General features: G+C 33.0%; 215 protein-coding genes, 4 tRNA genes and 1 pseudogene (2 of these 220 running past the window's edge). 113 read left to right on the top strand and 107 right to left on the bottom strand.

All coding sequences use genetic code 11. The annotated features are described in order from the left end of the window. Both AABD74_RS04820 and AABD74_RS04825 read left to right on the top strand, forming a co-directional pair. A protein-coding gene (locus AABD74_RS04820) for an SPOR domain-containing protein (RefSeq protein ID WP_232679787.1) crosses the window boundary here: on the top strand, positions 1-686 show its 3' portion. 280 nt of this gene lie to the left of the window's left edge; the window shows 686 of its 966 coding nt (coding positions 281-966); its start codon lies off the left edge, out of view; its stop codon occupies positions 684-686. A gap of 122 nt (positions 687-808) precedes the next feature. Continuing rightward, positions 809-1,279, top strand: coding sequence for a hypothetical protein (locus AABD74_RS04825; RefSeq protein ID WP_406844835.1), 471 nt, complete (start codon positions 809-811; stop codon positions 1,277-1,279). 43 nt (positions 1,280-1,322) lie between these two features. On the opposite strand, the gene AABD74_RS04830 is transcribed toward AABD74_RS04825, so the two are convergent. From AABD74_RS04830 to AABD74_RS04865, 8 genes are all read right to left on the bottom strand, one after another. Further along, positions 1,323-2,081 (bottom strand): hypothetical protein, encoded by a 759-nt coding sequence (locus AABD74_RS04830; protein ID WP_406844836.1) that lies wholly within the window; start codon positions 2,079-2,081, stop codon positions 1,323-1,325. Positions 2,082-2,199: 118 nt separating this feature from the next. Next, positions 2,200-4,479 carry a helix-turn-helix domain-containing protein gene (locus tag AABD74_RS04835; protein ID WP_406844837.1) on the bottom strand — a complete coding sequence of 760 codons (2,280 nt, stop codon included), beginning with the start codon at positions 4,477-4,479 and terminating at the stop codon, positions 2,200-2,202. A 106-nt stretch (positions 4,480-4,585) separates the two neighbouring features. Next, on the bottom strand, positions 4,586-5,161 hold the full coding sequence (locus tag AABD74_RS04840; RefSeq protein WP_053474345.1) for an OmpH family outer membrane protein: 576 nt from the start codon (positions 5,159-5,161) through the stop codon (positions 4,586-4,588). 685 nt (positions 5,162-5,846) lie between these two features. Then, positions 5,847-6,695, bottom strand: coding sequence for a bifunctional 2-polyprenyl-6-hydroxyphenol methylase/3-demethylubiquinol 3-O-methyltransferase UbiG (locus AABD74_RS04845; protein WP_256636497.1), 849 nt, complete (start codon positions 6,693-6,695; stop codon positions 5,847-5,849). 88 nt (positions 6,696-6,783) lie between these two features. Next, positions 6,784-7,149: a hypothetical protein gene (locus tag AABD74_RS04850; protein WP_406844838.1), complete on the bottom strand. Its 366-nt coding sequence runs from the start codon at positions 7,147-7,149 to the stop codon at positions 6,784-6,786. A 336-nt stretch (positions 7,150-7,485) separates the two neighbouring features. After that, entirely contained in the window at positions 7,486-9,357 is a 1,872-nt protein-coding gene (gene mnmG, locus AABD74_RS04855; RefSeq protein ID WP_406844839.1) for a tRNA uridine-5-carboxymethylaminomethyl(34) synthesis enzyme MnmG, read from the bottom strand. Between the two features lie 418 nt (positions 9,358-9,775). Further along, positions 9,776-10,195, bottom strand: a complete 420-nt coding sequence (ybeY, locus tag AABD74_RS04860; protein WP_406844840.1) for an rRNA maturation RNase YbeY — start codon at positions 10,193-10,195, stop codon at positions 9,776-9,778. Beyond that, positions 10,192-13,596: a hypothetical protein gene (locus AABD74_RS04865; RefSeq protein ID WP_406844841.1), complete on the bottom strand. Its 3,405-nt coding sequence runs from the start codon at positions 13,594-13,596 to the stop codon at positions 10,192-10,194. The genes ybeY and AABD74_RS04865 overlap by 4 nt, the downstream gene beginning before the upstream one ends. Before the next feature lie 165 nt (positions 13,597-13,761). On the opposite strand from AABD74_RS04865, the gene gltX reads away from it, so the two are divergent. Further along, the gene (gene gltX, locus AABD74_RS04870; protein WP_232679769.1) at positions 13,762-15,267 is read left to right on the top strand and encodes a glutamate--tRNA ligase; all 1,506 of its coding nucleotides are present in this window, start codon (positions 13,762-13,764) and stop codon (positions 15,265-15,267) included. A 133-nt stretch (positions 15,268-15,400) separates the two neighbouring features. Next, the gene (locus AABD74_RS04875) at positions 15,401-16,384 is read left to right on the top strand and encodes an SPFH domain-containing protein (RefSeq protein WP_232679767.1); all 984 of its coding nucleotides are present in this window, start codon (positions 15,401-15,403) and stop codon (positions 16,382-16,384) included. A gap of 20 nt (positions 16,385-16,404) precedes the next feature. On the opposite strand, the gene AABD74_RS04880 is transcribed toward AABD74_RS04875, so the two are convergent. The 5 genes from AABD74_RS04880 to AABD74_RS04900 form a co-directional block, all read right to left on the bottom strand. Continuing rightward, entirely contained in the window at positions 16,405-16,659 is a 255-nt protein-coding gene (locus AABD74_RS04880) for a DUF6327 family protein (RefSeq protein ID WP_053474337.1), read from the bottom strand. 5 nt (positions 16,660-16,664) lie between these two features. Then, the gene (locus tag AABD74_RS04885; RefSeq protein ID WP_073484152.1) at positions 16,665-17,015 is read right to left on the bottom strand and encodes a competence protein; all 351 of its coding nucleotides are present in this window, start codon (positions 17,013-17,015) and stop codon (positions 16,665-16,667) included. Between the two features lie 76 nt (positions 17,016-17,091). After that, positions 17,092-17,418, bottom strand: a complete 327-nt coding sequence (locus AABD74_RS04890; RefSeq protein ID WP_232679765.1) for a YtxH domain-containing protein — start codon at positions 17,416-17,418, stop codon at positions 17,092-17,094. Positions 17,419-17,499: 81 nt separating this feature from the next. Beyond that, the gene (locus tag AABD74_RS04895) at positions 17,500-17,979 is read right to left on the bottom strand and encodes a hypothetical protein (protein WP_232679763.1); all 480 of its coding nucleotides are present in this window, start codon (positions 17,977-17,979) and stop codon (positions 17,500-17,502) included. Positions 17,980-18,809: 830 nt separating this feature from the next. Beyond that, entirely contained in the window at positions 18,810-20,927 is a 2,118-nt protein-coding gene (locus tag AABD74_RS04900; RefSeq protein WP_406844842.1) for a glutamine--tRNA ligase/YqeY domain fusion protein, read from the bottom strand. Between the two features lie 151 nt (positions 20,928-21,078). Here AABD74_RS04900 and AABD74_RS04905 point away from each other — a divergent pair, with 151 nt between their 5' ends. The 4 genes from AABD74_RS04905 (at position 21,079) to AABD74_RS04920 (ending at position 22,123) form a co-directional block, all read left to right on the top strand. Next, the gene (locus AABD74_RS04905) at positions 21,079-21,294 is read left to right on the top strand and encodes a hypothetical protein (protein WP_406844843.1); all 216 of its coding nucleotides are present in this window, start codon (positions 21,079-21,081) and stop codon (positions 21,292-21,294) included. Continuing rightward, positions 21,285-21,596, top strand: coding sequence for a hypothetical protein (locus tag AABD74_RS04910; RefSeq protein ID WP_232679757.1), 312 nt, complete (start codon positions 21,285-21,287; stop codon positions 21,594-21,596). Before AABD74_RS04905 ends, AABD74_RS04910 begins: the two co-directional genes overlap by 10 nt. A gap of 2 nt (positions 21,597-21,598) precedes the next feature. Next, the gene (gene folB / locus AABD74_RS04915; RefSeq protein ID WP_053474332.1) at positions 21,599-21,958 is read left to right on the top strand and encodes a dihydroneopterin aldolase; all 360 of its coding nucleotides are present in this window, start codon (positions 21,599-21,601) and stop codon (positions 21,956-21,958) included. Between the two features lie 94 nt (positions 21,959-22,052). Next, a tRNA-Cys gene (locus AABD74_RS04920) sits at positions 22,053-22,123 on the top strand. 327 nt (positions 22,124-22,450) lie between these two features. Here the strand turns inward: AABD74_RS04920 and AABD74_RS04925 are convergent. From AABD74_RS04925 to rnr, 3 genes are read right to left on the bottom strand one after another with little or no spacing between them, the layout of a single operon-like run. Next, on the bottom strand, positions 22,451-23,131 hold the full coding sequence (locus AABD74_RS04925; RefSeq protein ID WP_232679753.1) for a LysE family translocator: 681 nt from the start codon (positions 23,129-23,131) through the stop codon (positions 22,451-22,453). 14 nt (positions 23,132-23,145) lie between these two features. Beyond that, positions 23,146-23,814 (bottom strand): head GIN domain-containing protein, encoded by a 669-nt coding sequence (locus AABD74_RS04930; RefSeq protein ID WP_232679751.1) that lies wholly within the window; start codon positions 23,812-23,814, stop codon positions 23,146-23,148. 24 nt (positions 23,815-23,838) lie between these two features. After that, positions 23,839-26,019 carry a ribonuclease R gene (rnr, locus tag AABD74_RS04935; RefSeq protein ID WP_232679748.1) on the bottom strand — a complete coding sequence of 727 codons (2,181 nt, stop codon included), beginning with the start codon at positions 26,017-26,019 and terminating at the stop codon, positions 23,839-23,841. Positions 26,020-26,129: 110 nt separating this feature from the next. Here rnr and AABD74_RS04940 point away from each other — a divergent pair, with 110 nt between their 5' ends. Then, complete coding sequence (locus AABD74_RS04940; protein WP_232679746.1) at positions 26,130-26,363, top strand: DUF2007 domain-containing protein; 234 nt, start codon at positions 26,130-26,132, stop codon at positions 26,361-26,363. An 817-nt stretch (positions 26,364-27,180) separates the two neighbouring features. After that, positions 27,181-27,612 carry a ribose 5-phosphate isomerase B gene (gene rpiB / locus AABD74_RS04945; protein WP_232679744.1) on the top strand — a complete coding sequence of 144 codons (432 nt, stop codon included), beginning with the start codon at positions 27,181-27,183 and terminating at the stop codon, positions 27,610-27,612. A gap of 156 nt (positions 27,613-27,768) precedes the next feature. Here rpiB and AABD74_RS04950 read toward each other — a convergent pair whose 3' ends face one another. After that, positions 27,769-28,038 (bottom strand): DUF1294 domain-containing protein, encoded by a 270-nt coding sequence (locus AABD74_RS04950; protein ID WP_406844844.1) that lies wholly within the window; start codon positions 28,036-28,038, stop codon positions 27,769-27,771. Positions 28,039-28,237: 199 nt separating this feature from the next. On the opposite strand from AABD74_RS04950, the gene AABD74_RS04955 reads away from it, so the two are divergent. Together AABD74_RS04955 and AABD74_RS04960 are read left to right on the top strand one after the other, a co-directional pair. Next, complete coding sequence (locus tag AABD74_RS04955; protein ID WP_406844845.1) at positions 28,238-29,530, top strand: Fic family protein; 1,293 nt, start codon at positions 28,238-28,240, stop codon at positions 29,528-29,530. 57 nt (positions 29,531-29,587) lie between these two features. After that, a complete protein-coding gene (locus tag AABD74_RS04960; protein WP_406844846.1) occupies positions 29,588-31,711 on the top strand; it encodes a Tex family protein in 2,124 nt (707 codons plus the stop codon). 80 nt (positions 31,712-31,791) lie between these two features. On the opposite strand, the gene AABD74_RS04965 is transcribed toward AABD74_RS04960, so the two are convergent. Beyond that, positions 31,792-31,974 (bottom strand): twin-arginine translocase TatA/TatE family subunit, encoded by a 183-nt coding sequence (locus tag AABD74_RS04965; RefSeq protein ID WP_232679735.1) that lies wholly within the window; start codon positions 31,972-31,974, stop codon positions 31,792-31,794. A gap of 212 nt (positions 31,975-32,186) precedes the next feature. On the opposite strand from AABD74_RS04965, the gene AABD74_RS04970 reads away from it, so the two are divergent. The 7 genes from AABD74_RS04970 to AABD74_RS05000 all read left to right on the top strand — a co-directional run bounded on the left by AABD74_RS04970 (position 32,187) and on the right by AABD74_RS05000 (position 40,665). Then, a complete protein-coding gene (locus tag AABD74_RS04970) occupies positions 32,187-32,687 on the top strand; it encodes a peptidase (protein WP_232679733.1) in 501 nt (166 codons plus the stop codon). A gap of 11 nt (positions 32,688-32,698) precedes the next feature. After that, positions 32,699-34,183: a GH3 auxin-responsive promoter family protein gene (locus AABD74_RS04975; protein WP_406844847.1), complete on the top strand. Its 1,485-nt coding sequence runs from the start codon at positions 32,699-32,701 to the stop codon at positions 34,181-34,183. A gap of 136 nt (positions 34,184-34,319) precedes the next feature. Next, positions 34,320-35,999 (top strand): DUF6909 family protein, encoded by a 1,680-nt coding sequence (locus tag AABD74_RS04980; protein WP_406844848.1) that lies wholly within the window; start codon positions 34,320-34,322, stop codon positions 35,997-35,999. Between the two features lie 9 nt (positions 36,000-36,008). Then, entirely contained in the window at positions 36,009-36,995 is a 987-nt protein-coding gene (locus tag AABD74_RS04985; protein ID WP_406844849.1) for a hypothetical protein, read from the top strand. Between the two features lie 7 nt (positions 36,996-37,002). Next, positions 37,003-38,307 (top strand): MATE family efflux transporter, encoded by a 1,305-nt coding sequence (locus AABD74_RS04990; protein ID WP_406844850.1) that lies wholly within the window; start codon positions 37,003-37,005, stop codon positions 38,305-38,307. Between the two features lie 17 nt (positions 38,308-38,324). Continuing rightward, positions 38,325-39,389: a hypothetical protein gene (locus tag AABD74_RS04995; protein WP_406844851.1), complete on the top strand. Its 1,065-nt coding sequence runs from the start codon at positions 38,325-38,327 to the stop codon at positions 39,387-39,389. A gap of 37 nt (positions 39,390-39,426) precedes the next feature. Beyond that, on the top strand, positions 39,427-40,665 hold the full coding sequence (locus tag AABD74_RS05000) for an O-antigen ligase family protein (protein WP_406844852.1): 1,239 nt from the start codon (positions 39,427-39,429) through the stop codon (positions 40,663-40,665). Here AABD74_RS05000 and AABD74_RS05005 read toward each other — a convergent pair. Beyond that, entirely contained in the window at positions 40,634-41,710 is a 1,077-nt protein-coding gene (locus AABD74_RS05005; protein WP_406844853.1) for a glycosyltransferase, read from the bottom strand. The genes AABD74_RS05000 and AABD74_RS05005 overlap by 32 nt on opposite strands. Before the next feature lie 171 nt (positions 41,711-41,881). Here AABD74_RS05005 and AABD74_RS05010 point away from each other — a divergent pair, with 171 nt between their 5' ends. The 3 genes from AABD74_RS05010 to AABD74_RS05020 are packed head-to-tail and all read left to right on the top strand — an operon-like array spanning position 41,882 to position 45,060. Next, on the top strand, positions 41,882-42,865 hold the full coding sequence (locus AABD74_RS05010) for a UDP-glucuronic acid decarboxylase family protein (protein WP_056207444.1): 984 nt from the start codon (positions 41,882-41,884) through the stop codon (positions 42,863-42,865). Between the two features lie 60 nt (positions 42,866-42,925). Further along, positions 42,926-44,293, top strand: coding sequence for an undecaprenyl-phosphate glucose phosphotransferase (locus tag AABD74_RS05015; protein ID WP_406844854.1), 1,368 nt, complete (start codon positions 42,926-42,928; stop codon positions 44,291-44,293). After that, complete coding sequence (locus tag AABD74_RS05020; protein WP_406844855.1) at positions 44,293-45,060, top strand: glycosyltransferase family 2 protein; 768 nt, start codon at positions 44,293-44,295, stop codon at positions 45,058-45,060. The genes AABD74_RS05015 and AABD74_RS05020 overlap by 1 nt, the downstream gene beginning before the upstream one ends. Positions 45,061-45,234: 174 nt before the next feature. On the opposite strand, the gene AABD74_RS05025 is transcribed toward AABD74_RS05020, so the two are convergent. Both AABD74_RS05025 and AABD74_RS05030 read right to left on the bottom strand, forming a co-directional pair. Next, on the bottom strand, positions 45,235-45,765 hold the full coding sequence (locus tag AABD74_RS05025; RefSeq protein ID WP_406844856.1) for an ORF6N domain-containing protein: 531 nt from the start codon (positions 45,763-45,765) through the stop codon (positions 45,235-45,237). A 41-nt stretch (positions 45,766-45,806) separates the two neighbouring features. Next, complete coding sequence (locus AABD74_RS05030; RefSeq protein ID WP_406844857.1) at positions 45,807-47,117, bottom strand: phenylacetate--CoA ligase family protein; 1,311 nt, start codon at positions 47,115-47,117, stop codon at positions 45,807-45,809. A gap of 134 nt (positions 47,118-47,251) precedes the next feature. On the opposite strand from AABD74_RS05030, the gene purD reads away from it, so the two are divergent. Continuing rightward, positions 47,252-48,526, top strand: a complete 1,275-nt coding sequence (gene purD / locus AABD74_RS05035) for a phosphoribosylamine--glycine ligase (protein WP_406844858.1) — start codon at positions 47,252-47,254, stop codon at positions 48,524-48,526. On the opposite strand, the gene AABD74_RS05040 is transcribed toward purD, so the two are convergent. After that, entirely contained in the window at positions 48,518-48,748 is a 231-nt protein-coding gene (locus tag AABD74_RS05040; RefSeq protein ID WP_232679695.1) for a DUF6341 family protein, read from the bottom strand. The two genes, purD and AABD74_RS05040, sit on opposite strands and share 9 nt — an antisense overlap. Positions 48,749-48,887: 139 nt before the next feature. Here AABD74_RS05040 and AABD74_RS05045 point away from each other — a divergent pair, with 139 nt between their 5' ends. Then, positions 48,888-49,817: a DUF6427 family protein gene (locus AABD74_RS05045; protein WP_232679693.1), complete on the top strand. Its 930-nt coding sequence runs from the start codon at positions 48,888-48,890 to the stop codon at positions 49,815-49,817. Here the strand turns inward: AABD74_RS05045 and upp are convergent. Beyond that, positions 49,812-50,465, bottom strand: a complete 654-nt coding sequence (gene upp, locus AABD74_RS05050) for a uracil phosphoribosyltransferase (RefSeq protein ID WP_232679691.1) — start codon at positions 50,463-50,465, stop codon at positions 49,812-49,814. The genes AABD74_RS05045 and upp overlap by 6 nt on opposite strands. Before the next feature lie 110 nt (positions 50,466-50,575). Between upp and AABD74_RS05055 the strand changes: the two genes are divergently transcribed. Further along, on the top strand, positions 50,576-51,181 hold the full coding sequence (locus tag AABD74_RS05055; RefSeq protein ID WP_232679690.1) for a DUF4254 domain-containing protein: 606 nt from the start codon (positions 50,576-50,578) through the stop codon (positions 51,179-51,181). Between the two features lie 43 nt (positions 51,182-51,224). Further along, on the top strand, positions 51,225-52,244 hold the full coding sequence (locus tag AABD74_RS05060; protein ID WP_406844859.1) for a glycosyltransferase family 9 protein: 1,020 nt from the start codon (positions 51,225-51,227) through the stop codon (positions 52,242-52,244). Positions 52,245-52,398: 154 nt separating this feature from the next. On the opposite strand, the gene AABD74_RS05065 is transcribed toward AABD74_RS05060, so the two are convergent. Both AABD74_RS05065 and AABD74_RS05070 read right to left on the bottom strand, forming a co-directional pair. Then, positions 52,399-52,797: a hypothetical protein gene (locus tag AABD74_RS05065; RefSeq protein WP_406844860.1), complete on the bottom strand. Its 399-nt coding sequence runs from the start codon at positions 52,795-52,797 to the stop codon at positions 52,399-52,401. 239 nt (positions 52,798-53,036) lie between these two features. After that, on the bottom strand, positions 53,037-54,089 hold the full coding sequence (locus AABD74_RS05070; protein ID WP_406844861.1) for a 2Fe-2S iron-sulfur cluster-binding protein: 1,053 nt from the start codon (positions 54,087-54,089) through the stop codon (positions 53,037-53,039). A 127-nt stretch (positions 54,090-54,216) separates the two neighbouring features. On the opposite strand from AABD74_RS05070, the gene AABD74_RS05075 reads away from it, so the two are divergent. The 19 genes from AABD74_RS05075 (at position 54,217) to AABD74_RS05165 (ending at position 74,561) form a co-directional block, all read left to right on the top strand. Continuing rightward, positions 54,217-55,677, top strand: a complete 1,461-nt coding sequence (locus AABD74_RS05075; RefSeq protein ID WP_406844862.1) for a DUF5687 family protein — start codon at positions 54,217-54,219, stop codon at positions 55,675-55,677. Positions 55,678-55,760: 83 nt separating this feature from the next. Beyond that, positions 55,761-56,456: an ABC transporter ATP-binding protein gene (locus AABD74_RS05080; protein WP_406844863.1), complete on the top strand. Its 696-nt coding sequence runs from the start codon at positions 55,761-55,763 to the stop codon at positions 56,454-56,456. 89 nt (positions 56,457-56,545) lie between these two features. After that, positions 56,546-59,158, top strand: a complete 2,613-nt coding sequence (locus AABD74_RS05085) for a tetratricopeptide repeat protein (RefSeq protein ID WP_406844864.1) — start codon at positions 56,546-56,548, stop codon at positions 59,156-59,158. 4 nt (positions 59,159-59,162) lie between these two features. Next, positions 59,163-59,558, top strand: a complete 396-nt coding sequence (locus AABD74_RS05090) for a polymer-forming cytoskeletal protein (RefSeq protein WP_232679676.1) — start codon at positions 59,163-59,165, stop codon at positions 59,556-59,558. Beyond that, complete coding sequence (locus AABD74_RS05095) at positions 59,539-59,760, top strand: AtpZ/AtpI family protein (protein WP_406844865.1); 222 nt, start codon at positions 59,539-59,541, stop codon at positions 59,758-59,760. Before AABD74_RS05090 ends, AABD74_RS05095 begins: the two co-directional genes overlap by 20 nt. Before the next feature lie 516 nt (positions 59,761-60,276). Then, positions 60,277-61,452 (top strand): F0F1 ATP synthase subunit A, encoded by a 1,176-nt coding sequence (gene atpB / locus AABD74_RS05100; protein ID WP_406844866.1) that lies wholly within the window; start codon positions 60,277-60,279, stop codon positions 61,450-61,452. A 40-nt stretch (positions 61,453-61,492) separates the two neighbouring features. Further along, entirely contained in the window at positions 61,493-61,693 is a 201-nt protein-coding gene (gene atpE, locus AABD74_RS05105; protein WP_031453874.1) for an ATP synthase F0 subunit C, read from the top strand. A gap of 82 nt (positions 61,694-61,775) precedes the next feature. Beyond that, entirely contained in the window at positions 61,776-62,267 is a 492-nt protein-coding gene (locus tag AABD74_RS05110) for a F0F1 ATP synthase subunit B (RefSeq protein WP_406844867.1), read from the top strand. A gap of 4 nt (positions 62,268-62,271) precedes the next feature. Continuing rightward, on the top strand, positions 62,272-62,805 hold the full coding sequence (gene atpH, locus AABD74_RS05115; protein WP_406844868.1) for an ATP synthase F1 subunit delta: 534 nt from the start codon (positions 62,272-62,274) through the stop codon (positions 62,803-62,805). A gap of 39 nt (positions 62,806-62,844) precedes the next feature. Beyond that, complete coding sequence (atpA, locus tag AABD74_RS05120; protein WP_406844869.1) at positions 62,845-64,422, top strand: F0F1 ATP synthase subunit alpha; 1,578 nt, start codon at positions 62,845-62,847, stop codon at positions 64,420-64,422. Positions 64,423-64,512: 90 nt separating this feature from the next. Then, positions 64,513-65,373, top strand: coding sequence for an ATP synthase F1 subunit gamma (gene atpG, locus AABD74_RS05125; protein WP_232679663.1), 861 nt, complete (start codon positions 64,513-64,515; stop codon positions 65,371-65,373). Positions 65,374-65,497: 124 nt separating this feature from the next. Further along, complete coding sequence (locus AABD74_RS05130; RefSeq protein WP_406845617.1) at positions 65,498-66,829, top strand: IS1182 family transposase; 1,332 nt, start codon at positions 65,498-65,500, stop codon at positions 66,827-66,829. A 684-nt stretch (positions 66,830-67,513) separates the two neighbouring features. Continuing rightward, positions 67,514-67,960, top strand: a complete 447-nt coding sequence (locus tag AABD74_RS05135) for a GNAT family N-acetyltransferase (RefSeq protein WP_406844870.1) — start codon at positions 67,514-67,516, stop codon at positions 67,958-67,960. Between the two features lie 94 nt (positions 67,961-68,054). Next, positions 68,055-69,515 carry a lipopolysaccharide biosynthesis protein gene (locus AABD74_RS05140; RefSeq protein ID WP_406844871.1) on the top strand — a complete coding sequence of 487 codons (1,461 nt, stop codon included), beginning with the start codon at positions 68,055-68,057 and terminating at the stop codon, positions 69,513-69,515. 29 nt (positions 69,516-69,544) lie between these two features. Beyond that, a complete protein-coding gene (gene dut, locus AABD74_RS05145) occupies positions 69,545-69,979 on the top strand; it encodes a dUTP diphosphatase (protein ID WP_232679656.1) in 435 nt (144 codons plus the stop codon). 129 nt (positions 69,980-70,108) lie between these two features. Then, a complete protein-coding gene (locus tag AABD74_RS05150) occupies positions 70,109-71,125 on the top strand; it encodes a sugar phosphate nucleotidyltransferase (RefSeq protein ID WP_232679654.1) in 1,017 nt (338 codons plus the stop codon). Positions 71,126-71,144: 19 nt separating this feature from the next. Continuing rightward, a complete protein-coding gene (locus AABD74_RS05155; RefSeq protein WP_232679652.1) occupies positions 71,145-72,494 on the top strand; it encodes a lipopolysaccharide assembly protein LapB in 1,350 nt (449 codons plus the stop codon). 12 nt (positions 72,495-72,506) lie between these two features. Beyond that, positions 72,507-73,286 carry a DUF4292 domain-containing protein gene (locus AABD74_RS05160; protein ID WP_232679650.1) on the top strand — a complete coding sequence of 260 codons (780 nt, stop codon included), beginning with the start codon at positions 72,507-72,509 and terminating at the stop codon, positions 73,284-73,286. A 24-nt stretch (positions 73,287-73,310) separates the two neighbouring features. After that, positions 73,311-74,561 (top strand): murein hydrolase activator EnvC, encoded by a 1,251-nt coding sequence (locus AABD74_RS05165; RefSeq protein WP_232679648.1) that lies wholly within the window; start codon positions 73,311-73,313, stop codon positions 74,559-74,561. A 31-nt stretch (positions 74,562-74,592) separates the two neighbouring features. On the opposite strand, the gene AABD74_RS05170 is transcribed toward AABD74_RS05165, so the two are convergent. Continuing rightward, entirely contained in the window at positions 74,593-75,012 is a 420-nt protein-coding gene (locus AABD74_RS05170; protein WP_053472968.1) for a CBS domain-containing protein, read from the bottom strand. 206 nt (positions 75,013-75,218) lie between these two features. Here AABD74_RS05170 and rbfA point away from each other — a divergent pair, with 206 nt between their 5' ends. The 5 genes from rbfA to AABD74_RS05195 all read left to right on the top strand — a co-directional run bounded on the left by rbfA (position 75,219) and on the right by AABD74_RS05195 (position 79,071). Then, positions 75,219-75,611: a 30S ribosome-binding factor RbfA gene (rbfA, locus tag AABD74_RS05175; RefSeq protein ID WP_057121824.1), complete on the top strand. Its 393-nt coding sequence runs from the start codon at positions 75,219-75,221 to the stop codon at positions 75,609-75,611. 1 nt (position 75,612) lies between these two features. Continuing rightward, positions 75,613-76,812 carry an ABC transporter permease gene (locus AABD74_RS05180; RefSeq protein WP_406844872.1) on the top strand — a complete coding sequence of 400 codons (1,200 nt, stop codon included), beginning with the start codon at positions 75,613-75,615 and terminating at the stop codon, positions 76,810-76,812. A gap of 169 nt (positions 76,813-76,981) precedes the next feature. After that, a complete protein-coding gene (locus AABD74_RS05185) occupies positions 76,982-78,409 on the top strand; it encodes an MATE family efflux transporter (RefSeq protein WP_232679644.1) in 1,428 nt (475 codons plus the stop codon). Positions 78,410-78,528: 119 nt separating this feature from the next. Next, positions 78,529-78,786 (top strand): type II toxin-antitoxin system Phd/YefM family antitoxin, encoded by a 258-nt coding sequence (locus AABD74_RS05190; protein ID WP_232679642.1) that lies wholly within the window; start codon positions 78,529-78,531, stop codon positions 78,784-78,786. Between the two features lie 9 nt (positions 78,787-78,795). Next, positions 78,796-79,071, top strand: coding sequence for a Txe/YoeB family addiction module toxin (locus tag AABD74_RS05195; RefSeq protein WP_232679640.1), 276 nt, complete (start codon positions 78,796-78,798; stop codon positions 79,069-79,071). 79 nt (positions 79,072-79,150) lie between these two features. On the opposite strand, the gene dusB is transcribed toward AABD74_RS05195, so the two are convergent. From dusB to AABD74_RS05280, 17 genes are all read right to left on the bottom strand, one after another. After that, positions 79,151-80,143, bottom strand: a complete 993-nt coding sequence (gene dusB, locus AABD74_RS05200; RefSeq protein ID WP_406844873.1) for a tRNA dihydrouridine synthase DusB — start codon at positions 80,141-80,143, stop codon at positions 79,151-79,153. Positions 80,144-80,285: 142 nt separating this feature from the next. Beyond that, on the bottom strand, positions 80,286-81,575 hold the full coding sequence (locus AABD74_RS05205) for a phenylacetate--CoA ligase family protein (protein WP_406844874.1): 1,290 nt from the start codon (positions 81,573-81,575) through the stop codon (positions 80,286-80,288). Then, a complete protein-coding gene (locus tag AABD74_RS05210; protein ID WP_406844875.1) occupies positions 81,572-83,239 on the bottom strand; it encodes a C45 family autoproteolytic acyltransferase/hydolase in 1,668 nt (555 codons plus the stop codon). The genes AABD74_RS05205 and AABD74_RS05210 overlap by 4 nt, the downstream gene beginning before the upstream one ends. A gap of 5 nt (positions 83,240-83,244) precedes the next feature. Further along, positions 83,245-84,762, bottom strand: a complete 1,518-nt coding sequence (locus tag AABD74_RS05215; RefSeq protein ID WP_406844876.1) for a phytoene desaturase family protein — start codon at positions 84,760-84,762, stop codon at positions 83,245-83,247. Then, the gene (locus tag AABD74_RS05220) at positions 84,763-88,440 is read right to left on the bottom strand and encodes a 1-acyl-sn-glycerol-3-phosphate acyltransferase (protein WP_406844877.1); all 3,678 of its coding nucleotides are present in this window, start codon (positions 88,438-88,440) and stop codon (positions 84,763-84,765) included. It abuts the gene before it with no gap. Positions 88,441-88,691: 251 nt separating this feature from the next. Then, complete coding sequence (locus tag AABD74_RS05225; RefSeq protein WP_406844878.1) at positions 88,692-89,879, bottom strand: DUF2062 domain-containing protein; 1,188 nt, start codon at positions 89,877-89,879, stop codon at positions 88,692-88,694. Between the two features lie 18 nt (positions 89,880-89,897). After that, positions 89,898-90,383, bottom strand: a complete 486-nt coding sequence (locus AABD74_RS05230) for a hypothetical protein (protein WP_232679628.1) — start codon at positions 90,381-90,383, stop codon at positions 89,898-89,900. 3 nt (positions 90,384-90,386) lie between these two features. Then, positions 90,387-90,758, bottom strand: a complete 372-nt coding sequence (locus tag AABD74_RS05235; RefSeq protein ID WP_406844879.1) for a 3-hydroxyacyl-ACP dehydratase — start codon at positions 90,756-90,758, stop codon at positions 90,387-90,389. 9 nt (positions 90,759-90,767) lie between these two features. Beyond that, complete coding sequence (locus tag AABD74_RS05240) at positions 90,768-91,385, bottom strand: outer membrane beta-barrel protein (protein WP_406844880.1); 618 nt, start codon at positions 91,383-91,385, stop codon at positions 90,768-90,770. Next, entirely contained in the window at positions 91,385-91,978 is a 594-nt protein-coding gene (locus tag AABD74_RS05245) for a porin family protein (RefSeq protein WP_232679621.1), read from the bottom strand. The genes AABD74_RS05240 and AABD74_RS05245 overlap by 1 nt, the downstream gene beginning before the upstream one ends. A gap of 37 nt (positions 91,979-92,015) precedes the next feature. Next, positions 92,016-92,651, bottom strand: a complete 636-nt coding sequence (locus AABD74_RS05250) for a hypothetical protein (RefSeq protein ID WP_406844881.1) — start codon at positions 92,649-92,651, stop codon at positions 92,016-92,018. After that, positions 92,617-93,243: an outer membrane lipoprotein carrier protein LolA gene (locus AABD74_RS05255; protein ID WP_406844882.1), complete on the bottom strand. Its 627-nt coding sequence runs from the start codon at positions 93,241-93,243 to the stop codon at positions 92,617-92,619. Before AABD74_RS05255 ends, AABD74_RS05250 begins: the two co-directional genes overlap by 35 nt. A gap of 91 nt (positions 93,244-93,334) precedes the next feature. Then, positions 93,335-94,048 (bottom strand): polysaccharide deacetylase family protein, encoded by a 714-nt coding sequence (locus AABD74_RS05260; protein WP_406844883.1) that lies wholly within the window; start codon positions 94,046-94,048, stop codon positions 93,335-93,337. Between the two features lie 68 nt (positions 94,049-94,116). Beyond that, positions 94,117-95,178, bottom strand: coding sequence for a beta-ketoacyl synthase N-terminal-like domain-containing protein (locus tag AABD74_RS05265; protein ID WP_406844884.1), 1,062 nt, complete (start codon positions 95,176-95,178; stop codon positions 94,117-94,119). Beyond that, entirely contained in the window at positions 95,178-96,377 is a 1,200-nt protein-coding gene (locus AABD74_RS05270) for a beta-ketoacyl-[acyl-carrier-protein] synthase family protein (protein ID WP_406844885.1), read from the bottom strand. Before AABD74_RS05270 ends, AABD74_RS05265 begins: the two co-directional genes overlap by 1 nt. A gap of 120 nt (positions 96,378-96,497) precedes the next feature. After that, positions 96,498-96,755 carry a phosphopantetheine-binding protein gene (locus AABD74_RS05275; protein ID WP_017496902.1) on the bottom strand — a complete coding sequence of 86 codons (258 nt, stop codon included), beginning with the start codon at positions 96,753-96,755 and terminating at the stop codon, positions 96,498-96,500. A gap of 2 nt (positions 96,756-96,757) precedes the next feature. Continuing rightward, positions 96,758-97,375, bottom strand: a complete 618-nt coding sequence (locus AABD74_RS05280; protein WP_406844886.1) for a 3-oxoacyl-ACP synthase — start codon at positions 97,373-97,375, stop codon at positions 96,758-96,760. 25 nt (positions 97,376-97,400) lie between these two features. On the opposite strand from AABD74_RS05280, the gene AABD74_RS05285 reads away from it, so the two are divergent. Next, entirely contained in the window at positions 97,401-97,586 is a 186-nt protein-coding gene (locus AABD74_RS05285) for a hypothetical protein (RefSeq protein WP_232679605.1), read from the top strand. Here the strand turns inward: AABD74_RS05285 and AABD74_RS05290 are convergent. The 19 genes from AABD74_RS05290 to hutH all read right to left on the bottom strand — a co-directional run bounded on the left by AABD74_RS05290 (position 97,557) and on the right by hutH (position 114,085). After that, positions 97,557-98,138, bottom strand: coding sequence for a Fic family protein (locus AABD74_RS05290; RefSeq protein ID WP_232679603.1), 582 nt, complete (start codon positions 98,136-98,138; stop codon positions 97,557-97,559). The genes AABD74_RS05285 and AABD74_RS05290 overlap by 30 nt on opposite strands. A gap of 3 nt (positions 98,139-98,141) precedes the next feature. Then, positions 98,142-99,281, bottom strand: a complete 1,140-nt coding sequence (locus AABD74_RS05295) for a beta-ketoacyl-[acyl-carrier-protein] synthase family protein (protein ID WP_406844887.1) — start codon at positions 99,279-99,281, stop codon at positions 98,142-98,144. A gap of 209 nt (positions 99,282-99,490) precedes the next feature. Continuing rightward, positions 99,491-99,940: an acyl-CoA thioesterase gene (locus AABD74_RS05300; RefSeq protein WP_406844888.1), complete on the bottom strand. Its 450-nt coding sequence runs from the start codon at positions 99,938-99,940 to the stop codon at positions 99,491-99,493. Next, a complete protein-coding gene (locus tag AABD74_RS05305) occupies positions 99,915-101,198 on the bottom strand; it encodes an ABC transporter permease (RefSeq protein WP_406844889.1) in 1,284 nt (427 codons plus the stop codon). Before AABD74_RS05305 ends, AABD74_RS05300 begins: the two co-directional genes overlap by 26 nt. Further along, on the bottom strand, positions 101,188-101,940 hold the full coding sequence (locus tag AABD74_RS05310; RefSeq protein WP_309839954.1) for an ABC transporter ATP-binding protein: 753 nt from the start codon (positions 101,938-101,940) through the stop codon (positions 101,188-101,190). The genes AABD74_RS05305 and AABD74_RS05310 overlap by 11 nt, the downstream gene beginning before the upstream one ends. 4 nt (positions 101,941-101,944) lie before the next feature. Beyond that, positions 101,945-102,943 carry a BtrH N-terminal domain-containing protein gene (locus tag AABD74_RS05315; protein WP_406844890.1) on the bottom strand — a complete coding sequence of 333 codons (999 nt, stop codon included), beginning with the start codon at positions 102,941-102,943 and terminating at the stop codon, positions 101,945-101,947. After that, positions 102,943-103,347 carry a hypothetical protein gene (locus AABD74_RS05320; RefSeq protein ID WP_406844891.1) on the bottom strand — a complete coding sequence of 135 codons (405 nt, stop codon included), beginning with the start codon at positions 103,345-103,347 and terminating at the stop codon, positions 102,943-102,945. The genes AABD74_RS05315 and AABD74_RS05320 overlap by 1 nt, the downstream gene beginning before the upstream one ends. An 8-nt stretch (positions 103,348-103,355) precedes the next feature. Beyond that, a complete protein-coding gene (locus tag AABD74_RS05325) occupies positions 103,356-103,676 on the bottom strand; it encodes a hypothetical protein (RefSeq protein ID WP_232679589.1) in 321 nt (106 codons plus the stop codon). Next, complete coding sequence (locus tag AABD74_RS05330) at positions 103,669-104,076, bottom strand: ABC transporter permease (protein ID WP_232680077.1); 408 nt, start codon at positions 104,074-104,076, stop codon at positions 103,669-103,671. Before AABD74_RS05330 ends, AABD74_RS05325 begins: the two co-directional genes overlap by 8 nt. Before the next feature lie 64 nt (positions 104,077-104,140). Continuing rightward, on the bottom strand, positions 104,141-104,569 hold the full coding sequence (locus AABD74_RS05335) for a hypothetical protein (RefSeq protein ID WP_406844892.1): 429 nt from the start codon (positions 104,567-104,569) through the stop codon (positions 104,141-104,143). Next, positions 104,569-105,702, bottom strand: coding sequence for a beta-ketoacyl-ACP synthase III (locus AABD74_RS05340; protein WP_232679585.1), 1,134 nt, complete (start codon positions 105,700-105,702; stop codon positions 104,569-104,571). The genes AABD74_RS05335 and AABD74_RS05340 overlap by 1 nt, the downstream gene beginning before the upstream one ends. A 16-nt stretch (positions 105,703-105,718) precedes the next feature. Next, positions 105,719-106,621, bottom strand: a complete 903-nt coding sequence (locus tag AABD74_RS05345; protein ID WP_232679583.1) for a dialkylrecorsinol condensing enzyme DarA — start codon at positions 106,619-106,621, stop codon at positions 105,719-105,721. 214 nt (positions 106,622-106,835) lie between these two features. Then, on the bottom strand, positions 106,836-107,717 hold the full coding sequence (locus AABD74_RS05350) for a lipid A biosynthesis acyltransferase (RefSeq protein WP_406844893.1): 882 nt from the start codon (positions 107,715-107,717) through the stop codon (positions 106,836-106,838). Beyond that, the gene (locus AABD74_RS05355) at positions 107,717-107,971 is read right to left on the bottom strand and encodes an acyl carrier protein (RefSeq protein ID WP_232679579.1); all 255 of its coding nucleotides are present in this window, start codon (positions 107,969-107,971) and stop codon (positions 107,717-107,719) included. The genes AABD74_RS05350 and AABD74_RS05355 overlap by 1 nt, the downstream gene beginning before the upstream one ends. Beyond that, positions 107,964-109,199 (bottom strand): beta-ketoacyl-[acyl-carrier-protein] synthase family protein, encoded by a 1,236-nt coding sequence (locus tag AABD74_RS05360; protein WP_406844894.1) that lies wholly within the window; start codon positions 109,197-109,199, stop codon positions 107,964-107,966. The genes AABD74_RS05355 and AABD74_RS05360 overlap by 8 nt, the downstream gene beginning before the upstream one ends. Positions 109,200-109,395: 196 nt before the next feature. After that, positions 109,396-110,127 carry a 3-oxoacyl-ACP reductase FabG gene (gene fabG / locus AABD74_RS05365; RefSeq protein ID WP_232679575.1) on the bottom strand — a complete coding sequence of 244 codons (732 nt, stop codon included), beginning with the start codon at positions 110,125-110,127 and terminating at the stop codon, positions 109,396-109,398. 34 nt (positions 110,128-110,161) lie between these two features. Further along, positions 110,162-111,388: a WG repeat-containing protein gene (locus AABD74_RS05370; RefSeq protein ID WP_406844895.1), complete on the bottom strand. Its 1,227-nt coding sequence runs from the start codon at positions 111,386-111,388 to the stop codon at positions 110,162-110,164. 40 nt (positions 111,389-111,428) lie between these two features. Beyond that, complete coding sequence (locus AABD74_RS05375; protein WP_406844896.1) at positions 111,429-112,535, bottom strand: WG repeat-containing protein; 1,107 nt, start codon at positions 112,533-112,535, stop codon at positions 111,429-111,431. Between the two features lie 29 nt (positions 112,536-112,564). Further along, positions 112,565-114,085, bottom strand: coding sequence for a histidine ammonia-lyase (hutH, locus tag AABD74_RS05380; protein ID WP_406844897.1), 1,521 nt, complete (start codon positions 114,083-114,085; stop codon positions 112,565-112,567). Positions 114,086-114,186: 101 nt separating this feature from the next. On the opposite strand from hutH, the gene AABD74_RS05385 reads away from it, so the two are divergent. Beyond that, on the top strand, positions 114,187-115,437 hold the full coding sequence (locus tag AABD74_RS05385) for an NAD(P)/FAD-dependent oxidoreductase (RefSeq protein ID WP_406844898.1): 1,251 nt from the start codon (positions 114,187-114,189) through the stop codon (positions 115,435-115,437). Positions 115,438-115,638: 201 nt separating this feature from the next. On the opposite strand, the gene AABD74_RS05390 is transcribed toward AABD74_RS05385, so the two are convergent. The 3 genes from AABD74_RS05390 to AABD74_RS05400 form a co-directional block, all read right to left on the bottom strand. Continuing rightward, positions 115,639-116,244 (bottom strand): hypothetical protein, encoded by a 606-nt coding sequence (locus tag AABD74_RS05390; RefSeq protein WP_406844899.1) that lies wholly within the window; start codon positions 116,242-116,244, stop codon positions 115,639-115,641. A 532-nt stretch (positions 116,245-116,776) separates the two neighbouring features. Beyond that, entirely contained in the window at positions 116,777-116,905 is a 129-nt protein-coding gene (locus AABD74_RS05395; RefSeq protein ID WP_406844900.1) for a hypothetical protein, read from the bottom strand. 38 nt (positions 116,906-116,943) lie between these two features. Continuing rightward, positions 116,944-117,093 (bottom strand): hypothetical protein, encoded by a 150-nt coding sequence (locus AABD74_RS05400; RefSeq protein WP_406844901.1) that lies wholly within the window; start codon positions 117,091-117,093, stop codon positions 116,944-116,946. Between the two features lie 195 nt (positions 117,094-117,288). Between AABD74_RS05400 and AABD74_RS05405 the strand changes: the two genes are divergently transcribed. Together AABD74_RS05405 and AABD74_RS05410 are read left to right on the top strand one after the other, a co-directional pair. Further along, positions 117,289-117,708 carry a transposase gene (locus AABD74_RS05405; protein WP_406843147.1) on the top strand — a complete coding sequence of 140 codons (420 nt, stop codon included), beginning with the start codon at positions 117,289-117,291 and terminating at the stop codon, positions 117,706-117,708. Positions 117,709-117,722: 14 nt separating this feature from the next. Continuing rightward, the gene (locus AABD74_RS05410) at positions 117,723-118,574 is read left to right on the top strand and encodes an IS3 family transposase (protein ID WP_406843148.1); all 852 of its coding nucleotides are present in this window, start codon (positions 117,723-117,725) and stop codon (positions 118,572-118,574) included. Positions 118,575-118,641: 67 nt separating this feature from the next. Here the strand turns inward: AABD74_RS05410 and AABD74_RS05415 are convergent, their stop codons facing one another. The 4 genes from AABD74_RS05415 to AABD74_RS05430 form a co-directional block, all read right to left on the bottom strand. Next, a complete protein-coding gene (locus AABD74_RS05415; RefSeq protein ID WP_232679560.1) occupies positions 118,642-120,327 on the bottom strand; it encodes a sodium/sugar symporter in 1,686 nt (561 codons plus the stop codon). A 231-nt stretch (positions 120,328-120,558) separates the two neighbouring features. Continuing rightward, complete coding sequence (locus tag AABD74_RS05420; RefSeq protein ID WP_232679558.1) at positions 120,559-121,620, bottom strand: UDP-glucose--hexose-1-phosphate uridylyltransferase; 1,062 nt, start codon at positions 121,618-121,620, stop codon at positions 120,559-120,561. A gap of 16 nt (positions 121,621-121,636) precedes the next feature. Continuing rightward, the gene (galK, locus tag AABD74_RS05425) at positions 121,637-122,797 is read right to left on the bottom strand and encodes a galactokinase (protein ID WP_406844902.1); all 1,161 of its coding nucleotides are present in this window, start codon (positions 122,795-122,797) and stop codon (positions 121,637-121,639) included. 18 nt (positions 122,798-122,815) lie between these two features. Then, positions 122,816-123,871, bottom strand: coding sequence for an aldose epimerase family protein (locus tag AABD74_RS05430; RefSeq protein ID WP_406844903.1), 1,056 nt, complete (start codon positions 123,869-123,871; stop codon positions 122,816-122,818). Positions 123,872-123,973: 102 nt separating this feature from the next. Here AABD74_RS05430 and AABD74_RS05435 point away from each other — a divergent pair, with 102 nt between their 5' ends. Further along, positions 123,974-124,972, top strand: coding sequence for a GntR family transcriptional regulator (locus AABD74_RS05435; protein WP_232679552.1), 999 nt, complete (start codon positions 123,974-123,976; stop codon positions 124,970-124,972). A gap of 409 nt (positions 124,973-125,381) precedes the next feature. On the opposite strand, the gene AABD74_RS05440 is transcribed toward AABD74_RS05435, so the two are convergent. Beyond that, complete coding sequence (locus AABD74_RS05440; RefSeq protein ID WP_232679550.1) at positions 125,382-126,071, bottom strand: NrtR DNA-binding winged helix domain-containing protein; 690 nt, start codon at positions 126,069-126,071, stop codon at positions 125,382-125,384. A gap of 559 nt (positions 126,072-126,630) precedes the next feature. On the opposite strand from AABD74_RS05440, the gene AABD74_RS05445 reads away from it, so the two are divergent. From AABD74_RS05445 to AABD74_RS05520, 16 genes are all read left to right on the top strand, one after another. Continuing rightward, a complete protein-coding gene (locus tag AABD74_RS05445; protein ID WP_406844904.1) occupies positions 126,631-129,687 on the top strand; it encodes a SusC/RagA family TonB-linked outer membrane protein in 3,057 nt (1,018 codons plus the stop codon). 29 nt (positions 129,688-129,716) lie between these two features. After that, positions 129,717-131,276, top strand: coding sequence for a RagB/SusD family nutrient uptake outer membrane protein (locus tag AABD74_RS05450; protein WP_232679546.1), 1,560 nt, complete (start codon positions 129,717-129,719; stop codon positions 131,274-131,276). Positions 131,277-131,457: 181 nt separating this feature from the next. After that, entirely contained in the window at positions 131,458-132,468 is a 1,011-nt protein-coding gene (locus AABD74_RS05455) for an arabinan endo-1,5-alpha-L-arabinosidase (protein WP_406844905.1), read from the top strand. A gap of 60 nt (positions 132,469-132,528) precedes the next feature. After that, positions 132,529-134,073, top strand: a complete 1,545-nt coding sequence (locus AABD74_RS05460; protein ID WP_232679544.1) for an alpha-N-arabinofuranosidase — start codon at positions 132,529-132,531, stop codon at positions 134,071-134,073. A gap of 12 nt (positions 134,074-134,085) precedes the next feature. Next, entirely contained in the window at positions 134,086-135,705 is a 1,620-nt protein-coding gene (locus AABD74_RS05465) for an arabinan endo-1,5-alpha-L-arabinosidase (RefSeq protein WP_406844906.1), read from the top strand. Between the two features lie 191 nt (positions 135,706-135,896). After that, positions 135,897-136,841 (top strand): glycoside hydrolase family 43 protein, encoded by a 945-nt coding sequence (locus AABD74_RS05470; protein ID WP_406844907.1) that lies wholly within the window; start codon positions 135,897-135,899, stop codon positions 136,839-136,841. 130 nt (positions 136,842-136,971) lie between these two features. Then, positions 136,972-137,952: an arabinan endo-1,5-alpha-L-arabinosidase gene (locus AABD74_RS05475; protein WP_232679538.1), complete on the top strand. Its 981-nt coding sequence runs from the start codon at positions 136,972-136,974 to the stop codon at positions 137,950-137,952. Between the two features lie 13 nt (positions 137,953-137,965). Further along, complete coding sequence (locus tag AABD74_RS05480) at positions 137,966-139,948, top strand: glycoside hydrolase family 127 protein (protein ID WP_406844908.1); 1,983 nt, start codon at positions 137,966-137,968, stop codon at positions 139,946-139,948. Between the two features lie 167 nt (positions 139,949-140,115). After that, positions 140,116-142,101 carry an alpha-L-arabinofuranosidase C-terminal domain-containing protein gene (locus tag AABD74_RS05485; protein ID WP_406844909.1) on the top strand — a complete coding sequence of 662 codons (1,986 nt, stop codon included), beginning with the start codon at positions 140,116-140,118 and terminating at the stop codon, positions 142,099-142,101. A gap of 167 nt (positions 142,102-142,268) precedes the next feature. Beyond that, positions 142,269-143,960, top strand: a complete 1,692-nt coding sequence (locus AABD74_RS05490) for a ribulokinase (RefSeq protein WP_406844910.1) — start codon at positions 142,269-142,271, stop codon at positions 143,958-143,960. Then, positions 143,944-144,645, top strand: coding sequence for an L-ribulose-5-phosphate 4-epimerase (locus AABD74_RS05495; protein WP_232679530.1), 702 nt, complete (start codon positions 143,944-143,946; stop codon positions 144,643-144,645). The genes AABD74_RS05490 and AABD74_RS05495 overlap by 17 nt, the downstream gene beginning before the upstream one ends. Before the next feature lie 85 nt (positions 144,646-144,730). Next, entirely contained in the window at positions 144,731-146,239 is a 1,509-nt protein-coding gene (araA, locus tag AABD74_RS05500; protein ID WP_232679528.1) for an L-arabinose isomerase, read from the top strand. 109 nt (positions 146,240-146,348) lie between these two features. Further along, positions 146,349-147,527 carry an aldose epimerase family protein gene (locus AABD74_RS05505; protein WP_406844911.1) on the top strand — a complete coding sequence of 393 codons (1,179 nt, stop codon included), beginning with the start codon at positions 146,349-146,351 and terminating at the stop codon, positions 147,525-147,527. A 169-nt stretch (positions 147,528-147,696) separates the two neighbouring features. Continuing rightward, complete coding sequence (locus AABD74_RS05510; RefSeq protein ID WP_406844912.1) at positions 147,697-148,575, top strand: alpha/beta fold hydrolase; 879 nt, start codon at positions 147,697-147,699, stop codon at positions 148,573-148,575. 87 nt (positions 148,576-148,662) lie between these two features. Further along, positions 148,663-149,133, top strand: a complete 471-nt coding sequence (locus tag AABD74_RS05515) for an OsmC family protein (RefSeq protein WP_406844913.1) — start codon at positions 148,663-148,665, stop codon at positions 149,131-149,133. 223 nt (positions 149,134-149,356) lie between these two features. Continuing rightward, positions 149,357-150,097 (top strand): hypothetical protein, encoded by a 741-nt coding sequence (locus tag AABD74_RS05520; RefSeq protein ID WP_406844914.1) that lies wholly within the window; start codon positions 149,357-149,359, stop codon positions 150,095-150,097. 76 nt (positions 150,098-150,173) lie between these two features. On the opposite strand, the gene AABD74_RS05525 is transcribed toward AABD74_RS05520, so the two are convergent. The 3 genes from AABD74_RS05525 to AABD74_RS05535 form a co-directional block, all read right to left on the bottom strand. Then, on the bottom strand, positions 150,174-150,707 hold the full coding sequence (locus tag AABD74_RS05525; RefSeq protein ID WP_406844915.1) for a GNAT family N-acetyltransferase: 534 nt from the start codon (positions 150,705-150,707) through the stop codon (positions 150,174-150,176). Further along, positions 150,691-150,984 (bottom strand): DUF1778 domain-containing protein, encoded by a 294-nt coding sequence (locus tag AABD74_RS05530; RefSeq protein ID WP_073483908.1) that lies wholly within the window; start codon positions 150,982-150,984, stop codon positions 150,691-150,693. The genes AABD74_RS05525 and AABD74_RS05530 overlap by 17 nt, the downstream gene beginning before the upstream one ends. An 844-nt stretch (positions 150,985-151,828) precedes the next feature. Further along, positions 151,829-151,908: transfer RNA gene (locus tag AABD74_RS05535), tRNA-Leu, on the bottom strand. Positions 151,909-152,193: 285 nt separating this feature from the next. Between AABD74_RS05535 and AABD74_RS05540 the strand changes: the two genes are divergently transcribed. The 4 genes from AABD74_RS05540 to AABD74_RS05555 all read left to right on the top strand — a co-directional run bounded on the left by AABD74_RS05540 (position 152,194) and on the right by AABD74_RS05555 (position 155,595). After that, positions 152,194-153,135, top strand: a complete 942-nt coding sequence (locus AABD74_RS05540) for a ribose-phosphate pyrophosphokinase (RefSeq protein ID WP_053472911.1) — start codon at positions 152,194-152,196, stop codon at positions 153,133-153,135. 122 nt (positions 153,136-153,257) lie between these two features. Further along, entirely contained in the window at positions 153,258-153,869 is a 612-nt protein-coding gene (locus tag AABD74_RS05545) for a 50S ribosomal protein L25/general stress protein Ctc (protein WP_053472910.1), read from the top strand. A 351-nt stretch (positions 153,870-154,220) separates the two neighbouring features. Beyond that, complete coding sequence (pth, locus tag AABD74_RS05550) at positions 154,221-154,847, top strand: aminoacyl-tRNA hydrolase (RefSeq protein ID WP_232679518.1); 627 nt, start codon at positions 154,221-154,223, stop codon at positions 154,845-154,847. A 139-nt stretch (positions 154,848-154,986) separates the two neighbouring features. Continuing rightward, positions 154,987-155,595 carry a superoxide dismutase gene (locus AABD74_RS05555; RefSeq protein WP_232679516.1) on the top strand — a complete coding sequence of 203 codons (609 nt, stop codon included), beginning with the start codon at positions 154,987-154,989 and terminating at the stop codon, positions 155,593-155,595. 481 nt (positions 155,596-156,076) lie between these two features. Here AABD74_RS05555 and AABD74_RS05560 read toward each other — a convergent pair whose 3' ends face one another. From AABD74_RS05560 to AABD74_RS05580, 5 genes are all read right to left on the bottom strand, one after another. Continuing rightward, positions 156,077-157,975: an amidophosphoribosyltransferase gene (locus tag AABD74_RS05560; RefSeq protein WP_232679514.1), complete on the bottom strand. Its 1,899-nt coding sequence runs from the start codon at positions 157,973-157,975 to the stop codon at positions 156,077-156,079. Positions 157,976-158,056: 81 nt separating this feature from the next. Continuing rightward, positions 158,057-158,980, bottom strand: coding sequence for a PfkB family carbohydrate kinase (locus AABD74_RS05565; protein WP_406844916.1), 924 nt, complete (start codon positions 158,978-158,980; stop codon positions 158,057-158,059). A gap of 420 nt (positions 158,981-159,400) precedes the next feature. Beyond that, positions 159,401-159,559 carry a hypothetical protein gene (locus tag AABD74_RS05570; RefSeq protein WP_232679512.1) on the bottom strand — a complete coding sequence of 53 codons (159 nt, stop codon included), beginning with the start codon at positions 159,557-159,559 and terminating at the stop codon, positions 159,401-159,403. 74 nt (positions 159,560-159,633) lie between these two features. Further along, on the bottom strand, positions 159,634-160,038 hold the full coding sequence (locus tag AABD74_RS05575) for a hypothetical protein (RefSeq protein WP_406844917.1): 405 nt from the start codon (positions 160,036-160,038) through the stop codon (positions 159,634-159,636). After that, on the bottom strand, positions 160,022-160,609 hold the full coding sequence (locus AABD74_RS05580) for an RNA polymerase sigma factor (RefSeq protein WP_406844918.1): 588 nt from the start codon (positions 160,607-160,609) through the stop codon (positions 160,022-160,024). Before AABD74_RS05580 ends, AABD74_RS05575 begins: the two co-directional genes overlap by 17 nt. A 320-nt stretch (positions 160,610-160,929) precedes the next feature. Here AABD74_RS05580 and AABD74_RS05585 point away from each other — a divergent pair, with 320 nt between their 5' ends. Further along, positions 160,930-161,277: a DUF6249 domain-containing protein gene (locus AABD74_RS05585; protein WP_053473030.1), complete on the top strand. Its 348-nt coding sequence runs from the start codon at positions 160,930-160,932 to the stop codon at positions 161,275-161,277. Between the two features lie 52 nt (positions 161,278-161,329). On the opposite strand, the gene rnhA is transcribed toward AABD74_RS05585, so the two are convergent. Beyond that, positions 161,330-161,806, bottom strand: a complete 477-nt coding sequence (gene rnhA / locus AABD74_RS05590; protein ID WP_406844919.1) for a ribonuclease HI — start codon at positions 161,804-161,806, stop codon at positions 161,330-161,332. Between the two features lie 65 nt (positions 161,807-161,871). After that, entirely contained in the window at positions 161,872-162,447 is a 576-nt protein-coding gene (gene purN, locus AABD74_RS05595) for a phosphoribosylglycinamide formyltransferase (protein ID WP_406844920.1), read from the bottom strand. Between the two features lie 175 nt (positions 162,448-162,622). On the opposite strand from purN, the gene AABD74_RS05600 reads away from it, so the two are divergent. The 17 genes and pseudogenes from AABD74_RS05600 to AABD74_RS05680 form a co-directional block, all read left to right on the top strand. Continuing rightward, on the top strand, positions 162,623-162,859 hold the full coding sequence (locus AABD74_RS05600) for an acyl carrier protein (protein ID WP_007137004.1): 237 nt from the start codon (positions 162,623-162,625) through the stop codon (positions 162,857-162,859). A gap of 241 nt (positions 162,860-163,100) precedes the next feature. Beyond that, positions 163,101-164,354: a beta-ketoacyl-ACP synthase II gene (gene fabF, locus AABD74_RS05605; RefSeq protein WP_232677799.1), complete on the top strand. Its 1,254-nt coding sequence runs from the start codon at positions 163,101-163,103 to the stop codon at positions 164,352-164,354. Positions 164,355-164,363: 9 nt separating this feature from the next. Further along, positions 164,364-165,104 carry a ribonuclease III gene (gene rnc, locus AABD74_RS05610; protein WP_232677796.1) on the top strand — a complete coding sequence of 247 codons (741 nt, stop codon included), beginning with the start codon at positions 164,364-164,366 and terminating at the stop codon, positions 165,102-165,104. 125 nt (positions 165,105-165,229) lie between these two features. Then, positions 165,230-165,718, top strand: a complete 489-nt coding sequence (locus AABD74_RS05615; RefSeq protein WP_232677793.1) for an IPExxxVDY family protein — start codon at positions 165,230-165,232, stop codon at positions 165,716-165,718. A gap of 5 nt (positions 165,719-165,723) precedes the next feature. After that, entirely contained in the window at positions 165,724-167,157 is a 1,434-nt protein-coding gene (gene pyk / locus AABD74_RS05620; protein ID WP_232677792.1) for a pyruvate kinase, read from the top strand. A 532-nt stretch (positions 167,158-167,689) separates the two neighbouring features. Further along, the gene (locus AABD74_RS05625; protein WP_232677791.1) at positions 167,690-169,360 is read left to right on the top strand and encodes an arylsulfatase; all 1,671 of its coding nucleotides are present in this window, start codon (positions 167,690-167,692) and stop codon (positions 169,358-169,360) included. A gap of 67 nt (positions 169,361-169,427) precedes the next feature. After that, positions 169,428-170,444, top strand: coding sequence for an HAD family hydrolase (locus AABD74_RS05630; protein ID WP_406844921.1), 1,017 nt, complete (start codon positions 169,428-169,430; stop codon positions 170,442-170,444). 95 nt (positions 170,445-170,539) lie between these two features. Continuing rightward, positions 170,540-171,367 carry a hypothetical protein gene (locus AABD74_RS05635; RefSeq protein WP_232677787.1) on the top strand — a complete coding sequence of 276 codons (828 nt, stop codon included), beginning with the start codon at positions 170,540-170,542 and terminating at the stop codon, positions 171,365-171,367. 39 nt (positions 171,368-171,406) lie between these two features. Further along, the gene (locus AABD74_RS05640) at positions 171,407-172,858 is read left to right on the top strand and encodes a DUF1254 domain-containing protein (RefSeq protein ID WP_406844922.1); all 1,452 of its coding nucleotides are present in this window, start codon (positions 171,407-171,409) and stop codon (positions 172,856-172,858) included. 10 nt (positions 172,859-172,868) lie between these two features. Further along, positions 172,869-174,269, top strand: a complete 1,401-nt coding sequence (locus AABD74_RS05645; RefSeq protein WP_406844923.1) for a DUF2252 domain-containing protein — start codon at positions 172,869-172,871, stop codon at positions 174,267-174,269. A gap of 222 nt (positions 174,270-174,491) precedes the next feature. Further along, on the top strand, positions 174,492-175,070 hold the full coding sequence (locus AABD74_RS05650; RefSeq protein WP_232677782.1) for a DUF4136 domain-containing protein: 579 nt from the start codon (positions 174,492-174,494) through the stop codon (positions 175,068-175,070). Between the two features lie 135 nt (positions 175,071-175,205). Then, positions 175,206-176,399, top strand: coding sequence for a helix-turn-helix domain-containing protein (locus tag AABD74_RS05655; protein WP_406844924.1), 1,194 nt, complete (start codon positions 175,206-175,208; stop codon positions 176,397-176,399). A gap of 47 nt (positions 176,400-176,446) precedes the next feature. Further along, positions 176,447-177,421 (top strand): transporter, encoded by a 975-nt coding sequence (locus AABD74_RS05660; RefSeq protein WP_232677780.1) that lies wholly within the window; start codon positions 176,447-176,449, stop codon positions 177,419-177,421. Positions 177,422-177,535: 114 nt separating this feature from the next. Then, positions 177,536-178,669, top strand: a complete 1,134-nt coding sequence (locus tag AABD74_RS05665) for a BamA/TamA family outer membrane protein (protein WP_406844925.1) — start codon at positions 177,536-177,538, stop codon at positions 178,667-178,669. 703 nt (positions 178,670-179,372) lie between these two features. Beyond that, on the top strand, positions 179,373-180,569 hold the full coding sequence (locus AABD74_RS05670; protein ID WP_406844926.1) for an aminopeptidase C: 1,197 nt from the start codon (positions 179,373-179,375) through the stop codon (positions 180,567-180,569). A 219-nt stretch (positions 180,570-180,788) separates the two neighbouring features. Beyond that, on the top strand, positions 180,789-181,625 hold the full coding sequence (gene dinD, locus AABD74_RS05675; protein ID WP_406844927.1) for a DNA damage-inducible protein D: 837 nt from the start codon (positions 180,789-180,791) through the stop codon (positions 181,623-181,625). 14 nt (positions 181,626-181,639) lie between these two features. Next, positions 181,640-181,825: pseudogene (locus tag AABD74_RS05680) on the top strand (C1 family peptidase); the annotation flags it as partial. Between the two features lie 376 nt (positions 181,826-182,201). On the opposite strand, the gene AABD74_RS05685 reads toward AABD74_RS05680, so the two are convergent. The 3 genes from AABD74_RS05685 to AABD74_RS05695 all read right to left on the bottom strand — a co-directional run bounded on the left by AABD74_RS05685 (position 182,202) and on the right by AABD74_RS05695 (position 183,510). Further along, complete coding sequence (locus tag AABD74_RS05685) at positions 182,202-182,354, bottom strand: hypothetical protein (protein WP_406844928.1); 153 nt, start codon at positions 182,352-182,354, stop codon at positions 182,202-182,204. Position 182,355: 1 nt separating this feature from the next. Continuing rightward, positions 182,356-182,937: a Panacea domain-containing protein gene (locus AABD74_RS05690; protein WP_406844929.1), complete on the bottom strand. Its 582-nt coding sequence runs from the start codon at positions 182,935-182,937 to the stop codon at positions 182,356-182,358. A 177-nt stretch (positions 182,938-183,114) separates the two neighbouring features. Continuing rightward, on the bottom strand, positions 183,115-183,510 hold the full coding sequence (locus AABD74_RS05695; protein ID WP_406844930.1) for a helix-turn-helix domain-containing protein: 396 nt from the start codon (positions 183,508-183,510) through the stop codon (positions 183,115-183,117). A gap of 288 nt (positions 183,511-183,798) precedes the next feature. Here AABD74_RS05695 and AABD74_RS05700 point away from each other — a divergent pair, with 288 nt between their 5' ends. Beyond that, on the top strand, positions 183,799-184,473 hold the full coding sequence (locus AABD74_RS05700; RefSeq protein ID WP_406844931.1) for a tetratricopeptide repeat protein: 675 nt from the start codon (positions 183,799-183,801) through the stop codon (positions 184,471-184,473). Between the two features lie 550 nt (positions 184,474-185,023). Here the strand turns inward: AABD74_RS05700 and AABD74_RS05705 are convergent. The 3 genes from AABD74_RS05705 to rseP all read right to left on the bottom strand — a co-directional run bounded on the left by AABD74_RS05705 (position 185,024) and on the right by rseP (position 186,635). Beyond that, a tRNA-Asn gene (locus tag AABD74_RS05705) sits at positions 185,024-185,097 on the bottom strand. Positions 185,098-185,134: 37 nt separating this feature from the next. Beyond that, a tRNA-Asn gene (locus AABD74_RS05710) sits at positions 185,135-185,208 on the bottom strand. An 86-nt stretch (positions 185,209-185,294) separates the two neighbouring features. Further along, positions 185,295-186,635 carry an RIP metalloprotease RseP gene (gene rseP / locus AABD74_RS05715; RefSeq protein WP_406844932.1) on the bottom strand — a complete coding sequence of 447 codons (1,341 nt, stop codon included), beginning with the start codon at positions 186,633-186,635 and terminating at the stop codon, positions 185,295-185,297. Between the two features lie 377 nt (positions 186,636-187,012). Here rseP and AABD74_RS05720 point away from each other — a divergent pair, with 377 nt between their 5' ends. The 12 genes from AABD74_RS05720 to hflX all read left to right on the top strand — a co-directional run bounded on the left by AABD74_RS05720 (position 187,013) and on the right by hflX (position 200,935). Further along, a complete protein-coding gene (locus AABD74_RS05720) occupies positions 187,013-187,171 on the top strand; it encodes a hypothetical protein (protein ID WP_406844933.1) in 159 nt (52 codons plus the stop codon). A gap of 193 nt (positions 187,172-187,364) precedes the next feature. After that, complete coding sequence (locus tag AABD74_RS05725) at positions 187,365-187,529, top strand: hypothetical protein (RefSeq protein WP_406844934.1); 165 nt, start codon at positions 187,365-187,367, stop codon at positions 187,527-187,529. Positions 187,530-187,807: 278 nt separating this feature from the next. Next, positions 187,808-188,713, top strand: coding sequence for a hypothetical protein (locus AABD74_RS05730; protein WP_406844935.1), 906 nt, complete (start codon positions 187,808-187,810; stop codon positions 188,711-188,713). After that, entirely contained in the window at positions 188,700-189,341 is a 642-nt protein-coding gene (locus tag AABD74_RS05735; RefSeq protein ID WP_406844936.1) for an ATP-binding cassette domain-containing protein, read from the top strand. The genes AABD74_RS05730 and AABD74_RS05735 overlap by 14 nt, the downstream gene beginning before the upstream one ends. Positions 189,342-189,356: 15 nt before the next feature. Continuing rightward, positions 189,357-190,358 carry an HlyD family secretion protein gene (locus tag AABD74_RS05740; protein WP_406844937.1) on the top strand — a complete coding sequence of 334 codons (1,002 nt, stop codon included), beginning with the start codon at positions 189,357-189,359 and terminating at the stop codon, positions 190,356-190,358. 131 nt (positions 190,359-190,489) lie between these two features. Then, positions 190,490-191,560, top strand: a complete 1,071-nt coding sequence (locus tag AABD74_RS05745; protein WP_406844938.1) for an NADH:flavin oxidoreductase/NADH oxidase — start codon at positions 190,490-190,492, stop codon at positions 191,558-191,560. A gap of 164 nt (positions 191,561-191,724) precedes the next feature. Continuing rightward, a complete protein-coding gene (locus tag AABD74_RS05750) occupies positions 191,725-192,765 on the top strand; it encodes a Gfo/Idh/MocA family oxidoreductase (RefSeq protein WP_406844939.1) in 1,041 nt (346 codons plus the stop codon). Positions 192,766-192,920: 155 nt separating this feature from the next. Next, positions 192,921-194,138 (top strand): MFS transporter, encoded by a 1,218-nt coding sequence (locus AABD74_RS05755; RefSeq protein ID WP_232677738.1) that lies wholly within the window; start codon positions 192,921-192,923, stop codon positions 194,136-194,138. Between the two features lie 231 nt (positions 194,139-194,369). Beyond that, on the top strand, positions 194,370-197,186 hold the full coding sequence (locus tag AABD74_RS05760) for a TonB-dependent receptor (protein WP_406844940.1): 2,817 nt from the start codon (positions 194,370-194,372) through the stop codon (positions 197,184-197,186). Positions 197,187-197,202: 16 nt separating this feature from the next. After that, positions 197,203-198,552 (top strand): DUF5689 domain-containing protein, encoded by a 1,350-nt coding sequence (locus tag AABD74_RS05765; protein WP_406844941.1) that lies wholly within the window; start codon positions 197,203-197,205, stop codon positions 198,550-198,552. Positions 198,553-198,680: 128 nt separating this feature from the next. Beyond that, entirely contained in the window at positions 198,681-199,538 is an 858-nt protein-coding gene (locus AABD74_RS05770) for a hypothetical protein (RefSeq protein ID WP_232677729.1), read from the top strand. Between the two features lie 167 nt (positions 199,539-199,705). Beyond that, on the top strand, positions 199,706-200,935 hold the full coding sequence (gene hflX, locus AABD74_RS05775) for a GTPase HflX (protein WP_232677726.1): 1,230 nt from the start codon (positions 199,706-199,708) through the stop codon (positions 200,933-200,935). 135 nt (positions 200,936-201,070) lie between these two features. On the opposite strand, the gene AABD74_RS05780 is transcribed toward hflX, so the two are convergent. The 7 genes from AABD74_RS05780 to AABD74_RS05810 form a co-directional block, all read right to left on the bottom strand. Further along, positions 201,071-202,021 carry a DUF3078 domain-containing protein gene (locus AABD74_RS05780; RefSeq protein ID WP_232677725.1) on the bottom strand — a complete coding sequence of 317 codons (951 nt, stop codon included), beginning with the start codon at positions 202,019-202,021 and terminating at the stop codon, positions 201,071-201,073. Between the two features lie 80 nt (positions 202,022-202,101). Beyond that, positions 202,102-202,611 (bottom strand): DUF2480 family protein, encoded by a 510-nt coding sequence (locus tag AABD74_RS05785; RefSeq protein WP_406844942.1) that lies wholly within the window; start codon positions 202,609-202,611, stop codon positions 202,102-202,104. Between the two features lie 142 nt (positions 202,612-202,753). Next, positions 202,754-203,077 (bottom strand): iron-sulfur cluster assembly protein, encoded by a 324-nt coding sequence (locus AABD74_RS05790; protein ID WP_073483842.1) that lies wholly within the window; start codon positions 203,075-203,077, stop codon positions 202,754-202,756. 124 nt (positions 203,078-203,201) lie between these two features. Beyond that, positions 203,202-203,612 (bottom strand): GxxExxY protein, encoded by a 411-nt coding sequence (locus tag AABD74_RS05795; RefSeq protein WP_406844943.1) that lies wholly within the window; start codon positions 203,610-203,612, stop codon positions 203,202-203,204. 134 nt (positions 203,613-203,746) lie between these two features. Then, positions 203,747-204,172, bottom strand: coding sequence for a SufE family protein (locus AABD74_RS05800; RefSeq protein WP_406844944.1), 426 nt, complete (start codon positions 204,170-204,172; stop codon positions 203,747-203,749). A 2-nt stretch (positions 204,173-204,174) separates the two neighbouring features. Next, positions 204,175-204,600, bottom strand: coding sequence for a hypothetical protein (locus tag AABD74_RS05805; RefSeq protein ID WP_406844945.1), 426 nt, complete (start codon positions 204,598-204,600; stop codon positions 204,175-204,177). Between the two features lie 11 nt (positions 204,601-204,611). Next, the gene (locus tag AABD74_RS05810) at positions 204,612-205,826 is read right to left on the bottom strand and encodes an aminotransferase class V-fold PLP-dependent enzyme (RefSeq protein WP_406844946.1); all 1,215 of its coding nucleotides are present in this window, start codon (positions 205,824-205,826) and stop codon (positions 204,612-204,614) included. A gap of 219 nt (positions 205,827-206,045) precedes the next feature. On the opposite strand from AABD74_RS05810, the gene AABD74_RS05815 reads away from it, so the two are divergent. Next, the gene (locus AABD74_RS05815) at positions 206,046-207,395 is read left to right on the top strand and encodes a serine hydrolase domain-containing protein (RefSeq protein WP_406844947.1); all 1,350 of its coding nucleotides are present in this window, start codon (positions 206,046-206,048) and stop codon (positions 207,393-207,395) included. 386 nt (positions 207,396-207,781) lie between these two features. Here AABD74_RS05815 and sufD read toward each other — a convergent pair whose 3' ends face one another. The 8 genes from sufD to AABD74_RS05855 form a co-directional block, all read right to left on the bottom strand. Beyond that, positions 207,782-209,098, bottom strand: coding sequence for a Fe-S cluster assembly protein SufD (sufD, locus tag AABD74_RS05820; protein ID WP_406845628.1), 1,317 nt, complete (start codon positions 209,096-209,098; stop codon positions 207,782-207,784). 118 nt (positions 209,099-209,216) lie between these two features. After that, positions 209,217-209,585: a four helix bundle protein gene (locus AABD74_RS05825; protein ID WP_406844948.1), complete on the bottom strand. Its 369-nt coding sequence runs from the start codon at positions 209,583-209,585 to the stop codon at positions 209,217-209,219. Between the two features lie 50 nt (positions 209,586-209,635). Further along, a complete protein-coding gene (sufC, locus tag AABD74_RS05830; protein ID WP_232677711.1) occupies positions 209,636-210,382 on the bottom strand; it encodes a Fe-S cluster assembly ATPase SufC in 747 nt (248 codons plus the stop codon). Between the two features lie 12 nt (positions 210,383-210,394). After that, positions 210,395-210,883: a flavodoxin family protein gene (locus tag AABD74_RS05835; protein WP_232677707.1), complete on the bottom strand. Its 489-nt coding sequence runs from the start codon at positions 210,881-210,883 to the stop codon at positions 210,395-210,397. 108 nt (positions 210,884-210,991) lie between these two features. Beyond that, positions 210,992-211,162 (bottom strand): type II toxin-antitoxin system YoeB family toxin, encoded by a 171-nt coding sequence (locus AABD74_RS05840; protein WP_406844949.1) that lies wholly within the window; start codon positions 211,160-211,162, stop codon positions 210,992-210,994. After that, complete coding sequence (locus AABD74_RS05845; RefSeq protein ID WP_406844950.1) at positions 211,153-211,350, bottom strand: DUF2683 family protein; 198 nt, start codon at positions 211,348-211,350, stop codon at positions 211,153-211,155. The genes AABD74_RS05840 and AABD74_RS05845 overlap by 10 nt, the downstream gene beginning before the upstream one ends. 16 nt (positions 211,351-211,366) lie before the next feature. After that, positions 211,367-212,815 (bottom strand): Fe-S cluster assembly protein SufB, encoded by a 1,449-nt coding sequence (sufB, locus tag AABD74_RS05850; protein WP_406844951.1) that lies wholly within the window; start codon positions 212,813-212,815, stop codon positions 211,367-211,369. A gap of 83 nt (positions 212,816-212,898) precedes the next feature. Further along, positions 212,899-213,228, bottom strand: a complete 330-nt coding sequence (locus tag AABD74_RS05855; protein WP_229353326.1) for an iron-sulfur cluster assembly accessory protein — start codon at positions 213,226-213,228, stop codon at positions 212,899-212,901. 372 nt (positions 213,229-213,600) lie between these two features. On the opposite strand from AABD74_RS05855, the gene AABD74_RS05860 reads away from it, so the two are divergent. Further along, complete coding sequence (locus AABD74_RS05860) at positions 213,601-214,530, top strand: hypothetical protein (protein WP_406844952.1); 930 nt, start codon at positions 213,601-213,603, stop codon at positions 214,528-214,530. Between the two features lie 243 nt (positions 214,531-214,773). Next, positions 214,774-215,631, top strand: a complete 858-nt coding sequence (locus AABD74_RS05865) for an MBL fold metallo-hydrolase (RefSeq protein ID WP_406844953.1) — start codon at positions 214,774-214,776, stop codon at positions 215,629-215,631. A 67-nt stretch (positions 215,632-215,698) separates the two neighbouring features. Here the strand turns inward: AABD74_RS05865 and AABD74_RS05870 are convergent, their stop codons facing one another. Beyond that, entirely contained in the window at positions 215,699-217,072 is a 1,374-nt protein-coding gene (locus AABD74_RS05870) for a T9SS type A sorting domain-containing protein (RefSeq protein ID WP_406844954.1), read from the bottom strand. 191 nt (positions 217,073-217,263) lie between these two features. Here AABD74_RS05870 and AABD74_RS05875 point away from each other — a divergent pair, with 191 nt between their 5' ends. Both AABD74_RS05875 and AABD74_RS05880 read left to right on the top strand, forming a co-directional pair. Continuing rightward, complete coding sequence (locus AABD74_RS05875) at positions 217,264-218,895, top strand: S8 family peptidase (protein ID WP_406844955.1); 1,632 nt, start codon at positions 217,264-217,266, stop codon at positions 218,893-218,895. A 67-nt stretch (positions 218,896-218,962) separates the two neighbouring features. Then, entirely contained in the window at positions 218,963-220,843 is a 1,881-nt protein-coding gene (locus AABD74_RS05880) for a M1 family metallopeptidase (RefSeq protein WP_406844956.1), read from the top strand. 66 nt (positions 220,844-220,909) lie between these two features. Here AABD74_RS05880 and AABD74_RS05885 read toward each other — a convergent pair whose 3' ends face one another. After that, positions 220,910-222,112, bottom strand: coding sequence for a DUF418 domain-containing protein (locus AABD74_RS05885; RefSeq protein ID WP_406844957.1), 1,203 nt, complete (start codon positions 222,110-222,112; stop codon positions 220,910-220,912). Between the two features lie 177 nt (positions 222,113-222,289). Then, a complete protein-coding gene (locus tag AABD74_RS05890) occupies positions 222,290-223,228 on the bottom strand; it encodes an L-threonine 3-dehydrogenase (RefSeq protein WP_406844958.1) in 939 nt (312 codons plus the stop codon). Positions 223,229-223,541: 313 nt separating this feature from the next. Here AABD74_RS05890 and AABD74_RS05895 point away from each other — a divergent pair, with 313 nt between their 5' ends. Further along, positions 223,542-224,150, top strand: a complete 609-nt coding sequence (locus AABD74_RS05895; protein WP_406844959.1) for a hypothetical protein — start codon at positions 223,542-223,544, stop codon at positions 224,148-224,150. After that, the gene (gene mfd / locus AABD74_RS05900) at positions 224,143-227,508 is read left to right on the top strand and encodes a transcription-repair coupling factor (protein ID WP_406844960.1); all 3,366 of its coding nucleotides are present in this window, start codon (positions 224,143-224,145) and stop codon (positions 227,506-227,508) included. Before AABD74_RS05895 ends, mfd begins: the two co-directional genes overlap by 8 nt. Positions 227,509-228,422: 914 nt before the next feature. Here the strand turns inward: mfd and AABD74_RS05905 are convergent. The 3 genes from AABD74_RS05905 to AABD74_RS05915 form a co-directional block, all read right to left on the bottom strand. After that, positions 228,423-229,079: a hypothetical protein gene (locus AABD74_RS05905; protein ID WP_012023298.1), complete on the bottom strand. Its 657-nt coding sequence runs from the start codon at positions 229,077-229,079 to the stop codon at positions 228,423-228,425. A 118-nt stretch (positions 229,080-229,197) separates the two neighbouring features. Continuing rightward, positions 229,198-229,569: a YraN family protein gene (locus tag AABD74_RS05910; RefSeq protein ID WP_232677817.1), complete on the bottom strand. Its 372-nt coding sequence runs from the start codon at positions 229,567-229,569 to the stop codon at positions 229,198-229,200. A gap of 306 nt (positions 229,570-229,875) precedes the next feature. Continuing rightward, positions 229,876-230,686, bottom strand: the 3' portion of a protein-coding gene (locus tag AABD74_RS05915; protein ID WP_053471574.1) for an LD-carboxypeptidase. It continues 89 nt past the right edge of the window; only the last 811 of its 900 coding nucleotides appear in the window; its start codon lies beyond the right edge, outside the window — the gene reads right to left on this strand; its stop codon occupies positions 229,876-229,878.

Raw genomic sequence — 230,686 nt, forward strand, 5'->3', positions numbered from 1 at the left:
ATGGCGTTATCAGCCTGAAAAATATTGGAGATCTTCGTCTAAATTCTGAGAACAATATTATTTTTTCACCAAACGATCAAATTAACTATTTATCGACTTCATTCGGATTAAGTCCGTTTGTTTCTCCAATGGTGAAAAGAGAAATTTTCGAAAAGAAAATCGAGCAAATCGCAGAAAGAGAAACTACTGCATTATATGAAGATGAAGAAGTTAGATCGTCAAGACCTTATCTAAGGTATGCTGCAATTTTTGTTCTTGGTTTAGGAGTTACCGGAAGTATCGGTTATCCTTTATACCAAAACCAAATTGCTGCACAAACACTTGTTGTAGAAAGCAATGTTCAGAAAAAAGTTCAGAACAAGATTCAGGAAGCAACATTCGTAATTCAAAATCCCCTGCCAGCTGTAACTTTAGCCGTTGATTCTGCAAAAGTAGAAACTGCAGAAGTAAAACTTATGCCGTATCATATTATGGCAGGCGCTTTTAGAAGCGAAGCAAATGCAAAAAAAGCCTATAACCAATTAATTAAAGATGGTTATAATGCGCGAATGCTTGGCGAAAACAAGCATGGTTTATTCCCGGTTTTGTACGGAAGTTATGCTACAATGGGAGAAGCCGAAAAAGCACAGAAAGAAATTCAAAAAGGCGAAAATCCAGATGCATGGATTCTGGTCGAAAACTTATAAAATCCTCAAAATCCTATTCCTTACCGAATAGGATTTTTTTTGCCTTATTCTATTGTTCTTAAAAATTTAACCGGCAACATCTCATCTCTTCATCATTTAATTTCGTTCCAATAAATTTAAAAATGATGAATAAAATACTTAAAACATTTTCAGTAGTGCTGTTTATGATGAACTCACAATACTTTATTGCGCAGCAAGCTAACAAGGATCAAAGAGCTTATGAAATAGAATTACAGAAAGCTGAAAACGAGGCCAGAAAAACTTCTATAGAAAATCACAGAAAACTTGACAATAGAATTTCTGAATTACAAAAGCAGCAAAAGGAAATTGAAAAGCAAAGGAGAGAGGTTGAATCAAAGAAAAAAGCATTGGTCAAATCGGAAGATAATTTAAAATCAACCAAAGAAAAGATCAACAAACTGGAGCTTGCCAATAAAAAAATCGAAAACAAAATAACAACATCTACAATCTCTGATGAAGAAATTCAAAAACAAAGGCTAAAAACCAAAGAAAACGAGGTTAGTATTCAAAAACTCAAATTAACGCAAATAACGCAGCAAAAAGAGCTTGAAAAAGCCATTTCATCTCTATAACTAAAAACAAAAAACCCGATTCATATAGAATTGGGTTTTATGTTTATCGTGAAACAATTTTGGCATTTTGAGAAAGGATTTCTTTTCCGTTTTGAGTAATTATTAATCTTGCCGGAGGCGAGCCTTTTTCTCCCAAAACTATAATATCGCAAGTGTAAATATAATTTCCTTTTTTGAATTCATAACTGTGGTTTCCTCCCGTACCATCAGCAATAAATTTACCGGTTTCAATAATTAAATCCGGTTTCTCACTCATCTTCTGCTTTACAGACCAAGATGCATAACGGTAATTATCATTTCCTAAATCATCAATCCTAATTTTGAATTTTGAAGTTTCTAAAACACAAACCGGACTTTTGAACTCTGCTATACTCGAATGAACGTTTTGCTTTTGAGAGGAAACAAGTTTTGTTTTCAAATCTTTCTCAAATTTTGACTGATAATTAATCGATGTCAATTTTCCATCTGTATCAATCCAGATTGTTCCATTATTCAGCATAATTCCGCGCCAGCCCAATTCTGACCAGTCTTTATTGGGTTTTGACGATGTTATTTCTTTCTTTAAATCAGCATCAAAAATCTCTGAATATCTCTTTACAAATTCCGTTTTATTTTTGATTGCAGGAATGGGATTTTCTCTTTTTAGCGGATAAGAAATCATGTTTGCAATTGCTTCTTTCTTTTCCCCTCTTACATTATCAATAAAGGTTTTAATAAATTTTTGATATTCCTTTTTGAGTTCCTGACCTGAGACATTTGTGAAGGAAAAAATAACTAATGTGATGTATATAAGCTTTTTCATGATTTTCTATTTTACATAATGTTTTTTAGAAACGATTTAAAATTTCAGTCTATTTAACCCTAAGTTACAAAATCAATTCTTAATTCGGGGCTTCGCCGAAAAAATCTAAAATCTAAAATCAATTAATACTAGCTTTGAACATCTTAAGTTCATCCCAAGTAAATTCATCTCCGTATTTTTCTTTCAGCGGACTTAAAGATTCTTCTGCGTAAAATTCAAATGCTTCACGCAGCGCGATGATTTTATCGTACGGCAGCACATCTGTTATCTCAACTTTCTTGGCTTGGATTAATTTTATTAAATGTGATTCGATCGTTTGAACGGTCAGCTTTCGCATTCGGGCAATGTCTTCAATAGAATTTTTTGCCAGCCAAAGTTCGTGCGTCTCTTCAACAGTGGTCTTTTTTTCTACTTTTTCTTCCATCTTATCTGCCTTTTTATACGAATAACGCGTAACAGGCTCATCAACCTGAAACATGTCAGTATTCGTCATTTTGAACTCTTCTTTGGTTCTGGAAATCTTTTCGGTTTTGTAATTTTTTATTGCTGGAGAAGTCAGACTTTCTTTGCTGATTGTTTCACGGGAAACCACAATTTCAACAAGCAGTTTGGCTTTCATCAAACGCAAAACCGCTTTGGTCTGCAAATCATCCAAAAAAGCTAATTCTTCATAAAATTCTTTTACTTTTTTAAATTTCTGAATTTCAGCCATTTTACTCAAAAGATCCGTAACCAATTTGTCCATCGGTTTAAAAAAGTAATCGTAAGCCGCCTCTACTCTTTCCTTCACAAATAACAAATCGACTGTTTCTTTATTGAAAATTTTATTAAGCTGCTGCACGAATTTCTGCGAAGGATCTGCAAGTCCGTCTATAATTTCTAAACGTTTATGCGCCCAGGCAGAATGTTTTGATTTTTCTGATGCCGCCGCATTTTCGTTATAACTAAAACGGTGGTTTCTCCATTCCTGCGCTAAATCTGTCCAGTTAAAACTGTTAATCAAATAGTTATGAATAAAGTTTTTCGTTTCAAAATGAAGCGAATTTTTCAAATCGTCTTCGGTTGCTTTGTTTAAAGCATAATCCATTACATCCTGATCGTTCGACAGTCCGTTCATTTGTATCGGAGAAAGCAAAATAAGCCCATTTAAAGACGTTAAACGAGAAAGTGCTACATAGGCCTGCCCGGGCAAAAAAACTTGCGATACATCGAGCGCAGCTTTTTCAAAAGTTAATCCCTGGCTTTTATGTACCGTAATGGCCCACGCCAATTTGATTGGATAATGTGCAAATGTGCCTAAAACTTCTTCTTCAATCTCTTTTGTGAGTTCGTTTACTTTGTAGCGAATGTTTTTCCACTCGTATTTTTCGACTTCGATTGTTTTGTTTTCTTCGGGAAAATGAACGAAGATTTCTTCTGGCGAAAGTGATTTGATAACGCCCATTTTTCCGTTGAAATATCTCTTATCAAAAGATAAATCGTTTTTTACAAACATAACCTGAGCGCCAACTTTTAGCTTCAGATTTTCTTCAACCGGAAAAATTTTCTCCGGAAAATCCCCCACAACAAAGGGCTGGTAAGCAAATTCATTTCCAGGCAAATCATTGATTGCCTGTTCATTGATTGTATCTGCTTTAGCATTATGTGTGGTTAAGGTTATAAAACCCGGATTCATTTTTAGATCAAAATCTGGTTTTACGTATTGGTTTAAAACCTGAACATCTTCTTTTGTAATTTGATTGTTTCGAAGATTGTTTAAAACCGAAATAAAAGTGTCATCGCTCTGGCGGTAAATCTTAGATAATTCAATATACAATGGCGGATTATGCTGTATTACATGCGAATGAAAAAAGAATTTTCCTTTGTAATAATTACGCAAAGTTCGCCATTCTTCATCTCGAATTACAGGTGGAAGCTGCAATAAATCGCCAATAAAAAGCACCTGAACTCCGCCAAAAGCTTTTGTGTTTCTGCGAACTGTCTGCATCATAAAGTCAATAGCATCCAGCAAATCAGCGCGTAGCATACTGACTTCATCGATAATCAGCAGCTCCATATTGCGGATCACATTTCGCTTCACATTGTTCATTTTGAAATGTCGGCGAAGTGATTCTTTGTTCTCAAATTTTACTGTTTCTGTAAACTGAGAACTCTCTTCATAAGTGGGTAAAAATGCCGAAAATGGCAATTGAAACATCGAATGAATCGTTACACCGCCTGCATTTAGGGCTGCAATACCAGTTGGTGCCACTACTACGGTATTTTTGTGCGTTGTGGCAATGATTTCACGCAATAAAGTGGTTTTTCCTGTACCGGCTTTGCCTGTAAGAAATATCGATTTTTGCGTTTGATTGATGAATTGTAAGGTGTAAGCTGCAGCTTCTGAAACGTTTTGCATTAGGCAGGTATTAAACGTCAAAAATATCGCATTTTTATAAAAGAAAAAAACCTAAATCCGATCTGGATTTAGGTTTTTCATTTAGTTTAGTTAGTTTGGCAGTTTATTATTTTTTAGCCTCTTCTTTTGCAGCTGGTTTATCTTCTGCTTTTGGAGATGCTTTGTACTTATCGTTCAACTCTTTAATAATAACTTTAGTGATATCGTACTTGTCTTCAGCGTATAAAACTGTAGCCGCATCACCTGTCCCGTAGATATAAGAATATCCGTTTTTCTTTCCGTAATCTTTGATGAATTTTTTAACTCCGCTTACAAGAGAATCCATTTCTACACCACTTTCTTGCTGTAATTGCTGTGATAAAGCTTGTTGAGCATAACCCAATTGCTGCTCTCTCTTTTGCAATTCAGCCCCTCTTTGCTGCGCCCAAGCTTGACCATTTGCTTGTGCCTGACTTTGAAAATTAGCAGCGTCTTGTTTAAAACGAGTAATCTCAGCTTGCAGTTGTCTTCCTTTTTCTTCTGCCTGAGCTTTATATTTAGCTTCAAGGTCTTTTGCCTCAGTGTACTCTTTCATCAAAACTGAAGTATCTACGTAAGCTGTTTTTACTTCCTTAGCTTCTGTCGCTTTATTACACGAAACAACCAAAATTGAAAGTGCGGTAATTACTAATGCTTTTTTCATTTTTTAAATTTCTAATTTTTTTATTGTATTGAAGACAAAAATATAAAAAAATAAATAGCATCGACATAAAGTTTAAAAAATGCTATAATTTTATGATATTCGTTTTATTTATGGACTAAAATACTACTATAAAATATCACTATTAAAAGTGGCTTTCATAGCTTTTGTTTGAGCAATTTTCTCAAAAAAGACAGTACAAAGCCTCAATTTACCCAAGAAAATACTTTAAACACGCTTATTTTGCGTTTTTATCCTTCTGAAGTACTTAATCAGTGTCTAAAACTTTTTTGAAATTTACGTTTTTGAATTTCATGAGAAAATGAGTGAAAAAATGCTCATTTTAAAATTTTTGTTTTTTTTGAAAAATTGACTCGAAAATTTTTCTTGAAGGTTTTTTAAAATTTTCATTTTTGAAAAATAAAAAAACCGGAAGCGCAAAAAATAAAATTTTCGTAATTTTTTGTTCGACGAAATTCAAAAATCAAAAATCGGAAAAAACAAGAAAAAAAGCCAAAAACTGTAGTCTTTTTGAGGTATTAGTTTTCTTTATGGATGCAAAAAAAGCTATAAAATATCACTATTAAAAGTGACTTTCATAGCTTTTATTAGAGCCGTTTTCTCGGAAAAGACAACACAAAGCCTCGTCTAACCAAAGAAAGCGTCTTAAATGTGTTTATTTTACGTTTTAGCTGTTTTTTAGCACGTAAATGTGAGATGAATACTCTTTTGTACTCGACGCTTTTAAATTTGATTTTAAACCGATGAAAAATGCTTTGATAAAATTCATTTTTCCGGTTTTGTATTTTTCAGAAAGTAGACTCACATAAAATGAATCAAATTTCATTGGAAGTACTTTTTCTAATTTCATGTCCACTTTTTCAAAAAGCGTTTTGATGGCTTTTTTTGAAAAATGCCAAAAATGAATTGGCACATCAAAAGCTGCCCAAAATTCTCCGTAATGTTTTGCGTCGAATGATTTAAAATTTGGAACCGCAACAATTAATGTTCCAGTTGGTTTTAATAATCGCTTCAATTCCTGAATTTGAAGTTCCAAATTTGGAACGTGTTCTAAAACGTGCCACATTGTAATTACGTCAAAAGAATTATTTTCGAGTTCGCTGATTTCTTCAACAAATGAAATTCCTTTTTGCTTTGCAATATTTTTTGCTCGTTCGCTTGGTTCAACTCCAATTACATTCCAGCCGTCATTTTTTGCTGTTAACAAAAAATCACCGGTTCCGGCACCTATGTCTAAAATTTTTCCTTTTTGAGATTGTTCTGAATTAATCAAATTCAGTTTATTTTTTAAAGCGATACTTTTTACAAAATGATATGCTTTTTCAAAAACAGAACGTTTGTTATCTGTGTGCGAAATATAATCTTCGCTTTCGTAATATCTTCCTAAATTTTCTAAATCCGGCTGCGGAGAAGTTATCAGCATATCCAGATTTTCATCATAGTACAAATCGAAAATTTCTTTTGAAACAGAATGGTCTTTTACAGTAAGAAAATGTTTTTTGTTTAAAACGTCCATTTTTTAATTATAAGTATTTTTAGTTGAATTCATAACAAACCCTAAAAGTCAAAATTTCACTTTTAGGGTTTTTTGTTTTATTTATTTTTTATCGTTTCCAATTAATTTTTACTCCTGACATTTTTTCATTTTCAATTCTGATTTCTGTCAAAATCGTAAAATCATTTTTAATGTAAAATGGTATTGGAGATCTATAATGTGCGGCATTTTGTTTTACTTCATTTTCATGATCCACAACCCAGCCATTTAAACTTGTATTATTCTTTTTTAATTCATTCATCAAAAGTGTGCCATTTCCTTTTCCCTGAATTTGATGATTTAAAATTATAGCAAACCAATTTTCATCTTCTCTCAAAAAAGTAAATGCCCAGCCGTTAATTTTATCTAACACATCAAACAGCAAATAATGTTTTGTGTTTGAAAGACCATTTAAGTACAATTCAAAATCCTGCATTGTTTTACAATTTAATCTTGCCGGATATTCCTCATTCCAAAGTTCTCTTAAAATTTATTTTTCTTCTTCAGATAAAATTTCTTTTTCAACAATCTTCATATAAATGAATTTTAGATTTTAAATTGATGATTTTAGATTACCTAAAAGATCAAAAAAATTAAATAGTTTCACGTGGAACAAATACCATTTTAGATTTCTGAGTTTAGATTTTAGATTGTTTTATTAGAATCTAAAATTTTAATTCCCTTCAATTTGTTTCACGTGAAACAAATCAAATAAATTACTAGTAATCGATCCAAGAAAAATCTAAACTCAGAAATCTAAAATTTAAAATCTCTACCTTCCCATATAAATCAAAAGCACAGAAATATCACTTGGTGATACACCGCTGATTCTTGATGCCTGAGAAATTGTAACTGGTCGAATTTTACTTAATTTTTGTTTCGCTTCAATCGACATTGATTTGATTTTATTATAATCGAAATTCTCTGGAATTTTTACTTCTTCTAAACGAGTTAGTTTATCGGCGTTGTTTCTTTCCTTTTCGATATAACCAGAATATTTAACCTGGATTTCGGCTTGCTCTAAAATCTCTTTGTCTAAATCATTTTCTTCAACATATGCTTTTACTTTTTCAAATTTCAGCATATCCTCTAAATCAATTTGCGGACGTGAGAATACTTTAAACATTTTATCGCCTTGCGTAATTGGGGCAGTTTCTTTTGCTTCTAAAATTGGATTTGTTTCAGCAACCGAAACACTTGTTTCTTTGAAGAACGCAACCATCTTTTCAGACTCATTTAATTTCTTTTCCATTCTTCGCAAACGAGCTTCAGATGCAAGACCAATTTCATGCGACATTGGTGTCAATCTGAAATCGGCATTATCTTGTCGCAACAATGTTCTATATTCTGCTCTTGATGTAAACATACGATAAGGTTCTTCCGTTCCTTTCGTAATTAAGTCGTCGATCAAAACTCCGATATACGCTTCATCACGTTTTAAAATTAATGGCGCTTTTTCGTGCACTTTTAAATGCGCATTTATTCCAGCCATCAAACCTTGCGAAGCTGCTTCTTCATATCCTGTCGTTCCATTAATTTGTCCGGCAAAATATAATCCTTCAACTAACTTTGTTTCCAAAGTATGTTTCAATTGCGTCGGCGGGAAATAATCATATTCGATTGCATAACCCGGACGGAAGAATTTCACTTTCTCAAAACCGGCAACAGAACTCAATGCTTTAAATTGAATATCTTCTGGAAGCGAAGTTGAAAATCCGTTAACGTAAACTTCACAAGTATTCCATCCTTCTGGTTCAACAAAAAGTTGGTGGCGTTCTTTATCCGCAAAACGATTAATCTTATCTTCAATAGACGGACAATATCTCGGACCTAAACTTTTTATTCTTCCGTTGAACATTGGCGAACGATCAAAACCTTCTCTCAAAATATCATGAACTTCAAGCGAAGTGTATGTCATGTGACAAGATCTTTGATGCGTTAACGGAACGGTCAAATCCGAATAAGAAAACTTATCCGGTATTGCATCTCCTTTTTCTTCGTTCATTTTAGAATAATCCAAAGAACGTCCATCAACTCGTGGCGGCGTTCCTGTTTTCATTCTTCCGGCTTCAAATCCGGCTTTCACTAAATCTTCGGTAATTCCGGTTGCGGCACTTTCGCCTGCTCTACCTCCACCAAATTGTTTTTCTCCAATATGAATTAATCCGTTCAAAAAAGTTCCGTTTGTCAACACAACCGATTTGCATCGAATCTCAACTCCAAGCGAAGTTCTAATTCCTTTTATCTTTCCGTTCTCGATAATCAGACCTTTTACCATCTCTTGGTAAAAATCTAAATTTGGAGTTCCCTCCAACATCAATCTCCATTCTTCTGCAAAACGCATTCGATCACTTTGAACTCTCGGCGACCACATTGCTGGCCCTTTTGATTTGTTCAACATCTTAAACTGAATTGCAGTTCGATCTGAAACAATTCCGGAGTAACCTCCAAGCGCGTCGATCTCACGAACAATTTGTCCTTTTGCAATTCCTCCCATTGCAGGATTGCAAGACATCTGGGCTATGTTCTGCAAACTCATTGTAACCAACAAAGTTTTGGATCCTAAATTTGCGGCCGCTGCCGCGGCTTCAGATCCTGCATGTCCAGCACCAACTACAATAACATCGTATTCTTCTAAAAACATTTTGTTTTATTATTCTCTGCAAACCGTTTAAGGCGATTCTCAGAATTAACTTTATTTTTCTTTTGTTCCACGTGGAACTATCTTTTTTGTTTCAGGTTTTTTTTTGTTTCAAATTCCACGTTTTAAACTAAATTTAAAAGTTCCACGTGGAACACTTGCTGATTTATTTTTCAAAACTAAAACCGAATAGTTAATGTTTCACGTGAAACATTTTAAAAACAAACTTAAATTTTCATGTTCCACGTGAAACATCTTTCGGATTTAATTCTTTTCTTCTAATTAATTTTCTATGTTCCACGTGAAACACTTTGTAAAAACTATTTCAAATTAAAAGTGTTTCACGTGGAACAACTTTTAATGTCTTCTTTACACAGCTAAAACTTGAGACCTGAAATAATAAAAACCTGAAACAAAAACTCTACTGTTCCACGTGAAACATCGCAATCTTTTCATCTTCTTTTGAACGCATAAGTTCTGCATCAGCATCACTTTTATCTTTGTATCCACAGTAATGTAATATACCGTGAGCCAATACACGTTTCAATTCTTCTTCAAAAGAAACATTAAAATCTTTTGCATTGTCTTCTACTCTTTCTACAGAAACAAAAATATCTCCGCTGATTTCGTTACCAACTGTATAATCAAAACTGATAATATCTGTTAGTGTGTCGTGATCTAAATATTCTACATTTATTTTATGCAGGTATTCATCATCACAAAAAATATAATTTATTTCTCCCTCGTTCTTCTTTTCAGAAACAATAACAGCGCTCAACCAATCTGTAAAAGCTTGTTCGTTGTCTAAAGAAAATTCGGTTTCGTAATTAAAGTTTATCATTTTGTATTAAAATATTCTTGAACCTTTTGATTAAAATTCGAGCGCAAAGGTAGCGATTGTCTATTTAAAATTTCTACACTATTTAAATAATCAGTTAATGAGCTAGGTAACGCATTTGATCGATTAGAAAATTCAGCCTTATTTGTTTCAGATTGACGCTTCGTATCTTGACCTTGTTCCTGAACTGCATTGTTTAATTTTAATAATTCTTGTTGAATATTTAAAATTCTCTGCAGGTTCTCATTCTTAAATCCTTTATTTAAAATCTGTTTTTCTGAAGCTTTCATCTGTTCAATTGCAGATCTTCCTTGCATGTCTAATCCTTTTTTAGCTAACTCTTTTTGTAAAGCTTCACGAAGTTTAACTTGCTCTTTGTAAATCTCCATTATCTTTTCAGCATCTCCTTCTCCATCTTCACCATTATTTCCTTCGTTGCCTTTTCCTCCTTCTTTACCACCTTGTCCATTTTTACCTTGACCATTTTTTCCGTCTTTTCCTTGTCCATCTTTTCCTTGTCCGCTTTCTTTACCCTGACCTTGTCCTTGTTTTCCTTCTCCACTTTTTCCTTGCTGACCACTTCCCGGTTTATCTCCCGGCTTCATTCCTTCTTTCATTTTATCTGCCAGACCTTTTTGTTTTTGAATAATATCTGGTAATTGCATTCCTTGTCCGTCTCCTTGTTTTGGTTTTCCCATTCCCGGTTTAGACATTTGCATCTGCATATTATTTAAAAGATCACTTAAAAAATCGGCTAATTTGTTTGCAGATGAAACAGCGTATTGTTGATGCGAAACTCCTTTTGGGATTTGAACATCGGTTAATACTTCAATTGCTTTATCCATATTATATTGTACGTTTCCAATTTCCTTAGTTACATCTTCTGCAATTTTTGGATTTCTAAGAGACATTGCAAACAAACTATCATCGACGTGACGGAACTGTTGTTTTAAATTCTGCTGAATTTTTATGTTCTTCGTATATGCAGAAGAACCTAATTTCATCGATTTAAATTGTTTCATTACGTCTTCCTGAGATAATGAAAATGCTAAAAGGTTATCCAGAATTTGACGAAGCATGGCAACATCTTCTTCTAATTGATCTTGTTCTCCACCTTCCATGCTTGAACTCATTTGCTCTGCCATTGACTTCATTTTTTTAGAAGCACTTTTTTGTTTTGGCTTAGCCGAAGAAGTATTCTTTTTATTTAATTCTTCTGAAGCTTTGTTCAAATCATTCTCTACATCTTTTTCTTTAGAAGCATCTTTCGGAATATCCAACGGAGATTTTAAAGTATTGTTTTCCTCTTTCAAATCTTTAAGGTCTTCCTGAATTTTATCAAATGATTTATTGATATCGTCTTGCTTCTCTTTTGTGTTTTCAGCATCTTTATTAGAAAGCTCTTCTTGTTTTTCTGCTAACTTATTTAGCTTCTCTGCAACTTGCTCTGCTTTCTTTTCTACATAAAAACGCTTCGTTAATTCAACTAATTGTTCTAAATTACGAGATTGGTTTTTACTGATTTGTTTGAATTTTTCCATCTTATCAAACAACTCTTCGCTGTTTAATTTATCGTTTAGGTTCTTTAACTCATCCATCAATTTCTGGTTTTTCTCTAAATCTTTCTCGGCATTATCTAAACGCTTTTGTAAATCTTCGGCAGTTTTATCTTTCTTATCCGTATTATATTTATCTAAATTCTTGTTCATTTTTTTGGCAAACTGCTTCATCATTTCGTCTTGCTGCTTTTGACGTTTGATAAAATCATTTACTTTTTGCTGATCTTTAAACTCTAAATTATCTTTTTCTTTTCCTGTGTTTTTTAGTTTATCCATTTCAGAAAACTGCTTTTCCTGATTCTTTAATGATTTAGATAAACTATTAATGTTGGCATTTTGCTGTTGCAATTCTGCATCCTGAATTTCATCTGTTGTAGAAACTCGATCTGAAAATGTAGAAGATTTTGTACTCTTAAATCCGTGCAGTGCATCATTATCAAAAACCTCAAAATAGTATTCATACGATACTCCTTCTTCTACTGCAAGATTACTTGGGAAGTTAAAAACGAACTGATCAAACACTGCTTGCTTTACAGGAATAGTTCCTCGCTTTGCAGTTTGTGGTTTGCCATGTTCGTAATAAACAACTTGTAATTTTGATAAACCATAGTCATCACCAAGTCTTCCTAAAACATAATTCTTATCTAATTTTAAACTATCCGGAGCTGGTGAAACTGTAATTGTTGGATGCTGATCTTTGATAACTGACAGCTGATAGTCTAATTTTTCGTAATTTTTAACCTTATTATTCGAAGTAAGAATTTGATATTCTGTATTTTGATTAATATTTTTAGCTAATTTAAACTCGTTTTCTGCCTTATTAAACTTCAAAATTGAGTTTTCATCTTTCCAAACTACCTCTTGAGTTGACTGCGTTTTCATTTTCCAGGTTACAATTGTTCCTTCTGGTACGATTGCATTTCCGGTTCCCTGAATCGTTTCTGATTTCTTTTTTAGGTAAGATGGAAAATTCAAAACCATTTCGAAGTTGGCAATCGATGGAACTGTAATAACTTTTAATTCATATTCATTTGATGAAACTGAATTTCCTTCAAATGAAAACTGCATATCTGTTGTTGGTTTTTCAATCTTGAATTCAAACTTTCCGGTTTGAGAAGATTCCATAAAATAGCTTTCGTTACCAATATGGATCATTACATTTTCTGGAACTACGTTTCCTTCTGTTTCAACTTTTACAATAAAATCTTTGTTTTGTTCTGTTTGAAGTTTGTCATTTAGAATCACAAATTTGAAAGGAGCCGGTGGCAAAAAAGAAGCATTAAAATGTACTACTCTATTAAAGCTTTGGGAAATTATATTGCTGTTTCCAGAAACAAAAAAAACTGCAAATAGCAAAACCGGAATTAAAGCTAACGGTAAATACTTTTTATTTGATTTATAATTGATGGCATTTCCAAACGGAATTGGCTGCAATGAATTTGCTTTTTGTTCGATCGAAGCCAACATCAATTCTGAACTTTCTGCAGAATTTTCATTTGAAGAAAGCTGTAAAAAGTTCGTTAGTTTATCACTTACTTCTGTAAAATGATTTCCAATAATTGCCGAAGCCTGATTATAATCGATTCCTTTTTGAAGTTTGAACAACTTAAAAATTGGAAATAAGATAAAACGAAACAACAGAAAAACTTCTACTGCAATAAATATCCAGAATAAAAGTGTTCTTCCTAATGGTTTCAGCCAAAGAAAATACTCTATAAAAAGTGTAAACAGGAAATACAAAAGTCCAAAACCAATAAAAAGAAGTGCTCCTTTTATCAATTCATTCATGTAATATTTCTTTATAAATCCTTCTAACTTCTGATATATTGCAGATGATGTTTTCAAAATAAAATCTCTTTTAATTATAACCCATAAAAGTAGTAATTATAATGATAAGTCTAAAAGTCAAAAGTCGAAAGTCAAAAGTTTAGCACGCAGCTATAAACCTTTCGGACTTTCGACTTTTGGCTTTTGACTAATATTGTATCTTTGCATCAAAATTATAAACAAATGTCAAAGCAAGTTCGCGTGCGTTTTGCACCAAGTCCGACTGGACCATTACATATTGGCGGGGTTCGTACTGCCCTATTTAATTATTTATTTGCAAAAAAACATAACGGTGTTTTTTATCTGAGAATTGAAGATACGGATCAGACTCGTTTTGTACCGGGTGCCGAAGCTTATATTATGGAAGCACTGGAATGGCTAGGAATTTCTCCTGAAGAAACTGTTGGAAAAAATGAAAAATTTGGCCCGTACAGACAAAGTGATCGTAAAGAAATATATCAAAAATATGCAGATCAACTGATCAATTCAGGCTGGGCATATTATGCTTTTGATACTCCTGAAGCTCTTGATGCACATAGAAAACAACACGAAGCTGAAGGAAAAACTTTTATATACAATCATCACAACCGTGAAAAGTTAGATACTTCGTTAGTAATTTCTGCAGAAGAAGTTTCTAAAAGAATTGCAAATGGAGAACATTATGTGATTCGTTTTAAAACTCCGGTTGATGAAACATTACATTTAAAAGATATTATTCGTGGAGATGTTAAGTTTGAAACTAATCTTCTTGACGATAAAGTTTTGTTTAAAAGTGACGGAATGCCAACCTATCATTTAGCTAATATTGTTGATGATCATTTAATGGAAACTTCACATGTAATTCGTGGTGAAGAATGGCTGCCATCGATGCCACTTCACGTTTTATTATACAGAGCTTTTGGTTGGGATGCACCGGAATTTGCACATTTACCTTTGATTTTAAAACCGGTTGGAAACGGAAAATTATCTAAAAGGGATGGTGATAAATTAGGATTTCCTGTGTTTCCATTAGAATGGAAAACGGAAGAAGGCATTTCATCTGGTTACAGAGAGAAAGGATTTTTCCCGGAAGCCGTTGTAAACTTCCTTGCTTTGTTAGGCTGGAATGACGGAACTGATAAAGAATTATTTTCTCTTGAAGAATTAGTTGAAACTTTTGACTTAAACCGAGTTCATAAAGCGGGAGCAAAATTTGATCCTGAAAAGAACAAATGGTTCAATCATCAATATTTAATCAAACAAAATGATGCTGATTTAGCGAAGAGCTTCTCTCCTATTTTAGAAGAAAAAGGCTTCTCGACTCCGCTCGAAGTGACAACTCGTATTGTTTCTTTGATTAAAGAAAGAGCTCATTTCGTTTCTGAATTTTGGGATTTAACTGATTTCTTTTTCCAGGCTCCAACATCTTATGATGAAAAAGCAAGCAAAAACTGGAAGGAAGAAACTCCGGCTTTAATGCAGGAATTGATTTCGACTCTAGAATATATTGATGGTTTTGATTCTGCAAATATCGAAGCAATCGTGAAAGATTGGTTGACGAAAAACGAAATTGGAATGGGTAAAGTTATGCAGCCTTTTCGTTTGAGTTTAGTTGGAGCTTTAAAAGGGCCTCACCTATTTGACATTGTTGAAATCATTGGAAAAGAAGAAACTATTTCTAGAATTCAAAAAGCGATAGCAACTTTATAATCAAAATAAAATTCAAAATAGAAACGCTAAGAAATATCTAATAAATGTTCTTAGCGTTTTTTTAATGTTTAAAAATTTTATTTTAGAAGAATTTTCGTAATTTACCAAGATCAAAAATATAAACTATATCACCATGAGTACAGCATTTATTATCTTATTAGTACTAGCATTCTTTATTTTCATGTCTTCTTTCTTTACAGTAAAACAACAAAGTTCTGTGATTATAGAAAGATTTGGAAAATTTCATAGTGTTAGAAATTCAGGATTACAGTTAAAAATTCCGTTAGTGGACAGATTGGCCGGACGTGTAAATCTTAAAATTCAACAGCTTGATGTTATCATTGAAACTAAAACTAGAGACAACGTTTTCATTAAAATGAAAGTTTCTGTTCAGTTTAAAGTTATTCAGGATAAAGTATATGATGCTTTTTATAAACTGGAATATCCGCACGATCAGATTACTGCTTATGTATTTGACGTAGTTCGTGCCGAAGTTCCTAAACTAAAATTGGATGATGTTTTTGAAAGAAAAGACGATATCGCAATTGCAGTAAAAAGAGAATTGAACGAAGCGATGACTACTTATGGTTACGATATCATTAATACTTTGGTAACGGATATTGACCCGGACATTCAGGTTAAAAATGCCATGAACAGAATCAATGCTGCTGACAGAGAAAAAACAGCTGCAGAATTTGAAGCTGAAAGTTCAAGAATCAGAATCGTTGCAAAAGCAAAAGCTGAGGCTGAAAGTAAACGTTTACAAGGTCAAGGTATTGCAGATCAACGTCGTGAAATTGCAAGAGGTCTTGTAGAAAGTGTTGAAGTTTTAAACAATGTTGGGATTAATTCTCAAGAGGCTTCTGCCCTAATTGTCGTTACGCAGCATTATGATACTTTGCAGGCAATTGGAGCTGATACAAATTCTAATTTAATTTTGCTGCCAAATTCTCCACAAGCCGGAAGTGATATGTTGAATAACATGGTTGCTTCATTTTCAGCATCAAACCAAGTTGGTGAAATGATGAAAAAATATAATAAAAAAGTAGAGAAACCAAAACCAATTCAGCCACAATCTGGATATGAAGATGACGTTCAACCAGAAGTTCAATCATAATTCTAAAATAAAAAAGAGGCTTAACTGCCTCTTTTTTTATTTATAAACCAGCCAATTACATAAGGTAAAATGGATTGCAAAATTTGCGGATACGAATTTTTAAAGTAATCTGTATAAGATGAAACGAATCCGTTTACAATATTTTGTGGTGTTATGCTTTCTTTAGTTCTCTGAAAACTTAAAACCAATTTCTGATAATTGATATCTTTTTCCAGTTTTAAAATTTCTAAATCTCTATCGATTTCAGCATAAGAAGAGTATTTTTTCTTTTCCATAATTCTTAATCGTTAAAAAATATTTCTGAAAACTTCTCCAAAATTGGACCTTCAACAATCTTATCTTTTATCAGAAAAAGTAAAATGGTGAACAAAAGATAGATCCCTCCTACTGCCAAAAATCCCAAAGCATTGCTTCCTAATAAATCTCCAAAAGCATAAGCTGCTGCAAAAGATCCAAAAAGTAAAACCATACTAAAACACAATAATATCAAAGTAAATTTGAAAATTAAAGTTGTTGATTTCATTGCTACTTTAAAACCCCAAAGTTTATAGTAAGCTAAATGACTGTCAATGTAAACTTTAGTTTGTTCCTGGATTTTTTCGGTATTTTCTTTTAACTCTTCAAAAGCCATAATTAGTTTTTTAAAATAAAAAAAGCACAAAACTCTCTTATAAAAATAAGCAAGTAATGTGCTTCCTGTTCAAATATTATTTTTGAAGTTTAGCGTTTTGTGCTTTTAAATCAGCCAATTTAGATTCTAAAAAAGTGATTACTTCTTCTGTTTTATGGCTTACATTTGAAAGTAAATCATTTAAAGTTCCATCAAGATTTTGTGTTGCACCCGTGAATTTTTCACGCAGCACTTCAGAACTTGCCTGAAAAGAATCCTGCAGATTATGTTTTGCATCATCAATTCCTTCTTTAATTTTAGCACGGGTTTTTGATCCTTTATCTGGAGCAAATAAAATTCCTAACGCTGCTCCTACTGCAGCACCAGCTAAAATTGCTGCAATTGTATTTGAATTATTTGACATGATATTTCTATTTTAAGTGATTAATAAAGATACTTATTTTTTAAAATGATAAATTGTAAAATGTAAAATTTAACAATATAATTAATACACATAAGCAACAGCTTCATATTTTCCATCAGCATTTTCAATAATACTCACAAAAGGATAACCATTTGAAGCTGACTTCGTTTTGATTCTCATAGCAGTCTGCTTTTGATTTGCAATTGGCGGTTCACCTTTTGTCCTTGTCGAGACTCCGGTAAAACTTGCTGCCTGCTTCAGCCCTATTGTCTTTTCCCGAGGCAGAACAGTTACCATTTTGTAATCGTCTTTTGAATCAACTATTATTTTATCAGAAATTTTTTGAGTTTGTTTTGTCTGCTTATTTGTAATTGATGAAACAGCATATTTGCTAATTTTAATTTCTTCAGAACTCCCATTCAATGAATAATAAATTAAACCGTTTTCGTTTTTAATAAAATTAACATCAAGTTGTTCTCCATTATGTTTTGTCATTTGATGTGTTTGTGAAATTGCAATGTTTGCAAATAACATTGCCAGCGTAAAATAAAAAATTTTCATAATAATTGAATCTAATATTTATAATTAAAATTTGTCCTATTGAAATACAAAAACAATAATTACCTAAAACTAATGCTATGAAATTTTATAATTATAAAGTAATTTGAAAAATACCTTTTACGCGAAATATTATCAAAACTAAATCATAATAAAAATTAGAACATAAAATTTGTCGTTTCTAAAATTCAAATTAGAAATGATCTTAAAATAAAAAAGCATCATTTTTAGTTTTAAGAAATTCAGTTTAGAATCTGCTCGGAAATATCAATTTTTATAAAATCATTTCTGACTTTTGGTATTGAGATAAAAATAGCAACTTTATAAACAATTGTATGTTAATAACCCGTTAAACTGACAAAAACAACGGTAAAACTTTAAATTAAAGCCATAAATAAACAATAATTCAAAAAACGAGTTATATGTCGCCCTAAATTAAATATTACCTTAAAATCAATTTATGAAGGTCGAAATTAATCTATAAAAACTATTGTTTTTAATATTTAAATAGATTTTATAAATAATAATTAAAATTAATAATATTAAAAATTTAATAAACTATATTAATAAATAAAAATTGGTTCATTTTCCATTTTTATGAAGTGAAAAAAACAAAAATTGACAAAAAAAGACGAAACTTAAAATAAAGAGTTTTAAAAAGGAATTTCAAAAAAAAGGATTCAAGAGATGGATAAAATTAAAAATTGTCTTAAAATTAATTTATGAAAGTCACTTTTAATTTAAAATTTTTATAAAAATATTAATTTTAATAGAAAATATAAATAATAAAAAAAGCGCTTATAAAAAGCGCTTTCAATAGATTCTAATTATTTTTACTTTTTTACCATTTCAGATAAAATTTCAATTTCTCTCTCCGATGCATTTTTTGGAGGATTTGAATATAATTTCAAAATTTCGTCTGAAAACTGATTTCTCAAATCTTCACTTACAATATCTCTTAAATTCAAAAGTGCTTTTGATCTAACATAAGTCGATTCACTTTTTAGAGACATTGAATATAATTTCTTAATATCATCTTCTTCAAAATCTGTAGATTTCCAGTTTGAATATTTCAAAATAAACTGAGAAAACAACAGCGAAGCCTTATTATTGTTGATATTTTTCTTTAAAGAATTTTGTAAAAGTGAAAAACTAGAAACATTTTTGATGTTCTCTCCTATTGCACTTTCAATTGCAATACGTTCCGGTTTAGTTTCAACTTTAAAATATTTGTTGATTTCTTTTAAAGAATTATTGATGCTGTTTTCTTCTTTTTTACCTTTTTCTTCCCAGGCATCTTTTAGTCCAACAGTTTTGTTAAATACTAATTTTGAAGGAGTTGAGTCTTTATCAACAGTAAAATAACCTAAACGTTGAAACTGAAATTTGTCTTCATTTTGAACATTTGCTAAACTTGGTTCAACATATCCGGTAACAATTTCTAACGAATTTGGGTTCACAAAATCTAAGAAATTTTTCTCTTTATAACTGTCCGGCGCTTCATCTGTAAACAAACGATCGTACAAACGAACTTCTGCTTTTAATGCATGTTTTATTGAAACCCAATGCAATGTTCCAGATACTTTTCTTTGGCTTGCTTCTGTCCCGCTTCCGCTTAAAGAATCAGTATCATATGTTACATGAATTTCTGTAATATTTCCTTCAGAATCTTTTATAACAGATTCACCTTTAATGATATATGCATTTTTAAGGCGAACTTCTTTTCCTAAAGTTAATCGGAAAAATTTAGCTGGAGCTTCTTCTAAAAAGTCTTCTCTTTCGATGTATAATTCACGAGAAAAAGGTACTTTTCTGAATCCTGCATTTTCATCTTCCTGATTATTTTCGGCTTCAAGCCATTCTTCTTTTCCCTCAGGATAATTGGTAATTACTAGTTTTACAGGATCTAAAACAGCCATTACACGAGGTGCAATCTTGTTTAAATCTTCACGAATACAAAACTCTAAAACCGATACATTAATCAAATTATCACGTTTTGCAATACCAATTGTATTGGCAAAATTACGCAAAGAAGCAGCTGTGTAACCACGTCTTCTTAATCCAGAAATGGTTGACATTCTTGGATCATCCCAACCGTTAACATGCTTTTCCTTAACTAGTTGCTGTAATTTTCTTTTACTAACAACAGTATGTGATAAGTTACGTCTTGCAAATTCTCTTTGCTTTGGACGCAATTTATTTTCATCTAAAATTTGATCTAAAAACCAATCATATAATTCACGGTGAGGCAAGAATTCAAGTGTACAAAATGAGTGTGAAATGGCTTCTAAATAATCACTTTGACCATGTGCCCAATCGTACATTGGATATATTTTCCAGGTATCTCCTGTTCTATGGTGATGTTTGTGTAAAATTCTGTACATAATAGGATCACGCATTAACATGTTTGTTGATTTCATGTCAATTTTTGCACGAAGAATATGTGTACCAGCCTCAAATTCACCGTTTTTCATTCTTTCGAATAAATCTAAATTTTCTTCAACAGAACGATTTCTGTATGGACTATCCGTTCCAGTTGTCGACGGAGTTCCTTTTTGAATCGCCATATCTTCTGAAGACTGGCTGTCAACATATGCTTTATCTTTTTTAATTAATAAAACGGCCCAATCGTATAATTGTTGAAAATAATCGGATGCATAACGTTCTTCGGCCCAAGTATAACCCAGCCATTCTACATCTTTTTTAATAGCGTCAACAAATTCCTGCTCTTCTTTTTCTGGGTTTGTATCATCAAAACGCAAGTTTACAGGTGACTGATAATCAATACCTAATCCAAAATTTAATGCAATAGAACTTGCATGTCCAATGTGTAAATAACCATTTGGTTCTGGTGGAAAACGAAAATGAAGTTTAGTTTGTGAAAGACCTGATTTTAAATCTTCCTCTATGATTTGTTCAATAAAATTGAGTGATTTCTCTTCTGATGCCATTATTTTATAGTAATTTTAGCAAAGATAAAAAAGTTTATAGTTTATAGTTTATGGTTTATGGTTTTCTTTGGAAACTTACTGAAAACATGAAACGTTAAACTTAAAATCTTCAATTAGTTTATTTAGTATTTTTGTGCAAATATTCAGAATTATGAGACAATTAACTGTTACAATTCCAGACGATTTTTACGAAACTTTTGTTAGTTTTTTCAAACATGTTCCAGACGTTTCTATAGATGAAAATGTTGAGAATGAAATTCCGCTATGGCAGCAAGAAATGGTTTTGGATCGTATAAAAAATGCTAAACCTGAAGATTATATTCCTCTGGATGATGCTTTAAAAGAATTAGATAAAAAATGGCTGTAGAAGAAAATTATAAAACCATAATTCTTCCTAGAGCAAAAATAGAAGTAGACGAAGCTGCTTTTTATTATGAATCTACAAAAAAAGGTTTAGGCAAATTATTTTATAAAGAGTTTAAAAACTATGCTCTAACATTAAAAACATTTCCTCTTTTTGAAGAAAAATACAACATTGTTCGTACTTTACCTTTAAAGAAATTCCCCTACACCATTCATTTTACAGTTGATGAAATTAACAAAATAGTTGCTGTTCATGCTGTAATTTCAAATTACCAAAATCCAAACACTACAAGAATAAAACTATAAAAATGGGAGTTATTAAACTAAAAAATATCCGTACTTTTTCTTACCACGGATGTTTAATTGAAGAAGGAAAAATTGGATCTGATTATACAGTCGATCTAAAAGTGAAAACTAATCTTCAAAAATCAGCAGATACAGATCATCTTTTAGATACTGTTGACTATGTACATTTGAACAAAATTGTGACTGAAGAAATGGCAATTCGTTCACATTTATTAGAACATGTAGCAAAAAGAATCAACAATCGCGTACTTGCTGAGATAGAAACTGTAGAAAAAACAACAGTTTGGGTTTCTAAAATAAATCCTCCTATTGGTGGTGATGTTGAATCAGTTACTATAAAAATGACGGAAATTAGAAAGTAATTATTTTTATTAAAATCGTATTTTTTCAAAATAGTTCATATGAAACTTTTGAATTTTAAAGATTTTAGTTACTTTTGCCATCCGTTCAAGCAATGGCGTCGTGGCCGAGCGGCTAGGCTGGGCTCTGCAAAAGCTCCTACTCCGGTTCGAATCCGGACGATGCCTCTAAAACCTTCAAGGAAACTTGGAGGTTTTTTTTTATGTTTAATTTTTAGAAAAAATTAGATAAATATATTGGTTCGAATCCAGACGATGACTTAAAACTTTCCACAATCTTGTCATTTCGACCGTAGGGAGAAATCGCACAAGTAATTCCGTAACTATGATCGCCAATCTTTGTCGATATGCTAGTGCGATTTCTCCCTACGGTCGAAATGACAAACTTTGCGTGAATAACTTTTTGAAATTGTTTCGTTCCTCGCAATGACTTATAAACACAAAAAAACCTCTGAAATTCAGAGGCTTAATTTTATATTTTTGACTTATTAACAACTACTTATTTTCAATCTTCTCGAAAGCGTTTTTAACCATTTCTTTTTCTTTTGGAAACCAGCCTTGAGTTATTAAAACAACTCCAAAAACCATTAAAACAATACTAATACCTTTTTTAATTTTTAAGATATTCGTTGGGGTCATTCTACTTTTTAACTGCTTGGCTAATAGAATTTTAATACAGTCAACTAACAAATAAATAATAATTACTGAAGTAAAAAAAGTAATCATTCTTGTGTTTTGCATTTCTAATTTTGGTCCAACTGAAATAATAACGGCTAACCAGAAACCCAAAACTCCAATGTTAATAACGTTGAGTAAAAAACCTTTTACAAACAAACTTGCATAGTTTCTTTTTATAATATCACGGTCAATTTCTTCATCATTAATTTTTTCTTCTTTTTTTAATTTTAAAAAAGAAATTATACCATAAGCCAGCATAATTATTCCCCCAAAAATAAACAGGGCAGGTTTATCTTTTAAACTCTGAATTAATCTGTAACTTCCTAAATAAGCAATTGCTATAAAAAAAATATCACCTAGAACTACACCAAGATCAAAGACAATTGCTGCTCTGAATCCTTTTGTAATACTGGTTTCTAATAGTATAAAAAATACCGGACCTACCATAAAGCTTAGAAAAAGTCCCCATGGCAGTCCAGCCAGAATATCATTTATCATCAAAATACGACTTGTTATTTTACTTCTTCGATTTTACCTCCAAAAACTGTTTTTTGATTTATTTGCTTTGGTTTACCATAAATGTAAATAGAACCTCCTGCACTTACTTTTGCATCTACGAGAGTTGAAGCATTAACATCAGCTTTTCCGCCTGCAGAAACGCTTACTTTAGTCTGAGACGTGGCTAATTTACTTCCAAGGAAATACCCGCCGGCTCCTAAACTGGCATCAAGGTTATCTGCTTTACCAGTCGCAGTAATTTCTCCACCTGAAACCGAACTTACTTTTAGTTTATCAACATTCAAATCTACGTTAATTTTACCACCTTCCTGTGCACTTACTTTAAATGAAGTTGCTTTTATAGCTTCCTTACTTATAATTTCTGCTCCTTCATTAACATCAATCAATTCAATATGCTTATAATACAAAGTAACTTCAAGATCATTTCCTGATAGAAGTTTAGGAAAAGGCATTCTTAATTTTAATACACCATTTTTATTAACAGCTTCCAGCTCTGCTTCTCTTGCTCCTTTTATAACAACTTTATTTTCAGATGACGGAACTAATTTTACACTTAATTTGTCATAAACTTTTACGGTATCAAAATCACCTAACGTTTTAGTAACCTGACTAAAAGACATTTGTACAAATAAAATTGCTGCTCCAATAATTAGCTTTTTCATACTTTTATTTTTAAAAATTAATACTTATTCTGCTCGTCGCAAAAAATGAAAATCTAGTTGTTTTTTAACTAAATCGGCATTTTTTACTTTCACATAAATTTCGTCCCCAAGTTGCAAAATGCTGTTTGAAGTAGCTCCAACCAATGCATATTGTTTTTCATCAAAAGTATAATAATCATCTTTTATTTCTCTGATTCTTACCATTCCTTCGCATTTATTAGAAACGATTTCAACATAAATTCCCCATTCTGTAACACCAGAAATAACACCAAGAAATTCTTCATCCTGATGATCCTGCATGTATTTAACCTGCATGTATTTAATACTATCTCTTTCAGCATTAGTTGCTAAATTTTCCATATTAGAACAATGCAGACTTTTTGTTTCATATGTTTCTTCGTCTACAGAAGCTCCGCCATCCAGATAATACTGTAACAAACGGTGTACCATAACGTCTGGATAACGACGAATTGGCGATGTAAAATGGCTGTAATAATCAAAAGCTAAACCATAATGACCAATATTATCTGTCGAATATTTAGCTTTACTCATACTTCTAATAGCAAGAGTATCAATTAAGTTTTGCTCTTTTTTACCATTTACTTCTTCCATTAAAGAATTCAATGATTTTGCAATATCGCCTTTATTTCTAAAATCAATTTTATAACCAAATTTAGCAATTACGGTTTGCATCGCAATCAATTTGTCTTCGTTTGGTTCGTCGTGAATACGGTAAACAAAGGTTTTCTTTTGTTTACCAATATATTCAGCCACTTTTCTATTGGCCAAAAGCATAAATTCTTCAATCAAATGATTGGCATCTTTTGAAATTTTAAAATATACACCTTCCGGTTCTCCTTCTTCATTCAAGTTAAATTTTACTTCAACTTTATCAAAAGAAATAGCGCCTTGCTGCATTCTTTTCTTTCTTAAAATCTTCGCTAATTCATCTAATTTTAAAGTTGCCTCTACGATTTCATCTGAAACAACATAAGATTCTCCGGTAATTGAAATATCAGCCGGAATTGTATTGTCTTTTGTTTCAATGATATATTGTGCTTCTTCATAAGCAAAACGCTGATCTGAATAAATTACTGTTCTTCCAAACCATTGGTTAATAACCTGAGAAGCTGGAGAAACTTCAAATACTGCAGAGAATGTATATTTTTCTTCATTTGGTCGAAGCGAACACGCAAAATTAGACAATACTTCAGGAAGCATTGGCACTACTCTATCTACTAAATAAACCGAAGTTGCACGTTGATAAGCTTCATCATCCAGGATTGTTCCTTCTTCGAGATAATACGAAACATCGGCAATGTGGATTCCGATTTCAAAATTTCCATTCTCTAACTTTTTAAAAGACAACGCATCATCAAAATCTTTTGCATCTTTTGGATCTATCGTAAACGTAAGCGTATCACGCATATCACGACGTTTTGCAATTTCAGATTCCTGAATAGATGTATCCAGTTTTTGTGCAAAAACTTCTACTTCAACCGGAAAATCTGCAGGGAGTCCGTATTCTGCTAAAATCGCATGAATCTCAGTATTATGTTCTCCAGGTTTTCCTAGAACACGAATTACAGTCCCAAAAGGACTATCAGCTCTTTTTGGCCATTCATCAATTTTAACTAAAACTACATCTCCATTTTCTGCCCCTCCAATTTTATCTTTCGCAATAAAAATATCGGTATACATTTTAGGATTTGCAGTCGAAACAAAAGCAAAATTTGCCTGAATATCAATTACTCCAACAAATTCAGTTTTATCTCTTTCTATAACTTCAATAACTTCACCTTCAGGTCTTTTACCTTTTCTGCGGTTATAAACGTAAACTTTTACTTTATCTTTATCTAAGGCACGATTCAAATTATTAGTTGGAATAAAAACATCTTCTTCGAACTCATCACAAATAAAATATGCCGTTTTTCTGCTCGTCATATCTATCGTTCCTTCGTAATAATCCTGACTAATTGCTTTGACTAAATATTTTCCAGGTTCTGTTTCTATAATTTTCTTTTGAGCTGCCAGAATTTTTAAATCTTTTATAATCTGGTTTCTGCTATTTGTATCGTCAAGTTCTAACTTCGCTCCTATTTGTTTATAATTAAATGGCTTATTGGCATTTTGCGATAAAATCTTAAGGATCTTCCCAGAGAAATCTTTCTCTTTTTTTATCGGCTTTCTAATTTTCTTACTCATATATCTTTTCTTATAAGGTTTAAAATTACAAATAAGAAATCAGATAATTCTTTTTAACAATTAGAATTATTAAAAATATAACTTTTCGTACATTTACAAAAACACCTCATATGGAAAGCTTTAAGACGATCGCCGTATTCAATTATCTGCACGAAACAGTGGTTCTCAAACACTTACTAGAACAAGATGAAATCCCATATTTTTTCGAAAACGAAGTAACACTTTCTGTTATGCCGTTTTACTCAAATGCGCTCGGCGGGATTAAACTCAAAGTTCATCCAAACGATTTTGAACAAGTTCAGGAAATTTTGGACAATCTAAACAATCCTCTTAAAATCGTTTAAACTCTTTCTTTTTTCAAACTAAAAATTTTTTTTTCCTTTTCAACTTTTTTAGTTTTCAACATATATTAAATACAACAAAAAAGAAATTTTAAATTTAATTAATTTTTGATGGTTATTATAGCTTGTTAATATGTCGAATAAATTTATTTTTAAAAGTATTGAAATGAAGTTTCTTTTAGTTATTGGGAGTTATTAACATAGTTATTTTTAGCTAAAAGATTAATTTATAAGACTTTTTGTATTTTAATTAACAACGGTTGACAACCAAAAATGAATTCATTTTGTAGATAAGTTCATATGTTGATATTTGTTGAAAATGGCATTTTTGATATTGATAACTTTTCTAAAAATTCCTGTAACTTTTCTTGCATATTTAATTCCAGTTTTGGATTAGGTATTTTTTTCAAACAACCAAAAAAAACTTCTAATTTTCTTTTCGAACTTATCAACAAATAATGTTAACTTAAAGTTAATTGAATATCAACGAATTACGAATTGGTATTAACATTCTAAAATTTTAACAAATATTATGTTTATTATTTATTGATTATGAGATACTTATATACTTATCAAAAATGTTGATAAGTGATAAGGTTTTGATATCAAGATAGTTGTAAAATGATAGATTTTTTGTCACGAATTCGCTTCGCCTGTTCGCTATCGCTCGAGTTACGATGTACACTAATTATTATAATGATTTTCTAACAGTAAGATTTAAAATAACGACTAAAAAGAAATTCGTGAAAATTGGTGAAATTCGTGACAAACATTCATTAATTAAGTAAATTTGCATTACACAACTTAATAGTATAAAAAAATGAAAATTTCGATAGGAAACGACCACGCAGGACCAGAATATAAAAAAGCAATTGTTGCAATGCTTGAAGCAAAAGGATATGAAGTAACGAATTATGGAACTGATACTGATGCTTCTGTTGATTATCCTGATTTTGGACATCCGGTTGCGAATGATGTATCTGATGGAAAAGCTGATTTTGGAATTGTTATCTGCGGAAGTGGAAACGGAATTGCAATGACGGTTAATAAACACCCTAAAGTGAGAGCTGGATTATGCTGGACTAAAGAAATTGCGTATTTAACCCGTTTACATAATGATGCTAATATTGTGAGTATTCCGGCGCGTTTTACTTCTATTCCGCAAGCGGTTGAAATTGTCGAAACATTTTTAACAACAGTATTTGAAGGAGGAAGACACCAAAATCGTGTTAATAAAATAGCTTGCTCCTAAAAAGTCAAAAAAAATCGGGTGCTTCGCACCAAATAAATAAAAACACACCGGGCGGATTTATTAAAATTCATCCGGTTTTTTGTTTAATTATTTAAAATACAGCTAATTAAGTTAGATGTAATCAGTAGAAATTTAGGTTATTAACAATGTTAATATCTATCTTTTGTTAGTGAAGTAGAAGTAAACTAAAACAGCCTGAATCAAAAAAATCAGCGAGAATTTGACAATAAATGAAGTTTTACTCGTTTTATGTTTGTAGAAAAACATCGCTGTTAATAAACCAGGTGTTCCTCCAATCGCTTCAAGAAAAAACAAAGTATTTTCGGGAATTCTTCGTTTATTTTTTCGAGCTTGATGCTTATCATATCCGGCAAGAATAAAAACGATGGTATTTATAAATAAAAAATAGAGTAAAAAAATTTCCATGGGCATAATATTCAAAACAAAGATATTATTTTAGCCGAATCATTGAGGGATTTTCTAGTTAATTTTAATAAGAAAAATATATTATTTTTTAAAAAATCTATAAAAAACAATAAGTGTTCTTTTCAATTCTTGCCAATTCTTTTAAAATTAGCAAGAATTGAAATAAAGTTTTACATTTGTTTCCTAAACAAATTTACTTATGATTGAAAGTACACCAGGAATAGTTTTAGATAATTCAATTATTTCAAATCTTAATGAGCCAAAAATTATGGCAAAAATTAAAGATATGAATAATAGTTATTTATATTGGGATAAAGTCAAATATAAGAAAGTTGATGGACTATCGCCCGAAGAATTATGGAATACAATTAAATTAGTTAGAAATATTAATTATAAACAAATAAAATTTTCAAATGTAATTTTTAATTATTTTAACACGGATTACATTCAAAAATCATTGCATGAATTTGATATGAATATCGGCGGATATATGGGATCACAAAAAATAATTCCTGAATCTGATAAAGCTAGATATTTAGTAAGTTCAATAATGGAAGAAGCTATTTCAAGTAGTATAATGGAAGGAGCAAATACTACTCGAAAAAAAGCAAAAGATATGCTTAGAAAGGATACAAAACCTATAAATAAATCTGAGCAGATGATTGTGAATAATTATTCAACTATAAAACATATTTTAAAAAATAAAAGTGAAGAATTAACTCCTGAAAATCTTTTGCAGATTCATAAGTTAATGACAAAGAATACTTTAAAAAATGAAAATGAAGAGGGAACCTTTAGAGAATCAAATGATATATATGTTATTAATTATTCTACAAGTGAAATAGTTCATACACCACCAAATTTTGGAGATATAAATAAATTAATTAAAGAACTTTGTCAATTTTTTAACTCAGAAAAAGAAGATTTTATACATCCTATAGTAAAGGGAATTATAATTCATTTTATGATAGGATGGATTCACCCTTTTACAGACGGAAACGGAAGAACGGCAAGAGCTTTGTTTTATTGGTATCTTTTGAAAAAAGGATATTGGTTAACAGAATATTTATCTATATCAAAGATAATACAAGGATCTAAAAATCAATACGAAAAGGCTTATTTATATACAGAAAATGATTCAAATGATTTATCTTATTTTATAACATATCATATTGAAGTTATGCATAAAGCCTTTGAGTCTTTAAAAAATTATATTCAGGAAAAACAGCAAGAAAATTTACAAATTGTGAGTTTCATTAAAATACCAAACATTAATGAGCGTCAAGCTCAAATTTTAAAAACATTATATGATGAGCCTGAATGTGTATTTTCTGTAAAGGAGGTGCAAAATAGATTTTCTATTGCCAATTATACAGCACGTACGGATTTAAATAATCTTGTAAATATGGGATACATGGAAATGATCTCAGTAAATAAAGTAAAACAAAATTATATTAGATCTGCGAATTTTAGCAACTTAATTAAAAAATAAACAATTCTTGCCAATTCTTATAAAATTGGCAAAAACTCACAAACATAGTTATTAACAATGACAAATATTCAATTCATTGCCAAGTCAGTTCAGGCGCCTGCAGTAAGTATTCAAAACACTGTAAAATTATTAGAGGAAGATTGTACTATTCCGTTTATTTCGCGTTACCGAAAAGACGCAACCGGAAATCTTGATGAAACTGTAATTGAGCTGATTGCAAAATTGCAAAAAGATTATGATACACTTGTAAAACGTAAAGAAGCAGTTCTGAAATCTATTGAAGAACAAAAAGCACTTACGCCAGATTTGAAGAAAAAAATTGAAGAAAGTTTTGATTTACAAGAAATAGAGGATTTTTATCTTCCGTACAAAAAGAAGAAAAAAACAAAAGCCGATGTTGCCCGCGAATTTGGTTTAGAGCCTTTGGCAAAATTGATTATATCTGAAAGTGATGTTGATATTGATTTTCTTTCTACACAATACATCAATGAAAATGTTATCAACGAAGAAGCAGCAATTCAGGGTGCAAGAGATATTGTAGCCGAATGGATTAACGAAAATATTTACGTTCGTAAACAGCTTCGTAGATTGTTTCAGCGTAAAGCAACAATTGGAACTAAAGTTGTAAAAAAGAAAGCCGAAGAAGAAGGAGCACAAAAATTCAGTCAATATTTTGATTGGGAAGAACCTTTAACAAAAGCGCCTGCGCATCGATTATTAGCAATGCTTCGTGCAGAAAATGAAGGTTTTATAAAAATGAAAATAGATGTTGATATTGACGATGCTTACGATGTTATTGACGAAATCATCATTAAAAAACAAAATAATACAACAGCCCACTTGCAATTAGCAATTGAGGATAGTTACAAACGTTTGTTGAATCCGGCAATTGGAAATGAAACTTTACAGGAAGCAAAAGCAAAAGCCGATGCTAATTCAATTCAGGTTTTTGCTAACAATTTAGGACAGCTATTATTGGCTCCGCCTTTAGGAGAAAAACGAATTTTGGCAATTGATCCGGGATTTAGAAGCGGTTGTAAAGTAGTGTGTCTGGACGAAAAAGGCGATTTATTATACAACGAAACGATTTATCCGCACGCGCCTCAAAATGAGGAATCAATGGCGATTAAAAAAATCCGTTCGATGGTAAATGCGTATCAAATAGATGCGATTTCTATCGGAAATGGAACGGCTTCAAGAGAAACTGAATTTTTCATAAAAAAAATCGCGTTCGACAAACCAGTGCAGGTTTTTATCGTTTCAGAAGCGGGAGCTTCTGTTTATTCGGCGTCAAAAATTGCGAGAGAAGAATTTCCAAATTATGATGTAACAGTCCGTGGATCAGTTTCTATAGGAAGAAGACTTTCAGATCCATTAGCCGAATTGGTGAAAATCGATCCAAAAGCAATTGGAGTTGGACAATATCAACACGACGTTGACCAGACTAAATTAAAAGAAGAATTAGACAGCACAGTAATTCGCTGCGTAAACTCGGTTGGAATTAACATCAACACAGCAAGTAAACATTTATTAAGTTATGTGAGTGGAATAGGAGAGAAGCTGGCTGAAAATATTGTACAATACCGTTCTGAAAACGGGCCTTTTGAAGACAGAAAACAGCTGAAAAAAGTTCCTCGTTTGGGTGATAAAGCATATCAGCAAGGAGCAGCATTTATTAGAATTACAAATGCTAAAAATCCGCTTGATAATTCGGCGGTGCATCCAGAGGCTTATCCGGTTGTAGAAAAGATGGCGAAGGATTTGAATATTTCGTTAAATGACTTAATTGCAAATAAAGAGAAAACGGCGCTTATTAAGCCAGAAAAATATGTAACGCCTGAAATAGGTTTACTTACACTGAAAGATATCATAAAAGAGCTTGAAAAGCCAGGATTAGACCCAAGAAAATCGGCTAAGGTTTTTGAATTTGATGCAAATGTAAAATCAATCAAAGATTTGAGAACCGGAATGATTCTTCCGGGAATTGTTAATAACATTACCAACTTTGGCTGTTTTGTTGATATCGGAATTAAAGAAAGCGGATTGGTTCACATTTCGCAGTTAAAAGCCGGATTTGTAAGCGACGTAAACGAAGTGGTAAAATTACATCAGCATGTTGATGTTAAGGTTACTGAGGTTGATGAAGATAGAAAGAGAATTCAGTTGACGATGGTACTTTAGAAAAAATCCAATTGAAGATAAAACAAAAAAATCCCAGGCTACAATTTGTAATCTGGGATTTTTAATAATAAGTTTGAAGGTTACTCTTTTGTTTCTTCTTCTTGTTTTTTAGCAGGAGCAGATTGATCGTCTTTAGCAGCGTTTTTAAATTCCTTAATTCCACTTCCTAAACCTTTCATTAATTCTGGAATTTTTTTACCTCCAAAAAGTAATATCACAATACCTACGATAACAAGGATTTCTGTAAGACCTAATCTTCCCATGACTATTATATATTTAATGCCGAAGCAAATTGATTTTTATTTTCACCGCAAAGGTATATAGAATATACGAACAAGAATGGTTTTTGAGTCAAAAAATTTCTTTTTAAGTGCGTTAAATATTTTATAAAATCATTATATTACTGCAAATGCTCATTTTTCGCAAGCATCAACAATGCGATTAATTACTATATTTGCTTGTATAAATAACCAAAATGGCTAAGAAAAAGAGAGACTTTAGGAAAAAATTATTCATCAAAAACCGACTGGTAATTTTGAATGAAGATACTTTTGAAGAAATTTTTTCCTTCAGGCTTACGCTAATGAATGTGTTTGTAATGTTTACTTTAGGCGGAATATTTCTAATTCTGGTAACAACTTTCATTATTGCTTTTACTCCTTTGCGCGAGTTTATTCCGGGTTATTCTTCATCGCAGTTAAAAAAAAATGCAACAGAATTGGCGATAAAATCTGATTCATTAGAAAGAGCACTCAAAAAAAATGAAGCATATATTAAAGGAGTTCAAAAAGTATTGAATGGTCAATTAGAATATGCAAAATTTAATAAAGATTCTATTATAGGTGAAGCAGATGAACCGTCAGATTTAAATATGAAAGCTTCTGAAGAAGAAATTAAGCTAAGGGAAGAAGTGGCAAAAATAGAGAAGGAGACTAGCCCCAAAAAGGGCAATAAAAACAAAAGTGACAAAAAATAATACCGCAAAAAATGTCAATTAAATCGATAGCAGCAAAAATATTTGCCCGCAAAATATATAACCAAACTCTTTCCTGGGCCAATAAACCGGTTGAAACTCAACTAGAAGTTTTTAAAAGTCTGATTGAAAATGCAAAGGAAACCGAATTTGGAAAAGACCACCATTTTGAAAAGATAAAAACATTTGAAGATTTTCAAAAAAACGTTCCTATTCGGGATTATGAAGATTTAAAAAATTATATCGAAAAGGTTAAGGCTGGTGAGGAAAATATTCTGTGGAAAGGGAAACCGATTTATTTTGCCAAAACATCTGGAACAACTTCTGGCGCCAAATATATTCCGCTTACAAAAGAATCAATGCCTACGCATGTCAATGCCGCTCGAAATGCAATCCTGCATTATATAAACGAGACTGGAAATGCAGATTTTGTTGATGGTAAAATGATCTTTTTACAAGGAAGCCCCATTTTGACTGAAAAACACGGAATTAAATTTGGAAGACTTTCGGGTATTGTAGCGCATTTTGTTCCGAAATATTTGCAAAAAAACCGAATGCCTTCTTGGGAAACCAATTGTATTGATGACTGGGAAACGAAAGTAAATACAATTGTAGACGAAACGATTAATGAAAATATGTCTGTGATTTCCGGAATTCCATCCTGGGTACAAATGTACTTTGAGCGTTTACAGGAAAAAAGCGGAGGAAAGAAGATAAGCGAAATATTTAAAAACTTTAATTTGTTCATTTACGGAGGCGTAAATTACGAGCCTTACCGCGCTAAGTTTGAGCAGATGATTGGAAAAAAAGTTGACAGCATTGAGCTGTTTCCGGCTTCTGAAGGATTTTTTGCGTATCAGGATTCTCAAAAAGAAAAAGGAATGCTTTTATTGCTGAATTCCGGAATTTTCTACGAATTTATTAAAGCCGATGAATTCTTTACCGAAAATCCAAAAAGATATACAATCGGCGAAGTTGAATTAGGCGTAAATTATGCTTTAATAGTTTCTACGAATGCCGGACTTTGGGGTTATAATATTGGCGATACGATTCAATTCACCTCTTTGGCTCCGTATCGTGTCATAGTTTCAGGACGTATCAAACATTATATTTCTGCTTTTGGAGAACATGTTATTGCAAATGAAGTAGAGAATGCAATGAAAGAAGCAACCGCAGGAACCAACATAGTAATAAACGAATTTACCGTTGCGCCGCAAATCACGCCAGCAAACGGATTGCCATATCATGAATGGTTAATTGAATTTGAAAAAGAACCGGAAAATATAGAAACTTTTGCAGAAGCGATCGATGATTCGATGCGAAAGCAAAATATTTATTATGACGATTTAATTACCGGAAATGTTTTAAGAAAAGTTGTTGTCAGCAAAGTTTCAAAAAATGGATTTCAGGAATACATGAAATCGCAAGGAAAATTAGGCGGACAAAATAAAATTCCGAGATTGTCGAATGACAGAAAGATTGCGGATAATTTGAAATAGAATCACCAATTTTATTAATCTCTTCTAACAATTTGTTAAATACCATTTTACTGAAATTACATATATAATTCCTACTTTCGCTTGTCAAAAGTTAGAATGATCTTCACTATTTTGAAGATTTTTAAAATAAAATAGAATGAAAGAAACCAAACATATATCAAGATCAAGAGCTCAGGAATCATCTGCAGCGATAGAAAAAATGTACATTACAATGCGCCATTTATTTAACCGTGGTTTTTACAAACCAATGGGAGTTTCTGGTGACAGTTTACGCGAATCATTATTAGCATTACGTCCGGAAATCTACGGAAATATCGCCGAAGAAAAAGTAGAACTAAACGGACTCTTGTACGTTATAGAACGTCTTCCGATAGGAATTGAACAATGTAGATTCATCAACTTAACTTCAGACGAAGGATATTCTAAATCGCATTTCCAGCCAATTGTTCCTCCAAAAAGAAGAAGAAACTGCTACAGAATTGATGAAGAACAAATGAATGTTGAAATCACTCGCGGACGTTCGGACATTTATGATATCCTGACGCATTTAACGTTTATTTTCATTGAATCTCATAAAATTAAAAACAGAGTTTTAATTGACGATGGCGGAGAAGTTTCGCGTGACTGGCTAAAATTAGAACAAGCCGTTACGCAGACAAAAAAGCTTTCGCAGATTGAGAAAGAAAAAGCGATTTCGCATGTTGCCAATATTTTAGCTAGAACTTTTGAAGAAGTTTTAGACATTTACGATGCCTTTGGTTCAGAAAATGCTCCAGATCGTTTCCTGCATGTTATCTATTGGTTAGGAAAATTAGCGATCGAAGAAATTGTTGAAAACAACAAAAGAACGATAACTTTTAGTCCGGTTTTACGTGAACGTCTTGGACATCATATTCATGGAGAAATCTGGGCAACAAACATCAAGGAAGTTTTAAAAGCAAACGATCTTTTAAAACGTCCAATTCACGTAATAAGTGCCAATATGCACAGTGTGATGAATTCGATCTTTGCAACTCCTTTATTAACATCAAAATACAAAGGCAAAACAGATTTCTTTATTTATGAAGAACTGAGCAATTCGGGATCAAAAGAAATTAGAAGCCAGGTTGAAGAATTAGCGCTGAAAAATGGAATGATTTCTCTGCCGGATACTTCAGGAACAAATATCGACGTTCAAATTTTTGATACGGCCAAAATTGACTGGTCTAAAACCGCATTTCCAAAAACAAAATCAGAAGAAGACAATCCAGTTATTATAGTTATGGATTATGCTTTTGGAGAACAGGCTTATGAAACAATCGACGAGCTTTTAAAACCATTTAAAAAAGAAACATTACTAAACGTAAAATCAGTTTCGATTATGGGTAAAGCCGGAATTCTGGAAGGAGGAAAAGGCGATATCATGATTCCTTCGGCACATATAAATGAGGGAACGGCAGATAATTATTTCTTCGAAAATGAATTAACAGGAGCAATGTTCGAGGGAAATGACATTGACGTTTATGAAGGCGCAATGGTTACCGTTTTAGGAACGTCACTGCAAAATAGAGACTTATTGAAATTTTTCCATGAATCAACATGGGGAGTAATTGGTCTTGAAATGGAAGGTTCATATTATCAAAAAGCGATTCAGTCGGCTTCAAAAATTAGAAAAAGCGTGCCGCACGATATTAAAGTTCGATATGCTTATTATGCATCAGATAATCCATTAGAAACAGGAAGTACATTAGCCTCAGGCGGATTGGGAACAACAGGTGTAAAACCAACTTATTTGATCACAATTAAGATTTTAGAGCAGATTTTCAACATCAAATAAAAACCAAAAATGAGTACAAAAGTACCACCAGATAATACAGATCAGGAGATTGATATTTTTCAGCTTTCAAAAAGTATCGGCAGTTTTTTTGATCGAATAAATGCCTTAATTTTTCGATCGATCCAGTTTTTTATTAGAAACTGGATTATCGTTGCCATTTTAGTAATTCTTGGATTTGGATTGGGCTGGTATTTGGATACAAGCAAAAAATCATTTCAAAATCAGGTTATTGTAACACCAAATTTTGGGAGTGTTGATTATCTGTATACTAAAATAGATTTAATAGAATCTAAAATTATTTCGGGTGATACGATTTTCTTAAAGAATGTTGTTGGAATTAAGCATCCAAAAACAATCAAAAAAATTGAAATAAAACCAATCGCTGATGTCTATAAATTTATTGAAGACAAAGAGCAGAATTTTGAGCTTATAAAATTAATGGCTGAGGTTGGTGAAGTCAATAAAGTTTTAGAAGATAATGTAACGAGCAAAAATTATACTTTTCATACCATTTCATTTGTATCAAACGCCGTAACAAACGAAAAAGATATTGTTGAACCATTGTTGAAATACTTAAACAATTCAGCCTATTTTGATGCGCTTCAAAAAATAGGATATAAAAACCTTGAGCAGCAAATAGTTCAGAATGATACTATAATATCGCAAATCGATCAGGTTTTAAACGGTTTTTCGAATACTGTAAAAAACGGATCTAAAAATGATAAACTGGTTTATTATAATGAAAACACCCAGTTAAACGATATTATAAAAACAAAACAGTACTTAATTACAGATCAGGGAAAAAACAGGTTAAAGCTGATGAATTATGATAAAACGATTAAAGAAATTAATGCGGCTTTAAACATAAATAATACTAAAATTACGAATGGAAACTTTAAACTAATGTTTCCGCTTTTCTTGATTTTAGCTTTTGTTTTAATTCATTTGTTTCAAAAATTTTATCGTAAACAGCTTTTGAAATCGCAGGTTAAATAACATTCATTTGAAAACGAATAAAATCTTTGAAAGAATTTCTAAAAATCCATTTCTAAAACAAAGTTTGAGCACGTTGTTTTTAAGAATATTTGGAGTTCTTTTATTATTTGGTTTCACTGTTTTTTTAACAAAAAGTTATAATCCAAAAATAGTGGGACAATATGATTTTGTACGCTCCTTTTTATTAGCTGTCGGAAGTATCTGCATGCTTGGTTTTGACCAGTCTATTTTATATTTCAAAGGATTTTTGGTAAGTCAAAATGCGGTTGAGCAGCTCAAAAAAGTATATGTTAAAATGATAATGATGCTTTTTGCTGCTTCATTACTGGTTTTGATTATCATTTTATGTATTGATAAAGAAAGAATAAACAACTACTTTTCTGACGATGAGGTTTATACCATACTTTTAAAAGCTTCGGCGATATTATTTTTCTACGGATTATCGCTTTTAAATACAGAAGTTTTTAGAGCTTTAGATAAATTATATGTTGCAGAGTTATTTAGAAATATCTTAAAATATATTCCGCTTATAATTGGATCTATTGCTTTATTTTATTGGCATAAAGAAACCTATTTAGTAGATGTTTTTTTAATTGGATTTGTCCTTTTAGCAGTTTTAAGCTCCGTCTTTATTTTTATTTATTTTAATAATACAGATGAGATAAAAACCAAAGAGATTTTTTCAAATAAAGAGATTTTTATAAAATCGTATCCAATTGCAGTCAGCGCAATGGCAATTTTTTTATTAATGTGTTTTGATGTAATGTTTTTAAAAAAATATAGAAACGATGAAACAGTTGCATTTTATTCAGTTGGCGTAAAAGTAATGACCATTGTTTCAGTTATTATTTTGACTGTAAATATTACCGTTTCAGCTAAAATTGCAGAGATGTTTTCAAGTCATAACATAACAGAATTAAGAAAGATTTTAAGAAACAGTTCTCGTTTAATATTCTGTATTACCTTTCCGGTAATTTTATTAATAAGTATTTTTTCAGAATCTGTTTTGTCCTTTTTCGGGCATCAATATATTGCTGCACAGCAAGCTTTTTTAATTTTAATAATTGGTCAGGGAATTTGTTCAGCATTTGGCTCGGCTCCCGTTTATTTAAATATGACCGGAAGACAGCATATTTTTCAGATTATATTAATTGCGGCAGTTATAATTAATTTTCTTTTAAACAGATTTTTGATTCCGGAATATGGTATGACTGGGGCGGCAATTGCGTACGTTTCTAGTGCTCTTTTCTGGAATTGTATTGCAGCCATAATTATCTATAAAAAAGACAAAATATTGATTTTTTTGCATTAAGAAAAACGAGTTATAACATGAAAACGAAAATTGAAAAAAGTAAAGCAGCATTTTTGCTGATTGCGGCGGCAAATCTATTTGTTGCTGCAATAACTTTTTTTATTTTGCCTCCCAAGTTTTTTTATGATGCTGCAATTATTGCTTATGATAAAGGAAACGAAATAGGTTATTTTGGCAGTTATCCGCTTTCCATTTTATTGTACAAAATTTCAGGACTGCGTTATTTGCCATTTCCTGTTATTGCTTTAATTCAGTTCCCTCTTTTAATGTATATTTTATATAAAATTGGCATTCCGAATCAAATTGAAAAGCTAAACGTTAAGAACTTATTGGTTTATATGGGAATTTTAATGATTGCCATTTTTATGTCGATGCCGTCAAAAGAGTTTATAACTTTTTTATATATCTCGCCAATTGTTTTTATGTGCATAAATCAAGAGATTTCTTTAAAAAAAACAATCATATACTCCGTACTTTTATTATTAATTTTTGGGGTATTTTTTCGTCCCTATTATCTTTTAATTCCCGTTATTGGTGGCGGAATGTATTTAGTAAGTCGAGTAAGTTTCAAAAGTAAAACCATAACTACTATATTTTATGGTTTATTGATTGCTGTTTTTTTATCTTTCAGTCATGGTGTTTTAAAAGGAAAATATCTTTCTGAAATTAGCCGTGAACTGGTAAACAGCGACCGGGTTGGTTCTTCAGATGCAAATTCTATAATTATTTCTCCCGTGAAGACAGATACATGGTACGGAGAAACAATAGGTATCTTTTATGGATTTTTCACAGTCAATGTTCCTTTAAACGGCTTAAAACATATACTGTCTCCACAAATTGTTATTTTTATAATTTGGCAGCTGCTGCTATTTTATATTTTATTAGTTCGTTTTGCTAAATGCCTGGCAGATAGAAAAAGATATTCTAAAGAACTTTTAGTACTGCTTATTATTTTTGCTTTTTTTATTGTACAAGGGGTTTTCGAACCCGATTTGGGTACAGCAGTACGCCACAAAATGGGCGTTTTTCCATTAATTTATTTTGCATTATACTATGAATCTTTCAGAAAAGAACTTCAATAAATTATTCCATGTTTTTTTGTGTCTGATTGCTATTGCAATGATTTTCAGAAAACCGTGTTCATTACTTATTATTTTGTTTGGTGTTTTTAATTTGATTTTTGTCCGAAAATTAAAATTCACCAAAACATCATGGATTTTAATTCTTTGTATCGCTTCACCGGTTCTGTTAGAATTATTACTTTTTTGGAACAATGATTCTTTTTCTAAAGGATTAAAAGCCATTGAAAAGAGTACCTCATTAGTATTATTTCCAATCTTTATTATTGGAAATTATCAACGGGTAAAGTTTTTAAGATTAATAGAAACTTATAGTATTGCAACAACATTTATAATACTGGGATTTGCAATAAGGTTTTATATTATTTACCCTGATTTATTAAGCAAATATTTAAACAGAATTGACCTGTTTGAAATAGGTTATAAATTTGCAGATAGTATTGGTATTCATGCACCAGCCTTAAATATGCACCTGGCATTTGTTTCTGTTTGTGCATTTTATTTTGTTTTTTACAGTTTTCATAATAATGAAAAAAGAACCCTTAAAATTCTTCGATTTGCGATCTTTTTATTATCGTTTTCCTTTGTGCTATTGGTCAATACAAGAATGGCGTTAGTGAATGTTTTAATTGGTTACGCTATCGTTTTTATTGTTGAAATAAAGTCAAAGATTAGTTTAAACAGAATTGCATTAACATCAATAGGACTTTTAATTGTATTAGGCGGTATCTTGTTTTTTTTCGTGCAGAAGAATCCATATATGAAACAGAAATATTCTACGGTTACTTTTGCTTATATGGATAAAGTAGGAAAACTAGATGAAATAGATCACCCGGAAATTTATGCTTTTAATACTTTGGCAGCACGGCTTTCAATCTGGAAATCAGCGTGGGAATTATCTGTTAAAAACCTTCCTTTTGGAGTTGGTGCTTCAGATGGAAAACCGGAATTAAATAAATATTACAAAGAAACAAATCAGCATTTTTTAGCAAAATTTGAATTCCCAACGCACAATCAGTTTTTAGATTTTTTATTGAAGTTTGGAATCCTCGGCCCTCTGGTTGTAATTCTTTATATTTTTACTATTGGATATTTAGGTTACGATTTAAAAAATGCTGTGATAATTTCGTTTTTTATCATCTTTTTGACTTCAAATTTAATCGACGATTTCCTGCTTCGATTTGATGGTATTGCCTTTAGCGGATTTTGGTTTTCTGTTTTTTCAAGTTATTGGCTGCAGCAAAAATTTACTCTTGATAGAGAGCCAGAAGCTGTTTAAAATTTTCATTTTTATCAAAAAGATCATAACATCTTTTTAATGCATTTTCTCCAAATACAGCTCTCGTTTTCGGGTCTTTTAAAATCTCAAAATAGTTTTCTAATTCATTGATTTTGTCAAAAAGAAAACCTGTTTTATTTGGAACAATGATGTCTTTATTACCAATAATATTGGTCGCAATTACAGGTTTTTCTAACACCATAGCTTCTAAAACAGCAATAGGCAGACCTTCCCAAAGAGAAGTTTGAAGATAAATATCTATAGAATTTAATGTTTCAAAAACGACTTTTTTGTCTAAAAGCCAGCCGGTAATTTTAATGTTTGATGCCGTAATTAAGTGATTTAGTTCTCCGTCGCCAATCCAGATAAAATTAAAATGAGGAAACCGTAATGCAATATCATTAAATAATTGTGGATTTCTTGCCGCTGTAATTCTGCCCAAAATTCCAATTGTCAATTTTGCATTCAGATGAGGGAAAAAATGCTTACGGATATCTGTAATATCAACTCCGTTTCGAATAAGTTTTGCAGAACCAATATTTTTTGCAATTTCAAATTCAGTATCACCGCAGGCAATAATTGTTCCTCCAAAAATCCTTTGAAAACTCTTTTCTATAACAGAATAGAATTTTTTTGTAGTTTTTGAAATATCAGTTCTTAAAAAAGCATAGCCGTGTGGTGTATAAAAAATCTTTACTTTTTTGAATAAGAAAAAAGCAGCAATTCGTCCTAAAACACCAGCTTTTGAAGAATGAAGGTGAATTATGTCTGGATTGATTTTTTTAAGTTCCCGGTATAGTTTAATAATGGCGCTGTAATCCTGCAGGAGAGAAATCTCTCTTACCATATTGATATTTATTAAGTTAACATCTTTTGAAAATTCAGAGTTAACTTTTTCTACACTAACACCATTTCTGTTACTGCTATAAATAATGGTAGTTTCTATGGTTTTGGGATTTTTCTCATCACCAAAGAAAGCTGACAAATCCTTAAAATAAGTATAAACACCGCCTTCTAGTGCCTCCACAATATGTACAACTTTCAAAACATTCAAAATTTAGTTTCGTAAAAATAGAATAAACCAATTTAATAATGAATTAAAAAAGCGAATTCTCTTATTTATTAAGATTTTAGTCAATTTAAAAGGCCAGATATTTTATTACATTTGTGCAAATTTACAGAGATTACCAAAAACAAAAGGTTCAACAAAATCATTATGAAAAGAATACTTATTACCGGAGCGGCGGGTTTTTTAGGATCACATTTGTGCGATCGATTTATCAAGGAAGGTTATTTTGTTATCGGAATGGATAATTTGATTACTGGAGATCTTAAAAACATTGAGCATTTATTCAAATTAGAGCATTTTGAATTTTACCATCACGATATTACAAAATTTGTCCACATACCTGGAGACTTAGATTATATTTTACATTTTGCTTCGCCGGCAAGTCCTATAGATTACTTAAAAATTCCAATTCAGACCTTAAAAGTTGGTTCGTTAGGAACGCACAATTTGTTAGGATTGGCAAGAGTTAAAAAAGCTAGAATTCTTATCGCTTCAACTTCTGAAGTGTACGGAGATCCATTAGTACATCCTCAAACCGAAGAATACTATGGAAATGTAAATACAATCGGGCCCAGAGGCGTTTACGACGAAGCTAAACGTTTTCAGGAATCAATAACGATGGCTTATCATACTTTTCATGGAGTAGAAACCAGAATCGTTCGTATATTTAATACATACGGACCAAGAATGAGACTAAATGACGGACGTGTAATTCCTGCATTTATTGGGCAGGCACTTCGCGGAGAAGATTTAACTATTTTTGGAGATGGTATGCAGACCCGTTCATTTTGTTATGTAGACGATCAGGTTGAAGGTATTTTCAGATTATTGCATTCTGATTATGTATATCCGGTAAATATTGGAAACCCGGATGAAATTACAATTAAAGATTTTGCAGAAGAAATCATAAAACTTACCGGAACAAATCAAAAAGTAGTATATCATCCATTGCCTATAAATGATCCATTGCAGCGTCAGCCGGATACGACCAAAGCAAAAGAATTATTGGGATGGGAAGCAAAAGTAAGCCGTTCCGAAGGGATGAAAATTACTTATGATTATTTTAGATCACTTTCTAAAGAAGAACTTTCTAAAGAAGAACATAAAGACTTTTCAAGTTATATTAAATAATATCAATTAGAATCGTTTTCGAACTATATAAATTTGTATACCATAGTACAGTAGCTATATATGACTGCATTTCACACAGGAAGATATTCAAAATATATTCGGCCAATAAGTATTTTAATCGACCTGTTTGTGATCTCGATAGTCAGTTTTTTTGTTTTTAATAATCAGGTTTCAAATATCTGGATACTTATTTTATATCAAAATGCAGCATGGGGTATAGTTGCATTTTCGATTAAATTTTACAATGTATACCGTTTTACGACGCCAATAATTATTGCATCAAAAATAATAAAACAAGCAACTCTGTTTCTTCTAACGATTATTGCATTTTTCCCATTTTCGAGACAAGCGATTTTTAGCGAGTCAAAGATTGTAGTATTTATAACTTTGATTCTAGTTCTGGTTACGGTTTTTAAATTTGCTTTGTTTTTTTATCTAAAAGAATATAGAATTATAACCGGCAGTAATTATAGAAATGCTGTTATTATTGGGTTTACGCCAGAAGCGATTCGATTAAAAGATCTTTTTGAAACAAGAAGAGATTATGGATATAGGTTTCTGGGATATTTTTCAGATAAAAAAATAAGCCAAAAAATTACAGGTAAACTAGCTGATTTAAAACCATTTGTAATTGAAAATGAGGTTGACGAAATTTATTGTTCTTTGAATGAAGTTTCGAATAAAAGTTTGAAAGACCTGATTGATTTTGCAGATGAAAATAACAAAACCATAAAGTTTATTCCAGATACAAAAGAGATTTTTTCGAAAAACTTAAAAATAGATTATTACGATTTTTTTCCGGTGCTTTCGTTAAAACAAACAATGCTTAATGAGCCGGCAATAAAATTCATGAAACGCCTTTTTGATGTTTCATTTTCAATATTAGTGATTGTTTTTTTGTTGTCATGGTTAATTCCGTTACTGGCGATTTTAATAAAATTAGAATCAAAAGGACCGGTATTTTTTAAGCAGGGAAGACCAGGAATGGAAGAGAATGAATTTGTATGTTATAAATTCCGTTCGATGTACATTAATAAAACAACAGAAAAAGAAGCTTCAAAAGACGACCCTCGTGTTACAAAAATGGGACGATTTATGAGAAAAACAAGCATCGATGAGCTTCCGCAATTTATAAATGTTTTGTTAGGAGATATGTCCGTCGTAGGACCAAGACCGCATTTATGGTCTCAGAATAAAGAATATGGTAACAGGGTTAAAAAATACATGATTCGTCATTGTGTAAAACCCGGAATTACCGGATTAGCACAAGTAAGTGGTTTTAGAGGAGAAATAACAGCAGAAAGAGATATGGTAAACAGAATAAAATTTGATGTTTTTTATATCGAAAACTGGTCATTAATTCTGGATTTGAAAATAATTTCGCAAACGATAATAAACATTTTCAAAGGCGATAAAAAAGCATATTAATGAACGATTTAGTATCTATTTTAACACCGACATATAATACTGAAAAGTTTATTAGAGCTACTATAGAATCAGTTCAAAATCAGACGTACCAAAATTGGGAAATGATTTTGGTTGATGATGCGTCGACAGATGAAACGGTTTCTATTATTGAAGAATTTGTTCAAAAGGATTCCAGAATTAAATTATTCAAATTATCTAAAAATTCAGGAAATGGTTTCGCAAGAAATGAAGCTTTGGAAAAAGCTACGGGAAAATACATTGCCTATCTTGATGCAGATGATTTGTGGTCTTCAACTAAATTAGAAAAACAGATTCAGTTTTTAAAAACAAATAATCAAACTTTTACTTTTAGTTATTACGATTCTATTGATGAAGAGGGAAATAATTTAAAAAGGAGAGTAGAATCGCCAAATCCGTTAACATATAAAGAATTATTTTTTTGTAATTACGTTGGTAACCTTACGGCTATTTATGACACTGAATATTTTGGAAAAATCAAATTAGAATCTTCAGAAAAAAGGCAGGATTGGAGAATATGGCTTACGATTTTAAAACAACTAAAAGCGGTAGAAGCTGTGCCAGAACCTTTAGCATTTTATAGAATTAGAAAAGATTCTATTTCATCTTCAAAATTTAAACTGATAAAACACAACTTTGGTGTTTATCGAGATTTTCATGGTTTTAACTTCGTGTTTTCTGTTTTATTGATGATACGGTTTCTATTTACTCAGCTGATTATAAAACCAAGATATATAAAGAAAGTTTAAATATTCTTCAAGGTCGCAAATTGCGACCTTAGAGAATCGCGATTAGATTGGAGTTCACAATTTGTGACCTCCAATTTTCAAATTAAGATATTTTGAGAGTCAATCTTCGCAAAAACTTGATGTCACAAACTGTGACATCAAGTTTTTAAGGTCACAATTTGTGACCTTAAAGAATTATTTTTTATACCCAATCTTGATTCTACCAACTTCATTTTCTTTTTTCTCAGTTAGTTCATCTAAATAGGAAAAAACCAATTCAATATTTTTATCATGATTCTCTAACTTCTTTTGAATCTGTAGAATATCAACTTTAATTTCTGTTGTGTCCAAAAGCATTTGTCTCACTTTCGTGAAAATACGCATGATTTGAATATTGGTTTGAATTGCTTTGTCGCTTTTTAATACACTAGAAAGCATTAGTACACCGTGTTCCGTAAATGCAAAAGGCAAATATTTTTGATGTTCACCTCTTCCTTTCTTTAAGATCACAATTTGTGATCTTAAAGAATTATGCTCAATTTCAGTAAGTTGAAACATAAAATCTGGCGGAAATCGAGATAAATTTCTTTTTACAGCCTGATTTAAAACTCTACTTTCTATTTCATAAAGTAAAGCTAGATCACGATCAAGCATCACTTTTTGACCACGGATAAAATATATTTTATTTGAAATTGTTTCTTCAGAAAGCAGAGATTGATCGTCCATAAGTTTTTATTAGAAAAACAAATGCAAGATTTTATTTATATTTATAAATACGATTTAAACTGTTTTAATTTCCCACGATTGGATCTTTCTAAAACAGATTTTCTTGTAAAAGTGAAGTTTAAATTGGGCTCTAAATACAAATCGATGGCTTCTTTTATTTTTTGAATTTGTTGTGAAACCAATTCTTTTTCAGCAACATATTCAATTTCAAAAGTATCTAAATGAGTTTGTTTGATGATAAATTCTTTTACGTTTCCATCATCTTCAATAATGCTTTTGGTAACATAATAGAACGTCAAACCAGGAGATTTTTTTCCGCTTGGCAAAATCGCAACATCATTTGTTCTCCCAATTAATTTTTTTAAGATAGGCTTTTGAGGAGTACTTTTTTCATCGAGAATCCCAATGTCGCCAATTTCATATCTGATAAAAGGGTTTGCTTTGTTGAATAACGACGTAATTACAATTTTTCCTTCCGTTCCATGTGGAACAACATTATTGTTTTCATCTAAAATCTCTACAAAAAGAGTTTCAGCATTTACCTGCCATTCGCCTTGTGGATTTTCAAAAGCAATTAAATCAAGTTCAGACGCACCGTATTCACGGATTATTGGAATGCCGAATTGTTTTTCCAACAGTTTTTTATCTGTTTCAAAAAGCATTTCCGAAGTCACAAAACAAGCTTTTAATGTTGGACAGATTTCATTTAATATGATATTTTTTTGTTCTAAAAATTTAGCAAATAATACAATAGAACTGGTATATCCGTTGATATAATCGAATTTTTTCGATTTGAATTTCTGCAGAAATTTTTCGAGAATTTCATCAGATAAATCAAAAACCGGAAATCTAAAACGATGCGTTAGAAAATCTTTGAAACGTTCTTTTTGATATCCAATAAAATCCATCGGAATTCCATAAAAGCGTGCTTGGTACGAATGATTAAAATCAATATTAAACCAGCCAAAACGCATTATATTTGACGCCCAGGTTAAGGCGTGCGAGTATTTATCTTTAGCAAAAACAAAAGGAGTTCCGCTTGATCCGGATGTTTTGTTGAGGTAAATATTGCTTTTTGAGTAACCGTTTGAAAGTCTTTCTTCGAGTGGTTTTTGCAGATTTTGTTTGTTCAAAATGGGTAAATCTTCCCAATTTTCGACAGTTGTATTTCCAACTAGTTCTCTATAAAAGGAGTTATTCTTTAAATGAAAATCAACAATTTCTTTCTTTTTACTTTCGAGAAAAGAAACATATTCTTCTTCAGAAAAATGAACAATTTTATCCAATTCGGCTTTGGCTTTCTTTATCGGAAAACCATTTAATTGAAGGGAAAGATCAAAAAGACGAATCATTTTTAAGATAATTTTCGTCAAAAATAATATTTACCAATTACTAACAGCGAAGAATCAACAAGTTTTTAAGATTTAATTATTTTTTACGTGTAAAAGCAATTATTTTTGCACCACAACATAAATACAACTATACCATGACAATTTTATTATTGGGATCAGGCGGAAGAGAACATGCTTTTGCGTGGAAAATGATTCAGAGTCCGCTTTGCGAAAAACTTTTTGTTGCACCAGGAAATGCAGGAACAGCTGCAATTGCTGAAAATGTAGCAATTGCTCCAACTGATTTTGAAGCTGTAAAAGCATTAGTACTTAAAGAAAATATAAGCTTAGTAGTCGTAGGGCCAGAAGATCCGTTGGTAAAAGGTATTTATGATTATTTTAAAAACGACGAAAGTTTAAAAAATATCCCGGTAATTGGACCATCAAAATTAGGAGCGCAGTTAGAAGGAAGTAAAGAATTTGCAAAAGAATTCTTGATGAAACATAATATTCCAACTGCAGCTTACGATAGTTTTACTGCCGAAACAGTTGAAGAAGGATGTAAATTTCTGGAAACATTACAACCTCCATTTGTTTTAAAAGCAGACGGTTTAGCGGCAGGAAAAGGAGTTTTGATTATTCAGGATCTTGAAGAAGCAAAAACAGAATTAAGAAACATGCTGGTTCACGAGAAATTTGGAGCAGCAAGTTCAAAAGTGGTTATCGAAGAATTTTTAGATGGAATCGAATTAAGCTGTTTCGTTTTAACTGACGGAAAAAGCTATAAAATTCTTCCAACAGCAAAAGATTACAAAAGAATTGGTGAAGGCGATACAGGTTTAAATACAGGCGGAATGGGAGCAGTTTCTCCAGTTTCTTATGTTGACGCTGTTTTGATGGAAAAAATCGAAACACGTATCGTAAAACCAACAATCGAAGGTTTCCAAAAAGATGGAATCGAATATAAAGGATTTGTATTTATTGGTTTAATCAATGTAAAAAATGAACCAATTGTTATTGAATACAACGTAAGAATGGGAGATCCAGAAACTGAAGTTGTAGTTCCTAGATTAAAATCTGATTTAGTTGAATTGTTCCTTTCGGTTGCGAATCAAAAATTAGATGAATTCGAATTAAAAATTGATCCAAGAAGTGCGACTACAATTATGGTGGTTTCTGGCGGATATCCTGAAGATTTTGAAAAAGGAAAAGTTATTACAGGTTTAGAAAATATTACTGATTCGATAGTTTTTCACGCCGGAACAAAATTAGATGGCGAAAATATCGTTAGTAATGGAGGACGTGTTTTGACAGTAACATCATACGGAGATGATTTTCAACAGGCCATAAAAAAATCTTACCAAAATATAGATAAACTAAATTTTGATAAGATGTATTTTAGAAAGGATATCGGCTTCGACTTACTTTAAGAAAGAGTGAGCCGTTGTATCTTGGTTTTCAGTTCCTGCAGCATCAAAAATACGTAATTGTTTAATCCAATATACGATTGCTGCAGAACAGATAATCATAAAAATCCAGTTGATAGTGTTTGCACCAAACCATGTAACTAATTCCAAACGACGTAAAAAGTCAAGGGGAGCAAACAAAATGTTAACGAATAAGTATTGTATTCCTTCAAAAAAAGCTGTCATAATTTTATAAAATTATATGTTATTATTGTTTTAACGCATTGAAGCAAAATTCAAAAAACAGAGAATCTTTTTTCAACTTGTTGGTTTTCCTTTTTAAACAAGTATTATATTTACAGTCACAAAAGTATAAAATATCCTTATGATAACAAGTGTTTTTAAAAAATCTACGCCATTAAATTATTCATTGGTTGTAATTTTGATACTGGTTTTCTTCTTTATGTTTCAAATTCGAGAAACGTCTTGGATAAATTCTTATTTTACGATATTTCAAAAAGTAAGTTTACTGTGCTTTATTTTTGCTTCATTTTTCATGATTAATTTCATTGTCAAAAAAAACGGGCTCAGTAAAGATAACGGTTACGCGATATTTTTCTATTTATTATTCATTCTGTTTTTCCCAACAATATTCAATCACCCAAATGTTGTTTATGCTAATTTCTTTGTATTATTGGCACTTCGCAGATTGATTTCACTTCAGTCTTTAAAATCATCAAAAGAAAAAATTTTCGATGCTTCTTTTTGGATTTTTATGGCTTCTTTATTTCAATTTTGGAGTATTCTCTTTCTTATTTTAGTTTTTATATCGATAATTTTTCACGTTTCGAGAGATTATAGAAACTGGGTTTTGCCATTTATTGCGCTTTTGGCAGTAGCAGTAGTCTTTTATATGATTTCATTAATGTTTCACATTGATGCTGTTAAGTTTGTTCAGGAACGTGCTATAATCGATTTTAGAATAAATTATTTTAAGAATAATTACGAAAATGGGGCGCTTTCGATATATGCAGCGGTTGTCGTATTTTTTGTATTTTCAATGCTAACAACCTTGTCAAACAGACCGCAGATTGTGCATACATCATATAAAAAAGTTGTGGCTTGTTTTTTTATTGCTGTTCTTGTTTATATTATTTCGCCAGACAAAAGCAATGATTTATTATTGTTCAGCATTGCACCATTAGCAATGATGGCGGCAAGTCATGTAGAATATATGCAACAAAAACTCAATAACGAAATTGTATTTTATGTGTTGATTTTGTGCAGTTTATTTACTTTTTTCTCTCAGTTATAATTTACTTCCGTACGCAAGATCACCGGCATCACCTAGTCCTGGAACAATGTAATTTTTCTCATTTAGTTTTTCGTCTAAAGAAGCAACCCATAAATGGCAGTTTTCGGGAAGGTTTTTTTCAAGATGGGCAATTCCTTCCGGTGCAGCAATAACAACTACAATATGAAATTCTGTTGGCGCAGCATTTTCTACTAACTTTTTATGTACAGCAACGATAGACTGCCCAGTTGCGAGCATAGGGTCAAGAAGTAAAACCGTTTTATTATTTAAGTTTGAAATAGCCTGATATTCAACTAAAATTTCAAACTCATCGTCATTATTTGGATGATGTCTGCAGGCAGAAACAAAGCTGTTTTCGGCATGGTCAAAATAATTTAAAAAACCATTATGAAGCGGTAATCCGGCCCTTAAAATTGGACATAAAACCAAATCAGGTTCAATCTCTGTTGTTTTTTTAATACCCAGCGGTGTTTGAATTTCAACATTTTTATAAGGTAAAATTTTGCTTAATTCATAAGCCATAATTTCCCCAATGCGTTCAATATTTTTTCTAAAACGCATGCTGTCGTTCTGCACATTTACATTTCTAATTTGTCCCAGAAAATGATTTAGAACACTATTGTTTTCAGATATATAATGAATTTTCATGGTGATTTTTTAATTTATTAACGAACTATTATATAAAAACAAAAATTAATTTCTTTTTTTCGCAGCATAAAAGTATAAAAAGTATCTTTGTATCTCTAAAAAATAAAGACATGTTTTCAAAATTAGCATATTCTGTTTTCGAACAAAGCATTAAAGATTATCATCAATTTGATAATGTTGACCAGCCTATAAACAATCCATTTCCAAAAGATAAATTCGAACATTTATTATATTTAAAAAACTGGATCGATACTGTTCAATGGCATTTTGAAGATATCATTCGCGATCCGCAAATTGATCCCGCAGCGGCTTTGACTTTAAAAAGACGAATCGACGCTTCAAATCAGGAGCGTACTGATATGGTTGAATATATCGATAGTTACTTTTTGCAAAAATACAGCCATGTAAAAGCAAAAGACGGAGCAAAAATCAATTCTGAAAGCCCGGCTTGGGCATTTGACAGATTGTCTATTCTGGCGTTAAAAATTTATCACATGAACGAAGAAGCGACTCGCGCAGAAGCGACTCAGGAACATAGAGATAAATGCCAGGAAAAATTAAATATTCTTTTAGAGCAAAGAACAGATTTATCTACAGCAATCGAAGAATTATTGACAGATATCGAAAATGGTGATAAATTCATGAAAGTGTACAAACAAATGAAAATGTACAACGACGATGATTTGAACCCGGTTTTATATCAAAATAAAAAATAATTTGGCAGAGTTGTCTAACAGCCAGATTAAACATATAGCCGTCATGAGACTATCCGCAATGGGAGATGTCGCCATGACGGTTCCTATTTTACGTGCTTTTGTAAAGCAATATCCAACGGTGAAACTGACCGTTATTTCGCGTCCTTTTTTTAAACCTTTTTTTGACGGAATCCCGAATCTTGAGTTTTTTGCTTTTGATGAAAAAGAAAGACACAAAGGTTTTACCGGGCTTTTACGATTATTTAACGATGTAAAAAAACTCAAAATAGATGCTTTTGCAGATCTTCATAATGTGTTACGATCAAAAGTGGTGAGTTTGCTTTTTGCTTTAAGCGGAAAAAAAAGAGCAACCGTTGATAAAGGCCGTGAAGGAAAAAAAGAATTAACTAGGGCAGAAAACAAAATTTTCAAGCAGTTACCAACCATGTTCGAAAGACATGCAAAAGTATTTGAAGAGCTTGGTTTTCCTGTAGATTTATCATCCCGAAACGTCGGGATTGAATTTCCTAAGAAAGCAGTTTTTGGTGCAGAAATCACAGATTTGGTTGGAGAAAATTATCAAAAACTGATCGGGATTGCTCCTTTTGCCCAATACGATTCTAAAGTTTATCCTTTAGATTTAATGAAGGAAGTAATAACAAAACTGGCAGAAAATAAAGATTATACAATTTTACTTTTTGGAGGAGGAAAAAAAGAAATTGAAATTTTGAATTCACTTTCAGAACCTTTTAAAAACGTAATAAACGTTGCCGGAAAAATTAAGTTTCAGCAGGAATTAAAATTAATAAGCAATCTTGATGTAATGCTTTCTATGGATTCTGGAAATGCGCACATTGCAGCAATGCTTGGAGTAAAAGTCATTACGCTTTGGGGCGCAACACATCCTTATGCCGGATTTTTACCTTTCAATCAAAGCTTAGAAAATGCTTTAACTTCAGACAGAAATCAATATCCAAAACTGCCAACTTCTGTTTATGGGAATAAAGTTGTAGAAGGTTACGAAGATGCGATGAGAACGATTTCTCCAGATGAAGTTGTTTCTAAAATAAAAAACCAATTATAATATATTATTGTCAGACTGAGCGAAGTCAAATTCTTCTGAGCATATAAGTCCTTCGATTTCGCTCAGGGTGGCAAAAAGCAAGAATTAAGGTTAAATAAAAAATTCCAAATTCCAACGTTACAATTGGAATTTGGAATTTTTTTATTGGAATTTCTTATAAATCCAGAAAAAGATATCCCAATGCTTTCTTTTTGTTTTTATCAACCACAACTTTAACAAAATGATTTTCTTTTTCAGTAGTTAATAAAATGTATTCAAAATCATTGGTTGAATTTCTGTACACTTTATGTATCAATTCAGATTCTTTGATTTTTTTCGATAAAATTTTAGCCGCTTTTAATTCACTTACATAAGGCCAAATATTAAAAAAGCTATCATTAGAGATTGATATTTCTGTCATTCCCTCATTCTTTGAGCAATCATACTTTTCTTTTGAAAGTAGTTTAGGAGCTTTTCTTTTTTTTCTTTTTTTGATTACGAAGTAGAGACAAAAAAGAGAAGTTATTACAAAAAGTAATATAAAAGTTAGACGGAGGTAGTGATGCATTGCCATAATATTGAATGTTTTAAAAACGTGTTGACAAGTCTTAAGTACACTACTAATATACTAAATTTCAAGCATGTTTTTTAAAAATAACCCAATAATCTAAATGCTTTTTTGTGTATTTCTTAAACCAGAAAAGTATACTTCCAAAATTTTAAACCTGATAAAAGAAATAACTCACAAAAAAAAATTCCAAATCCCAATAGTAAAATTGGAATTTGGAATTTTATATTTTAGAATTTAACAGACTAAACGTCGTCGTAGTCAATATAAATAGTATCTGAAGTTGGGTGTGCCTGGCAAGTTAAAATTAAGCCTTCAGCAATTTCACTATCAGTTAAAATAGAATTTTTTGTCATTTCAGCTGTACCGGCAGTAACCCTTCCTAAACAGCTGCTGCAAATTCCGCCCTGACAAGAGTAAGGAGCATCAACGCCATGTTTTAGAGCGGCATCAAGAATGGTTTGTTTTTGAGACATCTCAAAAGTAACTTCTTCATCATCAACTAAAACTGTAATTTTTGTATGTCCTTCTAATGAAGTTTTAATTTCATTTTCCTGAGAAGAAGTAGTAAAAAGCTCAAATTTAATAGCAGATTCTTTTACGTTTTTTTCTTTCAAAACATTCGAAACTGTATTGATCATTTCTTCAGGTCCGCACAAATAAAACTTATCAAATGCTAATTCTTTGTGTTTGTTGTTCAATACAAAATTCACGGTTGATTTTTCGATTCTTCCAAACAATGCATTTTCAACTTTCGCCTGGCTGTAAACATAATGCACAAAAAAACGGCCAACATACTGTAGTTGTAAATCGTGTAATTCCTGATGAAAAATAGTTGCTTCAGGAGTTTTGTTTCCGTAAACCAATACAAATGAACTTTTTGGCTCATTCTTTAAAACTGATTTTAAGATAGAAAGTACCGGAGTGATTCCGCTTCCGGCAGCAAACGCCACATAATTTTTTTGTCTCTCAGTATCAGGCTCAAAAGTAAATTTTCCTTCCGGATGGCCCACTTCAAGAACATCTCCTGCTTTTAACTTTGTATTGGCAAACTGAGAAAACAAACCGCTTTTTACGGCTTTAACCGCAATTCGCAATTCGCCGCTTTCCGGTGCAGAGCAAATAGAATAAGCACGACGAATTTCTTGATTATCAAGCGTTAATTTTAAATTTATGTATTGTCCGGCTATAAATTTATAGTCTTGTTTAAGTTCTTCTGGAACATTAAAAAGTATTGAAACAGCATCGGCAGTTTCACGTTTTACCTCTTTAATTATAAGTTTTAAGAATGAAGGCATGATTTAATTTTTTTGCAAAAGTAGCAAACCATAAGTAATTGACACTTACTAAAATATTTTTTTTAACTTTTTTTGTAACGTTTTCCTACATTTGATCTCTTACTACAAAAATCAAAACCAATTAACCATGATTAAAAAGTTTATTTATCTCGAATGGAAAGCCTTTATCAGGTCGGCATCATTTGGTAAAAATCTGGCAATGAAAATTATAATGGGATTTTTAATGATCTATTTTTCATTAATTTTTATTGCAATGGGTATTGGCGCATTTTATATTCTTAAAGAAATGCATCTTGAACCATTAGTAACCGTAAACCGATTTCTGATTTATTATTTTCTTTTTGATTTAGTAATTCGTTTACTGCTGCAATCAATTCCTGTTTTGAACATAAAACCATTATTAGTTTTACCTTTTAAAAAACCCGTAATTGTTCATTTTTCATTGGGCAAAACCGTTTTGTCCTTTTTTAATTGGGTTCACGCTTTATTTTTTGTTCCGTTTTCAGTTGTTTTGGTAATAGAAGGATATGATATAACAGCTATTATTTTTTGGAATCTGGCAATGCTTTCTTTCATCTACATCAACAACTTTTTAAATATAATTTTAAGTAATATCGATAAATTATTTGTTGTTTTTGTTGGATTAATTCTTGTTTTGGGCGGTGCGCAATATTACAAATTGTTTGATGTTACAACTTTTACAACTCCCTTTTTTCAAGGACTTTATACTATAAAAGGATTATTCTTAATTCCTGTTTTAGTATTGACAGGTTTGTATATTTTTAGTTATAAATTCCTCAAAAAAAATCTATATCTCGACGCCGGGCTTTCTGTAAAAGAAGATGTTGCAGTCACAGAAAATCTTTCGTGGCTGAATCAATTTGGAACTTTGGGAACTTTCCTTAAAAATGACATTAAACTTATCAAGAGAAATAAAAGATCAAAGACAACTATTTTTATGAGTGTTCTCTTTTTATTTTATGGATTTTTGTTTTTTGGAAATACGCACCAGCCGCCTGTAATGCACATTTTTGCTGGAATATTTGTTTCCGGTGGATTTTTGTTTGTCTTTGGGCAGTTTGTACCAAGCTGGGACAGTTCATATTACCAATTAATGATGACCCAGAATATTCCGTATCGCGGTTACATCACTTCAAAATGGTGGCTTATTGTTATCGCTACTTTTTTCTCGACAATAATTGCATCGTTTTATTTGTTTTTTGGCTGGGAAATTTACCTGACAATTGTAGTTGGAGCGATTTACAATATTGGAGTTAATTCACATTTGGTTCTTTTAGGCGGCGCTTTTACCAAAACGCCAATTGATTTAAGCAATGCCGGCGGTGCTTTTGGAGATAAAAAAGCGTTTAATGTAAGTGCGATGTTATTAACGCTCCCAAAAATTTTACTGCCTTTGGCATTGTATGCAATCGGACTTTATTTAAATAACAAAAACCTCGGATTAGCCTTAGTTGCCGGCGCGGGCGTTTTAGGTTTTATTTTTAAAGACAAGGTTTTTTCTTTAATCGAAAAAAGATATAAAATCGAAAAGTACAGTACAATAAATGCTTATAAACAAAAGAGTTAATTAGAGAATCTGTCAATTTGATAATGAGATAATTTTATCAGATAGAAATCTAAAATCAACAATCCAATATCTAAAATTACACCATGATACAAGTAAATCAACTTTCAAAAAAATATAACGGTACTACAGTTTTAAATATTCATAATCTTGAAATTCCAAAAGGGCAGAGTTTTGGATTGGTAGGCAACAACGGAGCAGGAAAAACAACTTTTTTCAGCTTACTTTTAGATTTAATCCAGCCTTCGACAGGAAATATAACAAGCAATGATATTCAGGTAAATACGAGTGAAAACTGGAAATCTTTTACAGGTTCTTTTTTAGATGAAAGTTTCCTGATTGGCTATCTGACTCCCGAAGAATATTTTTATTTTATTGGAGATTTACGCCATCAAAATAAAGCTGATATTGATGCATTGTTAGCCAGACATGAAGAATTTTTTAATGGAGAAATTTTAAACAATAAAAAATACCTTCGCGATTTATCTAAAGGAAATCAAAAGAAAGTTGGAATTATTGCAACACTTATTGGAAACCCTGAAGTAGTAATTTTAGATGAACCTTTTGCAAATTTAGATCCAACAACAGTGAGCAGGTTAAAGAAAATTATTAAAGAATTAGCTGAAAATCCAAACGTTACCGTTTTAGTCTCGAGCCACGATTTACAACACACCGTTGAGGTTTGTGATAGAATAGTTGCCCTTAATAAAGGTGAAATTGTAAAGGATATTCAAACCTCAGAAGAAACCTTACAAGAACTGGAATCTTTTTTTGCCGTATAAGTCCCTAAAGTTTCAAAAAAGAAGTGTATTTTTACAAGTCATTATACTAAAAATGCTTTTTAGAAGTTAATGCTTTAAAATCAGTTCTATTGAAAAAGAATACTCTTAAATATAGTTTTTTTCTCACATTTTTTCTCTTTTTGATAGCATGTTCTACCAAGAATAATACTTTTGTGAACAGAAATTCTCACGCTTTAAGTACAAAATACAACATTTTGTATAACGGAGGAATTGGTCTTGAAAAAGGACTGCTGTCTATTCAGGCCAACAATCAGGATAATTTCTGGAAACTGCTTCCAATTGAAAAAATGCAGTTTGATGAAAATTTTTCGGAAGGATCTAAAACAAAAAATCCTGATTTTGAAAAAGCAGAAACAAAAGCAACAAAAGCAATTCAAAAACACTCCATGAATATTGGAGGAAGAGAAAGAAACTATCAAATAGATGAAGCATATTTAATGCTTGGAAAAGCCAGATATTATGATCAGCGTTTTATTCCGGCCTTAGATGCATTCAATTATATTCTTTACAAATATCCAAATAGCAGCAATATTTACACTGCTAAAATCTGGCGCGAAAAAACCAATATGCGTTTAGGAAATGATGCGATTGTGGTTAAAAACATTAATTTGTTATTAAAGAAAACAGATTTAGATAAACAGACATTTTCGGATGCCAATGCTTTATTGGCCGAAGCTTTCCTAAATTTAGAAGAAAGAGACAGTGCCGTTGCCAAACTTAGAATTGCAGAAGAATTTTCAAAAATAAATGAAGACCGCGCCCGTTATAAATTCATCTTAGGGCAGATGTATCAGGAAGTTGGAAATAAAGACAGTGCAACATATTATTATGATGGTGTGATCGACATGAATCGCAAAGCCAATAGAAAATACATGATGCACGCTTATGCAAAAAAAGCACAGATGTACGATTATGAAAAAGGCAACGACACCATATTTTTAAAAATCTATAATAAGTTAGTTACAGATCGTGAAAACCGACCTTATTATGATGTTCTTTTTTATGAAATGGGAGTTTTCTATGATAAAAAGAAAGACAATGAAAATGCATTAAAATTCTACAATAAATCTTTAGGCAGAAAATCTACAGATCCCTACTTAATGGCATCGGCTTATCGAAATATTGGAAACATGTATTTTAAAAATACAGATTATACAATGGCTGCTAAGTATTATGACAGTACATTGACAAAGTTAGACCCAAAAACAAGAGAGTTTACTTTTATCGAAAAAAACAGAAAAAATCTTGACAACGTAATTAAATACGAAGGAATTGCAAAACGAAACGACAGTATTATTAAAGTATATGGACTGCCAGATACTGAAAGAAAAATTTACTTTGAAAATTATATAGCAGAACTTAAAAAGAAAGATGAAGCTAAACGAATTCAGGAAGAAAAAGAAAAAGAGAAGTTAGCTAATATTGACCGAAACACAAATGCATCGAATGCGCCAACGGCAGTAAATCCGAATTCATTAGGCAAACCTATAGATCCAGATGACGGAATAAGACCTCCATCTGGAAATGATGCCACAGCAAGTACTTTTTATTTTTACAACCCAACAACAGTTGCCTATGGAAAACTGCAGTTTAAAAAAATGTGGGGTAACAGAACGCTTGGCGGAAACTGGAGACTGGCCACAATAAAATCGGCAAATGATGCAGCGATGCTCAATGACAGTATAAATGAAGCAGAGGCTGCTAAATTGAAAGACACAGTTGTTATAGAAAAGTATACAACTGCTTTTTATGAAAAACAGCTTCCGAAAACACAAACAGCAATGGACAGTATTGGTAAAGAACGCAATTTTGCCTATTATCAATTAGGTCTTATATATAAGGAGAAATTTAAGGAATATAAATTGGCAAGTGATAAACTGGAACAATTACTTAAAAATAATCCTGAAGAAAAATTGGTGCTTCCGTCGATGTATAATTTGTATAAAATCTATCAAATTACTGATCCGGAAAAAGCAGCAAAAATTAAATCAGACATAACAACAAATTATCCAACTTCGAGATATGCTCAGATTTTGAATAATACAAATGCTGATGATATAGCGTCACCCGAAAAGGAATACCAAAAATGGTATAAACTATTTCAGGAAGAAAAATTCGATATTGTCTTAGATAATATCGATAATTTAATCAATCAATATTCCGGAGAAGATATTGTTTCTAAATTTGAATTACTAAAAGCAAACACTTTAGGAAAAGTCAACGGATTAGAAGCCTATAAAAAAGGTTTAGAAAACGTGGCAGATAATTACCCAAATAGTGAAGAAGGAAAAAATGCCAGAGAAATTCTTGAGAAACAAGTTCCAACTTTAGAAAGACTTAGTTTTACAACTGTAGATAATAAAAACTGGAAAATTTTATATTTAATTCCTAATAATGATTCTAAAACGCTTAAACAAATTGAAGAAGCTATTAGAGTATTTTTGTTAGTCGAAAATTTTGAAAGATTAACAACTTCCTTTGACAAATATAATAGAACACAAAGTTTTGTGGCTATTCATGGTTTAAAATCAGAAGCATATGCCAATGATGTTGCGGGAGTTTTGAGAGATGATAAAAAATATAAAATTGTACATCCGGCAATAATTATGTCAACGGATAATTACAAAGTGGTTCAAATTAAAAAGAACCTAGACGCCTACCTCGCCCCAAAAAACCCATAATATAATGTTTGACAAAGTAAAAAAAAACGGAACAGAACTTTTAGGAAAAACAAACCGAATTGTTGAAGGAACCTCTATTGTAGGAGACATTGTCTCAAAAGCTGATTTTAGATTAGACGGCGAATTGATTGGAAATTTCACCTCGCAGGGAAAATTAGTGATAGGCGCAACAGGTGTAATAAAAGGAGAAATCATTTGTAATAATGCTGATATTGAAGGAGAATTTCATGGAAAAATTAAAGTTCTCGAAATCCTTAATATTAAAGCATCGGCAAAAATTCACGGCGAAGTTGCCGTTGGAAAACTTTCTATAGAGCCGGGAGCAGAGTTTACAGCAACATGTACAATGCTTACTCATAATAAAGAAGTAACGGTAAAAGATGGAAAAGGATCCGAATAAAAAACAAAATAATAAATGGATAGCCCTCATAAATATTCCTATTCAAATGGGGGTTATTATTTTTATATTTAGTTACTTTGGCACCTGGCTAGACGAAAAATATTCTAAAGGAGGATCACTTTGGACAATTGTACTTTCATTATTCTCTGTTTTTTTAGCTTTATATAACGTTATCCGGCAAGTTAAAAACTTAAATAAATAATGAATAGATCCGTAGATTTCCTGAAGTATTTTGTTCCCTTTTCGATAGTATTGTTTCTAATACAGTTCTTTCTAATGCAATCGTTATCTGAAAAGATTACCTTTTTTTACTCAGCTTGGAGTATCTATCTATTTAATATTGTGACTACAGTTCTTATTTATCTTGTTCTTACTTTTATAAATAAGAATTTCTCAACCTATACCGGTTTTTCCTTCCTTGGTCTTAGTTTCTTTAAGATGATGGCTGCTATTGTTTTTTTAATTCCATTTATAAAATCGGATGTTTCTAATCCTATAATAGATGTGACTGCTTTTTTTATTCCTTATTTTTTGTTTTTGCTTTTCGAAACATACTTTACAATTAGACTTATTAATAAGAGCTAATTGCTTCATTCTTAAATATATTGCAATTTAAAATTGTATTAATAAAAATTATATTGATATATTTTCAGTTTTAAATTAAAAATGTACCTTTGCAAAAAATTTTTGAAACCTAAATTTAGATACAGTTTTAATAATGATAATTTCAAATAAACCAGTCCAGTACTTATTAGTTACCTTATTAGCACTTACTTCGTCGATAAATTTCGCTTCAACTTCAGTTGATAGTGTTTCTGTTGAACACAAAAACGTTGAAGTAACAGAAGAAAGCCATGCAGCAGCAAGTGCTCATGGAGAAACTGTTGGTCACGAAATCGAAAAAGAATTTAATGCAAGTGAATTAATTAATTCGCATATTGGAGATTCTCATGATTTTCATATCGCTGACTGGGATGGTCATCCAATTTCTTTTAATCTGCCAGTTATTTTATGGACTAAAAACGGATTGGAGATTTTTTCATCAGAGAAATTTCATCACGATAATTTAGGTCATCATGTAGTTGATGCCAACGGTCAAAAATTAGTTCGTTATAAAGAAGTAATTTTTTATGCTGATAAATTCGAAGAATTGTCACAAGAAGAAAGAGATAACGGAGCTTTTGCTTTTGATGCAAGACCTTTAGACTTTTCTATCACAAAGAATGTTTTTTCAATGTTAATGTCTGCAATTATTTTGTTCTTCGTATTTTTTGCTGTAGCAAGATCATATAAGAAAAATGAAAAAGCACCAAAAGGATTAGCAGGATTTTTAGAGCCGTTAGTTACTTTTGTTAGAGACGAAATCGCTATTCCAAACATCGGAACAAAAAAATACGGTAAATATATGCCGTATCTTTTGACAATCTTTTTCTTTATCTGGATTAACAACCTTATTGGGTTGATTCCATTCTTTCCATTCAGTTCTAACTTAACAGGAAACATCTACTTTACTTTTGTAATGGCATTTATTACTTTTGTAGTTACTACTTTAAGTGGAAATAAATCTTACTGGGGGCACATTTTCAACACACCAGGAGTTCCTGTGTGGTTGGCTCCAATTATGATTCCGGTAGAACTTATCGGGATGCTTACGAAGCCATTTGCATTAATGATTCGTTTATTTGCAAACATTACTGCTGGGCACATTATCATTTTGAGTTTAGTTTCTTTAATTTTTATATTTAAAACAGTTGCAATTGGTCCTGTTTCTGGAGCGTTTGTATTGTTCATGAGTGTATTAGAAATGCTAGTTGCTGCTTTACAAGCGTATGTATTTACATTGCTTTCAGCATTATTTATTGGTCAGGCTGTTGAAGAGCACGATCATCATTAATCAGAGTTTTATTAATTATTAACTATATAAATTTATTATTATGGTATTAGCTGGAATCGGAGCTGGATTAGCTGTAATTGGTGCAGGTCTTGGTATTGGAAAAATTGGTGGTTCTGCAATGGACGCTATTGCTCGTCAACCAGAAGCTGCTGGAAAAATCCAGACTGCTATGATTATTGCTGCTGCACTTATTGAAGGGGTTGCTCTTTTCGCAGTAGTTGTTGCGTTAATCGCAAAATAATTAAAATCTAGAACTTCCTGCAGCGGTTGGCTTCAGGAAGTTTTTTTAAAAAACTATAAATAATTTTTAAACATATAATGTTATGCAATTAACTTCACCGGAAAGTTTAATTTTTTGGACAACAATTATCTTCATTGTTTTCTTCATTCTTTTAGCAAAATTCGCTTGGAAACCAATATTAGGTGCCGTAAAAAGCCGTGAGGAATCTATTAATAATGCTTTAGCATCTGCTGAAGCTGCTCGCAGAGAAATGGAAAATTTAACTGCAGATAACGAACGTATTTTAAAAGAAGCTCGTGCAGAGCGTGATGCTATGCTGAAAGAAGCGCGTGAAATGAAAGAACAAATCATTGCTGATTCAAAAAACGAAGCTCAAGAGCAAAGTCAAAAATTAATCGCACAGGCTAAAGCCGCTATTGAAAGTGAAAAAAATGCTGCAATGGCAGAATTAAAAGCACAAGTTTCGACTTTATCATTAAGTATCGCTGAAAAATTATTGAAAGAAGAATTATCTAATAAAGAATCTCAAACAAAATTAGTTGAGAAAATGTTAGGTGATGTAAAGTTAAACTAAGATTATGGCAAGTACAAGAGCAGCAATTCGTTATGCAAAAGCAATTCTAGACTTAGCAAACTCTAAAGGTGTTGCCGAAGCTGTCAATAACGATATGAAATCGATTGCATCAACAATTGAAAATAACGAAGAATTAAAAGCATTTATCGAAAACCAAACAACTAAAGTTGAAGTTAAAGAAAGTGCTCTTTTAGAAGTTTTTGCAAATGTAAATGGTGTAACAAAAGGTTTATTTCATTTATTATTTGAAAATAAAAGATTCGAAATTCTAAATGCAATTGCAGTAGAATATAATAAATTATTTGATGAAAGTAATGGTGTTGAGACAGCAAAAGTTACAACAGCAATCCCAATGGATGAAGCTTTAGAAGCTAAAGTTCTGGAAAAAGTTGCAACTTTATCAGATAAAAAAATTACAATTGAAAATATAGTAGATCCTTCTATCATTGGCGGATTTATTTTGAGAATAGGAGATAATCAATACAACGCTTCTGTTGCAAATAGATTACAAGTATTAAAAAGAGAGTTAAGTAATTAGTTTTATTACACATAAAAAGTGTCTAAATTATAAATTAAGATGGCGGAAATCAAACCTGCTGAAATTTCAGCAATATTAAGAAAGCAAGTAGAAGGTTTTGAATCTGGTGCTACGCTAGAAGAGGTAGGAACAGTACTTCAAGTTGGAGATGGTATTGCTCGTGTTTACGGGCTGTCTAATGTTCAATATGGTGAGTTAGTAGAATTCGATAACGGTATGGAAGGTATCGTATTGAACCTTGAAGAAGATAACGTTGGTGTGGTACTTTTAGGACCATCAACAGGAATCAAAGAAGGATCTACTGCAAAAAGAACTCAACGTATTGCTTCTCTTAAAGTAGGTGAGCAAATGGTAGGACGTGTAGTTAACACTCTTGGTTTTCCAATTGATGGAAAAGGACCAATCGGTGGAACTTTATACGAAATGCCATTAGAAAGAAAAGCACCTGGTGTAGTATTTCGTCAGCCAGTAACTGAACCATTACAAACTGGAGTAAAAGCAGTTGATGCTATGATCCCGGTAGGTCGTGGACAACGTGAGCTTGTAATTGGTGACCGTCAAACAGGTAAATCAACTGTTTGTATCGATACAATCTTAAATCAAAAAGAATTTTTTGATGCAGGAAAACCTGTATTCTGTATATATGTTGCAATTGGACAAAAAGCTTCAACTGTAGCAGGAATCGCAAAAATGTTAGAAGAAAAAGGAGCAATGGCTTATACAGTTATCGTTGCTGCAAATGCTTCTGATCCAGCTCCAATGCAAGTTTACGCTCCTTTCGCAGGTGCTGCAATTGGAGAATACTTTAGAGATTCAGGTCGTCCGGCACTTATCGTGTATGATGATTTATCTAAACAAGCTGTTGCTTACCGTGAGGTTTCTCTTTTATTAAGAAGACCACCGGGACGAGAGGCTTACCCTGGAGACGTTTTCTACTTGCACTCTCGTTTATTAGAGCGTGCTTGTAAAGTAATTGCTGATGACGGAATTGCTAAAAGCATGAACGACTTACCAGATTCTATCAAGTCTATCGTAAAAGGTGGTGGTTCTTTGACCGCTTTACCAATTATTGAAACTCAGGCTGGTGACGTTTCTGCATATATCCCAACAAACGTAATTTCGATTACTGATGGTCAGATTTTCCTTGATGGAGATTTGTTCAATTCAGGGGTTCGTCCTGCAATTAACGTAGGTATCTCTGTATCTCGTGTTGGAGGTAATGCTCAAATTAAATCAATGAAAAAAGTTTCAGGAACTTTAAAATTAGATCAAGCTCAATTCCGTGAATTAGAAGCGTTTGCTAAATTTGGTTCTGACTTAGATTCTGTTACTTTAAACGTAATTGAAAAAGGAAAAAGAAACGTTGAGATCTTGAAACAAGGTTTAAACGATCCTTATACAGTTGAAAATCAAGTAGCTATTATTTACGCTGGTTCTAAAAACTTATTAAGAAACGTTCCTGTAAATAAAGTAAAAGAATTTGAAGCTGATTTCTTAGCTTACTTAAACAGTAAACATAAAGATACGCTTAACGCGTTGAAAGCTGGTAAATTAGATGACAACATTACTGATGTTATCGAAAAAGCAGCAAAAGAAATTTCAGCAAAATATAACTAATTAGATAATTGGTAAATTAGATAATTAGAAAATGACTTATCATTGTTCTGATTATCTAATTTTCAAATTGTCACATTTTCTAATTAATAGATGGCAAATTTAAAGGAAATCCGTAATAGAATTACTTCCGTTTCATCGACGATGCAGATTACATCGGCTATGAAAATGGTTTCTGCTGCAAAGCTTAAGAAAGCACAAGATGCAATCACTGCAATGCGCCCTTATGCCGAGAAATTAACGGAGTTACTGCAAAATCTTTCTGCTGCACTTGAAGGTGAAGTAGGAGGAGATTACACTACACAACGTGAAGTAAAAAAAGTATTGCTTGTTGCTATAACTTCAAACAGGGGTTTGTGTGGCGCATTCAATTCAAATGTTATTAAAGAGATTAAGAATCGTACCGATTTTTATGCAGGAAAACAAGTTGACGTTTTTGCTATTGGTAAAAAAGGAAATGATGCTTTAACTAAAACGCATAAAGTTCACGGTCATCATAATGCAATTTTTGATAATTTAACTTTCGAGAGTGTTGCCGGAATTGCTGATAATTTGACTGAAAAATTCTTATCTGGAGAATATGACAGAATCGAATTAATCTACAATCAATTTAAAAATGCTGCGACTCAAATTGTTCAAACAGAGCAGTTTTTGCCTTTAGCACCGCTTAAATCTGATGCAGCAGTTTCTACTGGAGATTATATTTTTGAACCTTCAAAAGAAGAAATTGTTTTGACTTTAATTCCTAAGTCTTTAAAAACGCAATTATACAAAGGTATTCGTGATTCATTTGCTTCAGAGCATGGTGCACGCATGACAGCTATGCATAAAGCAACTGATAATGCGACAGAATTAAGAAACCAATTGAAATTAACTTACAACAAAGCACGTCAGGCAGCTATTACAAACGAAATTTTAGAAATCGTTGGTGGTGCAGAAGCTTTGAATGGATAATTAATTCATTGATATATAAAAAAATGAGGCTGTCTCAAAAGTGAGGCAGCTTTTTTTGTGGCATAAAAAAAGGAAAGCTTTCGCTTTCCTAATTCTTGCAATTTGATTAAATTGCGGTGTGTGTATAGCTTCAAAAGTAGTCTTTAAAGATTACATTCCCAACCAAAATGTGCTTTTTCCTCCGAATTTATCGGAGCTGATTGATAGTAAGCACCCTGTAAGAGTAGTCTCTGGCATCGTTGATGGTTTAGATTTAACAAGTTTAATGCGCAATTACAAACCAGGAGGCACTTCAAGCTACCATCCTAAAATGCTTTTGAAAGTGTTGGTCTATGGTTATTTGTGCAATATTTATTCAAGCCGAAAACTTGAACAGGCCCTTAAAGAAAATATCCATTTTATGTGGCTCAGCGGTATGAGCCAGCCGGATCACAATACGATCAATCGTTTTAGAAGTCAACGTCTAAATGGGCAGATTAAAGAAATTTTTACCCAAATTGTTCTTTTGCTAGAAAGGGAGGGCATCGTAAGCCTTAAGACTGCCTTTGTTGACGGCACAAAGATTGAAGCCAATGCCAACCGCTACACTTTTGTATGGGGGAAGGCTATTAAAAAGAGTAAAGAACGTATTGAACAACAGCTGGAAGAACTTTGGAATTATGCACAGAGTGTAGCCAAAGAAGAACTCAAAAATACAGAATCTGTTGATTTTAGGGCTATTGATAAAGAAAAAGTAGAAGCTGCAATCAACACGATCAATGCAGTTTTGAAAGAGAAAAAAGTTCCTTCGAAAGTACGCCAGAAGCTCAATTATGCCAAAAAGAACTGGCCAAAGAACCTTGAAAAGTACAAACAGCAAGAAGAAATTCTTCAAAACAGAAACTCGTTCTCCAAGACCGATACCGATGCCACTTTTATGCGCATGAAAGAGGACCATATGCTAAACGGCCAGTTAAAACCGGCTTACAATCTGCAGATCAGTACCAATAAGCAGTTCATTCTGCACTACAGCCTGCATCCGAATCCTACTGACACAAAAACGCTTAGCCCGCATATTGATAGTTTTGAAAAATCATACAAAAAAGTTCCCAAAGAGTTAGTTGCCGATGCTGGCTATGGTTCGCAGGAAAACTACAACTTGTTAAAAGCCAGAAAAATAAAAGCCTTTGTTAAGTACAATTATTTTGACAGAGACTGCAAAACCAAACAGGTGACCGCCTCGCAAAACAATCCTGAATTGGCTCAAATAAGGCAAAAGGCATTTGATTTACTTAAAACAAAACGGGGAGAACAGCTCAGAAAGCAAAGGTGTCATGATGTAGAACCCGTATTTGCCCAGATCAAGCACAATAAAGGATTTAAACGATTTATGCTTCGAGGACAAAACAAGGCCGAGGTAGAAATCGGATTGCTTTCTATTGCCCATAATTTACAAAAGATGGCACTTGCAGGGTAAAGACAATCCGTTCTTGCCTAAAAATCGGTCAAAAAATCGGAAAATCATCTTTAAAGCCGAATTCCGAAAAACCGAATTAATTTTTTATAGCTATCTTAATTTTTTATAAACGAAAAGAAGCTGTCCTTTTGAGACAGCCTCATTTTTTTTGGAAGTTTTCTTTTTTAAGAATATATCTATAAACAAGAAATTTTATAAAATGGTGATTCTCAATTTACCCAAAAACTGAGAATCAATACCATTTTATAAAATTATTGACACAGATTTTATCACTCTGTTGCTTTGTTTTTCATGGGAACAAACTAGCTTTATTAATCCCAGTGCTCTGTTTTTTTAAGGGTTACATTTCAGCAGAATCAATCCCTTTGCTTTGTTTTTCATGGGAACAAACTAGCTTTATTAGTCCCAGTGCTCTGTTTTTTTTTAGGGTTACAATACAGCAGAATCAATCCCTTATGCTTTGTCTTTTATGGGAACAAACAAGCTTTATCAGTCCCAGTGCTTCCTTTTTTATGAGGGTTGTATCTAGCTTTCTCAATCCCTTTGTAACAAATTTAAGAAAGACCATTAAAAAAAAGTTACATAATTTTCGGCTTTAATTTATATATTTCACATGTTAGGGTGTTGTTAATTATATAACTCGCTTAAAAAAAATAATTAATTTTGACCTCTATTTCTATCACAATGGCTTTACAAATACGCGAATTTACTACGATTGACGAAATGCTGGCTCAAATTGACACCATTAGATTTTTATATCCCAACTTAACTTTAGAAAAATACCAATCATTTCTTTCTGAAATGGTTCCACATAATTACATCCAGATTGGAGTTTTAGAAAATGAAGTTTGTTTGGGTATTACAGGATGTTGGTCAGCAACCAAATTATGGACAGGAAAATATCTCGAAATTGACAATTTTGTGGTAAATCCAGAATATCGCTCTAAAGGAATTGGAAAAATGCTTACGGATTATATTGAACAAAAAGCACTAGACTTAGACTGCAGCAGTATTGTTCTTGACGCTTTTACGGGAAATTTTGGGGCACATAGATTTTATTATAATCAGGGATATGGCCCAAAAGGTTTTCATTTTGTGAAAGTTTTAGACGAAAATAAATTAACACATTAAAATTATCGCTAAGTTTTTTTATTGAACCGTCAAAAACACTAATAAAACCAAAGAATTGGTTATTTTTGTTTTGCGAACTTTATTACTAATTATTTTGGGATTATATAAAAATCTATTCAAACAAACTGCAATTTATGGACTGGCAACCGTTTTACCACGAATGCTCAGTTTTTTATTGGTCAGATTATATACAGGTATTTTACCGACCGCCGAATATGGCGAAGTTTCAATCGTTTTGTCTTGGATGGTTTTCTTTAACGTAGTTCTTTCTTATGGAATGGAAACCGCCTTTTTTAGATTTTATAGTGCCGAAGAAGATAAAAAAAATGTAATCGCCACTTCTACAATATCAATATTTTGGTCGTCAATTGGATTCTTATTTGCGGCTTTAATTTTTAGAAATACCCTGGCAAACTGGGCTGAAGTTGATGCGCAGTACATTACTTATTCTGTTTGGATTTTAGTTTTAGATGCATTGGTTTTAGTACCGTTTTCAAAATTAAGAGCTAATCAAAGGCCAATGGTTTATGCAGCTATTAAAATTGGAAACGTGGTAATTAATTTACTGCTGAATATTTTCTTTTTACTGTATCTGCCAAAACTTGCAGCTTCACATCCTAATTCGGTTTGGGATAATTTATATGTAGAAAATTTCCAGATTGCCTATATTTTCATCGCTAACCTGCTGGCAAGTTTAGCAACTTTCATTGTACTTTCTCCAAATTATCTTTCGCTTGGGCGAAAATTTGATCCCATACTTTGGAAAAAAATGATGAAATACGGTCTGCCAATTTTAGTTGCCGGACTTGCATTTGCAGTTAATGAACATTTCGATAAAATCTTATTAGGATATTTACTTCCTGAAAATCTTGCAAAATCAGAAGTTGGAGCATATTCTGCCTGTTATAAACTAGGTTTATTTATGGTTTTGTTTGCAACCGCTTTTAGATTAGGAATTGAACCTTTCTTTTTCAGCCATGCAAAAAACGAAAATGCACCGCAGACTTATGCCGTAATTACAAAATATTTTGTGATTTTGGGCTCACTGATTTTATTAGGAGTTATTGTTTTTGCAGACATTCTTAAATATCTTTTATTAGACAATAAATCCTATTGGGAAGCCATGAAAGTAGTGCCGTTAATTATTCTGGCAAACTTCTTTTTAGGAATTTACAACAACCTGTCAGTTTGGTACAAACTAACAGACCAAACAAAAATTGGTGCCTATATCTCAATTGTTGGAGCAATTGTAACCTTGGTTTTAAATTACTTTTTAATTCCAAAATACAGTTATTACGGTTCAGCAATTGCAACAATTTCTGCCTACGGAAGTATGATGTTAATATCGTATGTTTTAGGAAACAAATATTATCCTATTCCATACGACATGAATAAAATTTCGGCTTATTTAGGAATCTCAATTTTATTTTCTGCCATTTCTTTTTACGGATTTAGAGAAAATTATTTCGTTGGAATTCCATTATTGTTAGGCTTTATGTACTTTGTTTATCACAACGAAAAAGACACAATCAAAGGAATAATGAATAGAAAGTAAAAGTGCTTTTTTAATCTTTTATAATAAAAATGAAAATACAAATTATCAATAAATCACAACACGATTTACCAAATTACGAAACAATTGCTTCTGCAGGAATGGACTTGCGTGCCAATATTATAGAACCAATTACGTTAAAACCTTTAGAAAGAACAATTGTAAAAACCGGACTTTTTATTGAATTGCCAATTGGTTACGAAGCACAGGTTAGACCAAGAAGCGGTTTGGCTGCAAAAAAAGGAGTTACCGTTTTAAATTCTCCGGGAACCGTCGATGCTGATTACAGAGGTGAAATAGGAGTGATTTTGGTAAATTTATCAAATGAAGAATTTGTAATTGAAAACGGAGAAAGAATTGCGCAGTTAATTATAGCCAAACACGAAAGAGCAGAATGGGTTGAAGTTGAAGAACTAACAGAAACTTCAAGAGGAGCAGGCGGATTTGGAAGCACTGGAGTGAAATAAGTTTCCAGTTTCAGTCGCAGTTTACAGTTTTTTTGATAAGGCTGTAGAACTTCAGTAAATTTTAAAAATTAAAACTTGAACTAACCAAACTGAAGATTTTTTTAATCTTCCCACATAAAATAAAAATAGATGAAAATAATCGTTCCAATGGCGGGTCGCGGATCAAGACTTCGTCCACATACATTAACAGTACCAAAACCATTAATTCCGGTAGCAGGAAAATCTATCGTTCACCGCTTAGTAGAAGATATTGCAAAAATATTAAAAGAACCAATTGAGGAAGTTGCATTTATTCTTGGAGATGAGGCATTTTTTGGAGATGATGTTGTCGCAAGTTTACAAGATTTGGCACAAGGTTTAGGAGCAAAAGTCTCAATTTATCGTCAGGATTTACCTTTAGGAACCGGGCATGCTATTATGTGTGCAAAAGAATCGTTATCTGGGCCAGCGGTTATTGCTTATGCTGATACTTTAATTAGAGCCGATTTTGAATTAGATCCAGCAGCCGATGCTGTAATTTGGGTAAAACAAGTCGATCAGCCGGAAGCTTTTGGTGTTGTAAAATTAAATCAGAATAATGAAATTATAGAATTGGTTGAAAAACCAAAAGAATTTGTTAGTGATTTGGCTGTGATTGGAATTTATTATTTTAAAGAAGTTGGAGATCTGAAAAAAGAGCTTCAGGGAGTTTTAGATAATAACATTCAAAATGGAGGTGAATATCAAATCAACGACGGCATCAAAGCCATGATGGCTAACGGTAAAATTTTCAAAACCGGAAGTGTTGACGAATGGATGGACTGCGGGAACAAAGATGTTACTGTTGAAACCAACAGTAGAATGTTAGGATTTTTGCATAATGATGGAGAACATTTAGTCGATTACGATGTAACTTTAGAAAATGCAACAATCATTCCTCCATGTTATATTGGTGAAAATGTTGTGCTGAAAAATGCAACAGTTGGACCAAATGTTTCAATAGGAAAAGGCTGCCATGTAATCGACAGTTCTATTAAAAATAGCTTAATACAGACTTATTCTCAAATAAAAAATGCTAACTTAGATAATGCTATGATTGGAAATCATGTTAGTTATGATGGAAAATTTACAAGTATTAGCATTGGAGATTATTCGGTTTTAGAATAAAAAAGAGATTTGTAAAAAAATGAAAAAAAGGATTTTGATAATTTTATTTTTTGCTTTACTAAGCAATTCAGCTTCGGTTTTCGCACAAACGGAGCCAGAAGATATTGCTTTAGCACCAGATGAATACCAAGATGCTTTTTACGAATCTTTGAAACAAAAAGGGATCGAAAACTACGATAAAGCAATAACATCTTTAGAAAAATGTATAAAAATAAAGCCTTCAGATGCTGTCGCTTATTTTGAACTTGGAAAAAATTATCTGGCATTAAAAGAATATCAAAATGCTCAAAAAGCATTTGAAAAAGCCACACAGCTAAATCCAAAAAACAAATGGTATTGGTTAGGAATTTACGATGTAAGTTATGAAACCAAAAACTATCCTCTGGCGATAGAAACGATTCAAAAAATCATTGTTTTTGATGAAGAATATAAAGACGATCTTATTTCGTTATATATGCTTACAAATCAATACGATAAAGCGCTTGTGACGATTAACGAAATGAATGATAAATTCGGAAAATCAGAAGATCGTGATCGCTATAAAACACAGATTTTATCACAGGGGAAATATCAAAACGCTGAGATTTCAAATTTAATTGATCAAATTAAAAAGAATCCGAAAGAAGAATCAAATTATGTAAATCTGATTTTTTTATATTCAAAATCAGAAGAAACAGATAAAGCTTTAGAAGTTGCAAAACAATTGGCAAAAGAAATTCCAAATTCTGAATGGGGACAAGTAAGTTTGTTTAAAAGTTATTTAGATGCAAATCAGGCAGACAAAGCCATTAAGTCGATGAATGTAATTTTGTCAAGCTCAAAAATTGATTCAAAAATTAAACATCGAACTTTAAATGAGTTTTTGATTTATGTAAATAAAAATCCGCAATATGCTCCGGATTTAGAAAAAGCCATTTCTTATTTTGACAATGATAAAGATGTTGACGTTGCTAAAGAAATTGGAAAATTTTATCATAGTAAAAACCAGTTTGAGAACGCTATTAAATATTACGAAAAAGATTTAATTGCCAATTCAGACACAGATCGTGAAACTAACTTGCTTTTGCTTGATGCTTATGCTCAGGCAAAACAATTTGCACCAATGACAAAAAGAGCTATGACGATGATCGAAGTTTATCCAAGCCAGCCTCAATTTTATTATTATGCAGGTTTGGGAAGCAATCAGCTGCAACAATTTAAAAACGCAAAAACCGTTTTAGAAATGGGACTTGATTATGTCGTTGATGATAAAAAATTAGAGGCAAATTTTAATATTCAATTGGGAGAGGCATATAATGGATTAGGAGATGCTAAGAAAAAAGAGGAATACTTTTTGAAGGCAAATGAATTATTAAAACAAAAGAAGTAAGGAGAAATTAAGATGAAAAAATATATTGCAATTGCATTAATGCCGGTTTTTATGATTTCATGTAAATCAAAAGCCGTCGTTGTTCAAAACAATAATACTACCGAAGTTGTCGCAAAAAAAGACAATAAAGCAATCGAAAAACATTACGAAAACAAATTAGATTTTTCGACTTTAAGTATAAGAGCAAGCGCAAGATATGAAGACGAAAAGCAAAGTCAGAATGTTACAGCCGATATAAAAATCGAGAAAGATAAACAGATTTTAATAAGTGTTAGATTCTTAGGAATAACAATGGCAAAAGCTTTAATAACGCCAACAGTTGTAAGTTATTACGAAAAAATAAACGGCACTTATTATGAAGGGGATTTTAGCAGTTTGAGTAAATGGCTGGGAACGGAATTAGATTATAATAAAGTTCAGAATTTATTGATTGGAGAAGCTTTTGATGATTTAAGAAAGGGAGATTATACACAGACAATTGTAGAAAATCTTTTTCGTTTAGAAGATCAAAAAGAAGAGAATATTAAAAAAGCATTTTATTTAGATCCGGAAAAATATTTGCTTCAAAAAGAAGAGATTTCGCAGCCATCTGAAAACAGAAAATTAGAAATTAATTATTCAGATACTAAAACTTTCAATCAGGGAACTATTCCAACATCATTAGTAATTAATGCGTTGCAGCCAAAAGGAACAACCAATATTAATTTGAATTATAATAATATATCATTTAATGAAGAACTTTCTTTTCCGTATAGTGTGCCGAGCGGTTATAAAAAAGTTTTAATTAAGTAAATTTGTAAAAAGATAAATAGAAAGATGCCAAAATTTCTCCTAAGCCTAATTTTTGTTTGCGCCACGACTTTTGTCTGGGCACAAGATTCGCAGCAAGAAAAACTTGAACAACGCAAAGCGCAGATTCTTCAGGAAATAAAAGACAACGAAAAAATGCTGCAGTCTGTAAGGAAAAAAGAAAAATCAGCAGTGAATGAATATTTAATTCAGGCAAATAAAATTAAACTTAAAGAAAAGCTGATCAATACAACAGCAAAGCAGGAAAGAATTTTAAGCAACGATATGTATATTAATCAGGTTCAGGTTAATAAGCTGAAAAAAGAACTGGCTGTTTTAAAAGAAGATTATGCAAAAATGATTTTGAAATCGTATAAAAGCCGTTCTGAGCAAAGCAGGGCAATGTTTATTTTATCTTCAGAAAGTTTTTTACAAGCCTACAAAAGAGCGCAATATTTAAAACAATATACTAATTTCAGAAAAAATCAAGGTTTAGAAATTCAGTCTAAAACTGCACAACTAGTTGAATTTAATGCAAAACTAGATGGGCAGAGACAAGTTAAGAAAAAGATTATTGTTGAAAACGAAAAAGAAAAACAAAGTTTAGAAGTAGAGAAAAAAGAACAGCAAAAGCTTGTTAATGCGATTAAAAAAGATAAAAACAGAATTGCTGCTGATATTAGAGCAAAACAAAGCGAATCAAAAAGAATTGACAGACAAATTGATCGTTTGATTCGTGAAGCAATTGCCGAAGCAAACAGAAAAGCAGCGTTAGAAAAAGCAAAAGAAAATCCTGGGTCTACAACTGTAAAACCAGTCTCATCTTCTAAAATCGCAATGACTCCGGAAGATAAAGTTTTAGCTGCCGATTTTAAAGCGAATAAAGGAAGACTGCCTTGGCCGGTAGAAAAAGGATTTATTTCACTAGGTTATGGAGATCAGCCTCACCCGCTATATCCTTCAATTTCTGTACATAATTCAGGAGTTGAAATTACAACAGAAGACGGGGCAAACGCAAGATCTGTATTTGCAGGTGAAGTTTTCAGTGTAATGGTTTTATCTCCGGTAAATACCGTAGTTATGATTCAGCATGGAGATTACTTTAGCGTTTACCAAAACCTGAGTAAAGTATTTGTAAGCAAGGGAGAAAAAGTTTCTATCAAACAAAGTATTGGAAAAGTAAGAACTAGCGGCGATACCGGAAAAACGGTCATCAAATTTTTGATTCTGCAAAATACAACAAATACTGATCCTGAAAATTGGTTACAAAACAGATAATAAAAAGGGAGCTATTTTAGCTCCCTTTTATTTAATCATATTGTTCTAAAAAATATTTAATAACATCAGTTGTTGTTACAATCCCTTTCAGTTCTCCGTTGTCTACAACCGGAAGAGCGTGAAATTCTTCTTTTACAAATGTCGATGCTAAATCCTTAATAATAGTATCAGAAGAAAGAGTTTTTGGTTTTGATGTCATAACCTGAGGAATCGTAAGCATGTCTAAAATAGCTTCATCAACACCCTCTTGTCCGTCGAACAAAGCACCAAAAGTAAGACGGTTCACATCTGTACGGCTGATAATGCCCACTACTTCTTTACCGTTTACAACTGGAATATGTCGAATAGAATTCGATTTTAGTTTTTCTACTACTTTTCTTAAATCGTCATTTTGATTTACAGTCACCACGGTTTTAGTCATGATGTGACTAATTGGTTCTCTTTTTTTCATAATAGATCAGTTTTATATTTACATCAAATATGTAAAATAATTCTTATAAACAATATGATTTTTATCAGCTTTTATAAGAATTAAAAAAGGTAGAAGACAACTGTTTCTTGAGAGTAGTACATTAAAAACAAGACCAAAATTCAATAATAATTCTTTACTTAATTTGAAATTGCATCGAATGAATTTAAAAATAGTATTTTTGCACTATGGAAACAAATAGACAGAAAAAAATAGGCAGTGTCATCCAAAAAGATTTGGTTGATATTCTGCAAGGTGAAGTGCGAAAAAATGGAGTTAGCAATTTGGTAATTTCAGTATCCAAAGTTAGTGTAACCTCAGATTTATCTGTGGCAACGGTATATTTAAGCATTTTTCCTCAAGAAAAAGCAAAAGAAACTTTAGAAGGAATAAAATCAAATACAACTTTAATAAAACATGATTTATCGCAGCGCGTTCGTCTGCAATTGCGTCGCGTACCAAATTTGGTTTTCTTTATTGATGACTCATTAGATTATATAGAAAAAATTGACAATGCATTAGCAGGAAAAGAAAACCCTATTGAAAACCGTGATCTTTTAGAAAAAAGAAGAAAATCATAAATTGAATTTCCCATTTTACATAGCCAAGCGTTATCTTTTCAGTCTTAGTAAAAATAACGCTATTAATATCATCAATTTAATTGCCAGCATGGGAATTATTGTTGGTACAATGGCTTTGTTTGTGGTTTTATCTGTTTTTAGCGGATTAAAAGTTTTCAGTCTTTCGTTTACAAATGAGATTGATCCAGATTTAAAAATGACAAGTACGTACGGAAAATCATTTTTAATTTCACCCCAGCAAGAAAAAGAGCTGAAAGAAATTAATGGTGTTGCCTGTTACACAAAAATTATTGAAGAACGGGTTTTGTTTTTATTTAAAGACAAACAGCGTGTTACTTATTTAAAAGGTGTTGACAGTATCTATCCGGTTGTAAACAATATTAAAGTAAAACTTTTTAACGGACAATGGCTAAAACCAGATTCGTATCAAGTTGTTATTGGTTACGGAATCGCTCAGGATTTTTCGCTGGGAATTCTTGATTTCGAAAACCCGCTGCAGATATTTGCTCCAAAACCCGGAAAAGGAGCAATTGACAATCCCGAAGAAGCATTTAATAAAACAGATGTTTTACCCGTTGGGATTTATTCAATCAGCGAAGATTTAGATTCGAAATATGTTTTTGCCGATTTAGGTTTAACACAGGAATTATTAATGTATAAGCCAAATCAAATTTCGGGAATCGAATTTAGGTTAAAACAATACGCAGACGAAAATGCGGTGAATGCACAGATTAAAAAGATTTTTAATAATAAAGTCACTATAAAGAATAGAGAGCAATTGAATGAGTCTTTATATAAAATGCTCAATACCGAAAATATTGCTGTTTATTTAATTTTTACACTTGTAATTATTGTGGCACTTTTCAATTTGATTGGAGCTTTAATTATGATGATTTTAGACAAAAGGGCAAATTTAAAAACCCTTTTTAATCTGGGAACAGAAATAAACAGTTTGAGAAGAATTTTCATCCTGCAAGGAACTTTACTAAGTGTTTTTGGAGGTTTGATAGGACTTTATTATGGGATTATATTAGTCACATTGCAGCAAAAATATGAGCTGATAATGATAACGCCAACGCTGGCTTACCCAGTTGTTTTTACACTCGAAAATGTTGTAATCGTAATGACAACAATTGTTTCCCTAGGATTTGTGGCATCACTTATTGCCAGCAGCCGTGTAAGTAAAAAATTATTAGATTAATATTTTCTTTCAAAATATTACTTATATTTACCGCCTTGAAAATCTACAGCATATGATAGTTTCTGCCTAATCCTATTTTATTTTTAAGAATAATTAGGATACTTACGTTTTTACTTTTCAGTTCAGATAAAGACATCTGGACAAATTTTATCATTTATCCTAATATATCATGACAGAAACAACTATACAAAAAAGTTTTTTTTCTAAATTTTTTACCACTTTAAAACAAGCCTTAAAAGGCGACGAATCATTTGATTATACTGCCGGAAGTATAAAGAAAGCCGTAATTCTATTAGCCATTCCGATGGTTTTAGAAATGATGATGGAATCGGTTTTTGCTTTAGTCGATTTATATTTTGTCGGACATTTGGAGCATAGCAGTTTTGCTATTCAAACGGTTGGTTTGACCGAATCTGTGTTGACTATTATATATTCTCTTGCAATAGGAATGAGCATGGCTGCAACAGCAGTTGTAGCAAGGCGTATTGGAGAAAAAGATCCGGTCGCTGCCGCAAAAGCCGGAATGCAGGCCATAATTGTAGCATTTGCCGTTAATGCTGTCCTGAGTATTCTCGGAATTATTTATGCAAAAGACATTTTACTCTTCATGGGCGCATCTGTTGAAGCGGCTGAGCACGGTTTCAGATTCACACAGATTATGATTGGCTCAAGTTTATGCATTATGCTTTTATTCCTTATTAACGGAATTTTCCGTGGAGCAGGAAATGCAGCCATTGCAATGAAAAGTCTTTGGATTGCCAACATTTGTAATATTATTTTATGCCCGATTTTAATTAACGGTCTTGGGCCAATTCCTGCTTTTGGTCTAGTTGGAGCTGCCTTGGCAACAACTTTAGGAAGAAGCATTGGAGTTTTATATCAGGTTTATCATTTGTTCTCTGGAAACGGAATTTTAAAAATTAAAACAGCGTATTTCGCTCCAGACTTTAAACAAATAAAAGCGTTAGTTAAAATAGCTGCACCGGGAATTTTACAATTTGTAATTGCATCATGCAGCTGGATTTTCTTAGCACAATTAGTAGCAACAACCGGAGGCGATCACGGTTCTGCAGGATATCAAACGGCACTTAGAATAATGATGTTTTTCATTCTTCCGGCCTGGGGATTAAGTAATGCGGCAGCAACTTTAGTTGGGCAGAATTTAGGAGCAAAACAAATTGAACGTGCCGAAAAATCGGTTTATACAACAGCAAGGTATAACGTAATTTTCATGGCAGCGATTATGATTATTACTTTAGGCTTAGGCCAATATATTATTTCATTTTTTACCAATGATGAAATGGTTAAAACCATTGCGGTCGAAGCACTGCAAATTATGAGTATCGGATTTATCTTTTACGGAATCGGGATGGTTTTGATCAATACTTTTAATGGAGCAGGAGATACGTGGACACCAACCGGAATTAATTTCTTCGGGTTTTGGCTTTTTCAAATTCCGCTGGCTTTTGTATTAGCCAAACATTTTAATATGGGGCCAACCGGAGTTTTCATCGCAATTCCCGTTGCCGAAACTGCTATAACTTTAGCTGGAATCTTTTTCTATAAAAGAGGAAAATGGAAAAGAGTTCAAGTGTAATTTTATAAAAGGCCTTCAAATCGAAGGCTTTTTTTATATAAAAAAGTTAAATATTAGAAAAACCATTTTTAAAAGCATAAAACATTGTACATTTGAGCGTACAATTAAAAGTACACATTATGAAAGCAATTACAATATCTACATTGAGGAAAAATATTAAAAACTATTTTGATGAAGTGTCAGAATCGTCAGAAATAATTGTTGTTCCCAGAAATACAGAAGAAGATGCAGTTGTAATAATTTCAATGAAAGAGTATAATTCTATATTGGAAACACAACATTTATTATCAACTAAAGCAAATAGAAAAAGGCTTTCAGAATCTATTGAACAAATGGAAAATGGAAAATTGACATCTTATAATTTAGACGAATTGTAGCAGAAGAATATGGATATTTGTTTTACAAAAAATGGCTGGGAAGAGTTTGAATATTGGATTGAAAACGATACAGATACTGCAATAAAAATAAAAGAATTAATTAAATCGATTAGAGAAAATCCATTCAAAGGAATTGGTAAACCAGAACCATTGCGACATGATTTAAAAAGTTTTTGGTCCCGAAGAATTAATGGAGAACATCGATTGGTTTATAAAGTATCAGGAACAAAGGGGGTTGATCAAAAGTGTATAATTATACAATGTCAATTTCATTATGATGATTAATAAATACAAAAAAGACCTAACGAAAGGTCTTTTTTGTATTTCAATTCTTTGTCAAATTTCAAAACTCAAAGATTATATTTTAAACAAACTCATATCCAGCATAAACCTGTTCGATTTCTTTCATAATGGCGAATAAATCTTCTGGAGCATCAGTTGTAACTAATTTTTGTTTGAATTCTTTAAAAGAATGAATACCTTTAAAATAGTTGGTATAATGACGACGCATTTCTACAATTCCTAAACGCTCGCCTTTCCAATCCATTGACCATTGCAAATGATTTCTCGCAGCCTCAACACGATCAATAACCGTTGGAGCAGGTAAGTGTTCACCCGTTTTAAAATAATGCTTGATTTCATTAAAAATCCACGGATAACCAATTGCCGCGCGGCCAATCATGATACCGTCAATTCCATATTCATTTTTATATTTTAATGCTTTTTCAGGACTGTCGATATCGCCGTTACCAAAAATAGGCATTGTAATTCTTGGGTTGTTTTTTACACGTGCAATATGAGACCAGTCAGAATGGCCTTTATACATTTGAGCACGGGTTCTGGCATGAATCGTTAAAGCCTGAACACCAATATCCTGAAGTCTTTCTGCAACTTCATCAATATTAATAGAACTTTCGTCCCAGCCTAAACGCGTTTTTACCGTAACAGGTAAATCGGTACTGCGAATAACAGCTTTTGTTAAACGCACCATCAAATCTACATCTTTCAAAACTCCGGCACCAGCACCTTTACAAACTACTTTTTTTACCGGACATCCAAAATTAATATCTACTAAATCTGGTTTTACAGTAGAAACAATTTTAGACGAAAGCGCCATTGCTTCTTCATCACCACCAAAAATCTGAATTCCAACCGGACGTTCGTAATCAAAAATATCCAATTTCATGCGGCTTTTTATAGCATCACGAATTAATCCTTCCGACGAAATAAATTCAGAATACATCATATCAGCTCCATGCGTCTTGCATAATCTGCGAAACGGCGGATCACTAACATCTTCCATCGGTGCGAGTAATAAAGGAAATTCGGGTAATTCTATGTTGCCAATCTTGACCATCTTCATAATTTTTTGCAAAATTACAACATTTAGTTCAATTTGTACCAAATTGGGGTTCAAAGGTTCAGAGTCGCAAAGGTTCAAAGGTTTTTTTTATATTGCTGATTAAGAGCCTTTGAACCTTTGCAACTTTGTACCTATATTAAGCCCTGTAGTCAAAAAATCGAATTGGTTTGCGGCTCATCGGATTAAAAACCATTGGATTTAAAGTTTCCTTTGAGGCAAATTCTATTTTTGGAGTTACTCTTAGTTTTGCTCTAAAGTGATCTTTAATTTCCTGCAGAAATTCTGGTGTTTGATTTTTAACCGCAATTTTTATCACGATTTCATCAGTACCTAAATCGTTTGTAGAGATTTCGATAATATGATTTTCGATATTGTCGAATCCGCTTAAAACATCGTTCATCGCAGGCGGATAAAGCGTTGTTCCTTTATATTTAATCATTTGCTTTTTGCGGCCAATAACAGGGCCAACACGCAAAGTATTCCTCCCGCAGGCGCAAGGTTCGTTATGAAGCTGTACAATATCGCCGGTTTTAAAACGCAGTAAAGGCATCGCTTCAATCCCTAAAGTAGTAAAAGTAAGCTCACCTGTTTCTCCATCTTGAACGGGTAAATTATTTTCGTCCAGAACTTCAACTATAATAAGTTCCGGATGATGATGTCCGCCATTTCCATGTTCACATTCTGTAAAAGCCGTACTCATTTCGGTAGAAGCATAAGTCGAAAACAACTTAATATTCCATTTATCCGTGATTTTTTTAGATAATGTATTCATCGAAAAATCCTGATCACGTAAAGATTCTCCAATGCAGATTGCCCCTTTTATGCTCGAATTATTATAATCGATCCCGTGAATTTCAGCATATTCAATCAACTTCAATAAAAAGGACGGAACAGTAATTAAATAATTAGGATTGTATTTTAAAATCGAATCCCATTGCATTTCCGGAATTCCGGCACCAACACGAATTACGCCGACTTTCAATTTTCGAAGACCTAAAAAATAAGCCAATCCGGCCATAAATTTTCTGTCAATTGTAGTCATTAATTGTACAACATCACCTTCGGCAATTCCGGCGCAGGCAAACGAAATGGCTTCGTTATAAGCCAAACGATCTAAATCAGAATCGGTTAAACCAAAAGTCACAGGATCGCCTAAAGTTCCTGAAGTCGAGGCATAGTCGATAATTTTATTTTGCGGAACGCATACAAAATCATCATTATATTGCTGTAAATCCTCTTTTGTTGTAACAGGCAAATATTGTAAATCTTCAAGGGTTTTAATTTTTGAGATATCAATATTCTGTCCGGCAAAAAGTCTTTTATAAAAAGGAGAATTTTGACTGATATATTCTAAAAGTTCAGATAGTTTTTTTTCTTGAAAAATTTTAATTTCTTCTAAAGAATCTTTTTCTATTGCTGGAATCATTTTAATTTTCTTTTGGATTTTTTTAAATATTTTTCAATTTTTTCTTTTTCAGGCAGCGTCGTAATTTCTTTGGTCAAAGCTTTTTCAAAATTAAGTTTTGCCTGCTGAAAATCTTTTATTTGGTAAAAGTACAATCCTGCCTTATAATATACAACCCAATAATCAGGGTTTAATGATTGATAATTTTGAATGAATTTTGGAGAAATCGTTTCCTTATTTTCAAGCAGCGAATCTATTTTATGATCTTCAACTTTGAATTTTTTATAATTACTAAAAGCGGCTGTTTCTAAAAACGGATCTTTGGCAATATTTAAATTTCCTTTTTGAAAAGAATTTACAGCATCATTTTTTCTTTCACCAAAAACAGAATTCAAATCATAACAGACAAATTCGCCCAATTGATATGGATTTGCCGAAACCCAAACTAATTTTTCTTTCGGTTTAAAAATAATTCCATGATGCGCCATTAATTGGTTTAACGCTTTTTCAGAGCCGTAACCAAGCGGAATATCTTTTAAACCATTTTTATTTCGAAGAATTTCCGAAGCAATTTCTGGGTTCACTTTTGGATTTTCTGCCAGAAGTTCCTCCATTCTTTCAAAGCGATATTCAGAATGACTGTTCATAATTTGCTTCTGATTTCGTTTATCACTTGCAAAAACATCTCCCTGAAAATGATTAGAACATATTAACTGATCGCTGTTTGGAACATCGTAAACATCCATTTTTGTAGGTGAAACTTCAATTAAAATAGCTTTGTTATCATTGGCACTTCCCACCATTATTGATTCAGAAACAAATACTTTTCTTTTTTTTGCAATCGAAATGGCTTCGTCTATAGTTGTGGCATGCTGCAAAATTTCGCGTGTCAAAATCGAAATGGGCGTTTTTGCAATTAACGGAATTTTAGATTTCGAAGCATTAATCGTAACCGTTAAACCTTCCTGATTCATTCCGGAAACGGCGCCAACCATTCCCGGCCAGGTAACCATCATAAATTTGTAACCTTCTTTTGGATTTATAAACGCCACGATTTTATTTTCCGCGAAAGCGTCATTCACATAAAAATCAAAATTACGTCCGAGGATTAAATTTCCATCTTCTGTTTTTTCATTCCACGCAGCAAAAGACGAACAGCCAACCAAAGCCAAATCTTGTAAAGCGTGACCAATATCGTGCGCCGCATGAAGATATAAACCACGCTGATATTTGGGCGCAATGTTATCAAGTTCATCTGAGGTGTATTCAGAAACACCATAAATTTCTGTTTGATATTCTTCGGGAACATTCAAATATAATTTTCGATTGTACCATTTTAAAAATTGACGGAGTATTTTTTGTTCAAAACGGGACGGAATAAAATCTTTTACTTTGGAGAAAAAAATTTGCTGTTGATTTTTTAAAAGAGAATCAGTTAAGGCTCCGGTGTTTAAGCCAATTTCCAGCGGATCACCTTCGACATACAATTCCCAAATGCCTTGTTTATTTTTTAAAAGAGAATTTTTTCCGGAAATAAAAATAGAATCAGATTTTTTTACAACGATTGGTTTCGATGAATTATAGGTCGAAAGATCCGGTTTATGACGCATTGATTTTGATGTTCCGCAGGAAACAAACAAGAGTAGAAAACCGATAAAGAAGAAAAGTAAGATTCGGTTTTTCATGATTTCTATTCAGATTCGGAATTAATTTTCGTAATCAAATATTCTTTGCCCACAATTTCAGAACAGGTTGAAACGGCACCAATTGTTACGCCCAAAACGCCATGCATATTGATACTCTGCCCTGTAAGATATAAATTATCCAATTTGGTTTTTGCCGGAATCAGCGTTTTCATCGGATTGTTGGAATCTTTCACATAACCGTACATATTTCCGTTATAGCCGCCAATATAATCGCGATACGAAAGCGGAGTAGAAGTATGAATTGATTTTATACAATCTCCGATTCCCGGAAATTTAAGTTCGATTTCGTTTAAAAATTTGGTCGTTTTTCGCGATTTAAATTCCTCATAACTTTCGCCGCGATCGCTCTTTTCGGCTGTTGTATTAAAAGTATCAACCCAGGGCGCAACATCTTCATATTTCATGTACGTTATAAACGTCATTCCTTCTGCCCAAATTTCCTCTTTTTTTGAAGCATTCATCGAAGCCATAAAACCTTTTGGCCACGAATCTTCATTATATTCATGTGCCGTCCAGACTTCGCTGCTTTTCTTAAAATGATAAAAATTATGATTGATATATTTAAAAGTTTCCGGCTTAAAAACAATGTATAAACTAAAGGCAGAAATAACACCTTCCAAACTTTGTACACGATTAACAAAAGCTTTCCTGAAGTTTTCTTCGCCAGCCATTTTTAAAGTTGTTTTGGGTTCAATATTTGAAATAAACATCGATCCAAAAACTTTCGTTCCATCTTTTAATTCAACAAAATTGACTTTATTATCTTCAACATTAAAACGGGTAACTTCTTTATATTTATAAAATTCGCCGCCGTATTTTTTAAGTTGTTTTAAAAGCTGTTTTGTAATCTGGCTTCCGCCATTAATGCATCGCCACGAACTTTGAATATAAGAGTTTACAGATAAGGCATGAACGTAAAAAGGCGATTTATCAGGAATGCCGGCATATAGAAAATTAGAACCCGCCAGAACTGCTTTTAGTTTTTCATTCTGCGTACATTCTTCAATCGTTTCTTTTGCATTTAATGACAAAATCTCGTTTTCATATTTACCTTCCCAGTTTAAATTATAAAGTGGAAAAGCATCGCAGATGGTTTGCAGTTTTTCGCAGTATTTTTCAATATTTGTTTTTTCTTCAGGGAAAAAAACGGCAAGCTGCTTTGCAAAATTTTCATAACCCTGCGCATGCGGATATTGGTTTTGATCGTCTTCAAACGAAATCATATCGTAACAATTCTCGTCTAATTTTTTTAAATTGAGATGATCAATAATGCCGATGTATTTAAAATATTTATAGAGATTTTGACCTTCGGCTAAACCTCCTATATAATGGATTCCGGTATCAAAAATAGTTTTATCACGAACAAAAGTCTGCAGATTTCCACCGTATTGATTGTTCTTTTCGAGCACACAAACGCTATAGCCTTCTTTAGCTAAAATTATAGACGAAACCAATCCGCCTAAACCGCTGCCAACAATTACTACATCGTACTGCTCTTTCATTTACTTTTTATTTAATACAATTATCGCATTTTCTTCTGCAACAACTTCGAAACCAAAATCCTTTAATTTAGTTTTTAAATGAGAAGAATTAACTAAAATTATTGAAGAAGCTGCAGTCACTTTTTCAAGATCCGAAGCATAATTTTCATCAGAAATTAAAACGATTTCATATTGATTTTCAACTACAGAATCTAGTGAATCCAGATAGGATATTTTTCTCTTTTTTAGAAAATAATTTGTTTTGGCAACCAATACTTTTTCTTCATCATTTATAAAAGAAAATATTTTTCGCTGCGGTTCCTGTAATGCCAATAAAACGTCTAATTGCCCATAATCATTGCCAAGATGTAAAATTTTTGCCTTTGGATTAATGTGTTTATTTAAATTGAAATAGGTTTCTAAATTCTGCTTTAAATCTTTTTTTACAGCATCGCCAATTTCAATTTCTTTATAATCGTAACTATTAATCAGCATTTTTTTGAAATAATCCGGGCCTTCTAACTGCTGGCGAATTTTGCGGTGTTCTGCTTTAAAAAAGGTACTTATTTGTTTTGTTCTTTCGGCATAATTATTCCCGAAAGAAGTATTTTCCGGCGTAATTCTTTCTAAAATAGTAAGGGTTAAAGTTCCGTCGTGAATGACAAAATCTCCTTTCGGGATTAACTCTGAAGCACCATGAATGACAACCGGAATGATGTCTAGCTTAAATTCTTCAGCAAGGAAAAAAGCACCTTTGTGGAATCGTTTAATAACATTATTTTCTGAGCGTGTTCCTTCTGGGAAAACCATTAACGAATATCCTTGGTTTACTTTTTTACGTAAATGTTCAACGCCGCCTTCCAAACCTTCAGAAACCGGATAAAAACCAGCTTTCCTGACAACGCCGCCAAAAATAGGAGAGTTGTAAACCCAGTCGCTTACCAAAAATATAATTTTTGGACTCAGCATTCCAATGGATAAAATATCTAAAAATGAAGAATGATTCGCAATAATAACGGCTGGTTTTTCAAACGTTTCATTAAAATTATTAACGACTTTTTTGTGTATAAAAGGGTTAGAATATAATACCGATTTCATGTATTTTGAAACGACATATCGAAAACCCTGCATTTTTGTTTTTTTGCTGAGCGGCAAAATCGGCATTAATGTAAAACTGAAAATAGACATTAAAATACCGCCCAAACCGTAATAGAAAAATGACATTACACCAAAAATAAAAGTGCGTAATTGAAAAGGCGGATTTCCGTTTTTAGGTCTGTTTGACAAAAATAATTTAAATAGAATTGGATAAAATATAAACGTAATAATTAACGCTGCAAAAACCCCAATTAATGAAACAGAAGAAATAGAACGCAGCGCCGGATGTTTGGCAAAAATCATGGCGCCAATCCCTAAAATAGTTGTAATTACCGCCAGAATAATGGATGTTCTGTAAATTGCAATTTCGTTTTTTCCGTTTGTATATTCTTTCTGTAAAGCACTTGTCATGAAAATACTAAAATCGACACCGTGACCAAAAATTAAAGTGCAGACAATCATGCTGAAAATATTCATTTGAATGCCAAAAATACCCATAATTCCGGCCGTTACAATTCCCGTTAAAGCAATTGGAATACAACTTACGATTACCAATTCAATTCTTCTGAAAAAGAAAAACAGAATTAAAATTACCGCAACAAAAGAATAATTGACAAGTGAATTAAAGTCGGTTTTTAGAGTGCTGAAAAAAGTTTCGTTCATTTGCTGACGATCAATTGCAATAAGATTTTCTTTTGCAGAAGTCAATTTTACAAATTTGTCGCGCTGTTCCGGCGTGACTTTTACTAAAGTAGAAATCGTATAAAAACCATTTTTTTCGGTTACAAATTCTTTCAGCTGTAATGCCTGGATTTTTAAATAATCTTGGGTAGAAATAGGTTTAAAATCAAAATCTAAATGATCAAAAAACAGTGAATAAGTGGTTGGTTTAAAACCGAGTTTTGAACCTTCGGTAATTAATTGAGATTTTAAAATTTGTTTTTTTTCTGAGTTCCAAAACGAATTCCATTTTGCAATTTTTTGAAGCTGTTCTTTTTGCGAAAGCACAATTCCGCCAACAGAACTAAAATTCAAAATTTTGTCTTGTTGTTTTGCTGCAGATAAATCGGCAAAAAGCTTGCTGTTGTTCTGCAAAACTTCTTCCATGCTTTTTCCGTAAGCCGCAACATAAATAGTTTTTGAAGTTAGGCTGGTACTTTCTTCCAATTGTTTTTCGGCCGCTTTAATATCTTTCGGAACAAAATTTAACTGCGACAAATCGTTATTGAAACCAACATCGTTATACGTAAAACAGCAAATAATGGTAATGATAACACAAAAACCAATTAAGAATTTGTTGTTATGAAATGAAAAATGAGCTAGTTTATCGATTGCATTTTTCTTGTGTTCAAAATTGTTTTCTTTTGGTTTGTATAAATGCGGAACAATCAAAAGCGAAAAAATTCCGGCTGCCATTACGATAACGGCTGCAAAAATTCCGAGATCATTCAGCGCATCAGATTTTACAAAAAGCAGACATAAAAAAGCAACAGCAGTTGTTGAACTGCTCATAATTACCGGCATTGTAATGTCTTTATACAATGTTTTGATGTCGCTGTTATGTTTGTAATGTGTCAGAATGTGAAGCGAATAATCGATCGTGATTCCTAATAAAATAGAACCAATTCCGAGAGAAATGGCTGAAATTTGTTCTTTTACAAAATATAAAAACGCAACGGCAAATAAAGCTCCGAAAACCGTTGGCAGAAAAATAATTAACGGGATTAATATTTTTCTGTAAAACAAAATCAAAATCAGCATCAGCGTAATCATGGCGATTGTTGTCGTTAAAACAATATCGCTTTTAATTTGATTGGCATTTGCGGCCGCAATTAATGCTGAACCAAAATAGCTCACAGAAGTTTTTCCTTTAAATTGCGTATTTAAATTTTCCTGAATCGATTTTAGTTTTTCGGCAAAAAGGGTATTTTTTTCTGTTTCGCTCGAAGAAATATCCGAGGTTATAAAAAGCAGTAATTTCTTTTTGTCCTTTGTCATTACAAAACCATTGTCGAGCGTAAAATCGTCGCCAATATTTAATTGCTGTAATTTTTTTAAAGCGATAAAAGAAATTCCGAGCGGATCCTGTAGAATAAAATCTTTTGTAATAAATCCCGACGGCGAAATAATCGATTTATAATTTCCCTGAACGGTTGCTGCAATACTATCTTTTTGAAGTTTAGTTTGAATGGCAGTATAATCTTTATCTTCAAGAAAAAGCGGCAGATTATTGTAAACAAAATCGATAGTTTCCTGGATGTTTTCTTCATCAACTTTTCCCTGAATTCCAGTGATGTAAGGTTTGCAGGATTTGGCAACGCTGTCTGAAAAAGCGGTTGCGATTTCTTTTAAATCTTCGGCAGAACCATTTTTTTCGAGTTTGAAAATAACGGTTGTTTTATCGGCAAAGTTTAATTGTTTTAAAACTTTTGCAGTTGCATCGGCTTTGTCATTTGTTGGGATAAGTTTGGTTATGTCTTCTTCAAACTTAATCTGCGAAGCAAAAAATCCAAATACCAAAAGCATCAAAACAGCCAAAAGAACCGAGAGAGATTTTCTTCGGTTTACAAATAAATGAATGGCGTAAAAGTATTGATGCATAATTATTTATATTGTTTTTTTGCCACAGATTATACGGATTAAAATGATTTTTTTTTGCCGCGAATTTCACGAATTTTCACGAATTTATTTTTTGAAATTCAAAGCAACGAAAATCTGTGTAAATCACTTTAATCTGTGGCAAAAATATTTACATTATTTCTGTATCATTAATTCGTGAAAATTCGTGAAATTCGTGGCAAACTGACACAGATAGGAAAATCATTTTAATCCATATAATCTGTGGCAAAACCTTATTTAATATTCGTTTTGTTTTTAGAACTAAAAGCGCTTAAAAGCAAATAACTTATTAAGCCAGCTGATAGTGCTAAAACGGATGCTAAAATAAGACTTCCGACGATATATTGTGCAGCGTTTTTTTGAATATCATCAAGTGTGGCCGAACTATCTAAAATTAGCGGCGCATCGCTCGAAATAAAAAGACTTCCCGTTTTTAATGAACCGTAGATTACCAGCGGAATAAAAGGCGGAAAACTCACATTTGATGACAAAAAAGCGATTACTTTATTGAGCCTGAACAAAGCGGCAAAAGTAAAAAGAAGTATGGTTTGAAATCCCCAAAAAGGCGAAATTCCGATAAAAATTCCCAAAGCAATTGAGGCAGATTTTGTGAAATTAGAATCGTTGCTTTCTAAAATATCTTCTAGAAAAAACTTTTTAAAACCTTTTTTTTTTGCTCGCCGAAAGAAATCGCGAGGTTTAATATACAGCAAAGCATTGGTTACCAAAACCGTATTCAAAATACTGATTCGGGTAAAATCTCTGAAAGGGCGAAAATGCGAAACACGCTCTGCCGGATCATACAAAACCTGAATTGGAATATTTTTTACCACAATTCCTTTCCATGCTGAACGAACAATCACTTCGATTTCAAATTCAAATTTATTGGTGTAAAATTGTTCCGGAATTAATTTTAACGGATACAATCTAAAACCAGATTGTGTGTCCTGAAGTTCAATTCCGGTTTCAAACTTGAACCAGAAATTAGAAAATTTGTTGCCAAAACTGCTTTTCTTCGGAACATTTTCCTGCGTCATGTTTCGGCTTCCAATTAAAAGTGAATTGGGTTCATTTTGAATTGCTGAAATGAAAACAGGAATATCAGAAGCAAAATGCTGCCCGTCAGAATCTATCGTGATGGCATATTCAAAATTCATTTCAATTGCTTTTCTAAAACCATTTCGCAGCGCTCTTCCTTTTCCTAAATTTTTAGGATGATGAATTTGAGTAAACTGTGAATACTGTTTTAAAATTTTGCTGGTTTCATCTGTTGAACCATCGTTTACAATAATGATATTTTGAGTGAAATCTAAAATAGAATCCAACACTTTTTTCAATGTTTTATGGTTATTGTAAGAGGGTACAATAACACAAAAAGAAGTTGAATCGAGCAGTTCCTGCTTTGATAAAATAGGTTTCATTGAGAATTTTTCATGAGTTTATTTTACAAACTGCTTCTCCTTGTCAGAGAAACTTTTTGATTGTAAAACAAAATCTTTTAGATAATTTTTCAAAGCACCATTTTGCTCGGCATAATGTGCTGTGATAAATTTTTTATCTTCTTTAATATTTTTTTTATAACCCGTAATTCCAGGAACATTTTCCTGAATACTTAACCTGATCATTCTAATCTCGATATTATCAGGGTCAATTTTTATAGTCGATTCCAGAAGTTTTGCACCCTCTTTAAAACGATCAATTTTATTTTTTAATTTATCTTTAAACTTCGAATCCAGCAAAATTGAAGCCGCTTTGTAAGCAACTAAAACTGGATCGTCGTTAGTTGAAACGCCGGCAAGTTTTTCAGTAAATTCTTTAGCATTTGTTTCAGACTTTGTGACATCAGGATACATTTTGCGGATAGAAGCCAAATCTGGCGTTACGGCAAAATTTATCCATAGAAGTAATGACAAAAGGAATTTCATAATTTATAATTTTTTATACACATTGCTTAATTTTAAAGCAGCAGTGTCGTTAAAATATGTCGTGTTTTTCACCTTTACCAAATCATCTTCTGTGGTTGTAATGTCAAGTTCTAAACGGAGTTCCGGATTCGTCTCCGGATTAATTAATGCCATGAATTTTACATTCGAAAGTGTTTGTATTATCAAAGAACTTTTTGTGATTGACTCCACAAGTTCCTTAATAATCTGAATCATGCAAACGCCCGGCATTATTGGGTTTCCAGGAAAATGACCTTTAAAAACCTCATGATTGGCATTAACTAATATACGAATATTATACTTAGCATCGCCTGTTTTCTCCTCTGAAAGTACTTTGTAAAAGTCTTTTAAAACCATAAAATTTTATTATTTCACATCAAAAGTATAGGTAATACCTATTTGAAAATTGACATTAGTATTATAATCACCAAAAAAGTAATCGTTGTTAGAATTATTATAATAATAATCGCTGTCTAAAACATCAAAAAGACCTTTTTTAAATCGAAATTCAAACCCAAGTCCAGAAGGCATTCTGTAAGCAAGCCCAGTTACAAAAGACAAATCGTTATACGTTTTTCTAAAAGCTAAATTGTCGCTTAAAAGAACATCTAAAGCCGGACCAAATTGTACCTGAAAACCCTGACCAAATGTAAATTTATTTATCATAGAAATAGATAAATAACTCATTTGTAAATCCTGATAAATGACTCTTTCTGTTTGTGTATCCGGGTCAGTAAAATTTCGGGCAACATTATTAGATCCTTGTCTGATATAATTTATTTCAGGCTGCAGCGCATAACGTTTGGTTAAGTTTATTTCTCCAAAACCGCCAACATAAAAATCTGGTCTGTAATCAGCATGCATTTCTGAAATTGTCGACAAACTCAAACCAGCTCTTAAACCGGGTTTAAAAGCTGTCTGTGCCTGTAGTTTTATGATTGTAAAAAAAACGAATAAGACAAACGCTAATTTCTTTTTATACATTATTTTACTTTAAAAGTATAGCTGATACCTATTTGAAAAACCTGATTTAAAATAACATCATCATAATAATAATCGTTATTATCAATGTCGTCATAACCGTAAATATCAACAAATCCTTGTTTAATTCTGGCTTCAAAAGTTAATCCATTTGGAAGCGTATAACCCACACCGCCCACAATGGCAAGGTCAAAACCTTCAGGACTCGTGTTTATATAGTTATCGCCCACTTTAATATCTAAAGAAGGCCCGGCCAAAACGTGAAAACCTTTCCCACCAAAATGATATTTTGCAACTGCGCCAAGTGTCAGGTAATTTAATTCATATTTTTCAGAATAATAACGGCCGTTTTCAAAATATCTTCCTTCATCCCCTTGTCTAGAATAGGTTATCTCAGGCTGCAGCGAAAAATATCTATTAAATTTAATGTCTACTAATCCACCAATATAAAAATCAGTTTTAGAGCTATTATCATCAATATTGGTTAAAGTTGAGATATTTAAACCGCCTCTAAGTCCAGGGCTAACTTTTACCTGTGCTTGCGATTTTACAAGACCGATAAATAAAACGAATGCAATTAAGGTTATTTTTTTCATCTTTTTATTAGTTTAATTTTATGGTTAGTTTAATTTTCTACTCTGATTTAAAATAATTTAGCTCAATTTTAAGCTTAATATTTTGATGAATAATCTGAATCTTTTCAGCAAAAATATTGTTTTCTGAATTGAAATACAGCGTAAATTTTTCTTTTGTTTTAGATGCGTGAACAATCTTTTCTAATTTTTGATCTTTTTTTGAAATAAAAATATAATTGTCCCGTTTTCCATCAGCCGATTTATAAATGTTATTTGATTCGTTTTCAAATTGTTCCTGAATCAAATATTGTTTTTTTAAAAGCAGTCTAAAATCTTCTTTTAAAGTATTAATTAAAATTTTCCGATCTAATTCTGATACAATCGAATTGACTTTAAAATCATTTTCAGAGATTTCAAAATCCATTAATTTGTTTCCGAATTCTGTTGTAAAAACAATTCGGTGTGTGGTGTCGTTTATTTTTTTTGCAATGAAAATTCCCGACAGTTCATTTCCGTAAACGGATATATTAGTTTTATAAACATAATCAGTTTTTGAATCTGAAAAATACGGAACTTCATAAGACGTTTTGTCTAATTTTTTAGGTGTATAGTTTTTTGTCACCGAGCCGCAAGAAACCAATACAATTGCCAGAAAGCAATTAATTAGTAAAAAATGAATCCTCGATTTTTGCATTGATTACTTTATTTTTAAGTACAATTCGGGTATAATCCTCAGATGATTCTAATAATTTTACCTGAACTACAGTTGCTTCTTCCTTGTCAAAAGTCAGTTCAATTTGTTTGATGTATTTTTTCAGCGTCGCATCTTTCGGAATAAATTTCGCTAAGTTTTGACCTTTCAATTTAAAATATGAAATTGTAAATTCTTTATCATCAAACATATTTCCGCTTACACTTCCAACAATCAATTTATTAATTCGTGCAAAGATTTTACTGTTACCAATATCAACCGCACTTTTCTTTCCTTCGTCGTTAATCAGGATTTTTCCGTTTTTGAAAACAATGCTGTAATTGTATGGTTTTTTATATTGCCATTGCAAAAGTGCCGGTTCTTTAAAAACCATTTTTCCTGATGTTTCAATATCTTTTGATAAAAAATCCAAATGTTTGTACTGAACAAAATCCGTACTTAAAGTTTTGATTTTTTTGGCTACCACATTTACATCTTGTTTAAAAGAAGCAATTTCAGCATCGGTCATTTTTTGTTCCTGAGCGAACAAAGAGCTTGAAATAAATAGAATTAGTAATGCTATTTTAGTTTTCATATTTTGTTTAAAATTGTGCTTTAAATTTTTTTTGCCACAGATTAAAAGGATTTACACAGATTATTTATTTAATGTTTGATAAAAATCCGTTTTATCTGCGTTCAATTTCATAAGCATTAAGATTGAGTAATTCTTCAATCGAAACCACTTCATAGTTATTTTGCTGTAAAAATTGCAAAAACTGTTCCAATACCAAAACAGAGTGTGATCCCGTGTCGTGCAAAAGTACAATTCCGCCCGGAGAAACCCGTTTTATAATGCGATTGAAAATTAATTCCTGATTTTTTGTTCCTCCATCAAGAGAACGAATATTCCAGCCAATTGTTTTATGTCCGGTAATTTTTAAAGCTCTTCGAATCGAAGGCGTCGTAACTCCGTAAGGCGGACGAAAGAAGTTTATTTTTTTTGAAGTAAATTTTTCCAGAAGCGCATCTGTTTTTTCGATTTCTTCTTTTATTTGTCTGGCATTATAAAAATCAAAAAATTTAGAATGCGAATAAGAATGATTTCCAACCAAATGTCCTTCTTCAACAACTTTTTGAATAATTTCAGGATGTTTTTCAATGTTTTTTCCGATGCAGAAAAAAGTAGCTTTAGCATTGTATTTTTTCAGAAGTTCCAAAACTTGTAAAGTAAATTCACTTGGGCCGTCATCAAAAGTTAAGGCAATTTTTTTCTCTGTTTCCAGCGGATTATTACAGAAAGCTTTTACATGATAATTAGAAGAAATTATAGAAGAACCAATTGTATTTATTCCGATCCAGATAAAAATTATAGCAAAAAAACACCACAGATTTATTGCCATAAAAAGATTCAGAAGAAAAACTAAAAGCAATAAAAAGATAAAAAAGATCGAGATGTTTTTATGCGTTATCATTTTGAAAGTAACGTAAAACTATGATTTTTTCCGTTTAATTGATTGTACAATAAAATGGTTTTGTAAACTGGTTTTGCAGCCGAATTTACTTTTATAATTTCTGGAATTCCCTGTGTTTTTAAAATCTTCGAAGCCATCCAAAAAGCAAAAGCCGAAGCCGTATCATATTCGCCGCTCAAATGTTTGTAATATAAAACAGGAGTTTTTGCGAAAGCATTTCCAGCCAGATTTTTATAATAATTTTCGAAAGAAGCATTTCCGTCAAAACCTAAAACCACAGCATCAATATCTGAAATTTCTAAATTATTTGATTTTAAAAATAATTTAATTTCTGTTTCAATTTCGTTTTCTTCCAGTGTATTTACGATTGCAATATCCAGAAGCTCGGCATATGTATTATCTTTTCGTTCGTTTTCTAAAACAAAAAAACTGGCGCCTTCCCCATAAACCGCACCGTTGGTTTTAGAATTTAAAACATCATACGGAGCAGAATTATCTGCTTTAATTCGGCCGTTTAATTTAAAAAGTGAAGTCGTATAATCGCCATTTTCATCAACACCGCCCACTAAAATTGAATTAGCTTCGTCTTCTTCAATCTGCATTTTAGCATCTAAAAGTGCCGATTCAAAAGAAACCGCGCCGTTTACATAAGTAAAATTATAACCTTTACATTGCTGTAAAAGTGCAATTTGCGCACCAACTGTATTGTGCGTAGATTGAATAAAAGAAGTTGGCGTTAAAAATTCTTCTTTATTATCTAAAATGCTTTTCAGGAATTTTTCAGAATCTTCGATGCATCCTAAACCCGTTCCGGTAATAATCGCATCGACTTGTTCGACATTCGCATCTTTCATGGCTAAAGCCGAAGCTACGATCCCGTTTTTCACTCCTTTTGCCATTCTGCGGCTTGCAGCTGGCGAAATATATTCTTTGTATGCCGGCGGAACAATCGCCAGTACATTTTCATCGTGATTTACATTGGCTTCTTCTAAAAAAACAGTATCAAATGTTTTTTGAGTCGAAATACAGCCTACTCCATTTATATATGTTTTTTTCATTAGCTTTTTGAAAATATAAGGGTTGAACAATTTCCTCCAAATCCAAAAGAATTAGATAAAACGTGTTCGATATTTTTAGTTATTAATGAAGTCTGCGGTGTCAAATCGAATTCTTCCATTTGCGTTTCAAAATTCAAATTTGGATAAACAACATTATTCTGAATTGCCAAAACACTGTAAACAGCTTCAATTGCCGCTGCCGCTGCTAAAGTATGTCCGGTAAACGGTTTTGTCGAGCTGAAATCAGGAACTTTTTCGTCTTCGTAAATACGGCGTAAAGCTCTTCCTTCAGATAAATCGTTGTTTGGAGTTGCAGTTCCGTGTACGTTGATGTAGTCAATTTGAGAAGGTTTTAAACCCGAAACCTCAAAAGCTTTTTTCATCGCCAAAAAAGCACCGTCTCCATTTTCTGAAGAAGCCGTTTGGTGATAAGCATCGTTTGCATTTCCGTAGCCCGAAACTCTTGCCAATACTTTTTTATTTTGTTTTTCGACAATTTCATCCGATTCTAAAACCAAAAAAGCAGCAGCTTCTCCAAGATTTAATCCTTTTCTGTTATTGTCGAAAGGCTTGTTATAATCATCAGATAAAATCATCAAAGTCTTAAATCCGTTGATGGTGAATTTTGACAAAGCATCGGCTCCGCCCACAATTACGCGATCCAATTTTCCGGTTTTGATTAATCTTGCACCCAGCATAATCGAATTTGCTGCAGAGGAACAAGCCGTACTAATTGTTGAAACCATTCCTTTTAAACCTAGTTCTTCTGCAATTTTATCGGCAACATCACCGCCGTCGTGACAGGTGATATATTTTACCAGTTCCGGTTTTTCGAAATAATCGTAATAATGTTTCTCCGTCATGTCCATTCCGCCCACACTTGTAGCCGAAATAAGTCCGGTTCTAAATTCATTGATAGAGGTTATGCCGGCATTTTCAACAGCTTGTTTTGCTGCCAAAGTACCAATCATAGCGGTTCTCGAAAAATTATTATCGCTGTTTAATTCCAGTTCAGCAATAAGCTTATCGTTTGTTTTTTTGATTTCACCCACTTTAATAACATCTGCATGAACTGTAGAAATATTAGAGATACGGGAAATCCCGATTTTATTTTCGATTAATGAATGGTAATTTTCCTCAACCGAATTCCCGATTGCGGAGATAATTCCCATTCCCGTTATTGCAACACCTTTTGCCATTTTAGATTTATGATTTTAGATTTTAGATTCTTGGAACTTTTTCAAAGTTCTTGGATTTTAAAACATTTTAGATTTAGATTTCCAACTGAAATCTAAAATCTAAAGTCTAAAATCTGAAATCTATTTAGTTCTGTTAGCGCTAATATACGCCGCCATAGTTTCGATAGACTGGAAAATTGTTTTTCCTTCTTTCGGATCTACTAATTTAATTCCGTAATCTTTATCTAAAATCACGATCAATTCAAGTGCATCAATCGAGTCTAAACCTAAACCATCTCCAAACAAAGGATCGTTATCAGCAATGTCTTCAATTGCGATATCTTCAAGGTTTAGAGTAGTAATAATTTTGTTTTTCAATTCTTCTTTTAATGCTTCCATGATTATTTATTATATAATGTATTGATAGTTTCGTTTGTGTATTTTGTGCTTTCTGCTGCGCTGATTGTGCAGAGAAAAGCTTTATAATTGTCATTAAAATATTCTACCCAGCCGCACAAAACCATATCTGCTTTATTTGTATTCAACAGAATATTAGAATAATTCGACATAAATTCCGTGTTAAAGGTGTCAAATATAAAGAAAGAATTTTCACTTTTCAGCTGATGACGGATACTTATTTCGCCCAGACAAATATTTGGCAGCGTATAAACGAAAACCGCCGGACTCGGAAAATAGTTTTCTTTATCTGAAATTGATTCCTGATATTTTACATCGGTATCTAAACTCGACGATTTATTTGCTAAAACCAAAGCGATATTATGTTCTTCCTCATTCGAAGTTATCGGACTCAAAAGCAATTCTGATCCTAAAAAAGCCAGTTTGCTCAAAGCATCCATTTTGAAAAACTTTGGATACTGCATTTCAAAATTGCGATAGGCTTGTTTAGAGAAATCTGCAAAATCTGTTGGTTCAATTTTGAATACAGAAGCTCCATTCAAAACAATTTCATTGTTTTGGATGGTGATGTAGGATTGTATGTAGGTTTTGTTTTGAGTCATTGTTTTTTTGTAACTTTGCCAAGTTATGAAATTCTACGAAAAATATCCGAAATTAAAAAACAGGAGCTTTTTATCAAAAGTTCTTGCTGATACTGTATTTTCTACAATGTCTTTAGAAGACCAGCAAGTTTCTAAGAGAAAGGTTGTGAAAATTGTTGATACCATTTTAAAGGAGAAAGAATTAAAAGGAAATCAATTCTTCACTAATTAATTGAGTTAATAATTTATAGTCTCCATTGTCTGCAGCTTTCATTGCGCTAATATAAAATTTCCTGCTTTCACCTTCTCTGTGATATAACTCTAAAGGTTGATATCCAAACTTTAAAGCGATAAGATTCATTAAAATCCTTCCTGTTCTTCCATTTCCATTATTGAAAGGATGAATTTTTATAAACTCATAGTGTGCATAAACTAAACAATCAATATGAGCTTCTAAACTTTTGGCAATGGAAATTTTAAAATTAAGATTGTCTAGAAACTGATACATGGCATGCAAAACCATTACTGGTTTAGGAGGAATTAGTTGTCCAACAGAAACTTCCGTTGTTCTCCATTTTCCAGCCCAATCGTAAAGTTGTTCAAATGCAATTTTATGAATTTCCAAAACGAGTGATGTTGAAATCTCAACATCAGTTTCTAGTTCAAAAGTAAAAAGTTCAGCTTTAGCAATTCCAGACGCTTCAACTTCATTAATTTGATTTTTATCAGTCAAACCAAGTAAATTATCGTCTGGAAAAGGTGTCCAATTAGTTTGATTTTCCATCTCTCATTTTATCTTTTCAAAAACAACCGCCGTATTACAACCTCCAAATCCAGAAGCCGTCTTCAAGAAATACTCAATAGTTGTCTTTTGATTTTTCTCAATCACATTTACAGCTTCGCTAACCCCAATTTCATCAAAACCTTTTGATTCAAAAAGTGTATTTTGGTTAGCAGATTCTATCGCAATTACCGTTTCTAATAATCCCGAAGCGCCTAATGTATGACCGTAAAATCCTTTTAAACTATTTACAGGAACATTTTGTAAACCTAAACGGTTTAAGGCAATCGCTTCCATTTCGTCGTTAAACGGAGTTGCAGTTCCGTGTGCTGAAATATAATTTAATTTGTCGGCTTCGATTTGAGCTTCTTTCAAAGCATTTTGAATACTTCTGAACAAACCTTCACCTGTTCTTGACGGACCCGAAATATGATTTGCATCGTTTATTGAGCTGTCGCCGATAACTTTTATTTTGGCATTTTTGGCTTCCGCCGAAACTAAAACTGCTGCTGTTGCTTCGCCTAAACTTACTCCGGTTCTGTTTTTTGAATACGGTTTACAAGGCAGATCGCTCATGGCTTGGAATGCATTAAAACCAGACAAAACAAATTCTGAAACTTCATCGCCAGCGACTACAAAAACATTGTCGTAAAGTTCAGACTGAATCATTCTTTTAGCAACTGAAACTGCTAAAATTCCCGAAACGCAGGCGTTTGAAACTACAATAGGCTGTGTTTTAAATCCGAAAAAATCAGCAATGTTTTTAGCTAAAACATCTAAATGTGCGTTGTTGAAACTTTCTTCAGAATTGTTTTTTAATGCCGTAACATTTCCTTTTGTGGTAGAAAGTATAAAAGCCGTTTTTGAATTTAATTCAACTCCTGAAATTTTGATAATTGGCTCTAAAGCCAAAATCATCATTTTTTCTAAACGGGAATATTTTGTTTCAGTGCTGATTTTTGCAAAAGCGCTGTTTATTTTTTCATCAGAAATAATCGAAGCATAAAATGAATTCGGCATCAAAGAAATGTCATTATGAAGCTGAATGCCCGAATTGCCGCGAAGAATAGCTTCAACATTCGATTCGACATCAAAACCTAAAGGTGTGATACAATTGGTTTGCGTAATGTATATTTCTTTTAACATTTTAAATCTCGATTTCTCCTGCAAGGTTTTCAAAACCTTGTAGGTATTTATTTTAAAGCTTTGTCTGAAAAAATGGCTCGCAGATTTTACAGATTAAGCAGATTTATACAGAGTATTTATTCTATACCTGCAAGGTTTTTAAAACCTTGCAGGAAACGAATCCTGATTATTTTATTTTTTTATTCGTGAAAATTAGTGAAATCCGTGTTTTATAATAATAATCCAACTTTCTTTTTCCATTCAGCATAAAAAGGAGGATTTGTCAACATTAAATTTCCTTCTTTATCTAAAAAAACCTGAACGGTTTCTCCTGTACACGCAATTTCGCCTTTGTCATCAATAATTTTAAAACGATAAATCATTTTTGCTGCGGGTGTATCGACAACCGTTGTTTCAATGGTTACAACATCGCCATAGCGCAAAGATAATTTATGTTCACATTTTGATTTTACAATAGGCGTTGTATATCCGGTTTTGGCAATATCCAAATAGGTAAGTCCATGCTGACGGCCAAACGCTTCGCGGCCATCTTCAAAATAGGTAATATAGTTGCCGTGCCAAACGATTCCAAGCGGATCAGTTTCGTTAAAACGAATTCTGATTTCGTGTGAAACGGTTAAATCTGTGGCTTCGTTAAACTGCTCTTTTCTTTTTGTCATAAAATAATGCGATGGCTGTTGTGAGAATGAAAAACAAAAATAATAAACTTATTTTTGGGATGATCTCCAGGAAAGAAACGTTGCGTAATAAAACGTCATAAAAAGCATCTAATCCCCAATTCATTGGAGATGATTTGGCAATAATCTGCATGATTTTCGGCATAGCAAAAACCGGAACCCAGATGCCGCCAATTGCTGCTAAAATAATAACACTTGTTGCGCCAAACGGAGCCGATTGTTCCTGAGTGCTTGCAATAGTTCCTAATAAAATTCCGAATCCAATTGCTGCGAAGCCTGAAAATAAGGCAACGACACTCATTAATGCTAAATGTCCTTCAATATTTAAAGATGGAAGTCCGATCGATGGAAATAAGAATACGGCAACGGCAACCATCATATAAAACTGAATCATACAAATGACTGAGTAAGTGATCGTTTTGCCAATAATCACGACTAAATTAGAAACCGGATTGGTTCTTAATCGAACGAAAGTTCCCTGCGATTTTTCTTTTACAATATTAATCGATAACGGAATTACGATAAAAAATATCGCAAAAAGTGTCCACGCCGGAACGTTATGCTGAACCGAATTTGGACGTACTTCTTTATTATTAATCTTCGGAATTATTTCTTTGAAAGAAATGAAGCTTTTCTGCTCAAAATCGGTAGTTCCTTCTCCTAACTGATTTTGAAAAGTAGTGTAAATCGATTTGGTTTCAATCTGCGAAATCATTTTGTCGATCGAACTCATGGCCGCATTTTTAAAACTCATTTGAACCGCGGGATCAAAATACAGTCTTACTTCTTTTTCTTTTATTATTCGCTGTGGTTGGCTGGCTGCCGTACTATCAGTCATGCCTAAACTGCTGACAATTTTTTCGACATTTTGATCGACTTTGGCTTGTAAATCAGAGCTTAAATTTTTTGGGATTACAATGGCCAATTGAAATTTTCCTTTGTAAACATTTTCTCTGGCAACATCTTCAGTAATTGTTTTATTGTCGATTTGCGTTACAACGCTAAACAGATTGCTTTTTTCTAAATTATCAAAAACGGTTTTGGAAACAGAACCTTTGTCGTTATCCACCAATAAAATGGGAATTTTAGAATCGCTGACGGTTTTAAAAGTGCTGTCCTGAATTAACGTAACGGTAATGACCAAAACCAATGGCATTATAAACAGAATAATCAATCCGCCTAAATCGCGTTTAAGCAGTAAAAATTCTTTTACGATCGACATCCAAATTTTATATAGCATCTCTCAAGTCTTTACCGGTTAATGAAATAAAAACGTCTTCGAGATTTCGGGCATCTTCAACAGAATTGATTAAAGTTGAAGGCGTTCCTTTTGCGTAAATTCGGCCTCGGTCTAAAATGGCAATATTGGTGCAGAAATCTTCGGCTTCAGCCAAATGATGTGAAGTATAAATAATGGATGTTCCGTTTTGGTTCAACACTTTTAGATAATCTATAATGGCATTTTTAGACTGTACGTCGACACCAACGGTTGGTTCATCTAAAAATAAAACTTTTGGTTTATGCAGAATTCCGGCAATTAAATTCACGCGGCGTTTCATTCCGCCCGAAAAAGTTTCAACAGGTTTATCGGCAAATTTTAAAAGTCCCAAAAGATCTAAAGTTTCGATTACTTTATCTTTTAAATCAGAACCTTTTAAACCGTACATACTTCCAAAATAATGCAGGTTTTCTCTCGCTGTAAGAGTAGGATATAAGGCGTATTCCTGAGGAACAACGCCTATAATTTTTTTAATTTTTGAAGAATGGTGCTGATAGTCTAAATCATCAATTGTAAAATGTCCTGATGTCGGTTTTACCAATCCGCAGAGCATTGAAATTAAGGTTGTTTTTCCGGCACCGTTTGGACCGAGTAAACCAAAAATTTCTCCTTCATTTATATTTAGCGAAACGTCGTTCAAAGAAAACTGATCGGCATCTTTGTACTTTTTCGAAAGGGATTCTATTTTAATTATGGATTGCAAAATATTAGCTGATGGCTTTTTTTAATTTTTTGAAAAAGATTTCTTCTCTGTTGGCAATGTCCAAAAGTTCATCGGCAATCGTGTTGTAAGCGTCTTCTTTGGCACTTCTGTTTTTATAAATTCTTGATGCTTCAACAGCAAAATCTCGCCATGAATCGCCAATTTTTGTCATTTCTTTCGAAAGTTCTTTCAATTCTTCATTACCTAAAATAACTGAAGCTTCCTGTAAAAATGCTGCATAAATAAAACGGAAACCACCGCCTCCGGTTCCAATTTCTTCCTGCATACGAACCATTTGTGCCAAATAATGATTGGCTTTTTTGGTTCCGTGTTTTATAGGCCATTTTCTAATTTGTTTCGATACAAATTTGATGCCGCGAACACCTACAATTGGCATTGGCGCAAGCATATCTCTGCAGGTATTTTTAATTCCTTTAATGATGGCGCTTTTTAAATCAACGTCTTTCGGAATTTGAATTGGATAATACATTTGACCGCGCGGCGCAAAAGCACCTTTTGCAAAACGTACTTTATCTAATTCTTCGTGTGTTAAAGTGGTTACGGTTTCCATTACAGGATCGCTGATTAAATAATCTTTATCGGTTTTTCCGTAAACGACTAAATTGTGTGCGTTGAAGTGGAAACGATATTCATCAGGGAAATAACTTAAGTTGTAAACGCCGACTTGCAATCCTGTTGGGATATTGTTTTTTAAATTTTCATCCAGAGCTTTGTTTGCATTTACTACAGATGAAAATTTTTGTCTTTTTATTTTTAGGTTTAAACGGGCTGCAACTTTATTGAAAATTTGTCCCGGCAAAGTTCTGTAGCTGATCGCTGGCGCGTAATTAACTTTTATAAAAGGCAAATACACAAAGAAAAGTCCGGAACCAATACCAAAAACCATTGGTTCGCTAATGTTGAGTCCGTTGTTTTTTAACAGATTCGATGCTACTCCATTTTCACAATGAGCAGATTGGTGATGTGTAAAAGTAACTTGCATTAATCTGTTTTAAAGTTTTTTAATTCGGATATTGAGATGTTGAAAGCATCAGCATATTTTTTCAAAATAGAATCGCTTAATTTAGCAAAAATGGCAGGTTTAAAATGTCTTTTTACACGCCATTTCCACATTCCCACGTAGCTTGACAAAATCGTAAGATCCATTTTATTGACTTCCATGTAATATGAAATTGGACTTACTTCGCCATTTAAAACTTGTTGTTTTGCTTCGGCAATACGCTCGTTTATTTCATCGATAGAATTAGAAAGTGCAATTGTTTTTGGTTCCCAGCCAGTGCTTAAGGTTGTGGTATAATTGCCATTTTCATCCGTTGCGTACAAAAGCTCTTTTACGTTGTTTTTTGTTAAATTGCTTGTGTCTTGCGGTACTTTTTCTTTTTCCATATTGCTAATTAATTTATTAGAAACATACAGGCTAATGCTATACATAAACTAATTATTAAAAATCCCAGATTTGCAAAAGCTAAAATTCTGTTTTTCTTTACAAATAAATAAATCATTTCTATTAGTAATCCTAAATAAAACATTTGTGTTATCATAAATAGAATAACAAACATTCCTAAACCGCCATCGACATGTTTATGTCCGCTTTCGTCACAATATTTATGAGGGTCATAAGTAAAATGCCAAAATAAGAAAACGAAACCAAGTAAAACGACCAAAATTCCGATTCGGATTACGAGATGTAAAATGATTTTTTTTAAATTATTCAACCGAAACTGTTTTTTGAATAAACAAGTTAATTTCGCATTCTAAGAGTATTTGGTCTTCGACAGAACTTTGACAGCTCATCGTGCATAAAGTGTAATCGTCGCCAGCGAATTTTGAAACTAAATTTGCTTTGGTAATTATAGTATCACCAACTTTTGGCAGTGAATGAATTTTTACGTTTTTTAAGGCACTGATAAATCCAATTACATTTACGTTTTCATTTTCTGTTCCATCTTCGTCAAAAAAGTATTTTTTCCCAACAATAGACGAACAAGTCTGCGCCGTATTTTCAATTAAACCAGCTTCGATAAAAACATTATTCTGAATGAAAATATTGTCTTCTTTTATCAAAAAAGTGGTTTCTACGAAGTTGGCATCAATATCCAAAATTAAATCAACCATGAGCATTGGCGCCCGGTGCGGTAAATAATTTTGTATGTCGACTCCGGTATTCAAAATATCTATATTATTTGGCTAAAACGGTTTTCATTTGTCCGTTTGCGATTTCTTCATTATTTAATGTTGTCACAATATTCACTAAAGTGATTCCTGCAAATTCCTGCAAAATGGTAACGGCTGACTGAATTGTGTCATTAATTTTTGGCAGTTTTTTAATTTCAATTTCTTTAATAGAACCAATGTAACCCGTTGGTGCCGTTTCGTTTCTTAAAAAAAACTGATATCCCGTATGTAATGCCACTGATTGTGCCATGTGCTCAATTAAACCAGCTTCTAAAAAAGTATTATTGTCAAAAAAAATATTGTCGCTTTTAATATTAAATCCGGAAACCAATGATGTTTCACTATAAGAAAGCATACTGTCTACCATTACAAAAGGAAACTTTTGCGGTAATAAATTTTCGACAGCTTCTTTTTCTAAAAGTATAGCTTCCATTAGCAGACAGTTAAATACGCATATGCGAAAGAGAATCTTCCGCTTTCCGGAACTGATAAAAGAATTTTGTCCCCTTTTTTCAAATTCCCTGAATTCATTAATTCTTCAAGAGCTAAATAAATAGAGGCAGAACCAACATTTCCAACTCTGGAAAGATTCATAAACCATTTATCATCACTCATTCCGATTCCTTTTTCTGTTAATCCTTTTTTTAATCCTTCGACAAAAAAGTTAGAAGAAACGTGAGGAATAAAATAATTGACATCTTCAGATTTGATGTTGTTTTTATCCATTGCGTCTTTCATGCTTTCGGCGCCTTTTGTCAGGATAAATTCATCTAATAATTTTACGTCTTGTTTGATAGAAAATACAGATTCGTTCAGCCATTGTTCTGGTGCGTAATCGCTCCATGATTTTATTTCTCCGTTTTCAAGTTTATCACCTCCGGCATACATGCAGGTTTCTAATTCGTATGCATACGAAAAAGCTTCCATCCATTCTATTTTTAGAGAAATTGGCCCTTTTGGTTTATTCTCTAATAAAAAAGCGCCAGCGCCATCAGACAGCATCCAGCGTAAAAAATCTTTTTTGAAAGCAATGATGGGCTGTTCTTCCAGACTTTTTAAATTGTCAGCTTCGTGATTGTATTTTTGGGCGTTTAGCCAGGTAGAAACTTTTTCTGATCCTGTGCAGATTGCATTGTTTGAATTTCCAGAACGTACGGAAAGAAAACCAAATTTAAGAGAGTTCATTCCGGCACAGCAGACTCCTGTTGAAGAGTTTAGTTCTACCGATTTATTTTTCAGCAGACCATGTACCATTGCAGCGTGCGAAGGCAGAAAAATGTCCGGAGTTGAGGTTCCGCATGAAAGTACTTCTAAATCCTGAGGCGTAAAATTTTCATCAAATAACGGCAAAATGGCATTTATGGTTAATTCGGCATTGCTGTGTGTGCTTTTTCCTGTTTTGTCAACAGCGTAATAACGGCTTGTAATTTTATTATTGCGCAAAATAATACGTCTTGCTTTTGAGGCAGTATCGTTGATAAGACCTAAGTAGGCTTCCATTTCATCATTTGAAACAGCTTCGTTAGGCAAATATTTTGCAGCTTTTGTTATATATACTTCAAACATAATCTAAAATTCGCTTCTAAACTCCTTGATAATATTGAGTTTGTCTTTTTATGGTTTTTAACTTAAAAGGGTAGGAAATAAAGTGCAATATATACACTATTGGTGAGATTAACCAAATTGCCAAGAATAAATAAACATTAAATACTTTTAGAAGCTTTTTTCGGTTTTTTTGATTTTTAAAAATCAGGTTTGACCATTTATTGAAAATTTTATTGGCCGTTTTGTCTACTGTAACTAAGTACGGACTAATTTTTACGGCACCAATTTCTACCAATTTTGGCTGTAAATGCTCTAAATTATTCTCGTTAAAGGATGAAAGCATTACTTCACCAAATTTTGGAGATTCGTTTATGTCTTTTTCTGAAACTCCCGGTAGTGGAAAAATACCTAAATATTTTTTCTTAACGCCAGAGAACATCCACTCTACAATTGTAATTACGCTTATTAAATTTCCAACACGATCTACCAGAGCTACATTACCCACTAATTGTGCATTAGCCTCTTTTAGTAAAGCTTTGATTTTTTCCTGCGCCATAATCCACATGTTTCTTGATCCGCTGATGGTTATAACTGGCGTGTTGTTCAGGATTTTTTTGGCGTCATCGCTTTTTAAAAACGAGTTTATTGGAATTGAAGGCGACAAATACCAAACCTGGTAATGGAAAAGTACCAAATCAAATTTTGTATTTAAAACTTCTTCGGGAATGGGTTTTAATGCAGTCGGAATTTGTAAAAACGATTCTGGAAAGGCATCAAAAAAAGCATCTTTACTCCAAGGAAATGGGAAAGGCTTTTCTAATTGTATTTCGTGAAAAGTTACATTTATATTCTCTGAATTCAGAAATGGTTTTGCGATGTTTTGCGCAATGGTTTCTAACTGCCCGGATTGAGAATAATAAATAACAAGAACATTTTTCATTGAGGTTTGTTTGCTTTGGTTGCGAACAAAAATAAGTAAATTTATTTAAACGGATTTTTCTTGTTTAACGGATTGAGGGTTTGCCACGAATTACACGAATTTTCACGAATGTATTGCGTAAAAAAGAATGTTTTTAGCCACATGTTGAGATTTACAAAATTTTAGAGAATATTAAATTAGTGAAAATTTGCGTAATTCGTGGCAAAACAAAACTTTAAGACTTCAAATCATTCCAAAAATCGAAGTAATTAAACCATTGCAAAGGATATTTTTTCAGGATGTTTTCTACGCTTGTTACGTATTCTTTCAGCAATGCTTTTTCGTCACGGTGCTTCACTGCGGCTTCTCTTGCGTATAAATGATAATGTAAATTTGGCTCTTTCATAACATAAACAAACACAACGGGAACTTTTAATCTTGATGCAATTAAAAATGGACCGGCAGGGAAGTTTGCTTCTTTGCCTAAAATGTTTTCAGAAAGTGATTTTGTGCCTTCAAAATAACGGTCGCCTGTAAAACAAACCAATTCGTTATTGGCCAAAGCAGCATTGATTTCAAATATATGAGACAAATCTTCTTTGATAATAATGAATTTTACAGTTGGTTTTTGGGCGATGCTTTCCAAATAATTTTTAATCGCAGAATGTTCTAAATCTGTAGTGACTAAGTTGATTTGAAAATCAAGATCAATGTCGCCTAAGAAATGTTCCGCAATTTCAAAATTTCCAACATGCGCGCTGATTAAAACACCGCCTTTTTTTTCGGCCAGCAGATTTTTTAAAATCTCAATTCCGTCAAATTCGTAAGTGAATTTGTTTCGCATTCCTGCCGAAATAGAAACCTTGTCAATAATAGTCTGTCCAAAAGTGTAATAACTTTTGAAAACCATTTTTTTTGATTTAAAATAGGAATACTGAAGCCTTTCTTTAAAATAATAAAAGATAGCGCGATTGCTTTTCCTTAAAAATAAAAAGTAATAAGAAGCAACAAAATAGAGTAAAACATAAGCAGATTTGACACCCGCTTTTTGAATCAAAAAAACGAATATTCTATAGCCTAAAACAGTTCCTTTTGATTTGCCATCCCATTGACTCATTAAGCTGTTTTGGCTTTTAATTTGGTTTCAATAAGGTCGTAGAAGCTTTGAAAATCAGCAATTCCAACAAAATCAGCCTCGACTAGTTTTACGCCAAAGTTAGCCTCTATTGAAACTACCAAATCAACATAATCCAAACTATCTAAGCCAAGTGTATTTTTTAAATTAGCAGTTGGTTCAATGTCGTCATTGTCTACTTCAAATTCATCAACCAAAAAACCATTAATTCGTGCTATAATCTCTTCTTTATTCATCGTTCAATTTAAACTTTTTAACCACCAACGCCGAGTTGGTTCCTCCGAAACCGAAAGAATTGGACAAAAATATGTCAAATTTTTTGTTTAACGTAGTTTTAACTAAATTTAATTTTGAAGCATCTTCATCTGGGTTGTCTAAATTGATGTTTGGCGCAATGAAATCGTTCAGCATCATTATGATAGAGTAGATAATTTCACTTGCCCCCGCCATCCAGCATTCGTGGCCTGTCATTGATTTTGTAGAACTTATATAAGGATTTTTCTCACCAAAAACTTCAAAAATAGCTTTGGCTTCGTTTGCATCGCCAACGGGAGTTGAGGTAGCATGTGCATTTATGTACTCAATATCTGACGCTTTTAGTTTAGCATCGTCAAGTGCTCGCTGCATTGCTGTAGCCGGACCTTCGACGTTTGGAGTCGAAATATGTCCGCCGTTTGATGAAAATCCGTAACCTGAAACTTCGGCAATAATTGTTGCGCCTCTTGCTATTGCAGATTCGTAACTTTCAAGGATTAGAGTTGCACCGCCGCCACTCGGAATTAATCCGTCACGGCCTGCATCAAAAGGCCTAGAAGCTTTTTCGGGATTACTTTCGCGATTAGAAAAAACGCCTAAACCATCAAAACTGCTCATCGCATATTTGTTGATTTCCTGCGCTCCTCCGGTAATAATAATATCCTGAAAACCACTTTTTATTAAAAAGTAAGCCAAACCTATAGAATGTGAACCGCTCGCACAGGCAGCACTTACGGTTAAATTAATGCCGCGAAGTTTAAAAATAGTTGAAAGATTCATCGTAACGGTAGAATTCATCGATTTAAAAATCGCTCCTGAACCAATTAAGGCAGTATCTTTTTTCTCGCGCACAATATCTGTAGCGTCAATAATTGCTTTAGAAACGCTGTCGTTTCCGTACATAATCCCAACTTCGCGAGTTTCAAAAAAAGCATCGTCGATATTGGCATTTTTCAATGCTTCGATTGTGGCCATATAAGCATATTCGGTTTCTTCACCAATACTCATACGTTGTCTTCGGGTCAATAAATTTTTTAAATCAGCTTTAGGAACCATTCCGGTTAAGGCTGATTGAAAACCAAATTCTTTTCGTTCAGAATCAAACTGAATACCCGATTTTCCGTTATACAATGATTCCTTTACTTCATCTAAAGAAGTTCCGATACAAGAATAAATTCCCATTCCAGTAATTACAACTCTCTTATTCATCGTCTTTCAAAGTAATTTTTTATCCGTTACGTGTAATTTTTTAAACACATAGTCCCGAAACTTCGGGATAGCTTTTGTAAACTCAAAAAAGGCGTTTCACTTATTTTAAATTAACATAGCTTGCTATGTGAAAGAAATGTATTTCTTTTTTGTATTCTTTATTACGCAGAAAATCTATGTTTCTATGTGTTAGAATTTAAGAATATATTCCTCCGTTTATATTAATAATTTCTCCGGTAATATAGCTCGATTTTTTTGAAATCAAAAAGCTTACCAAATCTGCAACTTCTTCGGCTTCACCAAAACGATTTACCGGAATCAGTTTTAATAACTCTTTTTCGTCAAGCGCACTTGTCATGTCTGTTCTAATAAAACCCGGTGCAACTGCGTTTACAGTTATATTACGTTTTGCAACTTCTTGTGCCAATGCTTTTGTCGCAGCAACAATTGCACCTTTTGCAGCCGAATAATTGGTTTGTCCTGCTGTTCCCTTTACGCCAGAAACAGAAACCATATTTACAATTCGGCCGTATTTATTGCGAAGCATTTTTTGAATAAAAAACTGCGTCACATTAAAAAATCCGTTTAAACTTGTGTTTACAACACCGTTCCAGTCTTCGGGAGTCATCCACATAAAAAGACCATCTTTTGTAATTCCGGCATTGTTTACAATAGCTTCAACAATAGCTTCAGGGTTTGATTCCTGCCATTGTGTTAAAACAGTTTGTACTTGTTCAAAATTGGCAACATCAAAACCTAAAATTTCTCCGGTTGCTCCTAATTTTTGTATTTCCTGAAGTGTTTCTTGGGCAGCAGTTTTGTTTGAATGATAATTGATCAAAATATGATAATTAGATTCAACGGCTAATTTTTTACAAACAGCACTTCCAATTCCTCTTGAACCGCCTGTTACTAATACACATTTCATTATATAAATTTTATTTTTTTAGTGGAAATAAATGTTATTTCTTTTTCTTAGTTACTGGTTTGCTCGCTGGTTTTACTGCTGTTTTTGTTTCAGCTTTTGGACTCTCAGCAGCTACACTTATTTCTTTTTTTTCTCTTTCTGCTGTTTGTGAAAATAGTTCAGCGTTTTCAAACCACTGGTTTCCTAATACAGTTCCGTCTGGTTTAAGAAAACCCCATTTTCCTTCGTTTTTTACTCTTGCAACGCCATCAATAAAACCCTTATCCTGCTGTACAAACAGCGCAATAACGAATCCGTTTGAAGTAATTCCGTATTGTGTTGGAATTACCAGTTTTCCAGTTTCATTGATAAATCCCCAATTGTTTTCTTTTACAGGAGCCAAACCGTTTGAACTAAAAACTTCTGCATCGCTGTAAGTAGGTTCAATTACAAATTCTCCTTTTAAATTGATATATCCCCATTTTTTTCCAACTAAAACAGGAGCTAAGTTTTTGGAGAATGCTTTTCCTTTATCATATATAGGCAGAATTACCCAATTTCCTTTTAGATCTATAAAACCAATTTTTCCGTTCTTTTTGGCATAGGTCAAATCCTGTGTTTCAAAATCCCATATTTTTTCGGCACCATCGACCGGAATAAATTTTCCGCCGTTTACAAGTCCAAAAGTTTTATCTTTTCTTGCCCAGGTTGTGCCTTTAAAATAGTTTCCAATTTCTGCGTAAGCGGGTTCAACTAATTCTTTTCCGTCGGTATTTATAATTCCCCAGTTTTTGTTTAACTCAACTCGTGCAAAACCATTTTCAAAAGGTTTGATCTGATCGTATTTTGGTTCTAAAACTACGGTTAGTTTTGAATTGATTAATCCAACTTTATTTCCTTGTCTTATAAAAGCAACGCCGTTAGTAAAATCGAATATTTTTTCGGTAGCAGGCGCTTTTAAAATTTCACCTTTTGTATTAATATAAACCCAGTCCTTATCTTTTTGTACAACTGCGATTCCGCTGTTAAAATCTTTAGCATTATTAAAAGATGCCGGAATTACCCAGCTTCCTTTAGTGTCAATAAATCCCCATTTTCCGTTGTCTTCTACAGCTGCTAAACCTTCAGAAAAACTTTTGGCAGATTTATATTGAGGTTCGATTTTGAAAGATCCGTCTTTGGAAATGTACCCAATTTTTGAATTCTTTTTAACTAATGCTAGTTCTTGACTATTAACAAATTGAATGAAACCTAGCAACAAAAAAATAAATGTTTTTTTCATGATTTTAAGATTCAATATTAATAATATAAAAAATGCTTTTTTATTCCTGGAAGAGTTCAGCATTTTGAAACCATTCGATCAAAATGTTTCCATTTGGTTTCAGAAACCCCCATTTACCGTTACGTTTTACTCTTGCTAATCCGCCAATGAATCCTTTTTCTTCACGCATATAGCTTCCAAAGGCTGCTGAAATTTCATAATCTGCCGGAATAACTACTATTCCGCTTTCATTAATAAATCCCCAGCCATATCCTTTGTTTACAGCAGCAAGTCCGTCGCTAAAAGGCTCTGCATCATAAAACATAGGCTGTACCACACATATTCCTTCTAAATTGGTATAACCCCATTTTTCTCGAATGCGAACAGGTGCTAAATTATTAGAGAATGGTTTTGTTTTGTCAAACAGTGGTTTAAGAACCCATTGTCCTTCAAAATTTATAAATCCCCATTTTACGCCTTTTTTCGCAGCAATTAAATCTTGCGTTCCAAAAGCACCAAATTCAGTAACCCCTTCTATTGCAATAAATTGTCCGTTATGAACCAGTCCATAATCTTTTCCTTTTTTTGCCCAGGTTGTATTGTTGTAATAATCTCCAACTTCGTCATAAATGGCTTCAACAACCTCTTTTCCTTCGGCATCAACAATTCCCCATTTTCCATTTACAGCTGCTCTTCCATAACCTTTATAAAAAGCCCTGATAACATCGTATTTTGGAGCCAGAACAATTTCCAATTTATTATTGATAAGCCCCACTTTATTGGCTTGTCTAAAAAAAGCTATTCCGTAATGAAAATCAAATAATTTATCTGATTCCGGATTACCTTTTAATATTTCACCTTGTTTGTTGATGTAATACCAAACAGATTTTTTTTCTATCGCAGCAATTCCGCTATTGAAATCCCTTGCATTATCAAAAGCTGCAGGAATTACAAAAGTTCCTTTGCTGTCGACATATCCCCATTTTCCATTTTCTTTAACGGCTGCCAATCCATCTGAAAAATCTCGTGCGCTGTCAAATTTTGGTTCAACGGCAAAAGTTCCCTCTTTTGTAATAAGACCAAATTTACCGTCTTTTTTTACTAATGCAAGTTCTTGAGCATTAATTAATTGTATGGAAAATAGAAATAAAAAAAATATTTTTTTCATGTTTTTTAATGTACGATTACAATTTTAGATTAACTATTTATCAAATAATCTTTTACTTTTTGAACAAAAGGATACATTACCTGGTCTTCCTTAAATGTTGGAATTATATTGCGAACATCTTCATACCATTTTTTGGTTACAGATGAAATTTTATCTTTTTGCCCTAAATAATCAATTGCCTGAACAATAGTAATCATTTCGATTGCTAATACTTCAAAAGCATTTTCGATTACTTTTGAGGTAATAACGGCAGCGTTTGTTCCCATACTTACAATATCCTGATTGTCATTGTTGTTTGGGATACTGTGTACATACATTGGGTTTGAAAGCATCTGGCTTTCGGCAGTTGTTGATGTTGCTGTAAACTGAACTCCCTGCATTCCGAAATTGAAACCTAAAGTTCCTAAATTTACAAACGGAGGCAGTAATTCGTTGATTTTTGAATTCAATAAATAATTCAACTGACGTTCAGCAAGCATCGTTAATTTTGTAATAACAATTTTCAGTTTATCCATTTCCAGGGAAATATAATCTCCGTGGAAATTTCCTCCGTGATAAACATGCTGATTTTTTACGTCGATGATTGGGTTGTCGTTTGCCGAGTTAAATTCGTCTTCTAAAATAGAAGCAACATTATTTATGGTTTCTAAAACCGGCCCCAAAATTTGAGGAACGCATCTTAATGAATAATATTCCTGAACTTTTTCTTTGAAGATTTCTTCGGTGTTTTCTCCAGAATATAAATGGTCTTCTCTTTTACGGATTAAAGTACTATCTGAAAGATTCTGACGCATTTTTGCCGCAATTTCCTGCTGCCCTTTATGCCGTTTTGTTTGGTTTAATTCTGCAGAGAAATGATCGTCATAAGCCTGAACCAATTCATTTATGGCGCAAGAAGATTTTAATGACCAGTCTAATAATTTTTTAGCATGATACACATTTACAACGCCAATTCCTGTCATTACAGAAGTTCCGTTGATTAATGCCAGACCTTCTCTAATTTCTACCTGAATTGGTTTTAAACCTTCAATTTCAAAAACTTCAGGAGTTGGTCTTCTTTCTCCTTTATAAAAAACTTCGCCTTCACCAATTAAAACTAAAGCTAAATGTGATAGCTGTACTAAGTCGCCGCTGGCACCAACACCACCGTGTTCAAATATTAAAGGTGTAATATCTCGATTGATAAGTTCAGACATTAAGTTGATTACTGACGGATGTACACCAGAATTTCCTAATGAAAGTGTATTTAATCGAGCCAATATTGCTGCTTTTGCACAAGCTGCATTTAATGGTTTTCCGGTTCCTGAAGAGTGGCTGCGGATTAAATTATATTGAAGCTGAATTTGATCAGACTCTTTAATTCTGTATTGCGCCATTGGGCCAAAGCCTGTGTTTACGCCGTAAATAACTTTATTTCCAGAGAATTCTTTTAAGAAATTGAAGCTTTCGTTTACTCGGTTTAGAACTACATCACTAATTGTAACTTTTTGATTTCCAAAGATTATGGATTCAAACTCTCCTAAACTTAAATATTCATTAATTGTATTCATTAAATCGTTTTTGGTTGTGCTAATTTAATTTTATTTATCAAAATAAATGTAGTTATTTTGATGATGGCAAATGTAGGTTAATAATTGATAATATTTTTATTATGACAAAGGAGTTTGTAGATGTTTTAGTAATAGGCGCCGGACCATCCGGATGTGTATCGGCATCGTATCTTCATAAAAACAATGTTAAGGTGAAAGTTGTTGAAAAACAGAAGTTTCCGAGACTTGTTGTGGGCGAAAGCTTAATTCCGAGAGTAATGGATCATTTTGCTGAGGCAGAATTGTTTGATGCTCTTAATTCGATGAACTTTGAAAAGAAACTTGGAGCCCGTTTTATTAGAGGTGAAGAGATCTGTGTTTTTGATTTCAGTAAAAAATTTGGAGAAGGCTGGGATTGGACCTGGCAGATTCCAAGAGCTGATTTTGATAATACAATGGCTCAGGAAGTGGTTCGCAAAGGCGTTGATCTGGAGTTTGAAACAGAAGTTTTAGAAGTTTCTTTTGAAGGAAAAAATTCAAAAACAATTGTAAAAGATAAAGACGGAAATTTAAAAGAAATCCATGCCAAATTTATTGTCGATTCCAGCGGATACGGTCGTGTTTTGCCAAGACTTTTAGATTTAGATACGCCTTCGAAATTAGACCCGCATTCTTCGATTTTTACACACGTAAAAGATATTAACAGACCAGAAGGTGAAGAAGGAACGCAGATTTCGTTTGATATTTTGGAAACAGAAGTCTGGCTTTGGGTAATTCCGTTTTCTAACGGAAATACGAGTTTAGGTGTTGTCGGGCCAACAGACTTTATTAATTCGCTTTCTGAAAATAAAGATAATGCCGAAGCTTTGAAGAACGCTATTCAGCTATCAGATTATTATATTCAAAGATTTAAAGGAACAGAATTTTTATTTGAGCCTGTAAAACTGGAAAATTATTCGAGAGCGGTAAAAAGAATGTACGGCGATGGTTTTGCTTTAACGGGAAACAGTTCTGAATTTCTTGATCCTGTTTTTTCGTCCGGAGTAGCTTTTGCAACTGAATCCGGAATGCTGGCAGCAAAATTATACTTAAAAGAATCACAGGGAATTCCTGTTGACTGGGAAGTGGAGTTTACGCAATATATGAAACGTGGTATTGCTGTATTTACGACTTATGTACAGGAATGGTATACTGGAAATCTTCAGACTTTGTTTTTCCATCAGCCGGAAAATCCTGAAGTAAAAGAAAAAATATGTGCTGTGTTGGCTGGTTATGTTTGGAACGAAGAGAATTCGTTTGTCAAGAAACATGATCATGTTATAGCCAATATGGCTTATTTACTAAATATGCAAAAAGAACAAAGCCCTGAATAATCAGGGCTTTTTTTATTCGAAAAAGCAAGGAATGCCTGCTTGGTAGAATTAAATTCGAATTACGATTATACGTTCCGTAGGAACGTTGGATTAATGTAGTGTGTTGTTTTTGTAAAAACAGGTGTCCCTACAGGACACAATGCAAAACAATAATCTTTTTTCTGCTACCGATGAGATATTCCTACGCAATATTAAATATTTTTATTTAAATGCTTTTTTTACTAAAAGTTTAGACAACGATTTAGCAGTTTTTGCATAGCCTTCACCAATTCTAGATTCATTACTGTAATTGTTTCCCCATTGATCTCCCGGAGCTTCTTCACTTGTAATTTCTAATAAAACATTTGATTTATTTGCTGTTTCAACAAATTTTAAATTTGTCGTAACTTTTGCAGGCTGCTTCATGATTCCTGCATCCCAGCCAGGATAAATCCATACTGTTTGAACAATTAAAGTATAAGGAGTGTTTAATCCTTCCTGAAAAGTTACATCTTTATGTTCTTTAGTTAATACCGTATTGGCAATTTCTAAAAACTTAGGCGTCCAGATTTGGTCCTTTGCAGCGATCCATTTCTTTTGCCAGATGTTTCCGTTTCCTTTTGTTTTTTGGTTTAAATCAGCCGTTCTTTCTTCAATGTATTGCGCTTCTGATTTTTTTTCTTTCATCATAGTAAAATTACTATAATCAAACTCTGTATTGATTTCTTTTTGACCTTTTAGAAAATCAAAATTCCCTTTTACTACTTCCATGTCCTGAGCAAAAGCAGTTCCTGAAATAATAAATAATGCAAAAATTAGTTTTTTCATTTTTTATGTTATTGGTTAATTACGAGGTTAAAAATAGCTAAAATGATTGTATAAATATTTTTTCTTGTTAAAATAAATTATCAATAAATTGACTTTTGTTTATAACAGAAAGATTTTAATTAAAATCAAAGTAATTGAAACAGAGAATAATAACAATGCTTCAAATTTAATAATTTGTTTTAAAGATAGTCCTGAACGCATGTTTTTACCAAGAATTAGGCTTATCAAAATAGCGGTACTTAAAAACAGAAATATAACTATCGAGTTAAGAATAAACCGATTAAGGAATAGTAGAAATAATGAATCATTTTTTAATTGATTGTATTTTTCCTCACTTCCTATCCATAAATAAGTACTAAAGAATATTGCAAGTATTCCTAAAATTAGCAGAATTGTGTGGATAATTTTAAAAAAAATATTCTTCATGTTTTCTCCGATATAAAATAGCTTTATAACTATTTCTATTTTTTATTAATATTTGATTTTCGTGCTTTCAAATTTTGATAATATACATTATAATCAAATACTTGTTTTAGCTGATTATTTTATACAAATAAATATTAGGCTGACCTTTAACTTTTACTATTGAATCTCCAACTTCTACTTCGTCCCAAAAACTATTTATTACAGCATTACTTAAATTACTTGTAAACTTAATCATTGGTGTACAATGTTGCGATGAGTCAATATATTTTTCAATCACAATGCCTGAATATGATTCTTCTTTACGATTCTCGAGTGCCTTTTATAAAAAGCTTCATTTCCTGAAAGATAATTTGCCCAAAAACCAATTGCAGTTAGTAGAATTGCTAAAGCCAGAAATTTAAGTACATTTCCTTTTTTTATCATAGAATGGACAGTTTTTTATTTGAATGCTATGTAGAGCGGTGTTTTACAAGAAATGTTTGTTTGACGAGATTCCATGAAATTTTAATTTGATCATTATCAAAAGCAAAAATAAAAAAAGGGATCCTGATTAGGATCCCTCTTCTCTTCAAAATTACTTGTCCCGTCCTGAAATAGCGATACACAAAAAAGTATCGCATGGACAATTATTCAAAACGCACACAGAAAGATTACACACTTAGTTTTAAACTTGAAGTTGTTAAAGAAGTTGAGTCTGGGATTTTCTCAGTAACATCTGCACAAAGACATTATGGAATCCAGGGGCGCTCGACCGTTGTAAATTGGCTCAGAAAATATGGTAACTTTGATTGGGAGAATCAAACACCATCAAATATGCCCAAGACACCTGAACAAAGAATTATGGAGCTCGAAGCCAAGGTAAAACTTTTGGAAAAACAAAAAGCCCTGCTTGAAAAACAAAATCATATCTCTGATTCTAAAGCTATTATTTTTGATATGATGATAGACCTGGCTGAAAAGGAATATAATATTGATATTCGAAAAAACTTACCACCCGGACAATCCAATCCTTTAGGAAAAAAAGGCAGGAAAGCATAAGCTTTAGCTGTGGCTTGTTCGGGATAGACAGACAGGTTTATTATCGAAGCATTAAGCGTATTAAACTCAGGAGAACCTTGGCAGAACAGGTTGTAGAGCTTGTAAAAGAACAGCGTAGAGCTCAGCCCCGGCTTGGCACACGTAAACTATATCATATCCTCAATCTAAATCTTAAAGCCTTAAAAGTGGGAAGAGATAAATTTTTTAATATTTTAAAAGCAAATCATTTGCTGATCAAACCTAAGAGAAGTTATCACCTTACCACATGGTCGCACCATCGTTTTAGGAAACATCCCAACCTGATAAAAGAGTTAAATATAAAAAGACCTGAACAGGTATGGGTCTCAGATATTACTTATATCGGCAAACGTGAGAAACCCTGTTATTTAAGTTTAATAACCGACGCTTATTCAAAAAAGATAATGGGTTATGAGGTGTCTGATTCCCTTAGTACACAAGGATGTATTAATGCTTTAAAAATGGCTCATAAGAATAGGGTCTTTAGAACTGAACCATTGATACATCATTCAGACAGAGGCATACAATATTGTTCGGATGAGTACCAGTATTTTTTAAAGAAATGCAGTCTAAAATGCAGTATGACACAAAACTCAGACCCTTATGAAAACGCAGTGGCTGAAAGAATAAACGGAATATTAAAACAAGAGTTTAGGATTGATGCCTATCATCTTGAACTATATTTAATGAAGAAACTGGTAGCTGAGATTATTAATAAATATAACCAGATTAGACCACATTGCTCAAACTATATGCTGACTCCTGATCAAATGCACTTACAGAGAAGTATTAAAATGAAAACTTATAAAACAAAAAACAGAAGTAACTCGGAAGTTACTTCTGTCTAAAAAAATGTATTTTTACTGTTATTAATCCTGTATCGTTATTTTAGGACTAGACAACTTATTAAATAAATTACCAGAATTTAACGTACAATGCTACGATAATCAGTAATGTAATTACAATTAAAACTGTAGTTTGTGGTTTTACTTTAAACATTTCAGAGTCTATTTCAAACGCTTTTGGATTTACTTTTGGCCCGGCAAAACTGATTCCGATCATAGCTAACATCGTAAAGAAGAACGATAATCCCATACATATGTGGAAAGGAATTTCGAATGCTCCTTTTCCGTTAGGATAAGCAGTATATAATAATGTCTCGTTTCCAAATAACATTGGAGCATATTCGTTGAATAAAACAGATAAAACAAATCCTAAAATTACTCCAACGATAGCTGCAGTTCCAGTAGTTCTTCTCCAGAACATACCAAGGAAGAACATTGCAAAAACTCCAGGGCTGATGAATCCGGTATATTTTTGAATGTAAGTGAAACCACCAACACCGCCAATTCCAAGAATATCATTCCATGTAAACAATACAGCTAAAAGCATTGCAGCAAAAACGGCAATCCTGCCAATATTTACCTGCTGTCTTTCGCCAGCTTCTTTTTGGATGTATTTTTTATGAATATCTAAAGTATAAATAGTCGAAATACTGTTTACTTTTCCTGCTAATGATGCTACGATTGCAGCAGTTAAAGCAGCAACAGAAAGCCCTTTTAAACCTGTAGGTAAGAAAGTCAATACAGCAGAATAAGCGCCATCTTTTCCTCCAACTAATTGAGGTAAATGTCCGTCTTTATATAAAACGAAAGCAGCAATACCAGGAAGCATTACGATTAACGGCATTAATAATTTTAGCATACCAGCAAATAAAATTCCTGTACGTGCTGTTTGTAAATCTGCACCAAGTGCTCTTTGTGTAATGTATTGGTTACATCCCCAATAGTTTAAGTTGATGATCCAGATACCAGCAAGGTAAGACATCAAACCAGGGAAAGTTAAATATTTATCAATTTCAAGCTGAGTTGAAGTCGCTGTAGGTTTTGGAATAATCATTTTAAAGTGCTCCGGAGCTTCTCTCATTAAAACTTTGAAACCTGCAATTGCATTTTCGCCTACGCCAAAATACTGCCCAACAGTTGTTAATGCAATATATGAAGTTACCAATCCGCCAATGATTAAAACGGCAACCTGAATAACATCTGTATACGCTACAACTTTCATTCCTCCAAGAGAAATAAACAAGGCAAAAACAGCTAAACCAACCATAATTACGTGAAGATATTCTCCTCCTGCAAGACCGTTAATAGCAACTGCACCTAAATATAGAATAGAAGTTAAGTTTACAAAAACATATAAAAACAACCAAAAAACAGCCATAATCAATGCAGTCGATTCGTTGTAACGTGTTTTTAAGAATTGAGGCATAGTATATATCTTATTTTTAAGATATACTGGAATGAACCAAACAGCTACAATAATTAAGGCAACAGCAGCAAGCCATTCATAAGCAGCAACGGCGATTCCTAAAAAGAAACCTTCACCACTCATTCCGATGAATTGTTCTGCTGAAATGTTTGATGCAATTAATGAAGCTCCAATTGCCCACCAGGTTAAGTTTCCTTCTGCAAGAAAATACGCTTTAGCATCGTGTTCGTCTTGTTTACGTTTGCGATAAATGGTGTAACCGTAGACAGATACTACGATAAAATAGATAATAAAAACCGCATAATCTGCGAGAGTGAGGTTCTGGTTCATTGTTAATAGTATTTTAGATAATTGTTTAAGTTAAAATTTGAAATTAATATTTATGTGGTTTAATGTGTTTAAAAATGAAATATGTGTTTTTATTCTGTTATTTTTTTATTAAAAAAGCGAAAGCCAAATTTAAAATAAAAACTTAAAAAACAATCATTTTAAATGTATTATTTACATTTATAAACAGAGAATTCTGTTAAATTTTAAACTACAGAATATTGTAGGGAAATTTTAACCAATTTTTACTGCATTTTTATAATGTACTTCTGCCTGCTGTCTTAAAATTTCGGCACTTTTTTCAGGAGTAATGTCTCTTTGCGATTCTCCCATCATTTCGTAACCCACCATGAATTTTTTTACAGTTGCTGAACGAAGCAATGGCGGATAAAAATGCATATGGAAATGCCACTCCGGGTGATCGAAACCGTCTGTTGGCGCCTGGTGAATTCCTGACGAATACGGAAATGAAGTGTTGAATAAATTATCGTATTTGATTGTTAACTGCTTTAAAATTTTGGCGTAAGCCGAAACTTCCTCAGCACTAAAATCAGTGATTTTACTAATCGCTCTTTTGCTTACAATCATTGTTTCGTAAGGCCAGATTGCCCAAAACGGAACTAATGCAACAAAATGTTCATTTTCGATAACGATACGGCTTCCAACTTTTAATTCGGCCTGAACGTAATCTTCAAGAAGTGTTCTTTTATTTTTATCGTAATACGATTTTAAGCTGTTATGCGTTTTTTCAACCTGAGTCGGCAATGAAGACTGCGCCCAGATCTGCCCGTGCGGATGCGGGTTGCTGCAGCCCATAACACTTCCTTTATTTTCAAAAATCTGAACGTGGTTGATATATTTAATATTCCCTAAATCAGTATATTCTTTCTGCCATGTTTTTACAATGCTTTCAATATCCGAAACTTCCATTTCCGGCAGCGTAAGATCATGTCTTGGAGAAAAACAAACCACTCTCGAAATTCCCTGTTCTGGTTTTGCCTTAAAAAATGTATGTTTAATATCTTCTTCAAAAATGATTTCATCCTGTTTTAAAGCAGCAAAATCATTGTCGAAAACAAAGCTGCTTTTGTAGGCAGGATTATTTACTCCGTTTGCACGAACATTTCCCGGACATAAATAACATTCGGGATCGTGTTTTGGGAGTGATTCTGTAGAAATGGATTCATTTTGCCCTTGCCACGGACGTTTTGCACGATGAGGTGAAACCAAAACCCATTCATTAATTAAGGGATTAAAACGTCTGTGAGGATCTTCGTTAATGTCAAAATTTTTCATTGCGTTGTGTTTGGTATTAAAGTAATGTCGTTCCGTTTGAGATTTTTACATCATAAAATTTTAATTCAATCCCAAATGTATCTAAATAAAGATTTGAAAACTTACTTTTTACCTGATTTTCATGTCCTTTTTTAATTAAATTTATAGTACAGCCTCCAAAACCGCCTCCCATAACGCGAGAACCAATGATGGCATCATCTGCTTTTGCAGTATCTACAAGCATATCTAACTCGGCACAGCTTACTTCATATTCCTGCGATAAACCATAATGCGTTTCAAAAAGCAATTGTCCTAAAAGTTCTATATCTCCTTTGTCCAGCGCTTCGCAGGCTTTTATAACTCTGTTAATTTCTTTTACAACAAAATGAACTCTTTTAAAAACCGTTTCGCTCATTTTATCCTGAATGCTTAAAAGCTGCTCTTCAGAACAATCTCTAAAACTTTTTACTTCAGGAAAATTACTTTTAATAATAGCTAATCCTTGTTCACACTCAATTCTGCGCGTATTATATTCAGATGTAAAAAGAGAATGTTTTACATTACTATCCATTAAAATCAATGAATAATCTTTAAAATCGGCATTATGATATTCAAAATCAAGCGTATTGCAATCCAATTTTATTACTTTATTTTCAAGACCGTGAACACTCGAAAACTGATCCATAATTCCGCAGTTAATACCAACCCAGTGCTCTGCTTTTTGTCCTAATAATGCTATGTCGACTTTCTCGATTTTTAGATCAAAAAGCTGTTTAATTCCGAAAATCATTCCGCATTCTAAAGCGGCAGAAGAAGATAATCCCGAACCTACCGGAATATTACTGCTGAAAACACAGTTGAAACCGTCAAACGAAAATCCGTTATCCTGCAATTGCTTGATAACGCCGCGAATGTAATTCGTCCAGACAACATCGCTCAGTTTTATTTCCTGAGTTAAATCAATTTCAAATTCTTCATTTAAATCTATTGCAATTACTTTTGATTTTTTTGAATTGTTTTTTTCAAATGCAAAACAAATCACTTTATCAATTGCAGCCGGCAGAACATAACCGTCATTATAATCAATATGTTCTCCGATAATATTAATCCTTCCCGGAGAAAGCACCACTTTTTCTGGCTTAGAGCCAAATGATTTCTCAAAAAAAGAAGTAGTATTTTGTATTAAAATGTCATTCATTATATTGGTAATAGGTAGTTAGTTTATATTTTCAAATTTGTAAATAGTTTTCTGAATATACTCTTCGTTTTTTTTCAAAATAGAATTTGGAAAATGTGCCTGATTTGGAGCATCTGGAAAATTTTGAGTCTCAAAGCAAATACCGCTTGTTTTATGGTAAACAACATCGTTTTTTCCTTTTAAAATATCAAAACAGTTTCCGCCTACATATATGTGTACACTTGGCTGATTGGTATAAACACTCATTTTTAAATTGTTTTTTGAGCTGAATAAAGCTGCAACAGCATTGTTTGACTGCTCAATCACAAAAGAATTATCTATTGAGGCCGGACAACTTTTAGCGGATCTAAAATCAAATTCATGATTTGTAAGATCGATAAATTTACCAGTTGGAATATTCTCGTGGTTTGTCTCTACTATTTTTTCGGCATCAATAAAAACCGTCTGATTTAAAACACTTCCATCGTGTCCGTCCAGATTAAAATAACTGTGATGCGTTAAATTTATAATAGTATCCTCTGTTGAAACCGCTTTATAATCTAATTTCAGTTCATTGTCTTCTGTCAAAGTATACGTTAAATCAACGTGTAATTCTCCCGGATAATTTTCATCTAAATCTTCACTTATAAGACTAAAAGTTATCGAAGGATTTTCACCTATAGTTTGATTCGTAACATTCCATACTTTTTTTCCAAAACCATTATTTCCGCCATGAAGCGAATTCCCATTATTGTTTTTAGTCAATTCATAGGTTTTTCCATTTAATGAAAAAGTTCCTTTATTAATTCTTCCCGCATAACGTCCAACGGTTGTTCCAAAATAAGGAGCACTTGGCAGCAAATAAGATTCTAAATAAGAAGAAACAGAATCAAAACCTAAAACAACATCAATAAGATTTCCGTTAGAAACAGGAACTTGTAAAGACGTTACGGTCGCTCCATAATTTGTAATCTGAATTTTCATGCCTTTTTTATTCGATAATTCAAAAGAAAGAATTTCGCTGTGATCTGGCATCAAACCAAAAGATTTAGAATTATAAGTTTCCTTTAAATGCGATTTATGTTTTATTTCCATGTAAATTTTGCCAAAAGTGAAATTCAAAAATAAAAGATTTCTTTGTTTTTGCATACCAGTACCTACCAGTTTTTGTATATTGCACAAAATTTATCTTTTCCTATGAATATAATTTCGATTCAAAACAACATTGGTCTTCCAAAATATAAGCAGATAATTCTTTCAATAGAAAAAGCAATTGAAGAAGAAAAATTAGTAAAAGGCGACAGGCTGCCATCAGTAAACAAAGTCTGTCTGGCGTTTTCATTATCGCGCGACACAGTTTTACTGGGTTATGATGAACTCAAAAAAAGAGGGATTATTTATGCCATTCCCGGAAAAGGATATTACGTTAAAAGCGTTGAAATCACTATAAAACAAAAGATTTTTTTGCTTTTTGATGAACTTAATATTTTTAAAGAAGATATTTATAACTCCTTTTTAAACAGCATTGGAAAAAATGTTCAGGTCGATATTTTCTTTCACCATTTTAATAGTCAGGTTTTTCAAAAGCTGATAAATGACAGCAACGGCAATTATACCAAATACATTTTGATGCCTACAAATTTAAAAGATATTGTTGCTTCGATAAAAACCCTACCAGTAGGTGACGTAATTATACTGGATCAGACTAATCCAGATTTGAAAATATATCCGGCAATTTATCAAAATCACCAAAAAGATATTTTTGAAGGACTGCAAAGGGGAAAAGAGCGATTGCGCAAATACAAAAAACTGATTTTGATTTTTCCGGGTTTTCGCGAACCGCTGGGAATGAAATTGGGTTTTGAAGATTTTTGTGCTGAATATAATTTTGAATCTGAAGTTATTGCCGAATTTACTAACAGAGAAATTACTGCGGGAGATTTATATATAATTCCGAATGATCGGGATTTAGTTCGCGTAATCGAAAACGCCAGGGATAAAAACTTAAAACTCGGATCTGATTTTGGAATTATATCCTATAATGAAACACCGCTGAAAAAAATTGCCGCCAGCGGAATTACAACTATTTCTACACATTTTGAAGCAATGGGAAAAATCCTGGCCGAAATGGTTCTTAAAGGAAAAAAAGAACAAATCGAAAATAAATCATCTTTGATTATGCGTAATTCTTTGTAATGAGCCGGCAAAGAATTTTAGCAAAGAGATTGTTTATATTACAACAAAACGGCTTTTGGTTTAAAAAATCTATTAGTAAATTAATAAAAAAAATAAAAAATAATTTCTTGTTTTTGGAAACATATTTTGTTTACATTTGCAAATGTATATTTCACACTTATTAATTTGTTTTAGCGATTAATGTTCATAATGATTGCTTAAAAGAAAGGTTAAAAAGATAATAAATAATTTTGTTTATTTTTTTTAATAGTAGTTTTATTGAAGAAAAAACCCTGAAAATTGTGGATTTCAGGGTTTTGTTTTTTATAGATATTGCCACAGATTAAAAGGATTCACACAGATTTAAAAAAATCATTTTAATCCTTTTAATCTGTGGCTAAACTTAAAATCTACAATCTGCGTGAGACTTTTATAAATTCAATACAAAATCGTTTAAAAGTTTCTCTTCATACTTTTCTTTATTAAAAGTATATAAATAAGATCCTTTTCTGGACGACTGCATGTCTTTTTCATCCAGTTTATTCAGAATTTCAAGAGAGTTTATTTTACTGATAAAGTTTCTCTTATCTAATTCTTTGCTTAAAATTGCTTCGTATAGTTCTAATAGCTGGCGCATAGTAAATTTTTCCGGAAGCAGTTCAAACCCAATAGGTTTTATCGAAGTTTTGTAACGAAGTCTTTTTATGGCATTTTCAACCATTTCGTTGTGGTCAAAAATTAAGTGCGGCGCATCGTTTATAGGGAACCATTCTGCATGATAATTTTGAATTAGTTCTGCATTGTGGTTTTCGATATTAATCAAAGCAAAATACGAAACCGAAATTGTTCTTTCGACGGGGTCACGATCAATTTCACTGTAAGCATATAACTGCTCCATATAGATATCATTCAAACCTGTATATGTATTTAAAATTCGGATAGCAGCATCATCTAAAACCTCATCACGTTTTAAAAAGCCTCCAATTAAAGACCATTTTCCTTTTTCAGGTTCAAAGTCTCTTTGAATTAAAAGTATTTTTAAACCGTCATTGTCGAATCCAAAAATAATGCAATCTACCGCTAGTAAAACCTTATCGACAGAGCTATAACTGTTTAACATATTCAATATTTTATTGGTAAAGATATAAACTTCCTCAAATGTTTCATAATTTATTAATGTAGATTTTACACTTACACAAATAACATTTCAAAAATAGAGTTAAAAAAATCACTTTTTGCACAAAAATAACATTCATTTTTCTTTTTTAAGATTTTTTTAGGTCAAAAACAGGATGATACAGGATAGTTTTTTAAAGAAAAGCCAAAAACAAGAAACTTTTAAATAGGTATTTATTTACAAAAACAAAGGCTTAATAGAATTTAAGTGATTAAAAAACAACTCATTTATACCTTCTTTCATGCTGTTGTTTTTTTGATTAAAAATGGGCTTTTTGATTAAAAGTGTATTTTTTACACAAATAACTTGTAAAAATTACCTTTTTTTTGAAAAAAACCTCAATTTTTTAAATGTTAATAATACACTTAATTTGTGATATGTGTTTTTTTTTAGTTATTTTTTTATCATATTAATTTGTTTTTCAGTCTTTTTTTTATTTAAATTTACAAATGTAATATTAACACTTATTTACTAACCACAAAACCAACCTTAAACAAACAGTATGATAACAAACCAACAATTAATTTTTTACAGCAATTTTTTATTGCCAAAAAAAGACTGGATTTTAGCAATCTGCATGCTAATATTTTCTGTTAATCAAATGTCGGCTCAAGGCAAAACGATTAGCGGAGTTGTTACTTCGGCACAAGACAATCTGCCTTTGCCGGGGGTAAACATCTTGATAAAAGGAACCAAAACAGTTGCCACAACTGGATTTGACGGAGAGTATTCGATTAAAGCATCTTCGACAGATGTTTTAGTTTTTTCATTTATAGGATTTCAAAATCGTGAAATCTCAGTAGGAAATCAATTAAAAATAAACGTAGCATTAGGCGAGGACACAAACAAATTAAATGAAGTAGTTGTTATTGGTTACGGAACTCAAAAGAAATCTGATTTAACAGGATCTGTGAGTGTCGTAAATATGGAATCGGCTAAAAAAACGGTTACATATGATGCCGCCAAAATGCTTCAAGGGCAGGTTCCGGGTGTAACAGTACAATCATCAGGAGAACCCGGAGGATTTGTAAATATCAAGATTAGAGGTATAACTTCATTCACTAATAACAATCCTCTTTTTGTAATTGACGGTATTATGGTCGATGCTCCTTTCGATTTTGCGCCGGGAGAAATTGAATCGATGCAGGTTTTAAAAGATGCTTCTTCGGCTGCTATTTATGGTGTTCGCGGTGCCAATGGAGTTGTAATTATTACAACAAAAAAAGGTAAAGCAGGCCGAATGGATGTTAAATTCAAATCAATCGTGGGACTTCAGAATGTAGCTAAAAAATGGGATGTTACAGATCGTGCGGGCTATCAAAAAATTACCAGCGAGGCCGAAAGAAACAGGGACATCAGAGCTGGTGTTCCGGTAAGTATTGCACCGGGAAATGATCCTAACAGCCCTTCATATATTACAAATGTAAACACAGACTGGCAGAAAGAAGCGTTACAAACAGGAGTTGTACAAAATCAGGCTCTTACACTTAACGGAGGTGCAGAAAACATAGCATACAGTTTTAATATAGATTATTTTAAAAACACCAGTTATGTTAAAACACCTCAGGATTATGAGAGACTGTCAACTAATTTGAATTTGAATGGTAAAAAAGGAAAATTTAAATATGGTATAAAAATGGCCTATACACAATCTGATAAAGAAATTTTTAATGAATACAATGCGGGACAAACCGTTATCAGCGACATTTTAGGCGCGGTTCCAACAATGCCTGTTTATGATTCTAACAGATTGGGCGGATACGGCGGTACAGATAACTTAACGCAAAGAGCAATCTCAATGAACCCGATTGGTTATAATAATTTGATTACCAACAACGGAAAAAGAAACCGTTTTATTGGAGATGTTTGGGGAGAACTTGAGATTGTTAAAGGTCTTAAATATAAACTGGATGTAAGTTACGACAGAACAGACTGGGAAAACAGAAAATTTATTCCGCCAAGTGATTTAGGCTGGTACTATATTACTACAAATGACGAAGCTTCTTTAGATGTAGAAACAGGTAATGAGTTAAGAACTTTTGTGAATAACTTATTGACTTATGAAGTTTCGCTTGGAAAACATAAAATTGACGCTCTTGCAGGTTGGATTCAGGAAAAAAGAGACTATCACAGATATAATTCAAGAGGTGTAGGTTATACGCCAGGAGAAATTCCGATGCTTCAATATGCTGATGCCAGAAATGCAAGTGAGTATAAATTTACAATTGCAGGAATCTCATACATCAGCAGATTAAACTATAATTATGATGACAGGTATTTATTGCAGGCAAATTTTAGACAAGACAGAACTTCTCTTTTTAGTGAAATAAATAATTCTGCAAACTTCTATTCATTTTCAGGAGGTTGGAAAATTAGTAACGAGAAATTTTTACAATTGCCAAAATGGGTAAGCAACATTAAACTTCGTGGAGGTTATGGTACAATTGGAAATAATACAATTCCTCAGTACTTTTTTGCTTCGACAGTAAACAGTTTTGCCGGTTATGATTTTAATAACTCGCTTGCTCCGGGAACAACTGTGGTTGCTGCACTTGATCCGAATGTACACTGGGAAAAAACAACTAGTAAAAATATCGCATTAGAATTAGGATTTTTAGACAATGACTTACAGTTTACAGCTGAGTATTTTAATAAAAAAGTTACTGATATGTTGGTTGGAGTGCCATTGCCATTTTCTACAGGGGCTTTTCCTGCAAATATTACAACGAACGCAGGTGATATGAAGAATTCTGGTTTTGAATTTACAGCATCATATAGTAATCATCATAATAAATTTAAATATGATATCTCAGGAAATTTTGGAACGTTGAAAAATGAAGTTACTAAAATTGGAGTGAATTCAAACCCACTTTATGGAGCAGTTTCAAAAACAGAAGTAGGAAGATCTGTTGGTGAACTTTTTGCATGGGAAGCTATTGGTATTTTCCAGAATGCAGCAGAAGTTGCAGCTTCTCCAACACAAACAGGCGCAGCTCCCGGCGATATTAAATTTAAAGATGTAAACGGTGATGGGGCAATTACAGATGCCGACAGAACTTTTCAAGGGGTATCAATTCCTAAATACGGTTTCGGAATGAATTTTAGCGCTTCTTATGCCAATTTTGATTTCTCAATGTTCTGGCAGGGCAGCGGCGGAAATAAAATTTTCAATGCCATGTACCGTAATTTGATGATTGGGCAATATACAAACCACCACACAGACGAATTGAATTACTGGACACCTACAAATACAAATACTAACGTTCCGGCCCCGGTTATTGGTGATCCTAATGGAAATTCAAGAGACTCAAACCGATTTATTGAAAGTGGTGATTATGTAAGATTACAAACCATGGAATTGGGATATAATATTCCTCTAAAAGACAAATTTATTGACAAGGCAAGAGTATATCTTAATGGACAGAATTTATTGACGATCACAAAATACAAAGGCTACGATCCTGATTTTAACAGTGACGGACTACTTTCAAGAGGATATGATGCAGGATCTTTTCCAAATCCAAGAACAATTTCTTTGGGTGTTGAAGTAAATTTTTAACTAGCCTAACCAACTAAAAACGTATTAAAATGAAATATAAAATATTTAACTATATAGCAATTTTCTTTTCATTGGCTGTTGTAACAACCAGCTGTGTTGATAATGAAGATTTGACCCAGATAGACCCAAATAATGATGCAGTCGATTCGTTCTGGAAAACAGATCAGGACGCTCTTGAAGGTGTAAATGCCGCTTACGGAAGTTTATTAACAGATGGTACTTACATGAGAAGTACACCATTATTACTAGACACAAGAGCAGACGACGCACGTACAAATAGCCCATGGGGTTCGATGTATAATGTTGGACATTTTAACTCAAATGTAGCTGATGCTGCTATTTACGGATGGGCTTTTGAAACCTATTATCAGGGTATTTATCGTGCCAATCAGGTTTTAACAAATGTCCCTGATATTGAATTTGAAGATGCAGCACTCAAAAACAGAATTTTAGGCCAAGCCTATTTTTTAAGAGGACTGTATTTATTTCATGCGGTAAATATGTTTAAAAATGTACCAGTTCCTGTAGATGTTGGAGTATATCATCCACAAAAAACAAATGAAGAAGGCTGGGCTCAGGTTATTGCTGATTTTAAAACCGCAGCTGAATTACTGCCTAATTCTTACGTTGGCATTACAGGTCTGGATGCAGGCCAAAAAGGACGTGCCACAAAAGGTGCCGCTTTAGGATATCTGGGAAAAGCATATTTATTTACTAAAGATTTTACAAATGCCAGAACTGCTTTTAAACAAGTAATTGATTTAGGAGTTTATTCTTTGGTTTCAAACTACCGAGACAATTTTACAACAGCAAACGAAAACAATTCAGAATCTCTTTTTGAAGTACAATTCAGCAGAGATGCCGGCGGTGTAGATTTAGGCTGGGGAGGTGCTCCCGCATCTGGCTGGGGGAAAACTTCTGCCCGTGCGATTACTTATGCACCAAGGGCTTTTGGATGGACAGATGTGCAGCCAACATGGGCATTATTTAACGAATTTCAGGAAGAAAAAACAAAAACAGGAGAAGTTGATCCCCGTTTAGATGCCACAATATTTTACAATAAACCGGGAACAAAATTATATGGAAGAGATTTTGCTGCTTTTTATGCCTCAAGCCCAGGAGATTTAAATGATTTGTTCTGCAGAAAATACCAAAATTCTGACGGTGAATTTGCAGACGAATACGACTGGCGTTCGGGAATTAACGAACGATTGTTAAGATATGCCGATATACTTTTAATGTATGCCGAAACTTTAAATGAAACAGGAGATACACCTGGAGCATACGCATACATTCAAATGGTTAGAAACAGAGTTAATCTGCCGGATTTATCAGTTACAAAACCGGGAATGAGCCAGGACCAGATGAGAGAACAAATTGGACACGAAAGATTTTTAGAATTTCCTCTGGAAGGCCACCGTTTTGATGACATACACCGTTGGGGATGGCTGCAAAACCCTGCAAAATTAGCATGGCTGAAAGCAAGAGATGCCGAGTTTAATTCGTATACAGCAGGACGTGAATATTTTCCAATTCCGCAGTTAGAAATGGACAATAATCCGGGAACAAAACAGAATGACAGTTATTGAGTTTTCAGTCTCAGTCCCAGTCTCATTGTAAATTGTGATTGTAAACTGAGATTAAGAATATATTTGAGTTAGTTAGAATACTTAATATCATATGGCAGATGAATAATCTGTCATGTGGTATTATAAAAAGAAATGAGATTACAAGATTAATTATTGAAACAGTAACTAAAAATTATAAAAAATGAAAACAATTGCAAGTTTGGTTTTATTCGCAATATTATTAGGAAGTTGTCAAAATGAAGATGTTATAATCCCTTCGAATGAGAGTACGGCAGCTGCTGCAGAATCTCAAAATTCTCAGGTAAAAAATCTAACAGCTAAAACAGTAAGCGGAAATGTTCCGTCTCACGATCCTAGCACAATTATAAAAAGCGGAGTTAATTATTATGTTTTTACAACAGGAGATAATATCCCTATGACCTATTCAACAAATTTAACAAACTGGACTTGGGGAACCTCGGTTTTTACGTCAACCCCAAGCTGGATTACAGGATATGTACCTGGTTTTACCAAAAACTTTTGGGCTCCTGATCTGGCATGGTTCAACAATCGCTGGAATATGTATTATTCCTGTTCTACTTTTGGATCTGCTACTTCTGCAATTGGTTTGGTTACCGCGCCTGCTATTTCTCAAAGTGCCGGAACAACCTGGACAGACCGCGGAGTAGTAGTTTCTTCGTCTTCATCTTCAGATGTAAATGCTATCGATCCTTCTATTTTAGTTGACGGAAGCAATGTATATATGGCTTACGGTTCCTGGCATGCCGGAATTGGAGTAATCCAAATTAACCCTTCAACAGGAAAAACTACCGGAAGCAAAACGATTGTTGCCGGCGGAAACAGCGCTTCATGGGAAGCGCCTTGTCTAATAAAAGAAGGGAGCTACTATTATATGTTTGTAAACAGGGGAACCTGCTGTAATGGTGTAAATAGCACCTATTATATTGTAGTAGGCCGTTCGACAAGTCCGTTTGGACCTTTTGTTGATAAAAACGGAGTTTCTTTAAAAAGCGGCGGCGGAACTACAGTTCTGGCTGCACAAGGAAATTACATTGGCCCGGGTCATTTGTCAAGAATCACTGGAACTCAAAAGGGATCTGTTCATTATTATGATGGAGCCGATAATGGAAATCCAAAACTCGAAATCGTATACTTTACATGGTCATCAGGATGGCCGACACTTTCTTATTAAAAATACTATTCAGAGGAAAGTTTCCTAAAAACTTTCCTCTGTTTAACTTATAAATACATTATGAAAAAAGCACTTTTAATCTCCTTTCTTATTGCAGTTTGTAATCAGGCAGCTTTCTCCCAAAACGCGACGGTTGTCACTATAAAAAATAATACAGATGCCCCAACAATCAACAAAAATATCTACGGACATTTTGCAGAACATTTGGGACGTTGTATTTACGGCGGTTTTTTTGTGGGAGATACATCAAAAATACCAAACACAAAAGGAGTTAGAAATGATATTATTACAGCTTTAAAAGATTTAAAAATCCCAAATTTAAGATGGCCCGGAGGCTGTTTTGCCGATACCTACCATTGGAAAGACGGAATTGGCCCAAAAGAACAAAGACCTACAATTGTAAACCAATGGTGGGGAGGTGTAACAGAAGATAACAGTTTTGGAACACACGACTTTTTAAACCTTTGTGAAGTATTGGGAGCCGAACCGTATTTGTCTGGAAATGTAGGAAGCGGAACTGTTCAGGAATTATCAGACTGGGTTCAGTATACCAATTTTGGAGGTAAAAGCCCAATGAGTGATTTACGTAAAAAGAACGGAAGAACAGAACCTTGGAAAGTAAAATTCTGGGGAATTGGTAATGAAGCCTGGGGCTGCGGCGGAAACATGACAGCAGATTATTATGCAGGCGAATACCGCAAGTTTACAACATTTATGTCTGACTGGAATAATACCGGCAGTATTACCCGTATTGCGTCAGGAGCAAATAGTGCCGATTATAACTGGACTGAAGTTTTAATGAAAAACATTCCGCTAAATATGCTTGGCGGAGTTGGGGTTCATCATTATGCTGTAATTGACTGGGGTAAAAAAGGAGACGGAGTTAATTTTTCTGAAGAAGAATATTTTAAAACCATGCAGTCTGCCTTAAAAATGGAAGAACTGGTTACAAAACATGCTGTCATAATGGACAAATACGATCCTGAGAAAAAAGTGGCTATGGTTGTAGACGAATGGGGAGGCTGGTATGAAGTAGAAAAAGGAACAAACCCAGGATTTCTATATCAGCAAAATACTATGCGTGATGCTGTTTTAGCCGGAGCAACTTTAAATATTTTCAATAATCACGCAGACAGAGTTCGTATGGCAAACCTGGCGCAATGTGTTAACGTTCTGCAAGCTGTAATTCTTACCGATAAAGCTAAAATGATTGTAACACCAACGTATCATGTAATGAAAATGTACAGTGTTCACCAGGATGCAAAATTATTGCCAATCAGTTTTCAATCACCGTTGTATACTGTTAAAGGAGAGACTCTTCCTGCAGTATCCGTTTCAGCATCAAAAGATAAAAACGGAACCGTTCATATATCAGTAGTAAATGTCGATGCCAAAAACAAAAACAAAATAGAAATTGACACAAACGATCTTGGAGTTAAAAACTTTACAGCAGCAGTTTTAACATCGGCAAAACTGCAGGATTATAATTCATTTGATACACCAAATAAAATTGTACCAACAGTTTTTAAAGGTTTCGAAAACAAAAAAGGAAAACTTGAAATCACCATTCCTCCTTTCTCAGTAATTGTTTTAGAAGGAAAATAAAAAGATAAAAAGATGAAAAAATCAAATTCTATTTTAAAAATTGTTCCTTTCATCGGATTTTTGGCGATGGCTGTTTTATCAAGCTGTTCCAAAGATGATCCGGCGTTAGAAACACCAGATCCTGATCCGGTTACGCCGCCTGTGGTAACACCACCGGCTTTTCCCGGACCAACTTATGCAGATAATTATACGGCAATAGCAAGCTGGGGAAATAGAACACAATGGAATTTAGCCAATGTACACGATCCATCAGTAGAAAAATCCGGAGATTATTATTATATGTACCAAACAGATGCTTCTTATGGAAATGCGCATGAGGGTAACGGACATTTTTTCTACAGAAGATCAAAAGATTTAATCAATTGGGAGTTCATGGGGCCTTCTATGACTCAGGCTCCGGCTTGGGTAAAAGATTCCTTAAATAATAAAAGAGCGAGAATGTCTCCGGCACTTCCACCAATAGAAAATCCAAATTATGGATATTGGGCACCTTGTGTACGCAAAGTTGGAAACATCTACAGAATGTATTATAGTATTGTAGTGACCAATCCAATTGTGGGAACAGATACGAATACTTCTTGGACTGAACGTGCTTTTATTGGCTTGGCCGAAACAAATGATTTAGCTTCAAACAATTGGACAGATAAAGGAATGGTTGTCTGCTCAGAACCAGACGGTGTAAAAAGTTATGTTCGAAACGGAGGAAACGATTGGGATGCGTATTTTAAATTCAATGCAATTGATCCGAGTTTTATCGAAACTCCGGCTGGAGAGCAATATTTAATTTACGGTTCCTGGCATTCCGGAATTGCTGCTTTAAAACTGAATCCAACAACAGGAAAACCAGATAAACTAAAAACGATCGACGATTACGGAGTAAGAATCGCCGGACGCGGAAATGTAAATACAAACCGCTGGCAGGCACTCGAAGGCCCAGAAATTATGTACAATCCAGATACGCAATATTATTATCTATTTCTGGCTTATGATGAATTATCAGTGGCATACAATACCCGTGTAGCACGTTCAAAAAACATTTTAGGGCCGTATGTTACTAATACCGGAATCAGTATTACAAACGGTGCAGAATGTTACCCAATGTTAACGCATCCGTATCAGTTTAAAAATCATACAGGCTGGGTTGGATTTTCACATTGTGCCGTTTTTCAAAATCCAACAACCAAACAATGGTTTTATGCTTCGCAGGCTCGTTTGCCGGAAGGCGTAGCCGGAATCAACGTTTCAAATGCAGTAATGATGGGACATGTTCATGGTATTCAGTGGACAGAAGACGGATGGCCGGTTGTAGAGCCGGAACGCTATGCAGGAGTTCCTACAACTACAATTGCAGACGCAAGTTTAGTGGGAACCTGGGAACAGATTACGATGAATTATCAATACAAAACCATGCAGAAATTAGTTACGATTTATTTAACTGCCGATAAAAAAGTAAGCGGTGATATAACGGGAACCTGGTCGTATGATGCTGCTAAAAAAATTGCAACCATAAATGGAGTTAAATGTAACGTAGTTGATGCCTGGGATTGGGAATCAGCAACAAGAAAAGTGACTTTAAGTTACACCGGAATAAACAGCGCAGGATTAGCAGTTTGGGGCAAGAAAATAAATTAAAAGATATGCCAGATTTCACAGATTAAAAGGATTAAAAAATCTGCGTGAGAAAAATAAGCCACGAATTTCACGAATCTCCACAAATTAAATTCGAGAAAATTAGTGCAATTCGTGGCAAAAAAACAAAGCCAAAGATTAAAAACAAATCATTTTAATCCATTTAATCTGTGGCAAAAAAATATCAATAAAAAATGAAAAACCTATTTACAAGCCTTTTCGTTTTGCTTTTATCGATTGCAGGAACTGCCCAGTCGATAAAGACAAATAATCCCATTATTAAAGATAAATACACCGGAGATCCCGCAGCATTGGTTTACAAAGACAAAGTCTATTTATACGCAGGTCATGACGAAGCACCAAATGATTTTCATTTCTATAAAATGAACGAATGGCTGGTATATTCTTCATCTGATATGAAAAAATGGGAATCGCATCCCGTACCCTTAAAAGTAACCGATTTTAAATGGGCAAAAAGCGACGCATGGGCTTCGCAGGTAATTGAAAGAAACGGAAAATTTTATTGGTATGTAACAGTAGAACACGGTTCTGCACCAGGAAAATCAATTGGCGTTGCCGTTTCAGACAGCCCAACAGGACCCTTTAAAGATGCATTGGGAAAAGCCTTAATTACAAATGATATGACCAAATTTTCTAATATAAGCTGGGACGATATCGACCCAACAGTTTATATCGATACTAATGGACAAGCTTATTTGTTTTGGGGAAACACGGCTTGTCATTATGCCAAATTAAAAGAAAACATGATCGAACTTGACGGTGAAATTCAGCATATAGAATTACCCCATTTTACCGAAGCACCGTGGATTCACAAACATAAAAACTGGTATTATTTGTCTTATGCCTATGAATTTCCTGAGAAAATTGCCTACGCTATGAGTAAATCGATTAACGGACCATGGGAATTTAAAGGAATTTTAAACGAAATAGCAGGAAACAGCAACACCAATCATCAATCGATAATAGATTTTAAAGGACAATCGTATTTCATTTATCACAACGGAGCATCGATTCCCGACGGAGGAAGCTTTAGAAGATCAGTCTGTGTCGATAAATTATATTATAACAAAGATGGAACTATGAAACGTGTCGTAATGACATCAGAGGGAATTCAATGATTAGTGTTCAGTATTCAGATTTTTAGTGTTCAGTCGCAGTTTTCAGGTTTTAGAGGAAGTATTTAGTCTCAGCTTATATGATCTAAAAGTTTTCAGATAAAATCAAACTTAAATTTCTTATATAACTTATATGGTTTACAAAAACATAAAATATGTACTTTCTGTTCTAATCTTCTGGGTTGGTTTAGTTTCGTATGCGCAGGAAATTGTAGTACACGATCCCGTTGTCATCAAACAAAAAGATACTTATTATTTGTATTGCACCGGAAACGGAATCAGTGTTTTTAGTTCAAAGGATTTAAAAAACTGGAATCCCGAACCACAAGTTTTCAAAGACAAACCAGTTTGGGCAGATGGCGTTGCAGCCGATTTTAAAAACCATATCTGGGCACCGGATATTTCATTCCATAATAATACGTATTATCTGTATTATTCAGTTTCGGCTTTTGCTAAAAATACTTCAGCGATTGGTGTTGCGACGAATACAACATTAGATCCAAAAGATAAAAATTACAAATGGATCGATCAGGGAATTGTCATCCAATCACAGCCCAATCGTGATATGTGGAACGCTATTGATCCCAATTTAATCTTTGATGAAAACAATACACCCTGGCTGGCTTTTGGTTCTTTTTGGGAAGGATTAAAAATGGTAAAACTAAATCCCGATTTAAAGTCGATAGCACACCCTCAGGAATGGCATACAATTTCAAAACGTAAAAGAACTTTTGAATTGGCCGATTCTGATCCAGGAGACGGCGCGCTCGAAGCTCCTTTTATCTTTAAGAAAAACGGATATTATTATCAATTTCTTTCCTGGGATTTATGCTGTCGCGGAGAAAAAAGCACTTATAAAGTTGTAGTGGGAAGAGCTAAAAATGTAACCGGACCTTATCTCGATAAAGACGGAAAACCACTAAACGAAGGCGGAGGAAGTTTAGTCGTTCAGGGCGATGAAAATTACTTTGGCGCAGGCCATAACAGCGCTTATACATTTGATGGGAAAGATTATATTTTTTACCATGCCTACGAAAAGAAAACCAACGGAACGCCAAGATTAGTAGTAAAAGAAATGCAATGGGACGCAGATTTTTGGCCGATTTTAAAATAGAATATCCAAAATAATGAAAAAATATAATTTACCAATAGTAACGATTTTCATGTCACTTTTGATTTTGATTTCCTGCAAAGAAACCAAAAACGATGTGGTGCAGTCTACTAAAACTTCGGCCTTAAAAGCAGGTTATGAAATAGAACCTGTTAATATTCAAAATGTAAAATTGACAGATTCATTCTGGCTGCCCATTATAAAAAGAGTGCAGGAAGTTACGATTGCTTACGCGATTCAGAAATGTAATGAAGAAGGACGTTTCGAAAATTTCTTAATTGCCGGAAAACAAAAAACAGGAGAAGTTCGCGGGCAAATGCCTTTTGACGATACGGATGTTTATAAAATTATCGAAGGCGCATCAAACACTTTAATTTCAGCTCCAAACCCGAAGCTTGAAAAAGTGCTGGATTCCCTAATTGCCATTGTAAAAATTGGTCAGGAAAAAGACGGTTATTTAACCACATGGAGAACCATAAATCCGGCAAAACCGCCAGCACCTTGGGTTCCCGTTATTGAAGGAAAACGTTGGGAATCATTGCAAATTAGCCACGAATGCTACAATGCAGGACATTTAATTGAAGCAGCTGTTGTGCATTATGAAGCAACTGGAAAAAGAAATTTTCTTGATATTGCTATCAAAAATGCCGATTTATTAGTGAAAACTTTTGGCGATAAACCCGGTCAGGTAAAAGGAGTTCCCGGACATCAAATTGTAGAAACTGGATTAATCAAATTGTATCAAATTACTGGAAAAGAAGATTATCTAAAATTGGCAAAATATTATTTAGATAATCGCGGAAATCCGAACAATCATAAATTATATGGCGAATATGCGCAAGATCATATTCCGGTTATACAGCAAAATGAAGTTGTTGGTCACGCCGTAAGAGCCGTTTATATGTACGCTGGAATGACAGATATTGCCGCAATGACAAAAGACAAAGGTTACACAGATGCTGTAAATAATTTGTGGAGCAATATGGTCAACAAGAAAATGTATATCACTGGCGGAATTGGTTCGAGACACGACGGAGAAGCTTTTGGAGCCAATTATGAATTGCCAAATTTAACCGCGTACAACGAAACCTGCGCTGCAATTGGTGATGTATACTGGAACCACAGATTGCATAATTTATACGGAAAATCACAATATTTTGATGTGATCGAAAGAACCATGTACAATGGTTTAATTTCTGGAATTTCATTAGATGGAAAAGAGTTTTTCTATCCGAATGCTTTAGAAGCTGATGGTGTTTTTAAATCAAACAGAGGTTCCTGCACACGTCAGGCTTGGTTTGACTGTTCTTGCTGCCCAACTAATTTAATTCGTTTTATTCCGTCGATTCCGGGACTTATTTATTCAAAATCAAAAGATGTTTTATATGTGAATTTATATGCTTCAAACAACGCATCTTTTACTTTAGGAAAAACTGATTTACAAATTTCACAGCAAACATCTTATCCTTGGAACGGAAAAATAGCAATCTCAGTAAATCCAAAAAAAGAAAGTCAATTCACAATCAAACTAAGAGTTCCGGGCTGGGCAAGAAATGAAGTTTTGCCGGGAGATTTATATTCTTATAAAAAAGCTTCTACTCAAAAAACAACCATTAGTTTGAATGGAGAAACATTAACAATTCAGCCACAAGATGGTTATTTCGTAATCTCAAGAAATTGGAAAAAAGGAGATAAAATCAATCTTAATTTTCCAATGGAAGTTCAGGAAGTAGAAACGAATGCTAAAGTAGAAACCAATAAAAATAAAGTCTCTTTAGAATATGGCCCAATCGTTTATGCTGTAGAAGAAATTGACAACAAAACCAATTTCGATAAAATAAATGTAGCATCTGGAGATACTTTCAAAGTAAAAAAGGAAGCAAATTTATTACAGGGCGTAAATGTTATCGAAAATTCAAAATTCAAGGCAATTCCATATTATTCTTGGTCAAATCGCGGAGTTGGGAAAATGAAAGTTTGGTTGGACTATAAGAACTAAGATTCTATTCCCGCAAGGTTTCCAAAACCTTGTAGGTTTAATTTTTAAACTTAAGGAACTTAATAATACCTACAAGGTTTTGGAAACCTTGCAGGAGAACAAAAAATTAAAAATCCGTTTTTATCCGCGTCATCTGCGTGCCGTAAAAACACATTAAATACAAAAAAATGAAGTCCAAATTAATTACCAAAATGACCCTTTGCGGAGTATTGCTGAGCAGTTTTTTCGTATCGGCACAAAAAAACAATCTTCAGGTTGATGCATCCAAAACCATCACCAAAATTCAACCGACGATGTACGGAGTGTTTTTTGAAGACATCAATTTTGCTGCCGATGGAGGTTTATACGCCGAAATGATTAAAAACAGATCGTTCGAATTTCTGTTTCCGATGATGGGGTGGAACGAGCCAAACAGCGACCGCCATAAGCTAAACCAACAATCTGGAATTGCAGCTGTAATTCAATATTCTAAAAAAGGAACCAATCACAATTATTGCAGAGTTACGGTTAATGATGCAAGTGGTTATCAATTGGTAAATGAAGGTTTCAGAGGAATGGGAATTAAAAAAGACCTGAAATACAATCTGTCTTTAAACGCATCAAAAGTATCTGGAAACATTTCGAAAATTAAATTTCAGTTTATAGACAAAGACAACAAAGTTTTGGGAGAAACTTTGGTTGTTCCAACATCAGCAGATTGGTCAAATTATACCGCACAATTAATATCAAATGCAACAGAAGCTAAAGCCAAACTGAAAATCACTTTTGAAGGAAACGGAGTAATCGATCTGGATAATATTTCATTGTTTCCTGAAGATACCTGGGCGGGCAGAAAAAATGGACTTCGTAAAGATTTAGTACAATTATTATACGATTTAAAACCGGGATTTTTGCGTTTTCCAGGCGGTTGTATAGTTGAAGGAAGAACATTGGCAGAACGTTATCAATGGAAAAAATCAGTAGGAAAAGTAGAAGAAAGAGAAACGGCAGTAAACCGTTGGAATATGGAATTTGCACACAGACCTGCACCGGATTATTTCCAGAGTTTTGGTTTAGGATTCTTCGAATATTTTCAACTTTCAGAAGATATTGGTGCTTCTCCGCTTCCAATTTTAAGCTGCGGAATGGCGTGTCAGTTTAATACAGGACAATTAGTTCCCATGGATCAGTTAGATCCTTATGTGCAGGATGCATTAGACTTAATCGAATTTGCAAATGGCGGAGCAGAAACCGCATGGGGAAAAGTTAGGGCAGATATGGGGCATCCAAAACCATTCAACTTAAAATTCATTGGAGTTGGAAATGAACAATGGGGACCAGATTATATCGAGCGTTTCAAAGTTTTTCAAAAAGCTATTAAAGCGAAATATCCAAACATTACAATTGTTTCAGGAACAGGGCCATTTCCTGACGGAGATTTTTATGATTATGGTATGAAAGAATTGAAGCAGTTAAATGCAGAAATTGTTGACGAACATTATTATAAAGACCCGGCCTGGTTTCGTAAAAATGTAACACGTTACGATAGTTATGACCGAAAAGGTCCAAAGATTTTTGCCGGAGAATACGCAGCGCAAAGTGTAGCAATTGCAAGTCCGGATAATAAAAACAACTGGGAATGTGCTTTCTCTGAAGCTGCTTTTATGACCGGAATGGAACGTAATGCTGAGGTTGTTCAATTGACATCGTATGCGCCTTTATTAGCTCACGTAGAAGGATGGCAGTGGACGCCGGACATGATTTGGTTTAACAATTTACAATCGTACGGAACCCCAAATTATTATGTTCAAAAATTATTCTCAAATAACAAAGGAACAGATTTAATCAACATTACAAAAGACGGAAAGGCGGTTATTGGGCAAAATGATTTGTTTGCTTCTGCGGTAAAAGATGTAAATTCTAAAGAAGTAATTCTGAAAATCGTAAACACATCGGCAGCATCTCAAAATGTTTCAATTGATGTAAAAGGAGCAAAATTAGACTCAAAAGGAACAGCAGTAATTTTAAAGGGAGAAGGAATAAATGATGAGAATTCATTTGAAAATCCGACTAAAATCAGCCCAAAAGAAAGTGAATTTAAGGTGTCTGGGAATAAAGTTCAATATGATTTTCCGGCCTATTCAGTTACAGTTTTGAAAATTAAGATGAAATAATCTCAATACAATAAATGTAATGTTAACATTTATTTTTTGTTTTGATCTTAAACTATTGTTTTGATGCATTATTTGTAAAAATTCAAGAGCTATATTTTATTAAGTGTTTTTTGTACACTTATAAGTTATTTATAATTATATTTGTCATTATTTAAAATTAATTTCGAATGAAAAATTACGTAATAGGATTAGACTACGGAACAGATTCTGTTCGTGCGGTGCTTATCGATACTGAGAATGGACAGGAATTAGCATCTAATGTTTCTCATTACAAAAGATGGAAAAACAAACAATATTGTGACGCATCTATAAATCAATTTCGTCAGCATCCTTTGGATCATATCGAAGGTTTAGAAATCACAATTCAAACCGTTATAAAAGAAAGTAAAGTTGATCCAAAATTGGTACGAGGAATTTGTATCGATACAACTGGATCTTCTCCTGTTCCCGTTACAAAAGATGGAACGCCATTAGCATTGACAAAAGGATTTGAAGAAAACCCAAATGCGATGATGGTTTTATGGAAAGATCATACTTCTATAAATGAAGCAAACGAAATCAACGAACTGGCAGTAAGCTGGGGCGGAGAAGACGTAACAAAATACGTTGGAGGAATTTATTCATCAGAATGGTTTTGGGCAAAAATTCTTCACATTGCTAGACAAGACGAAGCGGTTAGAAATGCAGCCCACACTTGGATGGAGCACTGCGATTTAATGACGTATTTGTTAATTGAAGATAAAGATTTAAAAACCTTCAAAAGAAGTCGTTGTGCTGCAGGTCATAAAGCAATGTGGCACACAGACTGGAACGGATTGCCACCAGTCGAATTCTTAGAAAAATTACATCCGTATTTAGCACAGCTTCGCGGAAACTTATATGATGAAACGTATACATCAGATTTAGTTGCTGGAAATTTAAGCAAAGAATGGGCAGATCGTTTAGGACTTTCGACAGAAACAGTTGTAGCCGTTGGAACATTCGATGCGCATTCTGGAGCAGTTGGTGCTAAAATTGAAGAGAATACTTTAGTTCGTGTTATGGGAACTTCAACTTGTGATATTCTAGTTGGTTCTTATGATGAGGTGGGAACAAAAACTGTTCGCGGAATCTGCGGACAAGTTGATGGTTCGGTTATTCCAGGCTTTATCGGATTAGAAGCAGGACAATCTGCTTTTGGTGATTTATTGGCTTGGTACAAAGAACTATTAATGTGGCCGACAGAACATTTATTAGGTTCTTCATCTCTTTTAAATGAAACTCAAAAAGAGCAATTAAGAGAAGAATTCAGCGATAAATTAATTGTTGAATTAACGAAAGAAGCAGAGAAAATTCCAGTTTCAGAAAGTCTTCCAATCGCTTTGGACTGGATCAACGGAAGAAGAACGCCAGATGCCAATCAGGAAGTAAAAAGTGCAATTTCAAACCTTTCTTTAGGAACAAAAGCGCCGCATATTTTTAAAGCTTTAGTAAACGCAATCTGTTTTGGAGCGAAGAAAATTGTAGATCGTTTTGAAGAAGAAGGAGTAAAAATCGACAGCGTTATAGGAATTGGAGGTGTTGCCCGTAAATCTCCTTTCATTATGCAGACTTTGGCTAACGTTTTAAACAAACCAATTAAAATTGCAGCTTCAGACCAAACTCCGGCTTTGGGAGCAGCAATTTATGCAGCAGTTGCCGCCGGAATTTATCCGAACGTGATCGAAGCAAGTCAAAAAATAGGAAGTGATTTCGACGGAGAATATTTCCCTCAATTAGATAAAGTAGCGGCGTATAATAAATTGCTGATTGCTTACGAACAATTAAGTGCTTTTGCAGATCCAAACCTTAAAATATCGCAACATGAGCTCTCTTTATAAAGATTTAAAACAAGAATGTTATGAAGCCAATATGCAGTTAAATGCATTGAATTTGGTAGTGTATACTTTTGGAAATGTAAGTGCCGTGGACAGAAAAAATGGTGTTTTTGCCATTAAACCAAGCGGTGTTCCGTATGAAGATTTAAAGCCGGAAGATATTGTAATTGTCGATTTTGACAACAATATTATTGAAGGAACCATGCGTCCGTCATCAGATACCAAAACGCATGCTTATTTATACAAAAACTGGCCAAATATTGGCGGCGTTGCACATACACATGCAACCTACTCTGTTGCTTGGGCACAGGCTCAGCAAGATATTCCAATTTTCGGAACCACGCATGCAGATCATTTAACAGCCGATATTCCGTGTGCGCCACCGATGGCAGATTCTCTTATTGAAGGAAACTATGAACACAATACAGGAATTCAGATTTTGGACTGTTTCAAAGAAAAAAATCTTTCTTATGAAGAAGTCGAAATGATTTTGATAGGAAATCACGGTCCATTTGCGTGGGGAAAAAACGCGGCAAAAGCAGTTTATAACAGTAAAGTTCTGGAAGTTGTGGCAGAAATGGCATATCTGACTTTGCAAATAAATCCAAAAGCACCAAGATTAAAAGACTCATTAATTAAAAAACATTACAACCGCAAACACGGAAAAGATTCGTATTACGGACAGTAGCGATTTTAGATTGCAGATTATTGATTTAAGATTTTAGATCAAGTAGAAAAACGATTAAACAGTTCAACAAAATAACGATTAAACAATGATAGATATATCTCAAAAAGAAGTATGGTTTGTAGTAGGAAGCCAGGAATTATACGGTGAAGAAACACTAAGAAAAGTAGCAGAACATTCGCAGATAATTGCAAAAGGATTAGATGCTTCGTCTTCAATTCCAGTAAAAGTGGTTTATAAAGATGTAGTAAAATCTCCATCACAGATTTTAGATGTTTGTTTAGCAGCGAATTCGGCTAAAAACTGTATCGGAATTATTGCGTGGATGCATACTTTTTCGCCGGCAAAAATGTGGATTGGCGGATTAAATATCCTTAAAAAACCATTATGCCATTTGCATACACAATATAATGCTGAAATTCCGTGGGGATCTATCGACATGGATTTCATGAACTTAAACCAATCTGCTCACGGAGATCGTGAATTTGGTTTCATTATGTCAAGATTACGTAAAAAACGTAAAGTAGTAGTTGGTCATTGGGAAGATGAAAGAGTTCAGAAAAAATTAGGAATTTGGTCAAGAGTTGTTTTAGGATGGGATGAACTTCAAAATCTAAAAGTTGCTCGTATTGGAGACAATATGCGTGAAGTTGCCGTTACAGAAGGTGATAAAGTAGAGGCTCAAATTCGTTTCGGCGTTTCTGTAAACGGATACGATTCTTCAGATGTTACGAAACATATTGAAAAAGTAACAGACAAAGAGCTAAACGATTTATTAGCTGTTTACGAACAATCATACACTTTAACTGATTCTTTAAAAGAAGGCGGAGCACAAAGAAGTTCTTTGGTTGAAGCAGCAAAAATTGAATTAGGATTAAGGGCTTTCCTTGAAGAAGGAGGTTTCGGAGCTTTTACAGATACATTTGAAAACCTTGGAGTTTGGAAACAATTACCGGGAATCGCGACACAAAGATTAATGGCTGATGGTTATGGCTTTGGAGGAGAAGGAGACTGGAAAACCGCTGCAATGGTAAGAGCTTTAAAAGTTATGAATATCGGACTTGAAGGAGGAACATCTTTCATGGAAGATTACACATACCATTTTACGCCTCAAAAATCATATGTTTTAGGATCGCACATGTTAGAAATCTGTCCTTCTATTGCTGATGGAAAACCTTCTTGCGAAGTACATCCTTTAGGAATTGGAGGTAAAGAAGATCCTGCTCGTTTGGTATTTAATTCACCTGCTGGAGATGCAATCAATGTTTCTTTAGTAGATATGGGAACTCGTTTCCGTTTAATTGTAAACGAAGTTGAAGCCGTTAAACCAATGGCTGAATTGCCAAAATTACCAGTTGCGAGAGTTTTATGGGATTGTAAACCAAACCTTGATATCGCTGCAACAGCTTGGATTTTAGCCGGAGGAGCACATCATACCGTTTACAGCCAGTCATTAACAACAGAATATATGGAAGATTTCGCAGATATTGCCGGAATCGAATTATTGGTTATCGACGAAAAAACAACGGTAAGAGAGTTTAAAGATAAGATCAATGCTAATGAAGCTTACTTTCATTTGTTTCAGCACGGACTATAAATTAGTCAAAAGTCTAATGTCATAAAGTCCTAAAGATTTAGTTACTTTGAAGCAATTGACTTTAAGACTTTCGACTTTAAGACTTTACTAACTTAAAAAATTATCATTTATGAATGTATTAAAACGTTGTATTTTTGGAATTGGCTTGTTAGGTCTGGCTATAATTTCAGTTCAATGCAAAAGCGATAAAAAAATGGATTCAACAGTTTCAGATGAAAAAACAGCAGTAACGATTGAAAAATCTTCTTACGGAACAACTGCAAAAGGAGAAAAAATAGACAGTTATAAGCTGAAAAACCAAAATGGAATGGAAGTAGATATCATCACTTTTGGTGGTATCATAACTGATTTAAAAGTCCCAAATAAAGAAGGGGTTTCTGAAAACGTAGTGACCGGATTTAATTCTTTGGCACAGTATGAGAAGCCAAATCCATTTTTTGGAGCTCTTATCGGAAGATATGGAAACCGAATTGCTAAAGGGAAATTTTCTTTGGATGGGAAAGATTATCAGTTAGCAATAAATAATGAGACAAATGCTTTGCATGGAGGACCAAATGGTTTCTTTAAAGTAGTTTGGAAAGCTGATGAGGTAAAATCTGGTGAAACAGCTTCTTTAAAATTATCTTATTTAAGTAAAGATATGGAAGAAGGATACCCAGGAAACCTAAAAGTTTTTGTAACGTATACATTGACAAATAATAATGAATTAGAAGTTTTGTATGAAGCTGAAACTGATAAAAAGACGGTTATTAATTTAACGCAGCATACTTATTTCAATTTATCGGGAGATTTTTCTAAAACAATCTTAGATCACGAATTGACTTTAAATGCAGATAAAATTGTTCCGGTTGATGCGACTTTAATTCCAACAGGAAAATTAGAAGATGTTGCCAATACACCTTTCGATTTCAGAACACCAAAATTAATTGGAAAAGACATCGAAGTTAAAAATGAGCAATTAATAAGAGGAAAAGGCTACGATCATTGCTGGGTATTGAACAATCCTGAAAAAGGAAAAACAATCATCGCAAAAGTATACCACGCACCAAGCGGAAGAGTTTTAGAAATGACTACAGACGAACCTGGAATTCAGTTTTATTCTGGAAATTTCCTTGACGGAACTCTGCCAACTCGCGACGGAAAAACATACGGACACAGAACCGGACTTTGTTTAGAAACAGAACATTATCCAGATTCTCCAAACCAGAAAAATTTCCCAACAACGGTTTTAAACCCGGGAGAAAAGTACAAAACTAAAACTACCTTTAAATTCTCAGTAAAGAAATAGTTTTAGAATTTGTTTATTAGTTTAATTCTCTAAGAAACCTCGAAAAGTTATGTTTTCGAGGTTTTTTTATTTGTAAATATTAATGCATATTACGACTTATAAAGATTTTGTTAATTTATTCAATTGTTTCTTACATTTGTGTAATAACGATAATAAAAATTCTTTATTTATGAAAAACCCAATTAAATTATTACTTCTGTTATTAACCTATTCCATATGTACAATAGGAAGTGCTCAGGTTCATATGAATTTTAAATTTGACACGCCTTATGGTAAAAATACCGCTGTTGGAAAATTTGCTGAAATCAATGGAGCTAAAATCTATTATGAAGAATATGGAAAAGGAGAACCTTTGTTATTGATTCACGGAAATGGAGGAAATATTGAATCAATGGGAAATCAAATCGATTATTTTAAGAGTAAATACAGAGTTATTGTTGCTGATAATAGAGGGCAGGGTAAATCGGAGTTGAAAACGGATTCTTTGACATACGTTCAGATTACAAAAGATATAGAGGGATTAGTTAATCAGTTAAAACTAGATTCGATAAGTATTATTGGATGGAGTGATGGTGGAATTGTTGGTTTACAAATGGGTATTTCAGGTAAGTCAAAAATAAAGAAAATTGTAGCGATGGGGGCAAATTTAAGACCTGATTCTTCAGCTGTTAATTCGTGGGCTACAAAAGATGTTGAGAACATGAAAAAAAGGATTGTGTCGAAAATTAAAGAGAAAGACACTAGTGAGAATTGGAATCTACAAAAACAACTTGCCGGACTTTTGGTAGATCAACCTAATATTGTAACTAAAGATTTATCAAAAATTAAAGCAAAAGTGCTTATAATAGCAGGAGATAAAGACATTATTAAAAATGAACATTCGGTAGAAATTTTTGAAAACATACCTAAGGCACAGTTATGTATTATGCCTGGAGAAACCCATTTTGCGCCGGCTTCAAATCCTGAAGTATTTAATGCATTAGTAAATAAGTTTTTATCAGAACCGTTTAAAAGACCAGATTCGGATTGGACTAAATGGGGTAAATAAAAGCAGACTCAAAGTTTTATTTTCTTGGCAGCTTCGTGTCTTTGCGAGATTAATTCCTTACAACTTATAAAATGTTAATTTAGCGAAATGAAACATCTATTCAAAGCGGCATTAAATTGGACTTCAAATAAAAATCAAGAAGAAACAACGTCAAAACTTTATAATAAAAACCATCAAATTAAAATTGAAGGAAAATCAGTTTTAGATGTTTCGGCAGCAAAAGCTTTTAAAGGTGATCCGTCATTATACAATCCCGAAGATTTATTGTTAAGTAGTTTGGTTTCCTGCCACATGATGTCATACTTATATGTATGCTCTCAAAACGAAATAGAAGTTCTTGAGTATTCAGACAATGCCGAAGCCACACTCGAAGTTTCTCCAGACGGGAGCGGACGTTTTGTTGAGGTTAGATTATATCCGAAGGTGAAAATTTCAAATCCAAACCAAATTGAATTAGCTTTAGATCTACATTTTAAAGCTAATCAATTGTGCTTTATTGCAAATTCGTGCAATTTTCCTGTTTTGCATGAGGCGAGTTGTGAGGTTTTCACCATATAAGTGATATGTTCATTTAAATACAGGGCTTTTAAAAGCAAAGTTTATTTGCTTATATGACTTATATGGTTTAAAAAAGGCATAAAAAAGTTATTGGAGAATATAATTATACTTACGATAAAGAAAATCGAACAATAAAAATATTTTCGGACACTAAACATAGACAGCAGTAAACTCTTTTTGTGAGAAATATTTTTTAAATTTCGTAACACTAATTATATAATCTATGAGACACCTTTTAATTGATAATTTAGACCCTACGAAGACAATAGGCTGGACTAATGATTTTGATAAAATTTCATTCAACCTTAATATTATGAAACCTATGTTGCAAAATGTTAATGAACGTAAAGGCAGAGAAAATAAAGGCTTTGCTGTATTTGGGGTCTATGATAAGTGGTTGGTTTTATATAATCATAATTTAATTAATCCGGAAAGACATTTAATGTATTTTGTTGAGTGTACTACAGATATTGATTTGCTAAAAAAATATAAATTAGGTATCGATGATAAAATAGATATGATTAAAGATCTTCAAACTAGATATATTATGCAGTACAATATTGATAGTAACACGACATTTTTATCATTTGCACATCCAAATGAACAAATTCTTGAACCTAATTTTTTTGTTTGTACTGATGATGACTTTATTATTAGTAAAGCATATCATTTAGGTGTATATCCACTGATAGAAAGTCATGGAGACGGAAAACTTAAAGTGTGTTTTGCTGATGAAATGATCAATGTTGACGGAGTATTAATTCAAAATGTTTATGCTATAATTAATTTTGGAAAAGCAGGTGAAAATGAAACAGCAGAAGAAGGTTATATATATTTAAAAATCTATGATTTTATTAGAAACCATGATAAAATAATAGAATTAGAAAAAGCTATTATTGGTCTTGGTGCTAAATTTGATCGTGCATATTTTTCTAAACGCTTTTCAATAGAAGATTTAAATTAATTTAATCATTTGCCATAAAAATAAAAAAGACAGTTTATTTTAGACTGTCTTTTTAAACTTTGTAATTCTTGTAGAATTAAAATCCTTCTTCCAATTCTTGTTCTGGGAATAACCCTTGGATCGTTTTAATTGGCAGAAACATTTTTCCTGTACTTGGAATCATTATAAAGCCATAACTTTCATAAAATTCAATCGCTTTTTGGTCTAATGGATCAACTATAACCGCATAAAGCGCCATCGTGTTTTTTGATACTTCCAAACATTTTTTTAATGCATCAAATAATAAAATTTCTCCAAGCCCTTTCCCCTGCTCACTTTCATCTACTGCTAATCTTCCTAATAATGCTAAAGGAATATTATATGACTTTGGAATTTTTTTGGTTAACTCCGGTGGAAAATCTTCCCATCCAATAGAGCTTGTTGTCAATGTGAAAAATCCTAATACTCTTTTTTTATCTGCATTAATGTCTGTTAAAACATGACATACTGATAAATCTTTTCTGGCATCCTGTCCCGCTTGTTTGTGAAAATAATTATCTAATAACTCTTTGCCACATTTAAACTTTTTTCTTTCGTGATCCTCTGTAAGGACTTCAATCTTTAGATTCATTTTGTTCAACAAATTTAAAATGGTTCATTTGAGCCCTCTTAAGTTTATCATTAGCCTTTGGTGGATTTAAAATTGCATCCATGAATATTTTCTTGTCCTCGTAGGTTTTTAAAACAGTTTCATTTTCTTTAATGATTTTGTTTGCCTCGGTGTTAATACAATAAACAACAAATTCTGTTACATTTTTAAACCCTTTCAGGACTGATGCATACTTAATCAACTCCTTGTGTTCTTTACTGATACGAACATCAATTCGGTCGTTAATGATTGTTGACATATTATATTATTTTATATTTAATTTGATTTAACTTGATTTAATTTGATTTTCTTGTTTTAAATTTTAATTTAATTTTTTGATTTAGTAAGATTTAAGTAAAATTGTTTATTATTAGTATTGTCTCTAATAGTCTTTATCTTAGTCCTTTCTCCTCTTATAATTTATTTTAACCTATTTATTTTACGGTTTTTCTTTATTTTATGAGTTATTCTCTTGACTTTATTCTAGACTTTTTCCGAATCCCTTTAGTCTTTTAAAGAGTTAAGTTTCGTATCAGTTTTGCAAATGTACGTATTTTTTCCGTACATTGTTTTATTTTTTTATTTTTTTTGTTCTCTTTTTTCTGTTTGTTGTGTTCATTTTATTTATACTTGGCGTTCCCTATGGTAGGGCTGTGAACACTCAATTTTTCTGCTTTTTGAAGAATTAAAGCAGAAAAGATTTCGGACAATTGCTCCCATTCCTAATGCATCAGACACGTTTAAAAAAAAGGAGGTCTTTTAAAATTCCTATTTCTGTAATCCAAAGAAGTTAAAAAAAACACTTTTGGAGTTATAGCCCTTTCTTCTCCCTTTTTTCAAGTCCTGGGCCATAAACAAGGAAAGTACAGTTTTGAACCGTATTCAAAAGATAAAATTGTTTTTTGCTTCCGTGAAAAAGGTAATTATTAAAATGAGAGAAAATAAGATTGCAGTAAGTACTTTTTTTGAAAGGTAATAGTTCAGAGTGTAAATTCTCTTTCTATGAGCATTAAGTTTTTATGTAAAATGGAAAGAATCCAGGCCCCTTGATCACCTTAAAAAGAAAAAACCTCTGAAAATCAATTGATTTCAGAGGTTTTAAGTACCCGGAGCCGGAGTCGAACCGGCACGGTTTCCCACAGGTGTTTGAGACCAGCGCGTCTACCAATTCCGCCATCCGGGCTTAGCAGACGAAAAAATAACGATAAATCAGTTATTTTAACGCAATAGAATGAGATCAAAAATGTGCCCATTCCTTTAACACGGTGCAAATGTAAAAAATAAAATTAAATGTTCTACTAAAAATACTTAAATATTTCCTTTCAGTCTCCAATAAATTTTATAAATTTGCACCTCGTTAAAACGACGCACACACAACTAACTACACCCGAGGCAAATACATCATCTGGCTAGGACAAACGAAATAGCCGAATTGATGGAGCGCAGCGGAATAAAACAACAAATTATAATGTCGCACCTAGAACCAGAAGCTAAAATTTTTGCTTGTTCACAAAGTGTTTATCTTGCAGAAAAAATTGCAGAACAATACGGAATTCCGTTAGGAAAAGTAACGATGTCAACGTATAGTGATGGAGAATTTCAGCCATCTTACGAAGAGTCAATCAGAGGATTACGTGTTTTTATTGTGTGTTCAACTTTTCCGTCGGCAGATAATTTGATGGAATTGTTATTAATGATTGATGCTGCAAAACGCGCATCAGCAAGACATATTACAGCTGTTATGCCTTATTTTGGCTGGGCAAGACAGGATAGAAAAGATAAGCCAAGAGTTCCGATTGGAGCAAAGTTAGTAGCAAACCTATTAACAGCTGCAGGAGCAACAAGAATCATGACAATGGATTTGCACGCAGATCAAATTCAGGGATTCTTTGAAAAACCCGTAGATCATTTATTTGCATCTACAATCTTTTTGCCTTACGTGCAAAGTTTAAATTTAGAAAATTTGACTATTGCATCTCCAGACATGGGAGGTTCAAAAAGAGCTTATGCTTACTCTAAGTTTTTAGAATCAGATGTAGTAATCTGTTATAAACAAAGAAAAGCAGCCAACGTTATTGACACTATGGAATTGATTGGTGAGGTAAAAGGCCGTAACGTAATTTTAGTAGACGACATGATCGATACAGGAGGAACTTTAGCAAAAGCAGCCGACTTAATGATCGAAAAAGGAGCACTAAGCGTAAGAGCAATTTGTACACATGCTATTTTATCTGGCGGTGCGTATGAGAAAATTGAAAATTCTAAATTAACAGAATTAATCGTAACAGATTCAATTCCGTTAAAGAAAGAATCAAACAAAATTAGAGTAGTGAGTTGTGCACCTCTTTTTGCAGAAGTTATGCACATGGTGCACCACAACAATTCCATTAGTGGAAAATTCATAATGTAGCAAGCAATAAGCTGTAGGCCTTAGGCTGTAAGCTTTATTACATAGTGAAGAAAAAGCTTAAAGCCTATTGCTTAAAGCTTAAAGCAAACAAGAATATTTATTAATAACTATATTTTTTTACAATGAAATCGATTACAATTAAAGGATCAGAAAGAGAAAGCGTGGGCAAAGTGTCAACTAAAGCCTTACGTAATGCTGGAGCGGTTCCTTGCGTGTTATACGGAGGAAATCAGGCAGTACATTTCTCAGCAGACGCTGCGGCATTCAAAAACTTGGTTTACACTCCAAACGCTCACACAGTTGTGATCGAACTTGGAAAAGGAAAATCATTCAATGCAATTTTGCAAGACATTCAGGTTCACCCTGTATCTGACAAAATTTTACACATTGACTTCTTCCAATTATTTGATGACAAAGAAATCACAATGGAAGTTCCTGTGAAAATTGTTGGTACATCTAAAGGTGTTCTTGCTGGAGGTGTTTTACGTTTAAACACTCGTAAATTAAAAGTAAAAGCTTTACCTAAAAATCTTCCTGATTTTGTTGAAGCTGATATTACTCCACTTGAAATGGGTAACAAATTATATGTTACTAAAGTTGGTGCTCCAGAATACAAAATTATGCACCCAGACAACACAGTTGTTGCTCAGGTAAGAATTTCTCGTGCTGCTATGAAAGCTGCTCAAGAAGCTGCAAAAGCTGCAAAAGCTCCTGCAAAAGGAAAGAAAAAATAATTTTTTTCAACTCAATACAAAAAGCATCAATCGAAAGATTGGTGCTTTTTTTTTGAAATGTTCTGAGATGCTGAGTTGCTAAGGTTCTAAGTTTTCTAGGATGAAACCCACATGTTGTCAGGCTGAGCGAAGTCGAAGCCCCGCACAAAGTATTGTAATTTAGATTGTCGAGCTTCTGGTGGTCCTTCGACTTCGCTCAGGATGACAATATGTTGTACATAGAAATAAAACCAGTGTAAACCTGTTTCACCCGCGTCACCCGTGTACCGTCCTTAAACAATTTTAGTGTTTAAAAATAATTATCTAATTAACCAATTGGCACATTCTCTAATTAATCTTACTTTTGCAGGCATGATAAAATGGATAACAAAACTGTTTTCATCAACACAAAAAGAAGAGAACATAGATAATATGAAGAAATATTTAATCGTTGGTTTAGGAAATATCGGAGCCGAATATGTAAACACAAGACATAATATCGGATTTAAAGTATTAGACTTTTTAGCCAGAAAAGAAAGCCTTTCATTTGAAACTGTAAAATTAGGATCCTTAGCCGAATATAAGTTTAAAGGGAGAACATTCTTTCTGCTTAAACCAAACACTTATATGAACCTTAGCGGAAAAGCAGTAAAATACTGGATGGATAAAGAAAATATTCCGCTGGAAAATATTCTTGTAATTACAGATGATTTAAATCTGTCTTTCGGAACTATTAGAATCAAACCAAAAGGCAGCGATGGCGGACATAATGGACTGAAAAATATTAATCTGGTTTTGAATACACAAAACTATACCCGTTTTAGATTTGGAATCAGCGATCAATTTAAAAAAGGCCAGCAGATAGATTATGTTTTAGGAGAATGGAATGACGACGAAAATTCGAAATTACCGGAACGTTTAGAGACCTCAATAGAAATTATAAAATCTTTTGGAACGGCCGGATTAGAAAATACCATGACAACCTTTAATGGAAAATAAAGATTTACAAGGTTTTAACTTTCAGAAAATCAATTTATCAATTAATTAAATTGAATTATAACGAAATAGTATTTTCAATTCCAAAGTTAAATGTCTAAATTTGGGATAAATTATTATAAACCATAAAAATCCTTATATCATGGCTTTTGAATTACCACAATTACCATATGCATATGATGCATTAGAACCACATATTGATGCGCGTACAATGGAAATCCACCATACAAAGCACCACAATGCATACACAACAAATCTTAACGCTGCTATCGCAGGAACAGATTTAGAGGGAAAAACAATCGAAAATATCTTAATCAACTTAGATAAATCTAACGCTGCAGTTCGTAACAATGGCGGAGGTTTTTACAACCACAATTTATTCTGGACAGTAATGGCTCCAAACGGTGGGGGATTACCAACTGGAGATTTATTAGCAGCTATTGAATCTTCTTTTGGAACTTTCGAAGAATTTAAAGCAAAATTTGCTAAAGCCGGAGCAACTCAATTTGGTTCAGGATGGGCTTGGTTGTGCGTACACAAAGGTGGAAAACTAGATGTTTGCGGAACTCCAAATCAAGACAACCCATTAATGCCGGAAGTTGGCTGTGGTGGAACTCCAATTTTAGGAATGGACGTTTGGGAACATGCTTACTACTTAAACTATCAAAACAGAAGACCAGATTATATTGAGGCTTTCTTTAATGTAATTAACTGGACAGAAGTTGCCAGAAGATATGCTTTAGACAAATAGTCGAAAATAGAGAAAAGAATAAAGAGAAAAGACGAGTGCCGAAAGGTACTCGTCTTTTTGTATATCTATAAGTCTCGTCTTTATTCTATAATCTTTGTTCTATCCTCTTCTCTAAAAAAGAAAATAAAAAAGGCGGAATTTCTTCCACCTTTTTTGCCCCAAATCTACCATAAACTTAACCTACTAATGTTATGGTTTTATAAATGTATGATACTTATTTTTATTAAGAAAATTTTTCGGATGAAAGGTAAATATATCCGATGAAATGAATATAATGAGTTAAAGGCGAAATACTTGAGTTTATTCCAATAAAAAAGGTGGAATTCCTTCCACCCTTTTTGCCCCAAATCTACCATAAACTTAACCTACTAATGTTATGGTATTTCAAAAGTATTGTAGCTTTTCATTTTTACCAAAGAAACAGGATGAACGGCAAAAAAAACCGATGAAATGCACAAATTAACCTTTTATTAATACTTTTTTAATAAGCTCTCGCGTCTTTTCCCTCGTAGAAATTCATAAATGCACGGTTTACAACACGGTTTCCTCCTGGGGTAGGATAATCACCTGTAAAGTACCAGTCGCCTAGATTTTTAGGGCAGGCAATATGTAAATCTTCTACTTTTTGGAAAATAATTTTTACTTCGGCATTAATTTCCGGAGAACTTAACATCTCGGCAATTTTATCTGAAATTTCTTCTGGTGTAAATTGATCGTAAATTGCTGTTACGTAATTCACAACATCTTTGTCTGCAAAATTTTCCTGTGCTTTACATTTCGCATAAACTTCGTCAACAATATGATATAAGTTTCTTTCTTTCAATAACGTCAAAGCTGCTCTAAAAGCAACAAGTCCTTCAAGTTTTGCCATATCAATTCCATAACAGTCAGGATAACGAATTTGCGGCGCCGATGAAACAATAACGATACGTTTTGGTTTTAAACGATCCATCATTTTAATGATACTCATTTTTAATGTAGTGCCACGAACAATACTATCGTCAATAATAACCAAATTGTCTTCTGGTTTAATTACACCATATGTAACATCATAAACGTGAGCCACTAAATCGTCACGGCTGCTGTCCTCAGTAATAAAGGTTCTAAGTTTAGCATCTTTAATAGCCACTTTTTCTGTACGTATTTTTACGGCTAGAAGTTCCTGAAGCGTTTCTGCAGTGAGTGTATTTCTGTTTTCCAGAATATAATTGTTTTTTCTCTGATTTAAGAAATCCTGAGCAGCTTCGACTAAACCATAAAATGAAGTTTCGGCTGTATTAGGAATGTATGAGAAAACAGTATTATCTGTATCGCTGTCAATCGCATTAAGAACGGCTGGTAAAATCAATTTCCCTAAATTTTTACGTTCCTGATAAATTTCTGCGTCACTTCCTCTTGAGAAATAAATTCTTTCAAAAGAACACGCTTTTTTAACAGTAGGTTCTAAGATTTGATTCATAGAAACTTTTCCGTTTTTCTTTATGATTAAAGCATTTCCCGGATCGATTTCCTGTACACTTTCAAAAGGAACATTAAATACTGTTTGAATAACAGGTCTTTCAGAAGCTACTACAACAACTTCATCATCCTGGTAAAAGTAGGCTGGACGAATTCCTGCCGGATCTCTAAAAACGAATGCGTCGCCATGACCTAATAAACCGGCCATTGCATAACCTCCGTCTAAGTTTTTAGCAGAACGGGCTAATATTTTAGCAATATCCAAACGTTCAGCAATTACTGGCGAAGCTTCTCTTTTTGAATACCCTTCAGCTTTACAGTCTTGGTACAATTGCATAACTTCTTTATCTAAGAAGTGACCAATTTTTTCCATTACAGTAACCGTATCAGCCATTTCTTTTGGGTGCTGTCCTAATTCAACTAAGTTTTCGAAAAGTTCCTTAACATTAGTCATGTTAAAGTTTCCGGCCAAAATTAAGTTACGGTGCATCCAGTTACTTTGACGTAAAAATGGATGTACGCTTTCGATGCTGTTTTTTCCGAAAGTTCCGTAACGAACGTGTCCTAAAAACAATTCGCCAACATACGGAATTTCCGATTTTATCTTATTGATGTCGTCACCAATTTCAGGCTGTGCTTTTAATTCTTCACTGATTCTCTCATTGATTTGTTTAAAAACATCTTGTATTGGCTGTGCATGATTTGAACGAACTCTGCTTATGTAGCGTTGTCCAGGCTCAACATCTAGTTTAATGCTGGCAAATCCGGCACCGTCCTGACCACGGTTGTGCTGCTTTTCCATCATTAAATACATTTTTTGTATTCCGTAAAAAGCAGTTCCGTATTTCTCTTTATAATATTCAAGCGGTTTAAGAAGTCTAACTAAGGCTATACCACATTCGTGTTTTAAAGCGTCGCTCATTGTTTTTTGTATTTTGTGTTGTTGTAAGTTGTGTGTATTAACGTAATAAAAAAAGCCCCGTGTTATCGAGGCTTTTGGGCATTATATTTCTATGTCAAACTGAGTTAACGACTTAAATTGCTGTAATCGAATCGCTACTTCAGCTTTAGTTAATGTTTCCATCCTTTCGGTTCCAAATTTTTCTACGCAGAACGAAGCTAAATTTGAACCATAAATTATTGCATTTTTTAAATTGTTAAACGAGATGTTTTCGCTTTGTGCAATGAATCCTGAAAATCCACCGGCAAAAGTGTCCCCGGCTCCGGTTGGATCAAAAACATCTTCAAGCGGTAAAGCTGGTGCAAAAAATACTTCTCTATTGTGGAATAAAAGTGCGCCGTGTTCTCCTTTTTTGATCACCACATATTTTGGTCCCATATCCTGGATTTTAGCCGCCGCTTTTACTAATGAATATTCACCAGAAAGTTGTCTTGCTTCTTCGTCATTGATTGTAATAACATCTACACGCTTAATAACGTCTAATAATTCCGGAAGAGCGCAGTCCATCCAAAAGTTCATTGTATCTAAAACAACTAATTTTGGTTTTTTCTCTAATTGATCTAAAACGCTGCTTTGTACTAACGGATGTAAGTTTCCTAACATCACAACATCAGCATCTTTATAATTTTGAGGAACTTTTGGCTGAAAATCAGCTAAAACGTTTAACTCAGTTACCAATGTGTCTCTTGAATTTAAATCGTTGTGGTATAAACCGCTCCAAAAAAAGGTTTTTCCTCCTTTTACTATTTCAACACCAGAGATATCAATATTTTTTGAAGTTAATAAATCTAAATGTTCTTGAGGAAAATCGTCGCCAACTACAGAAACTATGGCCGATTGCAAGTTAAAAAATGATGCCGATAAACCAATGTACGTTGCAGCACCACCTAAAATTTTATCTGTTTTTCCGAAAGGAGTTTCAATCGCGTCGAAAGCAACCGTTCCAACAATCAATAATTTATTCATTTTATGAATTTCGAATTAGGGTGCAAAGATACTCTATAAGTTACAATCTTGCAACGGTTTAGGTTCTCAAAATTTTCTTAAAAAAAAGATATCGATTTCGGGTCTAATTCTATTGTAAATGAATGAATTATATTTGATTTTTGAGAGTGCTTAAAATATGTTTTCCGGATTTAAATCGCAAGTTTTATTTTGAAAAAAATCAAGACGTTTTTTGTTTAGATTTTATCGGAGTTTTTTAAATGAAGAAACTTTTCTTTTTCCACTTAAGATACCAAGAATTGTAATGTGGTTGTTTTTTATTTTGAATATAATCAGCCAAGTTTTATATGTGGTTTCTCTGTAAATTTTGGTTTTAGTTGGTAAGTTTTCACATTGAGAATAAATCAAAGGATTCTGAAATTATTTTATTCATCGCTTTATTTATTCCATTAAATCTTTTTTAGATAAATTGCTTTCAATTTGATCACTTTCATTTTCAAAATCAATAGATACTTTTAATGCTTTTCCAACATAATTCTTTGGAATCTCAAAAGAAAGATTCACAATTTTATCTTTAGGAGTAATGGTTTTCTGTATCATTTTCATGAATTTAATGAACTTTACCAAAGTTATGATAAATAAATTCATCATTGTTGATATATTTTTTTTAACAGTTATAACTGATACTTCTTATCAAAATAATTTTTTAAAAGTCCAACTTGCACTAAAATCATAAAAGGAACAATCAAAAAGGCGTACAAAATGTTTTTCGAAAAATGAATTCCTGAAAACACTGTTGAAATTTTATCAGAATATAATTTTCCAATTTCGTCGATTTTCAAATTGTTTTCTGAAACAGAAAAAAGAGAAATATAAATCACTAACGCCGCTACAGCCAATCCGATAGAAATCCAAACCGGTTTAGAAATTAAAGGTTTATATACTTTGATTTTTTTCTCTTCTAATGACTCAACTTTTGCCATTATTTTTGATGTGAAATCTATTGATGGCGACTGCAGTTTTTCTTCGGCTATCATTTTTTCAATAAGCTGTTCTATATTTTTATCGCTCTCTTTCATAACATTCTATTATTTCTGGTTCTAACTGCTGTCTCAAAATTAAGGCTAATTTTTGTCGGCTTCTAAATAATTTTACTTTAGCATTGTTTGCTGATATATTCATTATTTTTCCGATTTCTTCTAAATTTTGGTCATCAAAATAAAATAAAGTTAAAAGGAAATTTTCATCACTTGGTAATAAATTTAAACATTTCTGAATAGTGTGCTTTCGTTCTTTTTCTTCTAAAACGCTTAAGGCATTGTCCATCGTTTTTATTAAATGGGATGAAAAATCATCTATCGAAATATTTAATTCCTCTTTTTTACTTTTCTTTAATCTGTCCAGACAAGTATTATAAGCAATTTTATAAATCCAGGTCGAAAATTTAGATTCACCTTTAAATTTATTCAATGAACTGTAAATCTTAATAAACGTGTCTTGTGAAACTTCTTCGGCTTCTTCTCGATTTTTAATCATTTTGAGTGCCAAAGTAAAGATCATATCTTTATAACGATCAACAAGAATGGCAAACGCATTTGTTTCGCCCTGCAGAACTTTATCGATATAATGTTGATCACTTATTGTACTCATATTTATATAGGACGACAGTTTGTTTATTTAGGTTACAACGAAATGAAATAAAACTCCAAATTTTTTAAAATCCCAAATTCCAATTTTAGAACAAATTCCAAGAAAATAAATTCCTTCCTGAAACCTCGGGACCAATCTCTACATATATAATGATAAATTAGAATTGAACTTTGTCAAAGTTTTTGGTATTAAAATTAATTGATAATCAGTAACTTTTGGAATTTTGAATTTAAAATTTAAATTTTTTTTACAAATGTTGTAACCTCAATTTAAAAAGCCTCGTCATATGGAGTATCAATCAATTAAAAAAACATAAAATTATGGGACCAGAAATTTTAGTACCACTTAGCTTTTTTGCAATGATCTTCGGGATCGTTTATTTAGTTTATTCAACAAGAAACAGAGAGCGTTTAGCACTTATAGAAAAAGGTGTTGATGCAAGTATCTTTTTACAAGGAAAAACAAATGGGGTTTCAGCATGGAAAATTCTTGTAGTAAATCTGGCATTTTTATTAATAGGTAGTGGTGTTGGAATTTTCCTTGCTTTGGTAATTACAACTTACACGTCTCTTAACGATGGTGCGGTTTATCCTTCAATTATTTTTATAATGGCAGGAATTGGACTTTTGACTGGATTTAAAACAGCAAAAGATTTAGATAAAGAGTAAGTAAGAAATTGAGTTAGTACAAAAAAACGTATCAACTATTTGATGCGTTTTTTTATTCTTTAGACCCTATCGTTTCGTAATAAACATCTACAGAAAGTTTCGGCTGCATTGAAGCCATAACGGCAAGCTGATCGCAGCGTTCATTTTGCGGATGATTATTGTGGCCTTTTATCCATTTAAAATCTACCTGATGTTTACGGTATACGATTAAAAAACGTTTCCACAAATCCGGATTTTTTTTATCCTTATATCCCTTTTTCTCCCAGCCGAAAACCCACTTTTTTTCAACTGAATCCACAACATATTTGGAATCAGAAATCACAAGGACTTTCATATTTGGCTTTTTGAGTTTTTCTAAACCCACAATTACTGCCAGAAGTTCCATTCTGTTATTAGTAGTAAGACGAAAACCTTCGTAAAATTCTTTTTTATGAGGAGTTCCAACTAATTCCATGACCACGCCATAGCCGCCATTTCCCGGGTTTCCTTTTGCAGCGCCATCTGTATATATATGTACTTCGTGATTCATTTATTTATTTTAGATTGCAGATTTTAGATTTTAGATTTTAGATTGTTCAAATTGGAATTTGGAATTTAAATATTGGAATTTGTATCTAATAGTCTATGAATAATCTCTGGAAAGTGTTTTTGTTCCAGCTCATGAATCTTTTCAGCAACCGTTTCAGGAGTGTCTTCCTCTGTTAAGGCTACATTTGCCTGAAATATAATACCGCCTTCATCGTAGTTTTCGTTTACATAATGAATCGAGATTCCGGTTTCTTTTTCCTTATTATTTACTATCGCTCTATGAATGTGCATTCCGTACATTCCTTTGCCTCCATATTTAGGTAAAAGTGCAGGGTGAATGTTGATTATTTTGTTTGGATACAGCTCAATTATGTTTTCAGGAAATTTCAATAAAAAACCGGCAAGAACTATCAAATCCGGGTCGATTTTTTGTATTTTTTGTAATACGTTTCTTTCTAAAAGTTCGTTTTTTTCGAAAATTTCGACTGGAATTTGATGATTTTTTGCTCTTTCAATAACTTTTGCCGAAGCATTATTTGTAAAAACCGAAACGACCTTTGCAATTTCGATGTTCGAAAAATATTTTATAATGTTTTCTGCGTTAGTTCCTGATCCTGAGGCAAAAACGATAATTTTTTTCATAATTGAATTTATTTTTAGAATGCAAAAAACGGAATAAAAATCGAAAATAAATAGCTTTAAAAGACCTTTCTTGAAATTAATTTTATAAATTAGTGTCACATTTATAAACTAAATAGTTGTTTTAAAATAAAGTTTTTTATTTTTGCCAACAAATTAAATTCTAAAATTAAAGATTATGTCAGACATTGCATCAAGAGTAAAAGCGATTATCGTAGACAAATTAGGTGTTGACGAAAACGAAGTTGTAACAGAAGCAAGCTTCACTAATGATTTGGGAGCTGACTCATTAGACACTGTTGAGCTTATTATGGAATTCGAAAAAGAATTTGATATTCAAATTCCAGACGATCAAGCAGAAAACATTGCTACTGTAGGTCAAGCTATTTCTTATATCGAGGAAGCTAAAAAATAATAATACCACACCCGATTTTTAAAAATCCCAATTTTTGAAATTCCAAATTCCAATTTTGGAATTTATTTTTTGAAACTTGAAATTTGTTAAAAGTCGGGTGTTATTATTTTTTAAAATTTAAATTTCGATTGGTTTTCAATCAAAAAGATATATTTATATTGTAATACCCATGGCTCTTAAGTAACAAAACTGTTAAGAAAGCGTGGGTTTTATTTGTTTAAAGACACAAAACACATAATTTATGACATTAAGGCGAGTTGTGGTAACAGGATTAGGTGCACTTACTCCTATCGGGAATAATATCCAGGAATATTGGAATGCACTTGTGAATGGGGTAAGCGGAGCCGCTCCTATCACATATTATGATACAGAGAAGCATAAAACGAAATTTGCCTGCGAAGTGAAAAACTTCAATATTGAAGATTACATGGATCGTAAGGAATCTCGCAGACTAGATAAATTTGCTCAATATGCAATTGCTGCTAGTGATGAAGCTATTAAAGATGCTGGACTTACAGATGATAATGTCGACAAAACTAGAGTTGGTGTTATCTGGGGAGCAGGAATTGGAGGTTTAGAAACGTTCCAGGAAGAAGTAATTTATTATGCAAAAGGTGACGGAACTCCAAAGTTCAATCCGTTTTTTATTCCAAAAATGATTGCCGATATCGCTCCGGCGCATATTTCTATGCGTAACGGGTATATGGGACCAAATTATACTACAGTTTCTGCATGTGCATCTTCTGCAAATGCATTAATTGATGCTTTCAACTACATTCGTTTAGGAATGTGTGATATTATTGTATCTGGCGGATCTGAAGCTGCTGTTACCATTGCCGGTATGGGAGGTTTTAGTTCAATGCACGCTTTATCTACAAGAAACGAAAGCCCGGAAACGGCTTCAAGACCTTTTGATGCAACCAGAGATGGTTTTGTGTTAGGAGAAGGAGCAGGAGCTTTAGTTCTTGAAGATTATGAACACGCAAAAGCAAGAGGTGCTAAAATTTACTGTGAAATTGGAGGAGGTGGAATGTCATCTGATGCTTACCATTTAACAGCACCGCATCCGGAAGGAATTGGAGTTATTGCAGTAATGAAAAATACATTGAAAGATGCTGGAATGAACCCGGAAGATGTTGATCATATCAACACTCACGGAACTTCTACTCCATTAGGTGATGTTGCTGAATTAAAAGCAATCAGTAAAGTTTTTGGCGAACATGCTAAGAATATCAACATCAACTCTACAAAATCGATGACAGGACATTTACTTGGTGCTGCCGGAGCTATTGAAGCAATTGCTTCTATCCTGGCAATGAAACATAGTATTGTTCCTCCTACGATTAATCATACTGTTGTTGATGAGAATATTGACCCTTCATTGAACCTTACTTTAAACAAACCTCAAAAAAGAGAAGTTAATGTTGCTATGAGTAACACGTTTGGTTTTGGCGGGCACAATGCTTGTGTATTGTTTAAAAAACTAGCTGACTAATTTTCGTATATGAATATTATCAAAAAAATATTTTCTAAATCCCGTTCTCTAGAAGACGGGATTTTTTTTGACACTATTCAGAAAATTCTTGGTTTTCAGCCTGTAAATATTGAGTTTTACAGAAAAGCTTTTACCCATAGATCGTCGAATAAATTAGATGAAGCAGGACATGCTATAAATTATGAACGTTTAGAATTTTTAGGAGATGCGATGTTAAGTGCAGTAATTGCCGCACATTTGTTTAATAAGGCACCAAATGGAGACGAAGGATACTTAACAAAAATGCGTTCAAAAATAGTAAGCCGCGAACATTTAAATGAACTTGGCAAAGATTTAAATTTAGTACGTTTTGTAGAAAGTAAAGTACCTGTTCAGCATTTTGGAGAAAATATACATGGTAATATTTTCGAATCGCTTATTGGCGCTATTTATTTGGATAAAGGATATTCTTATTGCGAAAGGTTTATTCAAAAAAGAGTAATTACCCCTTATGTCGATATTGCAAGACTTGAAGGAAAAGTAATTAGTTATAAAAGTTTAGTTATCGAATGGTGTCAGAAAGAGAAGAGGGTCTTTCATTATGATATTTTTGAAGATAACGGTATTGACGGACAACGCTTGTTTGGTGTCAAATTGAGTATAGACGATAAGGTGATCGCAAGAGCGCGGGCAACCTCAAAAAAGAAAGCAGAAGAGAAAGCTTCGCAAAGGGCATATTTTGCATTTCAGGAAAAAATAGATAAGAAATAATTACAAATTTGATGTAATTTTCTTAATGCTAAATCGTTTTCGTTTATAAATTAACAAAAACAAGCTGCTTATAACTATTGATGCTACGCTAGAAATAGTATATTTACAACTTGATTTTTCATGACATGGCTATTCATAGATTGGATTTAGACGAATTTGACGAAATTGATTATTATTTAATGGCAATTCATACTTCATTAGAAGATTATAGATTAGCCTATTTTATCAATAAGAACCTTCCGGTTAACTTAAGTAAGAGCAAAAACGAGATCCATGCTCAGACTAAAGAAGGTGAGGCAAATTTTTCGAGATTTTATTATTATGATTCTGAGAAAGCTGTTTCGTGGAATTTGATTCAGAATAAAAATGAGATCATTTCTGTGAGTACAAATGATTTCCAGAATTTGTTTTCTAATGAAACAAGTGAGGTTTCTACAACAATTCATTTACTTCCTGAATTCAAAAAAGTAGATTTTTTCCTGAAAATCGATAACAGTGAGGAGGCTGTCGATTTTTCAGAAATTCAGCAACAACTAAATTCAATAGAAAGTATTGCAGCAATTTATGCTGTAGATACCAATAAAATAAAATCAAAAAACAATCTAATTTTTTAAAAAAAATGTTAACAAACAAGAAAACCAAAATTGTAGCTACACTAGGTCCTGCATGTGGTACGAGAGAGATTATCAAGGATATGATCGATGCAGGGGTAAATGTGTTTAGAATCAATTTTTCGCATGCAGACTACGAAGGAGTAAAGGAAAAAATTAACATTATTAGAGGCCTGAACGAAGAGTTTGGTTATACTACAGCAATCTTAGGAGATTTGCAAGGACCAAAACTAAGAGTTGGTGTAATGGAAGAAGGAACTGTAGTGCACGATGGTGATATTATCACTTTTACAACTGCTGAAGATATTATTGGAACTGCTCAAAGAGTGTTCATGAAATATCAAAATTTTCCAAATGATGTTAATCCGGGAGAGCGCATTTTGCTTGACGATGGTAAACTTATTTTTGAAATTGTTTCGACAGATAAAAAAACAGAAGTTGTTGCTAAAGTAATTCAGGGTGGAGAATTAAAATCTAAAAAAGGGGTTAATCTTCCAAACACGAAAATTTCTTTACCGGCTTTAACAGAAAAAGATATTGCTGATGCCATTTTTGCAATTGAGCAAAAAGTAGACTGGATCGCACTTTCATTCGTAAAAACACCTCGAGATTTACAAGATTTACAAGAATTAATCGCTAAGCATTCTGAATATAAAATTCCAATCGTTGCTAAAATTGAAATGCCGGAAGCTCTTGAGAACATGGATAAAATTGTAGCATATTGCGATGGTTTAATGGTTGCCCGTGGGGACCTTGGGGTTGAACTTCCTGCTCACGAAGTGCCATTGGTACAAAAAGACTTAATCCGCAGAGCAAAAACGGCTAGAATTCCTGTTATCGTTGCAACACAAATGATGGAAACAATGATTACAAGTTTAACCCCAACAAGAGCAGAGGTAAATGACGTTGCAAACTCAGTAATGGATGGTGCAGATGCTGTAATGTTGTCTGGAGAAACTGCAACAGGAAATTACCCGGTACAAGTTATTCAAAGAATGACACAAATTTGTGAGGCTGTTGAGAATTCACCACTTATTCAGGTTCCACAAAACACACCACAAATTAAAACAAAACGTTTTGTTACTAAAACAGTTTGTCATCAGGCAGCTTTATTGGCAAATGAAATCGAAGCTAAAGCAATTTGTACCTTAACAAACAGCGGTTATACAGCTTTCCAAATTTCTGCATGGAGACCATCATCGGCGCATATTTTAGTATTTACTTCAAACAGAAGAATCTTAACACAATTGAATTTATTATGGGGAGTTAAATCATTCTTCTATGATAACGAAGTAAGTACAGATGATACTGTAACAGATGTAAATAAAATTGCAGTTGAAAAAGGTTATGCATCAAAAGGGGATTATTTAATTAACCTTGCTGCAATGCCAATTAAAGAAAAAGGAATGGTTAATACTATGAGAGTATCTGAAATAGAATAGTCTTTAAAATTACCTAAAATATACAAAAAGCTATCTGCTAAGCAGATAGCTTTTTTATTATAAAATTTTTAACATGAAAGAAAAAACTTTCAAAAAAAATGTTATATTTGAATTTTCTTACAATAATAATTAATGATAATACCACTTGCAGTTATTTGTGCAGCTTAAATATGTCATACAAAGAAATTAATGACACCTGAAATTCTGTTTTGATTAAATTTTAGACCCGTTGCAAATTATAATTTGCAACATCATGGAGCAAAATAAAATAGCTTTCATGTTGCAAATTATAACTTGCAACAATGTAAAACCTTAAAAATAGGATAATTCGTGTTTTTATTACTTAATTTTGAGATACTTAACAAAACGTTAAAAAATTGCTGTTGCAAATTCTCCCAACGACAACGGCAAACTTGTTATAAGAAATTGCTTTTAATATAGATTGCTATTTGCTCATTTTAGCAAAGTTATAGTTTGATTTTTTTCATGAAAACAATTATATAAACAAAAATTATTAACAAATCTTATTACTATGAAACAAAGTAAATTTAGAAACGCTATAGTGCTTTTCACACTAGTATGCTTCACAATTGTTCAGGTGACAGCTCAGAATAAAAAAGTCAACATCTTGGTACTATGGGGTGATGATATTGGAACTACTAATATTAGTGCCTATAGTGATGGACTTATGGGGTATACAACACCTAATCTTGATCGTTTAGCCAATGAAGGATTACGTTTTCTTCATTATTATGGAGAACAGAGTTGTACTGCAGGACGTGCAGCTTTTTTAACAGGACAGCATGGTCTTAGAACCGGACTTACAAAAGTAGGGTTTCCTGGAGCACCAATGGGAATGAGTCAGCTAGATCCTTCTATTGGAGGAATTTTGAAAAGCTTAGGATATGCAACAGGTCAGTTTGGTAAAAACCACGTAGGGGATCGTAATGAGAATTTACCAACTGTAAACGGTTTCGATGAATTTTTCGGGAACCTGTATCATTTAAATGCAGAAGAAGAGCCAGAATTGCCGGATTATCCTAAAGATCCAGAATATTTGAAAAAATTTGGACCAAGAGGTGTATTAAAATGTACGGCGACAAGTACAGATGATGCCACTGTTGATCCTCGTTTTGGAAAAGTTGGAAAACAAAAAATAGAAGATACCGGAGCACTTACTAAAAAAAGAATGGAAACTGTAGATGATGAAACTTCGGCAGCAGCAATTGATTTTATTAAAAGACAAAATGCAGCGGGTAAGCCATTTTTCTGCTGGTTCAATGCCACACGTATGCACCTTCGTACGCATGTTAGAGCAGAACATAGGGGGAGATATACACATGGGGATAGTGAATATATCGATGGTATGATTGAACATGATGAAACTATTGGAAGTATTTTAAAAGCCCTGGATGATTTAGGAATCGCAGATAATACTATTGTTGTGTATTCTACAGATAATGGCCCACATATGAACACATGGCCTGATGGAGCAATGACACCATTTCGTTCAGAAAAAAACACCAACTGGGAAGGAGCTTTCCGTGTACCTTGTATCGTACGCTGGCCAGGAGTTATTAAACCAGGAACTGTAACTACAGAATTAATGAGTCATAATGACTGGATTCCAACTTTTGCATCAATAGCAGGAGAACCAGATATAACTAATAAACTTTTAAAAGGGTATACTGCGAACGGGAAAACATATAAAATACATTTAGACGGTTTTGACCAAAGTAATTTTTTACGTGGTAAAACACAAAAAAGCGCAAGAGATAAATTCTTTTATACAGATGATGATGGTCTTTTGGTTGGTTTAAGAGAAGGCGATTATAAATATGTTTTTGCAGAACAGCGTTTGGGGGGTACAATGGGAGTATGGGCAGAGCCCTTTACCAAACTGCGTTTACAAAAGATATTCAATTTGTACCAAGATCCTTTTGAAAGAGCTGATATTACTTCAAATACATTCTGGGATTATCAATTGAATCATGTGCAACTGATGTATGGAGCAATACAAGATGTGGTTGCATTTGCTGAAACATTTAAAGAATATCCACCAAGATCAATTCCGCCGAGTTTCTCTGCATATACTATTATGGAAGAAGCAATGAAAGATATTAAGGCACAAAAATATATAGAAAAAAATGTGATGCCTAAATTAAAAGAGGAAGAAGCAGCAGATTCAAAAAAGAAGAAGTAGAAAAATAATGCTTGATAGAGCTTGAATTATCTCCTAGTTCAAGCTCTATAAATTAAAAATCAATATCATGTATAGAAAAATATATATATTGCCACTCTTTTTATTTTTACTCATTTCCTGTAAAAAAAATGAAAACACGACTACAGTCAATCCTAAAGACAGCACCACTGTTATAGCAACCAGCAGTAATCCCTTACCAAGCTGGAATGATGGAGTTTTGAAAAAAGATATAATTGCTTATGTCGAAAAAGTCACAAAAGAAGGTAGTCCAGATTTTATTCCCATCGAAGATAGAATTGCCACTTTTGACAATGACGGGACATTATGGGCAGAAAAGCCATATGTTCAGGAATTATTTGCTTTTTATCAGGTAAAAAAAATGGTGCAGGCTAACCCAGCCCTCGCACAAAAACAACCATTTAAAGCAGTAATTGAAAAAGACAAAGCTTTTTTTGAAAAAGGAGGTGACAAAGCTCTGATAGAACTTGTTGCTGCAACACATACCGGAATGACCGAAGACGAATTTGAAACAGCAGTAAATGATTTTTTTAAAACGGCAGCTTATCCCGGTAAAAATGTTCCTATAAAACAAATACGTTATCAGCCGCAATTAGAGCTGCTGAATTATCTCCGAGCAAACGGATTTAAAACCTATATCGTAACAGGTGGTACAATTGAAGTTGTGAGAGCAATATCTCAGGATTATTATGGTATTCCAAAAGATCAGGTCGTGGGAACTTCTTTTAAATACAAATATGATGATGCTAAAAATGCAGTGCAGAGAGAACCAGTTTTGGATCATTTTAATGATAAAGAAGGCAAACCCGCAGGCATACAACTGCATATAGGTCAGCGTCCGGTTTTTGCCTGCGGAAATGAAGGCGGCGCAGGTGATATTGCCATGCTGAAATATTCGCAGGGAAACAAATATCCGTCATTTCAATTATTAGTAAACCATAACGATTCCATCAGAGAATACAGTTATCAGGAAAAAGATAATTTGTCATTAAGTACAGCTGCAAAAAATAAGTGGCATGTGGTAAGTATTAAAGACGACTGGAAAAAAGTTTTGGCAGATAAATAATTTGAATTAGTTAAAATCTCAAATGAAGCAGCTTTCGCTTGTTTAAGGTTGTTTCATTTGGATTTTTAGATTGATTAAAATCTTAAAATACAGCTATGAAACGAATCAGATATATCAGTCAGAAATTATTTTTCAGCATCCTGTTTTTTATTTTATTCTTTGTTGTTTCTGCTCAGGAAGCTGTACCCAAAGCAGGAGCTAGCGCACAGGAATTGGCAGATAAATTGGCAAATCCCGTGGCAAGTTTAATTAGTGTGCCTTTGCAGAATAATTTAAATTATGGTATTGGTCCTTTTAACGGATCAAAATATACTATAAATATACAGCCGGTAATTCCTTTTAAATTAACAGAAAACCTAAATTTAATTACCCGTTATATATTGCCAGTCGTTGACCAAAGAGATATTACAGGAAACAATACCCATCAATTTGGGTTAAGCGACGCAACAGTTACGGCTTTTTTTGCCCCTAAAACAAAAGGTCTAATTTTTGGTATTGGTCCGGCATTTTTAATTCCAACAGCAACAGATGAATTATTGGGAACAGAAAAATTTGGAGTAGGCCCAAGTGCATTAGTAATGCATCAGGGAAAAGGACTTTCAGTAGGTTTCATTGCCAATCAAATCTGGTCAGTTGCCGGAAATGAAGACCGTGCCGATTTTAATCAGTTTTACACCCAGATATTTCTTTCTCACAGCTATAAAAGCGGTGCCAGTTTAGGTGTAAATGCCGAAATAACACAAAATTGGAATGCAAAAACGACATTAATATCATTAAATCCTTCTATTGGTGCCGTTACAAAATTAGGCGATCAGGTGGTTCAGTTTGCTATTTCACCTTTAATTCCAATTACGGGTCCTTCTGAATCCAAACCAGATTGGGGATTACGAGCCATACTTGCATTTGTTTTTCCAGGGTCTTAATATGCATAGTTAATTTTTTTAATCACTAAAAAATAAAGTATGAAATCAAAAATTTTATCCCTAATAATAATTGTCTATTTAGTATCTTGTGCAAAATCTACTACAAAAAATGAAGAACAAGATGTTGCAGACAACGGACAAATAACGCAATTTAAGCCAGCAAATATTGAAGAACAAATTGTGTATAACCGTGCAGTTGAAGCTGTTATTTGGGGAATGCCAGCAGTTAATTCAGAATTACTGTATGAAAGTCTTGTAAAAGTAAAAGGTGATTACAATCAGATAGTTTATTGGTCAGGTTTAATAAATTCAAAAAATCAAACCTTAACTCCTAATCCCGATGTTGTATACATAAATCCTTTGTATGATACAAGAAAAGGGGCGGTTGTGTTAGAAATTCCGCCTGCAGAAGGCAATTCTTCTTTAACGGGAAGTTTAGATGATGGATGGCAGACTGCAATTGAAGATATTGGTCCGGCAGGAATAGATAAAGGAAAAGGAGGAAAGTATTTGATTTTGCCTCCAGATTATAAAGATAAAGTGCCGGCAGGATATATTCCAATGCCTTCATCAACCTATACCGGTTTTGCAATTCTTCGTTCGAATCTTACTGATGGAAGCCCAGGTGATGTTAAACGTGCGATTGATTACGGAAAACGTATCAAAATTTATCCCTATTCTCAGGCAGCAAATTCTCCGGCAACCAAGTTTACTGATTTGCTTGGGGTTGATTTCACCAATACGATTCCGTATAATTTTCATTTTTTTGAAATACTGAATCAATTTGTGCAGCGTGAACCCTGGCTAGCACGAGATTTGGTAATGGTTGATTTTTTAAAATCGATTGGTATTGAAAAAGGAAAAACTTTTGAAGCTGATGCGAGAAAAAAAGAAATTCTGGATGCGGCGGCAAAAGACGCACACATTTATCTTGATAAAGGTTATGAAGCTATTTTTAAACTGCCTTTTTATGAGGGAACTAATTGGGCATTACCAGCTTCTCAAGACGTTGTAAAAGCAATATCGTCTAATTATACGGTTCCTGATATATATCCGGTTAGCGAAAGAGCCATAAGTTACTCAATGGCCTATTTTAGTGCAAAACATCTCGGCACAGGACAATTTTATTTAATGACAATTAAAGATAATAAAAGACAGTCACTTGATGGATCAAAATTATATCAGCTGCACTTACCGCCAAAAGTACCTGTAAAATTATATTGGTCTGTAACAGCTTACGATCGTGAAACGCATGCACTTATTAAAAACATGAAATATTTCAGCCGTGCATCAACATCGCCAGGACTTCAAAAAAACAGTGACGGTTCTGTAGATATTTATTTTGGAGCAAAAGCCCCTGCAGGTAAAGAAGCAAACTGGGTTCCGACAGATCCAAAAAGAAAATTTGAATTACTGGCACGTTTCTATGGACCAGAAAAGGGATTTTTTGACAAAACATGGAAAATGGGAGATGTTGAAGAAGTGAAATAAGAATTATTTTATGGTCGAAAAAACAACAGATAAAACAGAAATTTCATTTGATCCACTGGCATCAAAAGCAGAACGCTATGAGAAAGGTGCAGCGATCAGAAAAATTGTGCTGCACGCTTCACATAAGGAATTTACTCCATCTGAAAACAGGGAAGATCCTATCGATATTTTGATAAAAACCAGCATTGGAAGAATAGAAAGCCTGCTGCCAATTCGATACAGGAGAATGATGGAATCGCCATTTGCATTTTTTCGTGGTGCAGCGGCAATTATGGCAGCAGATTTGGCGCAAACTCCAAATACAGGAATTGATTTACAGCTTTGCGGCGATTGCCATTTAATGAATTTTGGAGGTTTTGCCACACCAGAGCGTAAATTAGTTTTTGATATAAATGATTTTGATGAAACTTTTCAGGGCCCGTGGGAATGGGATGTAAAACGATTAGCCGCAAGTTTTGCTATTGCAGGAAGATGGCTGAAATTTTCTAATAAAAGCAATAAAGAATTTGCCTGGCATGTGGCAGATAGTTATAAAAGACATATGCTGGAATACAGCAAATTATCAGCACTTCAAATTTGGTATGCTGATATTGATCTGGCAGAACTTATCGAACTCGGAAAAGATGAAGAAATAAAAGAGTTTCATCAAAAACGAATAAAAAAAGCAGCTGAATATACGGCACATGAGAAAGAATTTGCAAAGATGACTTATCAGGAAGGAGTTCGGGCGCGAATAAAAGACGAACCGCCTTTGATATTTCATTCGTCCGGAAATGATGAAAAACGAATTTTAAAAAAGGCTGAACTAGTACATAAACGCTATATTGAATCATTACCAGAAGACAAACAAGTCCTGCTAAGCAGATATTCTATGCATGACTTTGCCATAAAAGTGGTAGGCGTAGGAAGTGTAGGAACGCTTTGTGGAATCAGTTTACTAATGTCTGCAACGGGCGAACCCATTTTTTTGCAGTTTAAAGAAGCAAGACAAAGCGTGTTAGAACAATATGTAAAAGTTAAAAGAAGATACAACCATGAGGGAGAGCGAATCGTAATGGGACAAAAGTTAATGCAGTCTGCCTCGGATATATTTTTAGGATGGACAAATGATGATAAAGGAAGATTTTTTTACATCCGTCAGCTTCGTGATGCCAAAGTCAAACCCATTCTTGAAATAATGAAAGAAGAAAACCTTACAGATTATGCCAAAGCCTGCGGATGGGCACTTGCGAGAGCGCATGCACGTTCCGGAGATCCCTCAATATTATCTGGATATATTGGTGATGGTCATGAATTTGCCAATGCAGTTTCGACATTTTCCATTTTATATGCAGATCAAAATGAATTAGATTACAACAAAATGATAAAGGCCATAAAAGAAGGAAGACTGCCTGTTTCTTCAGAAACATAATTTGTGCAGGATAAATATGGCAATTGTAAATAAGTAAGAATTTTTTGCTAAAAAATTTATATCAATTAAATAAAATGATTATCTTTGAATGTTTGTTAAAATACTGTTACGTAGGCAATTGTGTTTAAATTACGTTTTATCAGACCCTTAATCGTTCATTCAAGATTTTCAGAATTAATAATTTCCAGTTAAGTAATTAATCATTAATTTAAATTCTACAAAATGAATATTAAAAGAAAAAATTTTCGCATTATCCCAATTTTATTTTTGGGTTTAATTTACGGTTGTTCTCCAACTGTAAAAGTTACAACAGATTACGATCACTCTGCAAATTTTAGTGAATATAAAACTTTTGCAGTTTATGATTTAAAGGCACAGGAAGGCCAGGTAAACCAATTAAATGTGGACCGTGTTACAAATGCAATTCGTGCAGAAATGATTGCAAAAGGATTTAAAGAAAGTTCAAATCCTGATTTAAAAGTAAATGCAGTTTCTATCTTAAAAAATAAAACACAAGTTACAGCAGATTCTAATTTCTACGGTTATGGCGGAATGTACCGTCCTTATGGATATTGGGGCGGCGGAGCTATGATGGGCGGCGGCACGACAACATTTAATACTTATGATTATGTCGACGGTTCGCTGGTTATTGATATAGTTTCTACAAAAACACAAAAATTACTTTGGCAGGGAGTTGGAAATGCTCAAATTGACAGTAAACCAGACAATCCTGAAGAATTTATAAATAGTTCTATCAAAAAAATCTTAGAAGGATTTCCTCCCGGTGCTGTAAAAAAATAGTTTAGAATTAATATTTAAAACAGAATAGGCTGTACTTTCAATTTTGATAAGTACAGCCTATAAAACGCACATTTTATTTTCTTTGAAAATTACTTCTCAAAGAAAAAGGAATAAACTCATTAAAGTTTAAAATATATGACCGATATAGTGCTTTCGCTTTTCTTTTTTATAGCTACGATTGTAGGTTTTGCGACTTCGTTTATGGTTCTTTTTTCGAAGAAAAACTATTCTAAAAGTTTTTTCTTAGGACTGTTTTTGTTTAGCCTTGCATTAGTAAGTATCTATAATTTTTACCTATCGGCAAATGTTTTTAAAGATTTCCCGGATCTGTTTATGATCACAAAATCCTTTATTTTTTTAGCAGCACCCTGTGCATTTTTATATGTTAGAAACGTTTTATTCCCTAATACATCTTTCAAAAAATACGACTGGTTTCATTTCCTGCCATTCCTCATTTATTTCTCACTGACAATTGTGGTCTGGATAGGAAATTATACCAATGTTTATTTGATAGATTATCTTTCGGTAAAAATTAAAAACCCTTTTTCGATGTTAAGCCTTAGTGTTTGGCTTATGTACGCATTTTGCCAGACCATGATGATTTTAAATTACGACATTAAAAAATTTAAAGAGAATTATTCGCAGAGAATAAAGATTTTAAACTGGATCAGGGTTTATAACCTGGTAATATTGTTTTTGTTTTCAACGCTTTTTGTACATTTCTTTTTAATTAATAATGTCGATAACGTAGATTTATCCTGCTACATTCTTATTTCATCTGTTTTAATATTTACGGTTGGCTGGCTTTATTTTAAGCCGCAGATTTTTTATGATGCAAATGAAAACGAAACATTAGATTTTGTCAATGAAAATCTGATAGCTTATGCTTCGCAGGAAACTAAAAATTCATTGCCAATAGTAAAAGAGTTAACATTCGAAAAAAGACAGCTGTATCTGGCCAAACTGGAAAGTATTTTTGATTCTAAAAAACTCTTTTTAAAGAAAGATCTGGTAATACGTGATATTTCAGAAGAAACTGGAATTACCGTAAACAATCTTTCCAGTTTAATTAATTCTGAATTCAATCTGCATTTTCAGGACTATATAAATTTAAAACGAATCGGATATTTTAAAGAAAAAATAAACGATTCTGACTGGAAAGATCTTTCACTCGAAGGAATGGCCTGGGCCTCTGGTTTTAAATCCAGAACAACATGTTTTAGGGCTTTTATAAAACACACAGGTAAATCTCCTTCTGAATATTTTAGAGTAATCAGGATTAATCCTGAAAAAAGCAATTCTTATTTTTTTAAACAATCTACAAACTGAGTTTGTATAGATTACTTATAACGCCTCATAATTTAAAGAGAAAAACAATGAAAACGAAATTAACACAAAACCAAACAATAAAAATAGTAGCAACCTTATCATTTCTGTTCGCCTGCTTTTTGGGAAATGCACAGTTAAAAGGGGGGCATATTTTGGGATCGATGGGTCTTCAATCAGGAACTCAGACTCCGGCAAATACATTAAGTGTTTACGTACCGGGTTACTTATATGATGCAGGTTCCTTAAGAAATGCAGACGGTAACGAATCTATAGCAAATCCTGATATTTCAATGTTTATTACCGGAGTTGGGGCTAATTATGTAAGCGATTTTAAAATTTTAGGCGCAAATTACGGAGCCACTATCTTACTGGCTTTTGCTTCAAACACAATTCAGGGAAATAGTATTGATTCAAAAAACTCGCTTGCTTTTACAGATATGTACGTACAGCCGCTTCAATTAGGCTGGCACAACAAAAGAGCCGATTTTGTTTTTAGTTACCAGCTTTACCTGCCAACCGGAAGATATACAGCGGGAGCTTCAGATAATGCCGGTTTAGGAATGTTGATGAATGAATTTTCTGCAGGATCAACAGTGTATTTTAATGATAAAAAAACATTTCATTTTTCAGCATTAGCATCATATGAAATAAACGGAAAAAAGAAAGATACGGATATAAAAACTGGAGATATTTTAAGTGTTGAAGGAGGTTTAGGTAAAACCTTTTACACGCTCAATGCTGCGAAAACTGCTCCAAGCGGAATACTAAATGCAGGTTTAATTTATTATCTGCAATATAAAGTTTCAAATGACAAAATTCCGGTGGGCAATTTAGTACTTGAGCCAGAAAAAGATAAAGTTGGAGGTTTGGGTGCCGAAGTAAATTATTTTCATATTGGGTGCAAAACTTCTGCAGGACTTCGCTGGGTTTCAGAAATTGGAGCCGAAAGCCGTTTTCAGGGAAATACTTTTTTCCTAACACTTGCCCATGTATTTAGTCTTGCAAAAGAAAAAAAGGGATAACAGTAAAACGATTTGAGTTGATGTTTTTAAATGAATACTATTAGATTTAAATTGATTTGAATGAGAAATATATATTTATATTCTTCCCTAAAAAATAGGAAATTTTTCCATAAAATGGTTTTCATTTTTGTTTTCTGCTTTTTTTCATTTACAACGATAAACGCACAAAAGCCTCACATTACGGCAAAAGATTCTCTTGACGGAGCTTTTGATTTAAGTGATTATATTATTTATGCACATGGTTTTATTGTCGTTCCTACTGTTATTACAGAACCTGCTTTGGGTGGAATTGGAGGTGCAATAGTTCCCGTTTTTCTTAAAAAACGCCCGCCTGTTGTAGACGAAAATGGTAAAAAACGGTTTATAAACCCAGACATAACGGGAGGAATTGGTATGTATACCGAAAATAAAAGCTGGATGGCAGGCGCTTTTAGGTCTGCAACTTTAGTCAAATCAAGAATCTTATATCGTGTTATGGCTGGTTATGGCGATATGAATTTATCTTTTTATGCCAACAATCTGCCCAATGCAAGCGATGAGGAATTTAAACTCAATTTTAAGTCAACTATTTTTTATACACAATGGCTAAAACAATTTAGAAATGCAAAGTGGAGTGCAGGGCCGCAATACCTCTTTTTAAACTCAAAAATTAATCTGCCAGATGTAGATCTTCCCCCGCCATTTGTACAGCCAAAAGACATTAAAAGTACAGTAAGTCAGGTGGGAGCGGCGATTCAGTTTGACGGACGCGACAATATATTTACACCAGATAAAGGAATCCGGCTTCAGTCAGATTTCTTTTGGTCAGATGACGCAATAGGAAGCGATTACGATGCCTGGCGCGTCAATTTATCGGCAATAGGATATTATCCATTAACAAAAAAATTAATAGGCGGGCTTAGGGTAGAAGGAGAGCAGGCGTTTGGGAGTCCGCCTTTTTATCTATTGCCCGGAATTAATTTACGCGGAATTCCCGCTGCCCGATATCAGGGAAAAACCAGTATTGTTACCGAAGCCGAATTGCGATGGGATTTATACCGAAGATGGAGCCTTATGGGTTACGGAGGCCTCGCAAGTGCTTTTAACGATTGGGATAAAGCCTTTGCAAAACCCGTTGTTTACAGCTACGGAACAGGATTTAGGTATTTATTAGCCCGAAAATTCAAACTCCGCATGGGTGTCGACGTAGCAAAAGGCCCCGAAGACTGGGCATATTACATAGTTTTTGGAAGTAACTGGCTTAGATAATTATTAATTGTAAAAAGTAAAAAGTAAATGAGGCTGTCTCAAAAGTGAGGCAGCTTTTTTTGTGGCATAAAAAAAGAGGCTGTCTTAAAAGTAAAATCAAGCTGTTGAGAATCGCGTAAATGGAAAATTTCTCCGATAGGTATCCGAATAAAAAAGAGGTTGTCTCGACTTTTGAGACAGCCTCATTTTTTCTGGCAGATTTTATTATTCTGCTGTCAATATTTAACTCCTAACGGAGTAACAAAAAATATCTTGAAGGAGATTACATATTGTTAGAAATCAGTTTATTCATGCCAATTTTTGTCCCGTAGGGCAATGTCATTAAGTTAAGCTTTTAGAAAATAAAATTATTGCAAATCAAATCCGTGTTTATCCGCGTTTTTACGAAGTAAATCTGTTTTATCCGCGTCACAATTAGACGCTGATAAAAACTGATTTTTCTAATTACTTTCTTAATTAAACTGTTAAGTAATTTTTATAGATTTCCTCTTAACTTAATGACATTGCCCGGAGGGACTACACTTTATTAACTAGCAACTTGAATTAATTATGTTTTTGTATAATTTGTAAGATTTAATTGTTTAATAAAAACATTGTATAAACATTAACTGTTAAATAATAGTTTATTTAGTGAATATTTAATTGTTTTGTAACAAAAATATAATACGAGCTACTAATAAAGCAACTATTTAAATCTTTGATTATGTATAAAAATACGATGAAATCAGTTTTCGCGGCATCTGCTTTTTTGGTTGGAGTTAGCGGCTGTTTTGCGCAGGACATTTTGGTAAATTCCTTAAAGCTAAATGCAAGTGATAAAAGTAAAGAAGCTTTTAAATTCACTGAGGTAGTTAACTTAGGAACAACGTCGATTAAAAACCAAGGTTCATCTGGAACTTGCTGGAGTTATGCATCAAACTCGTTTTTAGAGTCAGAAATGATTCGTTTAGGAAAACAGCCTGTTGAGCTTTCTCAGGTTTTTTCTGCAAGAAATGTGTATGTTGACAAAGGAGTAAATTATGTTCGTATGCATGGCGCGATCACTTTAGGTGACGGAGGTTCGCTGCACGACGTAATTAATATGTACAAAAAATACGGAACTGTACCAAGAGAAGTTTACACAGGTTTGAACTACGGTACGGATAAAAATAAATTTGCCGAAATGTCTGCACTTATCGAAGGTGTTTTGGCTGCGGTGGTTAAAAATCCAAACGGAGAGTTAACACCAAATTGGCAAAAAGCGTATGCTGCTGTTATCGATTCTTATTTAGGAAAAGTGCCGGATAACTTCAATTACAAAGGAAAAAGCTATACGCCGCAGTCTTTTGCTAAAGAAGTAGTAGGAATTAATCCTGACGAATATGTAGAAATGTCTTCGTTTACAACTGCTCCATATTATCAAAAAACAGTTCTTGCCGTGCCAGACAACTGGTCATTAGATCAGGTTTACAACGTAAAAGTAAACGACATGACAGATGTTATCGATAATGCATTGAAAAAAGGATATACTGTTGCTTGGGCGACAGACGTAAGCGAGAAAAGCTTTAGCTGGAAAAACGGTGTGGCATATGTTCCAACAAAGAAATTTGACGACATGACGGCTGAAGAAAAAGCAGATATGTTTAACGGACCAAAAGCAGAACCAGAGATTACTCCAGAAATGCGTCAGGCTGCGTTTGACAATTACGGTACAACAGACGACCACGGAATGCACATTATTGGTCTTGCAAAAGATCAAACCGGAAAAGAATATTATATCGTAAAAAATTCTTGGGGAGAAACAAACGATTACAAAGGTTTCTTATTCGTAACCAAAAATTTCGTAAAATATAAAACGACTGCCTTAATGGTAAACAAAGGTGGAATTCCTGCTGAAATTGCTAAGAAGTTAGGGGTTTAAGAGATTTAAGAGTTTTAATGAAAATAGAAAAGCGCTGTAATCTTTGGATTGCGGCGTTTTTTTGTTTAGAACAATTTTTGATTTGTATTTTTTAATGTTTTATCAGATTAATTGTTTATATAAGATGTATATTTGGGATAAAATAAAATAAGATTTTTCTTTCTTGTAAATTGTGAGATTTTGAAAAATTAAAATAGATTATACAATAAAACAACAAAAATGAAAAGTCAAGAAATTATAGACCTTTTTACTCAATTTGAAGAAGTTGCCTCAAGTATAGAAGGAATTGAATGCTGGAGCGCGAGAGAATTGCAAAAATTATTAGGATATAGTAAATGGGAAAATTTTGAGAAAGTAATTAAAAAAGCAAAAGATGCTTGTGCGAATGCAGGGGAAAATGTGGAAGATCACTTTCCTGAAGTCAGGAAGGTGATACAAGCAGGAAAAGGAGCTCAACATATTATAGATGATATAGCACTTACGCGATATGCATGCTATTTAATTGCTCAAAATGGAGACAGCCGTAAAGAGGAAATTGCTTTTGCTCAAAATTATTTTGCAGTTCAAACCAGAAGAGCCGAAGTAATTGAACAACGTTTGCTGGAATTTGAAAGAATAAAAGCAAGAGAAAAACTTACTCAAACTGAAAAACAACTTTCAGGAATATTGTTCGAGCGTGGTGTAGATAATAAGGGTTTTGGTTTAATACGCTCAAAAGGAGATCAGGCATTGTTTCGTTTATCGACCTTGCAGCTGAAGAAAAAAATGGGAATTCCGGATAATAGACCAGTTGCTGATTTTCTTCCTACAATAAGTATTAAAGCTAAAGATCTAGCTGCAGAAATGACAGGTTTAAATGTGCATAGTAAAGATTTAAAAGGTCAAAACAAAATTGAAAATGAGCATATTGATAATAACAAAGCCGTAAGAAATATGCTAACGCAAAGAGGAATTGTACCTGAAAATCTTTCCCCTGCTGAGGATGTTAAAAAGATAAAACGTAAATTGGATAGTGATGATAAAAAAATATTAAAAGAAACTAAAAAGAAAAAATAAATATTTTCAAATTGATATTCAACATTGCAAAAGATCAAACCGGAAAAGAATATTATATCGTAAAAAATTCTTGGGGAGAAACAAACGATTACAAAGGTTTCTTATTCGTAACCAAAAATTTCGTAAAATATAAAACGACTGCCTTAATGGTAAACAAAGGTGGAATTCCTGCTGAAATTGCTAAGAAGTTAGGGGTTTAAGAGTTTTAATGAAAATAGAAAAGCGCTGTAATCCAAAGATTACAGCGCTTTTTTTGTTTTGGATTTAATTTTTAAAATATGCTCACTGAAGTTTAAAGTAATTTTTTTAATCTTCTTTTAACAGAAGGAGAGTTTTTAAAACATTCTATTACAGCTTCAAGTTCTTTTTGATCTAAAACGCCTTTAATTTCGTAATGGAAATCTGGAATTGGATAAGTTTGAAAGAAAAGTGTTTTGTCAATTTCTTTTAACCAGCACCCATGTAAATAAGTACTTTTAGAAAACGAAAAGTTATTATTTGAATCTAAAACATGTCCTGCTTTGAAACAATAAGTAGTTTGTTGAGCCTGAATTAAATCTATACAACCATGATTTATTATTGTGTCAGATGGAAAATATTCAATACTTGAGGTAACGAAACTATTAATTGCAAACCATTTATTTCTTTTAAAATTAAAAAGAATTTATTTTTAGAATCACCATTTTCAAAAACGTAATTTGGAATATGTAATATAGTTCCATCTTTCATATTAACAAATTCTAAATCCGTTCAAACTTGATTCAAGTTTTTTATGATGATTATAAATAGATAGCTTTACTGGTTCGTTTTGAAGAATCTCCTCAAAATTCAATTCAACATTAGAGCTATTCTTTACACCCATCTGAAATTTTTCTATCAAATTATGACGAGATGCTGTGCTGTACCATAACGAATCCTTTTTATGTGTAAAATTAACTAAAACATAAGCAGATTCGTTCTTTACCGCTTGAGTTAGTTTTTCTAAAAGATCTAATTCATTATCTGAAAATTCGTCATCGTTAAATACTTTTTTGGGTTTGATATATCTTTTATTCTCTATAGTATTTATTTCGATATAATCTTTAAGAATTATTGGATCGTCTGAAAGGTCAACAAATATTTCCTGAGATACAGGACCTAGTTGCCAAACTTCATATTTTAGATTTAGAAAAGGTAATCCAAACTCTTTGATGGAAAATTCATCTAATAAATAGAGAATTTTTAAAAGCTTAGTTTTAGATAAATCATCAATTTTATCTGCCAGATAAATGATTGTGTTTCCAATTTTTTCTATGTCGTTTTTAAAATACATATATGTTACAACATGCTGTTTTTTTGCATGTTAAATTTTAGATTTGTAATGGTAAATTTAAGGCTTTTATTTTATAAAGTCAATATTTCTATTTTTTTGTAAGTTAAACCTTTGTATTTGTTAGGGATAAACATGCTTTTGTGAAACAAGACTTATTATAAAGACACAAGAAAAGTCCTATTTCCCTTTCAACAACTTCTCCAAATACTCAACCTTATCTTTTTCAGCCTGAACCAAACGCTCATAAAGTTCGACAACTTTATCAAGAGGATTAAATGAACAATTATGATTTACAACAGGTCCACTATTAATAACAGATCCTTCGTAATTATTTTGAATATTATTTAAAACCGCTTCTTCAGAAAAATTCTTAATTCCTTCAACAGAAACACCTAAAACTTCGGCAATTGCTTTAAGTTTTTCCTCATCGATGGTTTCACTGTTTTCAATAGCAGAAATAGCTTGTTGGTTTGTACCCAAAGCTTGCGCCAATGCCTCCTGTTTCATATCGCGAAGTTCACGAATACGGCTTATTTTTCGCCCTATATGATTTGGTTTTGTTAGTGTGCTCATAATTCAAAGATATTTAAAATTCCTGAAAAAAGTATTTCTGCTGTAAAATACAAGTTGTTTTTGTGTGATACAATTTGCTTCGATTTCGGGACAAAACAAAAATACAACTTTTCGCACAGCCAATAGTTAAAAACTAAAATTATAAAAACGATTAGCGTTGAGCAAAAAAGCAAATTGCACACTTTATCGTTTATATAAGCATTTCATGGTTGAAGTAGTGCATAAACGTCACAAAATCAGTAGCTTTATATAGTGTTTTATGGAGTATCAATTTTAATTTAATTACTTATGAAAACATATTTACTACATTTTGCGGCTTTTGCCGGTTTGTTTTCATTAAGTTGTTTTGCTCAGCAGACCAATTATATGATAGCAAACGCAGACACTCGAAGAGCGCCTTTTAAATTTGACAGCAAACCAACCGAAGATCGTGATATAGAGTCGTATTTGGTTGTAGAAGTTATTAATATGCCCTTTGGAAAAAGAACCACCAAGTACGAAGTTTCAAAGCTGGATATGGTTTATACAAATGATCTTGGTCCAAATAATACCAGAACCGTAACACCAATATATAAAAGACCAAAAGTAAGAACTGCAAATACAATTTTACCGTCTAAAGATATGGCTGATGCAGCTGTTGAGACTATTAAATCAGTCGAAGTTGAGGTTACTGCTCCGGCATATACCGAGAAGTTTGTAAAAATAGATATTTTAGAGACTTACACCAATGTTGTAGACAAAGGCTTCAAATCGATAGACTTGCTTAGAAAAGTTGCAGATAAGTATTATTTTGAAAGCGATTTTGAAGATGCGGTTAAATATTATACGGATTTATTTACTCTGGATGAAAATCTAGACACGATTTATTATTTTAGATACGCTCAATGTTTAAAAGCAATAAACGAAACTGAAAAGGCTGAAGAAATGATGAAATTGTTTGATAGTAAAAACCTGAATCAATAAATAATTAAACATAGCCCACGATTTCAACCGCTGAGATGCAATTTTTGGGTAATACATTTTTTATAATTTGTATTGCGTTTCCAGTGATTGAAACCACGGGCTGCGTTTGAGATAGAGTAGAAATAGGTGAGGAATGATGAAATTTTAAAAAACAGCAAGGAATTAAATCGTAATAAAGGTTTTACGCCATATAATAAACATAGCCTGCGGTTGAAACCGCAGGAACGCAATGTTTAGACAATAAATTTATCACGATTTGTATCATGTTTCCCATGATTTCAATCATGGGCTATATTTAAAAGAGAATAAATTGAGCACAAATTGATTCTGGGTGCAATTAAAAAGAGTAATTTGGAAATTTTATAATCAATTAGAAAAACACTCAGTTTTGTCATTTCGACTGAAAGGAGAAATCGTACTAGTTAATCGACAAAGATTGATATACTGTGCAGAATTTCCAGTGCGATTTCTCCTTTCAGTCGAAATGACAAACTTTGAGTAGAAAAAGGTATAAACAAAAAAAGACGATCATTTGATCGTCTTTTTTAAGCTCCCCCTCTTGGGCTCGAACCAAGGACCCTCTGATTAACAGTCAGATGCTCTAACCAACTGAGCTAAGGAGGAATCACCTTAAAGGTAAATATGTTTGCTAAAAAAGTTGCTCCCCCTCTTGGGCTCGAACCAAGGACCCTCTGATTAACAGTCAGATGCTCTAACCAACTGAGCTAAGGAGGAAGTTGTTGCTCTTTTTAGCGAGTGCAAATATAATTGATTTTTTAGTTTCTCAAAAATATTTTAACTCTTTTTAAAAAAATATTTTTTTACTTAATAATTGCCTTATAAATGTCATTCCCATTTGCGAACAAAAGCAGTGCTATAAGTAGTACAAAGCCAACCATTTGGGCGTTTTCAAGGAATTTATCACTCGGTTTTTTACCGCTGATAATTTCATACAATAAAAACATCACGTGGCCTCCATCAAGTGCCGGAATTGGTAATAAATTCATAACTCCAAGCATAATTGACAATAAAGCCGTGATAGACCAGAATGTTTCCCAGCTCCAAAAGCTTGGAAAAATATTGTAAATCGCGGCAAAACCACCCACTTGTTTGTAAGCTTTTGTTTCAGGATTAAAAATCATTTTCAGCTGTTTTCCATAACCTACTAATTGATCTTTTCCTTTTTGAATTCCAACCGGAATAGATTCAAAGAAACTATATTCTTTAGTACTTATTTTATAGTACCCTAATTTTTCTAAAGATTCGATTCCTAAACCGCCAACACCAATTCCTAATTTTCCTAGTTTAGAAACCTTAACAGTAACTGGAGTTTCTTTTAAATCACGTAATACAACAGCAGGAATTGTTTTTCCTTTGTTAGCTTCTAAAACAGCTTTCGCCTGATCAAAATATTTTATTTTTTGATTATTCAGACTTACAATGATATCTTTTGGTTTTAAAGAAGTATTTTCAGATTCTTCAGAAATTTTACCCACAACGAAAGGCATTCTGATACCAATCAATAAACCTTTTTCATATTTAGATAATTGATCAACAAAATCATTTGGGATATTAATAGTCTGCTGTTTTCCGTCTCTTTCAATCAAAATATGTTTCGACATGATAACATTCATATTCATGTCGCTGTCAAAATTTTCAACCGTTTTACCATCAATCGAAATGATTTTATCTCCAGTTCTAAAACCAGCTTTAAGCATTGCAGGATTTTCGATAAAAACTCCGTCTTTCAAATCAGCATTTGCCACATACGTATCGCCGTAAGCAAAAGCCATTCCAATATATATAATAAACGCCAGAATAAAGTTTACCGTAACACCGCCAAGCATAATAATTAAACGCTGCCAAGCCGGTTTAGAACGAAATTCCCAAGGCTGCGGCGGAAGTGCCATTTGCTCCTTGTCCATACTTTCGTCGATCATTCCGGAGATTTTTACATAACCCCCAAGCGGTAACCATCCAATTCCGTATTCTGTTTCGCCAATTTTCTTTTTTAACAGCGAATATTTAACATCAAAAAATAAGTAAAATTTTTCAACTCTCGTTTTAAATAATTTGGCAGGAATAAAATGCCCTAATTCGTGAAGAATAATAAGTAAAGATAAACTCAATAGAAATTGAGAGAGTTTGATAACTATATCCATTTTGTATTTTTAGTTCGTATTTAACGCACAAAAGTAGCGTTTCTATTTTAATTTGAAAGCGCAATATAATACATAAGGTTTTAAATGTTTGTTAATTAATGTGCTTACTTTTAAATTAAGCAAAACTTATCTTATGTCTGTATAATATTAGTAACTCGTTCGTGAGGAATGTTACAAATACCCTATTTTAATATTTTAAAAACTTTTAGAAGCGATGCCTTAGAAGCTTCTGTTTTAATTTCATCATTATTGAAAAAGAACTCAATTTGTAAAGAGTTAACATAACTTGTTGAAGATTCTTAAAGTAATAAATGATTTATTAATTTTTATACTGTAAAACTATGTTTTTTATTAAGCAAATCGAAAGAATTAAAAGGATGCATAAATTAATTATTGCTGAAAAAACAGGTACTCCAAGTGTTTTTGCAAAAAAGCTAAGTTTGAGCAGAAGCCAGCTTTATAATGAATTGGATATAATTAAAGAATTAGACGCGCCATTAAAATATTGCAAAAAAAGAGAAAGTTTTTTATTATGAAACCTCTTTTGAATTGATATTAAACTTTTCGCTTAAAACTATAAAAGATGACGAATCAAAAGAAATTTTTGGAGGTTCAAACTTCCGTCCAATTTTATTAGACGGAACTCTGATAAGTTTGCTTTAACAAAATAGTTCTCGAGAAAATGATTTTGTTGAATTTATTAATTAACATTTTTAAAATTTAAAAGTTATGGAATTAGCAGTAGTGAATTTTGAAGAATTGAATTTAGTTGAGCTTAATGCTCAGGAAATACAAGAAGTTGATGGCGGATTTTTTGGGCCTTGGTGGGTTGGAGCTGGGAGAGTTAACATTATGAGAATGTATGATTTTGGAGATTCACCAATATATTCATAATACTAATTGGTTTAATAGTTGCAAATTCAGTAAAATAAATTTGCAGCTATTTTTATATGTCTATAATTATGAGCTTATATATAATAATATTATTGTTTTTATTATTTGATGTTTTTGTTTTGATGTTTTTGGCAACAAAACATAAAAAAAAGATATGGGATTTTTCAGGTATTTTAAAAGCTTGGAAAAAAGAGTTTGGAGGATGGTAGTATTTGATTGCACAGTTTTCAGGAGCGAACGGCTATTTAGCCATTCGCTCCTAATCATTAAAATAAAATATGATAAAAGTAATTCAAACGCTGTTGTTAATTCGTTTAAGAAAATTTCTTCCTCCTAAAGATAAGTGGGCTGTGCTAATTTTTCTTTGTGGTTGTTTATTGTATCTTTTTTGTTTAAATGAAAAATTCCAAGTTTTACGAAATTACGCTCTTCTATTTTCTTTAGATATTTTTTTCTATCATATTACAAGAAAAGATATTGAATTGTTAAAGCTAAATAGACAATGGAGACTAATATTATTTGGAGAATACTTTGTTTATGGCTTACTTTATTTGGTATTGTTTATTATAAATAGAGAATATTTACTTGCCTTAATATATCTTGTCTTAATAACGGCTTATATCTATATTGTTCCGCAGTTTTACGGTAGAGTAATTAAATATCCATTTAGATTGTTTGATCCATATTGGCACATTTGCTGGAGGAGGAATAACTTAATTTTCTTTCTTCCAATAACTATTTTTTTGGTTGTTGTTGGAGATTTATATAATAATGAAAACCTCATTATATCATCTCTTTTTGCAGCTTCAATTTTTGGGATTATACCTTCTTTTCAAAGGGAAGCTTTTGAGAATATAAAGATGAGTTATTATTATGGAAAGGATTATTTAAACGAACAATTTAAAACATCAATTAAAAATTCACTACTAATAGCAATACCATTAATTATTACTTTATGCTTATTTAAGAAGTGGGAACTGTTATGTTTTTCTCCTGTAATTTTTTTGATTCCATTACTTAATATCATATTTAAATATTCATTTTTCAAGAATCAATTATTACATCAACTTATGCTTGCCATTTTTGTAAGTATGCTTCCATTAGGTGTATCTCTTATTGCTATTCCATTTCTGTATTTAAAATCGGTTAAAACTATTAAAGTCATTCAGCATGTTTCAAATTAACATAATAAACAAATCGTATAAAGACAAAACAGTTTTGGATGATATTTCGATTTCTATACCTCAAAATGGAATTTATGGTGTTATAGGAAAAAACGGCGCAGGTAAGACAACGTTATTTCGTTGCATAATGGGATTAACTTCTTTTAAAGGTTCTATTCTTCACAAGACAGAATCTTCTCTTCATGGCAAAATTGCATGGTGTCCTACTGAACCAGTGATTTACGATGAATTAACAGCCCAAGAATTTGCCGTTTTTTATCAGGAATTATTACATATTAAAAATAGCGTTTTTCAAATGTTTGATGTTCCTCAAGATAAATTTATAAAGGAGTTTTCTACAGGGATGAAGAAGAAAGCATACATGAATGCTGTTTTTCAGAAAACATATGCTATTTATATTTTTGATGAACCGTTCAATGGCTTGGATCTGGAATCTAATTATGTATTGATGAATTATATCAGGCAATTATCAAAAAGCAGTATCATCTTTATATCTTCTCATATTTTGGAAACCTTATACAAAGATTGTGATCGTATTTTTTTGGTACAAAATGCTAAAATAACCGAATTTGAAAAATTTCAATATGGAGAAATCGAGGAAAAACTTTTTTTAAATAGCGGGCAGTAATTAAAATAAAAATCAATGAATTTTAGTTCAGATCCGATAAATACACTCGAAAATCTTATTGCAAAAAACAAGACAAAAAGTTTTTCAATCTATTTGATAATAATCATTGCCATTCTGATTCTTTTAGTATTATTACCTATTATCAAAATAGACATTAGTAGTCAGAGCCGTGGAATAATTCGCAGTAAAACAGATAATGTTCCTGTTACAACAATTGTTAGCGGAAAAGTTAATTGGATAGCTTTAAAGAATAATGCTTTTGTGAAAAAAGGAGATACGCTTTTAAAGATTTCTAAAGAAAATCTTGAAAGTGATAAAAGAACTCAGGATACCTTATCTCTTTCTCTTTTAGTATTATTAAAAGATATTTCAAATCTTCTGCAAAATAAAAACACATATTTGCTGACTTCTACAGCACGTGAAGATTTATTCAAATTCCAATCTGCAAAAAATGAATTGCAAAGTAAAATAGCACAAGCGCAAATAAATCATGATCGTAATAAAATCTTGTATGATAAAGATATTATTGCAAAGGCAGATTTTGAAAAGCATGATTATGAGTTACGCTTAACAAAACAGGCACTTCAAAGTTTCATTAGTCAACAAAAATCTACATGGGAAAACCAGAAAAGAGATTTGGAAGAGCGACTAAAAAATATCAACGGAACGGTTTCTAAAATTAATATTGAAGGGAATAATTATTTTGTTCTGGCTCCGATTTCCGGAACGATAGAAAACTTTTCAGGAATTCAAAAGGGGTCTTTTATAAATGTTTCTCAATCTATCGCAACCATTTCTTCGGCAGATCATCTTGTTGTAGAATGTAATGTTTTACCAAGTGACATTGGTTTGATAAAGAAAAACCAAAAAGTAAAATTTCAGCTAGATGCATTCAATTATAATCAATGGGGTTTGTTAGAAGGAAAAGTAATTGATATTGATCACAATATTACAATGCAAGGCGATCAGGCTTTTTTTAAAATTCGCTGTGCTTTAGATTCGCAGACCTTACAATAAACAGAATTTACTTTAAATGTTTGTTAATTAATAAACATTTCAATTTCTCGTTTTAACAAGATACAGTAACTTTACTTTTTAAACGGCTGTCAATATCTATTGGTAGTCCAAAACCATTAAAAGTTACAAACATGGCTTCACAATTATTTTCTCCCATAACTTTAAAAAACATCACCTTAAAAAATAGAATCGTTATTTCGCCAATGTGCCAATATTCGGCAATTGACGGTTTTGCAAACGATTGGCATTTGGTTCATCTGGGAAGCCGTGCAAGCGGAGGTGCCGGATTAATTATTCAGGAAGCCACTGCAGTTTCTCCCGAAGCAAGAATTTCTCCTGCTGATTTAGGAATCTGGAAAGATGAACATATCGAAAAACTAAAACAAATCAACGAATTTATTGTTTCTCAAGACTCTGTTCCCGGAATTCAATTGGCGCATGCCGGAAGAAAAGCAAGTGTTTCTTCTCCGTGGGAAGGAAATAAAAAATTAGATTTAGCTCAAGGCGGATGGCAGACAGTTTCCGCAAGTGCAATTCCGTATCACGATGGAGAACCTTTTCTTCCCGAAGCTTTAGACAAAAACGGAATCCAAAAAGTAATTTCCGATTTTAAAACAGCAACAAAAAGAGTTGTCAAAGCCGGATATAAAGTTGTGGAAATTCATGTTGCACACGGTTATTTACTGCATCAGTTTTTATCGCCTTTAACGAATGTAAGAACCGATGAATATGGAGGAAGTTTTGAAAACAGAATCCGTTTTACACTCGAAATTGTAGAAGCAGTTCAAACAGAATGGCCTTCAGATTTACCTTTAATCGTTAGAATTTCAGCTACAGACTGGGCAGAAAACGGATGGAATCCTGAAGAATCGGTACAGCTTTCAAAAATATTAAAAGAAAAAGGAGTAGATTTAATCGATGTTTCGTCTGGCGGATTAGTGTCGCATCAAAAAATCGCGATTGGTCCGGGTTATCAGGTTTCTTTCGCAGAAAAAGTAAAAAAAGAAGCCCATATTTTGACAGGCGCAGTCGGTTTAATTACCGAAGCGAAACAAGCCGAAGAAATTTTGAAAAACAATCAGGCCGATTTAATTTTATTTGCCAGAGAATCGTTGAGAAATCCAAATTTACCGTTAGATTTCGCCAAAGAATTAGACAGCGATATTCAATGGACAAAACAATACGAACGAGCTAAGATTTAAATTTATTAGCCACAGATTGCACAGATTAAAGTGATTTTTTTAGTTTTTTTGCCACGAATTTCACGAATTATTTTAAACTTTTAAACGCACTGATTTGTGTAAATTCATGGCAAAAAAAAATCCTTTTTAATCACATTAATCTGTGGCAAAAAAAAACATACAAAATGAAAAAAATAAAAACAGCACTATTATCATACGGAATGTCGGGAAAGGTTTTTCACGCACCTTTTTTAGATATTCATCCGGGTTTTGAATTATTAGGATCCTGGGAAAGAAGCAAAAAACTAATTCAGGAAGATTATCCCGAAGTTAAAAGTTATCCTTCAATAGACGATTTATTAACCGATGATGTTGACTTAGTAATTGTAAACACTCCGGTAGGAACACATTATGAATATGCTAAAAAAGTACTTCTGGCAGGAAAACATGCCGTGGTCGAAAAAGCTTTCACAACAACGGTAGCCGAAGCCGAAGAATTAGCTAAAATCGCTCACGAAAAAGGATTAAAATTAGCTGTTTTTCAAAACAGAAGATGGGACAGCGATTTTAAAACCATTCAAAAAATAATCAATGACGGCGTTCTGGGAGATTTAGTTGAAGCCGAATTTCATTTTGACAGATACAATCCGTTATTAAGCTCGAAAGCCCATAAAGAAACTGCCAATGACGGAGCTGGAGTTTTAAAAGATTTAGGCCCGCATATTATAGATCAGGCCATTTGTTTATTTGGTTCTCCAAAATCGGTTTTTGGAGATGTTAGAATCACAAGAGAAAACTCTTTGGTTGATGATTGGTTCGATTTATTATTGATTTATGACGATTTTAGAGTACGTTTAAAAGCCGGTTTTTTTGTAAGAGAAGCAAATCCGGCATATACCATTCACGGAAAAAAAGGCTCTTTTTTAAAACCACGAGGAGATATTCAGGAAGACGAATTAAAAATTGGTAAAAAACCTAATTTGGAATCTTGGGGAACAGAATCTGAAGATTTGCAGGGAATTCTGCATACTGAAATTGATGGAAAAGTAATTCGCAAAAAGGTGTGGACACTTCAGGGAAATTATTTTTCGTTTTTTGATGGTGTTTTCAATTCCATAACAAATAATGTTGCAGAACCAGTTACAGCTCAAGACGGCGTAAAAGTTATGCAGATTATCGAAGCTGCAATTGCAAGTAACGCGCAGCGTACTGTAATTAATTTGTAGAAGAAAGAGATTGCCCACTCCCGAAGCTATCGGGAGCGGGCAAAACCTACCAATTTATAAACAATAACGTTGTAAATAATTCAACAGTTTGTACCCTCTAAGTAAATACGCAGGTTTTTTGTACTTTTATAATATAATCCCAAAATGCATCGATTTTGATAAATTTTAATCCATTACAACTTTTTCAGACTAAAGGAAAAATAAAGAAAGTTTTTAGAGAAGCAAAAGCTTCGTATCTAAACAGAATTCGTTTTGCCGTTGGGATGTTTTATTTCGGAATGGGATTAAGTTTTGCAACTTGGGCAAGTCGAATTCCAGATATCAAAACAGCCCTTCATTTAACCGAAGGAGATTTAGGGTCCATACTTTTCTCCCTGCCAATGGGACAATTAATTATTATGCCTTTTTCGGGAAAAATGGTAACCAAATTTGGGAGTCATCGTATTTTGATTTTCTCCCTAATAATGTATGTTTTGTGTTTGGCCAATTTAGGTTTAGCTACAACTGGTTTGCAGTTATCTATTGGACTATTTTTATTTGGTTTATTTGGAAATTTAGCCAACATTGCCGTAAATACACAAGGCGTTTATACTGAAGTACTTTTCAAGAAAACAATTATGTCTTCTTTTCACGGAATGTGGAGTTTTGCCGGATTCACAGGCGCATTAGTTGGTTTAGGAATGCTGGCTTTAAATTTAACGCCATTACATCATTTCCTGATTGTTGGAGGGGTTGTATTATTAATGGTAGCATTTAATTTTAAATTTTTAATTCGTGCCAAAGAAAAAATCAAACATAATACAGAGAAAAGAAAAATCTTTGTAAAACCAGACAGTGCCTTAATCTGGCTTGGCGTAATTGGATTTTGCAGCATGGCGAGCGAAGGTGTAATGTTTGACTGGAGCGGTGTTTATTTTAAAGATGTAGTAAAGGCGCCAGGGCCATTAGTAATTTTAGGATATACTTCTTTTATGATTATGATGGCTGGCGGAAGATTCCTAGGCGACGGATTAATCAATAAATTTGGCCGCGAACGTGTCATGCAAATTAGCGGCGTTATGATTTCTGCAGGCCTTTTTACGGCTGTTTTTCTTCCCTATATCATTCCTTGTACTATTGCTTTTATGGCAGTTGGTTTAGGAGTTGCCACTATTGTTCCAACTGTTTATAGTATGGCTGGAAAAAATCCAACAGTTCCGCCCGGAGAAGCCTTAACAATAGTTTCAAGCGTAAGTTTCTTAGGCTTTTTAATGGGACCGCCGGTAATTGGTCACATCGCTCAAAACTTTGGGCTGGAGTTTTCTTTTGCCTTTATTGGGGTTTTTGGTGTTCTGATTGCTTTTATGGTTTCTAAAATTAGAACTGCCGCTTAATTTTTATTACCCACAGGTTGAACGGATTAAGCAGGCATGCGGTGCGTTTTTTAAACGTACTGAATAATAAATTAATATTTTGTAAGAATTTATCTATATTTTAACTTTATTTTTTTCTACATTTGAATATCGGGTTGTTTGTCTTACGAACAATACTCTTTCCAAAAACCAATTTATCTTTTGAATAGGATTAATATCCAAAAACAATTTTCAAAGTAAATTGGAATTTTAATGATAAAAAAATACGCGCTCTTTTTTATTTTATGGTCTTTTAGTTTTGCCTTTGCACAGGAAACAGTTTTTAGAGGAATTGTTGTTGATGCTAAAACGCAAAATCCTCTTGAGAATGTTGTAGTAAGTATTCAAAATTCTTCTATAACAAAACTTACTTCTAAAAGAGGTAAATTTGAATTAAGTTCTCCTATAGAAGGAGAACAACTGCTTTTGATTCATAGTCAGGACTGTAAAGATTTACTACTCAAAATTCATTCTAATTTTGGTCAGATAATATATCTCGGTGTATTGCAATTAGAAGATATTTATTCTGATGAAGTTCCCGCTGCATTGATCACATTATTAGAAAATGATTTGTCTGATGACAATAGTTCATCTGAAATGACTTCAGGGCTTTTACAATCTTCAAAAGATGCTTTTATGCAGGCTTCGGCATTTAATTGGGGACAGGCCAGATTTCGAGTTCGTGGTTTAGACAGTGAAAATGGAACCATGATGCTTAACGGAATGACCATGAATAAAATTTACGACGGCAGGCCGCAATGGAACAACTGGGGCGGACTAAATAATGTGCTTCGTAATCAGGAATTTTCGGTTGGAACTGCAGCTTCAAATTATACTTTTGGCGGTGTTTTAGGAACACAGCAAATTTTTACTCGTGCTTCTTTATATCGAAAAGGCACACAGCTTACCTTTTCTGGAAGTAATACAACATACAGTTTGCGGGCAATAGTAACCTATGCTTCAGGAATGGATATTAACGGCTGGGCTTATGTAGTATCTGCAGGAAAGAGATGGGCAGCCGAAGGTTATTTTGAAGGAACAAATTTCGATGCGGACTCTTTTTTTATTAGTGTTGAGAAGAAACTAAACAAGAAAAATTCACTCAATTTTACAGGATTTTACACGCCAAATTCCCGCGGAAAAAATTCTCCAAATACTAATGAAGTAACTAGTTTAATGGGTGAAAAATACAATTCGTATTGGGGATTTCAGAATGACGAAAAGCGAAATGCAAGAATAAAAACAGTCGAAGAACCGCTGTTCATGCTGAATCATTATTTTAAAATAGATGAAAAAACAAACCTGAATTCGAGTGTTATGTATCAATTTGGTAAAGTTGGAAACAGTAATATTGATTATCAAAACGCCGATAGTCCTGATCCGGTTTATTATAGAAAAATGCCTAGTTATTTTAGTTCGCTTTATGCAAAAGACAAAGGTGAATTTTCGGGAGAATTTACGCCGGATTATGAAAATGCTGAAAAAAGCAAACTCACGTTTCTGGCAAATTCACAAATTGACTGGAATGCCATGTATCTCGCCAATCAAAAACCGGGTCAAAATGGTTATGAGCCTACCAAAAGCCATTATGTTTTATATGAAGATAGAACAGATGACAAAACTTTCGCCGTTAATTCAAACTTAAATACGCAGTTAACTCCAAACATTTCTTTTGATGGAGGGGTTACATATCAGAATTTAAAATCACATAATTTTCAATATTTATTAGATCTTCTGGGCGGGAAATATTTCGAAGATATTGACCCGTTTTACAAAGGCGACCTTTCACAGTCTGACTTGCAAAACCCAAACAGACAAGTGATAAAAGGAGACATTTATGGCTACAACTATAATTTTTTTGCCAATACAATCAATGCTTTTACACAGTTTAAATTCTCGTATAATAAAACTGAATTTTATTTAGCACAATCCTATTCAGTGTCTAATTATCAAAGAGAAGGATTGTACCAAAACGGAATTTACCCTACAACTTCTTTAGGAAAAAGCGAGAAAATAAATTTTGAAAACTTTGGTTTTAAAGGAGGCTTTACCTATAAAATTTCAGGAAAACAATGGTTGTTTTTTAATGGTGCGCACTTAACCAGAGCGCCATCGCTTCGAAATACATTTTCAAATTCGCGCTTAAATAATAATATAGTTGATGGAATTGAAAGCGAAAATATTACAAGTGCCGAAGCTAATTATGTTTATCGTTCACCAAAACTAAAATTACGTTTAACGGCTTTTTATACTCTAATAAAAAACACATCGAAAACTTCCTTTTTCTATGCCGAAGGAATTTTTGATAACGGAGCCGGTTACGACGCAACAGATGCTTTTGTAAGTCAGACTTTAAGAAACTTAGATAAGAAAAACACAGGAGCAGAACTGAGTTTTGAATATCAGATTTCTTCAACTTTCAAAACGACTTTATCAGCTGCATACGGAAATTATATTTACAGCAGTAACCCAAATGTTTTGATTACAAACGATGCAAACGCAGCAAAAGACGGAGCACAGACTACTTTTGATTTTGGTAAAGCCTATCTTAAAAATTATAAACAAGCAGGAACTCCTCAAAATGCACTTTCATTAGGTTTAGAATATCGTGACCCTAAATATTGGTGGATTGGAGCTAATATTAATTATCTAACAGATAACTACATTGATGTTTCGCCCATTTCAAGAACATCACAATTTTATATAAATCCGGCAAATGGATTTCCTTTCCCTGAAGCAACATCTGAAAGAGGAAATAAATTATTACAGCAAGAAAAATTTGATCCTGTAACCTTATTGAATATCAACGGTGGAAAATCCTGGCGTGTTCATAAAAAGTATATCGGACTTTTTGCAAGTGTTAATAACGCATTAGGTTTAGTATATAAAACGGGTGGTTTTGAGCAGGCACGAAATGCAAATTTTAGAGCTTTGAATCAGGATGTTTCGAGCGGAACACCATCATTTGGCCCAAAATATTACTACGGTTACGGAAGAACTTATTTTTTAAATCTCACAATTGGTTTATAAATTGAAATTACTTATCATGAAAAACATAATTTTAAATACATTTTTAGCTTCATCATTATTATTTATCTGCAGCTGCAGTACAGAAATAGCAAATCCAAAATTAGAATGTACTCAGCCTGATTTTAAAGTAAATAAAACGGTAGAAAAAGTTTATGAACTTTCAAGTAATACAGCTAAACAATATTTGTATGATGATATTATAGAAGCTTATGTAGTTTCGAGCGACGAAGGAGGAAATTTTTTCAAAACAATTTCACTGCAGACAAAAGCCTCTGAAAGAATTTCTGCAATTGGCTTTAGTGTTCCTGTTGATGCTTCAAACACCTACATTGATTATCGAATAGGTAATAAAGTATATGTAAAACTTAAAAATCAATTTACAGACCTATATTATGGCGGATTAAGAATTGGCAGTTTATATGTCAGTAACGCCGGAGATCCAACGGTAGGGAGAATTTCTCAAAATGAATACAAAAATGTTTTAAACGCTTCATGCACTATCATTGATGAAAACCAGCTGGTTGAGTCGCTTTCCATAGAGCAGGCGCTTTTAGATACTAAATTAAATACATTAATAGAACTTAATGATGTTGAATTTACAGAAGCTGCATTGGGGCGTCATTATTTTGAAGAATCGAATAATATTGGAGGATCAACAAACTGGAATTTGCGAGATAAAACCGGAAACCAAATTATTTTTAGAACAAGCAGCTATGCAAAATTTGCAGATCATTTTGTACCAGAAGGAAATGGGAAAGTTAAAGGAATTTTAACCAAGTTTGGTACAGACTATCAATTAATGGTTCGTTCAGAAGAAGATGTGGTTATGAACGGGAAAAGAAGTATTCCATTTTTTGCAGAAGACTTTCAATCCGTTAAAAACAATGTCAATTTTGCACTTCCGGGTTGGAGTAATATTGTAGTAAAAGCGGCAAAATTATGGAGAAGCATGGTTTATGCCGGAAATGGTTATGCCGAATTTAATACTACAAGCACAACAGCTGCAGAAAATATTGCCTGGCTGGTTTCTCCTAAAATAAATTTAACGGGTTATAAAAATGCAGTTCTTTCTTTTAGAAGCGCACAGCACGATTTAAAAGTCGATTCACCATTAAATACCTTAGAAGTTTATATTTCAACAAATTTTGACGGATCGAGTATTGCAAAGGCAGAATGGACAAAATTAGAAGCAAAAGTTCCTACGCTTTCAAATCCTTCAAGAGAGTTTATGAGTTCTGGCGGAATAGATTTATCTGCCTATACAGGAAATATAAATATTGCTTTTAAATATGTAGGCTCAGGAAAAGATAAAACACTAAATGGTGCATTTATGGTTGATGATATGAAGATTTTTGGGGAAAAGTAAGAAATATATTGGCGTAAGCTGGTGATTTTTAATTTTCTAAAATTGAGTTTCTATTTTTTTAAATTTTAAATTATCAATTTTTGACAGAATTTTGTATTTTGGTCATCCCAAATCAATACAAAAACAAAATGAAAACCTACTTTATTGCCATCTTGATGATGGTGTTTCCATTCTTGATGCACAGTCAGGACAATGTTAGATTAAAGCAGATCAATATTGTAAAAACAAATTACCAAAATTCTAAAGACGGCGAAATTGTAAATAAAACAATGGTTTTTAAGGATGGTAAACTTCAAACTATAACAACTTCAGATGTTATTCAGCACTTTTTTTACAATAAAAGCGGTTTGCTGGATATGACTGTAAAAGATAAAGTTGGAAGCGACTGGAAAGAAGTTATCAATTATACTTATGATGCTGATAACAACATTACAAAATTTGTAAAAAAATATCAGGAAGGACCTGATTATATTACTAAAGTTGTATCGTTTGTTTATGAAGGCGCAAGAGTAAAAGTAACAACTAAAAAAAGTACAAATCATCAAAATTTAGTTGAAGATATTGAATATATCGTTGAAAACGGAATTATTGTAAGACGTACTTCACGCGATAGAAACAAGGCGATTATAGGGAAAATCGAATATGTTTATGTAAACGATAATGTGTCTAAACATAAAGGATTAGTGGGAGATAAAATCTCTAAAACCTATACTTACGATGATAAAAAATCTGTAGATCAGTTAATTGTTCAGAGCCTTTTTGGAGATAATTATAAAGTAATTGTACCGATGATTTCGTATCATGAAGACGAATTTAGCTTTGAGTCGATTTCGTATAACAACGAAATGAATTTTAGTCCTTCGTCTACAGCTTTGGTTGCAGTAAGCAGAAAATATAAATACAACAAATTAAACTTTCCAATTTCCTGCTCTCAAATTGAAGAGAACGGAATTGTAAAAACGGAGAAAACTTTTATCTACGAATAAACAGTTTTCGAATCATTTTTAAGCCATTTAAAAATCGAGTTTTATTAAAGAAATACTTTTGTAAAACATGATTTTTAGATGGTTTGTTATTTTAAATAATATTTAAAAACATAATTCTATAACTGTAGTAGTATACAAATGATTAAATTTGCAGCTTATTTTAAGATATGTTAGAGAAAGAAGTTATAAATTTTGAGAAAACAGCCATTGTTGGTATTGTAACTCAAAATCAAAGTGAGGAAAAACTTAATGAATATTTAGATGAATTAGAGTTTTTAACTTTTACCGCAGGAGGTGAAGTAATTAAACGCTTTTCTCAAAAAATGGAACGCCCGAATCCGAAGACTTTTGTGGGAACGGGTAAAATAGATGAAATCAATCTTTTTGTAAAAGAAAACGGAATATCTACTTTAATTTTTGATGATGAACTATCACCATCACAGCAAAAAAATATTTCAAGAATTATAGATTGTAAAATCCTTGACAGAACCAATTTGATTCTGGATATTTTTGCGCAGAGAGCAGAAACTTCCTACGCGAGAACGCAGGTAGAATTAGCACAGTGTCAATATTTATTGCCAAGACTTTCTGGTTTATGGACACACCTTGAGCGTCAAAAAGGAGGTATTGGTATGCGTGGTCCCGGTGAAACAGAGATCGAAACAGACAGACGTATTGTACGTGATAGAATTTCGTTATTGAAAGAGAAAATCAAAACGATCGATAAACAAATGAGTATTCAGCGCAGCAATCGCGGCGCGATGGTTCGTGTGGCACTTGTTGGTTACACAAACGTTGGAAAATCGACTTTGATGAACGCTATTGGTAAAAGTGATGTTTTTGTTGAGAATAAATTATTTGCAACATTAGATACAACGGTTCGAAAAGTGGTTATTAAAAACCTGCCGTTTTTACTTTCAGATACGGTTGGATTTATTCGAAAACTGCCAACACAATTGGTAGATTCCTTTAAGAGTACACTTGATGAGGTTCGCGAAGCCGATTTACTTTTGCACGTTGTAGATATTTCGCATCCTGATTTTGAAGATCATATTGAATCTGTTAATCAGACTTTGCAGGAAATTAAGAGCAACGATAAACCAACTATTATGGTTTTTAACAAAATCGACGCTTACAAACATCTCACAATCGACGAGGATGATTTAATTACCGAAAGAACCAGAAAACATTGGACACTTGAGGAATGGAAACAAACCTGGATGAGTAATGTAGGACAGAATAATGCATTGTTTATTTCGGCGACACGAAAAGAAAATTTTGAAGAATTTAGAGAAATGGTTTACGAAGCCGTTCGCCAGATTCATATAACAAGATTTCCGTATAATAAATTTTTATATCCGGACTATAAGGATGCGGTTGAAAAGGAAGAAGAATAAAAATAAAAACGGTTTTTGATTTATTTCTAAAGCCGTTTTTTTGTGCTAGATTTTAAGATATTTAATGAAAATTGATGTTTAAGATGTCAAATTCGACACCTTTAGAGAATAGGCCTTTAGCTGTGTTGCTAATTATTAAAATCCAAAATTAACCCCTAAACCAAATACTTCTCTGGTTTGAAGACCTTGAAAAGCATTATCATCATAAATAGCCTGGAAGGCTAAATTTGCCGACAAGTACTTGTTTACTTTCATTATAATATTCAAAGAATAATTGATATCTACATTTTGAGGATCTTCCAGATAATTAGAATAAAGATTCAATGTGTTTTCTGCGGTAACGTTAGTCATAATGGCCAATTTGTAATAAACAGAAGCATAAAAACCAAGTTCGTAACGCATCGTTTTATTAGCATCAACACCAAAATAAGCTCCATCAACATAAGGTAATCCTGTGTTTTGATCGATGCCGGAAGTATAAGCGCCATCTACAAAAGTGAATTTTGAAGTTAATGGTGCAAAGTTTATTTTGAGATGTTCATCTTTAGACCAATAAATACCGGGACCTGTTGTTAGGTAACCTGGAGACATGAATTTGGTATTTTCTGTTCGGATTTCTTTTCCGTTGGCATCCTGACCATAAATATAACCTGTTGTAAATTGCGTTCTAAAGTTTAGAAAATAAGAGTAATACCATTCACCAAAAGCTCTTTTCCCAACGATTGAATTAAACTCTAAACGGTCATCAGTCTTTTTTCCGAAATCCGTGTTTTTAGTTTGTAAAAGCCCGTAAGAAGCAAGGATTTTGTTATCCCAGGTTAAATCGTCTTTTTTATAGTTGAAGTCGTAGTTAATACCTAAAGTTCCAGAGAAACTATCCTCACCACCTGCGATCCAGTTATTGAAGCTGGATTGGTTTAATAAAAGGGATACAGTTCCTTTTGCTTTCCATCCTTCGTCTTCAATCGTATCGTTTATTTTTTTAACCGCTTTTTCGGTATTCTGAATTAGTTCTTTTTCTGAATTTTGTGCCTGAACAAAAGTAAAGTTCGCTAAGATAAATAGTAATAACGTCAGCTTTCTCATAGTTGTTTAGTTTAAGTGTATATTAACAAATATACTAAAATACAACTGAAGGTTAAGGGAATATTATTTTAAAATGAAGGTTATTTCTTAGGTTCTTTGTATAAAGGTACAGCAGAACAAGCTTCGCCATACATAATACTGCGGGCAAACGGTTGTAAATAAGTTGTTGCTAAAATATAAGCACGCATAGGAACCGGTTTCTTTGAACAGCCTTTTACAATAACCGGTTTATTTTTGTATGCTGAATAATCGATTTTACTTAAGATCTCTTCGTATAAACTTGCATCCAGATCTTCGATAGTTCCGTTTACTACTTTTTTGGCAAAAGGCGCCAAATGCACGCTGACTAAAATTAATGCCCAAGCAGGAATTATAGCATCTGTACTGCAATGTACAGCGACATATTGATCTTGGTATTGTGACCAATCATGATTTTTCAGATGTTCTCTAAAGTCTTTTTCTTTCAATAAAAATCCTTCTAAAAGCCATTGCGAAATGTCAATCTGCACACGCATTCCTTTTGGATAATAATCCTCTAAATCAAAAACTTCTAAAGCACTATTGGCAACTTTATTGATAATTTCTTCCATTCTTTAAGTCTTAAAGTCAAATGTCGAAAGTCATAAAGTCCTTAAATTTTTAGACTTTATGACTAATTGTTTTTAAGTCTTAAAGTCAAAAGTCATAAAGCCTTTCACTTTTAGACTTTCGACTTTTGACTTTACGACTAAATTAAAGCATTCCTAATTCTAATTTAGCTTCTTCGCTCATTAAATCTTTACTCCAAGGCGGATCGAAAGTAATCTCTACATCTACATCTTTGATGTATTCAATTGTTTTTACTTTTTCTTCAACTTCTCTAGGCAGGCTTTCTGCAACCGGGCAGTTTGGCGATGTTAATGTCATTAGGATTTTTACTTCGTAATCTGTATTTACCATTACATCATAAATTAATCCTAACTCATAAATATCAACAGGAATCTCGGGATCGTAAATTCCTTTTAAAACTTTTACGATTGATTCTCCTAATTCGTTTGTGTCTATTTCTTGTTCCATTGTTTTGTTTTTGTTTTTCAACCATATAAGTTATATAAGTTCATTTAAACAGCGCGTTTAATTTTGAAGTTAATCTAAAAATTTGCTTATAATTTCTTATATGGCTTATATGGTTTTAATTCTTTTAATCTTCTAGCCAGCGATATAATTCGTTGACATATGTTTTTTGGCCTTCGTGATAAATATTTGTAACATTAAAATTTATCATTAATCCTATTGGTGACTTCAAAAGTTTCATATAAGACATTAGTTTTGCAATATGAATTGGTATAATTTGATCAACTGCTTTTAATTCAAGAACTAAACAATTTTCAATAAATAAATCACATCTTAGATCTGACTTTAATTCCAAGCCTTTATATTCAATTGGAATTACTAATTCAGATTTAAAACTAATTCCTCTAATAGATAATTCTTTGATCATGTATTGATGATAAATACTTTCTATAAGCCCTGCTCCAATACTTTTATGAACTTCAATCGCCGCTCCGTTAACCTGATAAATTAAATCAGTCAAATATTTCTTTGTTATCATTTACTTTTTCAGCAATAATAACAAATAAAAAAGAAAGATAAAGCTTACTTTTAATTTTTTACCATATAAGTTATATAAGTTCATTTAAAGCAAAAACTTAAATTATCTTATATAACTTATATGGTTTAAAATTTTTAATTTTTATTTTTTGCATCAAAAGCCAAAGCGTACATTTTGATGTTTTTTATCATCGAAACCAAACCGTTTGCGCGTGTTGCTGATAAATGCTCTTTTAATCCAATTTCGTCTATAAATTCAGTATCAGCATTTATAATATCTGATGCTTTTTGATTAGAAAAAGCGCGAATTAAAATTGCAATTATTCCTTTAGTCAAAATAGCATCACTGTCTGCTGTGAAAACAATTTTATCATCATTTTGTTCCCCTTGCAGCCATACTTTTGACTGGCAGCCTTTAATTAAATTCTCATCGATTTTATATTCTTCTTTAATTAACGGAAGGTTTTTTCCCAATTCGATGATGTATTCATAACGCTGCATCCAGTCGTCGAACATCGAAAATTCGTCTATTATTTCGTTTTGTATTTCTTTTATTGTCATAATTATTCTTTAGCAAAATCAACCAGTAACTTTACTAGTTTTTCTATTTCCTTTGGAGGAAAACCATTGTCAAAACCTGCTGTTTCGTATGTTTTTTGATTTTGTGTTATTTTTAAATTTCCTATTGCAGCACCATCATAAAAACGTTTTTCAGTTGGTGCTTTTAAAGTTGAAAGCTTATCTAAACTTATTTTTGAAAATTCAGCTTTAATTTTATTCCATTTTGCATCGTCAATTTTACTTTCAATTGGCTGTTGATCTCGTCCGTTTGTAACCAAAACTGTCTGATTTTGAACTACAATCTTTTTGTAATATCCTCTTGAAAGTGCAGAATATTCAATTTGTGTTGAAGCCATGTTTGTCTTTTTTTGACTGCAGCAGCCAGTTGCAATGAAAAGGGTTAAAAACAATAAAGATAATATTCTCATAAAAATAGATTTTAGCTTAGCATTATTTGTGCCTTTTTAACGGCATCGACCATTTGGTCAATTTCTTCTTTTGTATTATAGAATGAGAATGAAGCTCGAATAGTTCCCGGAATACAGAAGAAATTCATAATTGGCTGTGCACAATGATGACCTGTTCTAACTGCAATTCCTAATTTATCTATAATGGAACCAACATCATATGGATGAATTCCATCAATATTAAACGAAATTACTGAAGCTTTATTTTTTCCTGTTCCGTAGATTCTTAAACCTTCAATTTCGGATAACCGTTTTGTAGCGTAATCTAAAAGTTCAGTTTCATATTTGTGAATATTTTCAAAACCAACACTGTTTAAATAATCAATTGCAGTTCCTAAAACAATTCCGCCGGCAATATTTGGTGTTCCGGCTTCAAATTTATGAGGAAGATCGGCATAAGTTGTTTTTTCGAAAGTAACTTCCTTAATCATTTCGCCGCCGCCTTGATAAGGAGGAAGTTTGTTCAGCCATTCTTCTTTTCCATACAAGATTCCAGTTCCCGTTGGACCACACATTTTATGTCCGGAAAAAGCATAAAAATCACAATCTAATTCCTGTACATTTGGCTTTAAATGAGGAACAGCCTGCGCGCCGTCAATTAAAACAGCAGCACCAACAGCATGAGCTTTATCAATGATATATTTTATCGGATTAATAACTCCAAGTGCATTTGAAATGTGATTAACCGTAACCACTTTTGTTTTTTCTGAAAGAAGTGCATCAAAAGCTTCGATGATTAACTCTCCATTTTCGTTCATCGGAATAACTTTTAAAAGTGCTCCGGTTTTTTCACATAACATCTGCCACGGCACAATATTACTATGATGTTCTAATGAAGAAACAATTACTTCGTCACCAGGTTTTAAGATAGAAGCAAAACCGTTTGTTACTAAGTTGATTCCATGAGTTGTTCCCGAAGTAAAAAGTACTTCGTGTGCAAATTTTGCATTTATATGTTCTTTTACTTTACCACGAGAAATCTCATAAGCATCAGTAGCTAATTGGCTTAAAGTGTGAACGCCGCGGTGAATATTGGCGTTAATTTCCTGATAATATTTCACTTCGGCATCGATCACAATTTGTGGTTTTTGCGAAGTAGCACCGTTGTCGAAATATACTAAAGGTTTTCCGTTTACAGTTTGTGAAAGTATCGGAAAATCAGCTCTTATTTTTTGGATATCTAGCATGTCTTATTTAGAAAAAATCTATTTACAAAAGTACTAAAACTAAATTTGTTTATACAGTAATTCGATAATTTCCTTTTATGGCATTATTGTTACAAAGCTTAAATGCTGATTCTGTAAAAATCACTTCGGTTTTCTGAATTATCCGAATCAGATTTATATTTTGAGTTCTAAAATCGTGAACATAAATTATTTATATTGCAATAAAAATAACTTATCATCATGAAAAAATTTCTCAAAGTACTTTTGCTTGTAGTGGTTCTTGCTTTTTTATATTTCGGATTTACAACTTATCCAAAACTGGATTTGATTTCTGGTTTTTCGGCTAAGAGTGTTGCATCCGGACATTTTATAGACAATCGTCCGTTAGATTTAATTCAAAAAACAGACAATGATATCGATATGATTGATCTGGCTAAAAACTCAATTGATGAAAACGGAAAATTTGCCACTTCAACCGTTTATGGTTTAAAAGAAAGAAAAGCAATTTACCGGGAAGGTTTAGGTGCCGTTTTGATTAATGATGATTTTGATGTTTCAAAACCGTATCTGCTTCCAAAGAGAACAAAGTTTGTGAATAATCTTCCTTTTCCTTATGGAAATAATGAACCAAAAGACACTTTGTTTGCGAATGTAGATTATTCGAAATTAAAGAAAGCGGTTGAAAATGCTTTTGATAAATCTGGCGGAAGAACAAAAAGAACCCGTGCCGTTGTGGTTTTATATAAAGACAAATTAATAGCCGAAAAATACGATACAGGTTTTAATAAAGACAGTAAAATTTTGGGCTGGTCGATGACAAAAAGTATTACAAGTTCGGCTTTTGGAGTTTTGGCTAAACAAGGGAAAATTGATATTTATAAACCTGCTCCGGTTAAAGAATGGCAGGATGATGATCGTAAAATTATCACGATTAATGATTTGCTTCATATGAATTCTGGTTTAGAGTGGGAAGAGAATTACAGCACAATCTGCGATGCTACAAAAATGCTTTTTCAGGCAGAAGATATGGGAAAAGTGCAATTGGATAAACCGGCTCAATTTAAACCAAACACGCATTGGAATTATTCATCTGGAACAACAAATTTGTTGTCTTTAATTTTAAGAAGACAATTTAAAACTCAGCAAGAATATCTTGATTTTTGGTACAGCGCTGTAATCGACAAAATTGGAATGAACTCGATGATTGTAGAGCAGGATATGTCTGGAACTTTCGTAGGTTCATCTTACGGATGGGCAACGCCGCGCGATTGGTCAAAATTTGGATTATTATATTTAAGAAAAGGAAATTGGAACGGCGAACAAATTCTGGATGAAAGCTGGGTAAAATATACTGCAACGCCAACAAATACTTCTGAAGGAAAATATGGAGCTCAATTTTGGCTAAACGCTGGAGGAAAATTTCCTGATGTTCCTCGTGATATGTTTTATTGCAGTGGATATCAAGGTCAAATGGTGGCGATTATTCCGTCTCTGGATATGGTAATTGTGAGAATGGGAGTGAGAGAAGGTGATAAAAGTTTTGATTTTAATGGGTTTTTGAAGGGGATAATTGAGAGTGTGAAAAAGTAGATTGTTCTCTTCCTGCAAGGTTTTCAAAACCTTGTAGGTATAGAAACGTAAATATAATACCTACAAGGTTTTCAAAACCTTGCAGGAGTAGCAAACAAAAATGAATAGATTTTGAAGATAAAATTAAATGAAGAACTTAGATGTTTGTATTATTTAGTTAGTACAATAATTTTTATTGGGAGTCTTGGGTTTTTAATATATAGTATATGGATTAATGAAATTACTGCTATTGTTGTTTGCAGTATTTTTTCATTGTTTATATTCTTTTTTAAGAGAAAGTTTAAAAAAGAAGAATAAATTTAAAAAAAGAAAAGTTCGCAAAGCTTAAATAAAAACCTTTGCGAACTTTGCATAACCTTTGTGTGTGTCTTTGCGGTAAAACTAAACTACAAATCAAATCCTAAATTCACGCCTAATTTCATGGCAATGATTTTAGTGATTCTTTGTTTTAATTCCGGTATTTTAATGCTTTCGATAACGGCATTTGAGAATGCGTACATCAATAAAGCTTTTGCTTCTTTTTGAGGAATTCCGCGTGACTGCATGTAGAACATTGCTGTTTCATCAAGCTGTCCAACAGTACATCCGTGAGAACATTTTACATCATCTGCAAAAATCTCTAATTGTGGTTTTGCGTTGATAGTTGCTTTGTCGCTCAATAAAATGTTGTTGCTTTTTTGGAAAGCATTTGTTTTTTGTGCTTCTTTTTCTACCAATACTTTTCCGTTGAAAACTCCTGTTGAGCGATCAGAGAAAATTCCTTTATAATCCTGGAAACTTTCACAGTTTGGCATTGCGTGGTTTACCAAAGTATAATGGTCAACGTGCTGCTTGTCATTCAGGATTGAAATTCCGTTTAACGTACTTGTCAATCTTTCACCAAAATGGTAAAAGTTTAAGTTGTTACGAGTCAGATTTCCCCCAAACGAAAAAGTGTGTACATAAACGTGACTTTCTTGCTGCTGTGAAACATAAGTGTTGTCAACTAAATTTGCTTCACTATTATCGTTTTGAATTTTGTAGTAATCAACAATCGCACGTTTTTGAGCAAAAATCTCTGTAACTGAATTGGTTAAAACCGGATTTTCGTTTAAACTCTGGTGGCGTTCAATAATTTGAACGTGTGAATTTTCGCCCACAATAACCAAGTTTCTTGGCTGTACCAATAAAGCAGCTTCATTTCCGGTTGAGAAATACATTACTTCGATTGGTTTGTCGGCAACTTTTTTCTTCGGAATATTGATAAAAGCTCCTTCACTTGCAAAAGCTGTATTTAATGAGGTCAAACTTTCATCTTTGCTTGCAATTTTATTGAAGTAGGTGTCAATAATCATTTTATATTTCGGTTTGGTCAATGCCGATGACATCAAACAAACGTCAATTCCGTCATGTGTTGTCGAGGATAAATGCGAGCTGAAAACACCATCAACAAATACTAATTTATAAGTGTCGATTTCGTGTAAAAAATATTTTTTTACCTGATTAAATTCAATTGCATTTTCCTGTTTTGGAAATACCGAAAAGTCATTTTTTAAGATGGCATTTAACGATGTATATTTCCAAGCTTCTTCCTTTTTGGTTGGGAAACCTTTATTTTCGAAGTTTTTTAAAGCATTTGTGCGTATGTCATGTAAATCTGAATGTACATCGACATGCTCTTCAAAAGCCATAAAAGACGATACTAATTTTTCTTTTAAATCCATTTTGTTGTTTAGTCTTAAAGTCGAAAGTCGAAAGTCGAAAGACTTTGGATTGTCGACTGTTTTTGCCAAAAGGTTAAAAATTTAAAGCATAAAGTTTGAGACTTTATGACTTTCGACTTTATGACTTTGGGCTCAAATATTTAATGAAACCGCTTAATAATTTCGATATTTCTGTAATCGATTCTAAAAGCATTTCAAATTCTTCTTTTATAATATATTCTAAATCAAAAGCTAAATATAATTGAGATCTAACTTCTCCTGCAGATGCTTTCGCTGCATATAAAAAATAAACAAACTCTTTATCTGTATTTCTTTCAAAACCTTCTGCTATATTTGATGATATAGAAAGTGATGCGCGTCTTATTTGTCTAACGAAATCAAAGTCTTTTTTAAAATTAGAATTTTCAGTAACCAAATATATTTTCTTATTGAAGATTCTGGATTTCTGCCAGGAATTTATTTCTTCAAAAGATTTGAACTTACTCATATTGTATTTTCGACTTTACGACTTTTGACTTTCGACTTTACGACTTGGAATTAATTCTCCGCTTTAATCCAGTCGTATCCTTTTTCTTCTAATTCGTAAGCTAGTTCTTTTCCTCCAGATTTTACAATTCTTCCGTTGTAAAGAACGTGAACGAAATCAGGAACGATATAATCTAACAAACGTTGGTAGTGTGTGATAACGATAATTGCGTTTTTGTCGCTTTTTAATTTGTTTACACCATTTGCAACGATTCTTAAAGCATCGATATCAAGACCAGAATCGGTTTCGTCAAGAATAGCCAATTTTGGTTCTAACATTGCCATTTGGAAAATTTCGTTTCTTTTTTTCTCTCCTCCAGAAAAACCTTCGTTTAAAGAACGAGATAAAAATTTACGGTCAATTTCTAATAACTCAGATTTCTCACGAATTACTTTCAACATTTCGTTTGCAGGCATTTCTTCCTGTCCGTTTGCTTTACGAGTTTCGTTAATCGCTGTTTTCATGAAGTTGGTAACGCTGACTCCGGGAATTTCTACAGGATATTGAAACGAAAGAAAAACACCTTTATGTGCTCTTTCTTCCGGAGCTAAATCAGCAAGATCTTCTCCGTCAAGGATAACTTCTCCATCTGTAACTTCATAATTTTCGTTTCCTGCAATAACAGCAGAAAGTGTACTTTTTCCAGAACCGTTTGGTCCCATTATCGCGTGAACTTCTCCAGCTTTAACTTCTATATTAATTCCCTTAAGGATTTCTTTATCACCAATTCCGGCGTGAAGGTTTTTTATTGATAACATTGTTTTTTTATTTTATATAAATGTCAATTCTATTTTTGTTTGTTGGTTTAGGATATTGGCATTAAAATGCGCGTGTCCTAAATATTCCATGCCTAAATAATCGGCAGTTTTTTTAAACGGAATGTAAAAACTTTCTTCGATTTCATTATCGTGAGAATTTGATATCACGCCAATTTTCTTTCCTCTAAGTTTTCTTCCGGTTTCTTTTTCAATTCGGATTAAATCTGAAAACCGATCAAAAAAGACCTTCATAATTCCGCTCATATTATACCAATAAATGGGCGTTGCAAAAATTAAAGTGTCGTAATTTTCGATTATTCCTTTTATTAAAGGAAAAAAATCATCTTCTCTGTTTTTGCTTTCGTAATCGTAATAAGAAATATTAAAATCGCTTAGATTAATTACTTCTATTCCGTGTTCTTTAGAAATCTCGTCCACAATTTTTGTTGTGTTTCCGTTTTTTCGTGATGAACCTAAAATGATTACTTTTTTATTTTCCATTAATACTTATTCGTAATGCCCTTTCAATGAAAGAATATTTAGTATTTCTATATTGTTTTCTTCTGTTATTCTGTAAATACTTCTATGTTCTTTATCTATTCTTCTGGACTATCTTCCTGTCAAATTATGTTTTAATTGTTCAGGTTTTCCTAATCCTTCATAAGGATGAAGTAAAATATCTTCAATTAAACTTGTGATCTTTTTCATTATTGATTTGTTTCCGGACTTCTTCCAAAAAAGAATGTCTTTTTGTGCCTTTTCAGAATAAATTATTTCCACAAATCCTCAACTTTTATTTTAACTCCTTTTCCTTCTTCAATACTTTTTTCAGCATCAAGAATCTCTTTTACAAATTCTGGATTATATGGCTTTTCATTTTCTTCAACAATTTCAAAACCAAGAGATTTTGCCAGCGATTTTAGAACTGGAAAATCTTTTTTCTTTACATTTTTTAAGATGATGTCCATAATTATTTGCTTTTTATTATCCTACAGAACCTTCTAAAGAAATCTCTAATAATTTTTGAGCTTCAACCGCAAATTCCATTGGAAGTTTGTTCAATACATCTTTACTGAAACCGTTTACAATTAAGGCAATCGCTTTTTCAGTCGGGATACCTCTTTGGTTGCAGTAGAAAACCTGATCTTCACCAATTTTACTTGTAGTTGCTTCGTGCTCAATTTTTGCTGATGGATTTTTACTTTCAATATAAGGGAAAGTGTGCGCACCACAATTGTTTCCCATTAAAAGGGAATCGCATTGAGAAAAGTTTCTCGCATTCTCTGCTCTTGGAGAGATCTGCACTAATCCACGGTAACTGTTTTGTGATTTACCAGCCGAAATACCTTTAGAGATAATGGTCGATTTAGTGTTTTTTCCTAAATGGATCATTTTTGTTCCCGTATCAGCTTGTTGAAAATTATTAGTAACAGCAATTGAATAAAATTCTCCTACCGAATTATCGCCTTTAAGTACGCAAGAAGGATATTTCCAGGTTACAGCAGAACCAGTTTCAACCTGTGTCCACGAAATTTTAGCGTTTGTTTCGCATAAACCTCTTTTGGTTACGAAGTTGTAAACTCCACCTTTTCCTTCTTTGTTTCCAGGGAACCAGTTTTGAACGGTAGAATATTTAATTTCAGCATCATCCAAAGCGATCAATTCCACTACAGCAGCGTGCAATTGGTTTTCGTCACGACTTGGAGCGGTACATCCTTCCAGGTATGAAACATAACTTCCTTCATCTGCAATAACCAGAGTTCTTTCAAATTGTCCGGTTCCCGCCTGATTGATTCTAAAATAAGTTGAAAGTTCCATTGGGCATCGAACGCCTTTTGGAATATAACAGAAACTTCCATCAGAGAAAACTGCAGAGTTTAATGCTGCATAGAAGTTATCTTTTTGAGGTACAACAGTTCCTAAATATTTTTTTACTAATTCAGGATGTTCTTTAATAGCTTCAGAAATTGGACAGAAAATAATTCCTTTTTCGGCCAGTGTTTTCTTAAAAGTTGTTGCTACAGAAACAGAATCGACAACAATGTCCATAGCGACATTGTTCATCATTTTTTGTTCATCAACAGAAATTCCAAGCTTTTTGTACATCTCTAAAAGTTCCGGATCTACATCATCCAGAGTTTTATTAGGATCAACTTGTTTTGGAGCCGAATAATAAGATATTGCCTGAAAATCTGGTTTTTCGTAACGTACGTTTGCCCATTCTGGCTCAATCATTTCTTTCCACGCACGAAAAGCCTCGATACGCCATTCGGTCATCCATTCAGGCTCGTCTTTTTTAAGCGAAATAGCTCTTACAATTTCTTCGTTTAAGCCAATAGGGAAAGTTTCAGATTCTATATTGGTATAAAATCCGTATTCATATTCTTTAGTTTCGAGTTCGATTTTTAAATCGTCTTCAGTGTATTTGCTCATTATTTTTTTGTCTTAAAGTTTTAAAGTCCAAAGTATGAAAGTCGCTTAGCAGTCTTTAAGACTTTCGGACTTTCGGCTTTTGACTATAAAGAAAATGATTCGCCGCAGCCACAAGTTCTGCTTGCATTTGGATTATTGAAAACAAATCCTTTTCCGTTTAATCCGCCAGAAAATTCTAAAATTGTTCCGGCTAAATATAGAAATGATTTTTTTTCAACTGCAATTTGTATGTCGTTGTCTACGAATATTTTGTCATCTTCGCCTTTAGTTTTGTCAAATTTTAAATCATAAGACAAACCAGAGCATCCACCACTTTTTACGCCTACTCTCACGTAGTCGTTTGCGGCGTCAAAACCATCATCAGTCATCAAATCGATGATTTTCTTTTTGGCTGTATCAGAAACCTTTATCATTGTTTATGGTATTTGTTTTTAAAAGATCATTTTAATCTGCATTTAAATAGTAATCAAATTATTATATTAATTTAAACGCTAATTTCAATGTTCAAATGAAATTATCTGCAAAGATACGACTTAAAAACCTTTTTCCATAGCGGTTCACATTATTATAACAAATGTTAAAATAGAAAGAAGTTATTTTTGCTTTAAAACTATTTATTGAGTGACTTTTATTTTACAAGTGATTTCCTTTTTGAACGAAAAGTCAGATAATTTTGTAAAATGCTGGTTTAGTGTGTTTTAAGTTATTGTAAATAAGCTAAAAAACCGTATTTCTACCTGTTCTATCGAACAAATTAATAGTATTTTTGCAATAAATTGTGAGGAATGATGAAGAAAAACTATACAAACGAATGGATCAGGGCGCTTTTGGCAATATTCTTTATTTTTGGGATAGGGGCAACTTTTTATATATTTAGTAAAGAACTAAAAGACGAGGCAGATAAGGCAGAAGCAAGTAATAAAAAAGTTAAACTCGTTAATAACAATAAGGAGTCGATCGCTCAAAAAAGCATTTTGGATTCTTTAAATGTTTTGAAATTAGAATACGATGTCGCGATTTTAGAAAAAACTGCTCTTTCGGAGCAATTGGCATTTGAAAAGAAAAATGTCGAAAATTTAATGGAAATTATAAAAGCATCCAAAAATCCTTCAGATACTCAAATTCAAATTTACCGGAAACAGCTTTCAGATATGCAGACAGCATTAGCATCTAAAGTTGTAGAAATAAAAAACCTAAAATCTCAAAATAAAAGCCTGCTTACTGAAATTGAAACTCAGAATGTTGTAATGTACAAACAAAAAGCAGAAAATGATACTTTAATCCTAAAGCAGAAAAAGTTAGAATCAACAATAAAAGATGCTTCAAAACTAGTTTTAAATAATTTTAAAGTGATTGCTCTTCGTGAAAAAAAATCGGGAAAAGAACAGGAAACAGATAGAGCAAAAAGTACTAATAAACTTAAAATAAGTTTTTCTGTTAACGGAAATACAGTTGCCAAAACAGGAAAAAAGGTGTTTTATATTCAGGTTTTAGACCAAAAAAATACTGTTTTAGGCGAAAATAAATTAATAGAATTTGGCAGCGATAAAGCTTTGGTTTACAGTTTTATAGTGGCCGCAGATTTTCAGGGAAAAGCTTTAAATGTCTACGGGATTTTAAATTCTGATGAAAATCAGTTTAAAAAAGGAACCTACTTTGTCAACTTCTTCGACAAGCAGGAAATCATGGGAAGCACTTCTATTACTTTGGAATAAAAGCATTTTTTAGCCCACTCCCGATAACTATCTGGATTACTGATTTAACAGGTTTATGCAGATTTTTATTGATTTAACTCAACAAATTAACTGCTTACTGGAAATAAAAACACAGCGAAAATCCGTTGAATCCGCAAAATCTGTGGTTAATTTAAACCTGTAAGAGAAACATTATTTTGAGAATACCTAGTAAAAGGAGATTGGATTTCCTAGCTTTGTTTTCAATATTAGAAATGTAATCTTATGAAACTTTACCCAATAGAATCCGGAAATTTTAAGTTAGATGGCGGCGCTATGTTTGGCGTTGTTCCTAAAACTATTTGGAATAAAACCAATCCGGCTGATGAAAATAATTTAATTGATATTGCAGCACGCTGTTTACTGATTGAAGATGGAAACCGATTAATTTTGATTGATACTGGAATGGGCGATAAGCAATCGGAAAAATTCTTTGGTTATTATTCGCTTTGGGGATCACATTCTATTGATAAATCATTGGCTGAATATGGTTTTCACCGAGATGATATTACCGATGTTTTTATGACGCACCTGCATTTTGACCATTGCGGTGGAAGTGTTCAATGGAATTCTGATAAAACTTTTTATGAGCCGGCTTTTAAAAATGCAAAATTCTGGACAAACGAAAACCATTGGAATTGGGCGACGAAACCAAATGCACGAGAAAAAGCCTCTTTCCTGACAGAAAATATTATCCCAATGCAGGAAAGCGGACAATTAAATTTTATTGAAAGACCGGAAAGTGATTTTGGTTTCTCTAAAGAGTTAGGTTTCGGAATTTTTTATGCAGACGGCCATACCGAAAAACAAATGATTCCGCATATTCAATATCAGGATAAAACCATCGTTTTTTGCGCCGATTTATTGGCGACAGCCGGGCATATTCCGCTTCCGTATGTTATGGGTTACGACACAAGACCTTTGTTAACAATGCCGGAAAAAGCTAAATTTTTAAATGCAGCAGCAGATAATAATTACTATTTGTTTTTGGAGCACGATGCCCATAATCAAATTATAACGGTTGAGCATACTGAAAGAGGGGTAAGGTTAAAAGAGGTCTTTACTTGCGAAGCTATTTTTTAAAAACATAAAAAAACCATATTTTTATTCGTTTGAAAATATGGTTTTAACTGTTTTAACGACTTTCTGTTTATTCGACTATTATTTTCTTAACAATAGTTGCTCCTTCGTTTTCCAGATAAATGTAATAAATACCGCTTCGGAATCCTGCTAAATTAATGGTATTATTATTTGAGCTGTTAGTAAACTTCTTTGTTGTTATGAGTTTTCCCAGTGTGTCATATACAGTTGCTTTTTCAAGAATGGTATTGTCAATATGCAATTCTCCTTTGGCAGGGTTAGGGTAAACGGCTATTTTATCAAAAACAGTTTCTGTTATTCCTAACGACGGACAACTTAAACTATAAGTTGCTGCAGCATCTTTATATGTAGCCCAGTTAGTATTAGAATAGGAAACATCGTCTACCTGAATACAGGTTAAATTAGAATTCGATTTACAATTCATAAAAGTTATAAGATTGTTTTTTCCGTTTTTTAAATTTAAGCTGGTTAGGAGATTGGATTCGCAAGATAAAACTTGCAAAGCGGTATTTACAGACACATCTAATGATGTTAATTGGGTTAAAGCGCAATTTAAATTGGTCAAAGCGATATTTTTAGACACATCTAATGTTGCTAATTGATAATTGTATCCAACGGATAAATATTTTAAAGCGGTATTTTTAGATACATCTATTGCTGCTAGTTGATTAAAAGAACAATTTAAGTTTTCCAAAGCAGTATTTTTAGACACATTCAATGAAGTTAATTGGTTTGCATAAAAGTTTAAATTTATTAAAGCGGTATTTTGAGACACATCTAAAGATGTTAATTGGTTTGAAGAAAAAAGTAAAAATTGCAAAGCGGTATTTTGAGACACATCCAAAGATGTTAATTTGTTTGAATTTAAGGTTAATTGCCGCAAAGCAGTATTTTTTGATACATCTAATGATGTTAATAGGTTGTTATCTAACCCTAATTCTTCTAAGGCGGTATTTTTAGATACATCTATTGCTGCTAGTTGATTAAAAGAACAATTTAAAGTTTTCAAAGCGATATTTTGAGATACATCTAATGATGTTAATTTGTTTGAAGGACAATATAAGGTTGTCAAAGCAGTATTTAGAGATACATTTAATGAAGTTAATTGATTTGAATCACAAATTAAGGTTTTTAATGCAGTGTTTTTAGATGTGTCTAATGATGTTAATTTGTTCCCAGTGCAGTTTAGGTTCGTCAAAGACACGAAATCCTGAATACCCGTCAAGTCAATAATAGAACTATTTGCAATATCAATATAAGTTAATTTATCAATATTAGTAGTCAGTACCATACGATCAGGACTCCCGGAATCAATGCCAAGGGCAATTAGTTTATTTTCAAAATTAACATCCGGGATATTAGTGTATTGAGCATAAATTGAAAAATTTGCTAATAATAGCAATAAAAGTAGTTTTGTTCTCATAAAAAATATTTACGTTAAGATTTGCAGCAACAAGTTTACAAATTATTTTCTCACACATAAATGGATGAATACTTTTTTGATCATTTGTTTTAAAAAAAACTTAAATCTTAACACACTGTTAATCGTTAGTTTTTTGTAACAAAAAAGTATAATTTAGTCGAATATTTCAATACTATTAAATTTATACATACATGAGTCATATAAAACCCATTACTTTATCTGCTTTTGCATTACTTGTTTTAACAGGCGGTGCAAGTTTGCAAGCGCAAGTTTCAACTCCTAAAGAATTTATTACAGCGCCTTTATCAGTTGTAAAAAAAGCCCCGGTCAGCGAAAATGAATTAAAAAGATGGAGTCATCTTGATTTAATAAAAGATTCTATTCCGGGAATGAGTGTTGATAAGGCTTATGCCGAATTACTTCAGGGAAAAACAGGAAAAAAAGTTATTGTAGGAATTGTAGATTCTGGTGTTGATATCGAGCACGAAGATCTTAAAGGAATGATTTGGACAAACCCAAAAGAAATTCCGGGAAATGGAATCGATGATGATAAAAACGGATTTATTGATGATGTTCACGGATGGAATTTCCTTGCAAATGCTGTTCACGAAAATCTTGAAATGACTCGCATCGTTAAAAAGAAAGATGATGGCTCTGCAGAATATAAGCAAGCTTTGGCGGAGTACACAAAGAAGTATGAAGAAGTAATGCAGGGTAAAGAAAGAGTAGATGTTTTATTGAATGCGCATAAAACAATAAAAACGGCTCTTAATAAAGATAAATATACAGTTGAAGATTTAAATTCTATTACTTCAACAGAAGGAAGTGTTTTATACAGTAAAAAAGTGATGACTCAAGTTTTGACAAATACAGGACCTGATTTTGATCCAGAAACTGAATTTGAGGAATATAGGAAATACATTTACGATCAGTTAAACTATAATTTAAACAAAGAATTTGACGGAAGAAAAGAGGTAGGTGATAATCCGGAAGACATTAAAAATAACCGATACGGTAATAATATTGTATTTGGCCCAGATAAAGAAGAAGCACTTCATGGAACTCACGTTGCGGGAATCATTGCACAAGTTCGCAGCAATAATTTAGGTGGGGATGGAATTACAAATAATGTAGAAATCTTAACCGTAAGAGCAGTTCCAGACGGAGACGAATACGATAAAGATATTGCTCTTGCAATTCGTTATGCAGTTGATAATGGCGCAAAAGTAATCAACGGAAGTTTCGGGAAAAGTTTTTCTCCACACAAACAATGGGTTTATGATGCGATTAAGTATGCAGCAAAAAAAGATGTTTTAATTGTTCATGCAGCTGGTAACGATGGTTACAATATCGACGAAACAAAAAATATCAATTATCCAAACGATTCTCAGGACAATATCAAGGAATTTGCTGATAACGTAATCACAATTGGAGCAATTAATAAACAATACGGAGAAACGGTTGTGGCAGGATTTTCAAACTTCGGAAAAATAAATGTCGATGTTTTTGCTCCGGGTGAAGAAATTTATGCAACAATTCCAAACAACAAATACAAATACCTGCAGGGAACATCGATGGCGTCTCCAAATGCAGCTGGTGTTGCAGCATTGATTCGTTCTTATTATCCAAAATTAAAAGCATCTCAGGTAAAACATATTTTAATGGATTCTGGAGTTGCACTTCCTGCAAAAGTGGTTCTTGGCGAAAGCGAAAATCCAGATGAAAAACCTGTGGCAGTTTCTTCTGCAGAATCATCAAAAACAGCAAAAATGGTAAATGCTTACAATGCTTTATTAATGGCTGAGAAAATGTCAAAAAAATAAAGCCTATTATAGAATACTAATCCAATGGAAGAGTGGCAGCTCTTCCATTTTTATTATTAAAATTATCATGCAAAAAATTATTTTACTTTCTTTTTTGAGCTTTGGTTTAAACGCAGCTTTTGCGCAGAGTGCCCCATATTGGCAACAGCATGCCGACTATAAAATGGAGGTTTCAATGGATGTAAAAAACTATCAGTATAAAGGAAAACAAGAATTGGTTTATACCAATAATTCTCCTGATACATTAAGAAAAGTGTTTTATCATTTATTCCCAAATGCTTTTCAGCCGGGAAGTGAAATGGACGCTCGTCTTCATTTTATCAAAGATCCTGATGGAAGAATGGTAAATAAAGTAAAAACTGCCGACGGAAAAGAGGTAAAACAAAGCCGTATTGAATCTTTGAAACCTAATGAAATAGGATATTTAAAAATTTCTGATTTCAAGCAAGACGGAATTTCAGCGCAGACAAGAGTTTCTGGAACTGTTTTAGAAGTGATTTTACCAAAACCAATTTTACCAAATTCAAAAACTACTTTTACTTTAGGTTTTGATGGACAAGTTCCGGTACAAATTCGTCGTTCTGGAAGAAATAATTCTGAAGGAGTTGAACTTTCAATGTCACAATGGTATCCAAAATTAGCCGAATTTGATTTTGAAGGATGGCACGCAGATCCATACATCGCCAGAGAATTTCACGGTGTTTGGGGGAATTTTGATGTAAAAATTACAATCGACAAAGAGTACACAATTGGAGGTTCTGGATATTTACAAGACAAAAACACAATTGGTCACGGTTATGAAGATGCTGGTGTAACAGTTGTTTATCCGAAAAAAGCAAAAACATTAACATGGCATTTTATTGCGCCAAATGTGCATGATTTTACCTGGGCAGCAGACAAAGAATATACGCATGATATTGTAAAAGGACCAAATGATGTCGATTTGCATTTCTTCTACAAAAACAATGAAAAAACGACTGCAAACTGGAAACAGTTAGAGCCATTAATGGTAAAAGTGATGGATTATTATAACCATAGAGTTGGAGCATATCCGTACAAACAATATTCATTTATTCAGGGCGGAGACGGCGGAATGGAATATGCAATGTGTACTTTAATGTTAGGAAACGGAACTCTTGAAGGAATTCTTGGAACTGCAACTCACGAATTAGGACACTCTTGGTTTCAGCATATTTTAGCTTCAAACGAATCAAAACACCCTTGGATGGACGAAGGCTTTACAACTTATATCGAAGATAGTGCTTTGAATGAATTAAAAGGCGATAAAAAAGAAGCAAATCCGTTTAAAGGAACTTATGCTGCTTATTATAGTTTAGTTAATTCTGGAAAAGAACAGCCGCAGACAACGCATGGAGATCGTTACGATGAAAACCGTCCTTACAGTATTTCATCTTATGTAAAAGGATGCATCTTTTTAGCACAATTAGAATATGTAATTGGAAAAGAAAATCTTGATGCCACTTTAAAAAGATATTTCAACGATTTTAAATTCAAACATCCAACTCCAAACGACATTAAAAGAACTGCAGAAAGAGTTTCGGGAGCAGAGTTAGATTGGTATTTAATCGATTGGGCACAAACAGCGAATACAATTGATTACGGAATTAAAGACGTTACTGATAATTCAGGAAAAACAACAATTACTTTAGAAAGAATTGGAAGAATGCCAATGCCAATCGATTTAAAAGTAGATTATACTGATGGAACTTCTGAAAACTTCTACATTCCGTTAAGAATGATGAATTTCATTAAACCAAATCCAAATCCGAATGAAAAAAGAACAGTTGTTGATGATTGGGCTTGGGCGCAGCAAAACTACAGTTTTACAATTGACAAAAATAAAACAGCAATCAAAAAAATCACGATTGATCCAAGCGGATTAATGGCTGATGTAAAACCAGCAAATAATGTTTTTGAAGTAAAATAATTTACTTGAAAATAAAAAAAGCCTTTAAAATTAATTTTTTAAAGGCTTTTCTATTTAGCAATAAATCTATAAAACGGGTTTTATATCTGTTACAATATCGTTTTGTACCGTCTTTTTTAAAGGAAACATTTTTCTGTAACTTAATACTCTCCACAACCATTCAACCGGTCCATAATTGAATTTTGAAAGCCACCATTTGCTTATAAACAATTGAATTGTAAAGACAAAAATGGCTAAGAAAAAGTAAAACCAATACGGCAGCGTATTATAAATTTTGAAACCAATTCCAGAGAAAAGAAAACACGCAAGAATATTTTGCATTAGGTAATTTGTCAGCGTCATTTTACCACTCACTCTAAAATAGCTGAAAACTGTTTTCAGTTTTCCGTTAGTATACAATAAACAAATTCCAGACGCAATACAGAACATAGTATTTATTATGATCCAAAAAACAGGATGAAAAACAGGGAAAGTTACTTTGTGCTTTATTGCAATTTCAAAAAGAATTCCTGCAATTATAGCCAGAATCAATGTTGTAAAAAAAGTCTTTTTTAATAGTTTTTTAAATTCAGGCAAACGATTAAAAAAGTTGATTTTTTGAGCGTAAAAACCCAAAAGCATAAGAGCAAACATTACAACATGAACCGTAACAGCATAACCAAGACTAATCATTTCCTGATAATAAGTTCCCAGTAAATTAAATTGAAATACATCCAGCCAATTATCAGAGTAAAATAATTTTAAATATTTAGCAGTAGACTGTACATTTGGTAATGTTTGTTTTATCGAATTAATATAAGCACTAATAAACGGAACAGATAAAAGAAGTATTCCAGACGTTATTAAAATTGTTTTTGGAGAACTTCTGTAAAAAAACAAAAGCAGCAATCCTAAAAAGGCATAATCTTTTAAGATATCGCCCAGCCAAAAAGCAGAATTTATAAAAGCAAAAATGAACAGGATAAACATTCTCCAACAAAAAAATGAAACAGGATTTTTGCCTTTATCAGCTACATTATTAATAAGAACTGCAAATCCGTACCCAAATAAAATGCTTAATAAAGTCCAGGATTTAGCAGAAAAAAAGTATAAATTAAAATAACCGATAATCTCAGAAAAAATACCTTTTTTCAAAATAAAACGTTCTAATCCGATGTAACGGAAATCAACATAATTTCCTATTGCAACTCCCAATAAAGCCCAGCCTCTTAAAATATCAACAATAGCTGTCCTTTTATCTTCCTGAATGGGCAGAAGTGAATTTGTCATAGAGTAGACATTTTTCTGGTTATAAATCGTTTTTGGTTTAAATAGCAGTTAAAAGCAAATCAAATGTAAGAAAATAAGTTTTAAAGCAATATGCAAAATGAAATAGTTAATAAAAAAAATCTCGCTTAAAATTCATTTCTGAAAATTAAACGAGACTTATCTTTTTTCTTTTGAAGTTTAGCTCAAATGCTCAATCATATCTTTAGTCATTGATTCCAAATCAAATTTATGATTCCAGTTCCAATCCTTTCTTGCTTCAGCATCATCAATACTTGCCGGCCAGCTGTCAGCAATTTTCTGACGGAAATCAGGATTATACGTAATTTCAAATTCTGGAATATGTTTTTTGATTTCGGCAGCAATTTCAGTAGGAGTAAAACTCATAGCTGCTAAATTATATGAAGAATGTATTTTAATTTGTTCAGCCGGAGCTTTCATAATATTAATTGTAGCATCGATCGCATCATCCATGTACATCATCGGCATTTTGGTTTCAGATGATAAAAAGCATTCATATTTTTTATCGGAAATAGCCTTATAAAAAATATCAACTGCATAATCCGTAGTTCCTCCGCCCGGAGGAGTAGACCAGCTTATTAAACCTGGATAACGAATACTGCGAACATCAACACCATAAATATTATGGTAATATTCACACCATCTTTCTCCCGCTTGTTTACTAATTCCGTAAACTGTAGAAGGTTCCATAATAGTATATTGCGGCGTATTTTCTTTTGGAGTTGTAGGCCCAAAAACAGCAATACTCGAAGGCCAGAAAATCTTCTGAATTTTTTTGGCTTTTGCCAAATTCAAAACATGAAAAAGCGAATTCATATTCAAATCCCATGCAAAAGCAGGATTCTTTTCTGCTGTTGCAGACAAAAGCGCAGCCATCAAATAAACATCAGTAATTTTATGCACTTCTACCAAATGTTCAATTTGATTAAAATCTAAAGCATTAACCACTTCAAAAGGGCCTGAATTAACAACGTCAGTATTTAATTTTCGAATATCAGAAGCGATCACATTTTCAGTTCCGTATAATTTACGCAGCTTTTGGGTCAGTTCAGTTCCAATCTGACCGCAGGCGCCAATGATTAATATTTTTGGATTCATTTATTTAGATTTAGTGTTGCAAATATAACGTTTTCGCAAATATCAACGTTTTTTCAAACATTAAATTATAAAATTAACAATGATAAAGATTGTTTTTTAGATTATTCACTATTCAAAACTTTATGCAAAAGGAGTTTTTGCCACAGATTTCACAGATTTAATGGATTATTTTCTCAAAACTTAATTAAAAAAATCATTTTAATCCGTGAAATCTGTGGCAAAAAAACAACCTTGATTTATAGAATCTTTAGCAAAAAACACAATTCGTAATTGTAAATTTACTTCGTAACTTTGCACTCAAACATTTTATCAAATGAAATATAAAATAGCGCTGTTTTTACTCTTGATTTTTGTACTTCAATCATGTCAAAATGAGAATGAAAGACGTCTTGCTGAAAATGCAAAAGAAGCTAAGAAGAAAGAAAAAATCTTTAATAATATCAATAAAGCCTGGATTTTTATAGATGAACCAATCAACGAAGTTTCCGAAGAAAATTTTAGAAACTGGACAGAATGGCGTGAATTCTTAAAAGAAATAGGAGACAAACCAAGAAAAACGATTGGTGCTTTTCAAAAAAAATCAACAGCGATTTCTAAAAAAGCGATGGCTTTAAATAATAATATTCCATCACAATTTAATCAGCCGCAAATAAAAAGCCGAATTGCAATTTTGATTACCAAAATCAAAATGATGGACTTATTTATTCATTTGAATCAAATTCCAGACGATAAAGTTGCTTTTTTAATTGGCGAAATAAACAAAGAACTGGTTTCGTTAGAAAGACAAATGGACAAAATTGTCGAGAAAGCCAAAATTCCAAAAGAAGAAGGAGAAGCTGATTTCCTTAGAATGTTAGATACAACCCGCGCAATCCCGAATTCTGCGCCTCCACTAGATCCAAATTTACCAAGAGTTGAGTAAAAACGCCTTATATACGATATACGACAATTTGCCAAAAGCAGAGCAAATTGCTGCCAATTTACTGGAAGGAAATCAGATAAAAATGCACCTTAACGGATTGCTTGGATCTGCAGTTTCCTTTGTAATACGCTCTGTTTTTAAGAAAACAGAACTGCCTTTTTTGATTGTTTTAGACAACAAAGAAGAAGCGGCGTATTACCTAAACGATCTGGAACAAATGATTGGCGAGCAGGATGTTTTGTTTTATCCCGCTTCATTTCGTCGTCCGTATCAGGTTGATGAAACTGATAACGCTAATGTTTTACTTCGTGCTGAGGTTTTAAACCGAATAAATTCCCGAAAAAAACCAGCCATAATTGTTACGTACCCGGAAGCACTTTTTGAAAAAGTTGTTACACGCCAGCAATTAGATAAAAATACCTTAAAAGTGGCGCTGAATGATAAAATTTCGATCGATTTTATCAATGAAGTTTTATTTGAATACGAATTTAAAAGAGTCGATTTTATTACTGAACCCGGAGAATTTTCGGTTCGTGGAGGAATTGTCGATGTCTTTTCTTTTTCAAACGATCATCCATACAGAATTGAATTCTTCGGAAATGAAGTAGACAGCATTAGAAGTTTTGATGTAGAAACACAATTATCTGTGGAAACACACAAAAAAATCACCATTATCCCGAATGTTGAAAACAAGATATTTCAGGAAAACCGTGAAAGTTTCTTAGATTATATTGCTGAGAAAACTATACTATTTATTCAAAATACCGACGGACTTTTTAGTCAGTTAGACAAACAATTTACAAGAGCAGAAGAAGCTTTTGAGAAACTTTCCAAAGAAATAAAACATGCCGAACCGGAGCAGTTATTTTTAAATCAAAGTTCGTTTATAAAACGAGCTTTAGATTTTTCGATTGTAGAATTGGCTTCAAAACCAATTTTTAAAACGACTAAAAAATACGAATTTCATATTCAGCCTCAGCCATCTTTCAATAAGCAATTTGATTTATTGCTGAACAATCTGAGTGACAATCATTTTAATGGATATAAAAATTATTTATTCTGTTCAAATGAAACTCAGGCAAAACGTTTTCATGATATTTTTGAATCTTTAGATGAAGCGAATTCTGAAAACATTAGAAAGCAATATAATACGATCGTATTGCCTTTGTACCAAGGTTTTATTGACGAAGAAAATCAAATAACAGCTTATACAGATCACCAGATTTTTGAGCGTTATCATAAATTCAACATCAAAAACGGATACTCGAAAAAGCAGAATATTACTTTAAAAGAATTAACCGCACTTTCTGTAGGCGATTATGTAACACATATCGATCACGGAATTGGGAAGTTTGGCGGATTGCAGAAAATTCAGGTTGAAGGCAAAACGCAGGAAGCCATAAAACTGGTTTATGCTGATAATGATATTGTTTATGTAAGTATCCATTCACTTCATAAAATCTCCAAATACAACGGAAAAGACGGAACGCCTCCAAAAATCTATAAGTTAGGATCGAACGCCTGGAAAATTTTAAAACAAAAAACCAAAGCGCGTGTCAAACATATTGCCTTCAATTTAATTCAGTTGTATGCAAAACGTCGTTTAGAAAAAGGGTTCCAATTTGCGCCGGATAGTTACCTTCAAAACGAATTAGAAAGTTCGTTTATTTATGAAGATACACCGGATCAAACCAAATCGACGCAAGAAGTAAAAGCCGATATGGAAAGCGATCGTCCAATGGATCGTTTGGTTTGCGGTGATGTTGGTTTTGGAAAAACAGAAGTTGCGATTCGTGCCGCTTTTAAAGCGGTTGATAACAGTAAACAGGTGGCAGTTTTGGTTCCTACAACTATTTTGGCTTATCAGCATTACAGAACTTTTACCGAAAGATTAAAAGATATGCCAGTTACAATTGGTTACTTAAACCGATTTAGAACGGCAAAACAAAAAACACAGACTTTAAAAGATTTAGCCGAAGGAAAACTCGATATCGTAATTGGGACGCATCAATTGGTTAATAAAAATGTAGTTTTTAAAGACCTAGGTTTATTGATTGTTGATGAAGAACAAAAGTTTGGAGTTAACGTAAAAGATAAATTAAAAACAATTGCTGCAAATGTCGATACGCTGACTTTAACAGCAACGCCAATTCCGAGAACGCTTCAGTTTTCGTTAATGGCAGCGCGAGATTTGTCAGTAATTACAACGCCTCCGCCAAACAGATATCCTATTGAAACGAATGTTGTTGGCTTTAATGAAGAGATAATTCGTGATGCGATTTCGTATGAAATTCAGCGAAACGGGCAGGTTTTCTTTATCAATAACCGAATCGAAAATATAAAAGAAGTAGCCGGAATGATTCAGCGTTTGGTTCCAAATGCAAGAGTCGGAATTGGTCACGGCCAAATGGACGGGGCTAAACTTGAGGAATTGATGTTAGGTTTTATGAACGGAGATTTTGATGTTTTGGTAGCCACCACAATTATCGAAAGTGGTTTGGACGTTCCAAATGCTAACACGATTTTCATCAATAATGCCAATAATTTCGGATTATCTGATTTGCATCAAATGCGCGGACGTGTGGGACGAAGCAATAAAAAAGCATTTTGTTATTTCATTTGTCCGCCATATTCTTCAATGACCGAAGATGCGAGAAAACGTATTCAGGCTTTGGAACAATTCAGCGAACTAGGAAGCGGTTTCAATATTGCGATGAAAGATCTTGAAATTCGCGGTGCTGGTGATTTATTAGGCGGAGAACAAAGCGGTTTCATTAATGAAATTGGTTTTGATACATACCAAAAAATCATGAACGAAGCCATAGAGGAATTGAAAGAAAATGAATTCAAAGATTTGTATCCGGAAGAAAATAATATCGATACAAAAGAATACGTAAAAGACATTCAAATCGATGCCGATTTTGAGTTGTTATTCCCGGATGAATATATCAATAACGTTTCAGAACGTTTGGTTTTATACAACGAATTGGGCGCGATAAAAGATGAAGCTGGTTTACAGGAATTCGAAAGAAAATTGATTGACCGTTTCGGGCCTTTGCCAAAACAAGCAACCGCATTATTAAACAGTATTCGCATAAAATGGATTGCAACCAAAGTTGGAATTGAGAAACTTGTTTTGAAACAAGGCAAAATGATTGGTTATTTCGTTTCAGACCAACAATCAGATTATTATCATTCTTCTAAGTTTAGAAATGTTTTAAATTTTGTTCAAAAACAAAGCGCACTTTGCAAAATGAAAGAAAAACAAACCGTAAACGGATTACGTTTGTTATTGACTTTTGAGAATGTTAAGTCGATAAAACGAGCTTTAGAGTTGATGGAATTGTTTGAAGAGTAAAAATAAAGTTTGCCACGAATTTCACGAATTAAATTTATATCCTTACTAAATAAATTTGTGGAAATTCGTGGCAAAAAAAAACAAAAGGCGTATTTTTTTTTAGAGGTTTTAAGGATATCGATTAGAAATGATGAGGTTTTTTGGTAACACAAATAAAAAAATCTGTTTAAATCTGCCTAATCTGCGTGCCATTAATTCAGAACCACAGAGCTAAAAAAAATCACTCTGAAAGAGTGATTTAATTGGTTTAAAATTGGTTTTGGTTAGATAGTCTCGTCGTGAACCTAAAAAAGACCTGCATTGATTTAATGCTTTGCCCATTTGATTCCTGACAATATTTATAGAGATGCCGAGCTTCTGATTGATTTCTTCGGCAGTTTCTTTCGATTTTAATAAGCTAATACTATAAACCAAAATATCCTGATAATACAAATTAAAAAGGGAACGAAATGCTTTTTGCTGCTATTTTTTAGTTTGCTTACCAATAATTTGCTGCTATAATCTCTGGCTTCTAATACTAAATTAATTAGTTTGTATTTAAATCTAATTATATTACGATACTATTAAAATTGATGCTCTAATATGTTAAGTGCTTAACAAATATATAAAAATATTATTCGCAGCAAAAAATGGAAAAAAGAACTTATTTCTATTTTTTTTAATTTTATTTAACCAAAATATCAGTAAACACGGCGGAAAGTGCTTTTATCAAGTTGATAATTTTTTGGCTAAAAAATTTAAAAATTAACTATACTGAAGTTTGTTTTTGAGAATATTCTTATTTGATAATTGATTGTTTGAAAAATTACAAATAGTAATTTATAAGAAAAATCCTTTTATCTTTTTTAGAGAAAGACAAAAGGATCATTGAAAATTGAATTTATTTTTAAGATGTAAAATTAAATTTTGGATAATTAGTTTTTCAAATCTTTGATTACTTTAAAAGCAACATCAACCTGATCTTCACCAACAAGAATTGTAAATTCATTTGAAGTAGAAATTACCTCATTTATGATAATTCCTTCCCAGGCTAAACGTTGAAAGATGAAATAGTAAATACCAGGAACAACGATGTTTTCTTTTGGTAGTTTTACAGTAATCGAAGCCAGATTGTCTAATTTCTGGATTAGTTTTTCTCTCATAAAGTGTTTTTCAACTAAATGATTTACACTGCTGCTTACTACAATATTAGTTTCGTTGACACCACGAGATGAGGTATAGAAAATATCAGATAAAGCATTGATATCAGAAATTAAATCGGCTTGTTTGTTTAATACAGTTTCAGAAGCTGCAAAAGTGTAATCTGTCAGCTCAGATCTTACTGTGATTTCGCCAATATTCTTGATTACCTTATTGATTTTATGGTTTAGTTTAAAATCTAATTCTTCAGTCAATCGCTTCAGCGACATTACAACAGCGCCTTGTTTTACTTCTTTGCCAAATTCATTTTCTAACTCGGTCATAATGTTCCGAGAAAGAGACGTCAGGTTTATAATCCCGAGAGATAAAGCGTTTAAGAGAAATGGTTTCGTTTTGATGTAATTTTCGACGATGGAAGAAACGGTTTTCATAATTTTTTTCTTTTTTTTTGTAACTTAATTGGTCTAGTTTGGTTAATTAGATGTTATAAATTTATGCAAATATAAATAAAAAAACAATTTGTTACAATTATAACAACAAAAAATTATGTTAAAAATGATAAAAAGCGTCAGTAAGATGTTCAATTGCAAATGATTCCCTATTTTTATGGATTGCAACGATGTCAAATCGGATATTTAAATCTTCATTAAAATCCTTTTCCCTATAGTTTATGTAGGCATTTACTGCTTTTATTAAGAGTTGAATTTTTTTTGGCTTGACAAAATCCTGCGGAGAACCAAAATCTAAACTTGATCTTGTTTTTACTTCAACAATTGCCAAAATATCATTTTTTTGAGCGATAATATCTATTTCTGCTTTTTGAAAAACCCAGTTTCGGTCTAAAATTTCGTAACCGTTTTGCTGTAGATATTCTACAGCAAGTTCTTCTCCTTTTTTACCAAGTTCGTTGTGTTCTGCCATGTTTTTTGCTTCAGGTTTCAAGTTTCAGGTTTTTGAATCTTGATAAAGTTTTTTGCACACAAAGACGCGAAGCCGCAAAGTTTAAATTTTACTTTGCGGCTTTGCGTCTTAGCGAGAAATGTTTGTTTTTTTAACGGATTAAAATCCGTTGCTACAAATAAATCGTTCCTCCTGAACTTTTCTGGAAAGTGCCTTCGGCTCGACTAATTTTATAGGGATGGATATTAATCCATCCTTAATTTCATGTTAGCAATTATATATGTGGTATTTAAATTTTCTTATACAAAAGAAAATTCTCAGATGGTCTCATTTCTGAAAAGTAACCGTACTTCCAGATGCATTAACATCGATAGAAATTGTGCTTCCCATAACTAAAGCACGATTATCCTGAATATGCCCGGCCGGAAAATTAAAAATTACGGGAATGTTGTATTTTTTAGTAACATCATCAATAATTTCTAATGCATTTTTCCCCCACGGAACTTCGTTATCTTTCATTTTTGTCATTCCGCCAATGATAATCCCTTTAAGGTTTTCGATACAGCCGTTGCGTCTTAAATTCATCATCATACGATCAATGTGATACAGGTATTCATCTAAATCTTCAATAAACAAGATTTTATCTTTACAGTCAATTGCAGAAGGAGAACCTAATAAACTGTATAAAATAGAAAGATTTCCGCCCACTAATTCACCAGTTGCTTTACCAAAGCGGTTCATACTGCTTGGTTCGATAGAATAGGAAAGAGGCTCGCCAAACAAACTCGATTTCATTGAACTAATCGCCGCCGGAGTCGCACGCGGAATCGTAACCGGCATAACGCCATGAATAGATTTGTAACCCATCGTGTTTAAATGATTGTGCAAAACTGTAACATCACTAAAACCAATAACCCATTTTGGATGTTGTTTGAATTTTGTAAAATCTAGCAGATCTAACATTCTCACTGTTCCATAACCGCCTCGAACACACCAAATCGCTTTGATATTCGGATTATCTAATTGCTTTTGAAAATCGGCTGCACGCTGTTCATCTGTTCCGGCCAATTGGTGGTAATCTAATCCAATTGTACTTCCAACAACCGCTTCCAGACCCCAGCTTTTAAGCAAATCTATA

Origin of the sequence: Flavobacterium soyae (assembly GCF_045348165.1) — a bacterium.
In the GTDB taxonomy this organism is placed as follows: domain Bacteria; phylum Bacteroidota; class Bacteroidia; order Flavobacteriales; family Flavobacteriaceae; genus Flavobacterium; species Flavobacterium soyae.

Coding starts and splice junctions, on each gene's coding strand:
- AABD74_RS04825 (WP_406844835.1), top strand. CDS start 809: ATGATGAATAAAATACTTAAAACATTTTCAGTAGTGCTGTTTATGATG.
- AABD74_RS04830 (WP_406844836.1), bottom strand. CDS start 2,081: ATGAAAAAGCTTATATACATCACATTAGTTATTTTTTCCTTCACAAAT.
- AABD74_RS04835 (WP_406844837.1), bottom strand. CDS start 4,479: ATGCAAAACGTTTCAGAAGCTGCAGCTTACACCTTACAATTCATCAAT.
- AABD74_RS04840 (WP_053474345.1), bottom strand. CDS start 5,161: ATGAAAAAAGCATTAGTAATTACCGCACTTTCAATTTTGGTTGTTTCG.
- AABD74_RS04845 (WP_256636497.1), bottom strand. CDS start 6,695: ATGGACGTTTTAAACAAAAAACATTTTCTTACTGTAAAAGACCATTCT.
- AABD74_RS04850 (WP_406844838.1), bottom strand. CDS start 7,149: ATGCAGGATTTTGAATTGTACTTAAATGGTCTTTCAAACACAAAACAT.
- mnmG (WP_406844839.1), bottom strand. CDS start 9,357: ATGTTTTTAGAAGAATACGATGTTATTGTAGTTGGTGCTGGACATGCA.
- ybeY (WP_406844840.1), bottom strand. CDS start 10,195: ATGATAAACTTTAATTACGAAACCGAATTTTCTTTAGACAACGAACAA.
- gltX (WP_232679769.1), top strand. CDS start 13,762: ATGTCAAAGCAAGTTCGCGTGCGTTTTGCACCAAGTCCGACTGGACCA.
- AABD74_RS04875 (WP_232679767.1), top strand. CDS start 15,401: ATGAGTACAGCATTTATTATCTTATTAGTACTAGCATTCTTTATTTTC.
- AABD74_RS04880 (WP_053474337.1), bottom strand. CDS start 16,659: ATGGAAAAGAAAAAATACTCTTCTTATGCTGAAATCGATAGAGATTTA.
- AABD74_RS04885 (WP_073484152.1), bottom strand. CDS start 17,015: ATGGCTTTTGAAGAGTTAAAAGAAAATACCGAAAAAATCCAGGAACAA.
- AABD74_RS04890 (WP_232679765.1), bottom strand. CDS start 17,418: ATGTCAAATAATTCAAATACAATTGCAGCAATTTTAGCTGGTGCTGCA.
- AABD74_RS04895 (WP_232679763.1), bottom strand. CDS start 17,979: ATGAAAATTTTTTATTTTACGCTGGCAATGTTATTTGCAAACATTGCA.
- AABD74_RS04900 (WP_406844842.1), bottom strand. CDS start 20,927: ATGGCATCAGAAGAGAAATCACTCAATTTTATTGAACAAATCATAGAG.
- AABD74_RS04905 (WP_406844843.1), top strand. CDS start 21,079: ATGAGACAATTAACTGTTACAATTCCAGACGATTTTTACGAAACTTTT.
- AABD74_RS04910 (WP_232679757.1), top strand. CDS start 21,285: ATGGCTGTAGAAGAAAATTATAAAACCATAATTCTTCCTAGAGCAAAA.
- folB (WP_053474332.1), top strand. CDS start 21,599: ATGGGAGTTATTAAACTAAAAAATATCCGTACTTTTTCTTACCACGGA.
- AABD74_RS04925 (WP_232679753.1), bottom strand. CDS start 23,131: ATGATAAATGATATTCTGGCTGGACTGCCATGGGGACTTTTTCTAAGC.
- AABD74_RS04930 (WP_232679751.1), bottom strand. CDS start 23,814: ATGAAAAAGCTAATTATTGGAGCAGCAATTTTATTTGTACAAATGTCT.
- rnr (WP_232679748.1), bottom strand. CDS start 26,019: ATGAGTAAGAAAATTAGAAAGCCGATAAAAAAAGAGAAAGATTTCTCT.
- AABD74_RS04940 (WP_232679746.1), top strand. CDS start 26,130: ATGGAAAGCTTTAAGACGATCGCCGTATTCAATTATCTGCACGAAACA.
- rpiB (WP_232679744.1), top strand. CDS start 27,181: ATGAAAATTTCGATAGGAAACGACCACGCAGGACCAGAATATAAAAAA.
- AABD74_RS04950 (WP_406844844.1), bottom strand. CDS start 28,038: ATGGAAATTTTTTTACTCTATTTTTTATTTATAAATACCATCGTTTTT.
- AABD74_RS04955 (WP_406844845.1), top strand. CDS start 28,238: ATGATTGAAAGTACACCAGGAATAGTTTTAGATAATTCAATTATTTCA.
- AABD74_RS04960 (WP_406844846.1), top strand. CDS start 29,588: ATGACAAATATTCAATTCATTGCCAAGTCAGTTCAGGCGCCTGCAGTA.
- AABD74_RS04965 (WP_232679735.1), bottom strand. CDS start 31,974: ATGGGAAGATTAGGTCTTACAGAAATCCTTGTTATCGTAGGTATTGTG.
- AABD74_RS04970 (WP_232679733.1), top strand. CDS start 32,187: ATGGCTAAGAAAAAGAGAGACTTTAGGAAAAAATTATTCATCAAAAAC.
- AABD74_RS04975 (WP_406844847.1), top strand. CDS start 32,699: ATGTCAATTAAATCGATAGCAGCAAAAATATTTGCCCGCAAAATATAT.
- AABD74_RS04980 (WP_406844848.1), top strand. CDS start 34,320: ATGAAAGAAACCAAACATATATCAAGATCAAGAGCTCAGGAATCATCT.
- AABD74_RS04985 (WP_406844849.1), top strand. CDS start 36,009: ATGAGTACAAAAGTACCACCAGATAATACAGATCAGGAGATTGATATT.
- AABD74_RS04995 (WP_406844851.1), top strand. CDS start 38,325: ATGAAAACGAAAATTGAAAAAAGTAAAGCAGCATTTTTGCTGATTGCG.
- AABD74_RS05000 (WP_406844852.1), top strand. CDS start 39,427: ATGATTTTCAGAAAACCGTGTTCATTACTTATTATTTTGTTTGGTGTT.
- AABD74_RS05010 (WP_056207444.1), top strand. CDS start 41,882: ATGAAAAGAATACTTATTACCGGAGCGGCGGGTTTTTTAGGATCACAT.
- AABD74_RS05015 (WP_406844854.1), top strand. CDS start 42,926: ATGACTGCATTTCACACAGGAAGATATTCAAAATATATTCGGCCAATA.
- AABD74_RS05020 (WP_406844855.1), top strand. CDS start 44,293: ATGAACGATTTAGTATCTATTTTAACACCGACATATAATACTGAAAAG.
- AABD74_RS05025 (WP_406844856.1), bottom strand. CDS start 45,765: ATGGACGATCAATCTCTGCTTTCTGAAGAAACAATTTCAAATAAAATA.
- AABD74_RS05030 (WP_406844857.1), bottom strand. CDS start 47,117: ATGATTCGTCTTTTTGATCTTTCCCTTCAATTAAATGGTTTTCCGATA.
- purD (WP_406844858.1), top strand. CDS start 47,252: ATGACAATTTTATTATTGGGATCAGGCGGAAGAGAACATGCTTTTGCG.
- AABD74_RS05040 (WP_232679695.1), bottom strand. CDS start 48,748: ATGACAGCTTTTTTTGAAGGAATACAATACTTATTCGTTAACATTTTG.
- AABD74_RS05045 (WP_232679693.1), top strand. CDS start 48,888: ATGATAACAAGTGTTTTTAAAAAATCTACGCCATTAAATTATTCATTG.
- upp (WP_232679691.1), bottom strand. CDS start 50,465: ATGAAAATTCATTATATATCTGAAAACAATAGTGTTCTAAATCATTTT.
- AABD74_RS05055 (WP_232679690.1), top strand. CDS start 50,576: ATGTTTTCAAAATTAGCATATTCTGTTTTCGAACAAAGCATTAAAGAT.
- AABD74_RS05060 (WP_406844859.1), top strand. CDS start 51,225: ATGAGACTATCCGCAATGGGAGATGTCGCCATGACGGTTCCTATTTTA.
- AABD74_RS05065 (WP_406844860.1), bottom strand. CDS start 52,797: ATGGCAATGCATCACTACCTCCGTCTAACTTTTATATTACTTTTTGTA.
- AABD74_RS05070 (WP_406844861.1), bottom strand. CDS start 54,089: ATGCCTTCATTCTTAAAACTTATAATTAAAGAGGTAAAACGTGAAACT.
- AABD74_RS05075 (WP_406844862.1), top strand. CDS start 54,217: ATGATTAAAAAGTTTATTTATCTCGAATGGAAAGCCTTTATCAGGTCG.
- AABD74_RS05080 (WP_406844863.1), top strand. CDS start 55,761: ATGATACAAGTAAATCAACTTTCAAAAAAATATAACGGTACTACAGTT.
- AABD74_RS05090 (WP_232679676.1), top strand. CDS start 59,163: ATGTTTGACAAAGTAAAAAAAAACGGAACAGAACTTTTAGGAAAAACA.
- AABD74_RS05095 (WP_406844865.1), top strand. CDS start 59,539: ATGGAAAAGGATCCGAATAAAAAACAAAATAATAAATGGATAGCCCTC.
- atpB (WP_406844866.1), top strand. CDS start 60,277: ATGATAATTTCAAATAAACCAGTCCAGTACTTATTAGTTACCTTATTA.
- atpE (WP_031453874.1), top strand. CDS start 61,493: ATGGTATTAGCTGGAATCGGAGCTGGATTAGCTGTAATTGGTGCAGGT.
- AABD74_RS05110 (WP_406844867.1), top strand. CDS start 61,776: ATGCAATTAACTTCACCGGAAAGTTTAATTTTTTGGACAACAATTATC.
- atpH (WP_406844868.1), top strand. CDS start 62,272: ATGGCAAGTACAAGAGCAGCAATTCGTTATGCAAAAGCAATTCTAGAC.
- atpA (WP_406844869.1), top strand. CDS start 62,845: ATGGCGGAAATCAAACCTGCTGAAATTTCAGCAATATTAAGAAAGCAA.
- atpG (WP_232679663.1), top strand. CDS start 64,513: ATGGCAAATTTAAAGGAAATCCGTAATAGAATTACTTCCGTTTCATCG.
- AABD74_RS05135 (WP_406844870.1), top strand. CDS start 67,514: ATGGCTTTACAAATACGCGAATTTACTACGATTGACGAAATGCTGGCT.
- dut (WP_232679656.1), top strand. CDS start 69,545: ATGAAAATACAAATTATCAATAAATCACAACACGATTTACCAAATTAC.
- AABD74_RS05150 (WP_232679654.1), top strand. CDS start 70,109: ATGAAAATAATCGTTCCAATGGCGGGTCGCGGATCAAGACTTCGTCCA.
- AABD74_RS05155 (WP_232679652.1), top strand. CDS start 71,145: ATGAAAAAAAGGATTTTGATAATTTTATTTTTTGCTTTACTAAGCAAT.
- AABD74_RS05160 (WP_232679650.1), top strand. CDS start 72,507: ATGAAAAAATATATTGCAATTGCATTAATGCCGGTTTTTATGATTTCA.
- AABD74_RS05165 (WP_232679648.1), top strand. CDS start 73,311: ATGCCAAAATTTCTCCTAAGCCTAATTTTTGTTTGCGCCACGACTTTT.
- AABD74_RS05170 (WP_053472968.1), bottom strand. CDS start 75,012: ATGAAAAAAAGAGAACCAATTAGTCACATCATGACTAAAACCGTGGTG.
- rbfA (WP_057121824.1), top strand. CDS start 75,219: ATGGAAACAAATAGACAGAAAAAAATAGGCAGTGTCATCCAAAAAGAT.
- AABD74_RS05185 (WP_232679644.1), top strand. CDS start 76,982: ATGACAGAAACAACTATACAAAAAAGTTTTTTTTCTAAATTTTTTACC.
- AABD74_RS05190 (WP_232679642.1), top strand. CDS start 78,529: ATGAAAGCAATTACAATATCTACATTGAGGAAAAATATTAAAAACTAT.
- AABD74_RS05195 (WP_232679640.1), top strand. CDS start 78,796: ATGGATATTTGTTTTACAAAAAATGGCTGGGAAGAGTTTGAATATTGG.
- dusB (WP_406844873.1), bottom strand. CDS start 80,143: ATGGTCAAGATTGGCAACATAGAATTACCCGAATTTCCTTTATTACTC.
- AABD74_RS05205 (WP_406844874.1), bottom strand. CDS start 81,575: ATGATTCCAGCAATAGAAAAAGATTCTTTAGAAGAAATTAAAATTTTT.
- AABD74_RS05210 (WP_406844875.1), bottom strand. CDS start 83,239: ATGAAAAACCGAATCTTACTTTTCTTCTTTATCGGTTTTCTACTCTTG.
- AABD74_RS05215 (WP_406844876.1), bottom strand. CDS start 84,762: ATGAAAGAGCAGTACGATGTAGTAATTGTTGGCAGCGGTTTAGGCGGA.
- AABD74_RS05220 (WP_406844877.1), bottom strand. CDS start 88,440: ATGCATCAATACTTTTACGCCATTCATTTATTTGTAAACCGAAGAAAA.
- AABD74_RS05225 (WP_406844878.1), bottom strand. CDS start 89,879: ATGAAACCTATTTTATCAAAGCAGGAACTGCTCGATTCAACTTCTTTT.
- AABD74_RS05230 (WP_232679628.1), bottom strand. CDS start 90,383: ATGAAATTCCTTTTGTCATTACTTCTATGGATAAATTTTGCCGTAACG.
- AABD74_RS05235 (WP_406844879.1), bottom strand. CDS start 90,758: ATGGTTTTAAAAGACTTTTACAAAGTACTTTCAGAGGAGAAAACAGGC.
- AABD74_RS05240 (WP_406844880.1), bottom strand. CDS start 91,385: ATGTATAAAAAGAAATTAGCGTTTGTCTTATTCGTTTTTTTTACAATC.
- AABD74_RS05245 (WP_232679621.1), bottom strand. CDS start 91,978: ATGAAAAAAATAACCTTAATTGCATTCGTTTTATTTATCGGTCTTGTA.
- AABD74_RS05250 (WP_406844881.1), bottom strand. CDS start 92,651: ATGCAAAAATCGAGGATTCATTTTTTACTAATTAATTGCTTTCTGGCA.
- AABD74_RS05255 (WP_406844882.1), bottom strand. CDS start 93,243: ATGAAAACTAAAATAGCATTACTAATTCTATTTATTTCAAGCTCTTTG.
- AABD74_RS05260 (WP_406844883.1), bottom strand. CDS start 94,048: ATGGCAATAAATCTGTGGTGTTTTTTTGCTATAATTTTTATCTGGATC.
- AABD74_RS05265 (WP_406844884.1), bottom strand. CDS start 95,178: ATGAAAAAAACATATATAAATGGAGTAGGCTGTATTTCGACTCAAAAA.
- AABD74_RS05270 (WP_406844885.1), bottom strand. CDS start 96,377: ATGGCAAAAGGTGTTGCAATAACGGGAATGGGAATTATCTCCGCAATC.
- AABD74_RS05275 (WP_017496902.1), bottom strand. CDS start 96,755: ATGGAAGCATTAAAAGAAGAATTGAAAAACAAAATTATTACTACTCTA.
- AABD74_RS05280 (WP_406844886.1), bottom strand. CDS start 97,375: ATGACTCAAAACAAAACCTACATACAATCCTACATCACCATCCAAAAC.
- AABD74_RS05285 (WP_232679605.1), top strand. CDS start 97,401: ATGAAATTCTACGAAAAATATCCGAAATTAAAAAACAGGAGCTTTTTA.
- AABD74_RS05290 (WP_232679603.1), bottom strand. CDS start 98,138: ATGGAAAATCAAACTAATTGGACACCTTTTCCAGACGATAATTTACTT.
- AABD74_RS05295 (WP_406844887.1), bottom strand. CDS start 99,281: ATGTTAAAAGAAATATACATTACGCAAACCAATTGTATCACACCTTTA.
- AABD74_RS05300 (WP_406844888.1), bottom strand. CDS start 99,940: ATGACAAAAAGAAAAGAGCAGTTTAACGAAGCCACAGATTTAACCGTT.
- AABD74_RS05305 (WP_406844889.1), bottom strand. CDS start 101,198: ATGCTATATAAAATTTGGATGTCGATCGTAAAAGAATTTTTACTGCTT.
- AABD74_RS05315 (WP_406844890.1), bottom strand. CDS start 102,943: ATGCAAGTTACTTTTACACATCACCAATCTGCTCATTGTGAAAATGGA.
- AABD74_RS05320 (WP_406844891.1), bottom strand. CDS start 103,347: ATGGAAAAAGAAAAAGTACCGCAAGACACAAGCAATTTAACAAAAAAC.
- AABD74_RS05330 (WP_232680077.1), bottom strand. CDS start 104,076: ATGGTTGATTTAATTTTGGATATTGATGCCAACTTCGTAGAAACCACT.
- AABD74_RS05335 (WP_406844892.1), bottom strand. CDS start 104,569: ATGGAAGCTATACTTTTAGAAAAAGAAGCTGTCGAAAATTTATTACCG.
- AABD74_RS05340 (WP_232679585.1), bottom strand. CDS start 105,702: ATGTTTGAAGTATATATAACAAAAGCTGCAAAATATTTGCCTAACGAA.
- AABD74_RS05345 (WP_232679583.1), bottom strand. CDS start 106,621: ATGAAAAATGTTCTTGTTATTTATTATTCTCAATCCGGGCAGTTAGAA.
- AABD74_RS05350 (WP_406844893.1), bottom strand. CDS start 107,717: ATGAGTCAATGGGATGGCAAATCAAAAGGAACTGTTTTAGGCTATAGA.
- AABD74_RS05355 (WP_232679579.1), bottom strand. CDS start 107,971: ATGAATAAAGAAGAGATTATAGCACGAATTAATGGTTTTTTGGTTGAT.
- AABD74_RS05360 (WP_406844894.1), bottom strand. CDS start 109,199: ATGAATAAGAGAGTTGTAATTACTGGAATGGGAATTTATTCTTGTATC.
- fabG (WP_232679575.1), bottom strand. CDS start 110,127: ATGAAATGTGTATTAGTAACAGGCGGTTCAAGAGGAATTGGAAGTGCT.
- AABD74_RS05370 (WP_406844895.1), bottom strand. CDS start 111,388: ATGAAAAAAACATTTATTTTTTTGTTGCTAGGTTTCATTCAATTTGTT.
- AABD74_RS05375 (WP_406844896.1), bottom strand. CDS start 112,535: ATGAAAAAAATATTTTTTTTATTTCTATTTTCCATACAATTAATTAAT.
- hutH (WP_406844897.1), bottom strand. CDS start 114,085: ATGAATACAATTAATGAATATTTAAGTTTAGGAGAGTTTGAATCCATA.
- AABD74_RS05385 (WP_406844898.1), top strand. CDS start 114,187: ATGACAAAGGAGTTTGTAGATGTTTTAGTAATAGGCGCCGGACCATCC.
- AABD74_RS05390 (WP_406844899.1), bottom strand. CDS start 116,244: ATGAAAAAACTAATTTTTGCATTATTTATTATTTCAGGAACTGCTTTT.
- AABD74_RS05395 (WP_406844900.1), bottom strand. CDS start 116,905: ATGATTAAGTTTACAAGTAATTTAAGTAATGCTGTAATAAATAGTTTT.
- AABD74_RS05400 (WP_406844901.1), bottom strand. CDS start 117,093: ATGATAAAAAAAGGAAATGTACTTAAATTTCTGGCTTTAGCAATTCTA.
- AABD74_RS05405 (WP_406843147.1), top strand. CDS start 117,289: ATGGACAATTATTCAAAACGCACACAGAAAGATTACACACTTAGTTTT.
- AABD74_RS05415 (WP_232679560.1), bottom strand. CDS start 120,327: ATGAACCAGAACCTCACTCTCGCAGATTATGCGGTTTTTATTATCTAT.
- AABD74_RS05420 (WP_232679558.1), bottom strand. CDS start 121,620: ATGAAAAATTTTGACATTAACGAAGATCCTCACAGACGTTTTAATCCC.
- galK (WP_406844902.1), bottom strand. CDS start 122,797: ATGAATGACATTTTAATACAAAATACTACTTCTTTTTTTGAGAAATCA.
- AABD74_RS05430 (WP_406844903.1), bottom strand. CDS start 123,871: ATGGAAATAAAACATAAATCGCATTTAAAGGAAACTTATAATTCTAAA.
- AABD74_RS05435 (WP_232679552.1), top strand. CDS start 123,974: ATGAATATAATTTCGATTCAAAACAACATTGGTCTTCCAAAATATAAG.
- AABD74_RS05440 (WP_232679550.1), bottom strand. CDS start 126,071: ATGTTAAACAGTTATAGCTCTGTCGATAAGGTTTTACTAGCGGTAGAT.
- AABD74_RS05445 (WP_406844904.1), top strand. CDS start 126,631: ATGATAACAAACCAACAATTAATTTTTTACAGCAATTTTTTATTGCCA.
- AABD74_RS05450 (WP_232679546.1), top strand. CDS start 129,717: ATGAAATATAAAATATTTAACTATATAGCAATTTTCTTTTCATTGGCT.
- AABD74_RS05455 (WP_406844905.1), top strand. CDS start 131,458: ATGAAAACAATTGCAAGTTTGGTTTTATTCGCAATATTATTAGGAAGT.
- AABD74_RS05460 (WP_232679544.1), top strand. CDS start 132,529: ATGAAAAAAGCACTTTTAATCTCCTTTCTTATTGCAGTTTGTAATCAG.
- AABD74_RS05465 (WP_406844906.1), top strand. CDS start 134,086: ATGAAAAAATCAAATTCTATTTTAAAAATTGTTCCTTTCATCGGATTT.
- AABD74_RS05470 (WP_406844907.1), top strand. CDS start 135,897: ATGAAAAACCTATTTACAAGCCTTTTCGTTTTGCTTTTATCGATTGCA.
- AABD74_RS05475 (WP_232679538.1), top strand. CDS start 136,972: ATGGTTTACAAAAACATAAAATATGTACTTTCTGTTCTAATCTTCTGG.
- AABD74_RS05480 (WP_406844908.1), top strand. CDS start 137,966: ATGAAAAAATATAATTTACCAATAGTAACGATTTTCATGTCACTTTTG.
- AABD74_RS05485 (WP_406844909.1), top strand. CDS start 140,116: ATGAAGTCCAAATTAATTACCAAAATGACCCTTTGCGGAGTATTGCTG.
- AABD74_RS05490 (WP_406844910.1), top strand. CDS start 142,269: ATGAAAAATTACGTAATAGGATTAGACTACGGAACAGATTCTGTTCGT.
- AABD74_RS05495 (WP_232679530.1), top strand. CDS start 143,944: ATGAGCTCTCTTTATAAAGATTTAAAACAAGAATGTTATGAAGCCAAT.
- araA (WP_232679528.1), top strand. CDS start 144,731: ATGATAGATATATCTCAAAAAGAAGTATGGTTTGTAGTAGGAAGCCAG.
- AABD74_RS05505 (WP_406844911.1), top strand. CDS start 146,349: ATGAATGTATTAAAACGTTGTATTTTTGGAATTGGCTTGTTAGGTCTG.
- AABD74_RS05510 (WP_406844912.1), top strand. CDS start 147,697: ATGAAAAACCCAATTAAATTATTACTTCTGTTATTAACCTATTCCATA.
- AABD74_RS05515 (WP_406844913.1), top strand. CDS start 148,663: ATGAAACATCTATTCAAAGCGGCATTAAATTGGACTTCAAATAAAAAT.
- AABD74_RS05520 (WP_406844914.1), top strand. CDS start 149,357: ATGAGACACCTTTTAATTGATAATTTAGACCCTACGAAGACAATAGGC.
- AABD74_RS05525 (WP_406844915.1), bottom strand. CDS start 150,707: ATGAATCTAAAGATTGAAGTCCTTACAGAGGATCACGAAAGAAAAAAG.
- AABD74_RS05530 (WP_073483908.1), bottom strand. CDS start 150,984: ATGTCAACAATCATTAACGACCGAATTGATGTTCGTATCAGTAAAGAA.
- AABD74_RS05540 (WP_053472911.1), top strand. CDS start 152,194: ATGTCGCACCTAGAACCAGAAGCTAAAATTTTTGCTTGTTCACAAAGT.
- AABD74_RS05545 (WP_053472910.1), top strand. CDS start 153,258: ATGAAATCGATTACAATTAAAGGATCAGAAAGAGAAAGCGTGGGCAAA.
- pth (WP_232679518.1), top strand. CDS start 154,221: ATGATAAAATGGATAACAAAACTGTTTTCATCAACACAAAAAGAAGAG.
- AABD74_RS05555 (WP_232679516.1), top strand. CDS start 154,987: ATGGCTTTTGAATTACCACAATTACCATATGCATATGATGCATTAGAA.
- AABD74_RS05560 (WP_232679514.1), bottom strand. CDS start 157,975: ATGAGCGACGCTTTAAAACACGAATGTGGTATAGCCTTAGTTAGACTT.
- AABD74_RS05565 (WP_406844916.1), bottom strand. CDS start 158,980: ATGAATAAATTATTGATTGTTGGAACGGTTGCTTTCGACGCGATTGAA.
- AABD74_RS05570 (WP_232679512.1), bottom strand. CDS start 159,559: ATGATACAGAAAACCATTACTCCTAAAGATAAAATTGTGAATCTTTCT.
- AABD74_RS05575 (WP_406844917.1), bottom strand. CDS start 160,038: ATGAAAGAGAGCGATAAAAATATAGAACAGCTTATTGAAAAAATGATA.
- AABD74_RS05580 (WP_406844918.1), bottom strand. CDS start 160,609: ATGAGTACAATAAGTGATCAACATTATATCGATAAAGTTCTGCAGGGC.
- AABD74_RS05585 (WP_053473030.1), top strand. CDS start 160,930: ATGGGACCAGAAATTTTAGTACCACTTAGCTTTTTTGCAATGATCTTC.
- rnhA (WP_406844919.1), bottom strand. CDS start 161,806: ATGAATCACGAAGTACATATATATACAGATGGCGCTGCAAAAGGAAAC.
- purN (WP_406844920.1), bottom strand. CDS start 162,447: ATGAAAAAAATTATCGTTTTTGCCTCAGGATCAGGAACTAACGCAGAA.
- AABD74_RS05600 (WP_007137004.1), top strand. CDS start 162,623: ATGTCAGACATTGCATCAAGAGTAAAAGCGATTATCGTAGACAAATTA.
- fabF (WP_232677799.1), top strand. CDS start 163,101: ATGACATTAAGGCGAGTTGTGGTAACAGGATTAGGTGCACTTACTCCT.
- rnc (WP_232677796.1), top strand. CDS start 164,364: ATGAATATTATCAAAAAAATATTTTCTAAATCCCGTTCTCTAGAAGAC.
- AABD74_RS05615 (WP_232677793.1), top strand. CDS start 165,230: ATGGCTATTCATAGATTGGATTTAGACGAATTTGACGAAATTGATTAT.
- pyk (WP_232677792.1), top strand. CDS start 165,724: ATGTTAACAAACAAGAAAACCAAAATTGTAGCTACACTAGGTCCTGCA.
- AABD74_RS05625 (WP_232677791.1), top strand. CDS start 167,690: ATGAAACAAAGTAAATTTAGAAACGCTATAGTGCTTTTCACACTAGTA.
- AABD74_RS05630 (WP_406844921.1), top strand. CDS start 169,428: ATGTATAGAAAAATATATATATTGCCACTCTTTTTATTTTTACTCATT.
- AABD74_RS05635 (WP_232677787.1), top strand. CDS start 170,540: ATGAAACGAATCAGATATATCAGTCAGAAATTATTTTTCAGCATCCTG.
- AABD74_RS05640 (WP_406844922.1), top strand. CDS start 171,407: ATGAAATCAAAAATTTTATCCCTAATAATAATTGTCTATTTAGTATCT.
- AABD74_RS05645 (WP_406844923.1), top strand. CDS start 172,869: ATGGTCGAAAAAACAACAGATAAAACAGAAATTTCATTTGATCCACTG.
- AABD74_RS05650 (WP_232677782.1), top strand. CDS start 174,492: ATGAATATTAAAAGAAAAAATTTTCGCATTATCCCAATTTTATTTTTG.
- AABD74_RS05655 (WP_406844924.1), top strand. CDS start 175,206: ATGACCGATATAGTGCTTTCGCTTTTCTTTTTTATAGCTACGATTGTA.
- AABD74_RS05660 (WP_232677780.1), top strand. CDS start 176,447: ATGAAAACGAAATTAACACAAAACCAAACAATAAAAATAGTAGCAACC.
- AABD74_RS05665 (WP_406844925.1), top strand. CDS start 177,536: ATGGTTTTCATTTTTGTTTTCTGCTTTTTTTCATTTACAACGATAAAC.
- AABD74_RS05670 (WP_406844926.1), top strand. CDS start 179,373: ATGTATAAAAATACGATGAAATCAGTTTTCGCGGCATCTGCTTTTTTG.
- dinD (WP_406844927.1), top strand. CDS start 180,789: ATGAAAAGTCAAGAAATTATAGACCTTTTTACTCAATTTGAAGAAGTT.
- AABD74_RS05685 (WP_406844928.1), bottom strand. CDS start 182,354: ATGAAAGATGGAACTATATTACATATTCCAAATTACGTTTTTGAAAAT.
- AABD74_RS05690 (WP_406844929.1), bottom strand. CDS start 182,937: ATGTATTTTAAAAACGACATAGAAAAAATTGGAAACACAATCATTTAT.
- AABD74_RS05695 (WP_406844930.1), bottom strand. CDS start 183,510: ATGAGCACACTAACAAAACCAAATCATATAGGGCGAAAAATAAGCCGT.
- AABD74_RS05700 (WP_406844931.1), top strand. CDS start 183,799: ATGAAAACATATTTACTACATTTTGCGGCTTTTGCCGGTTTGTTTTCA.
- rseP (WP_406844932.1), bottom strand. CDS start 186,635: ATGGATATAGTTATCAAACTCTCTCAATTTCTATTGAGTTTATCTTTA.
- AABD74_RS05720 (WP_406844933.1), top strand. CDS start 187,013: ATGCATAAATTAATTATTGCTGAAAAAACAGGTACTCCAAGTGTTTTT.
- AABD74_RS05725 (WP_406844934.1), top strand. CDS start 187,365: ATGGAATTAGCAGTAGTGAATTTTGAAGAATTGAATTTAGTTGAGCTT.
- AABD74_RS05730 (WP_406844935.1), top strand. CDS start 187,808: ATGATAAAAGTAATTCAAACGCTGTTGTTAATTCGTTTAAGAAAATTT.
- AABD74_RS05735 (WP_406844936.1), top strand. CDS start 188,700: ATGTTTCAAATTAACATAATAAACAAATCGTATAAAGACAAAACAGTT.
- AABD74_RS05740 (WP_406844937.1), top strand. CDS start 189,357: ATGAATTTTAGTTCAGATCCGATAAATACACTCGAAAATCTTATTGCA.
- AABD74_RS05745 (WP_406844938.1), top strand. CDS start 190,490: ATGGCTTCACAATTATTTTCTCCCATAACTTTAAAAAACATCACCTTA.
- AABD74_RS05750 (WP_406844939.1), top strand. CDS start 191,725: ATGAAAAAAATAAAAACAGCACTATTATCATACGGAATGTCGGGAAAG.
- AABD74_RS05760 (WP_406844940.1), top strand. CDS start 194,370: ATGATAAAAAAATACGCGCTCTTTTTTATTTTATGGTCTTTTAGTTTT.
- AABD74_RS05765 (WP_406844941.1), top strand. CDS start 197,203: ATGAAAAACATAATTTTAAATACATTTTTAGCTTCATCATTATTATTT.
- AABD74_RS05770 (WP_232677729.1), top strand. CDS start 198,681: ATGAAAACCTACTTTATTGCCATCTTGATGATGGTGTTTCCATTCTTG.
- hflX (WP_232677726.1), top strand. CDS start 199,706: ATGTTAGAGAAAGAAGTTATAAATTTTGAGAAAACAGCCATTGTTGGT.
- AABD74_RS05780 (WP_232677725.1), bottom strand. CDS start 202,021: ATGAGAAAGCTGACGTTATTACTATTTATCTTAGCGAACTTTACTTTT.
- AABD74_RS05785 (WP_406844942.1), bottom strand. CDS start 202,611: ATGGAAGAAATTATCAATAAAGTTGCCAATAGTGCTTTAGAAGTTTTT.
- AABD74_RS05790 (WP_073483842.1), bottom strand. CDS start 203,077: ATGGAACAAGAAATAGACACAAACGAATTAGGAGAATCAATCGTAAAA.
- AABD74_RS05795 (WP_406844943.1), bottom strand. CDS start 203,612: ATGATAACAAAGAAATATTTGACTGATTTAATTTATCAGGTTAACGGA.
- AABD74_RS05800 (WP_406844944.1), bottom strand. CDS start 204,172: ATGACAATAAAAGAAATACAAAACGAAATAATAGACGAATTTTCGATG.
- AABD74_RS05805 (WP_406844945.1), bottom strand. CDS start 204,600: ATGAGAATATTATCTTTATTGTTTTTAACCCTTTTCATTGCAACTGGC.
- AABD74_RS05810 (WP_406844946.1), bottom strand. CDS start 205,826: ATGCTAGATATCCAAAAAATAAGAGCTGATTTTCCGATACTTTCACAA.
- AABD74_RS05815 (WP_406844947.1), top strand. CDS start 206,046: ATGAAAAAATTTCTCAAAGTACTTTTGCTTGTAGTGGTTCTTGCTTTT.
- sufD (WP_406845628.1), bottom strand. CDS start 209,098: ATGGATTTAAAAGAAAAATTAGTATCGTCTTTTATGGCTTTTGAAGAG.
- AABD74_RS05825 (WP_406844948.1), bottom strand. CDS start 209,585: ATGAGTAAGTTCAAATCTTTTGAAGAAATAAATTCCTGGCAGAAATCC.
- sufC (WP_232677711.1), bottom strand. CDS start 210,382: ATGTTATCAATAAAAAACCTTCACGCCGGAATTGGTGATAAAGAAATC.
- AABD74_RS05835 (WP_232677707.1), bottom strand. CDS start 210,883: ATGGAAAATAAAAAAGTAATCATTTTAGGTTCATCACGAAAAAACGGA.
- AABD74_RS05845 (WP_406844950.1), bottom strand. CDS start 211,350: ATGGACATCATCTTAAAAAATGTAAAGAAAAAAGATTTTCCAGTTCTA.
- sufB (WP_406844951.1), bottom strand. CDS start 212,815: ATGAGCAAATACACTGAAGACGATTTAAAAATCGAACTCGAAACTAAA.
- AABD74_RS05855 (WP_229353326.1), bottom strand. CDS start 213,228: ATGATAAAGGTTTCTGATACAGCCAAAAAGAAAATCATCGATTTGATG.
- AABD74_RS05860 (WP_406844952.1), top strand. CDS start 213,601: ATGATGAAGAAAAACTATACAAACGAATGGATCAGGGCGCTTTTGGCA.
- AABD74_RS05865 (WP_406844953.1), top strand. CDS start 214,774: ATGAAACTTTACCCAATAGAATCCGGAAATTTTAAGTTAGATGGCGGC.
- AABD74_RS05870 (WP_406844954.1), bottom strand. CDS start 217,072: ATGAGAACAAAACTACTTTTATTGCTATTATTAGCAAATTTTTCAATT.
- AABD74_RS05875 (WP_406844955.1), top strand. CDS start 217,264: ATGAGTCATATAAAACCCATTACTTTATCTGCTTTTGCATTACTTGTT.
- AABD74_RS05880 (WP_406844956.1), top strand. CDS start 218,963: ATGCAAAAAATTATTTTACTTTCTTTTTTGAGCTTTGGTTTAAACGCA.
- AABD74_RS05885 (WP_406844957.1), bottom strand. CDS start 222,112: ATGACAAATTCACTTCTGCCCATTCAGGAAGATAAAAGGACAGCTATT.
- AABD74_RS05890 (WP_406844958.1), bottom strand. CDS start 223,228: ATGAATCCAAAAATATTAATCATTGGCGCCTGCGGTCAGATTGGAACT.
- AABD74_RS05895 (WP_406844959.1), top strand. CDS start 223,542: ATGAAATATAAAATAGCGCTGTTTTTACTCTTGATTTTTGTACTTCAA.
- AABD74_RS05905 (WP_012023298.1), bottom strand. CDS start 229,079: ATGAAAACCGTTTCTTCCATCGTCGAAAATTACATCAAAACGAAACCA.
- AABD74_RS05910 (WP_232677817.1), bottom strand. CDS start 229,569: ATGGCAGAACACAACGAACTTGGTAAAAAAGGAGAAGAACTTGCTGTA.